Origin of the sequence: Bartonella sp. TT121SHDZB (assembly GCF_042193415.1) — a bacterium.
Classification (GTDB): Bacteria; Pseudomonadota; Alphaproteobacteria; order Rhizobiales; family Rhizobiaceae; genus Bartonella.
The window spans coordinates 115,343-334,152 of record NZ_JBHILR010000001.1; the positions used below are offsets into that span (position 1 = coordinate 115,343).

Annotated in this window: 167 protein-coding genes, 4 tRNA genes and 6 pseudogenes; 79 read left to right on the top strand and 98 right to left on the bottom strand. The window is 37.9% G+C overall.

Going from position 1 to position 218,810, the window contains the following annotated elements:
• Positions 1-415: 415 nt before the first annotated feature.
• The 6 genes from ACFIKI_RS00500 to polA all read left to right on the top strand — a co-directional run bounded on the left by ACFIKI_RS00500 (position 416) and on the right by polA (position 7,240).
• Positions 416-1,255, top strand: coding sequence for a pyruvate, water dikinase regulatory protein (locus ACFIKI_RS00500; protein WP_375622056.1), 840 nt, complete (start codon positions 416-418; stop codon positions 1,253-1,255).
• Positions 1,252-1,848, top strand: coding sequence for a Maf family nucleotide pyrophosphatase (locus tag ACFIKI_RS00505; RefSeq protein ID WP_375622055.1), 597 nt, complete (start codon positions 1,252-1,254; stop codon positions 1,846-1,848). The genes ACFIKI_RS00500 and ACFIKI_RS00505 overlap by 4 nt, the downstream gene beginning before the upstream one ends.
• Positions 1,841-2,713 (top strand): shikimate dehydrogenase, encoded by an 873-nt coding sequence (locus tag ACFIKI_RS00510; RefSeq protein ID WP_375622054.1) that lies wholly within the window; start codon positions 1,841-1,843, stop codon positions 2,711-2,713. The genes ACFIKI_RS00505 and ACFIKI_RS00510 overlap by 8 nt, the downstream gene beginning before the upstream one ends.
• Positions 2,710-3,297, top strand: a complete 588-nt coding sequence (gene coaE / locus ACFIKI_RS00515; protein ID WP_375665102.1) for a dephospho-CoA kinase — start codon at positions 2,710-2,712, stop codon at positions 3,295-3,297. Before ACFIKI_RS00510 ends, coaE begins: the two co-directional genes overlap by 4 nt.
• A gap of 4 nt (positions 3,298-3,301) precedes the next feature.
• A complete protein-coding gene (gene dnaQ, locus ACFIKI_RS00520; protein ID WP_375665104.1) occupies positions 3,302-4,009 on the top strand; it encodes a DNA polymerase III subunit epsilon in 708 nt (235 codons plus the stop codon).
• A 324-nt stretch (positions 4,010-4,333) separates the two neighbouring features.
• Positions 4,334-7,240 carry a DNA polymerase I gene (gene polA, locus ACFIKI_RS00525; protein WP_375665107.1) on the top strand — a complete coding sequence of 969 codons (2,907 nt, stop codon included), beginning with the start codon at positions 4,334-4,336 and terminating at the stop codon, positions 7,238-7,240.
• Between the two features lie 10 nt (positions 7,241-7,250).
• On the opposite strand, the gene ACFIKI_RS00530 is transcribed toward polA, so the two are convergent.
• The 7 genes from ACFIKI_RS00530 to ihfB all read right to left on the bottom strand — a co-directional run bounded on the left by ACFIKI_RS00530 (position 7,251) and on the right by ihfB (position 13,109).
• Positions 7,251-8,111: an endonuclease/exonuclease/phosphatase family protein gene (locus ACFIKI_RS00530; protein WP_375665109.1), complete on the bottom strand. Its 861-nt coding sequence runs from the start codon at positions 8,109-8,111 to the stop codon at positions 7,251-7,253.
• Positions 8,112-8,223: 112 nt separating this feature from the next.
• Positions 8,224-8,997, bottom strand: coding sequence for a Bax inhibitor-1/YccA family protein (locus ACFIKI_RS00535; RefSeq protein ID WP_375665111.1), 774 nt, complete (start codon positions 8,995-8,997; stop codon positions 8,224-8,226).
• A gap of 1,075 nt (positions 8,998-10,072) precedes the next feature.
• A complete protein-coding gene (lspA, locus tag ACFIKI_RS00540) occupies positions 10,073-10,576 on the bottom strand; it encodes a signal peptidase II (protein ID WP_375665114.1) in 504 nt (167 codons plus the stop codon).
• Positions 10,566-11,420, bottom strand: a complete 855-nt coding sequence (locus ACFIKI_RS00545) for a TrmH family RNA methyltransferase (protein WP_375665116.1) — start codon at positions 11,418-11,420, stop codon at positions 10,566-10,568. Before ACFIKI_RS00545 ends, lspA begins: the two co-directional genes overlap by 11 nt.
• 2 nt (positions 11,421-11,422) lie before the next feature.
• Positions 11,423-12,355, bottom strand: coding sequence for a class I SAM-dependent methyltransferase (locus tag ACFIKI_RS00550; protein WP_375665119.1), 933 nt, complete (start codon positions 12,353-12,355; stop codon positions 11,423-11,425).
• Between the two features lie 171 nt (positions 12,356-12,526).
• Positions 12,527-12,823, bottom strand: coding sequence for a LapA family protein (locus ACFIKI_RS00555; RefSeq protein ID WP_375622045.1), 297 nt, complete (start codon positions 12,821-12,823; stop codon positions 12,527-12,529).
• Positions 12,824-12,830: 7 nt separating this feature from the next.
• Positions 12,831-13,109, bottom strand: a complete 279-nt coding sequence (ihfB, locus tag ACFIKI_RS00560) for an integration host factor subunit beta (protein WP_273790186.1) — start codon at positions 13,107-13,109, stop codon at positions 12,831-12,833.
• A 184-nt stretch (positions 13,110-13,293) separates the two neighbouring features.
• Between ihfB and lptC the strand changes: the two genes are divergently transcribed.
• The 6 genes from lptC to rlmN all read left to right on the top strand — a co-directional run bounded on the left by lptC (position 13,294) and on the right by rlmN (position 20,300).
• Positions 13,294-13,938, top strand: coding sequence for an LPS export ABC transporter periplasmic protein LptC (gene lptC / locus ACFIKI_RS00565; protein WP_375665121.1), 645 nt, complete (start codon positions 13,294-13,296; stop codon positions 13,936-13,938).
• 103 nt (positions 13,939-14,041) lie between these two features.
• On the top strand, positions 14,042-14,614 hold the full coding sequence (locus tag ACFIKI_RS00570) for an LptA/OstA family protein (RefSeq protein ID WP_375665123.1): 573 nt from the start codon (positions 14,042-14,044) through the stop codon (positions 14,612-14,614).
• Positions 14,615-14,620: 6 nt separating this feature from the next.
• A complete protein-coding gene (gene lptB / locus ACFIKI_RS00575; protein ID WP_375665125.1) occupies positions 14,621-15,415 on the top strand; it encodes an LPS export ABC transporter ATP-binding protein in 795 nt (264 codons plus the stop codon).
• An 821-nt stretch (positions 15,416-16,236) separates the two neighbouring features.
• The gene (gene ptsN, locus ACFIKI_RS00580) at positions 16,237-16,701 is read left to right on the top strand and encodes a PTS IIA-like nitrogen regulatory protein PtsN (RefSeq protein WP_375665127.1); all 465 of its coding nucleotides are present in this window, start codon (positions 16,237-16,239) and stop codon (positions 16,699-16,701) included.
• 1,826 nt (positions 16,702-18,527) lie between these two features.
• On the top strand, positions 18,528-19,031 hold the full coding sequence (locus tag ACFIKI_RS00585) for an invasion associated locus B family protein (protein WP_375665129.1): 504 nt from the start codon (positions 18,528-18,530) through the stop codon (positions 19,029-19,031).
• A 42-nt stretch (positions 19,032-19,073) separates the two neighbouring features.
• On the top strand, positions 19,074-20,300 hold the full coding sequence (gene rlmN, locus ACFIKI_RS00590; RefSeq protein ID WP_375665131.1) for a 23S rRNA (adenine(2503)-C(2))-methyltransferase RlmN: 1,227 nt from the start codon (positions 19,074-19,076) through the stop codon (positions 20,298-20,300).
• A 786-nt stretch (positions 20,301-21,086) separates the two neighbouring features.
• Here rlmN and ACFIKI_RS00595 read toward each other — a convergent pair.
• The gene (locus tag ACFIKI_RS00595; RefSeq protein WP_375645640.1) at positions 21,087-21,728 is read right to left on the bottom strand and encodes a LysE family translocator; all 642 of its coding nucleotides are present in this window, start codon (positions 21,726-21,728) and stop codon (positions 21,087-21,089) included.
• Between the two features lie 171 nt (positions 21,729-21,899).
• Between ACFIKI_RS00595 and ACFIKI_RS00600 the strand changes: the two genes are divergently transcribed.
• From ACFIKI_RS00600 to trxA, 6 genes are all read left to right on the top strand, one after another.
• Positions 21,900-23,135 carry an argininosuccinate synthase gene (locus tag ACFIKI_RS00600; RefSeq protein ID WP_375622037.1) on the top strand — a complete coding sequence of 412 codons (1,236 nt, stop codon included), beginning with the start codon at positions 21,900-21,902 and terminating at the stop codon, positions 23,133-23,135.
• A 373-nt stretch (positions 23,136-23,508) separates the two neighbouring features.
• Positions 23,509-25,170: a lysine--tRNA ligase gene (locus ACFIKI_RS00605; RefSeq protein ID WP_375645641.1), complete on the top strand. Its 1,662-nt coding sequence runs from the start codon at positions 23,509-23,511 to the stop codon at positions 25,168-25,170.
• Positions 25,170-26,744, top strand: a complete 1,575-nt coding sequence (locus ACFIKI_RS00610) for a peptide chain release factor 3 (RefSeq protein ID WP_375622035.1) — start codon at positions 25,170-25,172, stop codon at positions 26,742-26,744. Before ACFIKI_RS00605 ends, ACFIKI_RS00610 begins: the two co-directional genes overlap by 1 nt.
• A 368-nt stretch (positions 26,745-27,112) precedes the next feature.
• Positions 27,113-30,235 (top strand): double-strand break repair protein AddB, encoded by a 3,123-nt coding sequence (gene addB, locus ACFIKI_RS00615; RefSeq protein WP_375665133.1) that lies wholly within the window; start codon positions 27,113-27,115, stop codon positions 30,233-30,235.
• Positions 30,232-33,708 (top strand): double-strand break repair helicase AddA, encoded by a 3,477-nt coding sequence (gene addA / locus ACFIKI_RS00620; protein ID WP_375665135.1) that lies wholly within the window; start codon positions 30,232-30,234, stop codon positions 33,706-33,708. Before addB ends, addA begins: the two co-directional genes overlap by 4 nt.
• Before the next feature lie 174 nt (positions 33,709-33,882).
• Complete coding sequence (gene trxA / locus ACFIKI_RS00625; protein ID WP_375645645.1) at positions 33,883-34,206, top strand: thioredoxin; 324 nt, start codon at positions 33,883-33,885, stop codon at positions 34,204-34,206.
• Positions 34,207-34,915: 709 nt separating this feature from the next.
• Here trxA and tsaE read toward each other — a convergent pair.
• The 11 genes from tsaE to gyrB all read right to left on the bottom strand — a co-directional run bounded on the left by tsaE (position 34,916) and on the right by gyrB (position 52,769).
• Positions 34,916-35,395, bottom strand: coding sequence for a tRNA (adenosine(37)-N6)-threonylcarbamoyltransferase complex ATPase subunit type 1 TsaE (gene tsaE, locus ACFIKI_RS00630; RefSeq protein ID WP_375645647.1), 480 nt, complete (start codon positions 35,393-35,395; stop codon positions 34,916-34,918).
• A 51-nt stretch (positions 35,396-35,446) separates the two neighbouring features.
• Positions 35,447-37,912, bottom strand: a complete 2,466-nt coding sequence (locus ACFIKI_RS00635) for a PAS-domain containing protein (protein WP_375665138.1) — start codon at positions 37,910-37,912, stop codon at positions 35,447-35,449.
• A 34-nt stretch (positions 37,913-37,946) separates the two neighbouring features.
• Complete coding sequence (gene ahcY, locus ACFIKI_RS00640; RefSeq protein ID WP_375665141.1) at positions 37,947-39,344, bottom strand: adenosylhomocysteinase; 1,398 nt, start codon at positions 39,342-39,344, stop codon at positions 37,947-37,949.
• 713 nt (positions 39,345-40,057) lie between these two features.
• Positions 40,058-41,056, bottom strand: coding sequence for a complex I NDUFA9 subunit family protein (locus tag ACFIKI_RS00645; RefSeq protein ID WP_375665143.1), 999 nt, complete (start codon positions 41,054-41,056; stop codon positions 40,058-40,060).
• 43 nt (positions 41,057-41,099) lie between these two features.
• Positions 41,100-42,419 (bottom strand): bifunctional folylpolyglutamate synthase/dihydrofolate synthase, encoded by a 1,320-nt coding sequence (locus ACFIKI_RS00650; protein ID WP_375665145.1) that lies wholly within the window; start codon positions 42,417-42,419, stop codon positions 41,100-41,102.
• 4 nt (positions 42,420-42,423) lie between these two features.
• Positions 42,424-43,344, bottom strand: coding sequence for an acetyl-CoA carboxylase, carboxyltransferase subunit beta (accD, locus tag ACFIKI_RS00655; protein WP_375665148.1), 921 nt, complete (start codon positions 43,342-43,344; stop codon positions 42,424-42,426).
• Between the two features lie 993 nt (positions 43,345-44,337).
• Positions 44,338-45,057: a sulfate transporter family protein gene (locus tag ACFIKI_RS00660; protein WP_375665150.1), complete on the bottom strand. Its 720-nt coding sequence runs from the start codon at positions 45,055-45,057 to the stop codon at positions 44,338-44,340.
• Positions 45,058-46,356: 1,299 nt separating this feature from the next.
• On the bottom strand, positions 46,357-47,778 hold the full coding sequence (gene coaBC / locus ACFIKI_RS00665; RefSeq protein WP_375665152.1) for a bifunctional phosphopantothenoylcysteine decarboxylase/phosphopantothenate--cysteine ligase CoaBC: 1,422 nt from the start codon (positions 47,776-47,778) through the stop codon (positions 46,357-46,359).
• A 68-nt stretch (positions 47,779-47,846) separates the two neighbouring features.
• Entirely contained in the window at positions 47,847-49,433 is a 1,587-nt protein-coding gene (gene ubiB / locus ACFIKI_RS00670; protein ID WP_375665154.1) for a 2-polyprenylphenol 6-hydroxylase, read from the bottom strand.
• 2 nt (positions 49,434-49,435) lie between these two features.
• On the bottom strand, positions 49,436-50,218 hold the full coding sequence (gene ubiE / locus ACFIKI_RS00675; protein ID WP_375665156.1) for a bifunctional demethylmenaquinone methyltransferase/2-methoxy-6-polyprenyl-1,4-benzoquinol methylase UbiE: 783 nt from the start codon (positions 50,216-50,218) through the stop codon (positions 49,436-49,438).
• A 118-nt stretch (positions 50,219-50,336) separates the two neighbouring features.
• Complete coding sequence (gyrB, locus tag ACFIKI_RS00680) at positions 50,337-52,769, bottom strand: DNA topoisomerase (ATP-hydrolyzing) subunit B (protein WP_375665158.1); 2,433 nt, start codon at positions 52,767-52,769, stop codon at positions 50,337-50,339.
• Between the two features lie 897 nt (positions 52,770-53,666).
• Here gyrB and ACFIKI_RS00685 point away from each other — a divergent pair.
• On the top strand, positions 53,667-54,584 hold the full coding sequence (locus ACFIKI_RS00685; RefSeq protein ID WP_375665160.1) for a transporter substrate-binding domain-containing protein: 918 nt from the start codon (positions 53,667-53,669) through the stop codon (positions 54,582-54,584).
• Positions 54,585-54,595: 11 nt separating this feature from the next.
• Here the strand turns inward: ACFIKI_RS00685 and ACFIKI_RS00690 are convergent, their stop codons facing one another.
• Positions 54,596-56,128, bottom strand: coding sequence for a YifB family Mg chelatase-like AAA ATPase (locus tag ACFIKI_RS00690; protein ID WP_375665162.1), 1,533 nt, complete (start codon positions 56,126-56,128; stop codon positions 54,596-54,598).
• A 420-nt stretch (positions 56,129-56,548) separates the two neighbouring features.
• On the opposite strand from ACFIKI_RS00690, the gene ACFIKI_RS00695 reads away from it, so the two are divergent.
• Complete coding sequence (locus ACFIKI_RS00695) at positions 56,549-58,513, top strand: autotransporter assembly complex family protein (RefSeq protein WP_375665164.1); 1,965 nt, start codon at positions 56,549-56,551, stop codon at positions 58,511-58,513.
• Positions 58,513-63,171 (top strand): translocation/assembly module TamB domain-containing protein, encoded by a 4,659-nt coding sequence (locus ACFIKI_RS00700; RefSeq protein WP_375665166.1) that lies wholly within the window; start codon positions 58,513-58,515, stop codon positions 63,169-63,171. Before ACFIKI_RS00695 ends, ACFIKI_RS00700 begins: the two co-directional genes overlap by 1 nt.
• A 444-nt stretch (positions 63,172-63,615) precedes the next feature.
• Here ACFIKI_RS00700 and ACFIKI_RS00705 read toward each other — a convergent pair whose 3' ends face one another.
• The 3 genes from ACFIKI_RS00705 to infC all read right to left on the bottom strand — a co-directional run bounded on the left by ACFIKI_RS00705 (position 63,616) and on the right by infC (position 67,373).
• Positions 63,616-63,795, bottom strand: coding sequence for a DUF4102 domain-containing protein (locus ACFIKI_RS00705; RefSeq protein ID WP_375665168.1), 180 nt, complete (start codon positions 63,793-63,795; stop codon positions 63,616-63,618).
• A 700-nt stretch (positions 63,796-64,495) separates the two neighbouring features.
• Positions 64,496-66,262: an ABC transporter ATP-binding protein gene (locus ACFIKI_RS00710; RefSeq protein WP_375665170.1), complete on the bottom strand. Its 1,767-nt coding sequence runs from the start codon at positions 66,260-66,262 to the stop codon at positions 64,496-64,498.
• A gap of 592 nt (positions 66,263-66,854) precedes the next feature.
• The gene (infC, locus tag ACFIKI_RS00715) at positions 66,855-67,373 is read right to left on the bottom strand and encodes a translation initiation factor IF-3 (RefSeq protein ID WP_026500140.1); all 519 of its coding nucleotides are present in this window, start codon (positions 67,371-67,373) and stop codon (positions 66,855-66,857) included.
• Positions 67,374-67,569: 196 nt separating this feature from the next.
• Here infC and ACFIKI_RS00720 point away from each other — a divergent pair, with 196 nt between their 5' ends.
• From ACFIKI_RS00720 to dapE, 3 genes are all read left to right on the top strand, one after another.
• On the top strand, positions 67,570-68,349 hold the full coding sequence (locus tag ACFIKI_RS00720; RefSeq protein ID WP_375622019.1) for an alpha/beta hydrolase: 780 nt from the start codon (positions 67,570-67,572) through the stop codon (positions 68,347-68,349).
• Positions 68,350-68,380: 31 nt separating this feature from the next.
• Positions 68,381-69,127: a M48 family metallopeptidase gene (locus ACFIKI_RS00725; RefSeq protein ID WP_375665173.1), complete on the top strand. Its 747-nt coding sequence runs from the start codon at positions 68,381-68,383 to the stop codon at positions 69,125-69,127.
• A 223-nt stretch (positions 69,128-69,350) separates the two neighbouring features.
• A complete protein-coding gene (gene dapE, locus ACFIKI_RS00730) occupies positions 69,351-70,523 on the top strand; it encodes a succinyl-diaminopimelate desuccinylase (protein ID WP_375665175.1) in 1,173 nt (390 codons plus the stop codon).
• Between the two features lie 537 nt (positions 70,524-71,060).
• Here the strand turns inward: dapE and hemW are convergent.
• Together hemW and rdgB are read right to left on the bottom strand one after the other, a co-directional pair.
• Positions 71,061-72,260 (bottom strand): radical SAM family heme chaperone HemW, encoded by a 1,200-nt coding sequence (hemW, locus tag ACFIKI_RS00735; RefSeq protein ID WP_375665178.1) that lies wholly within the window; start codon positions 72,258-72,260, stop codon positions 71,061-71,063.
• Positions 72,257-72,904, bottom strand: coding sequence for an RdgB/HAM1 family non-canonical purine NTP pyrophosphatase (rdgB, locus tag ACFIKI_RS00740; protein ID WP_375665180.1), 648 nt, complete (start codon positions 72,902-72,904; stop codon positions 72,257-72,259). Before rdgB ends, hemW begins: the two co-directional genes overlap by 4 nt.
• A gap of 475 nt (positions 72,905-73,379) precedes the next feature.
• On the opposite strand from rdgB, the gene hrcA reads away from it, so the two are divergent.
• Together hrcA and grpE are read left to right on the top strand one after the other, a co-directional pair.
• Positions 73,380-74,450, top strand: coding sequence for a heat-inducible transcriptional repressor HrcA (gene hrcA, locus ACFIKI_RS00745; RefSeq protein WP_375665334.1), 1,071 nt, complete (start codon positions 73,380-73,382; stop codon positions 74,448-74,450).
• 125 nt (positions 74,451-74,575) lie between these two features.
• On the top strand, positions 74,576-75,238 hold the full coding sequence (gene grpE / locus ACFIKI_RS00750) for a nucleotide exchange factor GrpE (RefSeq protein WP_375665182.1): 663 nt from the start codon (positions 74,576-74,578) through the stop codon (positions 75,236-75,238).
• Between the two features lie 106 nt (positions 75,239-75,344).
• On the opposite strand, the pseudogene thpR reads toward grpE, so the two are convergent.
• The 6 genes and pseudogenes from thpR to ACFIKI_RS00780 form a co-directional block, all read right to left on the bottom strand.
• Positions 75,345-75,884, bottom strand: a pseudogene (gene thpR, locus ACFIKI_RS00755) (RNA 2',3'-cyclic phosphodiesterase).
• Between the two features lie 626 nt (positions 75,885-76,510).
• A complete protein-coding gene (locus ACFIKI_RS00760; RefSeq protein WP_375665184.1) occupies positions 76,511-76,804 on the bottom strand; it encodes an HPr family phosphocarrier protein in 294 nt (97 codons plus the stop codon).
• Positions 76,805-76,821: 17 nt separating this feature from the next.
• The gene (locus ACFIKI_RS00765; protein ID WP_375665187.1) at positions 76,822-77,220 is read right to left on the bottom strand and encodes a PTS sugar transporter subunit IIA; all 399 of its coding nucleotides are present in this window, start codon (positions 77,218-77,220) and stop codon (positions 76,822-76,824) included.
• Positions 77,221-77,356: 136 nt separating this feature from the next.
• Positions 77,357-77,821, bottom strand: a complete 465-nt coding sequence (locus ACFIKI_RS00770; protein WP_375665189.1) for an HPr kinase/phosphatase C-terminal domain-containing protein — start codon at positions 77,819-77,821, stop codon at positions 77,357-77,359.
• A 23-nt stretch (positions 77,822-77,844) separates the two neighbouring features.
• Positions 77,845-79,629: a stimulus-sensing domain-containing protein gene (locus ACFIKI_RS00775; RefSeq protein WP_375665191.1), complete on the bottom strand. Its 1,785-nt coding sequence runs from the start codon at positions 79,627-79,629 to the stop codon at positions 77,845-77,847.
• Positions 79,630-79,667: 38 nt separating this feature from the next.
• Complete coding sequence (locus ACFIKI_RS00780) at positions 79,668-80,390, bottom strand: response regulator transcription factor (protein WP_375665193.1); 723 nt, start codon at positions 80,388-80,390, stop codon at positions 79,668-79,670.
• A gap of 397 nt (positions 80,391-80,787) precedes the next feature.
• Here ACFIKI_RS00780 and lysM point away from each other — a divergent pair, with 397 nt between their 5' ends.
• Positions 80,788-81,243, top strand: coding sequence for a peptidoglycan-binding protein LysM (lysM, locus tag ACFIKI_RS00785; protein WP_375665195.1), 456 nt, complete (start codon positions 80,788-80,790; stop codon positions 81,241-81,243).
• A gap of 109 nt (positions 81,244-81,352) precedes the next feature.
• On the opposite strand, the gene ACFIKI_RS00790 is transcribed toward lysM, so the two are convergent.
• Positions 81,353-81,907: a copper chaperone PCu(A)C gene (locus ACFIKI_RS00790; protein WP_375665197.1), complete on the bottom strand. Its 555-nt coding sequence runs from the start codon at positions 81,905-81,907 to the stop codon at positions 81,353-81,355.
• Positions 81,908-82,924: 1,017 nt separating this feature from the next.
• Here ACFIKI_RS00790 and dnaK point away from each other — a divergent pair.
• From dnaK to lepA, 5 genes are all read left to right on the top strand, one after another.
• Complete coding sequence (gene dnaK / locus ACFIKI_RS00795; protein ID WP_375622007.1) at positions 82,925-84,817, top strand: molecular chaperone DnaK; 1,893 nt, start codon at positions 82,925-82,927, stop codon at positions 84,815-84,817.
• A 158-nt stretch (positions 84,818-84,975) separates the two neighbouring features.
• Positions 84,976-86,118, top strand: a complete 1,143-nt coding sequence (dnaJ, locus tag ACFIKI_RS00800; protein ID WP_375622006.1) for a molecular chaperone DnaJ — start codon at positions 84,976-84,978, stop codon at positions 86,116-86,118.
• Positions 86,119-87,776: 1,658 nt separating this feature from the next.
• Complete coding sequence (argB, locus tag ACFIKI_RS00805; protein ID WP_375622005.1) at positions 87,777-88,682, top strand: acetylglutamate kinase; 906 nt, start codon at positions 87,777-87,779, stop codon at positions 88,680-88,682.
• Between the two features lie 32 nt (positions 88,683-88,714).
• The gene (locus ACFIKI_RS00810; protein WP_375665200.1) at positions 88,715-89,629 is read left to right on the top strand and encodes a DMT family transporter; all 915 of its coding nucleotides are present in this window, start codon (positions 88,715-88,717) and stop codon (positions 89,627-89,629) included.
• A 1,444-nt stretch (positions 89,630-91,073) separates the two neighbouring features.
• Positions 91,074-92,879, top strand: a complete 1,806-nt coding sequence (gene lepA, locus ACFIKI_RS00815; protein ID WP_375665335.1) for a translation elongation factor 4 — start codon at positions 91,074-91,076, stop codon at positions 92,877-92,879.
• A gap of 578 nt (positions 92,880-93,457) precedes the next feature.
• Here the strand turns inward: lepA and dapD are convergent.
• On the bottom strand, positions 93,458-94,306 hold the full coding sequence (gene dapD / locus ACFIKI_RS00820; protein WP_375614320.1) for a 2,3,4,5-tetrahydropyridine-2,6-dicarboxylate N-succinyltransferase: 849 nt from the start codon (positions 94,304-94,306) through the stop codon (positions 93,458-93,460).
• Between the two features lie 106 nt (positions 94,307-94,412).
• On the opposite strand from dapD, the gene ACFIKI_RS00825 reads away from it, so the two are divergent.
• A complete protein-coding gene (locus ACFIKI_RS00825) occupies positions 94,413-95,276 on the top strand; it encodes an LOG family protein (protein ID WP_375622002.1) in 864 nt (287 codons plus the stop codon).
• Between the two features lie 31 nt (positions 95,277-95,307).
• Here the strand turns inward: ACFIKI_RS00825 and truA are convergent, their stop codons facing one another.
• From truA to def, 3 genes are read right to left on the bottom strand one after another with little or no spacing between them, the layout of a single operon-like run.
• A complete protein-coding gene (gene truA / locus ACFIKI_RS00830; protein ID WP_375622001.1) occupies positions 95,308-96,051 on the bottom strand; it encodes a tRNA pseudouridine(38-40) synthase TruA in 744 nt (247 codons plus the stop codon).
• A 1-nt stretch (position 96,052) separates the two neighbouring features.
• Positions 96,053-96,982: a methionyl-tRNA formyltransferase gene (gene fmt / locus ACFIKI_RS00835; protein WP_375665203.1), complete on the bottom strand. Its 930-nt coding sequence runs from the start codon at positions 96,980-96,982 to the stop codon at positions 96,053-96,055.
• Positions 96,982-97,518, bottom strand: a complete 537-nt coding sequence (gene def / locus ACFIKI_RS00840; protein ID WP_375665206.1) for a peptide deformylase — start codon at positions 97,516-97,518, stop codon at positions 96,982-96,984. Before def ends, fmt begins: the two co-directional genes overlap by 1 nt.
• A gap of 90 nt (positions 97,519-97,608) precedes the next feature.
• On the opposite strand from def, the gene ACFIKI_RS00845 reads away from it, so the two are divergent.
• A complete protein-coding gene (locus ACFIKI_RS00845) occupies positions 97,609-98,790 on the top strand; it encodes a DNA recombination protein RmuC (RefSeq protein WP_375665209.1) in 1,182 nt (393 codons plus the stop codon).
• A gap of 112 nt (positions 98,791-98,902) precedes the next feature.
• The gene (locus ACFIKI_RS00850; RefSeq protein WP_375621997.1) at positions 98,903-99,490 is read left to right on the top strand and encodes a hypothetical protein; all 588 of its coding nucleotides are present in this window, start codon (positions 98,903-98,905) and stop codon (positions 99,488-99,490) included.
• A 1,605-nt stretch (positions 99,491-101,095) separates the two neighbouring features.
• Here the strand turns inward: ACFIKI_RS00850 and ACFIKI_RS00855 are convergent.
• A tRNA-Ala gene (locus ACFIKI_RS00855) sits at positions 101,096-101,171 on the bottom strand.
• A gap of 116 nt (positions 101,172-101,287) precedes the next feature.
• On the bottom strand, positions 101,288-101,668 hold the full coding sequence (locus ACFIKI_RS00860; protein ID WP_375665212.1) for a TIGR02300 family protein: 381 nt from the start codon (positions 101,666-101,668) through the stop codon (positions 101,288-101,290).
• Positions 101,669-101,855: 187 nt separating this feature from the next.
• Here ACFIKI_RS00860 and aroA point away from each other — a divergent pair, with 187 nt between their 5' ends.
• From aroA to pncB, 5 genes are all read left to right on the top strand, one after another.
• Positions 101,856-103,184: a 3-phosphoshikimate 1-carboxyvinyltransferase gene (gene aroA, locus ACFIKI_RS00865; protein ID WP_375665215.1), complete on the top strand. Its 1,329-nt coding sequence runs from the start codon at positions 101,856-101,858 to the stop codon at positions 103,182-103,184.
• Positions 103,181-103,828, top strand: a complete 648-nt coding sequence (gene cmk, locus ACFIKI_RS00870) for a (d)CMP kinase (RefSeq protein ID WP_375665217.1) — start codon at positions 103,181-103,183, stop codon at positions 103,826-103,828. Before aroA ends, cmk begins: the two co-directional genes overlap by 4 nt.
• 130 nt (positions 103,829-103,958) lie before the next feature.
• The gene (gene rpsA, locus ACFIKI_RS00875) at positions 103,959-105,659 is read left to right on the top strand and encodes a 30S ribosomal protein S1 (protein WP_026500132.1); all 1,701 of its coding nucleotides are present in this window, start codon (positions 103,959-103,961) and stop codon (positions 105,657-105,659) included.
• A 227-nt stretch (positions 105,660-105,886) separates the two neighbouring features.
• A complete protein-coding gene (locus ACFIKI_RS00880) occupies positions 105,887-114,457 on the top strand; it encodes a GH36-type glycosyl hydrolase domain-containing protein (RefSeq protein ID WP_375665219.1) in 8,571 nt (2,856 codons plus the stop codon).
• Between the two features lie 133 nt (positions 114,458-114,590).
• A complete protein-coding gene (gene pncB, locus ACFIKI_RS00885) occupies positions 114,591-115,895 on the top strand; it encodes a nicotinate phosphoribosyltransferase (RefSeq protein ID WP_375665221.1) in 1,305 nt (434 codons plus the stop codon).
• Between the two features lie 437 nt (positions 115,896-116,332).
• Here pncB and ACFIKI_RS00890 read toward each other — a convergent pair whose 3' ends face one another.
• The 10 genes from ACFIKI_RS00890 to nth form a co-directional block, all read right to left on the bottom strand.
• Positions 116,333-116,719, bottom strand: a complete 387-nt coding sequence (locus ACFIKI_RS00890) for a YbaN family protein (protein WP_375621991.1) — start codon at positions 116,717-116,719, stop codon at positions 116,333-116,335.
• Positions 116,720-117,129: 410 nt separating this feature from the next.
• Positions 117,130-118,035, bottom strand: coding sequence for a metal ABC transporter permease (locus tag ACFIKI_RS00895; protein ID WP_375665222.1), 906 nt, complete (start codon positions 118,033-118,035; stop codon positions 117,130-117,132).
• On the bottom strand, positions 118,032-118,898 hold the full coding sequence (locus tag ACFIKI_RS00900) for a metal ABC transporter permease (protein ID WP_375665225.1): 867 nt from the start codon (positions 118,896-118,898) through the stop codon (positions 118,032-118,034). Before ACFIKI_RS00900 ends, ACFIKI_RS00895 begins: the two co-directional genes overlap by 4 nt.
• Complete coding sequence (locus ACFIKI_RS00905) at positions 118,895-119,725, bottom strand: manganese/iron ABC transporter ATP-binding protein (RefSeq protein ID WP_375665227.1); 831 nt, start codon at positions 119,723-119,725, stop codon at positions 118,895-118,897. The genes ACFIKI_RS00900 and ACFIKI_RS00905 overlap by 4 nt, the downstream gene beginning before the upstream one ends.
• Complete coding sequence (locus tag ACFIKI_RS00910) at positions 119,722-120,630, bottom strand: metal ABC transporter substrate-binding protein (RefSeq protein WP_375665229.1); 909 nt, start codon at positions 120,628-120,630, stop codon at positions 119,722-119,724. Before ACFIKI_RS00910 ends, ACFIKI_RS00905 begins: the two co-directional genes overlap by 4 nt.
• A 1,217-nt stretch (positions 120,631-121,847) precedes the next feature.
• Positions 121,848-124,262, bottom strand: a complete 2,415-nt coding sequence (gene pheT, locus ACFIKI_RS00915) for a phenylalanine--tRNA ligase subunit beta (protein ID WP_375665231.1) — start codon at positions 124,260-124,262, stop codon at positions 121,848-121,850.
• 32 nt (positions 124,263-124,294) lie between these two features.
• Positions 124,295-125,377 carry a phenylalanine--tRNA ligase subunit alpha gene (gene pheS, locus ACFIKI_RS00920; RefSeq protein WP_375665233.1) on the bottom strand — a complete coding sequence of 361 codons (1,083 nt, stop codon included), beginning with the start codon at positions 125,375-125,377 and terminating at the stop codon, positions 124,295-124,297.
• Between the two features lie 94 nt (positions 125,378-125,471).
• A complete protein-coding gene (gene rplT, locus ACFIKI_RS00925) occupies positions 125,472-125,873 on the bottom strand; it encodes a 50S ribosomal protein L20 (protein ID WP_012754515.1) in 402 nt (133 codons plus the stop codon).
• Positions 125,874-125,906: 33 nt separating this feature from the next.
• Positions 125,907-126,110 (bottom strand): 50S ribosomal protein L35, encoded by a 204-nt coding sequence (rpmI, locus tag ACFIKI_RS00930; protein WP_183193590.1) that lies wholly within the window; start codon positions 126,108-126,110, stop codon positions 125,907-125,909.
• A 154-nt stretch (positions 126,111-126,264) separates the two neighbouring features.
• Entirely contained in the window at positions 126,265-127,005 is a 741-nt protein-coding gene (gene nth, locus ACFIKI_RS00935) for an endonuclease III (RefSeq protein ID WP_375665236.1), read from the bottom strand.
• Positions 127,006-127,127: 122 nt separating this feature from the next.
• On the opposite strand from nth, the gene ACFIKI_RS00940 reads away from it, so the two are divergent.
• The 4 genes from ACFIKI_RS00940 (at position 127,128) to ilvD (ending at position 130,672) form a co-directional block, all read left to right on the top strand.
• Positions 127,128-127,559 (top strand): Hsp20 family protein, encoded by a 432-nt coding sequence (locus ACFIKI_RS00940; RefSeq protein WP_012754518.1) that lies wholly within the window; start codon positions 127,128-127,130, stop codon positions 127,557-127,559.
• Positions 127,560-127,585: 26 nt separating this feature from the next.
• On the top strand, positions 127,586-127,837 hold the full coding sequence (locus tag ACFIKI_RS00945; protein WP_375606172.1) for a DUF1150 family protein: 252 nt from the start codon (positions 127,586-127,588) through the stop codon (positions 127,835-127,837).
• Positions 127,838-128,324: 487 nt separating this feature from the next.
• Positions 128,325-128,576 carry a hypothetical protein gene (locus ACFIKI_RS00950; protein WP_375621981.1) on the top strand — a complete coding sequence of 84 codons (252 nt, stop codon included), beginning with the start codon at positions 128,325-128,327 and terminating at the stop codon, positions 128,574-128,576.
• A gap of 257 nt (positions 128,577-128,833) precedes the next feature.
• Positions 128,834-130,672 (top strand): dihydroxy-acid dehydratase, encoded by a 1,839-nt coding sequence (gene ilvD / locus ACFIKI_RS00955; RefSeq protein WP_375665238.1) that lies wholly within the window; start codon positions 128,834-128,836, stop codon positions 130,670-130,672.
• Between the two features lie 1,019 nt (positions 130,673-131,691).
• Here the strand turns inward: ilvD and mutS are convergent.
• Positions 131,692-134,436, bottom strand: coding sequence for a DNA mismatch repair protein MutS (gene mutS / locus ACFIKI_RS00960; RefSeq protein ID WP_375665240.1), 2,745 nt, complete (start codon positions 134,434-134,436; stop codon positions 131,692-131,694).
• 191 nt (positions 134,437-134,627) lie between these two features.
• Between mutS and ACFIKI_RS00965 the strand changes: the two genes are divergently transcribed.
• Positions 134,628-136,928: an NADP-dependent malic enzyme gene (locus ACFIKI_RS00965; RefSeq protein WP_375665242.1), complete on the top strand. Its 2,301-nt coding sequence runs from the start codon at positions 134,628-134,630 to the stop codon at positions 136,926-136,928.
• Positions 136,929-136,990: 62 nt separating this feature from the next.
• Here ACFIKI_RS00965 and secB read toward each other — a convergent pair whose 3' ends face one another.
• On the bottom strand, positions 136,991-137,467 hold the full coding sequence (gene secB / locus ACFIKI_RS00970) for a protein-export chaperone SecB (RefSeq protein ID WP_375665244.1): 477 nt from the start codon (positions 137,465-137,467) through the stop codon (positions 136,991-136,993).
• Between the two features lie 141 nt (positions 137,468-137,608).
• Complete coding sequence (locus ACFIKI_RS00975) at positions 137,609-138,103, bottom strand: FxsA family protein (protein ID WP_375665246.1); 495 nt, start codon at positions 138,101-138,103, stop codon at positions 137,609-137,611.
• Positions 138,104-138,277: 174 nt separating this feature from the next.
• Between ACFIKI_RS00975 and ACFIKI_RS00980 the strand changes: the two genes are divergently transcribed.
• Entirely contained in the window at positions 138,278-138,970 is a 693-nt protein-coding gene (locus tag ACFIKI_RS00980) for a Tim44/TimA family putative adaptor protein (RefSeq protein ID WP_375665248.1), read from the top strand.
• 52 nt (positions 138,971-139,022) lie between these two features.
• The gene (locus ACFIKI_RS00985; protein WP_375665250.1) at positions 139,023-139,613 is read left to right on the top strand and encodes a Smr/MutS family protein; all 591 of its coding nucleotides are present in this window, start codon (positions 139,023-139,025) and stop codon (positions 139,611-139,613) included.
• Positions 139,614-140,547: 934 nt separating this feature from the next.
• On the opposite strand, the gene ACFIKI_RS00990 is transcribed toward ACFIKI_RS00985, so the two are convergent.
• Positions 140,548-141,081: a GcrA family cell cycle regulator gene (locus tag ACFIKI_RS00990; protein WP_375665252.1), complete on the bottom strand. Its 534-nt coding sequence runs from the start codon at positions 141,079-141,081 to the stop codon at positions 140,548-140,550.
• A gap of 483 nt (positions 141,082-141,564) precedes the next feature.
• Between ACFIKI_RS00990 and ACFIKI_RS00995 the strand changes: the two genes are divergently transcribed.
• From ACFIKI_RS00995 to ACFIKI_RS01005, 3 genes are read left to right on the top strand one after another with little or no spacing between them, the layout of a single operon-like run.
• Entirely contained in the window at positions 141,565-142,779 is a 1,215-nt protein-coding gene (locus tag ACFIKI_RS00995) for an aspartate aminotransferase family protein (protein WP_375665336.1), read from the top strand.
• Complete coding sequence (argF, locus tag ACFIKI_RS01000; protein WP_375665254.1) at positions 142,776-143,711, top strand: ornithine carbamoyltransferase; 936 nt, start codon at positions 142,776-142,778, stop codon at positions 143,709-143,711. Before ACFIKI_RS00995 ends, argF begins: the two co-directional genes overlap by 4 nt.
• Before the next feature lie 36 nt (positions 143,712-143,747).
• On the top strand, positions 143,748-144,728 hold the full coding sequence (locus ACFIKI_RS01005; protein WP_375665255.1) for an Hsp33 family molecular chaperone: 981 nt from the start codon (positions 143,748-143,750) through the stop codon (positions 144,726-144,728).
• Between the two features lie 705 nt (positions 144,729-145,433).
• Here the strand turns inward: ACFIKI_RS01005 and ACFIKI_RS01010 are convergent.
• Genes ACFIKI_RS01010 through ccmA form a run of 5 tightly spaced genes read right to left on the bottom strand, consistent with a single transcriptional unit; the run spans position 145,434 to position 148,355 of the window.
• Positions 145,434-146,027: a DsbE family thiol:disulfide interchange protein gene (locus ACFIKI_RS01010; protein WP_375665257.1), complete on the bottom strand. Its 594-nt coding sequence runs from the start codon at positions 146,025-146,027 to the stop codon at positions 145,434-145,436.
• A 1-nt stretch (position 146,028) separates the two neighbouring features.
• Complete coding sequence (locus tag ACFIKI_RS01015; protein ID WP_375665258.1) at positions 146,029-146,253, bottom strand: hypothetical protein; 225 nt, start codon at positions 146,251-146,253, stop codon at positions 146,029-146,031.
• Complete coding sequence (locus ACFIKI_RS01020) at positions 146,241-147,020, bottom strand: heme ABC transporter permease (RefSeq protein WP_375621966.1); 780 nt, start codon at positions 147,018-147,020, stop codon at positions 146,241-146,243. Before ACFIKI_RS01020 ends, ACFIKI_RS01015 begins: the two co-directional genes overlap by 13 nt.
• A 46-nt stretch (positions 147,021-147,066) precedes the next feature.
• Complete coding sequence (gene ccmB / locus ACFIKI_RS01025; protein WP_375621965.1) at positions 147,067-147,732, bottom strand: heme exporter protein CcmB; 666 nt, start codon at positions 147,730-147,732, stop codon at positions 147,067-147,069.
• Between the two features lie 11 nt (positions 147,733-147,743).
• Complete coding sequence (gene ccmA, locus ACFIKI_RS01030; RefSeq protein WP_375665260.1) at positions 147,744-148,355, bottom strand: heme ABC exporter ATP-binding protein CcmA; 612 nt, start codon at positions 148,353-148,355, stop codon at positions 147,744-147,746.
• Positions 148,356-148,652: 297 nt separating this feature from the next.
• Between ccmA and acnA the strand changes: the two genes are divergently transcribed.
• From acnA to gpsA, 11 genes are all read left to right on the top strand, one after another.
• Entirely contained in the window at positions 148,653-151,340 is a 2,688-nt protein-coding gene (gene acnA / locus ACFIKI_RS01035; protein WP_375665262.1) for an aconitate hydratase AcnA, read from the top strand.
• Between the two features lie 237 nt (positions 151,341-151,577).
• A complete protein-coding gene (gene rpsT, locus ACFIKI_RS01040) occupies positions 151,578-151,844 on the top strand; it encodes a 30S ribosomal protein S20 (RefSeq protein WP_273790272.1) in 267 nt (88 codons plus the stop codon).
• Between the two features lie 703 nt (positions 151,845-152,547).
• Positions 152,548-154,119: a chromosomal replication initiator protein DnaA gene (gene dnaA / locus ACFIKI_RS01045; protein WP_375665263.1), complete on the top strand. Its 1,572-nt coding sequence runs from the start codon at positions 152,548-152,550 to the stop codon at positions 154,117-154,119.
• 186 nt (positions 154,120-154,305) lie between these two features.
• Positions 154,306-155,427 carry a DNA polymerase III subunit beta gene (dnaN, locus tag ACFIKI_RS01050; RefSeq protein ID WP_375665264.1) on the top strand — a complete coding sequence of 374 codons (1,122 nt, stop codon included), beginning with the start codon at positions 154,306-154,308 and terminating at the stop codon, positions 155,425-155,427.
• 20 nt (positions 155,428-155,447) lie between these two features.
• A complete protein-coding gene (gene recF / locus ACFIKI_RS01055; protein ID WP_375665265.1) occupies positions 155,448-156,581 on the top strand; it encodes a DNA replication/repair protein RecF in 1,134 nt (377 codons plus the stop codon).
• A 53-nt stretch (positions 156,582-156,634) separates the two neighbouring features.
• Positions 156,635-157,081, top strand: coding sequence for a type II 3-dehydroquinate dehydratase (aroQ, locus tag ACFIKI_RS01060; RefSeq protein ID WP_375665267.1), 447 nt, complete (start codon positions 156,635-156,637; stop codon positions 157,079-157,081).
• A gap of 125 nt (positions 157,082-157,206) precedes the next feature.
• Entirely contained in the window at positions 157,207-158,178 is a 972-nt protein-coding gene (gene cyoA, locus ACFIKI_RS01065) for a ubiquinol oxidase subunit II (RefSeq protein ID WP_375665268.1), read from the top strand.
• A gap of 75 nt (positions 158,179-158,253) precedes the next feature.
• On the top strand, positions 158,254-160,272 hold the full coding sequence (gene cyoB / locus ACFIKI_RS01070) for a cytochrome o ubiquinol oxidase subunit I (protein ID WP_375665270.1): 2,019 nt from the start codon (positions 158,254-158,256) through the stop codon (positions 160,270-160,272).
• A complete protein-coding gene (locus tag ACFIKI_RS01075) occupies positions 160,269-160,937 on the top strand; it encodes a cytochrome (ubi)quinol oxidase subunit III (RefSeq protein WP_375665271.1) in 669 nt (222 codons plus the stop codon). The genes cyoB and ACFIKI_RS01075 overlap by 4 nt, the downstream gene beginning before the upstream one ends.
• Before the next feature lie 5 nt (positions 160,938-160,942).
• Positions 160,943-161,605, top strand: coding sequence for a cytochrome o ubiquinol oxidase subunit IV (gene cyoD / locus ACFIKI_RS01080; RefSeq protein WP_375665272.1), 663 nt, complete (start codon positions 160,943-160,945; stop codon positions 161,603-161,605).
• A gap of 400 nt (positions 161,606-162,005) precedes the next feature.
• Positions 162,006-163,013: an NAD(P)H-dependent glycerol-3-phosphate dehydrogenase gene (gene gpsA, locus ACFIKI_RS01085; RefSeq protein ID WP_375665274.1), complete on the top strand. Its 1,008-nt coding sequence runs from the start codon at positions 162,006-162,008 to the stop codon at positions 163,011-163,013.
• 1,935 nt (positions 163,014-164,948) lie between these two features.
• Here gpsA and fabI read toward each other — a convergent pair.
• Genes fabI through fabA form a run of 3 tightly spaced genes read right to left on the bottom strand, consistent with a single transcriptional unit; the run spans position 164,949 to position 167,603 of the window.
• Entirely contained in the window at positions 164,949-165,767 is an 819-nt protein-coding gene (gene fabI, locus ACFIKI_RS01090; protein ID WP_375665276.1) for an enoyl-ACP reductase FabI, read from the bottom strand.
• A gap of 48 nt (positions 165,768-165,815) precedes the next feature.
• Positions 165,816-167,036 carry a beta-ketoacyl-ACP synthase I gene (fabB, locus tag ACFIKI_RS01095; protein WP_375665277.1) on the bottom strand — a complete coding sequence of 407 codons (1,221 nt, stop codon included), beginning with the start codon at positions 167,034-167,036 and terminating at the stop codon, positions 165,816-165,818.
• Positions 167,037-167,093: 57 nt separating this feature from the next.
• Positions 167,094-167,603 carry a 3-hydroxyacyl-[acyl-carrier-protein] dehydratase FabA gene (gene fabA, locus ACFIKI_RS01100; RefSeq protein ID WP_375665278.1) on the bottom strand — a complete coding sequence of 170 codons (510 nt, stop codon included), beginning with the start codon at positions 167,601-167,603 and terminating at the stop codon, positions 167,094-167,096.
• Positions 167,604-167,835: 232 nt separating this feature from the next.
• On the opposite strand from fabA, the gene irrA reads away from it, so the two are divergent.
• The gene (gene irrA, locus ACFIKI_RS01105; RefSeq protein WP_375665280.1) at positions 167,836-168,330 is read left to right on the top strand and encodes an iron response transcriptional regulator IrrA; all 495 of its coding nucleotides are present in this window, start codon (positions 167,836-167,838) and stop codon (positions 168,328-168,330) included.
• Between the two features lie 64 nt (positions 168,331-168,394).
• Here irrA and ACFIKI_RS01110 read toward each other — a convergent pair whose 3' ends face one another.
• The 4 genes from ACFIKI_RS01110 to ACFIKI_RS01125 form a co-directional block, all read right to left on the bottom strand.
• Positions 168,395-168,952, bottom strand: a complete 558-nt coding sequence (locus ACFIKI_RS01110) for an SH3 domain-containing protein (protein WP_375665281.1) — start codon at positions 168,950-168,952, stop codon at positions 168,395-168,397.
• Between the two features lie 1,598 nt (positions 168,953-170,550).
• Positions 170,551-170,784, bottom strand: coding sequence for a 30S ribosomal protein S21 (gene rpsU / locus ACFIKI_RS01115; RefSeq protein WP_375665282.1), 234 nt, complete (start codon positions 170,782-170,784; stop codon positions 170,551-170,553).
• A 186-nt stretch (positions 170,785-170,970) separates the two neighbouring features.
• The gene (locus tag ACFIKI_RS01120) at positions 170,971-172,644 is read right to left on the bottom strand and encodes a formate--tetrahydrofolate ligase (protein ID WP_375665284.1); all 1,674 of its coding nucleotides are present in this window, start codon (positions 172,642-172,644) and stop codon (positions 170,971-170,973) included.
• A gap of 1,031 nt (positions 172,645-173,675) precedes the next feature.
• A tRNA-Arg gene (locus ACFIKI_RS01125) sits at positions 173,676-173,752 on the bottom strand.
• A 362-nt stretch (positions 173,753-174,114) separates the two neighbouring features.
• Between ACFIKI_RS01125 and ACFIKI_RS01130 the strand changes: the two genes are divergently transcribed.
• The 3 genes from ACFIKI_RS01130 (at position 174,115) to pgi (ending at position 180,263) form a co-directional block, all read left to right on the top strand.
• Positions 174,115-175,251 carry an efflux RND transporter periplasmic adaptor subunit gene (locus ACFIKI_RS01130; protein ID WP_375665285.1) on the top strand — a complete coding sequence of 379 codons (1,137 nt, stop codon included), beginning with the start codon at positions 174,115-174,117 and terminating at the stop codon, positions 175,249-175,251.
• Positions 175,251-178,385, top strand: coding sequence for an efflux RND transporter permease subunit (locus ACFIKI_RS01135; protein ID WP_375665287.1), 3,135 nt, complete (start codon positions 175,251-175,253; stop codon positions 178,383-178,385). Before ACFIKI_RS01130 ends, ACFIKI_RS01135 begins: the two co-directional genes overlap by 1 nt.
• Before the next feature lie 213 nt (positions 178,386-178,598).
• Positions 178,599-180,263 (top strand): glucose-6-phosphate isomerase, encoded by a 1,665-nt coding sequence (gene pgi / locus ACFIKI_RS01140; RefSeq protein ID WP_375665289.1) that lies wholly within the window; start codon positions 178,599-178,601, stop codon positions 180,261-180,263.
• 321 nt (positions 180,264-180,584) lie between these two features.
• On the opposite strand, the gene ACFIKI_RS01145 is transcribed toward pgi, so the two are convergent.
• A tRNA-Ser gene (locus tag ACFIKI_RS01145) sits at positions 180,585-180,674 on the bottom strand.
• Positions 180,675-180,959: 285 nt separating this feature from the next.
• Between ACFIKI_RS01145 and rplU the strand changes: the two genes are divergently transcribed.
• The 4 genes from rplU to ACFIKI_RS01165 all read left to right on the top strand — a co-directional run bounded on the left by rplU (position 180,960) and on the right by ACFIKI_RS01165 (position 186,208).
• Entirely contained in the window at positions 180,960-181,436 is a 477-nt protein-coding gene (gene rplU, locus ACFIKI_RS01150; RefSeq protein WP_375665290.1) for a 50S ribosomal protein L21, read from the top strand.
• Positions 181,437-181,448: 12 nt separating this feature from the next.
• A complete protein-coding gene (gene rpmA / locus ACFIKI_RS01155; RefSeq protein ID WP_375665291.1) occupies positions 181,449-181,718 on the top strand; it encodes a 50S ribosomal protein L27 in 270 nt (89 codons plus the stop codon).
• Between the two features lie 1,428 nt (positions 181,719-183,146).
• Positions 183,147-185,678, top strand: a complete 2,532-nt coding sequence (gene ptsP / locus ACFIKI_RS01160; RefSeq protein WP_375665293.1) for a phosphoenolpyruvate--protein phosphotransferase — start codon at positions 183,147-183,149, stop codon at positions 185,676-185,678.
• Positions 185,679-186,118: 440 nt separating this feature from the next.
• Positions 186,119-186,208: transfer RNA gene (locus ACFIKI_RS01165), tRNA-Ser, on the top strand.
• A 259-nt stretch (positions 186,209-186,467) separates the two neighbouring features.
• Here ACFIKI_RS01165 and ACFIKI_RS01170 read toward each other — a convergent pair.
• The 3 genes and pseudogenes from ACFIKI_RS01170 to ACFIKI_RS01180 form a co-directional block, all read right to left on the bottom strand.
• A pseudogene (locus ACFIKI_RS01170) lies at positions 186,468-186,679 on the bottom strand (hypothetical protein).
• A 131-nt stretch (positions 186,680-186,810) separates the two neighbouring features.
• The gene (locus ACFIKI_RS01175; protein WP_375665295.1) at positions 186,811-187,038 is read right to left on the bottom strand and encodes a hypothetical protein; all 228 of its coding nucleotides are present in this window, start codon (positions 187,036-187,038) and stop codon (positions 186,811-186,813) included.
• On the bottom strand, positions 187,035-187,697 hold the full coding sequence (locus tag ACFIKI_RS01180) for a lysozyme (protein WP_375665296.1): 663 nt from the start codon (positions 187,695-187,697) through the stop codon (positions 187,035-187,037). Before ACFIKI_RS01180 ends, ACFIKI_RS01175 begins: the two co-directional genes overlap by 4 nt.
• 160 nt (positions 187,698-187,857) lie before the next feature.
• Here ACFIKI_RS01180 and ACFIKI_RS01185 point away from each other — a divergent pair, with 160 nt between their 5' ends.
• Both ACFIKI_RS01185 and ACFIKI_RS01190 read left to right on the top strand, forming a co-directional pair.
• Positions 187,858-188,160 (top strand): type II toxin-antitoxin system RelE/ParE family toxin, encoded by a 303-nt coding sequence (locus ACFIKI_RS01185; protein WP_212113015.1) that lies wholly within the window; start codon positions 187,858-187,860, stop codon positions 188,158-188,160.
• Positions 188,147-188,467, top strand: a complete 321-nt coding sequence (locus ACFIKI_RS01190; protein WP_375665297.1) for an addiction module antidote protein — start codon at positions 188,147-188,149, stop codon at positions 188,465-188,467. Before ACFIKI_RS01185 ends, ACFIKI_RS01190 begins: the two co-directional genes overlap by 14 nt.
• A 72-nt stretch (positions 188,468-188,539) precedes the next feature.
• On the opposite strand, the pseudogene ACFIKI_RS01195 reads toward ACFIKI_RS01190, so the two are convergent.
• The 7 genes and pseudogenes from ACFIKI_RS01195 to ACFIKI_RS01225 all read right to left on the bottom strand — a co-directional run.
• Positions 188,540-189,403 (bottom strand): annotated as a pseudogene (locus tag ACFIKI_RS01195) (late control protein); the annotation flags it as partial.
• A 14-nt stretch (positions 189,404-189,417) separates the two neighbouring features.
• The gene (locus ACFIKI_RS01200) at positions 189,418-189,735 is read right to left on the bottom strand and encodes a phage tail protein (protein WP_375665337.1); all 318 of its coding nucleotides are present in this window, start codon (positions 189,733-189,735) and stop codon (positions 189,418-189,420) included.
• A pseudogene (locus ACFIKI_RS01205) lies at positions 189,736-191,752 on the bottom strand (phage tail tape measure protein); the annotation flags it as partial.
• The gene (locus ACFIKI_RS01210) at positions 191,749-191,820 is read right to left on the bottom strand and encodes a GpE family phage tail protein (RefSeq protein WP_081486138.1); all 72 of its coding nucleotides are present in this window, start codon (positions 191,818-191,820) and stop codon (positions 191,749-191,751) included. The gene ACFIKI_RS01210 and the pseudogene ACFIKI_RS01205, both read right to left, overlap by 4 nt.
• 38 nt (positions 191,821-191,858) lie before the next feature.
• Positions 191,859-192,146, bottom strand: coding sequence for a phage tail assembly protein (locus ACFIKI_RS01215; protein WP_375665299.1), 288 nt, complete (start codon positions 192,144-192,146; stop codon positions 191,859-191,861).
• A gap of 1 nt (position 192,147) precedes the next feature.
• Positions 192,148-192,654, bottom strand: a complete 507-nt coding sequence (locus ACFIKI_RS01220) for a phage major tail tube protein (RefSeq protein WP_375659760.1) — start codon at positions 192,652-192,654, stop codon at positions 192,148-192,150.
• Entirely contained in the window at positions 192,654-193,865 is a 1,212-nt protein-coding gene (locus tag ACFIKI_RS01225; RefSeq protein WP_375665300.1) for a phage tail sheath subtilisin-like domain-containing protein, read from the bottom strand. The genes ACFIKI_RS01220 and ACFIKI_RS01225 overlap by 1 nt, the downstream gene beginning before the upstream one ends.
• Before the next feature lie 472 nt (positions 193,866-194,337).
• Between ACFIKI_RS01225 and ACFIKI_RS01230 the strand changes: the two genes are divergently transcribed.
• The gene (locus ACFIKI_RS01230; RefSeq protein WP_375646757.1) at positions 194,338-194,859 is read left to right on the top strand and encodes a Rha family transcriptional regulator; all 522 of its coding nucleotides are present in this window, start codon (positions 194,338-194,340) and stop codon (positions 194,857-194,859) included.
• Positions 194,860-194,905: 46 nt separating this feature from the next.
• On the opposite strand, the gene ACFIKI_RS01235 is transcribed toward ACFIKI_RS01230, so the two are convergent.
• Both ACFIKI_RS01235 and ACFIKI_RS01240 read right to left on the bottom strand, forming a co-directional pair.
• The gene (locus tag ACFIKI_RS01235) at positions 194,906-195,232 is read right to left on the bottom strand and encodes a HigA family addiction module antitoxin (protein ID WP_273791640.1); all 327 of its coding nucleotides are present in this window, start codon (positions 195,230-195,232) and stop codon (positions 194,906-194,908) included.
• Between the two features lie 30 nt (positions 195,233-195,262).
• Positions 195,263-195,538: a type II toxin-antitoxin system RelE/ParE family toxin gene (locus ACFIKI_RS01240; protein WP_273791641.1), complete on the bottom strand. Its 276-nt coding sequence runs from the start codon at positions 195,536-195,538 to the stop codon at positions 195,263-195,265.
• Positions 195,539-195,657: 119 nt separating this feature from the next.
• On the opposite strand from ACFIKI_RS01240, the gene ACFIKI_RS01245 reads away from it, so the two are divergent.
• Entirely contained in the window at positions 195,658-195,837 is a 180-nt protein-coding gene (locus ACFIKI_RS01245; RefSeq protein ID WP_375665301.1) for a hypothetical protein, read from the top strand.
• 343 nt (positions 195,838-196,180) lie between these two features.
• Here ACFIKI_RS01245 and ACFIKI_RS01250 read toward each other — a convergent pair whose 3' ends face one another.
• Genes ACFIKI_RS01250 through ACFIKI_RS01280 form a run of 7 tightly spaced genes read right to left on the bottom strand, consistent with a single transcriptional unit; the run spans position 196,181 to position 204,206 of the window.
• Positions 196,181-197,566, bottom strand: a complete 1,386-nt coding sequence (locus ACFIKI_RS01250; protein ID WP_375665302.1) for a Bgr_08870 family protein — start codon at positions 197,564-197,566, stop codon at positions 196,181-196,183.
• A 14-nt stretch (positions 197,567-197,580) separates the two neighbouring features.
• Positions 197,581-200,724, bottom strand: a complete 3,144-nt coding sequence (locus ACFIKI_RS01255) for a DUF4815 domain-containing protein (RefSeq protein WP_375665303.1) — start codon at positions 200,722-200,724, stop codon at positions 197,581-197,583.
• Between the two features lies 1 nt (position 200,725).
• Positions 200,726-201,832 carry a phage tail protein gene (locus ACFIKI_RS01260; protein WP_375665304.1) on the bottom strand — a complete coding sequence of 369 codons (1,107 nt, stop codon included), beginning with the start codon at positions 201,830-201,832 and terminating at the stop codon, positions 200,726-200,728.
• Positions 201,832-202,659 carry a baseplate J/gp47 family protein gene (locus ACFIKI_RS01265; protein ID WP_375665305.1) on the bottom strand — a complete coding sequence of 276 codons (828 nt, stop codon included), beginning with the start codon at positions 202,657-202,659 and terminating at the stop codon, positions 201,832-201,834. Before ACFIKI_RS01265 ends, ACFIKI_RS01260 begins: the two co-directional genes overlap by 1 nt.
• Entirely contained in the window at positions 202,656-202,997 is a 342-nt protein-coding gene (locus tag ACFIKI_RS01270) for a GPW/gp25 family protein (RefSeq protein WP_273791723.1), read from the bottom strand. The genes ACFIKI_RS01265 and ACFIKI_RS01270 overlap by 4 nt, the downstream gene beginning before the upstream one ends.
• A complete protein-coding gene (locus ACFIKI_RS01275) occupies positions 202,994-203,683 on the bottom strand; it encodes a phage baseplate assembly protein V (protein WP_375665307.1) in 690 nt (229 codons plus the stop codon). Before ACFIKI_RS01275 ends, ACFIKI_RS01270 begins: the two co-directional genes overlap by 4 nt.
• Positions 203,667-204,206, bottom strand: coding sequence for a hypothetical protein (locus tag ACFIKI_RS01280; RefSeq protein WP_375665308.1), 540 nt, complete (start codon positions 204,204-204,206; stop codon positions 203,667-203,669). Before ACFIKI_RS01280 ends, ACFIKI_RS01275 begins: the two co-directional genes overlap by 17 nt.
• 52 nt (positions 204,207-204,258) lie before the next feature.
• Here ACFIKI_RS01280 and ACFIKI_RS01285 point away from each other — a divergent pair, with 52 nt between their 5' ends.
• Together ACFIKI_RS01285 and ACFIKI_RS01290 are read left to right on the top strand one after the other, a co-directional pair.
• Positions 204,259-204,573, top strand: coding sequence for a type II toxin-antitoxin system RelE/ParE family toxin (locus ACFIKI_RS01285; RefSeq protein WP_375665309.1), 315 nt, complete (start codon positions 204,259-204,261; stop codon positions 204,571-204,573).
• A 16-nt stretch (positions 204,574-204,589) separates the two neighbouring features.
• Positions 204,590-204,886 (top strand): HigA family addiction module antitoxin, encoded by a 297-nt coding sequence (locus ACFIKI_RS01290; protein WP_375665310.1) that lies wholly within the window; start codon positions 204,590-204,592, stop codon positions 204,884-204,886.
• A gap of 43 nt (positions 204,887-204,929) precedes the next feature.
• Here the strand turns inward: ACFIKI_RS01290 and ACFIKI_RS01295 are convergent, their stop codons facing one another.
• Entirely contained in the window at positions 204,930-205,208 is a 279-nt protein-coding gene (locus ACFIKI_RS01295) for a hypothetical protein (RefSeq protein WP_375665311.1), read from the bottom strand.
• The gene (locus tag ACFIKI_RS01300) at positions 205,205-205,960 is read right to left on the bottom strand and encodes an antA/AntB antirepressor family protein (protein ID WP_375665312.1); all 756 of its coding nucleotides are present in this window, start codon (positions 205,958-205,960) and stop codon (positions 205,205-205,207) included. Before ACFIKI_RS01300 ends, ACFIKI_RS01295 begins: the two co-directional genes overlap by 4 nt.
• Positions 205,961-206,341: 381 nt before the next feature.
• On the opposite strand from ACFIKI_RS01300, the gene ACFIKI_RS01305 reads away from it, so the two are divergent.
• The gene (locus tag ACFIKI_RS01305) at positions 206,342-207,424 is read left to right on the top strand and encodes a hypothetical protein (RefSeq protein WP_375665313.1); all 1,083 of its coding nucleotides are present in this window, start codon (positions 206,342-206,344) and stop codon (positions 207,422-207,424) included.
• Between the two features lie 28 nt (positions 207,425-207,452).
• Here ACFIKI_RS01305 and ACFIKI_RS01310 read toward each other — a convergent pair whose 3' ends face one another.
• The 9 genes and pseudogenes from ACFIKI_RS01310 to ACFIKI_RS01350 form a co-directional block, all read right to left on the bottom strand.
• Entirely contained in the window at positions 207,453-207,809 is a 357-nt protein-coding gene (locus ACFIKI_RS01310) for a hypothetical protein (RefSeq protein ID WP_375665314.1), read from the bottom strand.
• Position 207,810: 1 nt separating this feature from the next.
• Entirely contained in the window at positions 207,811-208,887 is a 1,077-nt protein-coding gene (locus ACFIKI_RS01315; RefSeq protein WP_375665315.1) for a major capsid protein, read from the bottom strand.
• A gap of 12 nt (positions 208,888-208,899) precedes the next feature.
• Positions 208,900-209,268, bottom strand: coding sequence for a head decoration protein (locus ACFIKI_RS01320; RefSeq protein WP_375665316.1), 369 nt, complete (start codon positions 209,266-209,268; stop codon positions 208,900-208,902).
• On the bottom strand, positions 209,265-209,531 hold the full coding sequence (locus ACFIKI_RS01325; protein ID WP_375665317.1) for a hypothetical protein: 267 nt from the start codon (positions 209,529-209,531) through the stop codon (positions 209,265-209,267). Before ACFIKI_RS01325 ends, ACFIKI_RS01320 begins: the two co-directional genes overlap by 4 nt.
• A 236-nt stretch (positions 209,532-209,767) precedes the next feature.
• Positions 209,768-210,637 (bottom strand): annotated as a pseudogene (locus ACFIKI_RS01330) (S49 family peptidase); the annotation flags it as partial.
• A complete protein-coding gene (locus ACFIKI_RS01335) occupies positions 210,594-212,138 on the bottom strand; it encodes a phage portal protein (RefSeq protein ID WP_375665318.1) in 1,545 nt (514 codons plus the stop codon). The pseudogene ACFIKI_RS01330 and the gene ACFIKI_RS01335, both read right to left, overlap by 44 nt.
• Complete coding sequence (locus tag ACFIKI_RS01340) at positions 212,138-212,386, bottom strand: phage head-tail joining protein (RefSeq protein WP_375665319.1); 249 nt, start codon at positions 212,384-212,386, stop codon at positions 212,138-212,140. The genes ACFIKI_RS01335 and ACFIKI_RS01340 overlap by 1 nt, the downstream gene beginning before the upstream one ends.
• 3 nt (positions 212,387-212,389) lie before the next feature.
• On the bottom strand, positions 212,390-214,318 hold the full coding sequence (locus ACFIKI_RS01345; RefSeq protein WP_375665321.1) for a phage terminase large subunit family protein: 1,929 nt from the start codon (positions 214,316-214,318) through the stop codon (positions 212,390-212,392).
• Complete coding sequence (locus ACFIKI_RS01350; RefSeq protein WP_375665322.1) at positions 214,311-214,892, bottom strand: hypothetical protein; 582 nt, start codon at positions 214,890-214,892, stop codon at positions 214,311-214,313. Before ACFIKI_RS01350 ends, ACFIKI_RS01345 begins: the two co-directional genes overlap by 8 nt.
• Positions 214,893-214,976: 84 nt before the next feature.
• Here ACFIKI_RS01350 and ACFIKI_RS01355 point away from each other — a divergent pair, with 84 nt between their 5' ends.
• Both ACFIKI_RS01355 and ACFIKI_RS01360 read left to right on the top strand, forming a co-directional pair.
• Positions 214,977-215,243: a BrnT family toxin gene (locus ACFIKI_RS01355; protein WP_375665324.1), complete on the top strand. Its 267-nt coding sequence runs from the start codon at positions 214,977-214,979 to the stop codon at positions 215,241-215,243.
• Positions 215,221-215,526 carry a BrnA antitoxin family protein gene (locus ACFIKI_RS01360; RefSeq protein WP_375665326.1) on the top strand — a complete coding sequence of 102 codons (306 nt, stop codon included), beginning with the start codon at positions 215,221-215,223 and terminating at the stop codon, positions 215,524-215,526. The genes ACFIKI_RS01355 and ACFIKI_RS01360 overlap by 23 nt, the downstream gene beginning before the upstream one ends.
• Before the next feature lie 50 nt (positions 215,527-215,576).
• Here the strand turns inward: ACFIKI_RS01360 and ACFIKI_RS01365 are convergent, their stop codons facing one another.
• From ACFIKI_RS01365 to ACFIKI_RS01375, 3 genes are all read right to left on the bottom strand, one after another.
• Entirely contained in the window at positions 215,577-216,110 is a 534-nt protein-coding gene (locus ACFIKI_RS01365) for an antA/AntB antirepressor family protein (RefSeq protein WP_375624128.1), read from the bottom strand.
• 583 nt (positions 216,111-216,693) lie between these two features.
• Positions 216,694-217,275 carry a hypothetical protein gene (locus tag ACFIKI_RS01370; RefSeq protein WP_375665327.1) on the bottom strand — a complete coding sequence of 194 codons (582 nt, stop codon included), beginning with the start codon at positions 217,273-217,275 and terminating at the stop codon, positions 216,694-216,696.
• Between the two features lie 3 nt (positions 217,276-217,278).
• On the bottom strand, positions 217,279-217,572 hold the full coding sequence (locus ACFIKI_RS01375; protein WP_375665338.1) for a hypothetical protein: 294 nt from the start codon (positions 217,570-217,572) through the stop codon (positions 217,279-217,281).
• A gap of 166 nt (positions 217,573-217,738) precedes the next feature.
• On the opposite strand from ACFIKI_RS01375, the pseudogene ACFIKI_RS01380 reads away from it, so the two are divergent.
• A pseudogene (locus tag ACFIKI_RS01380) lies at positions 217,739-218,810 on the top strand (tyrosine-type recombinase/integrase); the annotation flags it as partial.

Consider the following 218,810-nt stretch of genomic DNA (forward strand, 5'->3'; position numbering starts at 1 on the left):
TGTAATATTAAGTAATTGTATGAAAAACTTGAAAAAATATAAAATCCAGATAGTATTTAATTATTTTAATAACAAAAATGTAAGTTAAAGTTATAGCATTAATGAAATGCTATTCAAAAGTATTTTTTACAGAAATTTATATTAATAAATTTATATTAAAGAAAGGATTATTCTTATTTATAACTGTGTTTAGTGTGGATTATTATTTATCCTCAATTTTATCCACAAAAGGAAGTGAAAAAAGAATAAAAATAACACTATCTTAAAGATATTATCCCCTCTTTTTTTATAAGAGGGATTAAATTATCACAAGCATTTAATTTGTGCATAAAAAAGGAGAATTTTTCCTAAATTTTAGTTTTATAAAAAACGTTGAAGATATATACACATGTCTTAACAAGGAGTTAAAATTTTTGTGACAAAAGAAAAAAAATTCTTTCATTTACACATGCTTTCTGATGCAACGGGAGAAACATTAATCTCTGTTGGAAGAGCTGTAGCATCCCAGTATGCAATGAGTCAGGCAACAGAGCATATCTATCCTATGATTCGTAATAGAATACAGTTACAAAAAGCTCTTGATGAAATACAACAAGAGCCAGGTATTGTTCTTTACACAATGATTGATGAAGAACTTAAACTTCTTCTTCAAAAAAGATGCAAAAAAATAAAAGTTCCCTGTATTGATATATTGCATCCTGTTTTAAATGCTTTTCAGTCTTACCTCGGAATGCCAACTCATTTACGTGTTAGTGCACAACATGATCTTAATGCAGATTACTTTCGTCGTATTGAGGCACTGGATTTTACAATAGAACATGATGATGGACAGTCTTCCAGTAGCTTATCTGAAGCAGATGTGATTCTTGTAGGAATTTCAAGAACCTCTAAAACGCCAACAAGTATCTATTTAGCAAATCGCGGAATAAAAACGGCTAATATTCCTCTTATTCCTAATATTGATTTGCCAGAATCTCTTTTAGAGGCAAAAAATTCTTTAATTATTGGCTTAATCGCTTCAGCAGAAAGAATCTCACATATTCGCCAAAATAGAGATTTGGGAGAAGGTTTTGCTCTTGATAATTATACAAATCGTATCAATATAGCTGAAGAATTAATCTATGCTAAACGCATTTGTGAACGTTTTGGTTGGCCTATTATTGATGTCACAAGACGTTCTATTGAAGAAACTGCTGCTGCAATATTTGAACTGTTATCACGATTTCGTGAAGGAAATGAGAGAAAATTCTCATGAACGCAGATACTTTAATATTAGCATCTCTTAGTTTTTATCGTGCAAAATTATTAAAAAAAGCAGGTTTAAATTTTTCCATTGAAGGAGCTTCTTTTGATGAAAGAGAAGTAGAAAAAACAGCAAAAGAAAAAACACCTAAAGAACTCTGTTGTTTTCTCGCGAGTGCAAAAGCAAAAAATGTTTCAGACCGTTTTCCTGATTCTTTCGTTATTGGTTGTGATCAAGTGCTTGATTTGGAAGGTCAAGTTTTTCATAAAGCAACAAATATTAAAGAAGCACATCAACGTTTATGTGAGTTATCAGGAAAAACCCATTCTCTTCATAGTGCGGTAGCTTTATTTAAAAATGGTCAAAAAATTTGGGTTGAAGCTTTTAGTGCACATATGTCCGTCCGCTTGCTCTCGTCAGAATTTATTGAACGTTATTTAGCACGCGTAGGAAAAGATGTTCTAAACAGCGTGGGAGTATATCAAATTGAAGGGGAAGGGATTCATCTCTTTGAAAAAATTGATGGAGATTTTTTTACCATTGTTGGTTTACCTTTACTGCCTCTACTCATAAAACTGCGCCACTTAGGAATTATTGATGGTTGACTTAACAATAAAAAAAACAAATTATCCGCGTGCTTTTGTTGTTGGTTCTCCAATTCATCATTCAAAATCGCCAAAAATTCACAATTTTTGGCTTAAACAATATGGTTTACAAGGAGAATATCTTGCACAAGAAGTAACATCTGGACAGTTCAGTCATTTTATTGCGTCTTTACAAAAAATAGGCTTTTGTGGAGGAAATGTTACTTTACCTTATAAACAGGAAGCTTTTCGTTTAGCATCTTATAAAGATGAGATAGCAACAATGATTGGTGCTGTTAATACACTTTGGTATGAAGGAGATAAGCTTTGTGCCACGAATAGCGATGCCTATGGTTTTAGCGCTAATCTTGATGATTTTGCATCTGATTGGGGAGGGGAAACAGCTCTTGTTTTTGGAGCAGGTGGTGCCGCGCGCGCTATCTTATATGCCTTAAAAAAACGCGGATTTGAACAGATTTATTTAATTAACCGTACAAAACAACGCGCTGATAATTTAGCTCAGCATTTTGGAAAAATCATTAAAGTTTACGATTGGCATAAAATCCATGAAATACTTCATCAAGCTGATTTGATTGTTAATACAACCTCTATTGGCATAAAAAATTCGGAAGAAAAAAGTGATTCTTTTTTTTGTGATTTTCATAAAGCAAAAAAAACGGCGTTAGTAACAGATATTGTTTATACACCATTGATAACCCCTTTTTTACAACAGGCAAAAGCTTGTGATCTCAAGACGGTTGATGGACTTGGAATGCTTCTACATCAGGCTGTTATAGGATTTGAACAGTGGTTTGGAATAAGACCACAGGTAACAAAAGCGTTAAGGACAGCTATTTTAGAGGATATGAGTGAAAAAAGAGAATGAAGATCATAGGATTAACGGGATCAATTGCTATGGGAAAATCAACAGTTGCTGATTTTTTCAAGCAAGCGGGTATTTCTGTTTTTAGTGCTGATGAAGCAGTACAACAGCTTTATAAAAGTGAGCCAGCTTTGTCACTCATAGAGCGTATTTTTCCTGGTGTTGTTGAAAACGGTGAAGTTAATCGTTTGAAACTTTCTGAAATTTTGATTGGTGATAAGGAAAAATTAAAAACATTAGAAAAAATAGTTCATCCTTTGGTGCAAGAAAAAGAAAGGGAATTTATTGATATAGCGCGTGAACAAGGGAAAAAATTAGTTATTCTTGATATTCCACTTCTTTTTGAAAAAAATGGTGAAAGTCGTGTGGATAGCGTTATTGTTGTTTCAGCTCCACCAGAAATACAAAAAGAACGTGTTATGATTCGCCAAGGTATGAATGAGAAAAAATTTGCCTTTATCAATGCTCAACAAATGCCAGATGAAAAAAAACGAGAACGTGCTGATTTTGTTATTGATACAGGAAAAGATTTAGAGAATACACGTCAACAGGTTTTAAATGTGCTAAAAAATTTGCTAAAGAATTGAAGTTATGCGGGAAATTATTTTTGATACAGAAACAACAGGTTTAGATAAAGAGAAAGATCGCGTAATCGAAATTGGTTGTGTAGAAATGGTTGATCGTTATCTCACAGGACGCCAATTTCATGTTTATTTAAATCCTGAAGGCGTTATTATTCCTGATGAAGTTGTAGCGATTCACGGATTAACCAATGAACGCTTGAAAAACGAGAAAAGTTTTAGTGATATTGTTGATGAATTTTTGGAATTTATCAAAGATGCGACGATGATTGCACATAATGCGAGTTTTGATATTGGTTTTATTAATGCAGAATTAAAACGTGTCAACAAACCGCTTATCAGTGTTGATAATATTCTTGATACATTGGCTATGGCACGGCGTAAATTTCCTATGGGTCCTAATTCTCTTGATATTTTATGCAAACGCTTTGGAATTGATAACAGCCATCGTGTTCTTCATGGTGCTTTACTTGATGCGGAGATTTTAGCCGATGTTTATATTGAACTGATTGGTGGAAAGCAGGGCGTATTGGGTTTTGATAATAGAAAGAGTGTTGATGAATATATTCAGAGTGACAAAAATATGTCTTATGCAATTAAATTTCGCCCACAGGCTTTACCTTCAAGATTGAGTGAGCAAGAAAAAAGGTTGCATGCTGATTTTATCAATAAAATGGGTGAAAAGGCTCTGTGGAATAACTTCAAAGTTTATAAATAGTATTCTTACTTTTTTTCTAAAAAAATCACGATTGAAGTTAAAGAATATCAATATCAAAAAAACGGTCGTTGTGGGGAGGGGAACACCACAACGACCCTGTCGCTACATTGTACCTCAGCTATCATAGGAGGAGCAAAATGAAAGCTATTAATCCTGTAACAGCAAAGAAAAGCTCTAGGTACTTAATATAAAGTGCAACGACTTCACGTCTTATGAAAAGAAAAAATGGCTTTTTAGAGGCAAAGTAAAAAAAATTAAAATAAAAGTGAAAAAAATATATAAGGGTAATTTGTTTTTTAGCTGAAATGGAGAAATAAAATTGTCATGAAAACAACAGATCATCTTTTGTTGGTTGATGGATCAGGCTACGTTTTTCGTGCTTACTATGCTTTGCCGCCTTTAAAACGTAAAAAAGATGGACTTCCTGTAGGAGCAGTAGCTGGTTTTTGTAATATGTTATGGAAATTACTTTGTGATGCTCGTAATACAGCTACTGGTATTATTCCAACACATTTTGCTGTTATTTTTGATTATTCATCTGATACTTTTCGGAAACAAATTTATCCTCAATATAAGGCGAATCGCATTGAGCCTCCTGAAGATTTAATTCCTCAATTTTCTCTGATACGCCAAGCAACAAAGGCTTTTAATTTGCCTTGTATTGAAAAGGAAGGTTTTGAAGCGGATGATTTAATTGCTACCTATGCAAAATTGGCAACAAAGGTTGGGGCAAAAACAACCATTATCTCTTCTGATAAGGATCTTATGCAACTCGTAAATACGCATGTATCCTTGTATGATGGAATGAAAGACAAGCATATAGGTATTTCAGAAGTTATAGAAAAATGGGGTGTTGCACCTGAAAAAATGATTGATTTACAAGCTTTGATTGGAGATTCAACGGATAATATACCAGGTATTCCAGGCATTGGTCCCAAAACTGCAGCTCAGTTGTTAAATGAATTTGGTTCTCTTGATCTTTTATTGCAACGCGTAACAGAAATTAAACAAACAAAACGGCGTGAAAACATTCAAGCCTATAGAGAACAAGTTAAAATTTCTCGTGAACTTGTTAGGCTTAAAACAGATGTTCCTATAGATAGTGATTTAGATGATTTTATTTTGGAGCCACAAGATGGTCCACGTTTAATTGCTTTTTTGAAAGCGATGGAGTTTTCAACATTAACGCGTCGCGTAGCAGAGGCAACGACATGCGATGCCGCTATTATTGATGCACTTGATATAAATGTTGAATGGGAAAAAACAAGCGATGGGCATGATTCTGATATAAAAAACATTGAACACATATCACTTCATAATTTTTCTGAAAACTCTCCACAAGTTTTTGCACAAAAGCGTAAAGATCAAGCACTGACTCAAAAAATTACAAGAGATACTTACACAACAATTCTTGATGAGGAAGTTTTAAAAGAGTGGTTATCACAAGCACAAGAGCAGGGTTTTTTTGCTTTTGATACTGAAACAACGTCTCTTGATCCGATGCAAGCAAAGCTTGTTGGTTTTTCACTTGCATTACAGCCGGGAAAGGCAGCCTATATACCTCTTGAACATTTTGAGGAAAAAGAAGATCTTTTGAGGGGCGGGCGCATTACTTCTCAAATTGAGACCCAAAAAGCTTTAGCACTTTTAAAACCGCTATTAGAAGATTCAGCACTGTTAAAAATTGGTCAGAATATAAAATATGATTGGTTAGTGATGAAGCAATACGACATTGTTATACGTTCTTTTGACGACACTATGCTTTTGTCATATGCTCTAGATGCTGGAACTTTAACCCATAATATGGATGATTTGTCTGAACGTTGGCTTGGACATAAACCAATTACCTATAAGGATTTAACGCATAAAGGAAAAAAAATTACTTCTTTTGCGCAAGTAGATTTAAAACAAGCTACCCTTTATGCGGCGGAAGATGCCGATATAACCCTACGCCTTTGGCAAATTTTGAAACCGCAACTTGTCGCTCAAGGAATGGTAAAAATTTATGAGCGCCTTGATCGACCACTTATAGAAGTTCTTGCAAGAATGGAAGAGCGAGGGATTCTTGTTGATCGGCAGATTTTGTTGCGTCTTTCAGGAGAGTTAGCGCAAGCCGCTTTGATTCTAGAAGAGGAAATTTACAAACAAGCTGATGAAAAGTTTAATCTTGCTTCGCCAAAGCAATTAGGTGATATCCTTTTTGGCAAAATGGGATTGCCCGGAGGCGCCAAAACTAAGGGTGGACAATGGTCAACTTCTGCACAAACCTTAGAAGAGTTGGCTGCTGAAGGTCATATTTTACTGCGTAAAATTATTGAGTGGCGTCAACTTGCAAAGCTAAAATCTACCTATACAGACGCTTTGCCTTCTTATATTTTTCCAAAAACAGGGCGTGTTCATACGAATTATTCTTTGGCAATAACATCAACAGGTCGGTTATCATCATCAGAGCCAAATTTGCAAAATATTCCAGTGCGAACTGCTGAAGGACGTAAAATTCGAACAGCTTTTATTGCACCTAGAGGACATGTATTGCTTTCTGCTGATTATAGTCAGATTGAATTGCGCATTCTTGCACATATTGCGGATATAAAAGCATTAAAAGAAGCTTTTGCTAAAGGGCATGATATTCACGCTATAACGGCATCACAAATGTTTGGCGTTGCGATAGAAGGAATGCATTCGGATATACGACGGCGTGCAAAAGCGATTAATTTCGGTATTATTTATGGTATTTCAGCTTTTGGGTTAGCCAATCAATTGGGAATTTCACGCCAAGAAGCGGGTCGTTATATTCAATTGTATTTTGAAAGATTTCCAGGAATTAAAGATTATATGGAAAAGACAAAAACCTTTGCACGTGAAAATGGTTTTGTAGAAACAATTTTTAGACGTCGTATCCATTACCCAGAAATAAAAGCAAAGAATGTAAAAATTCGTTCTCTTAATGAGCGAGCAGCTATCAATGCTCCGATTCAAGGCTCTGCAGCAGATATTATTCGCCGTGCTATGATACAGATGGAAGATGCTTTAAAAGGAGAAAGCCTATCAGCAAAAATGTTGCTACAAGTGCATGATGAGTTGATTTTTGAAGTACCAAAAGAAGAGAGTGAAAAAACCATGGCTGTTGTTAAAAATGTTATGGAAAATGCTACAATGCCGGTTTTATCTTTGTCTGTACCACTTGAAGTGAAAGTCATGACGGCTCAAAATTGGGATGAGGCACATTAACGTTTTTCATTTATTTTTTAAGGATGTTCATTGCGTTGGCAAGATTAAGGTAAGCTTTGATAGGCAAATGGTCTGAGGCAATGCGTGCAAGCGGTGAATGATGGTTTTCAACACTTGTTACCAATTGGTGGGGAAAAGCAAAAACGCGATCAAGGGCTAAAAAAGGAAAGCGAGAGGGAAAACTTGGTACAACTTCAAGTGTGTTATCGAAATAGGGAAAAAAATGGTTTAAAGATGATCCTTTACCTATCCGCCATTCATTAAAATCTCCAATGAGGAGTGTAGGCATGAGGGAGCGTTTTTGCAAAATTGCAAGGAGCATTTTTGTTTGTTGTTTACGAGAATAACGTAATAAGCCAAAATGAGCCGCAATAATACGAATAGGGCCTACTGCCATTTCCAACTCTACAATTACAGCCCCACGTGGTTCAATACCAGGAAGAGTGACTTGTAAAGTGTCACGTACATATCCCTTTCGTAAAAAAAGAGCATTCCCATGCCAACCATGACCATGAGGTGACATGGTGTTCAGAGGCACAGGAATCAAACCGGTTTCAGCTTTTAATAGCTGAAGATTAATCAAGCCAATGCGTTCTCCAAAACGTTTATCTGCTTCTTGAAGAGCAAGGATATCAACTTGTAACTCAGTAATAACACGTACAATACGTGTAGGATTAAAAACTTTATCAACACCTACACATTTATGCACATTATAGGAAGCAACGGTCAGATCATAATTACTATTTTGATTGACGATGTTTGATTGATGATGAGAGCGGCTGTGAATTGTATTTAAAAAGGAGCTATGGAGTTTTTGTTGGATAAAACCGGTAAACCAAGGGAATTTTTGCTTATAAGGGATTTTTGTCATTTTGCGAAAAGAGTAGTCTCTAAGAAGCGGAGGGTAAAGATTTATACTAAAAACAAAAGAACCTTGTCTCTTTTAGAAACAAGGTTCTTTAATTAAGTTATGATTTTTGCAATCAATCACGGTTTGAGCCAAGAAACTGTAGTAAGAAGACAAACATATTGATGAAATCAAGATAAAGATTCAATGCGCCCATAATAACTTTACGTCCTCTAGTATCGCTTTCATCTCCTTCATAATACATCAATTTAATGTTTTGGGTATCGTAAGCTGTTAAACCAGCAAAGATAAAAACACCAATTACGGAGATAGCAAATTGCAAAGCACTTGATCCAAGAAAAATGTTCACAATCATGGAAAGCAACAAGCCGATCAATCCCATAAATAAGAATGAACCGATTGCTGTAAGATCACGTTTTGTTGTGTATCCATAAAGCGAAAGGGCTCCAAAAGCTGCGGCGGAAATGACAAAGGTTTGCACAATGCTTTCTGTCGTATAACGCAAAATGATTGAAGACAATGAAAGGCCAACCAGAGCAGCATAACCAAAAAAGAGGCTACGAGCAGCATTTGTACTCAATGTATTAATTTTAAAACTGAGGAATAAAACTGCTATGAGCGGTGCAAACATAACAATATAAGAGAAGGGCGATGTATAAAATGTTACTCCAAATGGTGTTAGATAAATACTGCTATTGATTTGAGCTGCTGCTTGGCTCATATCTGTTGTCGTTGCTAATGATACAATTGCATAAGCGGCAGCAGCTGTAATAAGCAAACCAATGGCCATTGTATTATAGACACCCAACATATAGTCGCGTAATCCCTGATCAATTGATGCATCGGCATGAGAAGCAGGTGCCGAACGTAAATCTTTAAAATTAGCCATAATATAAAATCCTTTAGCATATGTTCCGTCAGATTATTGGGTCTTAAAGTGTTTTTGTCATCACAGACATAAACTTCGTATAAGCCTTAAATTGGCTAATACAAAAAACCTAAGAATCACTGGCGGAATTCCAGCATATCTGCTCTTATTATGGAGATTTATTAAAAAATTACAAGAGATTTATCTGAAGAAGAAACCTTACAAATTAGTAAGGAAATAGTTTATTTTGATGAAAAATATTTCCATTTTTTGCCATATTTTTGCAAGATAAAAAGGTTATATTTAAGAGTTTTTATTATTCATAGGAATTATGTAATATATTATAAACTATCCACTATCTTTGCGTTGATCTATTTTTGCATTGATAAAGATAGAAGTGAGTGTCATCACACTATTTTCCAACCTCTAATATTTGTATCTACTCTGCACGGTTAGAAGACCTGTTGAATTGAATGTTTTTAGATTATGTATTGATATATAATGGTCAATAATCTTTTTATATACTAAATGATATTCCCTAATATCGTGATATTCGCCGATTTAAAATCTGTTATATTAAAAATCAATCAAGATCATTACACAAGCTGAATTGGCGTGCAAGAGACATGATTTTAATTGATTCAACCTGCACAAGTTGGAAATAAAAGGAATTTAGGGTATTAACGACTCTCATTCAATATGCAAAACGGTAAATTATCCTTATAATCAATATGTTATTTTAACAAAACGACATTGAAAATAGTTGAAAAAATGTTGTTTATTAAACAATATATAAAAATAAAAAGGAGTGCTTTTAAACGAAGCGTTTAAGAAAAACACTGTAAAAAACGACACCTGTAAAAACTAAAAAACATACGAAAAGTAATTGTTCTAATCAAATAAACAGAACTTTAAATTCTGTAAAATATTTCCTCAAAAATTAGGACACATGGATAAAAAATAAAGAAAGTAAAATCTTATAGTTCCGGAAGAGAAACACGTGGAATGACGAGTAACAAGAATTGATTAAGAGAAATCAATTTGTAATCAGGTTTGTGATGATCAAGAATCCCTTGTTTTTAAGGTGATGAGAATATCAATGAGAAGATGTGCGGTTAGAATGACGTTTTGTTTTCATCCAAGTACGCAATTCTTCAATAAGGATGGCAATAACACCAAGAGTGATAAAACTATCTGCAAGGTTGAAAATAGCAAAATGAAAGATATCATCAATATGAAAAAGGATATAATCAGTGACATGATGAAAGCGAATACGATCAATAAGATTGCCTATTGCTCCCCCAATAATAAGGATAAGACCAAAGCGCATAAAAGATTTATTATATTCAGTATTTTTCCATAACCATAAAAGGAAGGTAATCACAATGATTGTGATGGTAATGATTCCCCAGTGAGAAAAGGAAGAAAAGAACGAAAATGCAATGCCAGAATTTCGTACATGATAAAGTGAAAGGAAAGGAAAGAAGGGGATTTCTGTTCCTAAAGGCATATTGTGCATAACCCAGTACTTGACAGCTTGGTCAAGTCCTATTGTAAAAACTAAGCCAAGGAGAAGAAAAGGGAGTGATTTACGGATCATATTTTTCCTCGCATGGTTCTAGTGTTAAATAAGGGCGACGTATTTCATAAAGCATAACAGCTGTTGCTACTGCTAGATTAAGCGAGTCAGCACGTCCACTTTGTGGAATACGCGCAAGTTTATCACACCGACTTGTAAGAATATCTGATAATCCCTGTTTTTCATTTCCCATTAAAAGGATAACAGGACCATTTTTGAAATCAAGAGTCCGATAATCCAGAGACCCTTTGAGATGTGTGCCAACGATCATGCCTTTAAAGTGAGCAGACCAATTTAAAAAGGCGCTTTCATCAAAACGATAAAGTGGTACAGAGAAAATTGACCCCATGGTTGCACGGACCGTTTCAGGCGAGAAAGGGTCTGTTGTTTCGCCAATTAAAATAACACCTTTAGCACCTACAGCATCAGCGGTTCGAATAATGGTACCAAGGTTTCCAGGATCACGCACACGATCAAGCGCGATGTAAACATCTTTAATCTGTCCTTTTATCATTTCAAAAGAGTGCCATTTTTGCTTGAAAATACCAATAACTGTTTGTGGGTTATCGCGTCGGGTAAGTGATTCCATAACCTTTTGTGAGGCTTTAATCACAAAACAACCGTTGGCTACAGCACGTGCGGCAGTATTTTCGATGGTAGCATTACCGATTTCACTTTTAGAAAAAATAAGCGTCTGTATTGTCCAGCCAAGATTGAGAGCATCAATGACCAATTTCAATCCTTCTGCCATGAAAAGACCTTCTCTATTACGGTTTTTCTTTTGGCTAAGTGCTTTAAGATCTTTTATGATGGGGTTGCTAAGAGAGGTAATTTCTTTCACTCTACCAGTTTTGGGTCTACACATATTCAAGCAATCCAACGGCTAAAAAGAGAAGTAGAAAGAGCACGTCCTGCAACTTCTTCACGCAAAATGAGTTCTCCTGATTCGACTGTACCACCAAGATTTACAAATGCATCACGCATTAAAGCATGAAGTGCAAAGAAGGAAGCACGAATAGAATAAGCTGTAAGGACAACAGAGAGCGGTTTATCAGAGAGAAGTTTACGACAATTTGTGATCATAGCTGGTAAATGATCAAACAGTTGCCAAATTTCACCATGGGGTCCACGCCCATAAGCAGGGGGATCAAGAAGAATCATATCATAGCTTTTCTTACGACGCAGTTCACGCTCGACAAATTTCATAGCATCATCGCAAATCCAGCGAATAGAACGATCTGGTAATCCTGCTCTTTCTTGATTAGCTTTTGCCCACGCAATGGCTTTTTTAGAAGCATCAACATGGGTAACATTCGCCCCCGCTCGTGCTCCAATCAAAGAGGCAATACCTGTATAGCCAAAAAGATTCAACAATTTTATAGGGCGTTCGGCTTTAACAATTTGTTCTTCCATAGAGCGCCAATGGGCATCTTGTTCAGGAAAAACCCCCACATGACGAAAGGAAGTAAAACGGCCTAGAAAAGACAATCCATTCCAAGCAAGAGCCCATGTTTCATCAAGTGGCTTTTTAGGAAAATGCCAACGCCCAACCCCTTCTTCATCAAGGTTTCCTGTGAAAATAGCATCAACATCAGCCCATTGTTTTTGTGGTAAAGCGGGTTTCCATAGTGCTTGACCTTCTGGTCGAATAATGCGGTAAGCTCCATAACGTTCTAATTTTTGTCCATGACCAGAATCAATGAGAGCATAGTTTTCGCTTATACCCGTTTCTAAAATAAGGGGCAGCTTTTCCTGCGGATATCTATTGTTATGGGATGATTGAAAGCATTGTGTGGGCATGTTTTGTATCATGGTATATGAGGTATAAAAATATATTATAAAGCTCTTAAATGTTTCGTAAAAGTGCAAAAAAGCTAAAGTCAATTAGAACATGTATAAAAAAGAAAAAGAGCACTTTTAACTCTGTACTGAATATAAAATACAGAGAGAAAAGATTTCATTTAAATACCATTACACAAGATTTGTGATAGATGTTTTCAATTTTTCAATCTCAGCTTCACTTTTTTTGAGAGCTTTTTTGTATTTGTGATAGGAAAACCAACTGATCAGATTTCCTAATAAAACACCAAAACCAAAGAAAATAAAGAGCCATATAAAGAGGGGAGCATGATAAGTAAAACTTTCAGGATTTGCTCGAAAAGGATCAAGGGTTAACGGGACCATTTGACGATTAGCCACGATAAAAACAATCAAAACCGCTGCGAGAATCACACTAATACTTGTTAGAAGAATACGTTTAATTATCATAAGTTTCTCACTGATTAAGACGGTCGCGTAAATCCTTGCCAGTTTTAAAAAAAGGAATCCACTTTTCTTCAACAGAAACGGCTTCACCTGTTCGTGGATTACGTCCATTACGGGCTGAACGGCTTTTTACAGAAAAAGCTCCAAATCCACGAAGTTCAACACGATTGCCATTTGCAAGTGCTGTTGCAATTTCTTCAAAAATAGCGTTTACAATATTCTCCACATCACGTTGAAAAAGATGCGGGTTATGACGAGCAATAATTTGCACAAGCTCTGATTTTACCACAATAGCCTCACTTTCACACAAAAAAATTTTTGTAATTGTGCACTCCATGCATATTACAATATATAAACGGATAAAAGCAAAATAAAATCAAGAAAAAACAAATTGCAAGAAACAAAATTTGAAAATACCTTCTATAAAGGTTATACAAATTAAAAATGCGGAGTATTTAAGAGATCAGGAGAGTATGTCCGTACACAAACATTATGAAGCCTTTTCAACGCAATTATCTTTTGGAGATGTTTTAAAAAAAGCATCCCGTCATTCGCGTCGTATTAGCATATTAAAAATTTTTTTACCTCTCTTAGCGTTGCTTTCAGCGCTGGTTTTTTGCTGGTTTACGTTTTTCTTGATTCCCGTTACTTCTGATTCTATGCCTTTGCATAATGGAGAAAGTGGCGTGATGAATTTGACGATGCTTAATCCAAAATTAGAAGGGTATACGCGTGCTCATGAGCCTTATTGGCTTAAAGCAGAAAAGGCATTTCAAGACCATGCACACGCTGGAATGATTGGGTTGCAAAACATTACAGCTAGAGCATTTATGGGCCAACAAAGACAGGTTTTTCTCGCAGCACAAGGGGGGGTTTACGATAACATTAATGGTTTTTTACAGTTGGATAAGCCATTCACCATTACGACGAACGATGGGATGATGGTACAATTTATGTCAGCTAGTATTAACTTATCCGAGGGACAGTTAAAAACAGATCAACGTGTTAATATTCAACGAGCAGGTTTTCATCTTGCAGCAAATGCCTTGCAAATTCGAGAAAAAGGAAAAAACATGTATTTTCATGGTGGTGTGCATTTAGTGATTCGAAAGCAATGACGGAATATCAATACGGATCTTTAAAGGGATATTTAAAAGAGAAGTATGTCTATATATAAACAGAAGAATTGAAATAATGGGATCATACAAAAGATGGATAGGTATGACGTTGGCTTTTAGCATGGGAATGTTAGAAGGAGGAGCAATTTTAGGATATGCTGAAGTAGCTCATTTTGGAATAAGTCTATCAAACGGCAAAGAACAGGTAGAACTTCATGCAGATTCTTTAGAAATACGCGAAAAAGAAGGGATAGCGCTTTTTAAGGGTGATGTTTCAGTAATGCAAGGTGAACGTCTTTTACGAACGGCAAAATTAGTTGTTTACTACGATAAAGCCTATAAAAAAACTGATAGAAACAAGGAAGATACAAAGACATTATCTGTTGCTTTATTGGGGTCGTCGAGCATAAAAAAAATGGAGGCTTTAGGAAAAGTCTATATAAAAATTGCTACGCAAATTGCTACGGGTGATAAAGGCGTTTTTGATGGAAAGTCAAAAATGATGAGCTTGACAGGGAATCATGTTGTGTTAACTGATGGTGACAATGTGGCAACAGGGTGCAAACTAACGGCAAATATGGAAAGCGGGAAGGCTTTTTTAGAAGGCTGTGAGACGCCTAAGAAAAAAGGTCGTGTTTCTATTATTTTAAAACAAAATCAAAAGAATGGCCATTAAGATTTCATGTTTGGAATCAAAAGAAAAAAACAGATTGATAGGTATGATCTTGCAAGTGAAGCTTCAAAAAAGCGCTTAAAAGGGACCTTGATTGCCAGCCATTTGATTAAAGTTTATCGGGGAAGACGAACTGTTAACGGTGTTTCTTTTAGCATTCGTACGGGAGAAGCCGTTGGTATTTTAGGTCCCAATGGGGCAGGTAAAACAACTTGTTTTTATATGGTTATGGGGCTCATAAAATCTGATGGAGGATCCATTAAAATTAATGGATTTGATATTACACATTTTCCGATGTATCGACGTGCACGTTTAGGTATTGGATATCTTCCACAGGAAGCCTCTATTTTTCGTGGTCTTTCAGTAGAAAATAACATTAAAGCTGTTTTAGAGGTTGTTGAAAAAGATCGCTTTAAACAACGTGAAGAGTTAGATAGCCTTTTACATGAATTTAAAATTGATCATTTACGTAAAATGCCTGCACTTTCGTTATCTGGGGGTGAACGTCGGCGACTTGAAATTGCGCGCGCTTTAGCTTCTCGTCCTAATTTTATGTTACTTGATGAACCATTTGCAGGAATTGATCCTATCGCTATTTTCGATATTCAACAACTTATTCGTCATTTAACGAGGCGTGGCATTGGTGTTTTAATAACGGATCATAATGTGCGCGAGACATTAGGGCTTGTTGACCGCGCTTATATTATTCACACAGGTCAGGTGTTAATTCACGGTTGTCCTAATGATATTATCAACAACGTTGATGTACGCAGGATTTATTTGGGAAATCAGTTTTCTCTTTGATTTTACAGCTTTCACGAGCTTTCATTTAAGTTTAACTAGACATTATTATTGAAAATTTCCTTATTTATGTCAAAACTTCTTTTATGACTATAATCTTGAAATATTTTTATTGAATGGTGCAAAAGGCTTCATCACTATAAGATAGGTTTGTTGTTTTATTGGTTAACTTACTCATGATTGTATCATAGGAAAGATATCACTAGATTAACTTAAAAATGAGTGATAAACGAGGCTGTAAATAAATACATGTGTTATTGAAAGGTAAGAGATATTCATCATATTTTCTTTGTCGAATCAAAGAACATATCGATGATGCTGTTCGGATATTTTGATGGGAGCACCAATTGTATATTGCGGTTATTCAAGAGGGATTGTCGTGTTTTATTGGTTTGTATGGAATATTTCAAAATAGGAGCTCGGCTATAGATATCAAGCTAAATCTATAAATCTTTTAAAATAATCATTTTTGCTCAATATGCTTCTCATTCTATTAAGAGTCCGTTTTTAAAGAGAGAAAAAATTTTATTGGGAATTATACATTAAACTCTTGTGACAAGTTTAATAAATTTATGAATAATGACCTTTTTTAGTGTCTTAAGGAAATTAATTTTGTGAACAGCTTCATTTCTTTCTTTTCTCTGCTGTTAATGAGGAGATAAATATTATTTATTGTTGTGTTAAAAGTGATTATGACATGTACTAATCCATCACCCGTTATAAATTAAAAAATAAAAACACATGCGATGATGCACGAGGAAGAACTTTAAGTATCTGTACTGTTTATAGGTGAGCATTTAAGCGTGTAAAAGGAAAATTAAAGGATGAATTTGAGTGAGTTAATAGCACCGGAAGCAATCATTCCGGCCCTTAAAGCTAATTCGAAAAAACAAGTTCTACAAATTTTAGCCGAAAAAGCGTCTCAGCTAACAGGTCTTAGTGAGCATGTAATTTTTGATGTTGTTTTGCAACGCGAGAAGCTTGGTTCAACGGGGCTAGGTGGTGGTATTGCGATTCCTCATGGGAAATTACCTGATATTAATCGGATTATTGGTATATTTGCACGTCTTGAAAGTCCTGTTGATTTTGAGGCTCTCGATGACGAACCTATAGATCTCGTTTTTCTTCTTTTAGCACCTGAAAATGCTGGTGCAGATCACTTAAAAGCTTTATCACAGATTGCACGTATTTTGCGTCATGCTGATGTTGTGCAAAAATTGCGTAATACGCATAATGCCAATGCGCTTTATACTTTATTGATTCAAACTTCAGAATCAAATGCGGCTTAAAAGGTATTATGAGTATATAAATTGCGAGGTATGCACCGCAGAGCGTAGAAAATAATATAATTTTTATATTAAAGAACAGATAATAAAAGGTTAAGTCATACAGTTTTAAAAAATCGTTTCTAAGCGAACCTTCTTTTTAAAGAGCAAGCGACAGAAACAAAGTACTTGTACTTATATTAAAGCATACAATCATTATGTTCGTGGATTCAGTTATCCTATATACTGTAAAACACTATCATTTGAAGTGTGGTGAGATAAAGACTGTAAGTCTCCTTAATACATTAAATGCTTTTAGAATATATGATAAATATTCTTAAGTAGGACTTGTTTGTAGAGCTTTTTGTTAAGTGAATCACATGAGTGGAAAAGACAAAAGGAGCTCGCTCGACGAGAATTCGAACTGTTTACAGGCCAGATTGGGTTAAGAATCTTCATCCTTTTAGGGGGGATAAAATCAATAGGAAAGTTTATTCATGTATTGAATTTGTTTGTAAATCGAGTTTGAGTGTTTAGGGATAATATTATTAAGGATCAAGCAGAAAGATATATATTGTATTATCTGTATATCAATATATTGATTTATAAAGATAATTAACTATTTTTCATGTTGAATGAGAGACCTGAATATCGTAAAATTTTCTTATTCCAAATCTATTTATGTTGAATTAATCAAAACCATTTGCTTGTACGTTATAAGCGGAATTAGCGTGGTGATAAAACTGTACAAGAAAGAAGTAAAATGTTTCTAATGAACTGTCTCAAGTGCCAAGAGTTGTTGCAACATTGGGGCTGGCAAATAGTGTAATAGTACCAGCTGCTTCTTCATAATTCAAAGAGATCAATTAAAAAATAATTTTGTACGGCAAGAATGAAAATTAATCTTAGGTTGGAAGAAAGAGTTTTTTGTGCGTGGAAAGATTTATTCAAGTGTGCTTTAATTGATTAAAATGTTATTGAAAAAACGATAATGTTAGAATTTCTGTAGAAAAAAGTTTTATATTTTTTTTATAAATTACTTAAAAATAAGATAAGGGAACTTGTCAAAAAATTCTTAAGAAGTTTTTGGTAACAGGACGAAAGGTATTATCTAATACATTTAAAATAATATGTTTAAGCTATTATAAGCGATTAAAATCATTTTAGGAATTAACAATTGGAGATGAAATATATAGGAAGAGTTGATAGGAACGAAAAAAACAAAGTTGCATGTAGTTGTTAAGACAGAATTTAAATTCTTTATGTTTTATGATTAATATATTTATAATAGTTTATTATTTTCTCAAGATATTTTGAAGATTATGAAAAAGCGATATCGAGACGATATTGAATACGAAGTATGAATACACTATAATGAGTGAAAGGTGGGGTATTTTACGATTTTACGAAATAAATGTATTGAATGTGTGAGGTCGAGAAGTGATATTCGCAAGGCTATGAAATTTTTTGGGGAGTACAGGGGGTATTTTCGAAATTTTGCAGCAGATTGCTTATGATATAAAGAGTATAGTTTATTTCTTAACAGAGTGGTGGTATATTTTTATCTTGTTTTGAAGTTCTATTTGCTTAAAGAAATCGTTTTTTATACAAAAACGAAATGAGTAGCGTAAAATTAAAATGTTATTTTTTAATGTGGTTATTGAATAAGAAATTTATATTTTGGTAACAACTAAAAGGTCACAATGAAACGTAGAAATCTATTTTGGTTGGTGTGAAAAATTTCGCTTATTGGAGGAATTAGGACAGTGATACCATGAGTATCGAGTTTTTTTTGAATTTTTCCAATGCAGAGAATCTTGTTAGAGACTAAAGAAGAGAGCTAAATAAAGATGTTTGAAAAAACTGTTATTGCTGCATCTGTAATGGTTCTGGTTACAGCTGGGGCCGTGTATGCGCAAACGCCAAATCGTTTAAATCAATTTGAAGCATGGGGGGCCTATTCTTATAAATCGCCCAAAAATACGATTTGCTATGTGTTATCGGTACCTTTGAAGGCTCTTCCAACGACGGTTAATCATGGTGATAACTTTTTCTTAATTACCAAGCGTTCTCATTCACCTGTTTTGTTTGAACCGCAGTTCATGGCTGGTTATACACTTCAAGAAGGGTCGAGAGTGACAGTGACCATTGGAAATAAGGACTTTGATTTTTTCACGAAGGATTCCTCAGCTTGGTTGGCGTCATCAGAGCTAGAAAAGCAGCTTGTTTCTGCTATGCGTGCTGGAAACAATATGACAGTGCAAGCGATATCAAAAAGAGGAACGCATACCACCTATACTTATTCCTTAAAAGGGGTTACTGCTGCATTAAATGCAGCTCAAAAGTGCCATTAAGGTTTTGATAACTTCTAAAATAGTGATGTGAATTGGAAAGCAATGGCCATTTCTTATGACCTTAGACCAGTTGGTTCATGTTTTGCACGAAAAACAGATAATGTGGTCGTGAAGGAGAGTTCTAAGCTCTCTTTAATTGGTTTGTCGCAAGATGAAATGGCGCAAGCTTTAAAGACAGTTGGTGTACCAGAGCATCAAACGCGTATGCGTGTGCGTCAGCTTTGGCATTGGCTTTATGTGCGTGGTGTTTCAAATTTTGATGAGATGCTGAATATTTCTAAAGCAATGCAAGAAACACTTAAGTGCCATTTTTCCATTGCGCGCCCAGAAATTGTTGGAGAACAAATATCAAAAGACGGTACACGTAAATGGCTTTTACGTTTTCCTGCACGTGGAGCTGGAAGACCTGTTGAAATTGAAACAGTTTATATCCCTGAAGAAGGACGTGGTACTTTATGTCTTTCATCGCAAGTAGGGTGTACGTTAACCTGCTCTTTTTGCCATACGGGAACGCAGATGCTTGTTCGTAATCTGACCGCAGAAGAGATTTTGGCACAACTATTGGTTGCACGTGATTGTTTGGGTGATTTTCCTGATAAGAATATCCCTGATGGGGTAATTGTTCCTGTTGAAGGGCGCAAAATTACCAATATTGTTATGATGGGAATGGGAGAACCTCTTTATAATTTTGAAGCTGTAAAAAAAGCTTTATTAATTGCTTCTGATGGCGATGGGCTTTCTTTATCAAAACGTCGTATTACGCTTTCGACCAGTGGAGTGGTTCCTGGAATTATCCGAACTGGAGAAGAAATTGGTGTTATGTTGGCGATTTCACTCCACGCAGTACACGATACACTAAGGGATATGCTTGTTCCCATTAATAAAAAATATCCGCTTGCTTTACTAATGGATGCTTGCCGTAATTATCCTGGTCTTTCCAATGCAAAACGAATCACATTTGAATATGTTATGCTGAAAGATATCAATGATAGTTTAGATGATGCTAAGCGATTGATTCAGTTATTGAAAGGGATTCCTGCTAAGATTAATTTAATCCCTTTTAATCCGTGGCCAGGGAGTAATTATCAGTGTTCTGATTGGGAGCAAATCGAGCGTTTTGCCGATGTCGTTAATCAAGCGGGCTATGCTTCTCCTATTCGGATACCGCGTGGACGCGATATTTTAGCGGCATGTGGACAGCTTAAATCGGCTTCAGAGCGCTTACGGAAATCTGAACGTTTGCGATTTGAAGATGCCGTTGGTCACTAGTTAACGCTATTTTCAGTGATATAGTGATATAAAGCCTGTGCTTTTTTGTTTGTAATTTAATATCCAAACCTCATGCGATGGGATATGTGAGATAGAGATTAAAATGGATAAGTACTAGACGAACAGTTCCAGCTTTTATATGTTAAATAGGGGGAAAGATATTCTTTACAGTCTGTTTTTGTAATCTCTGAAAAGAGGAGAAAGCCTAATTTAGAGGGAACATAAAGTCTTAAGGATCGTAACTAATTATCATACTCTTTAATTCGGTTTTATGATTTTTAAAAGCATCTACGATAATATTTTTTAAGAGTGGAAATTGTGCATTGCCTCATGCTTTTGTTTATGACGTTTTTTAATGAGATCATGCTTCACAAGCAAAACAGAGGATCTAAAATATAAATACCATTGAGTTGCCCATTGATATGTTTTTTAAGTATCTCTTAGTGCACTCCTCATATCACGATAATGCCTGAGGAATATAACATAAAAGCTTCTGTGAAGATGTATATACTGTCCCATCTTTACGTTTAACAAAGGCGTAAGTTAGTAGCACCATTCTATTTTTCAGCTCCCAATATTGTAACAGTTTTTGGCACTTAAGATGGTTCATAAGAGGTATTTTTATTCTTTTCTTAGATAGTTTTTGTCCATACGAAAATTCCAGCTTTGCTTGTGATTACTAAGGGGAAAGGTGTTGTTTAATTCAACATAAACAGTTCCAGAATGAGAGAATCTTACAATATTTGTGTTTTATTTAAATTAAAAGCGATACATTACACGTATAAATCAATGTTTTGTAACTATAAGGAGATGGAGGGCAAAGCTGGTAAAAATACCAGCGATAAGCCAGTCGAGAATACGAATATAAAGAGGTTTTTTTTTGAGAATTTTGGTAAGTTTATGCGCTGTAAAAACGATTGCAATTGTAATGGGGAAAGAAATAGGAATATAAGAGAGTCCTAAGAAGAGTAACTTTTGTGTTGCCATAGGATCATTCGCATTGATAAATTGTGGTAAGAATGTCGCGTTAAAGAGTATAACTTTAGGATTGAGAAGATTAATTCCAATACCAGCAAGATAGTTACGTTTAGAGCTTTGAGATTTAGAAGATGTTGGTTCAAAGGAAAATGTCGGATTTCTCCGTAACGCTTGAAAGGAAAACCATAAAAGATAAAAGGCGCCAACAATTTTCAGAAGAACAAAAGTATGTGGTGCAGCAAAAATAAGCGCTGATAAGCCAAGTGCTACAGCGGTAACCTGAATGGCAAACCCTGTTGCACTACCCAAGGCGCACATAATTCCAGCTTTTTTGCTTTGTGTAATGGTTCGTCCTACAGAAAGCATCATATCTGGTCCTGGAATAAGTGCTAAAATCAACGATGCTAAAGCAAATTGTACAACAATAGACCACTCCGGTAGAAATGACACGTAAATCTCCTTTTATTTTTAAGCAGTGTTCATTATTTATACTTTGAGGCACCTTTATTTACGCTTTTTGCGTCTTTTTAATGTTGCTTAAAAAGAATTTATTTTTATATTTCTTGCATCGTTTTGATTTTTGGGTAGAAATACAAAAAGTAGCTCATATAGAACGTTAAAATGAAAAAGTGGCAAAATATTAGAAAAGTTGTTTTGGCTTATTCAGGTGGATTGGATACGTCAATTATTCTCAAATGGTTACAAAGTGCGCTAGGTGTTGAAGTTGTAACTTTTACAGCAGATTTGGGGCAGGGGGAAGAGCTAGAACTTGCTCGTCGTAAAGCTGAAATGCTAGGTGTTAAAGAAATCTACATTGAAGATTTGCGCGAAGAATTTGTGCGTGATTTTGTGTTTCCGATGTTTCGAGCCAATACCGTTTATGAAGGGACTTATCTTTTAGGAACATCAATTGCACGTCCACTTATTTCAAAACGTCTTATTGAAATTGCTAAGGAAACAGGGGCAGATGCAATTGCTCATGGAGCAACGGGCAAAGGCAATGATCAGGTACGCTTTGAGCTTTCCGCTTATGCGCTTAATCCTGATATAAAGATTATTGCTCCATGGCGTGATTGGGATTTTAAGAGTCGGACAGATCTGTTTGAATTTGCGCGTATGCATCAAATTCCTATAGAAAAGGATAAGCAAGGCGAAGCACCTTTTTCAGTGGATGCAAATTTATTACATTCTTCATCAGAAGGAAAGATTTTAGAAGATCCGGCATTTCCTGCTCCTGAATATGTCCATATGCGTACTCTTTCGCCGGAAGATGCTCCAGATCAAGCGACCATCATCACTCTTGGCTTTAAAAAAGGCGATGCTGTCTCAATCAATGGAAAAAATTTATCTCCTGCAACTTTACTTGCAGAATTGAATCATTATGGGCGGGATAATGGTATTGGTCGGTTGGATTTGGTAGAAAATCGTTTTGTAGGTATGAAATCGCGGGGTATTTATGAAACACCAGGGGGGACCATTCTTTTGACGGCTCACAGAGCTATAGAATCTTTAACGCTAGATCGGGGTGCCGCTCATTTGAAAGATGAATTGATGCCGCGTTATGCAGAACTCATTTATTATGGCTTTTGGTTTTCTCCCGAACGTAAGATGTTACAGGCAGCGATTGATTTATCTCAAGAGCATGTTGAAGGTGAAGTCACGTTAAAGCTCTATAAGGGGAACGTGATTGTTGAAGGGCGCCAAAGTAAAAAATCACTTTATTCGAGTGAATTGGTAACTTTTGAGGATGATCAAGGTGTTTATGATCAAAGAGATGCAACTGGTTTTATTAAATTAAATGCCCTACGTTTACGTACATTAGCAAAGCGTCATCAAGGTGATAAAGAAAAGAAATAAAAAATACTTTGATAAGTATCATGTGGGGCAATGCTTTTGTATGAAATGCCTAGTTTAAGCATTTTTTCTGTTGGTTTTTACAGTTCTTTCGTTCAATACTAGAAGCTTATCTTTTGCGCTAATAAATATAATAAGCAAAACCCATGATAATCATAGCAATGAAGGCTTCGATAATCAAAACAAGTCAATTTTGCTTTATAATATTGAATGTTTTTGATTTTTATCAGAACAAAATATGTTTATAACGAAGGCGGTTTTTGTATTGTGACTTAAGAGTATAAAGAAATTTTCATCTTTTTGCTTGCTATTATTGACGAATAAATTCAAGAACCATACACCCTACTTTGAAAGATTATAATTTTTAGGATAAATAATGATGCGTAATCAGTGTGATGCCCTTAGCCTTACGCCTGAATTAAAGGATGCGGCTGCTCAATCGAGAACTTGGCCATTTGAAGAAGCACGTAAGATTATCAAACGGTATGAAAAGACGGGTTATCCAGACAGTGTAATATTTGAGACCGGTTATGGACCTTCTGGTTTACCGCATATTGGAACTTTTGGAGAAGTTGCACGTACGACCATGGTGCGTCATGCATTTCATATTCTCACGGAGAATAAAATAAAAACAAAATTGCTTTGTTTTTCTGATGATATGGATGGTTTGCGCAAGGTTCCTGAAAATGTACCAGATCGCAAAAAGATGGAACATTATCTTGGTCAACCTTTGAGCCGTGTACCTGATCCTTTTGGAGATGATTATCCTTCTTTTGGGGCGGCAAATAATGCACGTTTACGGGCTTTTCTTGATCGTTTTGGTTTTGATTATGAATTTGCAAGTGCTACGGATTATTACAGTTCCGGTCGTTTTGATGAAACACTTTTAAAAATCCTTGCTTGTTATGACAAGGTGATGGCAATTATTTTACCAACATTGGGTGAAGAGCGACAGGCGACCTATTCTCTCTTTTTACCGATTTCCCCTTTTTCTGGAAAAGTATTACAGGTGCCGATGATTGCGCGGAATGTTGAAAAAGGGACAGTCACTTATATTGAACCTGAAACAGGAGAAACTATAGAAACAGAGGTTACGGGGGGAAAAGTTAAGTGTCAGTGGAAGGTTGATTGGGCAATGCGCTGGACAGCGCTTGGCATTGATTATGAAATGGCAGGAAAAGATCTTATCGATTCCACAAATCTTTCTTCTAAAATTTGTAAAGTACTAGGTGGAAAGCCTCCAGAAGGATTTAATTATGAGCTCTTTTTAGATGAGAAAGGGCAGAAAATTTCCAAATCCAAGGGAAATGGCTTAACCATTGATGAATGGCTTACTTATGCCCCAACAGAGAGTTTAGGGCTTTATATGTTTTCAAAACCCAAAACAGCAAAAAGGCTTTATTTTGATGTTATTCCTAAAGCTGTGGATGAATATTATGCGCATCTTTCTGCTTATGGTCGTCAAAGTTGGCAAGAACGGCTTAGTAATCCTGTATGGCATATTCATAATGGTTGTCCACCGCAGGTTGATTTGCCTGTATCCTTTGCGATGCTTTTGAATTTGGTAAGTGCTTCAAATGCGGAGAATGCAGAAGTTCTTTGGGGTTTTATTTCTCGTTACGCTAAAGGAGCAAATGCACAAACGTATCCAGAACTTGATCAATTGGTGAAGTTTGCCATTAAGTATTTTGATGTTTTTGTTAAACCAAACAAAAAATTTCGTATACCAGATGACAGCGAACGAGCAACATTAGCACAAATTGATGAAAAATTAGCTCATTTACCTGAAACTGTTGATGGCAACATATTACAAAATATGCTTCTTGATGTTGCACGGTTAACGGAACGCTATCAAGATCATAGCAAAAAAAGCCCTGAAGGTGGGCCTGGTGTTTCCAATGTTTTTTTTCAAATGTTGTATGAAGTCCTTCTTGGACAAGAGCGAGGTCCACGATGGGGATCATTTATAGCGCTTTATGGGATTAATGAAATGCGTGCACTGATTGCTGAAACACTTGCACGACCTATGGAGGAATAATGGAACGAAGAGTGCAGGAAGTAAAGCGACGCCGTACATTTGCAATTATTGCTCACCCAGATGCTGGGAAAACAACATTGACGGAAAAGCTTTTATTGTTTGGTGGTGCTATTCAACTTGCAGGAGAAGTAAAAGCCAAAAAAGATCGTATTCAAACCCGTTCTGACTGGATGAATATTGAGCGTGATCGTGGTATTTCTGTTGTGACTTCTGTGATGACGTTTGAATATGAAAATCATATTTTTAATCTCCTAGATACCCCAGGCCATGAAGATTTTGCAGACGATACTTATCGCACGCTTACAGCTGTTGATAGTGCTATCATGGTATTGGATGGGGCCCGCGGGATTGAGCCTAGAACACTAAAACTGTTTGAAGTGTGTCGGATGCGGGATATTCCTATTGTTACTTTTATCAATAAAATGGATCGTGAGGCACGTGATCCTATAGAGCTTTTAGATGAAATTGAAGAAAAGCTTGCTCTTGATACCGCCCCCATAACATGGCCCATTGGGTCGGGTAAAGATTTTGTCGGGACCTATGACCTTCATCATAATCGGTTTCGTCAAAAAGATGATGAGATAACACAGAAAATAGTTTCAAATCCCAGAGAGGTTGTCCATTTACTCCCTGAATATCAACGTTCCACTTTTATTGAAGGGGTAGAACTTGCTCAAAGTGTTTGCAAGAATTTTGATCTTCAAGCTTTCCGTGAAGGTCATATGACACCGGTTTATTTTGGTTCAGCTTTACGAAATTTTGGTGTTCGTGATTTGATCAATGCGCTTATAGATTTTGGTCAAAGTCCTCGTGATCAAAGTGCAGATCAGCGCAATGTCATAGCAACTGAACCTAAAATGACAGGATTTGTTTTTAAAATTCAAGCGAATATGGATCCTAATCATCGTGATCGTATTGCATTTTTTCGGGTATGTTCGGGAACACTTGAACGTGGTATGAAAACAAAGTTGGTCCGAACAGGAAAACCGATGACACTTTCGGCTCCACAATTTTTCTTTGCGCGTTCGCGCCAAATTGCTGATCAAGCCTATGCTGGTGATATCGTAGGGATTCCTAATCATGGAACATTGCGTATTGGCGATACTTTGACTGAAGGAGAAGATATCCTCTTTAAGGGGGTACCCAATTTTGCACCAGAGATTTTGCGTCGTGTTTGTTTGGGCGATCCAATGAAAGCAAAAAAGCTCAAAGAAGCTTTGCAACAAATGGCTGAAGAAGGGGTTGTGCAATTGTTTATTCCTGATGATGGGTCGCCTTCTCTCATTGGTGTTATTGGTGCTTTGCAAATTGATGTTTTAAAAGAGCGATTAAAAATAGAATATTCTTTGCCAGTGAATTTTGAGTCTGCACGCTTTAATTTATGCCGTTGGATTTCAGCGCAGAGCAAAGATGAGTTGCAAAAGTTTCTCAGCAATCACCGCTCTGCTATTGCGTATGATTTAGAAGGTGATCCAGTTTTTTTAGCGGAGAACCATTTTTCATTAAATTATGAAGCAGAAAGAGCTCCTAAGATAAAATTTTCTACTTTTAAAGATTATCAAGTAAGCTTTTAATGTAAAGAAGAATTTTTTATGTAACAATTTGGTTGATAATGATTTTTCATATTGAGTTAGGGATCTGAATATTGTTATTTTTTCTGAAAACAAAAGGAGTCTGTAAAGAACACTTTCAGATTGCACTGTATAAAGAATACGGTAAATTTATTTATAATATATTTGTAATTGTAACGTCTTTTAAAATTTTGATATATTTTTTCACAATAGCTTAAGACAAGGTCATATATTTCAGTATTTTGAATGTCAGCTAAAAATCTCCTGTATAAATAGAGCTTTTCAGTTTTTTCTTGTATGAAAATTGTATACAGTCAAAATAATACAAATAATCAATAAGCTAAAATTTGTTATTCCCAATATGAGATCATATGACGTATAAACCACGTGTTTTTTCTATATCTTCTGGAATGGCTTTTTTGCCTCACTTTGTTGAGGCACTGCTCTCCGGTACCCTTATTGATAATTTCGCTCCCAATGGAGATATTCAAACTGCTCTTGCCGATAGCCTTATTTATGTTCCGACACGTCGCGCTGCTCGCGCTTTACGTTTAGCCTTTGTTGAAAGAAGCGATACACAATCAACTTTCTTACCAACCATTCGTGCTCTAGGAGATGTCGATGAAGACAGTTTCCTTTTTGTTGAAAATCATACCAGCACTCTGAATCCACCTATTGGAAAAAGTGAACGCTTACTGCTTTTAGCGCGCCTTATTCGCCCATGGCGTGAAAATTTACCTGCGCATCTGCGTGCCATGTTTGGTACAGAAGATGTGCTTATTCCGGCTCATAGTGCTGATGCAATTTGGCTTGCTCAAGATTTAGCACATTTGATGGATGAAATTGAAACAGAAGGAGCAGATTGGTCGAAGCTTAAAGATATTGCACCTGACATGGTTGCTGAATGGTGGCAAATAACGCTCGACTTTCTGACTATTGTTACGCAAAATTGGCCACAAATCTTGACCGAAAGGCAACGAAGCAATCCCGCTGAATGGCGTAATCAAGTACTCACAATGCATGCAGAGACTTTGCGATGCATGCAGCCTGATAAACCTATCATTGCTGCTGGTGTGTCAGGTTCTATGCCCGCAGTTTCTCATCTTTTAAAGGTTATAGCTTCTCTGCCCAAAGGGGCTGTTGTTCTTCCTGGTCTTGATCTTCATATGGATGAAGAACAATGGAATGCATTAAGCACAAGCAATAAAGAAAAAACAGCTTGCGATTTTTTTGATCCTGCAGAAAATGTTTTTAGCCATCCTCAATATCATTTAAAAAAACTTCTTTCTCTCATGGAGAGTCAACGTCATCATGTTTGCGAAATTGGCCAACAGAGTAGCACAAAGAAAAGACGAATGGCTCTTTTATCAGAAGCACTCCGACCAGCTTCTACAACAGATAAATGGGTACAAATTGTCCGTGATGATTATGAGACTCTTTGTGCAGACTGGTCATTTATTGAAGCTATAAACGAACGTGAAGAAGCTCTTGCTATTGCTGTTGCTTTACGCAAAGCTATTGAAGAACCCAAAAAAACTGCAGCCCTTATTACAAATGACCGTAATTTAGCACGCCGTGTTTCTGCGGAATTACAACGATTTGGAATTGAAGCAAATGATTCAGGTGGTATACCACTTGCACAAACATTGCCTGTAACGCTTTTGCGGCTTATCTTAGAAAATGTATTGCAACCTGATGATCCTATTGCTTTTCTTTCTCTTCTTAAACATCCCCTTACAACACTTCAACAAAACCGTCATCGTTTACGAGAAATGGCAGAAAATTTTGAACTTTTTGTTCTTCGAGGGAATACAGGGCGTATTAATCTTTGCGAATGTGATCAATTTCTTGAAAAATGGATTGAAACATCTTTTCATAATAGTTCTGAAAATAACATCCTTGATCAGCAGAAATGTGAAGAAGCACGTCTCTTTTGTCATCTTTTAAAAAAAGCTGTTGAGCCTTTAACGTCTCTTATGAAACAAGAGAAAGAATGCACCATCAATGAGGCTGCAATAGCAACTGTTGAGGTTTTTGAAAATTTTGGTCGCAATGAGGATAATTCTCTTGCACATCTTTATCAACATGAAGCAGGACAAGCCTTATCAAATTTTTTGCGTGAATTGGTCAGTGATCAATCGGGATTAACATTTCATCTTTGTGAATGGCCCGCTATGTTTTCTGCCATAATAGCAACCCGTTCCGTCGCACCTTCGCCTGGAGGACATCCACGTTTATTCATCTGGGGTACTTTGGAATCGCGTTTGCAAACGGTTGATACAGTGGTCATTGGTGGTCTTAATGAAGGATCATGGCCGATATCAACCCGAAATGATGCTTTTTTATCGCGACCGATGAAAATGATGTTAACTCTGGAACCACCAGAACAGCGTATTGGTCTTTCCGCGCATGATTTTCAATGGGCGATGGGAATGGATAAAGTGGTGATGAGCCGAGCACTACGAGTTGATCATGTTCCTTCTCTCCCTTCACGCTGGCTACAACGCTTAGAAACTGTCGTAGGACAACAAGTTTGGAAACAAATCTGTGCACGAGGTGAAAAGATACGCCATTGGGCAAAGATGCTTGACAATACGGACATGTCTGCTTGTGCAACACGCCCTTGCCCTGTGCCACCCATTGCAGTGCGTCCACGTCATTTTTCCATCACCGAAATAACAACGTTACGCCATGACCCTTATGCCATTTATGCTAAAAAAATCTTAAGGCTCAAACCACTTAAAGCCCTTATTCATGACCCTGGTGCTTCTGAACGCGGAACACTTTATCACGCTATTCTTGCAGATTTTTGCACACAAATAAAAAATCTAAATGCTGCAAATGCATTAGATGTGTTGCTCGCTATTGGACGTAAAGAATTTGATAAGTTTAATTTGCCTGCTGATGTTGAAACAATCTGGTGGAATACATTTGAAAATCTTGCTCCCTTTATTCTGCAATGGGAACAAAGTCTAGAACCCCGAATACGACATTCGGAAGTGGAATCGCAAAAAATACCCATAGGTACAACAGGTGTAACTCTTTCAGGACGTGCTGATCGTATTGATATATTGCCAAACAAAACGGTTGAAATACTTGATTTTAAAACGAGTACACCCCCTTCATCAAAACAGGTTCGCGAATTATTATTTCCACAATTAGCATTGGAAACCGCTCTATTAATGAGAGGAGCTTTTACAGATTTTCAAAATCTGTCCCCCTCAAAACTATTTTATATTCCTCTTAATGGAAAAGGTAAGATTACTCCTCAATTAATTTTTTCAGAAAAAGCGGAAAAAGATCACCAAAATGTTATTAATCTTGGTGAAAGGGCGTGGGAACATCTTATCGCGTTAATGGAGTATTATCAAAATCCACAACAAGGCTATCTTTCACACGCAGTCCCTATGTTAAAACAATATGAAAGTGACTATGATCATCTGGCACGCTTATGGGAATGGTCAAATGGATTTCATAAAGGAGATCAATCATGACTCTTTTTTCTATTCCTGAAGCAGCCCTTGATGCACAAGCAACAGCAACACATCCAAAAACACATGTATGGGTTTCTGCAAATGCAGGATCTGGAAAAACCCATGTTCTAACCGAACGCGTTATTCGTTTGCTTTTAAACGGTACTTCTCCAGCACGTATTTTATGCCTTACTTACACGAGAGCCGCCGCCGCTGTTATGCAATCGCGGATTTTTTGCACACTCTCCAGCTGGAATGAACTCGATGATGCACAGCTTAAAGAAATCTTATCGAAGTTTGAAAACAAACCTATCAGTGCAACAAAAATAACCTATGCGCGCCAACTCTTTGCTCGTGCTTTAGAAACACCTGGTGGTTTGAAAATACAGACTATTCACGCATTTTGCGAATCTCTCTTGCATCAATTTATGCTAGAAGCCAATATTGCTGGACATTTCGAACTCATAGATGATATCAACCGCAAGAAATTACTACAAGAAGCCCGCTGCCAACTTTTAAAGCATCATGATATACAACCTGCTCTAAAACAGCTGCTTAAGGTTATCAGTGAACATACTTTTAACCAATTGCTGTATGAAGCAGCTGAAAAGCAACATAAACTGTCTGATTTTTTGTCTTCTCTTCTGTCTGAAAATGGAGAAGAAAAATTGCGGGCGCTGTTTAATTTAGCACCTGATGATACAAATCAGCAATTACTAGAAAAAATTCAACAGACTGCTCGTCTTCCTCTTTATGCTCTTAACCATTGTGAAACCCATGGGAATAAAAACACTAAGAGTATCATTGAAAAACTTCCCCAATTAGAAACCGCTTGTGATGAAGAAACTATCATTGATATTGTTTCTGATATTTATTTTACAACAAAAGGTGAGCCACGTAGTTTTTCACATTTATCTCGTAAAAAATCAGATGAAATTTGGCCTTTTATTCAACAAATGCTTGAAGATAAACAGAACAAGCTTTCTGTTCTTTTAGAAAAATATCACTGTGCAAAAGTTGCCACCCTCAATATGGCTGCTTTTCAGCTTTGTGCCCTTTATCTCAAAATTTATGCAAATTTAAAAAAAGCCAATGGTTTTTTAAACTTTGATGATCTCATTGAGCGCACACTCCATTTGTTGCAACGTGAAGGTGCAAGCCAATGGGTGCACTATAAACTTGATAAGGGTCTTGATCATATTTTGCTTGATGAAGCACAAGATACGAACCCTGATCAATGGAAAATTATTCAACTTTTAGCGCAAGAATTTTTTACAGGTCATAGTCAACGTGACAATATACGTACTCTTTTCGCTGTTGGAGATGAAAAACAGTCTATTTATTCCTTTCAGGGCGCTGCACCAGAAAATTTTGCTGCAAATGGCAAAATTATTCAAAAAAAAGCACAACAAGCAAAGCAGAAATTTGAAAAAATACAATTGAATTACTCTTTTCGCTCCACAGCCGATGTTCTTAAAAGTGTGGATCTTGTCTTTGAAACACCAGAGAATTATAAAGGGCTTTCAGCAGAAAATACAAAAACCATACACGAAGCTATCCGTACTCACAGTCCAGGTGAAGTTATTTTATGGGATGCCATTTCTAAAGAAAAAGACGAATTTCCTGATGATTGGCATGTAACTGTTGATCATTTAGATATACCAGCAGTACGTTTGGCAGAAAAAGTTGCTGAAACGATTGCAGGCTGGTTACACAAAGGAGAAATGCTTCCAGCAAAAGGGCGGTTATTGCGTGCTAGTGATATTATGGTTTTGGTTCGTAAGCGTGATCAATTTGCCCTAGCGCTTTCTCGTGCCCTTAAACAACGCAATATACCCGTCGCTGGTGCAGACCGTTTACAGCTTATAAAACATATGAGTGTGCGTGATTTAATGGCACTCGGACGTTTTGTTTTGCAACCACAAGACGATTTGTCTCTTGCTTGTGTTTTAAAAAGTCCACTCTTTGCGCTTAGTGAAGAGGAGCTTTATCAACTTGCCGCTCACCGTACAGGCTCCCTTTGGAAAAGCCTTTGTGAACAGGCATCGTCGCATATTCCTTTTAAAGATACTTTTGAAAGCTTGAGTCAATATCGTACTTTAGTGGATAAAATACCAGTCTTCGAATTCTATAGTCATATCTTAAATGATGATAAGGGACGACAAAAAATTTTAGCGCGCTTAGGCTCGGAAGCCAATGATGTGCTTGATGCTTTTATGGACTACACACTCGCGATTCAAAAAACGGGGTTACCAGGATTACAAGCTTTTTTGGAAACATTAAGTGTCAGTGAACCAGAAATTAAACGTGAGTTTGACCAAAATCATGAAGAAATTCGCATCATGACTGTTCACGCCGCAAAAGGACTGGAGGCTGCTGTTGTATTTTTAGTTGATCCCGGTAGTGCGATTTGGCATCCTCAGCATTCACCTCACTTGCTTGAAGTTCCCTTGAACAATGCATATTTGAGTGACCAACAAGCTTTTATTTGGCGCCCTAATGCAGAATTCGATACAATGCCCTCTAAACAAGCAATTTTGCGTTTAAAAGAGCGTGCTGAAGAGGAGTATAGGCGCCTTCTTTATGTAGGAATGACACGCGCTGAAGATCGCTTGTTTGTTTGCGGGTATACAAATCAGAAAACGCCATCTCATACATGGTTACAACTGGTAAAGAGAGCTCTCGAACCGCATGCGGTAGCTATAAAAGGTCCTGCGGAAGATATTGCAGCTTGGCGTTATTGCATTACACCGCCTTCTTCTACTTCTATAAACCAAAAAATTTCTTCCGTTGAGTGCCAAACACTTCCACCTCTACCAGACTTTTTCTCCCATAAAGTCCCAGCAGAACCGGTGCTCCCAAAACCGTTAAAACCGTCAGTGGCGAGCCTTTCCATTGAAGCTGATACAGAGCTATTCTCAAATCCAAAACAGTTTACTACTTCACCTGTTTTAGGAGCCATGAACACAAACAGAGCTTTTTCCATTGAATATGGTAATTTCGTTCATCGATTGTTACAATATTTACCCGATTGTCCCCCACAAAAACGTCGAGATTATGCTCGAAACTATCTCAATATCAAAGCCTCTCATTGGCATGAGAGCCAAAGAGAAGATGCTCTTTGCCATATTTGGAAAATATTAGATCATGTTTATCTCAAACCCCTTTTTTCTGAGCATTCACGTGCTGAGGTTTCCTTAATGGGTATTGTAAAAATTCGTGGAAAAGAACAAGCAATCTCTGGTCAAATTGACCGTCTCTACATCACGCAAAACAGCATTATCTTTGCCGATTTTAAAACCGGAACTCCACCAGAAAATGAAGCTGCTATTGCTTCCCATCATTGGTTGCAAATGGCTCTTTACCGAAAATTGTTGCAAGCCATTCATCCCGATAAAGATGTCCAAGCTCTGCTTATCTACAGTAAAGAAGCTAAAATTTTTAAACTTCTTCCAGAAAAACTTGAGGCATTTCTTGGTGAAATTGCTTTATAAGTTGCTTTTTCTCTTCAAAGCGTCTTTAGGCTTTTTTACTTTCATAAAATTACTCAAACAAACACCCTATACAATCTTTGGTGTAGAAAAGTCTCTTAATAATTTATCTTTGCAATAACTTGATATGAATTGTTATCATACCAATGTATAGAAATGAATATAAAGGATAACTCAATGACATGTATAAAAGTTGATAAGGACAACTTCGAAAGTGAAGTTCTAACTTCTTCCACCCCTGTTGTGGTTGATTTTTGGGCAGAATGGTGTGGTCCTTGCAAAATGATTGCACCGATTTTGGATGAAATTTCAATAGAAATGCAAAATCAAGTTAAAATTGCCAAAGTGAATATTGATGAAAATCCGGAACTTGCTACCCAATATGGAGTGCGCTCTATCCCTACATTATTAATGTTTAAAAATGGAAATGTTTCATCGAATATGATTGGCGCTGCCCCTAAAGGACGTCTTTCTGAGTGGATAAAAAATGGACTTAGTTGATGCCATACTCAGTAACGATAAAGGAGAGAAATTTTAGTCTCTCCTTTTGATTTTTTTAAACATTCTATAATAGCAATTCAATTAAATCAAAAATTTAAATGATTTTAAGAATCCACACTGTTATGCATGATTTAATTGACCATTTTTATAAAAAATTGCTTTGTATGAAGAATATAGGCAATTCTTTCCTTATATGCGCGTCAAAAATATTGGGTGAATGATAATTTCATAAAGGTCTTTCTTCTTGGATAAGGCTATCAAGATAGGGGGCCAACACATAAAAAAGCAAATACCACTCTAGCAATAAGAAAATTTTAAGCAAAAACTTTGCAAATTACTTTTCTGAAGCTCACAATTTTTAAGCAGAAAGAAACAAGCAATTCACTACAGGTTATAGAATGTTCTTCTAAAGGGTTACCACTTCAATTTAAAATTCTCTTATACTATTCTCTAGAATCAAAAAAATTTTTTCGAAGCCTTAAACAAAAATATGAAAGGCAAAAAACATTCTCTAAAATAAATTGATGAATTTCTATAAATTAACGGATGTCGTTTGCAATTTATGTCATTGTTATATGAAAGAGTCAGAGTTTCATCTTCATGGTTGCAGCATCTATAAGGGACTTCTTTATGTTGTTCATTATCTCAAATTTCATAGGTATATCCTGAGATATTACCAACTAAAAAATGATGATGCTCATGATTATATCTATGTTTTTTTAAATGTATGGATTGCAAAAGACTGTTGCAAACGTTCAATGGAATGTTGTGCTGATCTAACTGTTACATGGCGCCCATGAATTTCATATTGTAAGGTAAGTGCAAAAGTGGAAAGCTCTAAAAGAGCGGCACTTCTTTCTGGCCATTCGACAAGTAAAATGTTTTTCTCGTGTGCTTCATAAAGCCCTAATTCATCAATTTCTTCTTCCATAGAAAGGCGATAAAGATCAGCATGAATAATTTCAAACTGTGGAAGTTGATAGCTTTGCATAAGAGTAAAAGTAGGGCTTGGAACATCCATAGTGTTATCGTTTGCAAGTGTTTGGATGATTGTGCGTGCAATGGTTGATTTTCCAGTTCCAAGATCTCCTTGCAGCGTTACAAGATCTCCCGGCTTTAAAGAAAGAGCTAAATTTTGTGCAAAAAGCTTTGTGGCCTCTTCATTTTCAAGAAAAAAACTAAAATTCATTAAGAGTTCCATGAGATGGATGAAAAATTTTTATTATAATAAAGGCTAAAATTAAAAAATCTTATCTCCTTTGGGAAGTGGGAAAAAACATTTAACGGTTGTTCCTTTTCCAGAACCGGTCAGAATTTCAACATGTCCACCGTGCAGTTCAACGAAACTTTTCACAAGGGAAAGGCCAAGACCTGCTCCCGCACGCCCACCATGGTGTGAATGAGAAGAAAAACGTTTAAAAATACGATCAAGAATGTCTTCAGGAATGTCAGAGCCCTCATTGTGAACGCTAAAGACAATGTTATCATCTTCTTCATCGACGCAAAATTCAATAGTACTCGCTTCTGTTGCGAAATTAATAGCATTACTCAGGACATTCACAAAAATTTGATGCAAGCGTTTTTCATCAGCAGAAATAGAGTTTAAGGAAGGGGAAATTTGTTGTAAAAGTGTAATATGACGCCCATTAAGGCGATCTTCCACACGTGCTACTGCTTGTATCATAGCATCGGCAATATTAACCGATTTTATGTCCAACTCCATAATTCCTGCATCAAGGGTGGCAAGATCAAGAATATCGTTAACAATATTTAAAAGAGTTCCTGATTCTGAATGAATGTGCCCGAGATATTCTTGTTGACGTTCATTGATAGAACCGAAAATTTGATCACGTAAAATATCAGAAAATCCAATAATATTGGTGAGAGGTGTACGCAATTCATAGGAAACGTGTTGGACAAATTCATTACGCAAACGATCAGCACTTTCTAATGCTTCGTTTTTTTCTTGAAGAGCACGTGCAACATGAACAGTGTCTGTAACATTCACAAAAGTAAGCATCGTTTGCCCATCGGGAAGAGGGACCAGAGTATAGTCAATAATCGTATCATTTTTGAGATCTATACGACCCGAATATGTTTCACGTTTTTCAGCAAAACCGGTAATGAATTTTGTAAACTCATCCCATTCTTGCCCCGATGTTAAGGTTGAACAATGGCTTTGGAACTGTGTAATATGGGTTCCTTCTACCAGTAAATTGTAAGGAAGCGACCACAATTTCGACAAGGCAGGATTCGATAAACGAAGGCGTCCATCAGTACCAAAAACAACCACGCCTTCGGAAAGTTTATCAAGTGTTTCACCTTGTATTTTTATGAGTGTGTTATAACGGCGTTCAAGATCAATTTTTTCAGTAAGATTTTCGTAAAGCCAAGTGACGCCTCCTTGTGGATGAGGGTTAGAGACAACACGCACCGTACGCCCATCTGGAAGATTCCAAATTTGTTGGTTTGATTCTGTTTGCCGATAGGCTTTAAAGAGTTCTTCTTTCCACGCGCGCCAATCGGGGTGTTCAGCAATGAGCCCCTTTTCACGTAAATGTTCAAGAAACAAAGTATGGCTTGGTTCACTTTCTAAAAAGGAACTCTCCAACGGCCATAAAATTTTAAAAGCATGATTGCAAAATTTTAATTTTTGGTTTGTATCAAAAATGGCTACAGCTGTTGAGATTTGGTCAAGTGTTTCACAATGGCTTTTAAGAATATATTTTAATTCATGAGCAAGATTTTCATATGCGCTGTCATCACGTGCAAAAGCTGCCATCCCCTCGGCCGTTGTAATCCGTGTGAGATGAAAACGGTGCCGTTCTCCATTAATAACTGTATGAACATGTTCTTGAAAAATTGTTTCTGTTTTACCTGTTTTGCATTGTGTGTTTTCATTGAAGAGATCCCCCACTTCATCATTGTCTTCACGAAAATCTGTCATCTCTCTAAAGGCGCGATTGATAAAACAAACTTTTCCTTCACAATCTTTTATCCATACGGGTTCTTGAATAAGATCAAGAAGATTGCGCTGCATTCTCAGTTCAGTAAGAAGGCGGGCGATATCTTTCTGTAAACGAGCGTTTTCACTTTGTTGTTTTGAAATATTTTGAAAACGAGCAATGGCGACCGTTCCTGCAATAACCCCTGTAACTTGTAGCAGCACATTATTTGTGGTGGTGATAGAAAGTTCAAAAGGGTGACATTGACAACGGAGTTGAGTCAATGCATAGTCAAGTTCTCGCAGAGAATTTTCTTCAACCCAAAGTTCAAAACGCTGAAAATCTTGCTGATCAATTCCTATTTTTTGCAATGCGGAAAGGGTACCAACTACACGGGGTAAGGTCGTTGGATTTTCCCAAATGAGAAGGAATTGTTCGGTTTCTTCCAAAAGCCATTCATAATATTTAAGTTTTTCAGAAAAATCTGCTTGAATTATCTTCAGAGGTTTCTGTGCTGCTTTTTTTGCACGCACGGTAACAGCCATACACGAGAGAAGTGAAGCACAAGAAATCCCCCCACATAGTGCTAAAAGCAGCCATGGACCATTGGGCAAAGTGAAAGAAAATGGTAAATAACTTTCCAATGACTGAGCAACAGCGCATGTTGGAGAAAAAAAGAAAAAAAGGCAAAATATATACGTATAGATTCGGATCACTTTTTGAGCTTTTTCTTTGGGGTTATAGTCACCAAAGCTGAGCACGGCATCTTTCCCTTTTTTAATCCAAGGAAACGTATTAGTAACGGTAATGGTTTGGTTTATAAGGTCCTTGCGGTGTAACTCCAATATAAGCGGCTTGTTCTTCTGATAAAACACTTAATTTTATTCCTAACCGATCCAGATGTAGACGTGCAACTTTTTCATCAAGATATTTAGGCAAAACAGCGACTTCATTTGTATAGTGTTCTGCACGGGTAAAAAGTTCAATTTGCGCTAAAACTTGATTAGTAAACGAGGCTGACATGACAAAAGAAGGATGCCCAGTCGCATTCCCGAGGTTTAACAAACGTCCTTCAGAAAGCAAAATGATGCGTTTTCCATCGGGAAAAGTGATCATATCAACTTGTGGTTTAATATTTGTCCATGGCAAATTTCTAAGGGCAGCGACTTGGATTTCGTTATCAAAATGACCAATATTTCCAAGAATACACATATCCTTTACTTGTCGCATATGATCTAAACGAACAACATCTTTATTGCCTGTTGTGGTGATGATAATATCAGCACTGGAAGCAGCATCATCCAAATTAACAACTTCATAGCCGTCCATCGCTGCTTGAAGAGCACAGATAGGGTCAATTTCTGTTACTTTAACACGAGCTCCAGCACCAGAAAGGGATGCTGCTGAACCTTTTCCTACATCACCATAACCACAGACAATGGCAGTTTTACCAGCGATCATCACGTCTGTTCCACGTCGAATACCATCGACCAATGATTCTTTACATCCATATTTATTATCAAACTTTGATTTAGTGACGCTGTCATTGACATTAATAGCAGGAAAAGGGAGAAGCCCTTCTTTTTGTAATTGATAAAGACGGTTTACACCTGTTGTAGTTTCTTCACTTACACCTTTGATTGCTGTGCATTGTCGTGTAAAAAATCCTGGTGTTGCATCCATACGTTTTTGTATTTGTTTGAAAAAAATTTCTTCTTCTTCTATTTTTGGATGCGAGAGGATATCTTTATTTTGTTCTGCACGACTTCCCATTAAAATATAGTTTGTGGCATCAGCGCCATCATCTAAAATAAGATTGGAAGGATGACCATCTGGCCATTGGAAGATTGCATCTATATAAGTCCAATATTCTTCCAATGTTTCACCCTTAACTGCGAATACAGGAATACCAGTTGCGGCGATAGCTGCTGCTGCATGGTCTTGTGTAGAAAAAATATTGCTAGAGCTCCATCGTATATCGGCGCCAATCGCTTTTAATGTTTCAATTAAAACGGCTGTTTGAATTGTCATGTGCAATGAGCCAGAAATACGCGCTCCACGCAAAGGCTGACTAGAGGAAAACTCCTTGCGACAAGCCATCAAACCAGGCATTTCAGTTTCAGCAATGTCAAGTTCTTTACGACCATAAGCGGCAAGAGCAATATCTTTGACAACAAAATCTTGAGCTGCCATTCTTTATTCCTTTAAAATAAGTTTTTCCAAGACGGTAGGAGAAATTAAAAAAAAATGCAAGACAAGAAGAGGACTTCTTTATGTGAAAAAGCTCTTTTAAAATCTCCATAAATTTGTGCAACAAATATGCATTTATGGATCTGAGTAATGATGTTACTGACAGAATAAGAGATCTTCATGATAAGTCTTATTATATAAACAAAATTCTATCCTTTTCACGTAACTTTAAAGCTTTTAAAAATCTCCAGAGGAAATACCTTTTAAATAATAAAAATGGTGCATTGCTTCACAGTTTTTATATCGATTATTTTATGGGATAATATCGAAAGTATATACTCGTATTCTACCTCACTTATGCGGTTGTTAAAAAAGGAAGAGTTACTTTAATTGCATTATTAAGCTTTTTAGCAAAATAATATAATGCAAAGCCATAGATTATCATATTTATGAATAGGCAATTCAGAATCGGTTCTTTAGGATTCCAATGTTGCAGCTGCTCTTGGATAAAGACAGTTTATAAGAAGTACTTTTCTCCTGTTTTCAACGATTTTATCAAAATCCTATAGATATACGATTAAACATTTTTTGTGATACTGAACAGAGCATTAAAAATGTATAAACATCACTCTATTGAACACTCTGATTTTAAAACCGCGAACAACGCGCTATGAATTATAAATCAAATAATTAACTCAGTTTTGGAAGGATTTGTTCTAAACGAGTAGGTTTTGGGAAAATTGACCATGTGGACGAAATCGCCAGAGATAACTTGGCAAGAATGCAGACATTGCTCTGGGAGTAATTCCCACCCCTTCTAAAGTACATCCATTTTCAATAGCTTCTTGAGAAACTATGTTATCTATTTGCAAAAAGCGTATCTGATTGGCTGTTACAAGTGTTGGTACAAAAGGCAGTTTACCAATTGTTCCTAAAATTCCTCCAATCAATAGACCGGCAGAAAGAGGCATGGATAGGAGTATTTTTTTACGATGAATGATTTTGAGTATATTTTCAAGAGCATTTTGGAAGGTGATAATTTGGGGACCACCAAGATCATAATTTTTTCCCCAAGTAACCTGTCCATTTAAAGCGCGTGCGATAAACTCAGCAACGTCACCAACATATACGGGTTGCAATTTACTTTGTCCACCTCCAAAAAGAGGCATAATTGGTAAAAAACGCGACAAATCAGCTAAGGTGTTAAAGAAACAATCCTCTGGTCCAAAGATAACGGATGGACGGATAATAATTGCCTGAGGATGCTTGTTATGAATGATTTGCTCACCCATAAACTTAATACGTGCATAAAAACATGAAGCATTCTCGTTAGCCACAAGTGTTGACATATAGATGAGCGGAATACCAGTTTCTGCTGTTAATTCAGCAACATTGTAAACACCATCAATTTGTGTGTTTTTAAAATTCGATTGATTTGCTTGTTTTAAGCTACCGGGTAAAAACACTGCTGCATCAGCTCCAAGCAATGCACGTGCAACAGAAGCACGATGCTTGATATCTGTTTTAAGCATTTGGGTTTGTCCTACTTCTCCTATTTGGAGCATGTAATAAGCTTTTTGTGGACAACGAACAGCGATGCGAACGCGATATCCCTGCTTAGTCAAAGTTTCAACGACATGTCGTCCTACAAAACCAGATCCGCCAAAAACAGTAATGAGTTTAGGATGTTGATAAAGTGCACAATCAAGTCGCATGATCAAAAAGTCTATCTTTCAAAGTTTTAAAAATGGCTAATTTTTAGCATGGTGGTGTTTTATTGTCACGCAAAATATCGCCCGCAAGATAAAGAGAACCACCAATAAGAACAATCGCTTCTTTATATTCCTCCTTCATCTTATGCAAAGCATCTTGTAGGTGCGCTTTTGGGGCAGCAAGGATTCCTACTTTTTGGGCTGATTCAGCTAAGTTTGTTGGAGAGATACTGGCATTATTGTCACGCAGCGGTATCGTATATACTTTATCGACAAGGTTAGCTAAAGGACGAAAATAACCTACAGCATCTTTGGTATTAAGCATGCCAGCAATCATAATAATGGGACGGTCTGTTTTTTTTCTCCATTGTGTAAGTTCTGCTGCAATAACTTTTCCTGCAGCAGGATTATGACCTCCATCCAACCATAAATCAATATTAGGAGACAGTTGATCAACTAAATGTCCATGAGTAAGATGTTGCATTCGTGCGGGCCAATAAATATTTTTCAAAGCATCCTTTATGGTTTGTTCTGAAAGTTGAAAACCCGCTTGATAGACTGCTTCAAGAGATGCACCAGCATTGGCAATTTGGTGGTCTCCAATAAGATTAGGAAGGGGGAGATCCATGAGACCTTGATTGTTTTGAAAAACCATACGTCCATGTTCTTTATAGCTTTGATAATCTTGATCACATAGAGAATAAGATGCTTTATTTTTATCGGCAAGGGGTATTAAAGTAGCAAGAGTTTCTTGATAGTTTTGCTTCCCGATAACCACAGGAACGTTTGGTTTGATAATCCCTCCTTTTTGAAAAGCGATTTGAGCAATTGTATTTCCAAGAAAGATCTCATGATCATAATCAATGGGCATAATAAGCGATACAGCTGGTTTGTTAACGACATTGGTAGCATCAAAACGTCCTCCCAATCCAACTTCTAGAATGACTACATCAGCTGGATGTATACTAAACAGCATAAAGGCAGCGGCTGTAAAAATTTCAAAAATAGTAATTGGTTCTTGACGATTTACTTTTATAATTTCACGGATTGTTTCAGCCAATTGGCTCTCTGTAACAAATTGACCACTTCCTTTTTGACCTAATCGGCAACGTTCATTCCAGTTGACGAGATGAGGTGAGCTATAGACATGAACGCGGTAGCCTGCACTTTCCAAAAGAGCGCGGCAAATTGCTGAGGCAGATCCTTTGCCATTTGTTCCAGCGATGTGAATAACAGGTGCAAGTTTTAAGTGTGGATTACCAAGACGCTCTAAAAGGTGAACAATACGCTCTAAAGAAAGATCAAATTTTTTCGGATAATTTTTCAGTAAACCATCTACCACCTTTTGTACTTGGTTTTGTTGCATGAATTTAAGCTGCTTTTGTTGTAGAAAGCGATGTTTGAGAGTCTGTTGGGGATGGATCGGAAGGATGAAAAACAGCAGGGCGTTTCATCATCAAGCGTAAAAGACGTGCAATGGTTGTTTTCATTTCTAAACGCGATACAACCATATCAATCATACCATGTTCAAGCAGATATTCACTACTTTGAAAACCTTCTGGTAGGGTTTCTCGTATAGTTTGTTGAATTACACGAGGACCAGCAAAACCAATCATAGCGCCGGGTTCGGCAATGTGAATATCGCCAAGCATGGCGTAAGAAGCGGTAACCCCCCCAGTGGTTGGATTGGTCAGCACAACAATATAGGGAAGTTTTGCTTCTTTCAACATTTCAATCGCTACGGTTGTACGGGGCATTTGCATCAATGACAGTGTTCCTTCTTGCATGCGTGCACCACCAGAAGCAGTAAAAAGAACTAAAGGGCACTTTTCGGCAATGGCAGTATCAAAAGCTTTGATAATAGCTTCTCCTGAGGCCATACCGAGTGATCCACCCATAAAGGCGAAATCTTGAACGGTTACAATAATTGGCAAACCCTCAATCGTGCCGCGTGCACTTAAAATATTGTCTTCAACACCAAGTTTAGAACGATAATCTTTTAACCGGTCAATATAGCGTTTTTCGTCACGAAATTTTAAAGGATCTGTTACAACTTTTGGATTTTCAAGAGTTGTATAAACACCATCATCAAAAAAATACATGAGACGATTTTTAGCACTGATACGCATATGATAGCCAGAATTGGGGGCCACAAATTGATTGGCTTCCAGATCTTTATGGAAGATCATTTCACCACTGGTAGGATCTTTAATCCATAGATTTTCTGGAATTTCACGGCGTCCCAATATAGAGTTAATTTTAGGACGAACATAATTCGTAATCCAGTTCATCTTTATAGCCTTCCTTTAAATATTATACATCTTTTGCATGATTTGAAAAAATATAGAACTTAAGCAGTCACATTTGCTTTGCCGGTTGAACAAAGAAGTTATTTAATACTTTTATCAGTGTGCGTATAGCTTGTTTTTTAATTTTTAAATTTTCCCATATCATAACAATCATATGCATCATAAAGAGTATTCCCTATAACAAATTTCTCATAAGCTTTAAGAACTTACATGTTTTTATTTTTTTACTTTGGTATTAAAACTCACTCCTTGCGATGGTTAACAAACGCCTTATTTTTTAATAAAAATGAATATCCAATTAATCATTCGTATCAACAGTTTTGAAAAAAGAAACCTTATAATATAAGGCGCTAACAAGGCTATACTAATCTATTAAAGATAATAGATATGATAAGGTTATGTTAGCGAAATACCAACACCAGAGCAATATTTTTTTCAAAAGGTTTCTTTAGAGCACGTGCTTTTCACATAAAATAGAATGTCTAAAACAAAATATTATTTTGTTATGTATTCACGCATTGTTAGATTTAACAGTTTTAGTATCCCCAAAACTTTTTCATAACAGTGCCCGTGAAGAGTATAATACCTTGTTCTCTATGAATGGTATAAAATCCACTATGCTCTCCATTTTTACTGAAATATAAGGTACAAACTGATCATCCTACTCTTTACCAGTTTCCAATGTGACAATAATTCTCGCATTTAAGAAGGGTTATGAAAAGTATTTTACACTTTTTTAAGTGCTTTTGTCCACACATCAACTCTGCTTGTGACATATTAACAAATGATTTCAATTGATCCAATATGAATAGGATTAAAATGAGAAAACCGCATAATATTTAGTTTTTTACTTATGTTGTAAAATAATAAATTATCGTTATAAATCAATATGTTGCCTTAATAAAAGGAAAAGCATAAAATTTTATCGTATGCTTTTTTCACTGGCAGGTTTGATTCGCTTAGAGTTAAGGAGCATTATTTTTGTGTAATGTGTGCTATGGTTTTTTGGGAAAGCATTTTATGTAAATATGTCATAAAGGCGGCTGCAAAAAGCGGTGTTGCTAAATTAAGAATTGGAATCGAAACAAAAAGCGCTATCAATAATCCTGCACCAAAAACCGTTGTGTAATGAGTATGTAAAAAAGCACGCGCATTTTGCTCTGTTCGAAAACGGTAAGCAGCAAACAAGAAATATTCGTGACCAAGCAAATAACCATTAATAACATAAAAAGCAATCAAATTAACACCTGGTATGAAGAATAAAATAAAAGCAATTCCATTCCCAAGAAGGCTTAAAATAACAAATTTAAAGGAAATAATAAGAGAACGCTTAAATGACAAAGCTTGTCCAATAGGCTCGTTTGGATAATCCTCCTTTTCAATGATTTCAGCAGCAGAATCAATGAAAAAACCACCAATCATAGCTGTGATGGGTGCAATCAAAAAAGCCAACAAAAGAGCCAACCCAAGGTTAAAGATGATAAGCATGCTAAAACCAATCCATCCCGCCCAACTAGGAAGTCCAGGAAGAAATTGAGCAATCCAGGGCCAAAAGTAAGACACAAAAAGTTGGTGTACACATAACCATAAAATGGTGAGAATGAAAAAAGTAACCCCTAATGCTTTCAGTATCATAGTACGATATTGCGAGGTCAGAAGACGTTGTAAAGCACGATAAGCAGCAGTAAAAATCATAGATTAATGAACTAAGGAAAGAAGCAAAAAAAACAAGAAATATATTTAAAGAATGTACAGTGTAATTTTTTCTTTCTTTGAATTACAAGATTTTTTTCAAGAACATTATAAAAAACGGCTAAGGCTTCTTTGTTTAAAATAAAGTTTGAATAAATAGAAATTTTGATTTTTAAAAATAAAGAAGAATTTAAAAAGCAGCTGTTGTAGAAGAAATTTTTAGTATTTTTGTACAGAGTGTAGATTCTTTATTTATATGATATATGGAAAAATTAAAGAATAAGAACTATTTGGGAGAAAAGTTGTTTACTGCCATTTATCTAGTAGAGCTGTCTAATTTCGTTTATCTACATCCTTATTTATTTTACATGATTCCTAATATTCTGTAATTTTCTACCATTTTGCGGCATGCCTTTGGCTTTCGCTTTTATTCAAAACAATATTGAGGTTAATGGAATAAGAGTAACATAGTGGCTCTGTAGATATTCTTGTTTTGGGCGATGGAAAGACTCGTGGGGCATAGTAATAAGGAAAGAAAGAACCTTCAATGATTTACTGTCCATATTCCATGGAAGAGCAGTTTCTTGAGAGAAGAAAAGAGCGAGATGTCACTGATGATTAAAAATGATGAGATTTTGGAGTTTAAGAGCGATCAATGTAATAAAGTAAGAATTCATTGAAGCATTTTTCATACAAGTAGTGCATTGTATCAAATAACTTTTAGGTAATAACACCATTAATTTATGAAGAGAATGTATCATCTTCAACTTGAATAAGAGTCCAAAATATAGAAATATTCTCTTAAAATCTTTACCATCAAAATAAGAACAATCATTTATTTGCACATTCTAGGCAGGACCAATGCGTGGATACAAAGCTTTTGATAAAGGAATGAAAATCTTTCTCATGAATCGTCACAGTGTAAGGATGTCATTAATCAAATTCTAGTCTTTAGTGATTTTGGTACGCAACCAGCTGGCATCATCATTATATTTGCCAGCTCGTGGGTGTTGCAACAGCTCTCAGCACTTAAGACGATTCATTATAGGCATTTTTAATTCTTTCTTGTACAACTTTTATTCACATGACTACCCGCTTGTGACGTGCAAGCAAGTGATTTTAATTATTTCAACATGAGAGAGATTTGAAATGAGAGAATCTTGCGATATTTGGGATTCTAATTTAATATGAACAATGCTAGATTATCATTATAAATCAAAATATTATATACTAATAGAGATAAATACCTATTGTCAGTTCTATTTTATAAGGTGTTTTAATATCAACGCGTTTGAAGAGTTATTATTTGCAAAGTGGTATATTTCCCTCATGAGGAGTAGGTGTTTGGGGGGCAAAAAATGATACAATCACGTTTGCTAATTTTTGCGCTACGTGTTGTTTACTCATATGTTGCCATTGTTCAACTTTTTCTCTACTCACGAGATAAACTTGATTTGTATCAGAACCCATGACACTTGTACCATCTAGTTGAAGAGAAATATCATTAGCAAGAATGAAATCAGCTCCTTTTTCAACACATTTCTTTTGCGCATTAGCAATGATATCACATGTTTCAGCAGCAAAACCAATGACCAATGAAGGACGGTTTGGAGCGTGTCCAATCGTTGCTAAAATATCAGGATTTTCAACCATATGAAGGGATGGTGGTGTTTTATGAGCATCCTTTTTAATTTTGTGTAAAGATTGGGTTTGACTGCGCCAGTCACAAACAGCGGCAACAAAAATGGCACCATCAGCAGGCAATGCGGTTTGAACGGCTTGTAACATCTGTTGTGCTGTTTCAACATGAATGGTTTTTACTTCTTGTGGGTCTGCAAGATTAACAGGTCCACAAATAAGTGTTACTTTTGCACCCAAATGTGCAAGAGCGGTTGCGATGGCATGACCTTGTTTACCTGAAGACCGATTAGCAATATAACGCACTGGATCAATAGGTTCATGGGTAGGGCCAGAGGTAACGATGAAATGGCGGTCAGAGAGAGGTTTTTCATGCCCATTCAAAAGATTCTCTATGGCAGCGACAATGGTTAAAGGTTCGCTCATACGTCCATATCCTATCTCGTCACGTTCAGCCATATTTCCGATTTCTGGTCCAATAATATGAACGCCATCTGCATGCAATTGTGCAACATTACGAATAGTTGCTGGATGCACCCACATGGCTGGATTCATGGCGGGTGCAATCAAGAGTGGGCAGCGTGCTGCTAAAAGAATGCAATCAGCCAGATCATCTCCTATGCCATTGACTATTTTTGCAATGCGGTTGGCTGTAGCAGGGGCTAAAATAATCAGGTCAGCATCACGTGCTAATCGGATATGTCCAATATCGTGTTCTTCTTCGCGTGAAAATAAATCAGTATATACAGTACCACCGCTTAAAGCTTCAGCGGCTAAAGGCGTAATAAATTTTTGCGCTGCTTTTGTCATCACGACTTTTAAGTGTGCTCCACGTTCTTGTAAGCGGCGAATCAAATCAAGTGCTTTATAGGATGCAATACTTCCACCAATAATAAGAAGAAGTGATTTTGATTTCAATGATTGCGCTTCAACAGCGCTAGCATAAAGGGGTTGTATGGTGAGAGGAGTGGAATTGCTTAAAAGGCGTCGGACTTCTTCTTCCATAGAAATACCATTTTGCGCGGCGCGTACGCGTAAAGCTTCTTTGGTTTCAGGAGACAGGTTACGAATGGTAATACTAGCCATAAAATACCTCCAAGAAATAAAATGATTTCAATGATTTCATTGTTGATATTTTTAGCATATTAAGGAGATTAGAAAAGATGAAAAAAGTAAAAAGTGAGACAAACGCAACAAAGCGCAATAATAAAGAGGCTATAACGACCATAACGGTTTTTACGACTTTGTTCGACAGCAAGTCGTTTAAGGGTATTAGGAGAAAGATTAAAACCTGTTTTTCTTATTTGGTTGAAATCTTCTTCTATACGTTGGAAGTTTTGTACCAGTTGTGGTGTTTTACGAGCCAGCGAAAGGAGAGCTTGTGCTCCTTCACTAAAGTCTTTTGCAACGCCTATGGGTCCTAAATTTTTACCAATCCATTCTTTGACAATGGGTTCAGAAGCTTTCCACATATTAAAATTGGGGTCTAATGTGCGGGCAACACCTTCTACGACAACCATCGTTTTTTGCAGCAATAAAAGTTCAGGTCGCGTTTGCATGTCAAACAATTCAGTGACTTCAAACAACAATGTGAGCAATTTAGCCATGGAAATGCTTTGTGCTGATTGTCCGTGAATTGGTTCACCAATCGCGCGATTGGCTTGCGCAAAGCTTTCAATATTATGGTGTGAAGGGACATAGCCTGCTTCAAAATGGGCGCGTGCAACCCGATGGTAATCGCGGATAATAAAGCCGTAAAGAATTTCAGCAAGGAAATGCTTTTCTTTTTTGCCAAGCCTTCCTGTAATGCCTAGATCAACAGCAACAATACACCCTTTTGAGTCTACAAATAAATTACCAGGATGCATATCGGCGTGAAAAAAACCATCGCGCAGTGTATGACGAAGAAAAGATTGAATAAGCGTAATAGCGAGCGCCTTCAAATCAAATCCTGCTTCTTTAAGTTTGGAAATTTCGGATATTCTTATACCATCAATCCATTCCATTGTAAGGACATTACGTCCTGTCCGTTCCCAGTTAATACGTGGAACCCGAAAGCCTGTATCATATTGAATATTTTCAGCCATTTCAGATATAGCTGCTGCTTCTAAGCGTAAATCCATTTCAAGCCGTGTTGTTTGTGCTAAAGTATCCACCACACAGACAGGACGAAGCCTTCGAGAGGCAGGGATATAGCGCTCTTGTAAATGAGCAATGAGATAGAATCCTCTAAGATCTTTAGAAAAACGTGCTCTGATATTGGGACGAATAACTTTTACAGCACATTTTTTCTTATGGCCAGTTTCATCACTGTATTCAGCTGGATGGACTTGAGCAATAGAAGCGGCGGCAATGGGGGGATAAAAATTTACAAATAAATCGTCAATAGAGCGACCAAGGGAACTTTCAATTTGAGCAATAGCGGCGGTGCAAGAAAATGTTTCGACTCGATCTTGTAGTTGTGCCAAATCTTCCGCAATATCACGACCAACAATATCAGGCCTTGTTGCAAGAAATTGCCCAAGTTTTATGTAAGAGGGTCCAAGCTTATTAATGGCATAGGAAATATTTTCTGATCGCTGTTTCTTTTTTGTTTTGCGTCGTGCTAATGCGCCCACTATACGATGACATAGTGCTGGAAATCCTTGAAGATCATCATGAGGAAGAGCACTTAAAACACCTTCACGTGTTAAAACCCATCCTGCACGCATCAATTGAAAGTAAGGAGAAATTTGCACCATTTTTAAATTTTCCAACCTGAATGCAGTGCTGCAATTGCACCGGTGAGATTGCGGTACGATACCCGTGAAAAACCTGCATGCTTGATTATATGGGCAAAATCATCTTGCTTAGGGAACTTGCGAATAGATTCAACCAAATAACGATAAGCATCGCCATCATTTGCAATAAATTGACCCAGTTTAGGGATAGCATGGAAAGACCAAAGATCATAAATTTTATCTAGCAGAGGCATATCGACATTTGAAAATTCTAAACATAAGAAACGTCCACCGGGTTTTAAAACACGAAAAGCTTCTCTAAGGGCTTGATCAATATGGGGAACATTGCGAATTCCAAAAGCAATCGTGTAAGCGTCAAAGCTTTGATCTTCAAAGGGGAGATTTTCTGCATTTGCTTCAACGAAATCAATCAGAGGGGCAAGACCATTTTTTTGTGCGCGTTTTTTGCCAACGCTGAGCATTGAGCTATTAATATCAAGCACTGTAGCATGGGCTTTTTGGCGTGAAGCATTAAGAATACGAAAAGCAATATCACCTGTACCGCCAGCGACATCAAGAACTTTCCAATGAGAAAGTGCTGGTGGGGAAAGCCATGCAATCATGGAATTTTTCCACACACGATGTAGCCCTAATGATAAGATATCATTCATCTTGTCATAATTTTCAGCAACAGAATGAAACACACCATCCACCATGGATTGTTTTTGTGTTTCATCAACTCTAGTAAAACCAAAAGAGTGCTCCATACCACCCTTAGTTCCTACACGTTCTGTTTCAGCTGCCATATATATGACCTTCCTTATTTTTCTTTTATCGTAAATGAAAGAGAGATGAAATGTTCAAATACGAAAAAACAACGTGTAAAACTGCAACATTTATACAGCCAAAAATAGAAGAGTACCTTTAGATATCAAGATTAGCAACGCTTAAGGCATTGTCTTGAATAAAAATACGTCTAGGTTCAACTTCATCACCCATGAGACGAGAAAAGAGTGAATCTGCATCGGTTGCATCATTAATTTTTACTTGTAGAAGAGAACGTGCATTAGGATCAAGAGTTGTTTCCCAAAGCTGTTCAGCATTCATTTCTCCAAGACCTTTATAACGTTGAAGAGTAACACCTTTTTTACCATTTGTAAAAATGCTTTCTAAGAGGCTCATAGGACCAAAAATACGCTCTATTTTATCTTTGCGTCGTAAAAGAACAGGAGGATGATATATGTCGATAAAATTTTGGGCAATGCGATCAATTTGACGTGCATCAGTTGAGTTTATAAGTCCTGTATCAAGCGTAATAATATCTTTAACGCCACGCAAAACGCGTTCAAAACATAAACTTCCATTTTCTGTATATTGTCCACTCCAACCTTGTTCCATATCATCAGCAATCAGATTAAGGCGGTGTGCTACAGCATCTGCTATTTTTTGCGCTTTTTCTTGTGTTGCAAAGACTTCAAGATTAAAAGCACCAACAATTGCTGCTTGCTCAATAATATTGCGATCATAACGGGTATGAAGACCATTTAAAAGCTGACGTAATATACGAGCATCTTTCGCGAGTTGATACAAATCAGCTCCTGCACGAACTTCTCCCGTTGAAAGCTCAAGCGTTGTTTCTTCTAGTCCAGTATCGATCAAGAATTCTTCAAACGCTGCTTCATTTTTAATATATTGGGAAGATTTTCCACGCGATACTTTATAAAGAGGAGGCTGAGCAATATAAAGATGTCCACGTTCAATCAATTCAGGCATTTGTCTAAAAAAGAAAGTGAGTAGAAGAGTACGAATATGGGCTCCATCAACGTCCGCATCTGTCATGATAATAATCTTATGATAACGTAATTTATCCGGTGAAAATTCATCTTTACCGATAGACGTTCCAAGAGCTGTAATAAGTGTTCCGATCATATCAGATGAGAGCATGCGGTCGAAACGTGCTCGTTCTACATTGAGGATTTTACCACGGAGGGGTAAAATTGCTTGATTTTGACGAGAACGCCCACTTTTTGCTGACCCCCCAGCTGAATCCCCCTCAACAATAAAGATTTCTGATTTTGCAGGATCACGTTCTTGGCAATCGGCAAGCTTTCCTGGTAGAGAAGTGATATCAAGCGCTCCTTTTCGCCTTGTGAGTTCACGTGCTTTGCGTGCTGCTTCACGTGCTGTTGCAGCTTCCACCACTTTACTAATGAGAAGCTTTGCTTCATTAGGATGTTCTTCCAGCCATATCGAAAGCCCTTCATTGACCAAATTTTCAACAATAGGGCGCACTTCAGAAGAAACCAATTTGTCCTTTGTTTGTGAAGAAAATTTCGGATCAGGAACTTTGACAGAAAGAATAGCTGTTAATCCTTCACGGCAGTCATCACCGGTTAAGTTCACTTTTTCTTTTTTGGCAATACCTGAAGATTCAGCATAGCCATTAATTTGGCGTGTAAGAGCACTTCTAAAACCTATCAAATGAGTTCCACCATCACGCTGAGGAATATTATTGGTAAAACACAAAACCTTTTCATGATAGGAATCGTTCCACCATAGGGCAACATCAACGCTCATACCATCCTTTTCACTTGCAATATAAATGGGATTATCAAGGAGAGCTTTTTTTGATTGGTCAATATATTTGACAAACTCCGTTAATCCACCTTCATAATGCAATTCAACTGATTGAATATCAGCATGACGCTCGTCAACAAGAAGAATATGAACCCCAGAATTTAGAAAGGCCAATTCCCGTAAACGGCGCTCCAAAGTTTCGAAATCAAATTCAACCATAGTAAAGGTTTCAGAGCTTGGTAAAAATCTGATTTCTGTTCCACTTTCTTGATCGCAATCGCCAACAACTTTTAATGGAGCATCAGCCACCCCGTGGGTAAATGATATTGCATGAACTTTACCATTGCGTTTGATTTGCAATTTAAGCCAAACGGATAATGCATTCACAACAGAAACACCAACACCGTGCAATCCACCTGAAACTTTATAAGAGTTTTGATCAAATTTTCCGCCGGCATGAAGCTGTGTCATAATAACTTCAGCGGCAGAAATACCTTCTGTTGGATGAATATCTGTCGGAATTCCACGTCCATTATCACGAACAGAACAAGAACCATCAGCATGAAGTGTGACGTTTACAAGAGTAGCATGACCTGCTAAAGCTTCATCGATAGCATTGTCTACAACTTCATAGACCATATGGTGTAAACCCGATCCATCATCAGTATCACCGATATACATACCAGGACGTTTGCGTACAGCATCAAGACCTTTGAGAACTTTGATAGACGCGGCATCATAGTTATTGCTTTGTGCTGGTGAGGTTATTTCATCACTCATAAGTTAGTCCATTCCTGTGTTCAATTTACAATATTTTATCCGCTTTTTTTAAAGCTCAATGTTCTGATCAGTTATTTATGGAATAACCACATTAAACATTTACCGTATATCAGATCTAGATTCAATATCTGTCGATATATAATGGAAAGAATGATGAAATGATATAACACCATTATACAGTAAAATATCGTCATTTAGGGTGATAATATAAGACAAGTAAGCAACTGTTTGATATATTTAAGTATTTTTACAGTGCGTGGTAAATATTCAGGGCAGGGCTTGAAAGCCTTTAGTTAAGTGAATTACAATGGGAAGACTAAAGAAATTAAAAGCGTAATTTATCGAGAGAAGCTGACTGTTTACAGAACAACGTTGGTACGAATCCTTTTCCTTTAAAATTTCGGGATGAGGTCAATTACGCTTTACGTAAACTTTAAACGTAAATTTTAAAATTATGTGAAGAGTGATATTATTGTTTATTTTTGCATATGCATAATATTTCAAAATTAGTTGTGCATCTTTATGTTACACTAACGAAGCTTTTACTTTCTTACTTATAAATCAATCTTCAATCTTAATGAAGTTAATATTACGCGTTCTCTAAGTTTTTTAACTTTTTGTATGTTAAATTGAGGTGAGAATATTGTGTATATTTGTTTGCATTATTCCTATCCATGGAGGTTACATTTCTTATTCAAAATAAAACACCATTGTGCGGCTTATTCACGCACTTTTTTAGAAGCATTTTCAATGTATTTTAAAAAAATATATGAAAATTTTTAACAGTTTTAGAAAAGTGCAAGAATTTTATTGATTAAGCGCCAGATATTTTGGTGAAGTGCATTAGATAATAACTGAGAAGAGTTACATCTTAGCTTTGAAAATGGGGGAGAGATTTTGAAAATAAGAAAACCTATATATGTAAAACAACTTCTTCAATTGCGTTTACGGTACTTTTTACTCAATAATTTATACAATATTTTTATTCGTATTTTATTTGTAGCAGGGGGTTTTCTATTTTTCTCTTATGCAGAAGCTGAAATAGTTGGAAATTTACCTTCTTTTTTTGATTCGCATGAACATTTTGTACAACCTGATACAACGGATATTATTCGTTTGCGTTTTGTAACAACTTTTGATTTTCCTCCTTTTAATTTTCTTGATCAAACGGGGCATCTTGCAGGTTATAATATCGATTTATTGCGTGCTATTTGCTCAAAATTAAAATTAGAGAAACTTTGTGAGGTAGAAGTTGTTCCTTGGAAAGAGCTCGTGGAGCATGTGAAAAATGGTGGTGCAGAAGTTATTATTGCGGGTTTAAAAGAAACAAGTGAAACTCAGCAAGATCTTGTTTTTACAAAGTCATATTTGCGCTTTCCAACGCGATTTGTTGCTTCTCGACTTTTAAATCTAGATGAGCCAATAAGCGATCAATTAGTACATTTAACCAGTGGTGTTTTGTCAAAAAGTGTTCACGAAAAGCTTTTTCATTATTATTTTCCTGAAGCCAAATGGCAAGGATTTAAAAAGAGAGAAGAGCTTTATAAAGCATTACAAGAGCGTAAAATTGACCTTATTTTTGATGATGGATTTGCTTTATCGTTATGGTTCAAAAAACAAAAATCTGTTGATTGCTGCCATTTTGTTGGGGGGGCATATATGGCACCACAGTTATTGGGACAAGGAATGCAGCTTGCTGTTGCAAAAAAGAATGAAAAATTGGTTGATATACTCAATTATGCGCTGAAATCACTAGAAGAGGATGGTAAACTTACAGAACTTTATTTGCGTTATTTTCCAATAAGTTTTTATTGATGAATAGTTTTTTAATTAAGGGCTGTTAATCTTTCTGCGCCTAGTCGATAGGAAATAGCTTCTGCGAGATGATAGCGTGAAAGAGTATCTGATCCGTCAAGGTCAGCAATTGTGCGTGCAACTTTGAGAATGCGATGATAAGCGCGTGCAGAGAGGTGCATTTTTTCACTCACATCTCGTAAGAGTATGGTCGCACTTTTATCAGGAATGGCAATCTGTTCTATAATTTTGGCAGGGCAATCGCCATTGGTACGAATATGATCAAACCCCATTGTTGAAAAACGTTTAGCTTGAATGGTACGGCACTGTGCGACGCGTTTGGCAACATCGCAGCTTTTTTCTGATTTTTCTGGTTGCATAAGGTCCATAGCCGTCAAAGCAGGGACATCAATCCGTAAATCAATTCGGTCAAGCAGAGGACCAGAAATACGGGACTGATAATCGATTTGACAGCGTATTCCTTTAGCGCAAACATGGCCTTTTTCGCCTGCCATACCACAACGGCAAGGATTCATTGCGGCAATGAGCTGGAAGCGGGCAGGATAGCTAATATGGTGATTAGCGCGGGCGATAACTGACTCCCCACTTTCTAAAGGTTGACGAAGAGAATCAAGAACCTGTGGAGAAAATTCAGGCAATTCATCAAGGAATAACACACCATTATGAGCAAGGGAGACCTCTCCTGGTCGTCCTTTAAGTCCTCCACCAATCATTGCGGCCATGGAAGCAGAGTGATGTGGGGAACGAAAGGGGCAATGAAGTGAAATGGTATTATGAACCGTTTCTCCTGTAATAGAAGCAATCAGAGAGACATCTAAAAGCTCACGGCTATCAAGAGGTGGCAAAATGGAAGGTAAGCGTTGCGCTAGCATAGATTTTCCAGCACCAGGGGGACCTACAAACAAAAGGTTATGGCGTCCAGCAGCACAAACTTCTAAGGCACGTTTAGCTGTTTTTTGTCCTTTGATTTCGCAAAGATCTGGAAGTTCAGTTTCGATAGTATATTGGCGCGGTTGTGGACGTTTTTGAATTTGGGTTCCTTTGAAATGGTTGACTATAGTGAGCAAAGTCTCTGGGGCAAGAATATTTATTTCTGCATTTGCCCAAGCAGCTTCAGGTCCACATTGGAAGGGACAAATCAGTCCTTTATCGAGTGATAAAGCTGTCATGGCAGCTGGTAAAACACCATTAACAGCGGTAAGTGAACCATCCAGCGATAATTCCCCTAAAATGATATAGTCTTGTGCTACTTCGGGAGGGAGAATTCCCATAGCAAGCATTAAGCCTACGGCGATCGGCAAATCGTAATGCGATCCCTCTTTAGGCAAATCAGCTGGTGCAAGATTAATCGTAATTCGTTTAGTAGGCATAGAAAGTCCACAAGCGTGGAGGGCTGCTTGTACACGTTCACGGCTTTCTGCGACTGCCTTATCGGCTAATCCAACAATAGCCATTCCTATTTTACCAGACGAAATCATAACTTGTACATCGACAGGGACAGCTTCTAGACCGCGAAAAGCAACAGTTGTAATACGTGCGATCATTTATTTATTTTCCCCCCTTTAGACTTAGTAGAGACAATCATATCTATTTATAAAAATCAAGAAGCATCTCTATAGCTTTTTTTATAGAGAGATCTATATACATGAGCAGTTTTTAGCATTCCCATGGAAAGTCATTTGTACAAATTTAACCATGATGATATGGGACGCAATAAAACATTTATAATAAATTAAATAAATATGTTAAGAAAAAAAGAATGAGGCTGTTTGTGTTATACAACAGTGCAGAATTTTATGAAAACATAAGGGGAGGGTGGCGTTATGTATCGCAGAGTGTTATTTTATGTGATAAAACGTGTAAAATGTGCAAAGTAATTATATTTACCTTTCTTATTTTTATATTATTTAAAGCGTAGTAGATGCAAAGTGTATTATAAAGTGTATTATAAGGTATCTGATTTTATGGTATACCAGACAAGAATTTTGTTAAAATCAGGGACTGTGCGTTGTGTATTTATAGGCTTGTGTTTCACTTTTTCTTTTCCACAGCCACTTGCTGCATTTGATTTTTTTGGCATCCCTTTTTTTGGTCAAAAGAAAGCAAATTCTTCTTCACATTATGCCAAAAGTACAGAGAGATTTTATAAAGTTGATGTTGTTGCACCGCCAGGTGCGCCATTAGAAGGTATAAAAATAGTTAAATCTGTTTCTTCTCTTGTTGCTGATAAAGAGAAAGCATCTGCCAGTTCTTCTGGTTTGCTAGCGAAGGCGCGTTCAGATTATCGAGCAATTCTTTCTGCTCTTTATGCTGATGGACGCTACGGTGGTGTTATTAGTATTAAAATTAATGGCTTAGAAGTTGCTGATTTAAGTCCGGTAACTCAACTTCCAGCACAATCGAATATCGTTATTACAATTAATGCCGGTCCACAATATGTTTTTAGTATTGCAAATATTGATAAAGTAGCTCCGTTTGAAAAACGTAAAGCGCATAAAATGCCCACAATTGAAGAATTGGGCTATAAAGTTGGGGCTATTGCTAAATCTGAAACCATTTTGAAAGCAGAAAAATGGGCGATAGAAGGATGGCGTCAACAAGGTTATGCTAAAGCTGAAATTATGAAGAGTGAGGTTGTGGCTGACCATGCTGCGTTGCGTGTTGAAGGACGGATTGTTGTTAGTCCTGGACAAAAGGCTTATTATGGTCCTTTAAGTGTGCGTAATATAAGTAAGAAACCACGTGTAGATTCAGCTTATATCGCGTGGATGACCGGATTAAAACCAGGACAGATATACGATTCCGATGCATTAGCTAAGGCAAATGAACGTCTTGCGCGCCTTGGTGTTTTTCGTGCTATCAATATACGTGAGGCAGATACCATTAATCTAGATGGACGTTTACCGCTTACGCTTGTTGTACAAGAACGTAAACCGCGTCGTTTTGGTGTAGGTGGTAGCTATTCAACATTAGATGGTGCTGGTTTTGAGACTTATTGGATGCATAACAATCTTTTGGGTCATGCAGAGATTCTTAAAATTGAAACAAAAATAACTGGTGTTGGTAGCAATAAAAAGCAATCGTATAAGTTTAAAAATTTTGATTATCTTTTCGGTGGTACGTTTATAAAGCCTGGTGTACTCACGCCAGATACAGATCTCAGGTCAGAATTAAAAATACAACAAGATGTTTTAGAAAATTATACGACAAAAGCCATCAAAGGAAAATTAGGTATTACGCATATTTTCAATGGTAATCTATCGGGACAGGCTGCTGTAGAAGTTTCAAATGGTTATTCACGTGATATCTATTTTGGGAGCCGTAATTTTACAACAATAGGTTTCCCTAGCGGTTTGATTTACGATAGTCGTAATAATAAGTTTAATGCAACAAAAGGTTTATATGGTGAAGTTTTCATTGAGCCTTTTTATGAGATGCGTTTTAGCAACTTTGTTGCAAAAGTAACAGCAGAAGGTCGTTCTTATTGGGCGTTGGATGAAGGGGATCGTTTTGTTGTTGCTGCACGGGCGAAGCTTGGTACAATTCTTGGGAATGATACAGCACAAGTCCCCGCAAGTACGCTTTTTTTTGCTGGTGGTGGGGGCTCTGTTCGTGGTTATGCTTACCGTAATATTGGTATCAAAACAGAAGATGATGCGGTTGTTGGTGGATGGTCGCTTATTGAGGGGTCGGCAGAATTGCGTGTTTCTTTAAATGATAAAATAGGGTTTGTCGGTTTTCTTGATGGAGGTTTAGTAGGGGAAAAGGCGAATTTTGATTTTTCTCAAAAAATTAAATGGGGAGCCGGTATAGGAGGTCGTTATATGACGGGTCTTGGTCCTTTACGCGTTGATTTAGCCTTTCCTTTAAAGAGAGAGAAGGGTGACCCTCGCATTGGTTTTTATGTGGGTATAGGGCAAGCATTTTAATGAAAAAAGGTGTACGTTTATCAGCTTTCTTCTTTGTATTTTTGTTTTTTTGGGTGGGTGGTGTTATTTTTGCGCAAAGAGGAGACATTCTTCCCTCTAGCGAAATGAGAACAGGTGATCGCTCATGGTTTGTTTCTTTAATTGAACGAAAGCTTTCAGCACCTAATCGTCAAGTTCATTTATACAATATGCAAGGGACACTATCTTCTCAAACATCAATTGATGCTATTACTGTCAGTGATAAAAAAGGAGTTTGGCTTAAAATTACCAATGCTAAAATGGATTGGAATCGTCTAGCGTTGCTGAGAGGGCGGATGGATATTAACCAGCTTTCGGCAGAACAGGTTACATTTTTACGCAAACCGCAAGGCAATTCTTCTTTTGTTTCTTCCCTTGAGGCGGGTAAGTTTTCTTTACCAAAATTGCCGCTTGCTCTTTCTATCAATACACTTACAGCTCAACATGTGACATTTGAACAGAATCTTTTTGGTTTTTCTGCTGATATGTCCTTAAAAGGCAAATTCACTTTGGCTAGTGGTAATTTTGATATCGATATAGCGGCGCATCGTTTAGATACACCGGGTTCTTTTTCTGTTCTCACCAAGATATCTGATAGTAATCGTACAGCTAAAATTGATATTTCTGCTAACGAACCACAAAATGGTATTTTGGCGAATATTTTTAACATTGAACAACGTCCAGCATTAAGTCTCGTCGTGAAAGGTGATGGTACTTTTGATGATTTGGTTATCAAACTTTCTTTAGAATCCGATCATCACTCTATTTTAGATGGTAATGTTATTCTTGCAAGCGTTCCAGAAGGACAGAGTTTTTCTACGAAATTAGAGGGAACACTAAGCCCTTTAATACCTGTTCAATATCGTAGTCTCTTCGAATCTGATATAACATTAAAAGCAAAGGCAAGAAGAACAAAAGAAGGTGTGACACACCTTGATCAGATGGTTATTCAGAACAAAGCAATGAATGTTATAGCCAATGCTGAAATAACCGCCGATGGATTCTTGCGACGGCTTTTTGTTGATGGCAAAATGGCTCTTGATAACGAAAAAGAGTCTGTTCATTTACCTGTATCAGATATGCCAAAACCTGCGAATACTCTTGCTTTGAACATTGATTATGGTCGCGAAGGGCAACAATCTTGGAATGGGCGGTTGGTTGTAGGTCATTTAAGCAATAAAAATATTTATATTCGTGATGCAATTTTTGATATGGGAGGAGTAAGCGAAAATCTTGATAATGCAGCTTCTCGTCATGTTGGTGTTCAGGTTAAAGGGACGCTTCAAGGGGTTAAAAAGATTAAGGGAGCGTTAGTAGAAAACTTAAGCCAAGCGGTTCATGTGCATTTAGATACGGATATTGTTTCGAATAAACCAATTTTGATTCATGATCTGAGTGTTACGGCTCAGGGTTTTTCTTCTTGGTTAAAAGGGACAATGGAGAATTTTGTTTTTAAAGGCGATCTCGGTTTAAAAGCTCAAACATTAACTCCTTTGGAAGTGTTCAGTAAACAATCACTTTCTGGTAGTGCAAATATTAAAGCCAAAGGAACGATCAGTTTATTGAGTGGCATTTTTGATCTCCAATTATCAGGAATGGCTGACGATATGAAAATAGGCATGCAGTTTTTTGATCGTTTATTCAAAGGAAATACTACTCTTTCAGGTGGAGCTGCTCGAAATACAAAGGGCTTCACTTTACGTCATTGGAATTTGAAAAATCAATATACAAACATAAAGGCTAATGGTTATTTTTCAGATGAAAGCGCTAAAATGGAATTATCTGCTCAAATATCTGATTTGTCCAAATTAGATCCGAAGATAAGTGGTACACTTACAATTCAAAGTACGGCGAGAGGGCGCAATCGCCATATAAGACTCAATACACGTGCTAATGTGGCTGAAGCGTTTTTCATGGGGAAGAAACTTCAAAACACAACATTTAACATAGATGCATTTGTAGATAATACGGCACCAGTTACTTCTTTAACGGGGGTGGTAAAGGGTGAAGGGATTTTTGCTAAGAAACCTTTGCATTTATCGGCCTCTTTTGAAGATTCTCATAAAATTCGAAAACTTGAAAATATCGATATTAGAGGGGGAAGTGCAAAAATAACGGGTGAGCTTTCTCAACAACTTGGCGGTTTTTTGAAAGGAGCGCTGCATATTGATGCCGATGATATTTCCGTACTTTCAGCGTTATTTTTGCAGGATGGTAGTGGAAAAGTAAAAGGAGATTTTATTTTTGATGAACGAAATGGCAGACAAACAACCAATGTGAAAGCGTCTGTTAACCATTTGAGTTTTGCCAAGAATAAAATAAAAAAATTGGCAATAGATGCTGATATATTCGATCCTTTTGGTATGACTCAGTTTGAAGGAGTTATCAATGCAGAACATATTCAAACACCTTTGGTAATGGTCAATCGTTTAAATGCTCACGCTGATAGGAATAATGGACAAACGGTTTTTACTGTCCAGGCGATGTTGCATGATAGTCTCAATGCACGGCTTTCTGGTCATTTAATGGTTGAGGAACTTCCAGAAAGTATAAAACGAGAAGTACAAATTGAAACTGTGGACTTAAAACAACATACTTTTCATGCAACATTGCTGAAGCCATCCATAATTGCTTTTAATAAAGATGGAATGACAATCAATGAATTAGGAATTGCAATAAATGGAGGCAACATCATTTTAGCAGGGCATATTCAAGATACCCTGAATTTGCAACTTACAATGAATGCGCTTCCTGCTACTTTAGTCAATCTGTGGAAATCCGATCTTGGAGCAGCAGGGAGTGTAACTGGGCAGGTTATGATTCGTGGTCATTTAAAAAAACCTGATATAACTTACGATATAAAAGGTGATGGACTGACAACCGTTGCTTTTCAAGATAAAAAAATTATGCCTTTTTCTCTTTCTGCTACGGGAAACACTGTAAATCAAAATCTTACTGTGAATGCAAATTTAACAGGAGAAGGAGTACAAGCACAAGCTCAGGGGCGTGTATCTCTAGAGAAAAATGCGCTTGATCTTCATATTAATTTGCAAAATTTATCTGCACGTTTGGCGAATGGTTTTATTGCAGGACAAGCGCTTGATGGGACAGTAATAGGTAAAGTTGATATTGATGGAACAATAAAGGATCCATCTGCTCATTTTGAGCTTTCTAGCCAAAATTTAACCGCTATGACGTATAAAGGACCGATGTCAATCAATATAAATGCTCGTGGTTCTTATAAAAAATCGACATTTCATATTGAAAATATGATAGCTACTGGAGATAAAGGATTAGATCTTTCCATCCATGGGCCTGTGTCTTTTAATGGTTTAGAGGCAAAATTAAACGTTAAAGGGATAATGCCTCTTGATTTTGTTAATCTCTTATTAGCCAAGCGTGGTGCACATATAGCGGGTACAGCAAGAATTGATACAGCTCTTAATGGAGCGTTATCAAAGCCACAATTGATAGGAAATATTTCTATAGGCGACGGTAGCTTTTTTGATTCACAAACAAATGTAGGATTGAATAATATAACGCTTGAAGGCAAATTGAAAGGTGACCATATTCTTATAGAGAAAGCTTCAGCGTCTTCGTTTGAGGGTGGGGGAATTTCTGCTTCAGGTCGAATCTCTAATAGTCTAGAGACAGATTTGATATTTCATCTTGATAATGCCAATTATAATGATGGTTCTATGATTCTGGCAACATTATCAGGTGATATGACAATGACAGGTCATTTTTTTAATGATCTTGTTCTTGGTGGTGACATCATCGTTGAAAAAGCTGAAGTTTTTGTTCCTGATCATTTTAAAAGTGCCAAGTTTCTTGATGTTAGAAATAAGAATTTAACTAAATCGATTCAAACAACACTTGAACGTGCTGATGTTAAGAACACGAACAAAAGCAAAAGCTGTATAGTTACACAAAAATCTTCATCTGTCGTGCTATCAAATATGCGTATTACAGCACGCAATCAATTTTTTGTACGCGGAAAAGGCTTAGATGCTGAACTGGGAGGACGCATTAATCTAGCAGGTCCATTGAATGATGTGCATCCAGTTGGTGAATTTAGAATGATTCGTGGACGTTTTGATATCCTGTCGCAACGTCTTAATTTTGATCAAGGACAAGCGAGTTTTAGTGGTAATCTTAATCCTACGGTTTATTTTGTAACCAACAATAACAGTGGTGATATTCGCGTCACTGTAACTGTAAGTGGGACGGTTGATAATCTTGATATTAACTTTTCTTCACAACCAAATTTGCCTCAGGATGAGATTTTGGCGCGTTTGATTTTTAATCGCTCTCTTAATGAATTATCACCATTTCAGATTGCTCAACTTGCAGCAGCAGCGGCTGATCTTGCAGGTGGTTCTAATACATCTTTGTTGAATACTTTACGAACTAAAATTGGACTTGATGATCTTGATGTTATCGTTAATGAGAAAGGGAATACAGGTTTACGTATTGGACGCTACATACACAATAATATTTATTTGGGCTTTGAAGCAGGGTCTGATGGAACGACGAAAGGGACAATTAATTTAGATATTTCGCGTCATCTCAAAGCTAAAGGTGCCATAGGAAATGAACAAAATTCTAGTATAGGTCTCTTTTATGAAAGAGATTATTAAAGATTGAATTTAAAAAAACAATTTCTTCGTTTTTTGTTTTTCATTTCTAAGTCTGAAGAAGGGAGCCTAGACTAGGAATTCGATCAAAGAAGAAGCTTTTTATTAAGGCGTGAAGAGAACTATCTGAAATATTCAATTTTTTGTTTATGCTATTCTCTAAAGAGATAAAATCTTCACGCAGGACAGTATGTTATTTTGCTGTTGTATACTTATTCTAGAGAAATACCTCATTCTCAATTCCATTTCATGCTGTTGTCTGAAGAGTATAATGTAGAATTCATAGGGTATAGATTTTATTTTCAAAAGCAGTTGAAGCAATATTTTTATAATAATGAAAATGACCTATTATTTCACATTTTTGTTTACTGTATTCTTGAATGAGATCACTTTTCTTATGACGAAAGCCCTCAAAGCAGAACACCATTGTGTTGCAAATTCACACGCTTATTTTAAAGAAATATTTCTCATTGCTTCCAAGCTCATTTCACGCTGTCGCTCGTGAATGGTATAACGGTAACTCCATTTGCTCCCTCCATCTTTACGCTTATGGTGGCACATCGTTATATTTTCTAACTCGTTGGTAGTTGCTATAGCCTCTGCATTAAGATGATACATTAGAGGCATTTTTAGTCCTTTCTTGTACAGTTTTTATCCATACATTCATCCTGCTTGTTATGTGCAAGCAAGTGGTTTTGATTGATTCAATATAAACAGGTTGGGAATAAGAGGATCTTACGTTATTCTAGACTCTTATTCAACATGCAAAAAGAATTATTTTTATAAATCAATATATTGCCATTGAAAGCGCGAGGTGAATATTTAGAATAGGGTTTGTTCGTTAAGCCTTGTATAAGTAAATCACATAAGTCGTTATCAGGTAGAACAAATTCGATAAGAATTTGGGCTGTTTACAGATCAGATGGGATAAGAAACTTTGTCCTTTAAGATGTGTGGAGAAAAAATTATCAGTACAGAAAAAAGTGATATCGATCCAGATTCATTATCATAATCCACAGCAATTTTTTTTAAACTTGATGCTATCCTTCTTTTAGGATTCACAATATTTACGAATATTTTATCATTTGTGTAAGTAAAGGATAAAGGTTTTTGTTCTCAAGTTTCATTATTAAAATCAATGGCATTCAATAAAATAAGCGGGTGAAGTTTTCATCTAAATTCAAAAAGTTTATATCTTAATAAGCCGTAAATTTTTTGCCAATCCTTGATTGAAGTAACACTTTTCCTTGGTAACATTTCTGTTCCACAAATGGGGTGTTACCTTCTATCCATTTTTTATTTCAAATCTTATTTAAGGATCTAGAAATTAGGGGGTATGTTTTTTGAACTGAATATTATGAAGTTTTTTATAAAACCCATGTTCTTTTGCGAGCAATTCTTTCTGAGTACCTTGTTCAACCAGTTGTCCATTTTGTATGACCACAATTTTATGAGCACGAGCAATTGTTGAAAGGCGATGAGCAATGATAATCGTTGTACGTCCTTTGGTAAGTTGATGAATAGCTTCATTAATTTGTGCTTCGGTGTGTGAATCGAGCGCACTCGTTGCTTCATCAAGAATCAGAATTTCACTATCGTGAATCATTGCCCTAGCGATAGCGAGTCGTTGTTTTTGCCCCCCTGAAAGATTACAGCCATTATCACCTATCTGTGTATCATAACCATTTGGCAAACGCATAATAAAGTCATGAGCATTTGCTGCTTTTGCTGCTTCGATAATTTCGTCATCACTAGCCCCTTCTTTTCCAAGCCCGATATTATATTTAACAGTTCCTTGAAAGAGAAAAGTATCCTGTCCTACATAGGCCATCAGGTTTCTCAGAGAGCGAAATGTTGTGTAGCGGATGTCTTGATCATTAATTAATATGCGTCCTTTTGTGGGATCATAGAGTCGCATAATAAGGTTAATAAAGGTAGACTTTCCCGAACCTGATGGTCCCACCAATGCTGTCATTTTTCCAGCTTCTATTTCTAGGTTGATATCTTTCAATACCATTTTGTTCTCAGTGTATGCAAAAGAAACGTGTTCGAAGCGAATAGCTCCTTGCGTTTTATTCAGATCTTTAGCTTCTTTATGTTCTATAACTGTAAGAGGATGGTCGAGTATTTCAAACATCGTGCGGATATTGACCAATCCAGATTCAATTTTTACACGTACATTTGCTAGTCTTTTTGCGGGCTCATAAGCTAAAAGTAAAGCAACAATAAAAGACATAAATTCACCTTGAACACCTGCACGTTGGGTTGCAAGATAACCGGAAAAACAGATAATACCAGCAATGGCAACACCTGTGAGTGTTTCCATAATCGGATTTGTAATAGCTTCGAGTGTTGCAATATTATTTGTTTGTTTTTCAACATCACAAATGGCTTTATCCATTCTTTTCTTCATGACTTCTTCTAGTGAAAAAGCCTTAATGACTCGAATGCCAACAGCAGTTTCCTGTACGATTTTTATAATTTCACCAAGTGAAAGGAGCTCTTTTTCCATAAGGCGGCGAACGCGTTTTAAAGCCATTCGAACGCCTAAAAAAGCTAGTGGTCCTATGATTAAAGTAATGGCAACTAATATAAAGTTTTGAATAAACATGACAAGCAACAAACCACTAACGGAAAGCAAATCACGTACAAAAGTTGTGATAATAGTATCAATGATATTACGTACAGCTGTAGCATTGTGGGTTACGCGAACAAGAAGATCAGATGAAGTGTTATTATGATAAAAAGAGACTCCTTGTTCCATAAGTCGGGCAAAAATTTTGCGTTGTTGTTCAGCAATGATACTATTTCCGGCTTTGTTTAGAAAATAAGTTTGGGAAAAAGTTGCAACTCCTTTGAGAATAAAGATAAAAGCAATGATGCTAGAAATTAAAACGATCATAGGAAAATTTTGCGCATCAATAATCTGATTAACAACATCACGCATCATCCATGCACTCGTTGCAGTTGTACCAGAAATGATGATCATTGAGAAAATAGCCGCACTGTACCAACGCGCATGTTTATGAAAATTTTCTCGCAAAAGACGGATAATAAGATGTTTATCAAAAGAGGAAATTTGTTTTTTGTCCATAAAGTGCTTCTATATTTTCTTGTTGTTTTATGCAAGATTGAAGCACTCTTAATTAAAAAAATCCATTAATCTTTTGTACAAAAATAGCCTTTTCTTTCAAGGCTCATCTATCAATTTCACGACGGCGAGTGTAAAGAAATACAGTGCAAAATCTCTGTGAAAGGTAGAACGAAAAGGTGTTGTTTATCACTATCTTTAGTTAAATAAAAAGTACGGGCGAGTCCCATCATTATTATTTACTAATTTCCATATTGTAATAGCCTTTGGCACTTGAAATGGTTCACAAAAGGCATTTCTGCTTTTTTAATAATTTTATGTATGCATTATCTCTGTTTGTGATGTGCAAGCAGAATTATTTTGTTGGATTCATATAGAAAGAGCTTGAAACGAGAAGATCTTAAGATGTTTGGGTTCTCTCATTTAATATATAAAATAACGAATTCTCCTTATAAATCGAGAAAGCACTATTAAAAGGATTTATACACGCTTATAAAACCCCTAAAAGCACCACAACAAATTCCATGTGGTGCTTCTAAATTATAGCTATACGCTCATTTGATGAATTGCATGCAAATATTATTCCAATGCAAAACTATTTAGGTGCTATCACCATCATCATTTGCCGGCCTTCAAGCTTTGGCTCCAATTCGATTTTGGCAATTTCACTTGTATCTTCTTTCACACGCTGAAGAAGCTTTAATCCAAGATCTTGGTGAGCCATCTCACGACCACGAAAACGCAAAGTAATCTTTACTTTATCACCATGATCAATAAAGCGATGAACAGCCTTGAGTTTGACTCCATAATCATGGACATCAACATTTGGGCGCATCTTAATCTCTTTGATTTCGATGACTTTTTGCTTCTTACGTGTTTCAGCAGCTTTTTTTTGGGTTTGATATTTTAATTTTCCCAAATCGATGATTTTACATACAGGTGGCTCCGCATTTGGTACAATTTCAACCAAATCAAGTCCCGCATCTGCAGCCATAGCAAGAGCTTCTTGTATCGCAACAACCCCCTGATGTTGTCCCTCATCATTGATAAGCTGAACATGAGGTACCCGAATATCCTGATTTGAACGTGGTCCGTCTTTTTGGGTAGGTGTCATTTTAAACGGTTTACGAATGGTTTATGCTCCTTAAATTTTGATTCAACTACAGTTAATTTAATATACAATTATGCACCTAAAAACAACTATAATTCGTGTTATTTTCATTATTTGATTTATTACTTTTTGGAATGATTTAGATTATAAAAGTTTTTCTCTTAATTTACAGAAATTGTTTTATGGAGGATAAAGAATCATGGATCAAAATATTCCTTGTCAGTTTTTTTCGTTTGAGAACACCGCACTTGCAGTACGCTATCGCAAGGGGCGCCAATCTCCAGGTTTGGTTTGGCTTACTGGCTATCAATCCGATATGTTAGGAAGTAAGGCAACGTTGGTTGATCAGTTTGCTCAGAAGAATGATTTGTCTTGTTTACGTTTTGATTATTCTGGACATGGAGAATCTGAAGGTGACTTTTTTCAAGGAACGATTTCACGTTGGGTTAAGGAAAGTTTAGCGACTTTTGAAACTTATTGTGAAGGACCACAAATTTTGATTGGTTCCTCTATGGGTGGGTGGATTGCGCTAAGGCTTGCTATGATGCTAGCACAGAAAAATAAGAAGCTTGCTGGCATGATATTGATTGCTCCAGCGCCTGATTTTACACAAACATTGGTGGAACCCAAATTAGGCCCAGAAGAATGGAAGATTTTGGAGGAAAAAGGCTATATTGAACGACCTGCAGTTGATGATACAGAGCCAATGCCCTTTACAAAAACATTAATTGAAGATGGGCGCGAAAATTGTGTTATGAAAGGATGCATTGATGTTGGGTGTCCAGTCCATATTCTACAAGGGATGGAAGATGAAGATATTCCCTATCAGCATACATTGACTTTACTTGATCATTTACCTCTCCATGATGTAACATTGACACTTGTTCGTGATGCAGATCATCGCTTTTCTCGTCCACAAGATTTAGATTGCCTTGAAACAGTATTGAGATCTTTGATTAATCAGATTAATGCAAAATAAGGGGTACATTTATTGATGAAGATAAAAATATATGAGCATTTCTAAACAGCATTTTATTTTTTCTGATCGCTCTGTACCTGTACGGGTGCGGGAAAATAAGCATGCGCGCCGTCTTACCTTACATATTGATGCCAGAAGTCAGGAGATTTATGTAACAACACCACCAGCGATAAATCTCTATGTGGTTGAAAATTTTATTGAAAAACATCGGTCTTGGATTGAGGCACGTCTTGCTTGTGTACAAATCTCTCATAAAAATGCTTATCTCAAAGTGGGGGCGACAATTCCCTTATTGGGTGTTTCTCATACCATCAAACATAGAGAGGGACGTGGGGTAACAGAAATTGTTACAGCAGATGCGGAGCAAGGGCCTGAAATTATTGTTTATGGTCAATTAGAATACCTCCCAAGACGCATTGCTGACGTTTTGAAAAAACAAGCAGCACTTATTATAACGCCTTTGGTGGCACATTATGCTCATCAGGTAGAGCGTAAAGTCAAATCCATTTGTTATAAAGATACGAGAAGTCGTTGGGGCTCTTGTTCAATCGATAAGCGTCTTTCTTTTTCTTGGCGTCTTATTATGGCACCCAAAGAAGTTGTTGAGTATGTTGTTGCCCATGAAGTTGCTCATCTTGTTGAAATGAATCACGGACCAAGATTTTGGGCTCTTTGTGAAGAGCTATGTCCTGATAGTAAAACATATCGTGCTTGGTTGAAGGAAAATGCTCACAGATTGCAAGCAATTAATTTTGATTCATATAAGTCAGAAACATAACAAAACTTTCAAATGAGGGCAATATTTAACGGAACTTTTTGTTGAGTGTTTCGTTGTGTGTGTGCTTCGTTCATGATGATGAGGAAGCCATTGAAGCTCTCAGCACGATTGTCCTCCCCTGCTTTGTTTGCTGAGTGTCTTCAATGTTTTTGCTTTATCTTTTTTGTAATTCAGCGTAATAACCTTAAGTTCCGATGACTTATAACAAACGGGAAGAGCTCTCATGCCTGTTCTTACAGATCCACTTCAGCTATTACAGGGACTTATCCGTTGTCCTTCTGTTACACCTCGTGAAGCAGGGGCTTTATCAACTTTGGAACAATTTTTGAAAAAAATGGGATTTCACGTCGAGCGCCCTATTTTTACGGATAAAAATACAGATAATGTTGAAAATCTTTATGCAAAAATGGGAAATGAAGGACCCCATCTTATGTTTGCGGGTCATACGGATGTTGTACCGCCAGGCGCATTGGAAGATTGGACTTATCCACCTTTTGAAGCTGTCATAGATCAGGGAAAATTATATGGGCGGGGTGCTGTTGATATGAAGGGTGGAATCGCTTGTTTTATTGCGGCTCTAGCGCGAGTTCTTGAGAAACGACCCATTAAAGGAAGGGTAAGCCTTTTAATTACTGGTGATGAAGAGGGGCCTGCTGTTAATGGTACGGTAAAACTTCTCAAATGGGCAGAAAAAAAAGGCGAAAAATGGACTGCGGCTCTTGTGGGAGAACCAACAAGCGTAAAGACTGTTGGTGATATTATCAAAATTGGTCGCCGCGGATCGATTTCTGGTGTCATTACCGTGAAGGGTCGCCAAGGTCATGTTGCTTTTCCAGAGCGGGCTGCCAATCCCTTACCTTTGGCAAGTAAGCTTATTCAAGCATTGACACAAACTGCTTTAGATAAAGGTACAGAGAATTTTCAACCCAGTAATTTAGAGCTCACAACCATCGATACTGGTAATTTGGCAGTCAATATTATTCCAGCGCAGACAACAGTTCGTTTTAATATACGTTACAATGATCTTTGGACAAAAGAAACACTGATGAAGGAAATTGAAAAGCGTCTTGCTTTGGTGCAATCAAAAAACAAGAGCGATCAATATCCCTCTTATCAGCTTGAATGGATTCCAAGTTTAGGAGATGTTTTTTTGACTAAAAATGATAAACTCATTCAAATTTTATCTAATGCTATTAAAAGTGTAACAGGGAGTGTACCAGAATGTTCCACTTCTGGTGGTACTTCAGATGCGCGATTTATTAAGGATTATTGCCCAGTGGTCGAATTTGGCTTACCAGGGCAAACGATGCATATGGTAGATGAATGTGTAGCTCTTGATGCAGTGGAAACGCTCACTGCTATTTATGAGCGTTTTATTGTTGATTTTTTTGCATAAAGAAATGATTGTTGGTTCAAAAATATTTTTATCTTATTGTACCATAAACATTGTCATTTGAGGTATGGTGATATAAGGCGCGTAAGACTTAATATAGTGGTTTTAGAGTGCATGGTGAGTATTCTTTAATTGGGGCTGCCTGTAGGAGTCTTTAGTTAAGTGAATCGCATAAGTGGAAAGCCAGGTGGAATCTGCTTTAAGAGGCAGAATTGTTTACAGATCAGATTGGATTAAAAATATTCATCCTTTAAGATGTAGGGAAGAAATCAACACGCAAGCGTACATGGAAAACATGAACGTTATGTCCAATGTATTGCTACTGCCCTTGGCACTTAAGACGGTTCATAAGAGCCATTTTTAGTTCTTATCCTATACAAATGTATACACACATTCATCCCGTTTGTGATGTGCAAGCAAGTGGTTTTAATTGATTCAATATACGCAATTTTGAAATGAGAGAATCTTACGATATTTTAGTCTCGCTTTTGCTATAAAGATGATGATAATGATTAAAATCAATATGTTGTGATAAAAACTTTAGTTTGCAAGTTGGCTGATGATGTGATCAAGAACAATACGTCCTTTGGTTGTTGCTTTTAAGCGTTGGTTATCCACCATTTCTATCAATTCTTGGTGTTGTAAATCGATCAGTTTTTCCATTGGGATACGTTTAGGGCTTAAGGTTTCATAGCGTATAAGTTCTAAGCCTTCGCATAGGCGTAACCCCATAAGGAGCATTTCATTTGCCTGTTGCTCAGGGGTTAATTGTTCTGTTTCAATACAGCCATGTCCTGTTGTTTCTACCAAATTAAGCCACTGTTCGGGATGCTTTTCATTTATTGTGACATAACGTTTACGGTTTTCAAGGTGTGATAATGATGTTTTTGAACAGGCAGAGGAATGATTTTGTGCGTTCTCAATGAAGCGTCCATGTGCACCTGGACCAAAGCCTGCATATTGGTGATAACGCCAATAAAGAAGATTGTGTGCTGATTCAGCACCGGGCATTGCATGGTTTGAGATTTCATAGGCAGGAAGTCCATGCTGTGCTGTTATTTCCTGGGTAACATGATACAGATCTGCTGCTAGCTCTGATGGGGGAAGGATAAGTCTTCCTGCATCATGAAGCCGTTTAAAGGCGGTTCCTTCTTCGATTGTCAATTGATAAAGAGAAAGATGGTCCGCTGCCAAATCAATTGCTTGGGAAATTTCAGATTTCCATTCTTCGAGGGTTTGTTCGGGGCGGGCATAAATGAGATCAAAGGATAAACGTGGAAAAATTTGTCGTGCTAAAGCAATGGCACAAAGAGCTTGTTCCACATTATGGAGTCGGCCAAGTTTGCGCAATGCTTTATCATTGAGCGCTTGTATTCCTAGAGATAAGCGATTAACACCTGCCGCACGGTATCCACGAAAGCGCTCTGCTTCTACACTGGATGGATTAGCTTCTAATGTAATTTCAACTTTATCATCGACTACCCATTTTTTTGCAAGTGCTTGCAATAGGGCATCGACAGTTTGTGGCTCCATAAGAGAAGGGGTTCCTCCACCAATAAAAATACTCGTAATATGGCGTGGGCCTATTTTGTGGTATTGCGTTTCTATTTCGCGCTTAAAGGCGGTGACAAAACGTGGTTGATCAACACCATGGATGCGAACATGCGAATTAAAGTCACAATAAGGACATTTAGCTGCACAAAAGGGCCAATGAATGTAAATGCCGAAAGGTTCATTCATGAGAATGCTAAAAGGTTTTCTGCCAAAAGTTTGAAAGCACGTGCGCGATGTGAAAGAGGGGGAAGATCATTACGTTTCCAGTTGTGTTTTTGTTCTGTTGACATTTCTCCAAAGGTATTTTCATATCCATCGGGTAAAAAAATAGGATCAAAACCAAAGCCTTTGTCTCCCCGTGGAGGCCAAATGAACGTTCCTTCAATGCATCCGCGGAAGTAATCTGCATGAGCATCAGGCCATGCAATGCAAATGACAGATATAAAACGGCATTTTCGTTGGCTTTTTTCTCGCGCTCCGATTTTTTGGAGTTCATTTTCTATTTTTTTCATAGCTTTTGGAAAATTACGTATACCATCGGCTTGAATCGCCCAATCAGCGGTATAAACGCCTGGCGCACCCTCCAATGCATCTACCTCTAAGCCTGAATCATCAGAGAGGGCAGGAAGTCCTGTCTTTTTTGCTGCTGAAAAGGCTTTTATATAAGCATTTTCTTCAAATGTTGTTCCCGTTTCTTTTGGTTCTGGCAAGCCAAGTTCTTTTGCGGATTGTATTATTAAATCGAAAGGCGCAATCAAAGTAGTGATTTCATGCAATTTGCCGGTGTTATGCGTAGCAATAACAAGTTTTTTATCTGCTATGCTTCTCATATAAATTTCTCCAAAAATGGAAGGGGAATTATTTTTGTGCTAAGGACCAGCTTAAATGCTCATACACACATATTCCGCTCGATTTTACATGTTTTATGATATTTTATTCAAATAAAATTTTTTGTATTTTGAAGATAACAATTGAAAGATATTTCTTTTTTCATGGTAAATATCTAATTTTCTGCTTGCTCTAAAAGACGAAGATTCCACACAAATTGGTTTGTAAACAATCCAGCTTTTTCTAGTACGCTGCTACAACAAACTACTCTACAGCCTCCCTGTCTTAAATATCCATCATACATTCTTAACAAAAAACACCCTATGCGTAATTATGCACCTTATATCATCACTCTAACAGATGGTATTTTACAGCTCAATAGGATAATATATTTTTATATTACGTTAGACTATTTGACCGAACCTTGGCAAAACTTATATAAGAGAAGAGTGTTTTTAAAGTAGTGAAACAATTGTGATGAAACACAAACCTATTGATAATGAACTAAAATATCTTGATGAACGTTCGCGTGATATTTTTCGCCATATTGTTGAAGCTTATCTTAATGATGGTGAACCTGTAGGGTCTCGCAATCTTTCACGGCTTTTACGACAAACATTATCACCTGCAACGATTCGCAATGTGATGAGTGATCTTGAACATCTTGGTCTGATTTATGCACCGCATGTCTCTGCAGGTCGAATGCCGACACAATCAGGTTTACGCTTTTTTGTTGATGCATTTATGGAAGCAGGTGATTTGCCAAATGAGGAGCGAGAAAATATTGAAATGCAAGTCAAAGAGGCTGGGCATGCGCAATCGGTTGAACATTTTCTTGTTCAAGCAAGTCGAGTTCTTTCAGATCTTTCACGTGGAGCAGGGCTTGTTCTAGCAACAAAACAAGAAGGAACATTGAAACATATTGAATTTGTGCGTCTTGATAGGGAGCACGCTCTTGCTGTTTTGGTGACTCAACAAGGTGAAGTTGAAAATCGTATTGTTCATTTGCCAGAAGGGGTTACCCACGCACAATTGACGGAAGCAATGAATTTTCTCAATGCTCATATTCAAGGGTGTACATTGAGTGAAGCTAAAGAGGAAATAGCCCGCTTGTGCGCAGAAACGCGGGCTGCACTTGATGATTTATCGCATCATCTTGTTGAAACGGGATTAGCTCTTTGGGGAGGAGAAGGTGCTGATCATAAAATACACCTCATTGTTCGCGGGCGCAGCAATTTGCTTGAAGATGTGAAAGCAGAAGAAGATTTAGAACGGTTACGCCATTTGTTTGATGATCTTGAAACGCGTGAGAGTATGGCACAGCTTCTTGATTTAACGGATGAAGGTTCGGGGGTTCGAATTTTTATTGGTTCAGAAAATAAGTTATTTTCACTTTCTGGTTCTTCTTTAGTTGTAGCACCTTATCGTGATTCACAACAAAGAGTCATTGGTGCTTTAGGCGTTATTGGTCCCACACGGCTTAATTATGCAAGGATTGTGCCTATGGTTGATTATACAGCTCAACTTGTGTCACAGTTATTGCGTTAAAGCGATGCAGGTAAGTATTTGTACTATAAAAGCCCATTGTATTAATATACGTCAATACCCCTTGATTTTTGTCTGTAAAATTTCGATATCGAGAATAACAAATCTTATGAAGGAATAAAATTTTTATGTCTGATGAAAAAAACAAATTTACTGACGCTTCATTTGAAAATTGCGATTTAAAAAATCCAGCTGATCGTAATACACTTAAACAAGTGGCCGATGAATTTTTAAAAACACATAAAACAGAATCACATGAAGGCGTTGAAGAAGAAGGAAATGAGGTTAGTGATCCTTTAGCATCTTTGCAGGATGAAAATAAAGAACTAAAAGATCAGCTTTTACGTCTTGCTGCAGATATGGAAAATCTTCGACGCCGTACTGCGCGTGATGTGGCGGATGCGAGGGCTTATTCCATTGCTAATTTTGCACGGGATATGTTATCTGTTTCTGACAATCTCAATCGTGCTTTGGAAGCTATTCCAGAAGGTGCGCGGGAGAGTGATGCTGGTTTGAAATCGTTGGCAGAAGGCGTTGAAATGACTGAACGTGCTATGATGGCAGCATTAGAACGTCATGGGGTGCAAAAAATTCATCCAGAGGGGCAAAAATTCGATCCTCACTTTCATCAAGCAATGTTTGAAATTGCTAACACTGATGTTCCAGATAACACTGTTCAACAAGTTGTTCAGGCAGGTTATATTATCGGGGAAAGGGTATTACGTCCAGCTATAGTGGGTGTAGCTAAAGGAGGAACAAAAGAAGCTTCTGTTGAAGTTGATTCGGCTTAAAACACATCAATAACAAACCTCCAACATAAAATGCAGAGTCTTCTGCAATTTTACATATATGAGATTTTTTTTCAAAGAGTTTTTAAAGGGTGTTTGTAACACCCTTTTATCTTTGAAGTGTCCAACTTCCTTTTACAATGTATGGAGCATCACTTAAGGGAGAAGGCGATAACAATAAAACAAAATGATCGACCTCAAAAGAAGGAAGCGAAAAATCATCTCGAGAAGATAGATAAGAAGAAAAATCTTCAAGATTAATATCAAATATTCGTGCAAGAGTAATATGTGGCGTAAATTGCCTTTCATCAGGTTTTAACTCTAATTTGTTCCGGATATATTGCATATTTTCATGTAAAAGATTCAGCTTTTCACAAGGTTCAATGCGAACCGCAAGAGAATGGGGAGCATTTTCTGGACCCAAAACGTCAAAACCTTTTATCTGTAGCGTAAAAGAAGGAAGTTCTATAGTGTTAAAGGCACGCATAATTTCATCTGCTAGGGAGCTTTCAACTTCGCCAAAAAAAGATAAAGTGATATGAAAATTTTGCGGATTAATCTACTGCGCTTTTGGTAAGCCATTTTGCAACGATACAAGTTGTTGTGTTGTTTGTTGAGGAATCTGAAGAGCACTAAATAGACGATCCATAATATCATCTCCTTATCTTATAATGAAAAAATGCTATCTCAAGCGCAAAAATAGATAATGAGAGTAGGGCGTGTACCGCAGAAGATAAGGCAATAGTGTAGAAAAAGAACGTTTAAAAATGCTTACCATAATTATGAATGTACAAAGCTTATTCATTTTAAGAAAATGATTATGATATCGATAAAAATTGCGTTTTCATGCTCTCTATCACAATAATGCGCAATGAAAGATTACTTGTGTATTATAAAGGCTACAAAGTTAATAGAAAATAAGAAGAGTTGATAGATTTTCTGATGTGCGAAATTATTTTGACATTTGTCTTTAGCTTAAAATAAGGCCTATTCACAAAGTAAAGAGTTCTCTTTCCTGTAAAGATTTAATGATACGATTAAGTTGGGTAATAGTTATAATATGCAAAACTATTCAAATGGGCCAAATAATGTTAGGAAAAGAAAAAAATTCTTGCATAGCAAAATGACTACAAATATTTACATTTATGACAATTCTGCCAATCCATAGTGGATATTAATATTAATATAAAAATGGGAAAAGCAATCAAAATTCAAAATAGTGATGGAAGTTTCCTTATTTTCTAAGGATAATCATCTTTTTTGTGGCAAGAGGCACTAGTTTTCCTCTCCAAAGTTGTTATTGATGAGCTTTTCAAGAGCATTAAGGGCATCCATTGCTTCTGGCCCTGAAACATGAATGGTGAGATTGCAACCGGATGAAGCTGCTAACATCATAAGTCCCATAATTGATGATCCACCAACGATTTTTCCATCCTTTTCAACTTCAACAGTGGCATTAAAATTGTCAACAGTTTGTACAAATTTTGCAGAAGCACGGGCATGCAACCCACGTTTATTACAGATATTGAAATGACGACTTATACATGGGAGGGTATCTTTAGAAAGCATTGGTATTTTATTATCCGCTATGAAGTCATACTTGGTACATTAATATATTTACGTCCTGCTTCTTGTGCTATTCTTAACGCGTCTGATAATGAAATATCAGGACATTGGCGAATAGAAATCAGTTTAATAAGCATGGGCAAATTAACACCGGAAATCATTTCAACACGTCCTTTTTCAATAGCAGGAATAGCTATATTTGATGGTGTTCCACCGAACACATCTGTTAATATAATTACACCATGATCTGTGTCTGTATCGGTTACTGCGGCTATGATATCATCTTGGCGTTGATCTATATCGTCATCGGGATAAACGCATATTGTTGCGAACTTTTCTTGTGCTCCAACAACATGTTCCACGGCATGTAAAAATTCGACAGCCAGCTCACCGTGCGTTACAAGCACGAGTCCAATCATTTACGCAAACTCCTGTTAACTAAATAAGATCCGACCATATTGGTGGGAAGGATATTTTACAAGGCTTTGTCTTGCTGCCAAGAAAAATTTGCAAAAAAAAGGCAAAAATTGTGATTTTTTTATTTTTAGAAAAAAATTAGACAGTTTTGCGCCATATTTTCCTAAACAAAAATGCTTCAATAGCTTGGCAAATGGCTGTACAGTCGGCTTCACGAAGAGAGGGAAGTTTTAAAAGAGGAATGTGCAAATTTTCAAATTGAAAAGTTTTATTTGTGGAAAAACGCTCATATTTAGGACCGAGAGAAATAACGCAGTCGATAGTTGCATGCTTTTCAAATTCTATCATATAAAGCCCAACACCACGAATCTCGATGCCGCCTTCTAAGCTGTCAGGAGTGTATCCGTAAAGTTTTCCATTTTCCGCACGCAACATTGTATAATCATCACTGATAAGCTTCGCTTCACGTTTTGACCACTCAGCGCGGTCAATCAAAGAAAGGGTGAGGGTTGATTTTCCTGATCCCGATGGACCTATAATTAACAGCCCCTTGCCGCCTAGTTGAAGGCAATTTGCGTGGAGTATTTCACATTTTGTTTTCATGTCTTTTACTTTGGATAAAAGATTTATTTAGCAAGCGGAAGCATAATAATAAAACGTGCACCAGTTTTACACTTCCCAAGTGTAGGATCAATAATATTTTCGGCTGTAATTGTCCCATTATGAGCTTCGATGATTTGCCGACTAATAGAAAGGCCAAGTCCAGAGTTTTGTCCAAAAGCATCTTCATTTGGTCGATCTGTGTAAAAACGTTCAAAAATGCGTTCAATATTTTCTGAACGAATACCTGGGCCATTATCTTCAATGGTTAAAATAAGGGTTGAAGCATGACTTTTCATAGTAATACAAATTTTGCCACGATTCCGAGGAATAAAAGAACGTGCATTTTCAAGAAGATTTGAAATCACTTGCCCTAAACGGAGTTCATGTCCCAATACAAGATAGGCTTTTCCATGAGGCCGTGGGACAATATTAAGGCTTATATCAATGGTTTGCGTATTACGATACACTTCCTGAACAGCATGAACAAGACTTTCCAAAAGCGGTGTCATATCAACAATCTCTGCGGTTTCTCGTGCAAGCTCTGCATCGAGCCGCGATGCATCAGAAATATCTGTAATCAACCGATCAAGACGGCGCACATCATGTTGAATGATTTCCAGCAATTTCTCTTGTGCTTCTTCATTTTTAGCCAGAGGGAGCGTTTCAACAGCACTACGTAGAGAGGTGAGAGGATTTTTTAATTCGTGGCTTACATCCGCAGCAAAGCGTTCAATGGCTTCAATACGCATATAAAGGGCATTAGTCATATCACGAATAGAAGTTGAAAGGTGACCAATTTCATCTTCACGCATTGAAAAATCAGGAATTTCTACACGCTGATTATTGCCATTACGCACTCGATTAGCCGAGGCAGATAATTTACTTAATGGATGGGCAATCGTATGGGCCAAAAAGAGAGAAAGAACCAAAAGTACACTACCTACAACGGCAAAAACTTTAAAGATAACCAGTCTTTCGCCTTTTACAATGTTATCAATATCGGAACCAGTGGTTGAAAGAAGAAGAGCTCCAACCACTGCGCGATAGCGTTGAACAGGAACGGCAACAGAAACAATTAATTGCCCTTGTCTGTTGCGTCTTTTAGCCGTAGCAAGAGATCCGTTTAATGCGCGGTACACTTCTGGATAAGCAATATCACGGTTTTTTGTTTGTTCTCTATCAAGAGCAATATCTTTGCCATGAAATATACTTGAATACCATGAAGTGAAGCGATCCCACATATTTTGTTCTGTTTTAAGTGGGGGTAAATCATAGCTAAAAACTTCTCCACTAGAATAAAGAACGCGCGAATCAAGAAGGAGAGTAGCATCACGATCATAGATACGTGCTCTTGTCGTTTTGGGTGTGATGAGACGCCGTAAAAGAGGGGCAACTTGCTCAGGGTTAATAGGGAAATCCCAAGAGTCGGTTGATTGAGGGGCGGGTGTAACGCTTTCTCCAGCTTGTAACTCTAAGAGCTTTTGCGGATCAATAAGGATAGAATTTGTATCTACTGTTGCAGAAGCAGCAATAGCTCCAGCGATAATTTTTCCTTGGATACATAGACTTTTAATTTTTGCTTCAATTAAACCATCGCGAAATTGGTTAAGGTATAAAATGCCTGTAACCAGAACGGCAAGGGCAGCAATGTTTAATATAACAATGCGGCGTGTGAGACTGGAAAAAAGCAATTGTCTAAAGAGACGCTGTACTCGAGAATGCAAACGAGAAAACATAGAAAATTGCGTTGAGGATACGTCATTATAGGCTGTTTTTTGTAGAGTTTCCAGTTGAGAATTGTCTGTCATTGACTTGATGGCCATTCAAATTTTTACGACAAATAATTTTATACCTCGTGGAAACGATAACCTACACCATAAAGTGTTTCAATCATTGCAAAATCATCATCCACTTGTTTAAACTTTTTACGCAGACGTTTAATATGACTATCAATAGTGCGATCATCTACGTAGACTTGATCACTATAGGCAGCATCCATTAAAGCGTCACGACTTTTTACAACTCCTGGTCTTTGTGCTAAGGTTTGCAGAATCAAAAATTCTGTAACAGTTAGAATAACAGGTTTATCTTTCCATGTACAGGTGTGGCGTTCTTGATCCATCACAAGATCTCCACGTTTGAGAGAAGAAGTGGAAGAAGTTCCTGTAGCAAGCGGCTGGCTACGTGCACTGGATCGGCGCAAAATAGCTTTCACGCGCTCAATGAGAAGACGTTGGGAGAAAGGTTTCGTAATAAAATCATCAGCTCCCATTTTTAGACCAAATAATTCATCAATTTCATCATCTTTAGAGGTAAGAAAAATAACTGGAAGATCAGATTTTTGACGCAGACGGCGCAAGAGTTCCATCCCATCCATTCGGGGCATTTTAATATCAAAAATAGCTAAGTGTGGAGGGTGAAGTGTGAGACCCTTAAGTGCAGATGCTCCATCTGTATAGCTTTCAACCCGATATCCTTCTGTTTCAAGCGCAAAAGATAGAGATGTCAAAATATTGCGATCATCATCAACAAGTACAATCGTTTGCGTGATTGTTGGTGTATCTTTCATGGTTTCTTAGACCTTTCTATTGCTGTGGTAGCAAATTGCCCACACTTATTTTATATGGGAGTTCACATTTTTTTTGCAAAACAAATATGATACAAATTGTAGCAAAGTAAAAAACTTTTATCATTACTGTAAAATATTGTTTTGCTTTCATAATTTATAATGTTTCTACGTCTATTAAGATCCCTTCGTTTGAAAGAAAATTTTCATAAAGGCTTTTTTTATCAAAGTTTATTGCAAAATTTATTATTATTTTTGTCCTAGAATTGAACAGGCTTAGTTTTGATTTGTTGAAGTTTAGAAAATTCACCTATGTGTTTTAAGAACAAGAAAAGAATGTAGCAATATATGCACAAAATATGCACAAAAATTTGTTTCTGTTACACGAAAGGAGGTCGCAATGGGATTTTTTAATTTTATTAAAACTGTAGGAGAAAAGTTAGGTGTTGGGGATCATGAACCAAAAGAAAAAGACTTTAAAGCAGCATTTGATCATTTTAAACTTGGTACAGAAAAAGTAAATATTCAAGTTGAAAACGGCAAAGCTATTTTAAGCGGTGAGGTTTCTGATAGGCAAACACTTGAAAAAGCACTGCTGGTTGTTGGCAATACACAAGGTATCTCTTCTGTAGATGTTGACCAATTAAGGGTTATAGATAATACACCTGGAAAAACTTCTCGCTTTTATGAGGTTAAATCTGGTGATAATCTTTGGAAAATTGCTGAAGATGTTTATGGAAAAGGGCAAGGTGATAAAAACATATTTATTTTTGAAGCTAACAAGCCAATGCTAAAATCTCCCGATAAAATTTATCCTGGACAAGTTTTGCGTATTCCTGAAATTGACCATATTTAATTTATCAAAGAGGATAATTTTTTATTGATGGCATTAAACAAAAAATAAGAAGCGTAAAAAATTTTATGCTTCCTCATTTTATAAAATGTGTGTTTATGATAAAAGGAGTTTATTGAGAAGGAATGGATTTAGAAGGTGATGTTGCTTTCATAGCGTTTACAGAGAAATCAACATGAATGGTTCCTGCTTTCTCAAATGTCAATTTTGCGCTAATTTTATCACCTAGCTTGAATGGTTGTGAAAGTCCTAAAAACATAATATGATCACCGCCAGGCTTAAGCGTGATTTCGCCATTTCCCGGAATTTCAATGCCATTGTGCATTTTTTCCATTTTCATAATATCATTAACAACTGCCATAGAGTGGATCTCTGTTGTTTTTGCGCCGTTTGTGGAAATAGAAACCAAACGGTCTGGGGTATTACTGTGATTAATAATATAGAGATAACCGCTACCAACTTTTGCATCTTTAGGTGTTTCGCGTGTCCAAGGATTGAGAATTTCTATGTCGCCAAGTTGATATTGTTGAGCATCTGCTGGCAGGGTTATACCAGCAAAGAGAAGAGCACATGCGATATTTGTGACAACCTTTTTGTATGGATATTGTGCATGTATTGTATTCTTAAAGGTGATATTTATTATTTTCTTAATAATAGATGTTATCATTGCCTTACCCTCCTTCATAAGATTCACACTTTGAATGTCTTCTTATATTTTAGCAGAGTTTTTATTTAAAATAAAAGAAAGAATTGCTAAAATGAAATTGTTTTAACTATGAGGATAGAAATCATAGAATTTTTGGATCTTAAAGGAAGACAGTAAGGTTTACAACGACAAAACATCTCTCAACGCTTCAGTGTTTATTTCATGATAGTATCTGTAAACGATGTAAAATCTATGGTGCAGCGCTATTTTACTTAATAGAGATACAATACAAAATTATCATACATTTTACTAACTCTTAATATTACGAGAGCTTTGGCACTTTAAAGCGTTTATACAGAGGTGTTTTTATATCATTTATATAAAAAACTTTTTAGGTGAGTGTGAAAGCACAGCTTTCAAATAGGAGTAAAAATGAGACCGTTAGAAGGGGAGCTGTTGAGAGGATATCGATAGATAATGCCTTTACTGATACGGGCATTTGGAAAAGTGCAGTTTAACACCATGAAGGAGTCTAATAAAAAATCGCCTCATAAGATGAGGACTATTTTAGTTTAAAAAAGGGTTATGATATATAATATTTGTGATATAAATTTATACGCCTTTAAACGATATTTTTAAAAAGCTTTTACGTGAGTATCATTTTATCAATGATGAGAAGATCAAGAGCGAGAGTGCAATCACTCTTTTATTTTTTTAATTTTTATAGAAAGATATATTTTTTGAGAATTGCAAGAAAAATATATTATGATCTCAAGTCTCTCATAAATATGGTATTTATGGGTCATTAGAGCGCCTATTTTAAAATAATTTTTTTATTTTGAAGATGTTTCTCTTATTATTCTCTTGTAGCAATAAAAGCCTGTTCTTATATACGAGGCAGCAAGGCTTGTTGCGACTTGCAGTTTATTATTATGTTATGTTGCTTGAAGCAGTATGTGGGCTTTGAGTGTTATGAGGAGCTATCTTAAAAAGATGCTTTATGAAGGTTGAGGTAGCTTGCTGAATGGAGATTATAATATGGCAAAAGTAATTGGTATTGATTTGGGGACAACGAACTCTTGTGTGGCTGTTATGGATGGCAAAAACGCAAAAGTTATTGAAAACTCAGAAGGAGCGCGAACAACACCTTCGGTTGTTGCCTTTACTGATGGGGGGGAGCGGCTTGTTGGGCAGCCTGCTAAACGGCAGGCGGTGACAAATCCTGAAGGGACAGTTTTTGCAGTTAAACGTTTGATAGGGCGCCGTTTTGATGACCCTATGGTTGAAAAAGATAAAGCACTTGTTCCTTATAAAATTGTTAAAGGTGACAATGGTGATGCATGGGTTGAAGAAGCGGGTAAGAAATATTCTCCATCGCAAATTTCAGCTATGATTTTGCAAAAGATGAAGGAAACAGCAGAATCTTATCTTGGTGAAAAAGTTGAACAAGCGGTTATTACGGTTCCTGCTTATTTTAATGATGCACAACGTCAAGCTACGAAAGACGCGGGTAAAATTGCTGGACTTGAAGTTTTACGGATTATTAATGAGCCAACTGCTGCTGCTTTAGCTTATGGTTTGGACAAAAAAGACGGAAAGACAATAGCGGTTTACGACCTTGGTGGTGGTACATTTGATATTTCAGTCCTTGAAATTGGAGATGGCGTTTTTGAAGTTAAATCAACCAATGGGGATACGTTTTTAGGGGGTGAAGACTTTGATATGCGCTTGGTTGGTTATTTTGCAGATGAATTCAAAAAAGAGCAAGGAATTGATCTGAAAAATGATAAACTCGCTTTACAGCGCTTAAAAGAAGCGGCAGAAAAAGCGAAGATTGAGCTTTCTTCGTCACAGCAAACAGAAATCAATTTACCATTTATCACGGCAGATCAATCTGGTCCCAAGCACTTAACAATGAAATTGACTCGGGCAAAATTTGAATCTCTGGTTGATGATTTAGTGCAGCGTACCATCGAGCCTTGTAAAGCTGCATTGAAAGATGCTGGATTAAAGGCTGGTGAAATTGACGAAGTTGTTTTAGTGGGTGGTATGACACGTATGCCCAAGATTCAGCAAGTTGTGCAGAGCTTTTTTGGCAAGGATCCCCACAAAGGCGTTAATCCTGATGAAGTGGTCGCAATGGGTGCTGCCATCCAAGGCGGTGTATTGCAAGGCGATGTCAAAGACGTTTTGTTGTTAGATGTAACGCCTTTATCTTTGGGCATTGAAACCTTGGGTGGGGTTTTCACACGCCTTATTGAGCGCAATACCACTATCCCAACAAAAAAATCGCAAGTTTTTTCAACCGCTGATGATAACCAGAATGCTGTAACGATTCGCGTTTTCCAAGGTGAACGGGAAATGGCAAGTGATAATAAGTTATTGGCTCAATTTGATCTTGTTGGTATTCCTCCAGCACCACGTGGTATACCTCAAATTGAAGTTACTTTTGATATCGATGCGAATGGTATTGTTAATGTTTCGGCCAAAGATAAGGGAACAGGGAAAGAGCATCAAATTCGTATTCAGGCATCAGGTGGTTTAAGTGATGCTGATATTGAAAAAATGGTAAAGGATGCAGAAGAACATGCGGCTGAGGATAAAAAACGCCGTGAAGGTGTTGAAGCTAGAAATCAAGCGGAGGCTCTTATTCATTCAACTGAAAAATCGCTCAATGAATATGGCGATAAAGTATCAGCTGAAGAAAAGGGACAGATTGAAACAGCAATATCTGATTTGAAATCTGCGCTTGAAGGAAGTGATACGGAAGAAGTAACAACAAAGATGCAAAAATTAGCAGAAGTCAGTATGAAGCTTGGACAGGCTATGTACGAAGCCTCACAAGCAGCGAGCGCTGATACTGAAACAGAGACAAAGAATGATGATGTTGTCGATGCTGATTTTGAAGAAGTTAATGATAAGAAGAAATAGTGTCAGCATATGTGTTGATTAATTTATAAACCCGGCCTTTGAAATATAAGGCTGGGCTTTATTATTTGAGATAAGTTGCAACTTTGTTGCTAAAAATATAAATTAAAAGCAATATTATCCATAAAGATGGATGACAGAAAAACTATCAGGAATACATGATGAAGGTTGACTATTATGAAATTCTTGGCGTGACTCGTGAATGCGATGATAAAAAGTTGAAATCTGCTTTTCGTAAGTTGGCAATGCAATATCATCCTGATCGAAACGCGGGGGATAAAGAGGCAGAGCGAAAATTCAAAGAAATTGGCGAAGCCTATGAAGTTCTTAAAGACCCCCAGAAGCGTGCTGCTTATGACCGGTTTGGCCATGCGGCCTTTGAAAATAGCGGTGGTCAAGGGGGAGCAAATCCCTTTAGCGGTTTTGCTGCTGGTGGTGGATTTGCGGATATTTTCGAAGATTTTTTTGGTGAGATTATGGGAGGGACACACCGTAAGCGTGGTGATAGTCGCGAACGTGGTGCAGATTTGAGTTATAATATGGAAGTGACTTTAGAAGAGGCATTTTCAGGAAAAACTGCAGAAATTAATATTCCCAGTTCTGTCACGTGTGATGTTTGTGAAGGATCAGGGGCGAGAAAAGGCTCTAAGCCGCAAGTTTGTGGAACATGTCATGGCTCTGGTCGTGTGCGTGCAGCACAAGGTTTCTTTTCTATTGAGCGAACATGTCCTTCATGTCATGGACGTGGTGAAACTATTACGGATCCATGCCCCAAGTGTCAGGGAACACGGCGTATAGAGAAAAAACGTTCATTGAGCGTAAATGTTCCAGCTGGTATTGAAGATGGAACGCGTATTCGCCTTTCTGGTGAGGGTGATGCTGGTCTTCGTGGTGGTCCCAATGGTGATCTTTATATTTTCCTTTCCATTAAACCGCATGAGTTTTTTCAGCGAGAAGGAGCAGATCTTCACTGTCGCGTTCCTATTTCAATGGTAACAGCTGCTTTAGGAGGAGAGTTTGAAGTTTCTGACCTTGATGGTGTTAAAGCACGCGTTAAGATTCCAGAAGGGACACAAAATGGATGTCAATTCCGCCTTAAAGGCAAAGGTATGCCCATGTTACGCCGTCAGCAAGCAAGGGGTGATCTTTACATCCATATCACGATTGAGACACCGCAGAAATTAACGCAAGAACAACGTGAATTGTTGCAAAAATTTGAAAAGCTCTCAAATCATGAGAATTCACCGCAATCACATGGTTTTTTTTCACGTATGAAAGAATTTTTTGAAAATCTTTCTGGTTAAAATATGTGAATATTCTCAAAATAATTAGAGAGAACTGTGGGAAAGTTATTTTCATTAAGCTTTCTATTGTCTCATAATCTTTAAAAAGAAAAGAGAGAGACAGCTAATTTAGGATAAACTCCTGTTGCTGATAGTTTTTATATTTCATGTGTTTTATGGATAAGTTTTATTTTTGAATGTCTATGACATTTTAAAAAGGGCTTATCCATATAAGAACGCAATTGAGTGATTGATAATAAATATTGCTAGTGTCATGATAAACGCCTTTATGCATTCAGTATTTTTTGTATTTATTTTTTTACTCAAAATTTCTTTTTAAAGGCCCTATAACAAAACTGTAAAATAGGTAGAAGCTTGCCAAGAAACGCTAAATAAGCTGTTAGGCAAACCATCTTATTTCAAATAAAGTATCAACTTCTTATAACCGATTTTATTTTTAGCATTTTTCATAGTTTTAATCACTGCTTCCTTTAAAATAAGGGTTATTTTCGGAATAGCTTTTACATGCCTCATCTCAGCTTTTAGCAGTAATCATGTCTTTTTAAATGCGGATTTAGTTTTGTATTTCTGATATCATAAATAGTTCTTCTAGATAATAAAAAACGCTATAATCAAGTTTATTTTGTTCCAAAGAAATTGCGGAATGAGATAATGTGTGTTGAATGCTAAAGAAGACATAACAAACCACGTTTTGAGGTATTCGATGTATCTCTCTTGTGGGAAAACAGATTCGATGGAATTCACTTAATTGAATTTATTGGCATAATAAAAAGTTGGTGGGAAGATAGAGGAAGTTACCTTTAAAAAGAAAAAATAAATACAATAAAAATAGCACAATATGCTTAGAAAATAGCACGATATATTATTGAAATTGATGAGTGATATTTCATAAAATAATACAATTAAAACAATACATTAATAGAATTAAAAAATTCTAAAAAACATTGAATAATTCAAGTATGTATCGCTATGCAGAAAGAAAAAATTATTGACAGATCAATGAAAATGAGAAATTTCATCAAATCTTACGAAGAGAGTAATCTAAACAATTAAATGCTTTTACGAAGATGCTTCTGAAGAGCTATCGCAATAAAATCACAATATATGATAATTTTGCAAAGCCTTTTTTCGATTTTACGATATAAAAAGATAAATTATTATGATTCTTCATAAGGAGCGTTCAGTTGATATTTTTTCATGTTTAATGATTGAAAAAAGTCAAATTTTTAAAACCAAAGTTATAGTTTATTGAGATAAACTATAAAGTGGTTGATCGATTTCTTAGCTTGGTAATATGTTAATTTTATTATTATAAGAAACTTTATTTTTATCTTACAAAATCAATGGTTGTATATATTCTTATTCATTGTTAAGTATCCATAGGGATAAACTAATGAGTTAAATATACAGCGTAGCTTAAAAAATTTGCTTTTCAATTTTATATATAAGATCATAAAATAATGACGTTTTTTTACGCCTATTTTGTTTAATTTTTTGCTGTCAATTTTTAAAGGACGTTTTTTGTGTTTCATCTTCGTAAATTAAAAGAAAATTGACGATTTTCAGGGGGATGGATAGAGTAAAGCTTGGTTTTATTGTTTTCACTTTTCCTAAATTTCATTAAGAGATGGTAAAAAGTGATGAGGAGGGCTCTATTGATGGATGATGCTAAAAACGATGATGTAGATGTTTTGGAAAAACAAGCAGCATTTTTATCGTCTGCTTTACCTTATATGCAAAAATATGAAAATGAAACGGTCGTGGTAAAATATGGCGGCCATGCTATGGGTGATCCTGCTTTGGGACGAGCATTTGCGCGTGATATTGCTCTATTAAAGCAATCGGGGATTAATCCTGTTGTTGTTCATGGTGGTGGGCCTCAAATTGCTAAAATTTTAATGAAAATGGGGATTGAATCACGATTTGAAAACGGATTACGGGTAACCGATGAGCGGATCGTTGAAGTGGTTGAAATGGTTTTAGCGGGTTCCATAAATAAAGAAATTGTTGCTCTCATCAATGCTGAGGGTGAATGGGCAATAGGATTATGCGGCAAGGATGGCAATATGGTTTTTGCCGAAAAGGCTTATAAAACTGTTATTGATCCTGATTCGCATATTGAACGTGTTTTAGATTTGGGGTTTGTTGGTGAGCCTGTTGAAGTTGACCGCACGTTGCTAGATCTTTTAGCATGTTCTGAAATGATACCGGTTCTTGCTCCTGTGGCTCCAGGACGCGATGGTAAAACTTATAATATTAATGCTGATATTTTTGCTGGAGCTATTGCTGGTGCATTAGAGGCTAAACGCCTTTTATTTCTCACTGATGTTCCTGGTGTTTTGGATAAACAGGGTAAACTTTTAAAAGAATTGACAGTTTCTGAAGCTGAGAAATTTATTAAAAATGGGACAATTTCAGGAGGGATGATTCCAAAAGTAGAGACTTGTATAAAAGCCCTTCAAAATGGCGTGGAAGGTGTTGTCATTTTAAATGGTAAAACTCCTCATTCTGTTTTACTAGAGCTGTTTACCGAACAGGGAGTTGGAACGCTTATTGTTTCATAAATTGTGAGGAAAATTGGAAGAGAAAGTTTTTCATGGTGAGTCTAAAACAGTTTAAATATCCTTTATTAAGTAAGCCAGAATTGGCAATATTTACTGCGACAATATTGTGGGGCATTACATTTTTAGTCATTCACATTGCGGTACGCTATAGCGGTCCTCTGTTTTTTGTTGGATTTCGTTTTATTGTTGCATCTCTTATATGTGGGGTAGTTTTTTGGCGCTCTATAAAAGGGATAACTGTTTATGAAGTTTTCGCTGGGATGGCGATTGGTTTAGCCATGTTTTTGGGTTATGCTTTTCAAGCAGCTGGACTTCAAACGATTATTAGTAGTCAGTCGGCTTTTATCACAGCGCTTTATGTACCTATGGTTCCAATTTTGCAATGGATTGCTTTTAAAAAACCTCCCCGTTTAGCTTGTTGGATTGGCATTATTTTCGCTTTTATTGGGCTTGTATTTATTTCAGGACAAAAGCCGGGAAATTTTGATTTTTCAAAAGGCGAAATTTTAACTTTGTTAGGCGCTTTAGCGATTGCTGGAGAAGTCATACTCATCGGAATTTTTGCGAACAAGGTTGATAGTCGGCGTGTAACCATTATTCAGTTATTTTTTAGTGGTTTTTTTTCATTTGCTTGTATGCCTTTGATGGGAGAAAGCATTCCTGAATTTTCGTGGGTTTGGTTTAATATTGGTATAGGATTGGCATTAATGAGTGCCATCATTCAATTAGCTATGAATTGGGCACAAAAGTCTATTTCCCCTACGCGTGCGACACTCATTTACGCAGGTGAACCGGTATGGGCTGGTATGGTTGGGCGTTTGGCTGGAGAACATTTATCTCCCTTAGCTTTATTGGGCGGTTTGCTTATTCTGATTGGGATCATTGTGGCTGAATTACAACCTTCACAATGGCGTAAAAAAAATAAAGCAATTAAAAAAATTGATTAGCTATACATTTTTTATTATGATTTTATTGCATGAGATTTTTGCTTGTAGAGTTTTCATTTTTGGAGCTTTTTTAATATTAAGATGATTAAGAAGTTCTATAAATTATTCCAGTTTTTGCATACCAAATTGGAGAAATAGTATACTTCTATCTGTTTGTCTAATTTTTAAACCGGGCAGACAACCTTCATTGAGCCAAAGCATGAGGTGATATAAAGGTAAAAATTAACGCTCATCTTTAAATTCGGCTTTAACAACTTTCAAAAACATCTACGGTAATGTTTTTGAATAATGAAAATTACGCACTGTCGCACGTTATTTCTTTTGTCCTTGAATAGAGTTACGCTTCTCACGCAAAATAGAACGCCCAAAGTATCTCCATAACGTTGTACATTAAAGCGTTTTTTAAAAGATAATTTTCTCAATATACATCATATTCATTGACGGTTTGCATGAAGTATAGAAAAACCACAGAGCATCATCATTTTACTTAAAATAAAAGGCACGAGCATTTTCTTTATCTGTTCTCAATATTACGATAGCTTTTGGCATTTGAAAGAGAGAGGTATTTTTACTCATTTCTTAAACGTTTTTATCCATACACTGGCTCTGTTTTATAATGGGGGAGCAAAAAATTTATTGATTCATTATGAGAAGATTTAAAATGAGAGAAGCTCGCGATATTCAGAGCTTTAATTTAAATTGCAAAACAATAAACGATCATTATAAATCAATGCGTTATCCAATGAATCGAAGAGGATTGGTGTGTTTTATATTTAATGAAGGAAGGAGTTGTATAAAAAGTATATAAAACATCACTCAATAGAGCATATTTCTAAAGTTTTAAAAATTGAGAAGAAACTCTCTCGATATTCATGTTATTTTATATAAGATTGCTAAAAAAGCAGATTATTGCGTACAAATAAAAAAGCATTTCTTACGAATTTTATTGCAATCCTAAGTGATATATTCGTCTATCATATAAATATTATAATACATTGATTTATAATGATAATATAGCATTATTTACATTGAATTAGAACCTTGAATACTGTAAAACTTTCTCACGTCAAATCATTTTCATGTTAAATCAATCCAAATCATTTGCTTACACGTCACAAGTGAATGAGTGGGGGGGCATGTGGGTAAAGACTGTGCAAGAGAAGTATATCTCTGATAAACTTTTTCAAGTGTAAAGGATCGTCGCAATATTGGAGATTAGCAAAGTATGTGATGGTACTGGCTTATTACAGCATATGAGTCATCAAACAAGATGTGAAAAGATCATTTTAGGACCTTTTGTATTTAATTTCGCAAACAAAAGCCTTATTGTTTAGGCTATGAGAAGTTGTGTTTTGAGAAGCTTTTTTGGTTTATATTCTTTTGTAAGGAGCTAGAGCATAATTGGTCTTTGCGTTTTGTATTATTCTTTGCTAAATCGCCTTATATGACAGTAGATCGTAATTATATTCGTAATTTTTCCATCGTGGCGCATATTGATCACGGCAAATCCACTTTAGCTGATCGTTTGATTCAAATAACAGGTGGGCTTGATACACGTGAGATGAAAGAACAAGTACTCGATTCCATGGATATTGAGCGTGAACGTGGAATTACTATTAAAGCACAAACGGTACGTTTACGCTATAAAGCCAAGAATGGTGAGACCTATATTTTAAATCTTATGGATACACCTGGTCATGTGGATTTTGCTTATGAGGTTTCGCGTTCATTGGCAGCTTGTGAAGGCTCTCTGTTGGTGGTGGATGCAAGCCAGGGTGTAGAGGCGCAGACGTTAGCAAATGTTTATCAAGCCATTGATAATTCCCATGAGTTGGTTGTTGTTCTCAATAAGGTTGATCTTCCAGCAGCAGAACCTGAGCGAGTTAAAGAACAAATTGAAGATGTGATAGGCATTGATACATCTCAAGCAGTAGAAATATCAGCAAAAACAGGTTTGGGTGTTCCTGATGTTTTGGAGGCAATTGTTGCACAATTACCACCTCCACGTACAGGCGATGTTGCAAATCCCTTGAAAGCAATGCTGGTTGATAGCTGGTATGATGCATATCTTGGTGTCATTGTTTTGGTACGGGTGATAGATGGTATTTTAAAAAAAGGCCAAACCATTCGTATGATGGGTACAGGTGCAAAATATCCAGTTGAGCGCGTTGGGGTTTTTACACCTAAAATGGTACAGGTTGATGAGTTAGGACCAGGCGAGATTGGTTTTATCACTGCTTCTATCAAAGAGGTAGCAGATACACGGGTTGGGGATACGATTACTGAAGAGCGCCGTCCTTGTGAAAATGCTTTACCTGGTTTTAAGCCTGCGCAACCGGTTGTTTTTTGTGGGCTTTTTCCAATTGATGCTGCTGATTTTGATGATTTGCGTGCAGCCATGGGCAAATTACGCTTAAATGATGCGAGTTTTTCTTTTGAAATGGAAACATCTGCGGCTTTGGGGTTTGGTTTTCGCTGTGGCTTTTTAGGACTTCTGCATCTTGAAATTATTCAAGAGCGATTAGAGCGTGAGTTTAATTTGGATTTAATTGCGACAGCACCTTCAGTTGTTTATCGCATGAATATGAATGATGGTTCTGTTAAAGAGTTACATAATCCAGCGGATATGCCTGATGTGGTTAAAATTTCTTCCATAGAAGAACCATGGATTCGAGCGACAATCATGACTCCTGATAATTATCTTGGGTCAATTTTAGAGCTATGCCAAGAGCGGCGCGGGGTACAGGTTGGGTTATCCTATGTTGGAACCCGTGCTATGGTAACGTATGATTTACCACTGAATGAAGTTGTTTTTGATTTTTATGATCGGCTAAAATCAATCTCCAAGGGTTATGCTTCTTTTGATTATCAAATGACAGATTATGCAGAAGGTGATTTAGTTAAAATGTCTATTTTGGTGAATGGAGAGCCTATTGATGCATTATCGATGCTTGTTCACCGCACGATTGCAGAAAAGCGCGGGCGTTCAATGTGCGAAAAACTGAAAGATCTTATTCCTCAGCATATGTTTCAGATTCCAGTTCAAGCGGCTATTGGTGGTAAAGTTATAGCGCGCGAAACGATTCGTGCTTTGCGTAAAGATGTAACAGCGAAATGTTACGGGGGTGATGTTACGCGTAAGCGCAAACTTTTGGAAAAGCAAAAAGAAGGCAAAAAGCGGATGCGCCAATTTGGAAAAGTAGAAATTCCACAATCGGCATTTATTCAAGCGCTCAAAATGAACAAATAATGAAAAAAGGAGTATTTTCCTTCATTGATTGTGTTTTGCTTTTGTCGGTTGGTTCCGTTGTTCAAGAGTGCTTTTTAATGGAAATTGCGCAATATTCACACTTTTGGGTATAGTGTTTTTCATTGTGTCATGTTGCTCACGTAAAACAGAATGCTTTAAACAAAATACGTTTGTGTTGCATATTTGTGCACTTGTTTCAAAGAAACATTTCTCAATACATCAAACTCCATTTCACAACGGGGACTGTAACAAAATATAATGTAAAATACACTGTGAATGATATAAAATCCATTTGGCATTACCGCCTTTACGCGTCAGAAAGGCGCAAAGCGCACCCATTATACTCTTTTTCAGCTCAAAATATTATGACAGTCCTTATCACTTGAGAGAATTCATTAAAGGTATTTACTCTATTTCTTAAAGTATTTTTTGCCCACACACCAACTGTGTTTGTAACGAGCAAGGAAATGATAGTGATTGATTCACTATGAAAGGATTTAAAATGAGAGAATCCTTGTATTCGAGGTTATTATTCAAGTTAAAAAACGAAGCAATATTATTATGCATTAATCTTGTGTCTAAGAACGTAAAAGATCATTAATAGATGTTTTTTCTCGTGTTTTTTGATCAACGCGTTTTACAATAACAGCACAATAAAGGTTTGGGCCTGCTTCACCATTTGGTAAAGGTTTTCCGGGGAGAGAACCTGGTACAACCACTGAATAGGCTGGTACTTCACCAATAAAAATTTCACCTGTTGTACGATCAATAATCTTTGTTGATTTTCCAATAAAGACTCCCATTCCCAAAACAGCACCTTCACGGATAATACAGCCTTCAACAATTTCAGAGCGCGCACCGATAAAGCAATGATCTTCAATGATGGTTGGATTTGCTTGCAATGGTTCTAAAACACCTCCAATACCAACACCGCCAGAAAGATGGACATGTTTACCAATTTGTGCACAAGAACCAACGGTGGTCCATGTATCAACCATTGTGCCCTCATCAATAAAAGCACCAAGATTGACAAAGGATGGCATCAATATAACGTTTGGTGCAATGTAAGCAGAATGGCGCACAATGGCTCCAGGAACGGAACGGAAATTAGCACTTTTAAAATCTGCTTCTTGCCAACCAGAGAATTTTGAAGGAACTTTATCCCACCAATGTGTTCCATTTACACCACCGGCAATAATTTGCATAGGGTTAAGCCGAAAAGAGAGCAAAACAGCTTTTTTCAACCATTGATGAACATGCCATTGTCCGTTTTTTTGTCGTTCTGCGACGCGAATTGCACCTTTATCGAGAAGATTCAATGCGTGTTCGACACTCTCACGAATTTCACCTTTTGTGGTAGTATCAATAGAATCACGATCATCAAATGCTTTTTCGATAATGATTTCAAGTTGTGTGAGATTGATCATGAACATAGTTCCGTTAAACAAGTTGAAAGCTTCAAGATTTATTCTCTATGACTTACGCGAAGAAATGTTTTCAGTCAATAAAACGATGAGGAAGTAGGACAGGTGCATGAAAAAAGGCTGTAAAGAAAAAAGAAAAAGGGAGCAAGAAAACTGGACACCACTTCTCCATGCGAAGGATACGCTACAACAAATCCATAAAGTCTCTAATTCAGTACAGGTGCGTTCGTCTACTTATCGTTTAGCCTATATCGATCAAGAGTTTATGATGCGTCCAGAGTTGCGCTCACAACGTATTAGTCTTGAATTTTTAAAGCCGGAAATAACCCTTAAAGAATATAATATTCAATCAACAGTTGTTTTGTTTGGTGGTGCGCGTATTCCTGAACCTGGGCAAGCAGCGTGGGCTGCAAAGAATGAAACACAAAAGAAAAATTTGCGTGCTATGTCATATTATTACGATGAAGCAAGAGAGTTTGCACGTTTGTGCTCACTCTATTCTGCTACTACACAATATCGTGAATTTGTAGTTATTACAGGGGGCGGACCAGGGATCATGGAGGCGGGAAATCGTGGTGCTTGTGATGTTGGTGCTCCAACAATTGGCTTGAATATTATTTTACCACATGAGCAAGAGCCTAATTCGTATGTTTCGCCGCATTTGTGTTTTAATTTTCACTATTTGGGGATACGAAAAATGCATTTTTTATTACGGGCGAAAGCATTAGCCATTTTTCCTGGAGGATTTGGGACTCTGGATGAACTGTTTGAAACGTTAACTTTAATACAGACGGAGCGTATGAAACAGGTACCAATTTTATTGTTTGGCAAAGAATTTTGGAGCAATGCTATCAACTTTGAGTATTTGTCTGCACAAGGTACGATCTCTCCCAGTGATGTTAATTTTATGAAATTTGTCAATACAGCAGCAGAAGCGTTTGAAGAAATTCGTTCTTTTTATAAGCTGCCTTAACAGTTTTGAGGCGTTAACTCTTGAAGGATAATTAATATTCCACTTTGGTTAAATAAAGTCCTGAAGGGGGGGCAACAACACCACAACGTTTACGATCTTTAGCGTGAAGAGCTGCTTCAAGATCTTGAGCTGTCCAACGTCCAATACCCACTTCCATGAGGCTTCCTGCAAATGAACGGATTTGATGATGAAGAAAAGAACGAGCTTGTGCATAAAGAAAAATTTCTTCACCTTCTCTTTGAATATCGAGACGTTCAAGGGTGCGAATAGGGCTTTGGGCTTGGCAATGTGCTGAACGGAAAGTGGTAAAATCATGTTGTCCGACAAGTTTTTGCGCAGCTTCATGCATGGCTTCAGCATTAAGAAGCTTTGGTATCCACCATACGCGTTTGGCATTTAGAGCTGGTGGAGAGCGACGATTGAGAATTTTAAAAAGATAATGGCGCTTTACAGCGGAAAATCGTGCATCAAAGTCATCAGGGACATTTTGTACGTTTAAGATTGAAATCGCTTCTCCCTGTTTACGTAAAAGAGCATTGAGCGCGTCACGCACAGTATGAGGGGGCCAGTTTTTTATGAAATCAACATGGGCAACTTGTCCCGTAGCATGTACTCCTGCATCCGTTCGTCCTGCTGTTGTTATGGTTAATTGTTGTCCACTGAAGCAAAAAATCGCTTGTTCAAGAGCTCCTTGTATCGTGTGAAGTTCTGCTTGACGCTGCCAACCAGCATAATTTGAACCATCATATTCAAGAGTGAGTTTAAAACGTGGCATCTTAAAAAACAGCAGAAATATGAGCGCCTCGCAAAAATGTTGCGCACTCAAGAATTTTACCGCCAGATCTTTGTAGAGAGGTTATTTCTATCCGTCCTTGCCCACAATGGATAATCAAAGAATCTGGTTCTATCCGTCCAATTTCAAGAGAAGGACCTGTTGTTAAGCGACTTTCAAGAATTTTTACACGTTCTTCTCGTCCACCGATATTCATATTGCACCAGCAACTAGGAGAGGGAGAGAGCGCGCGAATATGCCTATGAATAAACTCTGCAGGTTTTGTCCAATCAATGCGGGTCTCTTCTTTTCTAATTTTGGCCGCATAGGTAATGCCTTCCTCTGATTGTGGGGTCAGTTTAAGTTGTCCTTTTTCAAGAGTTGATAAAGTCTCTACCATGAGTTCTGCGCCAATATGTGAAAGTCTGTTTGAAAGCTCAGCAGTGGTGGTGTTATCAGTAATGGGGATGGAGCGAGAAAGAGCGATAGGCCCCGTATCAAGTCCTTCATCCATTTTCATGATCATGATACCTGTTTCTTTATCACCAGCCATAATTGCTCGTTGAATAGGCGCAGCACCACGCCAACGTGGTAAGAGTGAAGCGTGGGCATTAAAACAACCAAAACGCGGTGCTTCGAGAATAGTTTTAGGTAAAAGGAGTCCATAAGCCACCACAATAGCAGCATCAACAGAAAGTGCTGCAAATTTCTCTTGTTGTTCGGCTGTTTTAAGTGTTTGAGGCGTAAAGATAGGAATAGATTTTTCTTCTGCTGCGGTGTGAACAGCTGAGGGGATTAATTTCAGCCCTCGACGTCCTGCTGGACGAGGAGGTTGACTATAAACAGCAACAACATCATGACCAGCATCCAATAAAGCATGCAAAATGGGAACAGAAAAATCTGGTGTTCCCATAAAACTTAACCGTAATGCCATTACAAAACTGCTTCCTGCATGTTTTTTTCTTTTGCGCGTTTTTTAAATTTCCGTATCACCATATCGCGTTTGATCTTTGAAATGTAATCAATAAAAAGGCGCCCATCTAAATGATCAATTTCATGCTGCAAGCAAGTCGCCAAGAGATCATCTGCTTCAATTTCTATCTGCTTTCCTTCACGATCTTGATAGCGAACACAAAGGCGTTTAGGACGTTCCACTTCTGCAAAATAGTCAGGAATAGAAAGACAACCCTCTTTGTAAATATTACGCTCATCTGAAAGCCATAAAATTTCAGGGTTGATAATAACAAGTGGTTTTTTCTGCTCATCTTCAGAATTTCCAGAGACATCTATAACCAACATACGTAGTGGTATACCAATTTGAATAGCCGCAAGACCAACGCCCTTAGCATTATACATGGTCTCCAACATATCATCCGCAAGTTTTTGGAGAGCTGCATCAACCCGCTCAACGGGTTTGGACACTTCCCGTAAAATCGGATCAGGTAAAGTAACTAAAGATCTTATTGACATAAGAAGAGATTAATCAAAGGTTTTTTATTGGTCAATATTGAATAACAGATTCTTGCATTTTTTTATCATAAGAGCGTTATATTACCTTTTATGTTTGATTCGTTTTTTTCTATATTCGCTGGTGAGTTTTTTTCTAAATTAATCGTTTTACTTTTATTTACACTTGTCTGTTTGGCATTTTTTATGCTGATACATTTTCATAGAAAAAAAGCATTTTTAGAAAAAGAAATTGCTGAACGTGCGCGTGAGGCACAAATGCAGATGGCTACTTTGCTGAAGACACAAGCTGAAATGCAAGGGCGAATGCAAACGATGGCGGAAATTTTTGGTCAACGGCAAGCTGAACTGAATAAATCACTCAGTGAGCAACTCAATGGAATGACAACAAGCTTAGGTCAAACACTTCAGGTACAAACTAAATCCACTTATGAAAATTTGAATCGTTTGCAAGAGCGTTTAGCAGTGATTGATGCGGCACAAAATAATATTCAATCGCTTACGGGACAAGTTGTTCAGTTGCAATCCATTTTAAGCAATAAGCAGACGCGTGGTACTTTCGGTCAAGGGCGGATGGAAGCAATTATTGCTGATGCCTTACCAGCAAATGCCTATGCTTTTCAGGCTGTTCTTTCCAACGGAAAGCGCCCAGATTGTCTGATTCATATGCCCAATAAAGCACCTTCTCTTGTTGTTGATGCTAAATTCCCTCTAGAGGCTTGGAATGCTATGCGTAAAGCCGCATCAACGCAAGAGCGTCAAGAGGCAGAACGCCAATTTCGTACCGATCTGGAAGTTCATATCCGTGATATTGCACAAAAATATTTGATTCCTGGAGAAACCCATGACACGGCTTTTCTTTTTGTGCCATCGGAATCGATTTTTGCAACAATTTATGAAGATTTTGAGCCATTGGTACAAAAAGCCAATAGAGCCCATATAATTATTGTTTCACCGTCTTTGTTGATGCTCTCTGTCCAAGTGGTACAAACCATTATGAAAGATGCGCGGATGCGTGAACAAGCGCATTTAATTCAATCAGAAGTAGCAAAATTGATGGAAGATTTTGGACGAATGGATATGCGTGTTCGTGCATTACAGAAGCACTTTTACAAAGCAGGTGAAGATATAGAGGGTATTTTAATATCATCCTCCAAAATTATGAAACGGGCAAATCGCATTGAAACTTTCGAATTAAAAGAAAATTACTCTGAGCCAACAAAAATGACAACATCCGCTCAGTCACAAACATTGCGTTTGGTTGATGAGGAATAACGCAAAACAATCTTCTTAAATATCACAAGTTAGATCACGCTCTTTATTGATTGGTAATCATTTTTTAGTATCTCTATCTTGTTTTATTTCTTAAACGAGAGGAATAGAGAATATGCGACACCTTTTGTTTTTAGGGGCATTGGTGTTTCTGCTAGAGGGCTGTGCAACAACCACTCCCACCCACACAAATAATGCTTGTGCTATTTTAGCACAAAAAAATGGTTTTTTTGATAATTGGGGAAGGGCGTCTCAAAGAGCAGAAATGCGTTATGGGATTCCTATGCCTATTATTCTTGCAACCATTAAGATGGAATCGAGCTTTCGTCACAATGCACGTCCTCCACGCAAAAAACTACTTGGTTTTATTCCATGGAAGCGTCGATCAACAGCCTATGGTTATTCTCAAGCGCTTGACAGTACATGGGCAATGTATCTTCGCTCTACAGGCAAATCTTTTGCATGGCGTACGAATTTTGCAGATTCTGCTGATTTTATTGCTTGGTACCATCGCCAAAGTGTTCAACGCAATGGTGTGAGATTTGATGATGCATATAGCCTTTATTTAAATTATCATATGGGGCATAGTGCTTATGCGCGTAGTGGGGGGCGTGTCACTGTTGCACTGTCACAGGCAGCACAGCGCATGGCGAGAATATCGAAGCTCTATGAACGGCAATTAAAGAGATGTGGGTGGCGTTAGGGAAGATTTTTGAAAATATCAATTAGGGAATTGATGTGGTAAAATCATTTGAGCGCAAAATTTTTTATGGTGCGATAAGGCTGTCTTGTTTTTCCGATTTTCGAATAAAATAAATTGTTATTGAATAGAGTAAACTCAAGCGACAGAAAATTTTTACAATACACAATACATTTGTGCACACTCTCGATATTGTTATCCTCTTTGTTCAAAGAATTTACAATGGAAACAATCTTCCATTTAGCGCTGGGCTAAATACCACAGATTGTTGACAGAAATTTTTTAAAGATAATCTCTTTTTTATTTTTATTAAGCGTTTAAAATAGCAATCAAAAAATGCGATTTCAGCATTATAAAGAGGTAAAAAATTCAATATAAAAAACGAAAAATGCATTAAACGAAAGAGCATCGTTTCATAAAAACTTTGCTTTGTATAAAAGGGGGTACAGCCTTCCAAAAGATTAATATTATGAAGTATTGTATGAAATGAAGTATATCCATTCATTTTGCCTGTCCAGCTTAATTGAAAAAAGTTATCTTTCCATGTTGTAAAACACTGTCATTTATAGGATGATAAGGTATATACAACTTTACACATAAAAATATTCAAGACAGGAATTGTCTATAGCATCTGTGAAGTAACAAACAAGCCTTCAGTGTTGTGATAGCGCTTGCATTTGAGGATATTTATGAAAAGCATTTTTATGCTTTTCTTAAACGGTTTTTTACTACAAATCATTATTTTATAACAATAATATTCTTTTATTCATATTGAATTAAGAGTTTTAAATAGCTTAGAATTCTGTCATTTTAAATCTCTTGATGTTTAATCAAGAAAAACCATTGGCTTGTACATAAAGTGCAATTGGCATGTGGATAAAAACATCAAGAAAGGACTAAAAATGCCTCTTATAAAAATTTTTGCAACATGAGAGATTGAAAATATAATGATGGCACCGCTTTTCTCCTACACCTTCAACCTCGTTTGAGACGTGTAAGGAAACAAAGTTTATTAATTCAATATGTATGTGAAGGCTTATGATGAGAGAAGTTTACTCTGTTCGGAGTTATTATTTAATATATTAATAATTTATCATGATAAATCAATATGTTATTTAATCATTAACATACTTCAGTATTGAGCAGATGAACGCTATTCAATGGAGTATTTTTTAAAATTGGTAAGACATTTGATAAGACTAAAAATATTCAACAAGAGTCCTGATTCGCAATAATTGGAAAATATATCTTAATCTTCTATTCCCAAATCTCTGTTTAGGTACTTCTTACCTTTAAAAGGATATCGATAATCAACAGATTATGATTTTGTGGTGAAGAAGGATTTAAATTTTGCCTTTTAAAATATAAAGTGTCAGTTAAACAGCTCCTTTTTTATTTCTGTGTAAAGCATAAAAAATGATCTCTTTTCATTGTTATATAAAGTAAAACTTTATAATCCAACAAATGATTAAAAACGCATAATGGTAGCATTAAAGCAAGAAACGTGCTACTGGAACAATGGTTACAGAGCATATAAACCTTTTAAATTGATTTCACATTCTCGTTATAACTAATTCTCTTGATAAAAGAGCTGATCACTGATCCTTTTGGTGGAGCTAAGCGGGATCGAACCGCTGACCTCTTGCATGCCATGCAAGCGCTCTCCCAGCTGAGCTATAGCCCCTATAAAAACAAATTTTCCCAAAAGAACAATATATAATCCCAACTTTCTAAAGCGAGAAAAATTGAAGATCAAGAAGAATTTGCATTTAATGGAAAAGATATTTTCTGTTACTTTTCTTAAGCATCATCATCATTAGAAACACTGCCTCCGAGAATATCAGTAACGTCATCATCCTCATCGTCATCATCATGAGATAAAAATGTATCATCGTCATCACCGAGGTCTACATCACCATCTTCCAAATCAGGAAGATCGTCGTCTTTAGAATCCTCATCAACTTCTTCAAGAAGCATAAAAGCAGATTTTTCAAGTGCTGTATCAAGCTCTTCAGTATCAACTTCTTCTTCGTTGTTTGCTTCAGCTGCCGCAACCTCAAAATAAGAACGCGGATAAGAAATTCCTGTATAGAGCGATACAATAGGATCGCGATTTAGATCGTAAAATTTTTTTCCTGTTTCTGGATCAACACGTTTAGTTCCAAGTTCTTGTTTTGCCATAAACCGTGCCTCTTTGATTAACTACTATTCCATTAAAAGATAAATTTTACAGTGCTTAATCGAAAAGTAATGCCTTTGTCAAAGATAAATACACTGTTCCACAGTGATTTTTTCATGACGTTCTTTAAAGCGTGTGCTAAAGGATGCATAATTTCATAAAAGTTAGATAGAATTAAATAGAATTTCCATGCAAAAAGCAATCCCTATAACTGCCTATAAGTCGAGTAATCTCTCTGGAAAAATTCAAATACCAGGAGATAAATCAATCTCCCATCGTTCTCTTATATTGGGAGGATTAGCAAGTGGTGAGACATATATCCACGGATTACTTGAAAGCGCTGATGTACTCAATACAGCTGCTGCTATGCAAGCTATGGGCGCCTGTATTATTAAAAAAGATGACGTTTGGATCATACGAGGAACAGGGAATGGTTGCCTCTTATCTGCGCAAAAACCTTTAGATTTCGGCAATGCTGGAACAGGTGCTCGTTTGGTTATGGGAATGGTTGGCCCCTATCATATGAAAACGACCTTTATCGGAGATTCCTCTCTCTCTAAACGTCCAATGGGACGTATCCTTGATCCGCTGCGTCTCATGGGGGTTGAAATTGAGGCAACGCACGACGATCACCTTCCTTTAACACTTTATGGACCGAAAATGGCTAATCCGATTCGCTACCGTGTTCCAATAGCTTCCTCCCAAATTAAATCAGCAGTTCTGCTTGCTGGACTCAATACCGCCGGCATTACAACTGTTATTGAACCGGTTCTCACACGAGATCATACGGAAAAAATGTTAAAAGCATTCGGTGCGCAACTTGAAATAGAAAAAGATAACGAAGGTGCGCGTTTGATTCATCTTAATGGTCAACCCCATCTTACTGGGCAAACGATTCATATTCCGGGGGATCCTTCTTCTTCTGCTTTTCCAATTATCGCAGCTCTTCTTGTAGAAGACTCTGATATCACCATTGAAAATGTTTTGATAAATAACTCTCGAATAGGACTTATCGAAACATTGTGGGAAATGGGTGCTCAAATTGAATTTTTGAACCGACGTCAAACAGGTGGAGAGGATGTTGCTGATCTACGGATAAAATCATCGGTCCTTAGAGGCGTTACGGTGCCCAAAGAACGTGCTCCATCGATGATTGATGAATATCCTGCTTTGGCAGTAGCAGCAGCCTTTGCAGAAGGTAAAACAGTTATGCTAGGAATTGAAGAATTGCGTGTAAAAGAATCAGATCGACTGTCTGCTGTTGCTCAAGGATTAAAAATTAATTGCGTAGACTGTGAAGAAGGTCAAGATTTTCTTGTTGTTTATGGGAACGGTTCTACCAAAGGTTTGGGCGGTGGACATGTCTCCACACATCTTGATCATCGAATTGCTATGTGTTTTCTCATTTTTGGGCTTGTGTCAGAAAAACCTGTTACCATTGATGATAAACGAATGATTGCTACGAGCTTTCCAGAATTTATTCCTTTTATAAAACAACTTGGGGGAAAAATCGTTTGAAGCCTTTTGTTATCGCCATTGATGGACCTGCTGCCTCAGGCAAAGGAACCTTAGCACGTAAAATTGCTGCACATTATCGCCTTCGTCATCTCGATACTGGTCTTACTTATCGTAGTGTTGCTCATACGCTTTTACAACAAAATTTAGCTCTTAATGATGAAAAAAATGCTCTTATTTATGCTAAAGAACTTGATTTTAATACCTTAAATCCTTCTCTTCTTTCTTCTCATGAACTTGGTGAAGCGGCTTCAAAAATAGCAATTAACCCTGCTGTACGCAAAATTCTTGTCGAAAAACAACGCAACTTTGCTAAAGTTTTGCCCGGCTGTGTGCTTGATGGGCGTGATATCGGAACGATTGTTTGTCCTGATGCCGATATCAAGTTTTATATTCTAGCCAATGTTCAAACACGCGCCAAACGCCGCTACCAAGAGATTTTAAAAAAAGGTGTTCAAGCAAATTATCATGAAATCCTAGCTCAACTTGAACAACGCGACAGTCGCGATATAACGCGCAAACAAAGTCCACTAAAACCAGCAAAAAACGCCCACTTGCTTGATACGTCAGAATTGAGTATAGAAGCAACATTTGAAATTGCATGCAGTTTTGTTGATCCAATCATAAAAATGCATATAATTGGATAAATTCGTTAAGGTAACTTCCAGCCTAGCGCTAACTTTTTTCCTTATTCAAGGAAAAGGCTAGGGAGTTACTTATGTTAACACTAACCTAGCGCTCATGCCTTATAATACAAGGTATATATTAGGAGTTCTTATGTCACAATACAATCCCACAACAGCGGATTTTGAAGCCCTTTTAACAGAATCTTTTCAAACTAATGATCTTAATGAAGGATCTGTTGTTAAAGGTCGTGTTATTGCAATCGAAAAAGACATGGCTATTATTGATGCTGGTCTTAAAGTCGAAGGACGTATTCCTCTCAAAGAATTTGGAGCTAAAGCAAAAGATGGTTCTTTGCAAGTTGGCGATGAAGTTGAGGTTTACATTGAACGCATTGAAAATGCGATGGGTGAAGCTGTTTTATCGCGTGAAAAAGCACGGCGCGAAGAAAGTTGGGTCCGTTTGGAGGAAAAATTCAATGCTGGTGCGCGCGTTGATGGGGTAATCTTTAGCCAAGTAAAAGGTGGTTTTACAGTCGATCTTGATGGTGCCGTTGCTTTCTTGCCTCGCAGCCAAGTTGATATTCGTCCCATTCGTGATGTTTCACCCCTCATGCATAATTCACAGTCCTTTGAAATTTTGAAGATGGATCGTCGTCGTGGCAATATTGTGGTCTCACGCCGCACTGTTTTAGAAGAAAGTCGCGCTGAGCAACGTTCAGAAATTGTACAAAATCTTGAAGAAAACCAAATCGTTGAAGGTGTGGTGAAAAATATTACAGATTATGGTGCCTTTGTTGATCTTGGTGGGATTGATGGTCTCTTGCACGTTACAGATATGGCATGGCGGCGTGTTAATCACCCATCTGAAGTGCTCACAATTGGCCAAACGATTAAAGTTCAGATTATTCGCATTAATCAAGATACGCACCGTATTTCTCTTGGAATGAAGCAGCTTGAAAGTGATCCTTGGGAAAGCATCAGTGTCCGGTATCCGATTGGTAAAAAAATTACGGGTGCTGTTACCAACATTACTGATTACGGTGGTTTTGTTGAAATTGAACCAGGAATCGAAGGGCTGATCCATGTTTCTGAAATGAGCTGGACAAAGAAAAATGTTCATCCTGGAAAAATTCTGTCTACATCACAAGAAGTAGAAGTGGTTGTTCTTGAGATTGATCCTTCTAAACGGCGTATTTCTCTTGGCTTAAAACAAACATTTGAAAATCCATGGGAAGCTTTTGCCAATAAATTTCCTGTCAATTCGCAAATTGAAGGAGAGGTTAAAAATAAAACAGAATTTGGTCTGTTTATTGGGCTTGAAGGCGATGTTGACGGTATGGTTCATTTGTCTGATCTTGATTGGAACCGTCCTGGTGAACAAGTTATTGATACTTACAATAAAGGCGATATCGTTAAAGCTGTGGTCCTTGATGTTGACATTGAAAAAGAGCGCATTTCTCTTGGAATTAAGCAGCTTTCCAGCGATAAAGTTGGAGAAGCAGCTGCTTCTGGCGAATTGCGAAAAGGTGCAGTTGTAACATGCGAAGTGATTGCTGTTAACGACAATGACATTGGTGTGAAATTGATTGACCACAACCTTGAGACAACCATTCGGCGTGCTGATCTCGCGCGTGATCGTGATGAGCAACGTCCTGAGCGTTTCGCAATTGGGCAAAAGGTTGATGCTCGCATCACAGCATTTGATAAAAAAACACGTAAAATTTCAGTATCGATTAAAGCTTTAGAAATTGCAGAGGAAAAAGAAGCTGTTGCACAATATGGTTCTACAGATTCAGGTGCTTCTCTTGGTGATATTCTGGGTGCAGCTTTGAAAAAACAAGAACAAGATTAATCATCAATCATTAAAGTTGGTGTTATTATTAAGGTCACTCATTAGGAGTGACCTTTTTATTTTCTAAAAAAAATTGTCTGCTTATTTTTAAATTATTGAAACAAAAATTATAAATGCTTGCAAATAAAAACAAAAAGTTTGTTTTTTGTCTAACAACGGTTCACTATTCAGATAAAATGCTTAAAATTTAAATAAAAAACAATGTAATTGAATAACAATGGAACACTATGACGTGCATAATACCTTTCATAAAGGGCTTTTTTTCTCAAAAAGAGAAAAAAGATCATTTTATTAATACGGATTTTCCTCTTCGTGCAATTTATAAGGTACAGGAAGATCTTTATAACTTAGGGCATGATATAGCTTCTGGTAAAGAAATTTTACTCCCTGAATATGAAGGAGTAGGAGATTTTCGCAAGAGATTGAATGAAAATGCTAAAGTTATTCTTCATGCTTTTCATACCAGTGATTTTGCTGCCCGAAATGATGAAACCATCGCACCGTCTGCTCAATGGCTCATTGATAATCATTACACCATTGATAAAACCATACAAAAGCTGCGTCGTAATCTACCCAAATCCTTCATAAAGCAACTTCCTCTTTCTACACATAAAGCCGGAATACCACGAATTTTTGCTTTAACTTGGCTTTATATTGCGCATACCGATAGCAGCTTTTCACAAGAGACACTCACTGCTATGACCAACGGATTTCAAGAAGTTTGTGCGCTCACAATTGGTGAATTGTGGGCTCTTCCTTCTGTTATGCAAATGCTGCTCATTGAAAATGTCCGTCGTCTTTCAGTACGTATCGAAAAAGCGCGACATATGCGCCATCTTGCTAGTCAAGTAGCTGATAAAATTTCTCTTGTAGAAAATAAAACAAATCTACACTCTCTTTTTACGCAGTATAAACCATTTACTGTTGATTCAACTTTTTCAGCACATTTATTCTATCGTCTGCGCAGTGCATCTGTCGATTCAACCGTAGCATTAACTTGGCTTGAAAAGCAATTGAAAAGCCAAGGCAGTAGCTTAGAGATTGCAACAGCCGATGAACATACCCGACAAGCAGCAGATGGTGTGACCATGGGTAATATTATCCGTGCTCTTAAAGCTATAGATGATGTTGATTGGACAGCATGGTTTGAAACAGTGAGTTGTGTCGATTCTATTTTGCGTAAAAATAGTGATTTTTCTGAAATTGATGCTCACTCACGCAATATTTATCGACAAGTCATTGAAAAAGTTTCTCGCTTTTCGCCTCTTAGTGAACTGGAAGTTGCACATAAAGTTGTAGAAATGGCAAATTCCACTTCTAAAGATATGCCTCATCATTCTTATGTGGGGTGGTACCTTGTTGATGATGGTCGTGGCATATTTGAAAAGGCTTGTGGATATAGCCCGCCTTTTTTCATAAAATGGACACGCACTTCTTGTTGCTCAAAATTGAGAGTTATTGCTGTGCCTGTCTCTTTTCTGACGCTCACTCTTTTGCTGGTAATTTACGCCCTTTTACAGCTATCTGGCATGACACAATGGATGTCTTTTTGCTTTACTGGATTGGCGCTTTTTCCTGCTATCGATGCTGCTTTTGCTTTATTTAATACTGTTGTTTCGTGGTTTGTCCCATCAAGACAGCTCATTGGTTATGAATATAAAGAAGGTATTCCCGAACATGCACGGACAATGGTTGTTGTGCCTACTTTAATGACATCACACGATGATATTGATGAGCAAGTGCACAATCTTGAAGTGCACTATCTTTCTAATCCTAAAGGAGCCATTCATTTTGCACTCATTACAGATTGGGTGGATGCTCCATTAAAAGAAAAGCAAGATGATCTTGATTTATTACACTATGCGCAAAAGAATATTGATAAACTCAATAATCGTTATCATCGTGATGAACTTCCTCTTTTTTTCCTTTTACATCGCCGACGCCTTTATAATACAAGCGAAAAATGTTGGATGGGATGGGAACGAAAGCGGGGAAAACTTCATGAACTCAATCGGCTTTTAAGAGGCGATAAAAACACGAGCTTTTATCCTCCCAGTCCACATCTTCCTCTGGACTGTCGTTTTGTTATGACGCTGGATTGTGATACACGTCTTACTCCAGAGAGCGTCACAAAACTTGTTGGAAAGCTTAACTATCCACTCAATCATCCCGTTTTTGATCCGCAAAGTGGAAAGATTATAAAAGGCTATAGCATTTTGCAACCGCGCATTATTCCTTCGCTTACAACAGGAAAAAAAACATCAATTCTCCAACGGGTTTTTTCTACCAACCGTGGTATTGATCCTTATGTTTTTGCTGTTTCTGATACTTATCAAGATCTTTTAGGAGAAGGTACCTTTATTGGTAAAGGTCTTTATAATATTGATGCATTTGAACAAGCACTTGATGGCAAAATTAAAGAAAATACTATTCTTAGTCATGATCTCTTAGAAGGGGGATATGCTCGCACTGCTCTAGTAAGTAGCATAGAAGTCATTGAAGACTATCCAACCACTTATAATATTGATGTTATGCGTTATCATCGTTGGATCCGCGGTGATTGGCAGCTTTTGCCTTATCTTTTTTCCCACCGTCAAATAAGTTCCGTGACGCGTTGGAAAATGCAGGATAATTTACGTCGTTCTCTTACGCCACTTATGTGGTTAATCGCAGCATTTGTAGGATGGACTCTTTTGCCATTAAAGAGTGCAATCGTCTGGCAACTATTCTTGTTGTTTAGCGCTTTCATTTCACCCATTCTATGTGTATTAAAAACGCTTGTCTCATCTAATATAGATCATTCTTTGCGTGGACATTTTCAATTAATTGGGAACAAAATTGCTTTTACAAGCGCTGATATATTTCTTAAAACGACGTTTCTTGCTCATTCAGCGTATTTTATGACCGATGCGATTATTCGTACACTCTATCGTATGACGATTTCAAAACAGCATCTTCTTGAATGGAAAACTTCTGCTGCAACAAAATCAATGCCCAATAGTTTGCGTTTCTATGTTTTTACAATGGCACCAGCATCACTTATTGGTATTCTTACTATAGCACTCCCTCTTTTTTCTGATAGTTTTGCAAGCTTGGTTGCTTTACCTTTTGGGATAGCATGGTTTTTTTCACCCTTCATTGCTTGGATTGTGAGTCAACCTTCAACTTTTCAAGATAGCCTTTATCTTTCTTCAAAAGATGAAAAAAAACTCCGTTCTATTGCACGGCGGACATGGCTTTATTATGCAACCTTTGTCAACGAACAAAACAACTATTTGCCTCCCGATAATTTTCAAGAAGATCCTGAACCTCTTGTTGCTCAACGTACATCGCCTACGAATATTGGGGTTTATCTCCTTTCTATAATTGCTGCACGTGATTTTGGTTGGATTGGTTTTGAAGAGACCATTACCCGTATTGAATGTACATTACGCTCTCTTGCAAAAATGGAAAAGTTCCGCGGTCATCTCTATAATTGGTATGAAACGGATACACTCAGGCCTCTTTTGCCTACTTATGTATCAACCGTTGATTCAGGAAATCTTGCCGGTCATTTGGTAACACTCTCTTCTGCCTTAAATGAATGGGCTGAAAAACCTCATGTTTTTTTTCAAAGTGATCGAGAAGGCTTATCGGATGTTCTTGCTATTCTTGAAGAAACTGTCAGAGAAATTCCAGATCATCAACCCAGTTTACGCTCTTTACGCCAAAAAATCGAAGAAAACATCACTCGTTTTCATGATTCTATCTTCACTTTTATAGAACAAGAAAATACGATTCTTTCTCACATCATAGATCTTTCACTTGCAGCCCATGATATTGTGCACTTAGTCGGTGAACTTGACCACAAAATTCAAACGATAGAATCTGCTCGTGCGCTTTCTTGGGCTAAATGCCTTATCGACACCTGTAACGCTCATCATCATGATGCGACTGCTCATTGTGATACTGAAAAATTATGTAAAAAACTAAACAGGTTGGCTATAGCGGCACGGCAAATAGCTTTTGACATGAAATTTGACTTTTTAGAACAGCCTAAACGGCACCTTTTATCCATTGGATATCGTGTGCAAGAAAACAAACTCGATGAAAATTGTTATGACCTACTTGCTTCAGAAGCACGTCTTGCAAGCTTTTTTGCCATCGCAAAAGGAGATATAAAACTTAAACATTGGTTTCGTCTTGGTCGACTTCTCATCCCCATAGGTGGAAAAGGTGCGCTCCTATCATGGTCTGGATCAATGTTCGAATATCTTATGCCATCTCTCGTAATGCATGAACCTTTAGGGTCTCTCCTAGATCAAACAAATCGATTGATTATTCGTTGTCAAATACAATATGCCCATAAACGGGAATTGCCATGGGGTATTTCAGAAGCCGCATTTAATGCTCGCGATCATTTAATGAATTACCAATACGCTCATTTTGGTGTTCCAAACCTCGGACTCCAACGTGGTCTTTCACGCAATGCTGTCATTGCTCCCTATGCCAGCCTTCTAGCGGCACAATATGCTCCTGCTTGCGCTGTCGCTAATTTAAAACGACTCCGTGATCTTGGAGCTTTAGGAACATATGGTTATTATGACTCTGTTGATTTTACTCCAACACGTGTGAAAACAGGGGAAAAATACGCCATTGTACGCAATTATTATGCGCACCATCATGGCATGTCTATCCTTGCTCTTAACAATGTTATTTTTCAAGGGCGAATGCGTGATCGTTTTCACCGTGATCCCGTTATTGAAGCAACACAATTGCTCTTACAGGAAAGAGCGCCTCATCTCATTCCTATTATTCATACCAAAGCTGTTAATCGTATGCGCAATAAGTCTCAAGAATTTGACGCAGCCCCTTTGCGCATTATTACAAACCCGTTACTCAAACCACGAGCAACTTTACTTTTGTCTAATGGCTTTTATTCTACCATGTTAACAGCGAATGGTTCTGGTTACAGCCGTTGGCACGATTATGCGATTACGCGCTTTATTCCTGATGCAACAGAAGATCAACAAGGTACTTTATTCTTCTTACGTGATACGCATAGTGGACGGTGGTGGTCTGTTACTGGTGAGCCAACACGTGTTATTGAAGAAGACGCTGTCAGCATTTTTACAGATGAAAAGGCTGAATATACAAAAATGGTTGATGGTATTAAATCAACACTTGAATGTCTTATTACATCTGAAGGATGTGGCGAAGGTAGACGTATTCAACTGATGAATACGACAAATAAAGACCGACTCATTGAAGTGACTTCTTATGGTGAATTAGCACTTGCCACAATGGATACAGACCAAGTTCATCCTGTTTTTTCCCGTATGTTTATAGAAACAGAAATTACTGAAGAAGGTAAAACAATTTTTGTCAAAAGGCGCAAACGCTCGCCTAGTGATCCTGAAATCTATGTTGCCCATTTTGTTTCTAGTACAACAGATATTCTCCAAGAGACAGAAGCTGAAACAGATCGCTCTCTGTTTATTGGGCGGGGGCGATCTATTCATCGTCCTGCTGCATTTGATCAAAATGCTCGTTTCAATAACAGTCAAGGTTGTGTTCTAGATCCTATTATGTCATTGCGATGCCGTATAAAAATTCCAGCCCATGGCAAAGCAGAACTTATTTTTTGGACTTTTGCTGCACATACAAAAGAAGCGTTAAATAATCATATTAAACATTATCGACAACCTGATATGTTTCAAAAAGAACTTTCAATGGCATGGACGCGCTCACAAGTTGCACTGTATCAGAGTGGAACCCAGCTTAAAGAAGCTATTATCTATCAAAAATATGCAACACCGCTTATCTATCCAGAACGAACGTGGCGTCTTCCTTCTGAAATATTAGCAAAAACGCTAGGAAAACAGTCTGATCTTTGGCCCATGTCTATCTCAGGAGACAATCCACTCTGTCTTCTTAGGTTAAATAACGAGGGAAATATAGCTGTACTGCGCGAACTCCTTAAAGCACACGAATATTGGTATATGCGTGGACTCATTGTTGATCTGGTCATTCTTAATGAACAAACATTTTCCTATATACAAAGTACACAACGCGCTCTTGAGTGGGTCTGTGAATCTTATTATCACCATACGCAAAAAGCAGATGAACGCCAACATATTTTCATGCTTCGACGCGATCAAATGAGTGAACAGAGTTTTAAAACGCTTCTTGCATCAGCGCGTATCGTTCTTGATGCCCAAAATGGTTCTTTATCTGAACAACTTAAACGACTTGATAAGAATGATTTTAATCTCACAATTCGTAAAAATTATCAAGAATCTTATAATCAATTAGACTTGCCGAGATATAACGAAGGAAAGCAATTTACAACACAAACTGAACAGAATCTTTTTTCTTCCATTGGTCTTATTAGCCAACAAAAACCCTCCTCTTTTCTCCCAAATGGAGAAGATCTCAGATATTGGAATGGTTATGGTGGTTTTAATCAGCATAATCATTATGTAATACGTCTTCGTGGACGTACCACCACACCGCATCCGTGGATTAATGTTATTGCTAATCACAGATTTGGTTTTCATGTCTCTGCTGAAGGTGCAATTTTTACTTGGGCTAACAATAGCCGCGATTATCAACTAACTCCTTGGGTGAATGATCCAACGTCTAACCGACCAGGAGAAGCTCTTTATCTGGTTGATCGCCAGTCTTTAAAACGTTTTTCACCTGTTTCTACTGTTGAATGTGATGAAAATATTGTCTATGAGGCTTGTCATGGGTTTGGATTCTCAACTTTTAAATCGACACATTCAGAAATCGCATTGGAACTGACCCATACACTTGATCCCGAAAAGCCTATTCGCTTTTCACGTCTTATTCTTACGAATGAAGGGAAAAAACCACGCAGTTTACGCCTTTATAATTATGTTGAATGGGTTTTAGGAAATGTCCGTACAAAATATGCCCCCTTTATTGTTTCCTCTTATGAGGCCAGATGGGGTGCATATTTTATTCAAAATCCCTATCACATCGAGAAATCTCAACAAGTTACATTTTTATCAGCATCCGAAATGCCAACCAGCACGACGACCAATCGCGCTGAATTTATTGGTGCAACGGGAACCGTAACACGTCCAAATGCGATCCGTAAAGCCGCTGCTCTTTCAAATACCATTGAAGCAGGATGTGATCCTTGTTCAGCATTCGCCTATGATATTGATCTTCAACCAGGGCAAACAAAAGAAATCATCTTCTATCTTGGCAGTGCTGAAAATAGGCAAGAAGCTGAAAAATTACTCAATCAAGTACGTGCAAGTGATTTTGAAATTCAGCTCACAAAACAAAAACAGCAATGGAGTGATTTTGTTTCTCCTTTCCAAGTCAAAACACCTGATGCTTCTTTTAATCTTATGGCCAACCATTGGCTTCCTTATCAAATCTACGCATGCCGCATCATGGCACGCGCAGGCTTTTACCAAGCGAGTGGTGCATTTGGTTTTCGTGACCAGTTACAAGATAGCTTGTCTTTGTTATTGCTGGAACCACAATTAGCACGTGAACAATTGTTAAATGCAGCAGCGCACCAATTTCTTGAAGGTGATGTGCAACATTGGTGGTTGCCTGACACAAATGCTGGTGTTCGCACATACATTTCTGATGATATCGTTTGGCTTGCATATGCAACAGCTCTTTATGTCACTACCACTGGTGATGACGCTTTTCTTGATACGCTCATTCCTTTTATTGAAGGTGATGTTCTCAAAAGTGGGCAACAGGATGCTTATTTTCAACCCACCCAATCCCCAAAGGTTGCAACAGTTTATGAACATTGTGTTTTAGCTTTAGACCTTGCCATTAAACGCTGCGGACCACATGGTCTCCCTCTTATTTTAGGTGGGGATTGGAATGATGGCATGAATTTGGTAGGTGTGGAAGGAAAAGGTGAAAGCATTTGGTTAGGATGGTTTCTTGGGTACACATTACAAGCATTTATCCCTTTAGCCAAAAAACGTGGTGATAACAGCCATATGCAAATATGGAGTACACACCTTGAACATTTAACAAAATCCCTAGAGGAAAACGGTTGGGATGGTGCTTGGTATCGACGTGGTTATTTTGATGATGGAACACCTCTTGGCTCTAAAATCAATGATGAATGCCAAATTGATACCATTGCTCAATCTTGGGCTGTCATTTCTCAAATGGCATCGCCGGAACGTCAAAAACAAGCAATGACATCAATGCTGGAACAGCTCTATGATAAAAAAAGCGGACTCATTCGCCTTTTTTGGCCGCCTTTTGATAAAAGTACGCTCGAGCCTGGTTATATAAAAGGTTATCCTCCAGGCATTCGAGAAAATGGTGGTCAATACACGCATGGTGCCATTTGGAGTATTTTTGCGTTGGCTGAAATGGAACAAAACGATAAAGCTTATGCTTTATTTTCTATGATAAACCCAATTACCCATGGACAAGATCCTGAAATTTATCGTGTTGAACCTTATGTGATGGCCGCAGATATTTATGCTGTTGAACCACGATGTGGTCAAGGCGGTTGGACTTGGTATACAGGTTCAGCCGGTTGGTTTTATCGCGCCGCAACACAAGCTATTCTTGGAATACAGCGTCAGGGAGACCTATTATTTTTGCAGCCACATTTACCCTCTATTTGGCCAAAATATGAAGCAACAATGAAGTTTTATGATGCCGTTTATAGCATTAAAGTAAAATGGGGACCTAAAAATATGCTCTATGTTAATAGCAAAGAATATACCGAAGTTCATACAGGGATAAAGTTACAAAAAACAGGTCAGCATGAAATTATACGTATTGTCAAATCTTAAAGATGAAAGACGAAAAAAGAGAGCAAACTTTTTTATTCTTTCCCAAAACTGTGGAGTTGTTATATTGCACCGCCTATATTAGCCGTGTTGGTGCATAATATTTTAGATTTTATGAAACTGAAAGAAAAAGGTTATGAATCATCCGGATATTGCTAGACGTGTTTACAATCACACTTGGAAACTTGATCCCATTATTCGTTCACTTCTCGATACGGATTTTTATAAACTTCTAATGGTGCAGATGATTTGGGGGTTATATCCTAATGTTAATGTTACTTTTTCCCTCATAAATCGCTCTAAAACAATACGTCTTGCCGATGATATTGATGAGAGTGAATTACGTTCTCAACTTGATCATGCTCTTAGTTTGCGCTTTACAAAAAAAGAAATGATTTGGCTTGCTGGTAATACATTTTATGGACGCAAACAAATTTTTGAACTGGATTTTCTTCAGTGGCTTGAGAATTTTCAACTCCCAGAATACGAACTCACCCGTAAAGATGGCCAGTATATTCTTCATTTTTATGGTTCGTGGGCTCATAGTTCTATGTGGGAAATTCCAGCTCTTGCTATTATAAGTGAATTACGTTCACGTGCTGCTCTCAGAAAACTAGATCGTTTTGCTCTTGATGTACTTTATGCGCGTGCTAAAGCAAAAATGTGGAGTAAAGTTGAACGTCTCAAAAAATTGCCTGATATTAAAATATCTGACTTTGGGACAAGGCGCCGCCATTCTTTTTTATGGCAGCGCTGGTGTGTGGAAGCATTAAAAGAAGGCATTGGCAATTCTTTTACTGGAACTTCTAATGTTCTTCTTGCCATGGATACGGATTTAGAAGCTCTTGGAACCAATGCACACGAATTGCCTATGGTTATTGCGGCTCTCAGCAACAACGATGATGAATTACGCAGAGCTCCGTATCAAGTCTTGCAAGATTGGAACCGTTATTATGGTGGAAATCTTCTCATTGTTTTACCTGATACCTTTGGTACAGAAGCATTTTTACGCAATGCACCAGATTGGGTCGCTGATTGGACGGGTTTTAGACCCGATAGTGCTCCCCCTATTGAAGGTGGCGAACGTATTATTCAATGGTGGAAAGAAAAAGGAAAAGATCCATGCAAAAAACTTTTAATTTTTTCTGATGCTCTTGATGTTAATACAATTGAAAAAACCTATCATCATTTCCATGATAGAGTACGCATGAGTTTTGGATGGGGCACGGATCTTACCAATGACTTTACAGGCTGTGCACCTCAGGAAATCGAAACTCTTGACGCTCTTTCCCTTGTTTGTAAGGTGACTCATGCCAATGGTCGACCAGCTGTAAAACTTTCAGATAATCCTGAAAAAACGATCGGTGATTCAAAAGAAGTACAACGTTATCTTAATTTTTTCGGTAATAAAAACCGAGTTTCTAGACCTATAAAGATATAGTTTCCAGCTTTTTAAAACGGATATATTGACTCATCATATTTTCTATAAAGTTGATCTCTCTAAGGATGAGGGTTTTTAGCCCTTGCTGGTTTGTAAAAAGTTTGACTGCTTGTCGAACCGATTCCTCTTGACTTTCCACACATGCGATTTACTGACGTAAGACTCGACAGATAGGATTTCAAAATATTCACTACGCATTAAAATATTTAACATGCCAAGGAGGTTTATATGCCTTATATCTTTGTCATAAATAATTTTGTTTATGGCATGGCTACTATGATTTTGCATGTTAAATGAAAGCGCACGAACATTTTGTTTCATATGCATCTTGGATATGGAGAGGTTATATTTAAAACTTGAAAGAAAATTCCTTCTCTCAATAGTTCTTATAAATAAGTTAAAGTTTAAAAGAGTATCTCATAACGCCTTTTCTATCCCTATGAAGATGGACGCGTTACAATGTAAATAGCAATCAACAATAATATAACTGTAACGAGTAAAGAAATCCATAAAGGAGGATGTATCATCACAAAAAAGGATAAAAATCCCCCCGTCATACTCATCACTGCAAAAATTTTAACAAATGGAGAGATAGCTTTTTTCTCTTCCCATCGTTTAATAGGGGGACCAAAAATACGATGATTATTCAACCATTGATGAAAACGTGGAGAAGAACGCGTAAAACACCATGAGGCAACCAATAAAAAAGGCACAGTTGGCATAATAGGTAATACGATACCGATAATACCTAATATAACCATTGCCCACCCTGCTATATAATAACAGATACGCAAAGGGTGTGATATCTTGAAATCTTTTTTCATTTTCTCGTACTATTTCCTCTACGTAAAACCCTATACAAAAACATTGTATCTATTTTCTTTACTGTTTGCATGTTTGAGTGCGCAATCACTTTCTACCACGTCATGTGTAAGCATCTCTGCTGTCGTAAGTTCCTTGAAAATACCGAATGGTTTACGCAATATGATAATCACTTTAAATGATTTCAAGAAATGAGAAGAGATTTTAGAAGAACAAAAAATAAAAAGGCTGCAGAATAAATCAATGCAGCCTCTTAATTAAGAATGCAGTCTTGGGGGGGGGGAGAATATATACTGCATTCACTTGCTAGACTTTAGGAGGAAAATAATCTAGCAGCTGGACTTCTAATTAAAATAGGCATGAGAAACAATATATAAAAATGCATGGCTGATATGCATGAGTTTTATCACTTTTAAGTTTCTTGAACAGTGTTTCGACGAAAGAAAATCATCATGAAAATGGCAATAAAAATCAACGTCAAGATCAACACAATTGTGGAAGCAGAGTCAGAGCCGATAAATAAGCTGAGATAAATCCCTAAAAAACCAGAAAAAGATGCAATAAGTATCGCGATTATTAACATAAAGGAAAATCGCTTCGTAACAAGAAAGGCAATTGCTCCCGGCGCTATTAGTAAAGAAATAACAAGTACAATTCCAACAGCTTTCAAGGCTGCAACAATTGTAAGAGAAATCATCGTTAGAAGGGTATAGTGGAGTAGAGATATTGGTAACCCCATTGCACGACCTTGAATTGAATCAAAAATATACAGCATAAAGTCACGCCATTTTGCTGCTAAAATAAGAGTGACAATAGTAGAAATAATCGCTGTCTGCGTAATATCAAGCCAGTTAACACCCAAGAGATTACCAAATAGAATATGATTCAAATCTAAGCTACTATAAATAGAGGTGGCTAAAACAAGCCCCAAACCAAACATCGAAGAAAAAACCACGCCCATCACTGTGTCCTGTTTTATACGGCTGTTGCTTCCTAAAAAACCCGTTAATAGCGCACACACCATTCCTGCAACAAAAGCACCGCACGTAATCAAAGTCATTGTAACATTAGCTGGACGCATATGCTGAAACCAAGCAAATGGCAAAGAAGTCAAAAATGCTATCACCCATGGTGTTGTCATATAACCAACAACAACACCTGGAAAAACTGCATGGGAAATGGCATCACCTAACAGTGCCCATCCTTTTAAAATAAGAAAGCAGGAAAGCATCGCCATTGGAACAGAAAGAATCATGACAATAAGCATACCCTTAAGCATAAAAGAAAATTGAAACGGAAGCAGTAATTGATCAATCATGATAATATCACACCCTTTTTTGCCGCATTTATACGTAAGCGTGCAGCAATAAACCCGTGTTTAGGAGCAAAAATAAAAGCCAAAATAAATAAAAATGCCTGAAAAAGTACAACAACTCCCCCTGTTTGTGCATTCAAAAAATAACTTACATAAACACCCAAGACACTTGTGAAGGTTCCAATTACAACTGCAATAATCAAGACATTTACGAAACGATCACTTAAAAAATAGGCTGTTGCTCCAGGCGTTACGACAAGACAAATGACCAAAAACGCTCCAACTGTTTGCATAGCAGCAACAGTACAAGCGGCCAGCAATGTGAAAAAGAGAATTTTTAAAAACTTTACGTTTAATCCAATGGCATGTGCATGTGTTTCATCAAATAACGAAACAAGAAGATCTTTCCATTTCAAAAGCAATATAAGCAAAGAAAAAAAGCCGATGAAAGCCAATTGTAGAATATCTGATGAACTGACGGCTAAAATATTTCCCAAAACAATCGTATCAATATTAACAGCCATTGGTTTTAATGATTTAAGAAATAACCCAAAGGCAAAAAAGGAAGAAAAAATGAGCCCAATAATGGTATCTTCTTTCAGTTTTGTTCGCTGATTAAAAAAGAGCATTGCTGCTGCCGCAAGACCACCAGAAAAAAAAGCTCCAACTGAAAAAGGTAAGCCTAGAAGGTAAGCCCCGGCTACACCAGGAACAATAGAATGAGAAAGTGCGTCGCCGATGAGTGACCAACCTTTTAACATCAAAAAAGCTGAAAGAAAGGCACAAACACAGCCAACTAATCCCGAAACCCACATGGCATTCACCATATATTGATAGCCCAATGGCTCAAGCAACCAAGAAATCATGCAACGTGCTCCACTCTTTCAGTATTCTCACAAACTGCAGACTGCTTTCCTTCCATGAAAATATTATTTTTTTTCGTGTCTTGAAGATCAAAAATATGGTGGTGCAAAGATCCTCCAAAAGTTTTTTCCAGATTTTGCTTTGTAAAGATTTTTTCTGTTAATCCAGAAGCTAAAACCGTTCCTTTTATTAAAACCGTATGATCACAAAATTCACGAATAGAACCTAAATTGTGAGTTGAAACCAAGATTACTGCTCCTTCTTTACGAAGATCTTGTAATAAAGCAATGATTTTATCTTCTGTTGTAACGTCAACACCTGTAAACGGCTCATCTAATAAAATGGCTTTTGCTTGCTGTGCTAATGCGCGCGCCAGAAAAACACGCTTTTTCTGCCCACCGGAAAGTTCTCCAATCTGGCGCTTGGCAAAAGCCAACATATCAACACGTTCTAAGGCAACACGAACGGCTTCATAATCTCGTGCACGGGCATAGCGCAAGAAATTCATATGACCGTACCGTCCCATCAATACGACATCTTCAACCAGAACAGGAAAATTCCAATCAACATCTTCACTTTGAGGAACATAAGCAATAAGGTTTTTTTTCAAAGCCATATCAACGGGCAAATCAAACATGCGAATTTTTCCCTTTGAGGGGCGTACAAATCCCATAATCGCTTTAAATAATGTTGATTTACCGGATCCATTAACGCCAACCAATGCCGTAATAGACCCCTTTGGACTTTCAAAATTCACTTCGCGTAAAGCTGTATGCCCATTACGATAAGTTACCGTTATTCCTTGGGCAAAAATTCCACATTCCGTCATTGGCTTTTTGCTCCCTCTAATAAAGCATTGCTAATACGCCCACTCGTGATACGTAATAAATCAATATAAGTGGGGACCTCACCATTTTTCTCACTCAGAGAATCAACATAAAGAACACCACCGTATTTAGCTCCTGTTTCCCTTGCCACTTGTTTAGCAGGTGCTGGAGAAATTGTGCTTTCAGAAAAAACTGCATGGATATTGTATTTGCGAACCATATCAATAACATGCTTAACCTGTTGTGGTGTTCCTTGCTGGTCAGCATTGATGGGCCATAAATAAAGTTCTTTCAGATCAAAATCACGTGCCAAATAACTAAATGCACCTTCACTCGTTACAAGCCAACGCTTATCTTGAGGAACTGCTGCCAATTCCATTCTGATTGGATCAATTGTTGCACGAATCTTCTGTTTATAAACTTCAGCATTTTGTTTATAAATTTCTGCGTGTTCAGGATCATATTTTACAAAAGCATCGCGAATATTATCAACATAAATCAAAGCAGCGGTTGGTGACATCCATGCATGAGGATTGGGTTTACCGCTAAAGGGACCCTCACCAATTTTAATCGGTACAACGCCTTTTGAAACAACAACACTTGGAATATCCTTGATATTTTGAAAAAACTTTTCAAACCAAAGTTCTAACTCTAATCCATTCCATAATATAAGATTTGCGCCTTGCGCACGCATTAGATCACGTGGTGTAGGTTGGTATTCGTGAATTTCAGCACCTGGTTTTGTGATTGATTCAACATCTGCAGCATCACCTGCTACATTTCGCGCCATATCAGCAATGATGGTGAATGTTGTAACAGCTTTAAATTTACCAGCACATATCGCTAAATTGGGAGTAAAAAAAATAAAACTCCCCAAAATTATAACAAAAAACTTTTTTATATTCATTGATTTTTCTCTTTATTGCGAATGATTTGCATTATCATTTAGCAATAACAGTTATCATTCACATTTGCAATGAAGGATTCTTACAAAAAGAAACTTTTCAAGCTTTTTAAAAACAATTCTTTTTTGCCTTGAAAAAAAGCTGATGATTTTAAAGAAAAGTGCTTTGTTATTTTGCAAAGCATTTTATAAAAAGCGGAGATATTTTTCTAATTTATTGAAGTTTATGTTGTATGGTGATTGTATGCTCATAAAGTTTGTGTTTTTTGCACCCTATCAATCAACATCTTGTTCTAATGCAGCCATATGTTTAAGACAAATATTAAGATTCTTACGAGTTTTATAAATAGTGCTAGCTTTTATCTTCTAGAATAGAGCAAAAATATTACAATCTTATTTGAGTTTATCTTTTGAAACGGAAACGCAGCCTCTTTGGAAAAAATATGAAGATGCAAAATGAAACGATCTTCTAATTATCCTTCCTCTTTCATTCGGTTTTACATAAAATGAATTTTGAAAACCTAAAAGGTTTTAGTGTGGTATTTATAGCTTTAATAGATCAGTCAAGTTATTTAAAAAGCTGTTATGGGGTTTGTGCGACTTTCAAAAGAGGTTTTTCATTCATGGAATGCGTATTGTCTTATGTTTTTACACTTATTTTTCAATGAGATCACAACCTTCAGAGAAAACAGAATACTCAAAATAGAGCATTTATCATGTCATTCATGCGCTTGTTTTAATAAAACATCTCTCTTGTTATATTCATTTTACGGCAATGTCTGTGAGCCGTATAATATTCCATCAAGGGTATAAGATCCATTAGGCACCATCATTTACTTTACAAAATGGCCAATCAGTACCATCATTCTATTTGTCGATATCCAATGCGGCATTATTAATCCCTAATATTGCGACAGTATTTGGCATTTGAGAGCGTTTATAAGAAATATTTTTACTTCTTTTTTATGATTTTTACACAACCATTCTACTTGTAATGTGAAAACAAAGGATTTTGATTTATTCAAAAATGGCTTGAAATGATAATTTTTTCGATATTTGTAACTCTTATTTAACGTGAAAGGTGATAAATTATCATTATAAATCAATATATTGTGAAAATAACTGTCTTTCAAGAGATTCCATAGATCTCGAATACTTCAAAAAATAAAGGAGCACTCAAAAGTACTCCTATTTTATAAAATAATCTGACAAAAATATATTCAACAACGAAGACAAGCGCCTGTCGTTTTGGTGACATTTTCTACCACTTTTGCGGTAATTTCTTCTAGGTCTTTATCTGTCAAAGTGCGTTCAATCGGTTGAATAGCAATTTCAATGGCAACAGATTTTTTATCTTCACCAAGGCTTTGATCTTCAAAATGATCAAAAACCTGTACTGAATGAATAAGTTTTTTATCTGCTCCACTGGCAGCACGAACAATGAGAGAAGAAGCAACTGTTTTATCAACGATAAATGCAAAATCACGTCGTACCATTTGAAAAGGTGAGAGTTTCAAAGGAGAACGGCTTTTCGTTGTTTTTTTCTTTGGTTCTGGAATTCGATCTAGAAAAATTTCAAAGCCGCATAAAGGACCACTGACATCTAACGTTTCTAATGTAGCAGGATGAAGAACACCAAAAAAACCAAGAATAATCTTTGATCCAAGTTTTATGACACCTGAACGACCAGGATGATACCAATCCGGTACTCCAACTTCAATCTGCACTTTCCCAACATCTATGTCGCATGCTTCTAAGACAGCTAAAGCATCTGCTTTAGCATCAAAAACATCAACTGCGGTTGCATTTCCATTCCAAAAACGCCCAGCCCCTTTAAATTGCTCTGTTCCGCGACGAATTCCGCTAACAACACGCTGTTGTTTATCAGGGGTATCGCCTTCATAAATGTTAGAAACTTCAAACAAAGCAAGATCAGAAAAACCACGATCAGCATTTCTCTGTGCTGCCATAATCAAACCAGGTAAAAGGGAAGGACGCATTACTGACATATCAGCAGCAATAGGATTAACTAATTTAAGCTCTTCTTGACCTCCTCCAAAAGCAAGAGCTTGATTTTCAGAAATAAAAGACCATGTTACCGCTTCTTTCATACCACGTTGCACTAGAGCCAAACGTGTAGCACGTGAACGAATTTGTGCGCATGTTAAAATTTGATCTTTTCCTTCTGCAAAGTTTTCCAAAGGAATAGGTTTAATTTTATCTAACCCATAAATTCTCATAACCTCTTCCACCAAATCGGCTTTACCCATAATATCAGGGCGCCATGATGGTACTTTTACCGTAACGACTTCTCCTTTTCCTTCAACAAAAAATCCAAGTTTTGTTAAAATAGAGATGACTTTTTCAGGTTCTATTTCCAAATTTGTTAAACGTTTAATTTCAGCAAAAGGAAAAGCGATCTGTTTGATTTCTTGTTGCTGATAGCCAACGATCCTCTTTTTAGATACTTCACCACCACAAAGACGTAAGACCAATTCTGTTGCAATCTCAAGTCCTGTTTCTATAAAAGCCGGATCAACACCTCGTTCAAATCGATAACGTGCATCACTGATAAGACCTAATGTTCGCCCTGTTTGTGCAATGCTTCGCGCATCCCAAAGCGCTGATTCAATAATAACGCGATGTGTTTTTTCATCACAACTTGTTCTTTCACCGCCCATGATACCGGCAATCGAAACAACCCCCTCGTCATCTGCAATGACACAATTCTGAACGCCCAGATGATAGATTTTTCCGTTCAGTGCTTGAAGCTGCTCTCCCTCACGCGCGCAACGTACACACAAATTACCTTTAATTTTATCTGCATCAAAAACATGGAGTGGACGACCAAGGTCAAAACTGATGTAATTGGTCATGTCAACAAGCGCATTAATCGGTCTCAAACCAATTGCATTCAAACGTTGTTGCATCCACTGTGGTGATGCACCATTTTGAACATTGCGTACTTCACGCCAAGCAAAACCTAAACATAATGATGAATCTTGCGAAAAATCTAATGAAACATCGAGAGGCATTTCAAAAGCAGTATCAAATTTTGGTAAAGACAATTCTTTTAATTGTCCGATTCCTGTAGCGGCAAGATCACGTGCAATACCACGAACACCTGTGCAATCGGAACGATTAGGGGTCAAACCAATATCAATGACCGGATCATCTAAACCAGCATAAGCTGCAAATGAACCTCCAATAGGACTATCTTCTGGAAGTTCAATAATCCCGTCATGCTCATTTGATAATTCAAGCTCTGCTTGTGAACACATCATCCCAAAACTTTCAACACCTCGGATTTTTCCTACAGATAATGTTACATCAAGTCCTGGAATATAAGTGCCTGGTAGTGCTAGAACACCAACAAGACCTGCTCGTGCATTTGGTGCTCCACAGACAACTTGAACAGGTGTAGCAGTTCCTGTATCCACTGATAAAATTTGAAGTTTATCTGCATCAGGATGCTTTATTGCTGTTAAAACTTTTGCAATCACAAAACCTTTTAAAAAAGACCGATCATCAACGTGATCAACCTCAAGACCGATAGCAGTTAATTTTTCACAAATTTCATTCAAAGATGCATTTGTTTCTAAGTGATCTTTTAACCACGACAATGTAAACTTCATTTTAAAACCTCACATGAAAGCGATGACTAAGATCACACATTTTTATTAGGAAAAAAAGCAGGCATATCAAAGCAACGAAAGCCATAATGGTCTAACCAACGCAGGTCAGCATCAAAAAAAGCTCGCAAATCAGGCATACCGTATTTCAACATGGCAATACGATCAATGCCCATACCCCATGCAAAACCTTGATATTCATCTGGATCTAAACCAACATTTTTCAACACCTGGGGATGCACCATTCCGCATCCTAAAATTTCCAACCAATCCTGTCCTTCTCCGAACTTTACTTCTGAACCAGAACGATCACATTGAATATCTACCTCCATAGATGGTTCGGTAAAAGGGAAAAAGGAGGGACGAAAACGCATTTTTACAGAGGGAACTTCAAAAAATGCTTTACAAAAAGTTTCATGCAGCCACATCATATGAGCAATGGTGGAGGTTTTATCAATGACAAGACCCTCGACCTGATGGAACATGGGTGAATGTGTTGCATCCGAATCCATACGGTAAGTTTTTCCAGGAATAATGATCCGTATCGGTGCTTGTTGTTTTTCCAGTGTGCGAATTTGCACGGGTGATGTATGAGTCCGCAATAATTTTCGCTTCCCTGTATTATCAACATTAAAAAAGAAGGTATCATGCATTTCACGCGCTGGATGCCCTTCAGGAAAATTCAATGCCGTAAAATTATAATAGTCTGTTTCAATATCAGGTCCCTCTGCAAGAGAAAAACCCAACTTCGTATAAATGGCAATGATTGCCTCAATCACCTGTGAAATAGGATGAATACGCCCCCGTTCTATAGGAGAAGAACGAACAGGCAAGGTAACATCGACCGTTTCACGAGAAAGACGAGCATCCATTGCTTGTCTTTTCAGAAGATCACGCTTTTGCGCCCATAATTCTAAAATACGATTTTTTAATCCATTAAGAACTGGTCCAACTTTATGGCGTTCGCCAGCATCCATTTTTCCTAATTCTTTTAATTTTTCAGAGATACTACCTTTTTTACCCAATGCTGCAATACGCACTTCTTCAAGTGCTTGTTCATCACCTGCTGCCTCTAAGGCTAAACAAATTTCTTGTTCCAGACGCTCAATATCATTCATATTTTTGCCTATTTTTTAATAAAGAAAAACCCGCACTCGCAATAGCCAGCACGGGACCTCGAATAAATGAATGCTTTAAGAGAACACGACTGGCTTATTTGACAGCGCCTTCGAAAGCATTAGGTGTCGTATCTTTTAAATATTCTAAAGCTTTTTTTGCCGAAGCAACTAAAGCAGAAAATGCTTCTGCCTCATGGATTGCTATATCTGAAAGAACCTTACGATCAACCTCAATACCGGCTTTTGATAAGCCATCAATAAAACGTCCATAAGTCAAACCTTCTGCACGAACAGCTGCATTAATTCTCTGAATCCACAAAGCACGGAAAGTACGTTTCCTATTTTTGCGATCACGATAAGCGTATTGCTTTGAACGATCAACCGCTGCTTTAGCTGCACGAATGGTATTTTTACGACGACCGTAAAAACCTTCAGCCTGTTTAAGAACTTTTTTGTGCTTAGCGTGTGCTGTCACACCTCTTTTCACACGAGCCATATTATAATCTCCTCAAAATCAAAAGCGTAAGGTTTAAATACCATTCGGCAAATAATGCTGAATGACTTTTTTAGCATCTTGTTCACACAAAACCATTGTTCCACGTGCATCGCGAATAAATTTATTCGAACGCTTAATCATGCCGTGGCGCTTACCAGCAGCTGCTACTTTAATTTTGCCTGACGCAGTGATTTTAAACCGCTTTTTAGCGGATGATTTGGTCTTCATCTTGGGCATTTTGCTACTCCATACATTAATTGATTCAATCAAACATTTTATTCACTCAAGCGGACCAACGCTTGAACAAGCATTTAAACAGCCACGGCATGCCCTGCCGGGCGGTTTCAGAAATGTTTTCATAAGCTAGTATACACAAAATAGCAAGACCGTATTATAAAAAAATGGGTGCTCCATTGCCTTGAATTTCAACCAAAGGTGCCGGAATAGCATTTGTTTTGCTGGCTGCTTTACATAAATCGGCAATAATGCATTGCGTACATTGTGGTTTACGGGCTTGACAAATATAGCGACCATGTAAAATCAGCCAATGATGCGCATGGCGAATATAATGAACCGGTATAATCTTTAATAATTTTTTCTCAACAATCTCTGGGGTTTTTCCAGGTGCTAAACCAAGACGATTGCTTAAACGAAAAATATGTGTATCTATTGCCAATGTAGGCTGACCAAAAGCAACATTCAAAACAACATTAGCCGTTTTGCGCCCCACTCCAGGAAGGGCCATGAGTGCTTCACGCGTATCGGGTACTTGACCGCCATATTGATTAATTAAACAGTTGCAAAGCGCATAAACATTACGTGCTTTTGCTCGCCAAAGACCAATTGAACGGATATGATTTGCTATTTCTTCTTCCCCTAATGCAACCATTTTTTCTGGTTGATCAGCAAGGCGAAATAATTCTTTTGTCGCTTTATTAACGCTTACATCTGTCGCTTGAGCCGAAAGTACAACGGCAACCAAAAGCGTAAAAATATTTGTATAGATAAGATCACTCTTAGGCGTAGGGCGTTGCACAGAAAAACGGCGAAATATTTCTGCAATTTCATCTTTGTTATATAATGTACCAGATAAATTTCGCGATTTTGATAATTTTATGGTACGTTGAGTCATTGAACTCTCTTAATCTTCTCTCTTGAAGTTATCATTTACGCTCGCCATATGAGAGGAATGCAGCGAACATTTTATATAGAGTTTGGTCAAGTAACGCCGCTTTTCAAAGAGGATACTCATGAATGACACATGTGACGCCTTTCTCCAATCCCTTTCTTTTAGGGTTTGAAACCGTAGAAAAAATATTGCAACGTATCGGTAAAGCTGATGAGGCTTACCCAGCCTATAATATTGAACGTTTGCATAAAAATGATGATGCAAATCATATCCGGATAACTTTGGCTGTTGCTGGATTTAAGATTAATCATCTTAATATTTTGCTCGATGATAATCAATTGGTTATTCATGGTAAACAAACAGACAACCAAAATCATCAATATTTATATCGCGGTATAGCTGCGCGACAATTCCAGCGAACCTTTGTTCTCGCGGAAGGGATGCATGTTACAAATGCCGAGTTGAAAAATGGTCTTTTATCAATTAATCTGTATCAACCAAAGTTAAAAAAAGAAATAAAACAGATTCCAATTAAAGTCAGTAGTGGTGAGTCATAAAAGTTAAGGCGTAAAGGAATAGTGAAATGGGAGAACATAAACAAAACTTATCGTTTCAGAACACAGCCTACTCTGATGCGGGACAGATTGCCTATTTAAAAAAAGTTTGTACTGATGATTTGGCTAAAAACTTTCCAGATCTTCCACCAATGACTCCAGGCATTACCATATGGGCTCTCTTTGGTGAAACAGGTTATCCTATTATTTTATCCGATGAACGCTCTATCGCTCTTGCTGGAGCCAATGAGCATGAACTACAAATTGTAACTTTGCACTAGATGCCCTTACGAGAAAAACGGACTCCTTTATAAATTCTATCCGTTGTTCTCATAAAGGGTATAATATGAGTTATAGTTATAATGAGATATGATTTATATTCATAATTAAGCTTTTACAATGGGAGATAGTCCCGAATATCGTAAAATTCTCTCATTTTAAATCCTCTTATATTAAAACAGTTAAAATCACTTGTTTGTAATGTCATAAGCAAGGAGAGTCATGTGGATAAAAACACTTGAAGAAAGGAATAAAAATGCTTTTTGTGAATTGTCTTAATTGTCAATGACTTTGTAATATTGGGGATGGGTAAAATGCATGATGGTGTCTGTTTGCTTCTTCATAAGTGGTGAAGATGCTGCCTTTAAATTTATATGATTCACAGGGTTTGTTATACTATTCATGGACGCTGTTGTGAAATGGATCCGAGCGCACTGAAAAATGTTTCTTTAAAATGAATGCGTGAATTAGTAATACAAGTATATTTGTTTGGGGCGTTCTGTTCTTCCTGAAGGGACTAACTCCATTGAAGAGTGTGAAAAACAAAAACATGAGACAATGCCTCATCATTATTTAAAAGATATTTCTATGAATGCGTTTGAAAGGTGTAAAGCTAAATTGTCAGGAGATGATAGGTTTTTACCATTACGCCTTTATGTTCTTTCCAAATTACACTGTCTTCTTGTTCCAGAAATTACGCAAACAGATAGATGTAATATACCCACAAAATCTGGTATATAAAAATCTGGAACAGTTCGTGCCACACTGAAGCATTTTTGATATTTGTCTCAAACGTGGACTTGCACAGGGATTAGATGTTGATTAACAGGTAAGAAAAAAACAAAGGCTTTATGAAAAAGTTTATGCAAAGCTTTTAATTTTGTGCTTCAAATGCCTCAGTCCAAGGTATTTTTCTCTTTTGAATATTAAAGCTCTTGTTTTTATAATGAAGTTACAGCACAACAAGAAAAATGGAATTATTTGAGGGGAAAAAAATAATGCCTTCTTACCGTTCAAGAATATCGACTCACGGGCGTAATATGGCTGGAGCTCGCGGTCTTTGGCGTGCAACAGGGATGAAAGATGCAGATTTTGGTAAACCCATTATTGCGATTGCGAATTCTTTTACACAATTTGTACCAGGGCATGTTCATTTAAAAGATCTTGGGCAATTGGTTGCACAACAAATAGCCGTTGCCGGTGGTGTTGCGAAAGAGTTTAACACCATTGCTGTAGATGATGGAATTGCGATGGGGCACGATGGAATGCTCTATTCTTTGCCTTCACGTGAAATTATTGCTGATTCTGTAGAGTATATGGTTAACGCCCATTGTGCGGATGCACTTGTCTGTATTTCTAATTGTGACAAAATTACGCCTGGTATGTTAATGGCTGCTTTACGGTTGAATATTCCGACAATCTTTGTTTCAGGTGGTCCTATGGAAGCAGGTAAGATTAAATGGAAGGATCAAGATTTAACGGTTGATTTGGTTGATGCCATGGTTGCAGCAGCTTCAGAACAAAATTCAGAAGAAGAAGTTGCTAAAATGGAGCGCGCTGCTTGTCCTACATGTGGTTCTTGTTCTGGAATGTTTACAGCCAACTCTATGAATTGTTTAACGGAAGCATTGGGGCTTTCGCTTCCCGGAAATGGATCAATGCTAGCAACACATGCAGATCGACGAATGCTTTTTGAAGAAGCTGGAAAACAGATTGTTGCATTGGTTAAACGTTATTATGAAGAAGATGATGAAACAGTTTTGCCGCGCTCTATTGCTTCACGCAAGGCTTTTGAAAATGCAATGACCGTTGATATTGCCATGGGGGGATCAACCAATACAGTACTGCATCTTTTAGCGGCGGCACAAGAAGGTGAGGTGGATTTTACCATGACGGATATTGATCATCTTTCGCGTTGTGTTCCGGTTTTATGCAAAGTTGCTCCTGCTGTTGCGAATGTACATATGGAAGATGTTCATCGCGCTGGTGGTATTATGGGGCTTTTAGGCGAATTGGATGCGGCGGGACTCATTGATACGTCAACTCATACGGTTCACGCAAAAACGATGAAAGAAGCTCTTTACCATTGGGATGTAAAGCAAACTAATGAGCCAACAGTTCGTGCATTTTATCGTGCTGCTCCAGGTGGTATTCCAACACAGACAGCTTTTAGCCAATCTAGTCGCTATGAGACCCTTGATCTTGATCGTGAAAAAGGTGTGATTCGCGATAGAGAACATGCCTATTCACAAGATGGAGGATTGGCAGTTCTTTATGGAAATCTTGCAAAAGATGGCTGTATTGTAAAAACAGCAGGCGTTGATCAATCAATTTTAACCTTTAAAGGTCCGGCAAGAATTTTTGAAAGCCAAGATTCAGCTGTTTCAGCTATATTAACGGATAAGATTAAAACAGGTGAAATTGTTTTAATCCGTTATGAAGGTCCACGTGGAGGACCTGGAATGCAAGAAATGCTTTATCCGACGAGTTATCTCAAATCTAAAGGGTTGGGCAAGGTTTGTGCACTTGTTACGGATGGACGTTTTTCAGGGGGAAGCTCAGGGCTCTCAATAGGACATATTTCGCCAGAAGCTGCTGAAGGAGGAGAAATTGCGTTGGTGGAAGAGGGGGATATCATAGAAATTGATATTCCAAATCGTAGAATTCATATGTTGGTGGATGACGTTGAGATGAAGCAGCGCCGTGCTAAGATGGAAGCAAAAGGAAAAGGCGCTTGGCAACCAATTGAGAAGCGTCAGCGTAAAGTTTCAAAGGCTCTCAAAGCTTATGCAGCGATGACTACATCTGCTTCAAAAGGTGCAGTACGTAATATTTGATGAGTTGAATAGAGACAGTACTCTGATTTTTTGCATCTTGTGCACGATATTCTGAGCTAATTATTTTATGAGTTTATGAACTTATCAGAATATTTCGAGTCATGATAAGTATGATTAAAAAGCTATCAATACAACTAAAAGCAGCTGCGGATTGCTTATTTTAGCAGCTATGTAAGACAGATACAGTATCATTACTTTTCATATCATATTCCAATCTTATATGAGATTACAATTTCCTGTTCTCATATTTATGGAAGATATTTATTGTACTGGTGGCATTATCTTGTTGTACCGTAAAACACTGTCATTTAGGACTGTGATATACGGCATTGTCCTTAAATATTAAGTGTGTTTTTAGTGCGTGGTGAATATTCTTAGACTTGTTTGTAAAGCTTTGAGTTTAAGAGAATCACATGACTAGAAAGTCAAGGGAAGTCCGTTAGAATCTGGACTATTTGCAGACTTGATTCGAATGAAAATCTTTATCCATTGAGAGGCGGGAAGGAGTTCAAGGATGTTTATGAAAATAACGTACTGCTATGATATATCTAATTATATGTTTCATATGAAAACAGTAAAAGAGCTCTTTATAATTTAAAATTTGAAGAAAATGCGAGATCCATTATTCATGAATTTATTATGCAAAGGGTGGTATTCCAACACTGACAGTTTAAAACTAAAAACATTGCTATGATAATAATATTGATTGTGAAAAAGTATAATTCACTAAATATGGCGTATTTGCAAGGTGCAGGAGTTTCATGATAATCTTTACAAAAAAAGACAATCTTGTAAAAATAGTCGATGTTGAGCAATTTTTTATATAAGAGCCAATATTAATCTAAGGCAAAAATATAACGCATAGGATTTTGCTTCTATAGGCAATTAGACTTATCAAAATATATTATGTAGAAAAGCGATGGGAATACGGTAAATAACTGTTTGTGCTGTGGTATATCAAAAAAGATTACGTTATCTCCTATTAAGAGAGCTTTTTAATAAAAAATAGCATTTGTTTTCTATAAAGGGTTACTCTTTTCAAGCTGTTTGAGGTGGTAAATTGCTTCTAAAGCTTGTTTAGGAGAGAGTTCATCGGGATGGATATTTTTTAAAGCTTCGTGAAGTACACAATGTTTGTTTTTTACTTTATTGATGGAAGATGTTGCTTTAAGAGAAAAGAGGGGTAAATCATCGATGAGTTTATGTCCTTTTCCAGCCATTTCGCCTTGTTCTAATTGATGGAGAACATCTGTTGCTCGTGTAATAACGGCTGGGGGAAGTCCAGCCAGCTTTGCCACTTGTACACCATAGGAACGGTCAGCAGCTCCTGGTGTGACCTCATGAAGAAAAACTACATCACCATCCCAATTTTTGACTTTCATGGTTACATTATACAGTCTGTCAAGTTTTTCGGTAAGTGCAGTCATTTCATGAAAATGGGTAGCAAGAATAGCACGACAATGGTTAACTTCATGGAGATATTCAACAGCAGCCCAAGCAATAGAAAGTCCATCAAAGGTTGATGTTCCACGTCCTATTTCATCAAGAATAACAAGGGAATGGTGGCTAGCATGATTGAGAATCGTTGCTGTTTCAACCATTTCCATCATAAAGGTTGAGCGCCCCCTTGCAAGATCATCGGAAGCCCCAACGCGACTAAATAGGCGATCAACGACACCAATATGTGCTGAAGTTGCTGGAACGAAGGATCCCATTTGCGCCATAATAGCAATAAGAGCATTTTGCCGCAAAAAAGTTGATTTCCCTCCCATATTAGGCCCTGTCAAAAGCCAGATTGCTGCATATTGCTGATTTTCTTTCACAGAGAGATCACAATTATTGGCAATAAAAGGTTCTGCGGCTTGTTTACGGAGTGCTTGCTCGACGACAGGATGGCGTCCTGCTGTAATATGAAAGGTCAGTGAATGATCAATTTTAGGGCGGCAATATCCTTGTTCTTCAGCAAGATGCGCTAGAGCGACAGAGACATCTAAAATGGCAAGTGCTTCAGAGGCTTTACGAATAAAATCAACTTGTTCGGTAATTTCTTGAACAAGAATATCAAAGATCTCTAATTCAAGTGTCAATGCGTGGTTGGCAGCATGGGCAATGCGGCTTTCAAGGTCAGCAAGCTCTGTTGTCGTAAAACGCATAGCGTTTGCCATTGTTTGCCGATGAATAAAACGTGCTTTAGCTTGTGGATTATTTGTAAGGGAAGATGCTTGTGTGCTGGTTACTTCAATGAAATAACCTAGAATATTATTATGCTTTATTTTAAGCGTCTTAATATCTGTTTCTTGGGCATATTGCGCTTGAAGTTCAGCAATGATACGGCGAGATTCATCACGTAAAGCACGCATTTCATCGAGCTCTTTATGATAATTAGAACGAATAAAACCACCATCACGTTTAAGGAGTGGGAGATCATCAGCTAATGCCTGTTCTAAATGAAAGTATAACGCTGTGGGTAATTTTGAGAACACCTGTTGTACATCACTTGTTTCTTGAGGCAGAAGCTCATTATCAAGAAGTTGATGCAATTCACGAATGATTTCAAAGCCACGCTGGATTGTCGCCATATCACGGGGACCTCCTCGTCCAAGAGCCAAACGTGAAACGGCGCGGGGCATATCTGGTCCCCCCTTTAAAATAAGCTTTATCGCTTCTGCAAGAGAAGGATTACGTAGAAAAAAATCGATAGAATCCAAACGCGTATCAATCGCTGAAGGAGTGGTGAGGGGAGCAATAAGGCGATCAATAAGAAGGCGTGATCCTCCTCCTGTTACAGTGCGATCAATAGCTTTTAATAAACTTCCATCCCGTTGACCTGATGTCGTACGAATAAGTTCAAGGCTTAGTCTGGTTGCAGCATCAATAAAAAGAGTCGCACTTTCATTTTGGCGCTCGGGTTGCATGAGAGGAGGACGATGTGTGATTTGTGTTTTTTCGATATAACGAATAGCCGCTACAATTGCAGAGAGTTCACAGCGTGAATAATCGGCAATCCCCTCAAGAGTTGAGAGCTTAAAATAATTGCAAATATCACGTTCAGCGGTGAGTGCATCAAAGAGACAAGCAGGTTGAGGTGAAACAATACGGTCAAGAACATTAAAAAGCGATTTGTGAGATTTATCATGGAAAAAGGAATCAGCAACAATGATTTCTTGTGGATCTACACGCATAATATCTGCCAAAAGTTTTTCTTGGCGGCTTTCTGTTACACGAAATATGCCTGTTGAGATATCAATCCAAGAAAGAGCAAACTCCTCTCCATCACTGGTTTTTATACGGGAAAGTGTCATCAAATAATTTGCGCGTGTTGGATCAAGGAGTTTTTCTTCTGTTATTGTTCCAGGTGTTACAAGACGAACAACATCACGCCGAACAACAGATTTTGAGCCACGTTTTTTCGCTTCAGCAGGATCTTCTGTTTGTTCACAAACAGCAACGCGATAACCACAAGCAATGAGTTTTTGCAAATAATCATCTGCCGCATGAACGGGAACACCACACATAGGAATATCTTGTCCTAAATGTTTTCCACGTGCTGTGAGTGTGATTCCTAAAGCCTGAGCAGCTTCAATTGCATCATTAAAAAATAATTCATAGAAATCACCCATTCGGTAAAAGAGAAGGGAATCATGATTGACGGCTTTGATTTCTATATACTGCTCCATCATAGGAGTAAGACGTTCTTGAGGGAGAGCAGATGAGGAGCCAGACTGTGGAATTAAATTATTTTTATGGTTGTTTTTTTTATCCATTTGTACGTAGCCTGTTCCCTTTAAGTAAAAATTTTACTCTTTTATTTATTTATCTCTAAATTGAAACGCATCATTAGATTTGCTAAGGCAAGAATAGCGATTTTTGATATATGAATCAAATTTTAAAAATTGGATGATTATACGCATTATCAATGCAAAATTGACACTGTTTTTGGAGAAGATAAAGTGAGATGAAAAAGAGCGAGCAGGATCAGAAAATATCTCAAACGGTTTACAGTGCGAGCGAAAGAGAAGCTCTAGATTTTCATAGTCATGGTCGACCAGGAAAGCTTGAGATTGTTCCAACAAAGTCTATGGCAACACAGCATGATTTAGCACTTGCTTATTCACCAGGTGTTGCGGTTCCAGTTAAGGCAATTGCTCAAAATCCAGTGCTAGCTTATGATTATACAGCAAAAGGCAATCTTGTTGCTGTTATTTCAAATGGTACAGCTATTTTAGGGTTAGGCAATTTAGGTGCACTTGCCTCTAAGCCGGTCATGGAAGGCAAAGCAGTGTTGTTTAAGCGTTTTGCGGATATTGATTCCATTGATTTAGAAATTGATATAAACGATACGGAAAGTTTTATCAATTTAGTGCGTCATTTAGAACCTTCTTTTGGTGGAATCAATCTTGAAGACATTAAAGCGCCAGAGTGCTTTATGATTGAAAGCCGCCTACGCGAGGTGATGAATATTCCTGTTTTTCATGACGATCAACACGGTACAGCAATTATTGTAGCTGCTGGTGTTCTCAATGCTTTGACTTTAACAGGGCGCGATATGCAAAATACGCGGTTAGTCTGTAATGGTGCTGGTTCTGCAGGGATTGCTTGTATTGAACTGATTAAAGCGATGGGTTTTCGTTCCGAAAATATCATATTATGTGATACAAAGGGTGTGGTCTATAAAGGTCGCAAAGAGGGAATGAATCAGTGGAAATCTGCGCATGCTATTCAAACAGATAAACGTACGCTTATGGAAGCAATGGAAGGTGCAGATATATTTTTTGGGGTTTCTGCTAAAGGTGCTCTTACTCCTGAAATGGTAAAATCCATGGCCCCCCAGCCCATCATTTTTGCTATGGCTAATCCCGATCCAGAAATTACGCCGGAAGAGGTTATGCAAGTACGTAATGATGCCATTGTCGCAACAGGACGTTCCGATTATCCAAATCAGATTAATAATGTTCTCTGTTTTCCTTATATATTTCGTGGTGCACTTGATGTGCGTGCAAGAGTTATTAATGAAGACATGAAGATTGCTGCGGCAAAGGCTCTTGCTAATTTAGCGCATGAAGCAGTGCCTGACAGCGTTGCAGAAGCTTATCATGGAAAGCGATTAAAATTTGGTCCTAATTATATCATTCCTGTTCCTTTTGATCCGCGTTTATTTACGGTTGTTTCAATAGCGGTAGCAAAAGCAGCAATGGAAAGCGGTGTTGCGCAAAAGAACATAGATGATTTAGAGGCCTATGAGCGCGATTTGAATGCGAGACGTGATCCTACTTCCTCTATAATGCGTGAGGTTTATAACCATGTTCGTCAAGTGCCAAAACAAATTGTTTTTGCAGAAGGTGAAGAAGAGCAAGTTATGCGGGCAGCTGTTTCCTATGTTCATCAAAAATTAGGACAAGCGATTTTGGTTGGTCGTGAAGATCGAGTAAGAGAAGCGGCTGTTATCGCTGGAATTGATCTGGAGCGTGAAGGTATTTCTATTATGAATGCTAAGCTTTCTTGCCGTACAGATGCTTATGCGAATTATCTTTATAAAAAAATGCAGTATCAAGGCTGGCTGTTGCGTGATTGTCATCATCGTATCAATAATGATCGCAATTATTTTGCTGCGTGTATGGTGGCACTAGGAGATGCTGATGCAATGGTTACAGGGGTGACATGCAATTATGAAACAGCGTTGATCGATATACGTTGTGCAATTGATGAAAAACCAAAAGAACGATTGATTGGTATTTCAATGGCTATTTGCCGTGAACGAACTGTGTTTATTACGGATACAGCCGTTTATGAAAATCCTAATGCTGAAGAACTTGCGGATATAGCGGAACAAGCAGCTTCATTTGTGCGAGGATTTGGATATCAACCACGGGTAGCATTTTTGGCATTTTCTACGTTTGGCTATATGAAAGGGCAGATGACGCAGCAAATTCAGGATGCGATTAATATCTTGCATGAACGCAAAGTTGATTTTGAGTTTGATGGAGAAATGAGTGCTGATGTGGCACTCAATCCCAAATTGATGCAGCAATATCCATTTATGGGATTAACGGAGCCCGCTAACATTTTGGTTATGCCTGGATATCACGCGTCTTCCATTGCAAGCAAAATGTTACAAGAACTTGGTGAAGCAACCATCATTGGTCCTATTTTAATTGGATTGGAAAAATCTGTCCAAATTGTACCGTTTAGTGGAAACGATACAGATGTTGTTAATATTGCAATGTTTGCGGCTTATCATGCGGTGAAAGCTGTCTAAAGGAAAAAGCCCCTGATATATTGATATATCAAGGGGCTTTATGATAGCGAAAGAATAAATTCTTAAGATGACAGTGTTTGACTATCTTTTTGTTCTTCAGCGAGACGCTTTTGGAAGAGTGCTGCAAAATCAATAGGATCAATCCACAAAGGTGGAAAACCACCACTTTGAGTAGCATCAGATATAATTTGGCGAGCAAATGGAAATAAAAGGCGGGGACATTCAATAAAAACCAGTGGCATGACATGTTCTTGTGGAATGTTTTTAAGATGGAAAACACCACCGTAAATCAGCTCTACATGAAATAAGATTTCAGTGTCATCATTAGCTTTGACGGAGAGAGACAAAACGACATCATAATTGTCATCACCAATTGGATTAGCATTGACATTAATATTGATATCAATTTGTGGTGATTTTTCACGCGCACGCAATGAATGAGGAGCCCCTGGGTTTTCGAATGATAAATCTTTTAAATATTGAGTTAATACAGCAAAAACCAGCTCTCCACCACTGTTATTCATTTCACCTTCAGCCATACGACGAACCTCTCTCATTATAGTATGTATATTTATTTTAGATCTAAAGACCAGTTTGGTTATCACGCCTTGCAAAAGGTTGCAAGAAATGCGCTCTTTATCTTGAATATTTTTTTAGTTCATTACAGATTTTTAGGCATTTCAATAGTTATCATCATTTTTGCGCCATGGAGATTCTGTAGTATCATGAATTGTGTAATCTTCTGCTTTAAGATCAATTATTTTTTCAGAGTCATTTTTTCTTTTAGTATTGGGATTCATTTTGTTTTTTAATGATGCAAAGAAATGCCAAGCAACAGAGCGAATTGGTTTAATAAGAAGTAATATTCCCAAGAGATCACTTACAAAACCGGGAAGAATAAGTAAGATTGCACTAAACATGATGAAAGCATCATTAATAATATTATTCTCTAATGTGCGTCCTTGAATAAGTTCATTTTGTATATTTTTTAAAAGGCTAAACCCTTGAATTCGCAATAAAACAACCCCAACTATAGTGGTGAGAGTAACCAAACTCAAAGTTGCCAAAATACCAATTTCTTGACCAACAAAGATAAAACCAGCAATCTCGATTAAAAGAATGCAAAGAAAGATAATAACAAAAAAACGAGGATTTATAGAATAAAGTTTTATCACATGAAAGTTTCCTTCTGGATGAGTAGGGGGAGAAATTCTTAAGAACACTCCGTTTAAATACAAAATCTATAAAAATATTTGAATGATAAGATTCCTTATTTTACATATTTATTGATAAATGGTATTGACTGCAATGTTTATTAGAGACTTAAGCTTTGGAGATTGATAGCGCCTATGGAATTTGACGTTATACTTGTCATAGCTCTTGTTGTTATGGTTGTTGTTTTTGTGCAACTCCGTAATGTATTAGGGAAACGAATTGGGTTTGAAAAGCCACCCTTTGATCCTTATTCACGTCATTCTAAAAAACAAGATGAGGCAGAAACGACTGATAATATTGTTTCGTTCCCTCATCAGAAAAATTCGCAAAAAAACGATTTTAGTGAAATTGATAAAATTTCACCACAGGGAAGTATTTTGAATAAAAATTTGCGGGAATTGCATAGAATTGATCCTCATTTTTCTCCTCAATTTTTTATAAAAGGTGCACAAATTGCTTATGAAATGATTGTAACAGCTTTTGCTAAAGGTGATCGCAATCAACTTAAAAGCTTGCTTTGTCAGGATGTTTTTGAGAGTTTTTGTACGGCTATTGAGCAACGAGAAAAAAATAAAGAAAGAATAGAGTTCACTTTCGTTGGAATTAATAAGATCGAGTTTGTCGCGGCGGCAATACAAGAAAAGGATGAACTTTTAACGATACGTATCGTCAGTGAGATGATTTCTGTTACTTATAATGAACAGGGCGAGCGTATAGATGGTGATCCTGATGCTATTGTAGAAATTAGGGATATTTGGACTTTTGTTCGCAATAGCTTATCGTCAGATCCAAACTGGAAGCTTTTTGCTACAGAAGATGAAAATTAAAGTACTTTTGGTGTTTTTTCCATAAGCACTCAATGATTTATGAGAAGTGAAAATGTCCTCAAATGAATGGAGACAAAAAAGAGGTTTATTGGCTTCACAAGATCGCCTTTTATGGGAGATGGTTTGTCGTACGACAACACCGCTTCATGGTAAGATGTCCTCTTCTGTTTCAGAAAATATTGCGAATATTAATGATAAAAAACAGCGCGTAACTCAAAATCTTCCAGTGTCTCGCGAAAATCAACAACACTCCACAATTATTACAAGAGAAAAGAGGGGTGTTACACAAGCGCATAAGATTCATTTCTTTGATCATGTTGCACATCGTAAAATTTCCCAAGGTCGTTATCCTCTTGAGGCGCATCTTGATCTCCATGGTTATATGCAGGAAGAAGCTTATTTTTTCTTAAAAAAATTTCTACAATCTTCTCAGCAGAGTGGATTGCGTTATGTCCTTGTGATTACAGGAAAAGGACGATCAGCTGGGAGTGATGGGGCTTTGTATAGATTTGTTCCATATTGGTTATCAACACCAGCTTTTCGATATTATGTTCATGCGTTTAAGAAAGCTGCGCGTCAGCATGGTGGTGAAGGTGCACTTTATGTGTGGTTACGCCGTTTTGTGTCGGGAAAAGGAATGTGATGTCATTATGGTCGTTTCAGGTTGAGTATTAATTGCATAAGATTTCGTATGTTATAGATTATAGGAGAGCTATGATAACATACTGATTAATAATGATAATTAATTATTCTCATATATTGTGAAAAATCCTTGAATACGATATTCCCTTGTTTTTTACAGGTTTAATGGAATAATATCACTCACGAAAAACAGAATGTTTCAAGCAAAATACATTTATGTTACATATTCATGCGCTTATTTTAAAAAATATCTTTTAATATTTTTTAAGCTTATTTCATAGCATAACTGATGAATAGCAATCTTTATTCTCCATGAAGCATAAAAATCCATTGTATACCACTATCTTTACACTTAATATAAAGTGCAAGGTTAGATATTATGACGTGATTGGCAAATTCCCAATATTGCGACAGCTCTTGAAGTCCCCTAGTATTTGAGAAAGTTTATAAGCGACGTGTCTTTCTTTAAGTGTTTTTACTCTACACGGCTCTCATCTCGTTTGAGATGTGCAAACGAAAAAATTTTATTAATTCAATATAAGAAGACTTAAAATGAGAGAGTCTTATAATACTTCGCAGATCTCATTCAGGATGCAATACGATACATTATTTTATAATTCGATACATTAATCTATTAAGTACACGAAGAATAAACACATAATAAATTGGGGAATTGTGTTATTCAAAAGCTATTGCTATGGATAGTTTTAAGAGTTGTACAATTGAGTTAAAGAAAAGCGTGAAAATAAACAATGATTACACTTTACAACACATAACCGCACAATAGCCCCCAAAGATACAATTTAGCTGAATACTTTCACGAAGAATTCCTTTCATTCATTAAAAGCCCCGTTTTCATAAATTTCTTTCTCATACTAATCCGATAGTTGGAAATTTAATAATGAGAGATAGAATATGAGATTCTACCATGGGTATTACACTCTTATCCGACGTCTTTCAGATATTGGTTGAAATGCTAGCTTAGCATGAAAGGCACAATAGGGACTATTTTCATCAGAATCGGCACCACAAAAATGAAAATCTGCTGATAATGGATCGCCAACCGGCCATCTACATGTATTTTCACTCAATTGTAGAAGATTAAGTTGACGTGATATAGGGACAACAACATTGGATTTTGTAGATATATCAACTTCTTTTACATCTTCTGCGATAAACTCGGTCTTTAAAACTGTTTCTTCAACACTTGTAGATGAAATGTTCATTGGCGATGTCGTAGATGTATTGCGACGTACACGTGGAGATGATGGGTTGCTTCCCACGGGAGTTTTTTGCGCACGTGCACTCCCTTGAGCTGTTTTACCACGTCCCGGCAATTTTAATCGATGAACTTTGCCGATGACTGCATTTCTGCTGACCCCTCCTAATTGAGCTGCAATTTGACTTGCACTTAACCCTTCACTCCAAAGCTTCTTAAGAAGCTCAACGCGTTCACATGTCCACCCCATACCAGCACTCCATTCCAATTATATCATTGAGATGCCCCCCCTTTGCATCTTCAAATATTTCAATAATGTTTTCATTGCACTGAATGAAAGAACTTTACACTCTAAGCGAGCATAAAAAAATCATCCAACCTGTGGATTTACAAATCAAAACACATCACCTTACTTACTATATTATTAAGTTACAATATGTACTCACCCTATGACAAGAGTCTTCACCTCTTAAAGAGTTTATTTAGAATGTTTTCCCCAACTTGCAAATCAATCATAGGTTAAACTCTCAGTGCTGTTTAAGGCTTTTTTCGAAAATGCTTATTTGTAGAACTTTCATTGACTTTTTTTCAATTGGTGCAATGATCTATTTCATAGGCGTCATCATTAATCATAATAAAATGTTGAAAGCGCCGTAACGGAATTTATCATGTTGTTTTATTTGTAGCGTTACTTTGTATATATTGAAAAGGTTAAAATATAAAGGGAATTATGATGGATGCTGTCTCTATACAACCACTTTATGAATGCTTCGCAAGACGAAATTTGCATTTTGAACAGGGGCATGGTGTATGGCTTATTTCCGATAAAGGAGAACATTATCTTGATTTTACATCTGGCATTGCTGTTAATGCATTAGGATATTCACATCCCAAATTGGTTGATACGCTCAAGATACAGGCTGAAAAACTTTGGCATGTTTCTAATATTTTTCAATCTCCTGAACAAGCATCTTTTGCCACGCGGCTTTGTGCAAATAGTTTTGCGGATAAGGTTTTTTTCTGCAATTCAGGTACTGAAGCATTGGAGTGCGCATTCAAAACGGCACGCCATTATTACTATGCTGCTGGTCATTCAGAACGCATTGAAATAATTACTTTTGAAGGGGCATTTCATGGACGTACACTTGCTGCACTTGCTGCGACTGGGCATGAAAAGTATCTTGAAGGCTTTGGACCTAAAGCTGGTGGATTTATTCAAGTACCTTTTTGTGATGAAGTCGCTTTGCGTAACGCTATTAATAAAAATACCGCCGCTATTCTTATTGAACCTATTCAAGGAGAAGGAGGAATACGGACGGTTTCTCATGAATATTTAAGATTTTTGCGTAAAATATGCGATGATAATGGTCTGTTGTTGATTTTGGATGAAGTTCAAACGGGCATGGGACGAACAGGAAAGCTTTTTGCCTATGAATGGAGTGATGTCACGCCTGATATTCTTACCCTCGCAAAAGGACTAGGAGGTGGATTTCCATTGGGCGCTTGCCTTGCAACGGATAAAGTTGCAAAAAGTATGATACCTGGAACGCATGGATCAACCTTTGGAGGAAATTTGCTTGGAATGGCTGTAGGAAATAGTGTTCTTGATGTTTTGTTAGAGCCAAGTTTTCTCAACCATGTTCAGCGTATGGGTGATAAACTAAAAAGTGGGCTTTTGCACATTCTCAATATCTATCCTGATATTATCTGCGCAGTTCAGGGGATGGGGCTTATGTTGGGTATTCAATGTGTTGTGCCTTCAAATCTTGTCGTTAATGCTTTGGAAAATGAATATCTCTTAAGCGTTGCAGCCAACAACAACGTTGTGCGCTTATTGCCTCCTCTTATCATTAGGGAAGAAGAAATAGATGAAAGTTTGCATCGTATTGAAAAAGCAATTTCTTATCTTTCGCAAATAAATAAAGAAAGACAAATATCACACATATGACAAATGCTCTTCGTCATTTCACGGATTTATCCATTTTAACGCCAGCAATGGCACGCGCACTAATTGATTATGCAAAAATTCTTAAAGCATCTTTTAAGGCAGGAAAAGGTTCAAAACCTTTTATAGGTAAGACACTCGCGATGATTTTTGAAAAACCATCCACACGAACCCGTATTTCATTCGATATCAGTATGCGCCAGCTGGGGGGAAATACGATCATGCTCACGGGTTCAGAGATGCAACTTGGTCATAGTGAAACCATAGCTGATACGGCGCGCGTTTTATCCCGTTTTGTGGATATCGTGATATTGCGAACAACGAAACACCAACGTATGCTCGAATTGGCACAATATGCACAAATTCCTGTCATTAATGCCCTTACAGATGATACACATCCTTGCCAAATTCTAGCAGATATCTTAACCTATGAGGAGCATCGGGGGCCAATTGCTGGAAAAATATTTGCGTGGATGGGGGATGGTAATAATGTGCTCCATTCCTTAATTGAAGCCGCAGCTCTTTTTGGTTTTCATTTGCGTATTGCTACTCCAAAGGGCAGTGAACCACAGGAAAAATTTATACATTGGGCACGTGAGCGGGGAGCACATCTTATGCTAACCCATGATCCCCAAAAAGCAGCTCAAGATGCTGATTGTATTATGACCGACACATGGGTCTCCATGGGACAAGAATTTCGTGCTCGCAGTCGTTCTATTTTTCAGCCTTATCAAGTCAATGAATCTCTCATGAAATTAGCAAAACCTGATGCTCTTTTTATGCATTGTCTTCCTGCTCATCGTGGTGAAGAAGTGGTTGATTCTGTGATTGATGGACCGCACTCTGTTGTTTTCGATGAGGCGGAAAATCGTCTTCATGTTCAAAAAGCAATTCTTTCTTGGTGTTTACAAGATGCGTTTTTCTCTACAAAATAGCCACCCTACAACAAATTATATAAAAAAGGCAAAGCTATGAGTAAACAAGCTAAAGATGAAGCCTCTCTCAACAACAATTTCTTGCATGAAGATGATAATGTTATTCCCTTTCAAGTCGAAGAACTTGATATCCGTGGACGTACCGTACAACTTGGGGAAACTTTAAATTCTATTCTTAACAGACATCAATATCCTGAACCGGTTTCTTATCTTCTGGCAGAAGCTTTACTTTTAACGGCTCTGCTTGGAACTTCTCTAAAGCTTACGGGAAAATTTATTCTACAAACCCATTCCGATGGACCGGTTAATATGTTGGTGTGCGATTTTTCGCCTCCTTCCAGTTTACGTGGATACGCTCGTTTTGATAAAGAACAGCTGAAACAAGCAATAGACAGTGATCAAACCTCTTCAGAAACACTTTTAGGAAAAGGCACTTTAGCTTTTACGATTGATCAAGGTCCCCATATGCAACCCTATCAAGGGATAGTTGCATTAGATGGATCAAATTTACAAGAAGCTTCTCGCACTTATTTTGATCAATCAGAGCAAATTCCTACCGATATCCGTTTGGCTGTTGCTATATTAATTAATCGTGATCAACAAGGAAAACCGCAGAAAAGATGGCGCGCTGGAGGTATTTTGACCCAACTTTTGCCCCAAGCATCGTCTCATTACAAGCGAGAAGAAACAAAAAACCACACCCAATTGGATAACCAATGGCAAGAAGCCAAAATGCTCATGAAAACGATTGAAAGTGCAGAATTAACGGATCCTCAAGTTGGTAGTAAACAGTTATTGTTTCGTCTTTTTCATGAACAAGGTGTTAGAGTTTTTAATTCTTTTTCTCTTGTTGATCAATGTTCTTGTTCACGCGAAAAAATTAAAGGAATCCTAGAAGGCTTTCCTATTGATGAACGCAATAAAATGGTTCAAAATAAATATATTTCAGTTACATGTGAATTTTGCTCAAAAACGTATCGTTTTACAGCGCAAGAATTTTTGGAAGAAAAAACATAATCAAACATTTTTCATTAAGTAATGATGATTGCAATAAAAGCTTATTTTATTCACGTCATAAAAGTTTAAGCATAGCTAATATGAATCTCTAGAATATTTCTTTCTTTAGCTTTTTTCGATGTATGCCAATGATCTTTCTTTTGCAATCAGTATTAATATCATACAGTACCTTCAATATATTGATTTATAATAGTAATTTATTGCTTTGCATGTTGAATGAGAGTCCAGAATATTGTAAAGTTCTCTCATGGCAAATCTCTTTTATATTGCATCAATTAAAATCACTTGCTTGCACGTTACAAGCAGAGCTGGCGTGAGGGTAAAAACACGAAAAAAGGTGTAAAAATGCTTCTGAATCGTCTCAAGTGCCAAGGCTATGTCGTAATACCCAAGAGCTGGCAAAATGTGTGGTGATAATAGCTTGCTATTTTATTAAGCGTAAAAATGGTGGTGCTCTATAAAACGGCATACATAGCGTGGTAAAACTGGATGTTTTTACTTACAAGTCTGCATTATTATATTTTTCAACTTAAAATATTGCCAATTATTTTCATATTTAGATGATTCATAAAAAGTATTTTTAGCCTTTTCTTAAACATTTTTTTAATTCAACATAAAGAAATTTAAAAAAATCTCATAGTATTCGGTGTTTTCATTTAATAGATAAAAATGGTAAAAATTATTTAAAATCAATATGTCGATATTTTATTTGTCTTCTGTTACGATCGCTTGTTCAATTTTAGGGAGAATTTTTTTTTGATAAATTTGCCATGTTAAGGGACCAACATGTTTGGCAATAATAATACTCTCTTTATTCAAGAGAAAGGTTTCTGGTGGTCCATACACCCCCCAGTCAATAGCTGTATATCCTGAATCATCAAAGCCAATAAATTTAAAAGGATTACCAAAACTGTTTAAAAAGCGCAGGGCGTTTGCTTTGTTATCTTTATAATTAATGCCAATTAGATCAAAACGTTTATCTTGTGCAATTTTCATAAGAAGAGGATGCTCTTCGCGACAGGGTAAACACCAAGAACCCCAAAAATTGACCAATGTGACACGTCCTTTAAACTGTTTTGAATTGAGATAACTTTCCTTATCAAGGAGGGGAAGATAAGTATTGGGGGCAGGTTTTTCAGCCAATGCATTTGGGAGAAGAGAAGGATTTTGAGGGTATTTTTTACCCATAAAATTGAAAAAAAATACCATGAGCAGAAGAAAAAGCACAAATGGTCCAAAAAGAACAAACAAAACAGGCAAAGATATATTTTTTTTAAGTTTTAGAGAGATGTTTTTCATTCTATTTTTCTTTTTGTGACAGCTCTTTTTGGTTTAGCTGTTTGAGAATTTTTTTTTGGCATAGAGCTTTGTAAAGAATATATCCAATGAGACATAAGAGGGATATTGCAGAGAACGTATAGCTTAAAACAACAATTTGCTCGTGTTTAAGAGTTCCAAGGAAAAAATCAATTTTCAAAGATAGATTTCCTAAAAGTCCGCTTTGGATGCCATTTAGGTCGAGCATGATGAAGAGTCCTGTTGTTGTGCACGACGGGATTTTTTCATCTGAAGTATTTGGATATAACGATGATTGATTTCATTTCGCATAGCCATCAAATAGAGCGTAATAAACATAAATATGAAACAAAAGAGCATTGTTATAAGGGGCCATAACATAGCATTGTCGATTGTTGGTCCTCCAGCGCGTAACAATGATGCTGGTTGATGCAATGTATTCCACCAATTAACGGAAAATTTAATAATAGGGATATTAACAAATCCAACAAGTGTAAGAATTGCAGTAGCGCGCGCGGCTTTTATTGGGTTATCGAAAGCTCGTCCAAGCAGGATAATGGAAAGATAGATAAAAAGCAGAATTAAAACTGATGTTAATCGTGCATCCCAGACCCACCATGTTCCCCATGTAGGTCGCCCCCAAAGTGCTCCTGTCATGAGAGCCAAGGCGGTAAAAATTGCCCCAATAGGCGCTCCACACTTAAGTGCCACATCAGCAAGATGATATTTCCAAATCAGATTTCCTAATGCTGCTGCACTCATCGTTACATAGCAGAATGTAGACAACCACGCAAAGGGAACATGAAGGTACATAATCTTAACAGTAATGCCTTGTTGATAGTCATCAGGGGAATGCATCACAAGAATAAGCCCTAAGATAAGGACACACAATGTTATGCTGGCTAACCAAGGCAAAATCATTTTGCTTATTTTCATGAAACGGGTAAAACTTATAGGGAGTGACCTGATTTTATATGTGCGCATTATTTCATTCATAAAATTCATAATAGGCAGAGTTTTGCTATGCGGCAATCATCTTTTATTATTCTGATAAAAGTTTAAGCGTTATCGCAGCAACAAAAGAGCTAAAAAGACTCAAAAGAAGTGAAAAAGCGCCAAGAAGAGCTAGGGATGTGAGAAAAGAGGCATTTGGGTTTGTTGGAGCTGTAGCAGCTGAAACACCAAAAATCATAATTGGAATGATCCATGGCAAGATAATGATGAAAATAAGAAGGGTACTTTGCAACAATGAGGTTGCCAGTGCTGCTCCTATAGCGCCAATAAAAATAATGGCTGGTGTTCCGCATAAAAGGGTAAGTATTGTTGTAAAAGTTATTACTACATCTAAATGGAGCATGAGGGCTAAAATAGGTGTAGCAAAAATAAGAGGAAGCATTGTTCCTACCCAATGGGCAAGACATTTGGTAAAGACAATTAGTGTAAAACTTTGTCTTTGTCCTGAAAGGATAAATTGGTCGAGATTACCATCATCGCGATCGATTTGGAAAAGTTTGTTCAGATTGAGGAGCCCTGCAAGAAGGGCTCCAAACCACAATATACCTGGTCCTATTTGTGCAAGAGTTTTGGGATCTGGTCCAATGGCAAAGGGGGTTATGATAACAACAGCGATGAAAAACAATAGTCCTGTTAGTGGAGAGGCTTGTGGTGCTAATAATAGTTTAAGATCACGCCAGAACAGTGCTTTCATTTTATTCTTTCTTAAAGAGGTAAAAATTTTTCCAAAGCGATTTTATGGTTTTCTGGAATACCTAGGGAACTATGAGTCGCGGCGATAATCATACCACCTTGATTGAGATGACGCTGGAAAATACGAGCAAGGAGTTTTTGAGCATGGTTATCAAGCCCAGATATTGGTTCATCTAAAATCCAAATAGGACGATAGGAGAGCAAAAGGCGAGCAATAGCTGCGCGTCTTTGTTGTCCAGTTGACAGAGAGTTAAAAGGTAAATGTTCAAGGTTAGAAAGACCAATATCGGCAAGAGCGTCATGCGCAAAATGTAAATGTTGACCGTAAAAATCTGCCCAAAATTGCAAATTATCAATGACAGATAAGAGAGGTTTCATAGCATTTTGAGGACCAAGATAATGACAGGCAGTTGCAACAGGGTATATTTGATCATGGTCTTTAAGGATTATATGACCTTCAGCAGCTTCAAGAAGACCGACAATGATTCGGAGTAATGTAGACTTTCCGATACCATTAGGACCGGTGATTGTCATAAGTTGCTGTGAAAATAAACAAAAAGAAAGACCTTGAAACAGAATTTCCTCGTTTCTGTGAGCGGCTAGATTTTTGCCTGATAACACCATGTGATTGCCTATTTTGTTTTTATTTTCATATTCTTTAGTGCATTATAGAATAAAAAACACATTTTTTATGCAATTGTACCTAGAATAGTTCTAGAAATAGTTCTATAAGGGGTGCCTTACATCAATATCTGGTGTAAAATGGTTTCTGGCGCTGATTTCCGCATTTGCCTATGAGCGGGTGGAGGGGGAAATGGATAGCGGAGGTAATTGCGTCTGCGCTCAAGCTGCGACCTTGACTCGTAGTTTGTGTTGTTCATTCCTGGAAATTGGGTGATTATAGTATGAGGGTGGACAGTCATGACTCAAATTGATAGCTTTAATTGTCGCAGAGTATTAAATGTTGGTGACAAAGAATATACTTATTATAGCTTGATCGAAGCGGAGAAGAACGGACTTGAAGGTGTTTCTCGTTTACCGTTTTCGATGAAAGTTATTCTCGAAAATTTATTGCGATTTGAAGATGGTCGCACAGTTAAAAAAGAGGATATCCTCAATGTTGCTAAGTGGTTAAACGACAAAGGGAGCGCCGGGGCAGAAATTGCTTACCGTCCTGCACGTGTTCTTATGCAGGATTTTACAGGTGTTCCAGCAGTTGTTGATCTTTCTGCAATGCGTGATGCTATGGTTAAACTTGGCGGTAACGCTGAAAAAATCAATCCTCTGATTCCCGTTGATCTCGTCATTGATCACTCAGTTATTGTTGATGCTTTTGGCAATTCCATGGCTTTTAAGGAAAACGTTGAACATGAATATGAACGCAATGGTGAGCGCTATCGTTTTCTTAAATGGGGGCAGCAAGCTTTTCAAAATTTTCGTGTTGTTCCTCCAGGAACAGGGATTTGTCATCAGGTTAACCTAGAATATTTAGCACAATGCGTGTGGACGAAGAAGGAAGAGGGGTGTGAGACGGTTTATCCTGACACCTGTGTGGGAACTGATTCGCATACGACTATGGTGAATGGTTTGGGTGTTTTAGGTTGGGGTGTTGGTGGTATTGAAGCAGAAGCGGCAATGTTAGGCCAACCTGTTTCTATGTTGTTACCTGAAGTAATTGGTTTTCGTCTAACAGGGAAACTTAAAGAAGGTGTAACCGCCACCGATCTTGTATTAACGGTGACCCAAGTGTTACGCCAAAAAGGTGTTGTCGGTAAATTTGTTGAGTTTTTTGGTCCTGGTTTAGAGCATATGACGCTTGCTGATCGGGCAACGATTGGAAATATGGCCCCTGAATATGGAGCAACGTGTGGTTTTTTCCCAATTGATAAGGAGACAGTGCGTTATCTCAATATGACAGGGCGTGATGAAGATCGGATTGCCTTAGTGGAAGCTTATACCAAAGCACAAGGGATGTGGCATGATGAAATGGTGGCTCATCCCATTTTTAGTGATACAATTGAATTAGATATGGGAACCGTTGTCTCTTCTATGGCTGGTCCTAAACGTCCTGAAGGACGTATTGCATTGGAAAATGTTGGGCAGGGTTTTGAGAAGGCATTGGTCGAAGACTATAAGAAGACTTCTGGACAAGATAAACGTTATCAGGTCGAGGGTGAAGAATATACGCTTGGTCACGGTGATGTGGTGATCGCTGCGATTACGTCGTGTACGAATACATCGAATCCAAGTGTTCTTATTGCAGCGGGTCTTTTGGCACGAAATGCTGTGGCAAAGGGTCTCAAGAGCAAACCATGGGTAAAAACTTCTCTTGCACCCGGTTCACAAGTCGTTGAAGCTTATCTTCAAAATTCGGGTCTGCAAAAAGATTTAGATGCATTAGGATTTAACTTAGTAGGATTTGGATGCACAACATGTATTGGGAATTCTGGTCCTTTGCATCCAGCTATTTCCAAAACGATTAATGACAATGGTATAATTGCATCTGCGGTTCTTTCAGGAAATCGTAATTTTGAAGGGCGTGTTTCCCCTGATGTGCAAGCGAATTATTTAGCTTCACCACCGTTAGTTGTCGCACATGCGCTCATTGGGACAGTGTGTAAAGATTTAACCAAGGAACCTCTTGGTGAAGATTCAGATGGTCAACCGATTTACTTAAGAGATATTTGGCCAACTTCTCAAGAAATACAGGAGTTTATCGAAAAAAATGTCACGCGTAAGGTTTTTGCCGAAAAGTATGCAGATGTCTTTAAGGGAGATGAAAATTGGCAAAAAGTTCGGATTCCTACGGGTTCTACCTATTCTTGGGATGAGCAATCCACCTATGTACGCAATCCACCTTATTTCGATGCTATGCAGAAAACACCTGATATCTTACCAGATATTAAAGATGCACGGATTTTAGGTTTATTTGGTGATAAAATCACGACGGATCATATTTCTCCTGCTGGTTCTATTAAAGCAGCTTCTCCTGCCGGAAAATATTTAATGGATCATGGTGTTAAAGTAGCTGATTTTAATCAGTATGGAACGCGTCGTGGGAATCATGAAGTTATGGTGCGTGGGACCTTTGCCAATATTCGCATTCGTAATTTCATGTTAGGGGAAAATGGTCGAGAAGGAGGTTATACGGTTCATTATCCGTCAGCGGTAGAACAAACCATTTACGATGCAGCAATGGCGTATAAACAAGAAGGTGTTCCGCTCGTTGTTTTTGCTGGTATTGAATATGGCAATGGATCATCACGCGATTGGGCTGCCAAGGGGACCAATCTTCTTGGTGTCAAAGCGGTGATTGTGCAATCTTTTGAAAGGATACATCGCTCTAATCTTGTTGGTATGGGTATTGTCCCTTTTGTCTTTGAAGAGGGGCTAAGTTGGAAATCTTTAGGCTTAAAGGGAGATGAAAAGGTAACAATTGAAGGGATTCATAACTTGAAACCTCGTCAAAAGACTGTAGCGAAAATTACTTTTTCTGATGGTAAGGTAAAAACCGTTCCATTATTGTGCCGTGTTGATACTGAAGATGAGCTAGATTATTTGCATCATGGTGGAATTTTGCAATATGTCTTACGTAAGTTAGCCGTTTAAATTCTTTTGTTTGTTAAGAAATATCTATTATTAAGCTATACAGTTGCGGATCAAAGAGTTTGGCTTCGTTTTTTTATGACTATCTTTGAAAATCTAATTGACGTTAGCTTTGGGATTGCGCTATAAACCACACAGTTATAGGCAGCTTTATAGTTTTGCTTGGGTTGGATTTATTTATATTGGTAGAGTTGTTATTGAGACTCATTTTACCAAGGTGTTGAAAGAGAGATTATATTTATGGCGAATACACCTTCTGCTCGAAAAGCGGTGCGCAAGGTTGCAGCGCGCACACAGGTTAATAAGGCCCGCCGTTCACGCGTTCGTACTTTTATACGTAAGTTTGATGATGCTTTAGCGGGTGGCGATAAGGCATCTGCAGAGATTGCATTTAAGAATTTTGAGCCTGAAATTATGCGTGCAGTTTCTAAAGGGGTTTTTCATAAAAATGCTGCTGCGAGGAAAGTATCGCGTTTAGCTAAACGTTTAAAGGCTCTCAGCGTTTAAGCTTTTTTCCTTTATTGATAAAAAAGCCAGTATCCATAAGGATGCTGGCTTTTTGTTTATTGTTTCAAAAAGTTTCTATTGAAAATAAGAATCGATAATGATTCTCCACTTGAAAAAGGAGAGAAATTTTATAGGGGGGAGTATGGTTATCCACAAGCTTTGTGGATTTTTACAGAGTCTTTTTTGTCAAGCATTTTATTTTTTTTTTTTAATCTGATGAGATTCTTTAATTATTGGTAAATTTAGAGAAAAAAAATGAATTGAATCAATAATTTTTCTCATTCCTCATTGATATAAGCATTATTTCCGGTTTTTTTGATTTTATTTTGACCTCTTGCATTTTACCTCTGCTGTTTTGTATGGTTCCTATGAAGACTAAAAAGCATGAAGGGGTCACATCAGCGCGTTATCCTGTATTTTGTTGGATACAAGGTGCTTTGGTTTTAGGCTTTTCGAAGTTTTTGTGTTGGATAGGTTTTCTGATGGTTTTTTAGTTTTTTTGATTGGTATGTTTGCCATTTTAGAAGGATGGATCATATCATGAGTGCAAGTAAATCTTATTGGTCATCTTTGTTAGTGGGGTTGTGATGAGGCTATCCTAGGGGAGGATAAGTAATCTTATTTGGGGTAGGGCGTTTTGCCTTCGCTGGTATTTATTTTAGCTATTTGGCAGGACAAAATTTTATTTTTATCAGGATGAAAGATGGTGGATAAATTGAACTCTAAAGCTAGTTCCTTTAAAAGGGTTTCGGTAAATATTCTGCCGGCAGAGAATATAATAAAGAATAGGATGGCGGGTAGTGAAGGGGCAGTTTTTAGAAATGCTTCTATAGGGCATTCTCTTGTTTCAGAGGAGGAAAGGGCTGCGGCTTTTGTACGTGTTATGGCGCAATTAAAAGCGCAGGTTGGTGTTGAAGCTTATACCAGTTGGTTTGGTCGTGTTAAGCTTGCTGAATATAGCCATACTCTTGTAAAGCTTTCTGTTCCTACCGCTTTTTTACGTTCATGGATTAATAATCACTATGGTTCTCTTTTGACTCATTTATGGAAACAAGAGAATTCAGCGATTCTTCGTGTTGAAGTTATCGTTCGCGGTATGGAACGCGTTTCAAGAGATGCCGTTTGTAAGACAGTTGCACCTTCTGTTGTGCTGGAGGAGCAGGCGACTTCATCTTTTGTTGAGAATCGTGCAGAGCATTCAGTCAAGAGTTCTCAGACTGGAGTTTTTGGATCTCCACTTGATTCTCGTTATACTTTTGAAAGTTTTGTTGAGGGGGCTTCTAATCGCGTTGCTTTAGCGGCTGCGCGTTCAATTGCGGAAGGGCATAAAAGTGCTTTGCGTTTTAATCCTCTTTTTATTCACGCGTCTGTTGGTTTGGGAAAAACACATTTACTTCAAGCAATTGCGGCTTCTGCATTGAAGCGTTTAACATCTGCACGTGTTATTTATTTGACTGCTGAATATTTTATGTGGCGTTTTGCAACAGCTATTCGTGATAATGATGCTCTTTCTTTTAAAGAGCAGCTTCGCGATATTGACCTTTTGATTATTGATGATATGCAGTTTTTGCAGGGTAAGTCGATACAACATGAGTTTTGCCATTTGCTTAATATGTTGCTTGATAGTGCAAAACAAGTTGTTGTCGCTGCAGATCGTCCACCGGCGGAATTAGAGTCGCTTGATCTTCGGGTTCGGTCTCGTCTTCAGGGAGGGGTTGCACTTGAAATTGAAGCACCGGATTATGAAATGCGTTTGCAAATGTTGCGCCAGCGGTTGAAGGTAGCACAACAAGATGATAGCATGATATCCATTTCTGATGATATCTTAGAATATATTGCGAAAACAGTTTTAGGCTCTGGGCGTGATATTGAAGGAGCATTTAATCAGCTCTTGTTTCGTCAATCTTTTGAGTCTGATTTATCTTTAGAGCGGATTGATGAGTTATTAGGTCACTTGACGCGTCCTGGTGAACCTAAGAGAATTCGGATTGAAGAAATTCAGCGTACTGTAGCGCGCCATTATAATGTTTCTAAACAGGATTTATTGTCTAATCGTCGAACACGTACCGTTGTGAAGCCACGGCAAGTAGCGATGTATTTAGCAAAAGTATTAACGCCCCGTTCGTTGCCAGAAATTGGACGTCGTTTTGGTGGGCGTGATCATACAACAGTTTTGCACGCTGTGCGTAAAATTGAAGATTTGGTTTGTGGTGATCAGACATTGGCCAAGGAACTTGAATTGCTTAAGCGGTTGATTGGAGAACAAGCTGTATAGTGTTTATCATTTTCTTTTTTGGAGAAAATTTAAAGGCTTTATGAAGGGATTTATTTTTTCTTATGCAGTAGTGGCTTGCCATTTTAAGAGAGGTTTAATAAACTCTAACGGGTGATTCTTTAAAGAGGATCTATTATTTTAATTCTAAGAAATTCTTATAGTTTTTGGTAAATCAACGGGGCTTTTATGCGTATTACAGTTGATCGCAGTCAATTTCTCAAGTCTCTCGGTCGTGTTCACCGTGTGGTAGAGCGCCGTAATACTGTTCCTATTTTATCGAATGTGTTGATTGATGCAGACAATGGTCGTGTGCAGTTAAAAGCAACAGATCTTGATTTAGAGGTTACAGAATCTTTTACAGTAAATGTTGAACGAGCTGGAGCAATAACTGTTCCGGCGCATTTGCTCTATGACATTATTCGAAAACTTTCTGATGGGAGTGAAGTTGTCTTATCCTTTGATGAGAATCAAGCAAGTACAATGTCTGTTGTTTCAGGTTGTGCACATTTTCAACTTCAATGTCTTCCGAAGGCAGATTTTCCAGAGTCACTTCCTGGGCAGTTTGATTGTCGCTTTTCTCTATCGGCATCAGGGTTAAAGCATTTACTTGATTGTACGCAATTTGCTATTTCTACTGAAGAAACCCGTTATTATCTTAATGGTATTTACTTCCATGTTATTAATGATGGTGTTTTGAAATTGCGTTTGGTTGCAACTGATGGTCATCGTTTGGCACAAGTTGAGATGGCAGCTCCTTCAGGAGTTGAGGGAATGCCCGGTGTTATTGTTCCTCGTAAAGCTGTAGGGGAGTTGCAAAAACTTCTTTCAGAAGAAAATGATAGCGATGTATGTATAGAGCTTTCAGAGACAAAGATTCGTTTTTCTGTAGGTTCTGTAATTTTTACATCAAAGTTAATTGATGGAACATTTCCAGACTATCAACGCGTTATCCCTCTTGGAAATGATAAAGAATTAGTTGTTAATAGGCAGGATTTTTCTTCTGCAGTTGATCGTGTTTCAACGATTTCAAGTGATCGGGGGCGTGCAGTTAAGTTAGCGATTGAGCATGGGCAGTTAAGACTTGTTGTTAATAGTCCTGATTCGGGTAGTGCAGAAGATCAATTATCAGTAACTTACACATCTGAACCACTTGAGATAGGGTTTAATTCACGTTATCTTTTGGATATTGCTGGGCAGCTTTCAAGTGATGAGATGGTTTTTATGTTGGCTGAGGCTGGAGCACCGGCTTTGATTCGTGATAATGATGATGCGGATGTGCTCTATGTGCTGATGCCTATTCGCGTTTAGGGGCGATTGTTTTGCAATGCATGGCCAGCCGTGTGCACAAAGTGGCAGTGAGGCATCTGAAGCTTTTACGTTATCGCAATTATTCTTTTTTTAATATTCATTTTTCGGGTCAGCATGTGGTTTTTACTGGCCATAATGGTGCTGGTAAGACGAATCTTTTAGAGGCGTTATCTTTTCTTTCTCCTGGTCGTGGTTTGCGACGTGCTGCTTATTCTGACGTTAGCTTTGTAGATGGTGGAGGAGGAGGATTTGTTGTATTTGCGCGTCTTGAATGCACTCTTTATGGTGAAGTAAAGATTGGTACAGCTTTCGAGGTTAGCGATAACAGTCGAAAGGTCCATATTAATGGTGTGAATGAGTCGAGTGATTGCCTAACAGATTATTGTCATATTAGTGTCCTAACACCATCTATGGATGGTCTTTTTACAGGTCCTTCGCTTGAGCGCCGTCGTTTTTTGGATCGTCTAGTTTTGGCGATCGATCCTTTACATAGTCGCCGCATAGCAGATTATGATAGAGCTATGCGCGCACGTAATCGTTTGTTTTTGGATGGAAATGAAGATTGTGCTTGGTTTGATGCTTTAGAAAAGCAGATGGCAGAACTAGCGACAGCTATTTCAGCAGCGCGTATTGATGTTATTCGGCTTTTAAATGACATGTTTACACAAATGCCATCACAGATACCTTTTCCACGGGCTTTTTTACAAATTGATGGTTTTTTAGAAACAGCTCTTAGTGAAATATCAGCGACTGAAGTTGAAGAGCAATTTTATGGTCGGTTGCAGCGTAATCGCGCAATAGATCGTGTTGCTGGGCGGACATTAGAAGGACCACATCGTGCAGATTTGCAAATTTTTTATGCTGATAAAAATAGAGCTGCAACATCTTGTTCAACAGGTGAACAAAAAGCGCTGCTAACAGGTTTAATTTTGTGTCATGCACGTCTAACAGGAATGATGTCAGAAAGGGCTCCCATTCTTCTTCTTGATGAAATGGCTGCTCATCTTGATTCGCATCGACGTGCTGCTTTATTTGATATTCTTGATGATTTAGCTGTGCAAACATTTATGACAGGTACAGATCGTCTTTTATTTGATGACTTAAAAGGACGCGCAGAATTTTTTGAGATTAAGGATGGAGCTTTATTACTGTAAAAAACGTGCTAAATATTTTTTATAAGTGATGAGTCTACAAGAAAAGGCTTCCTATGTCTGTGATGATAACGATTTTAAATGGTCCTAATTTGAATTTTCTGGGTCAACGTGAGCCAGAAATTTATGGAACTGAAACTTTAGAAGATATTGAAAAAAGATGTAGAGAATGGGCAAAAAAAAATGATATCATAATAAATTTTTATCAAAGTAACTGTGAAGGGCAATTAGTAGCATGGATACAAGAAGCAATAGAGGTAAGTTCGGGGTTGATCATAAACCCAGCGGCTTACAGTCATACATCTGTTGCACTTCTTGATGCATTAAAAATGTTTTCAGGGACGAAAGTAGAAGTTCATTTATCTCATATTTATCAGCGTGAAGTTTTTCGCCACCATTCTTATACATCTGCAGGTGTGGACGCTATCATAGCTGGGTGTGGAAGTGATGGATATTGGTTTGCGCTTGAATATATTGCAAAACAATTAAATTGTAATAGGTAAAGAATAAGCGTTGGATAAGAGTGATATAGGCATTAAATTTACTTGATAATTATTTTCAAATTTGTACAATGTTAAGGTATTATATTTATGACAATTTTTAGTGCGTATGATGGGGGTAAATAAAGATGAAAAGCTTTGTTAGACAATTCGAAATGCTTATGATTTTAGGGGGAGCACTGCTTTTGTCTGGTTGTAAAATTGATGTTATACAGCCATCAGGTTATGTTGCACGTCAACAGCTCATTTTGATTGTTGTTTGTGTGGCTGTTATGCTTTGTGTTGTCATTCCAGTAATGGTGAGTGTGGTATTTTTAGCTATAAAATATCGTGCATCGAATATGAGAGCGGATTATTCTCCTGATTGGGCGCATTCAAATAAAATTGAAGCATTGATGTGGGGTATTCCAATTGTAATTGTAATGGTTTTAGGTTCATTAACGGCTTATTATACCTATAAGCTTGAGCCTGCCAATCCTCTTCCAGTGGAAGTTGTGGGTAAAGAAAAGCCATTGCAGGTTGATGTTGTGGCTCTTGATTGGAAATGGCTTTTTATTTATCCTGAATATGGTATCGCATCGATTAATGAAATTTACGCGCCTGAAGGACGTCAAGTTTTATTACAATTGACGTCAGAGAATTCTGTCAATGCCTTTTGGGTCCCCAAATTGGGTACAGTTCTTTATGCTATGCCGCAGATGAATGCTAAGTTGCATTTGATCGCTGAAGAACGAGGAGTATTCAAAGGAACCTCGGCAAATTACAGTGGTGATGGTTTTTCGGGTATGCGATTTAAGTGGCATTCTGTGTCTTCGCAGGATTTTGAGGATTGGATTGTAAAAGCTCGGGCTAATGGTCGAATACTTGATCGTACATCTTATCGTCAACTTTCTATTGCGCCTCGTATGGGTGATATTACTGCGAAGGAAAAAGATGCTGAAGTTCGTTATTTTGCACCTGTTGAGAAGCGGCTTTACTATCGTGTTGTTAATCGATGTGTCGATGAAAAGACGGTTTGTAATGAAGATTTAATGAAACGTGCTGCTGCTCAGACGCTATGGGGTGCACTATGTTCAGTGTTTGATCCTGATGTTATTTAAAGAGTCAATAAAGTAAAGAGCCCTTTTAACAAAGGTTTCTTTTAAACTTGAATTTCATTTGAAATGGGTTGAGAAATGTTTGGAAGACTTACAGATCCTACGGCAGGTGCTTTTCATGCGCTTGCACATGAACCGATCGTTTTGTATACATGTATTGCGATTGTTTTAGTTGGTTTAATTGCTGTTATTGCTCTAACAGTACTTGGGTGGTGGGGGATTCTATGGCGAAATTGGATTACAACAGTTGACCATAAACGCATAGGTATTATGTACATCGTTCTTGGAATTATTATGCTTGTTCGCGGTTTTGCGGACGCACTTATGATGCGAACGCATCAAGCTTTAGCTCTTGGGAGTGAAACAGCGGGTTATTTGCCTCCTGAGCATTTTGATCAAATTTTTTCGGCGCATGGTACGATCATGATTTTTTTCATGGCTACACCTATTTTATTTGGTCTTTTTAATTATCTTATACCGCTTCAAATTGGTGCGCGTGATGTTGCTTTTCCCTTTGCAAATAATCTAGGTTTTTGGATTACGACTGCAGGGGCGATCTTGATTAATATATCCCTAGGTGTTGGTAATTTTGGTCGTGGTGGTTGGCTGATGTATCCACCTTTTACAGAGTTGCAAACGAGTCCAGATACAGGGGTAGATTATTATTTATGGTCTCTTCAGCTTTCTGGTATTGCGACAACAATGGGGGCAGTCAATTTCGTTGCGACTTTGATTAAGATGCGTGCTCCTGGAATGACAATGATGAGAATGCCTGTTTTTTGTTGGAGCGCTTTTGTCAGTAATGTCCTTATTTTAGTTATTTATCCTGTTTTAACTGTAGCATTTGCACTCTTGGCATGTGATCGTTATTTGAACATGAATTTCTTTTCTAATGTTGGTGGCGGAAATCCGATGGTATGGATTAACTATGTTTGGATTTTTGGTCATCCTGAGGTTTATGTTTTAGTTGTTCCTGCTTTTGGAATTGTTTCCGAGGTTGTATCAACTTTTTCTTCAAAACGCCTCTTTGGTTATACTTCGATGGTATGGGCCATGTTGGTTATTTTGATTCTTTCGCTTCTTGTTTGGGGACATCATTTTTTCACAATGGGTGGCGGTGAAGCTGTGAATACTTTCTTTGGTATTGCGACAATGATCATCGCAGTTCCAACAGGTGTAAAAGTCTTTAATTGGCTGCTTACGATGTATAAAGGTCGAATTCGCTTTGAGCCTCCTATGCTTTGGTGCATGGGTATGATCTTTACATTTGTTGGTGGTGGATTAACAGGTGTTTTATTATCTATTGTTCCTGCTGATTGGCAGTTTCATAATTCGCTCTTTTTGATAGCACATTTCCACCATACAATTATTGGAGGTGTGGTTTTTGCTTATTTAGCGGGGATTGCATTTTGGTTTCCAAAAGTTTTTGGTTATAAACCAAATCGCATACTAGGTATTGCATCTTTTTGGTGTTGGTTTATTGGTTTTTACCTTGCCTTTTTCCCTGTTTATGCGCTTGGTTTAATGGGGGCGACTCGTCGTCTTCAGCATTACATGGAACCTAGTTGGCAGCCGATGTTTATTATTGCTGCAGTGGGTGCTTGTATTATCTTACTTGGTATCCTTTGTTTTGTGCTACAGGTTGTTTTGGCGATTTGGTACGGTATTAAGCATAAAGGTCATTTACCGATAACATTAAATGATTCTTGGGGTGATGCACGTACACTTGAATGGTTTACCTCTTCACCGCCTCCTTCCTATAATTTTGCTCTCCTTCCAAAGATACAGTCTGATGATGCTTATTGGAATATGAAGAAAAGTGGTTATCAACGGCCGACAAGTGGATTTACAAAAATTCATATGCCATCAAATACATCGGCTGGAATTATTGCTGGTTTCTTCTCATTAGTTGTTGGTTTTGCGCTTGTTTGGCATATTTGGTGGCTTGTTGCGGTTGGACTGGTTGGTTTTATTGCAACGCTTGTGTGTCATTCATTAACAGGTGATCATCATGGTTACTATATTCCAGCTGAAGAAGTGCAAAAAACTGAAGATGCCTTTACGGCTGTTCTTAAAGAACAAGGAGTGACAGTATGAGTGCTGTAACAATGAATAACGCGAGTACTATAGATGAACTTCACCACGATAGTAGCTCGGTAATGACGTTTGGTTTTTGGGTCTATATTCTTTCAGACTTAATCCTGTTTTCGACACTATTTTCAAGTTTTGCTGTATTTTCTGCTTCTTATGGCGGTGGTAAAGCGGGCAATGAGTTTATAGATTTAAAGTTTGTTTTGGTTGAGACTGCTTTCTTGTTGTTTTCATCCGTCACTTATGGCTTTGCAATGGTACAAGCACATAAAAATAACATCAGTGGTGTGCGTTTATGGATGGCTATTACCTTTGTATTGGGGTGTTGCTTCATTGGTATGGAACTTTACGAATTTCATGAACTTTTGAGTGAGGTCTTTTATTTCGATCCAAATGCTTATGCGGGTATTGATCCTGCAACAGGTTTACAGCTTTTTGGACGGGAAATTCTCTCTGCTTATTGGTCAGCATTTTTTGCTTTGGTTGGCACTCATGGTCTTCACGTAACTGTTGGTCTTCTTTGGATGGTTGTGATGTTTTTTCATCTTCGTCGTAATGGTTTGGATCAGGATAATAAAACACGTTTAGCATGTCTTTCCATTTTTTGGCATTTACTTGATATTGTATGGATTGGTGTTTTCACCATGGTTTATCTATTAGGAGCGTTGTGATGAGCATGCAAAATGAAACACATGGTTCCAGTACTGGTTCCTATTTGGTTGGTTTTATTCTGGCTGTATTTTTCACCTTGGGTTCTTTTATTCCTGTGATGTATGGGATGATGGAAAGTTGGGCAATTAGTACAAAGGTTGCATATCTTATTGGGATGGCGATTATTCAGATTATAGTACAAATTGTTTTCTTTTTACATTTAAGTTCTGGTCGAGATGCCAAGTGGAATTTAAGCGCGTTGTGGTTTGCTGCTATTTGCGTTTTTGTTATTATTGGGGGAACTTGGTGGGCTATTTCTCATTTGAATTATAATATGATGGGTGGTTCAGGGCGTGTTATTGAACCGGAAATATCAAGTAGAGATGATTCTTCAGTGTCTGAGCAGTTATCAAACAAAGATATATCCGTAAGAAAACAGCCAGAAAAGATACAGGGCTCAGAAGTTTCGATGGAGCAAGGTGCAAGTACGCAAACTCCTGTAGATCAAGCACCTGGTTCAGAAATGCCCATGGAGCAAGGTCTAAATACGCAAACTCCTGTAGATCAAGCACCTGGTTCAGAAATACCCATGGAGCAAGGTGCAAGTACGCAAACTCCTGTAGATCAAGCACCTGGTTCAGAAATACCCATGGAGCAAGATCCAAATACGCAGTTTTCTGTGAAGTAGTTGTTAGAAATATCTATGGAGCTGATGCGGTATGTATCAGCTCGTAGAAGAAATTCGTAGGATATAAAGAAGGAGATAAGTACAAGATATCAGTGGAATAAGTATCATGATTTTGAATATACTTTTAGTTTAAAAGAGAAAGTCCGTGGGGTATTTAGTCAAGCTTTAATTTTTGAAACAAGTAGCTATTTGTAGAATATACAAAAAGTGATGTTTGTAAAATTTATTACAAAGAAAGAGAATGTGAGAAACAAGTTTTTATGTTGTATGAGATAAAAAAAGCTATGAAAAGGTAATGTTTTTAGATTTACAGGATTTATATTAAAGATAGCATTAAAGTTATTTGTAAATAATAATATGCAATTGAAATCAAAAATTTAGAGAATAATCAGAAAAATTAATGAAAACCGTTGCAATGACAGTTATTGGTGCTGGTTCTTTTGGTACTGCATTAGCGATTGCTGTTGCCCGTAATGGTCATAGTGTTTTACTTTGGGGGTATGATCCTCAACATATCAAAGAATTACAGGAACAACGTTGTAATCAAGTATATTTACCCGATATTCGATTTCCTGAAAATTTATTACTTGAAGCTTCGCTTGAAACTGCGATAACAGCAAGTCACAATATATTAATTGCTGTTCCAAGTCATGTATTTCATCAAGTTTTGTATAATATTCAACCTTATTTGGATCAGCATTCACGTGTTATTTGGGCAACGAAGGGTTTAGAACATGGTACAGGACGTTTCTTACAAGAAGTTGCTCGTGAGATTTTAGGTGAAAAAATTCCTTTAGCTGTTTTTTCTGGACCCACTTTTGCTAAAGAACTGGCTATCGGTTGGCCTACTGCGATGACGATAGCAGCGTCTGATGATGTATTTGGTAAAGAATTGCAGCAACTTTTTCATTGTGACAAAAGTTTTAGAGTTTATAAAAGCTCAGATATGATTGGTGTTCAATTAGGGGGAACAGTCAAAAATATTATTGCTATTGGTGCGGGAATATCAGATGGCATGGGATTTGGGGCAAATGCCCGAATAGCTCTCATCACACGAGGATTAGCTGAAATCAGTCGTTTAGGGGGGGCTATGGGTGCTGAACTTTCTACATTTATGGGAATGACAGGCTTAGGTGATCTGGTTTTGACATGTACTGATAATCAGTCGCGTAATCGCCGTTTTGGAATACTGCTTGGTAAAGGAATAGATATAAAAGAAGCGGAAAAACAAATTGGTCAGGTTGTGGAAGGATATTTAAATACCAAGGAAGTACATAAGTTGGCGCAGCGTATAGGGGTAGAAATGCCCATTGTAGAACAAATTTATCAAATTCTCTATTGTGGTAAAAACATAACTGAAGCGGCAAACACATTATTAAACCGCGCCCTCAAGGACGAAATACAATGATGTCCTGTTTTTTTAAATAATTCCAATCGTAAAAAATAGAAACATGCTATGATAGACATATAAAATAGATTGTATTGATGGTTGTATAAGACAGTCGTATTCCAGCAAGTTATAGATTCATATCATTCGATTCTTTATGAAATATGGCTGAAATATAAAAGTTTTGGCTTTTGTCTAAGAGCTATCTCTTTGAAGATAAGTTATCGTTTCCACTTACACATGTTTATGTAATGTAATGAACAAGATATTTTTATTGTCTCTTAAATTCATCTCACAAGGATATTTGCAAACAGAATAATACAAGACTCATTAGATAGAAGCATCTTATTTATGTAACGTATAAGCTAAGAATATCGGGGCAGGGATATTGTGTATCTCTGTTTTTGTAATTCTTTAAAACAAGAAGACAATCTATTTTGGGAAGAAGATGAAATTTTAAAGATGAAAACCAGTTCCTATTTCTACAATCATTTTTAGATTCAGTTTTACGCTATCTAAAGCAATATCTTTTAAATAATAGAGATTATCTCATACCTTTATTTTCTCATTTTCTAATGAAAGCATTTCTCTGATGTATCAGGAAAATAGAATGCTCAAAAAAACACGATTGCTGTTGTATATTCATGTTCTTGTTTTAAAGAGACCTCTCTCTTAAAACTCCCAAGTCCACTTCGCGACGGTGACCGTGAATAGTGTAACGATAAAGCCATTGTGCACATCCCCATCTTTACGTTTATGAAGGAGGAAGACGAGCATCATTACCATCCCCCAATGTTGAGACAGCTCTTGGCACTTGAAGCTGTTCAGTAGAGATATTTAAGCCTTTTATTTTTTCACATGTCAATTCTGTTTTTTATATGCAAGAAATGATTTTTGGAATTATAACTTTGAAAGTCTAAGATTGAGAAAATGTTATTGTACTTGTTTGTGACTGTCAGTTAAACTAAAAAATAATGTGATCATAAAGATAATAAATTGATTTATATCAATAATTTATTTTATTTTTGTATTGAGTTAATTAAAAAATATGTGTTTTCTTGTCACAAGCGAGTTAGTATATGGATAAAAATTATTAAAAATACTTCTAATGAATCATCTCAAGTGTCAAGTGTTGTTTCAACACATGGCAAGTGAGATGACGGTGTTGGTTTGTCATCTGTATAAACATTAAAATGGTGGTAAAAAAAGGATTTTATATACTTCATAGGGATTTTTTATACGTTTTACAGGTACCATTGTGAAATGGAATGGCATGCATTGAGAGATATCTTAAAAAAATGCATGAAGGAGCAACAGCTATAGTGTTTTTGGGTGTTCTATTTTATCTGACATATCAGAGAAACGCTTTCATTAAAGAACGAGCAAAATAAAGGTGTGAGGTAAAGAGTAATCTCCATTATTAAAAAAACATTGATGTAGATGCTTTTAAAATCGTAAAGTCTCATTAAAGAATAATAGTAAAATTAACGATTGATTTCTTTACGCTTTCATATTCTTCCTAAATTAGATTGTATTTGCGTTTCAAGAATAAATCAAACGGTAGAAATATTTTTTTCAATTTGCTACACAAAAGCTGAAACTAAGGATTTTAATAATTCTCTAATCTCTGTTTCAAACTGCGGTGGCATGAGGGTTGGATATTGATTTATAAGCAATGGCAAAAGCGTATACTTTAGTAAGGTAAATGACGTCATAAAACACAAACTTTATCAACCATGAATTGAAGAAATATTCCGGCTTTTTATAAAATATTTTGCGAAACAAGGCATCGTACAGCTGGTTTTGTATTCACTTATTCTTACAAACACTTGTCACATGCTTTACGTCATATTATTATAAGTCAATACACTGTTATATAGCTGAGAAAGTACTCAATACCCGATTAAAGCACTATGCACATGATTGATTTTATTTTTTAGTGCAATGAAATAAAATTTATCCTTCTTGAGAATCGTCACTTTTTTTTAGTTCTTCAAGTATTGGCATAGACATGATGTTATAGCCTGAATCAACATAATGGATTTCACCTGTAACACCTGATGATAAGTCAGAGAGTAGATAAAGAGCAGATTTTCCAATTTCATGAATATTTACGGTACGACGTAATGGGGCATTACGGCGTTGATGTGAAAATATTGCACGTGCAGCTGCAATACCATTACCTGCTAAGGTTCTAACTGGACCAGCTGAAATTGCATTGACGCGGATATTTTGAGGACCAAAGTCCGCTGCTAAATAACGTACCATAGCTTCTAAAGCGGCCTTAGCAACGCCCATGATGTTATAATTAGGGACGACTTGCTGTGAAGCACCATAGGTAAGAGTTAGAAGTGTTCCTCCATTGGGCATAAGCCTACCGGCGCGCTGGGCAATTTCAGTAAAGGAATAAGCTGAAATCACCATTGTGCGTTTAAAGTTTTCACGTGTTGTAACATCAACGTAACGCCCTTTTAGCTGATTTTTATCTGAAAAACCAATGGCATGGACAATAAAATCAATAGTTTTCCATTCTTTTTCAAGTTGCTCAAAGACGTAGTCAACGTCTTCAATTTTTTCAACATCGCACTCTAACACTAATTTGCAGCCAAGTTTATCGGCTAGAGGCTGAACACGTTTTCCGAAAGCATTTCCTTGATAAGTCAACGCTAATTCAGCTCCTGCTTGTGCAAGTTGACAGGCAATGCCCCAAGCAATTGAATGGTCATTCGCAATGCCCATAATAAGGCCACGTTTGCCCTCCATCAAACCTTTCATATTATTCTCCGTAAGACCGTACTTTTTTCAATTACTAAGAACTTTCGTTTATACATAGCGTTGGAAAACCAGCGTTGCATTGGTACCGCCAAAGCCAAAAGTATTTGACAATACGGTATTCAGTTGTTGATGATCGCGTCGTTTACGAACGATTGGCATATCAGCAAAAGCTGGATCAAGTTCTTCAATATGGGCACTTTCACATATAAAATTGTGATTCATCATTAACAATGTATAGATTGCTTCGTGAACACCTGCTGCTCCCAAGGAATGTCCTGTTAGAGATTTGGTAGCGGAAATGGGGGGGCATTGATCACCCGCTCCAAAGATACGACGTATAGCTTCTATTTCAGGAGGATCACCAACAGGGGTTGCTGTTGCATGGGGATTAATATAATCAATTTTATTATTGACAGTTGCAAGGGCCATGCGCATGCACCGTTCTGCTCCCTCTCCTGATGGGGCGACCATATCATGTCCATCGGATGTAGCTCCATATCCAACGATTTCTCCATAGATTTTTGCACCACGTGCTTTAGCTAGTTCTAGATCTTCAAGGACCAAAACGCCAGCTCCTCCAGCAATAACAAAACCATCACGATTGACATCATAGGCACGTGAAGCTTTGTGAGGGGTGTCATTATATCTGCTAGACATAGCGCCCATCGCATCGAATAAAACAGAGAGTGTCCAATCCAAATCTTCACAGCCACCGGCAAAGATGCGCTTCTGTTTACCATATTGGATCATTTCATAAGCATTACCAATACAATGATTGGAAGTAGCACAAGCTGAAGAGATTGAATAGTTTACCCCTTTTATTTTAAAGAAAGTTGCCAGTGTTGCAGATGCTGTAGAACTCATCGCTTTAGGGACAACAAAAGGACCAACACGTTTTGGACCTTTTTGGCGTGTAATGTCAGCAGCTTCTACAATTGATTGAGTTGAAGCACCTCCAGAACCCATAATGATGCCGGTGTGTTCGTTTGATACTTCATGAGGCTCTAGACCTGCATCTAAGATCGCTTGATCCATAGCGATGTGATTCCATGCTGTTCCACACCCATGAAAACGTAGAGCGCGTCGATCTACGAGTTCTTCTATATTAATGTCAGGTTTGCCGTAAACCCTGCTACGAAAACCTAATTCGGCATATTGAGGTGCGTAAGAAATTCCGGATTTTGCTTCACGCAAACTGGTTAAAACGGCTTGAAGTCCATTTCCAATCGCGGAGACAATCCCCATTCCAGTTACAACAACTCGACGCATTCATACCTCCTTGTTCCATACAGAATAGTAAAAAATTCTTTCTGATGGAAATAACATTCAATCTTCTTTGAATAAAGCAACGCGTAAATCATTCGCCTTATAAATAGTCTCTCCATCTGCTTTTAGCCACCCATCAGCTATTCCTAAGACTAAATTTCCACGCCGGATACGCTTAAAATCTATTCCATATTCAAGAAGTTTAGTTTGTGGAGTTATCATACCTGATAACTTTACTTCACCTGTTGATATCGCTCTTCCTTTCCCTGGTTCGCCTAGCCAACCAAGGAAAAAACCTGTTAATTGCCACATCCCATCCAGTCCAAGACATCCTGGCATGACGGGGTCGCCTATAAAGTGACAATTAAAGAACCACAGGTCTGGTGTAATGTCAAATTCGGCGCGGACTATTCCTTTATCGTATATACCGCCAGTTTCACTAATTTGAGTGATTCGATGAATCATCAACATTGGCGGTGCTGGCAATTGCGCATTACCTTTACCAAACATTTCGCCGCGAGCGCAGCTTAGAAGCTCTTCATAAGTGTAGCGAGACTTTTGTTCAGCCATTGTTACTCCATTTATTTGCATATATCTTTATTTCTGCGCTTTTCCCCAATCTACTTTTAGAGCAAATTTTAAAGAGAGGGAAATGATTTTATATCATTTTTAATGACAAAGACCCTTTTTTATGTATTCTACGGGGATAATTATTAAAAAATGGAATATAAGATTACACCATACTATTCCCATTTTTTTGTATTTTGATCTTATTTAAACAGGAATAATTTTGGTTTGTAATATGTCAGTGAGTTCAGACGATTTAGATATAAATGAAGAGCAACAGTTCACAAAAGAGTGTGGAAAAGTTGTGCAATATTATTCCATTTCTATGTTAGAAAAACGTTTGCGCCAAAATGGTTTGCGTCTAACACGTCAGCGGTTAGAACTTGCACATATGATTTTTTCTCAAGGGAATCGTCATATTACTGCTGAAGAGCTCTATGAAGAAGCGGTGAGGGCGAGTGTACCTGTATCCTTAGCAACAGTTTATAATACGCTTCATCAATTTACGGAAGCGGGATTATTACGGATTATTGCTGTAGAAGGTTCGAAAACTTGGTTTGATACCAATACCTCTGATCACTACCATTTTTATATAGAAGGCGAAAATCGCATTCTTGATATTCCATGCAATTTGGAAGAAGCTCTCATTATTAGAAATTTGCCTAAGCCCCCGAAAGGTATGGAAATTTCACATGTTGATTTGATCGTGCGATTGAGATCCAAAAATTAATTTTGTGAGAGGGGGTGAAGATGTTCAATGAGGAATAAAAATTAAACTTGATGAGTTTGAGTGTTCACCAACCTTTTATTTTTTCATCAGGATAGATTCCCCATAACTGAGGTTGTTGAAGCCATCCATGAACATTATTAATGGTGATTTCACACCATTGTCCATCACATTGGCGGATATTACCAATAACATTAGGCTCTACTTCTGCCACAAGTTCTGCGTTGTCGGTGGGTTTTTTTCGTAGCATCAGCCTTTTTGTTTTATCTTTTTGCCATGGAAGAGTTATAGCAGTTCGCTTTCCCGATAAAAGCGATTGATAGACCCACCCCTCATCGCCTTCTGCATCACGAATTTTGCGCCATTGATCATATTCTTGAATGATTTCAATGGGTAGACCCTTTTTTTTGTAGGTAAAAATGATAGAATAATTGCTTCCTGGTCCGACGCGTACATTAACACGGGTAGGTTTAATCGAAGCAAATCGCGGAAGTGGTAAACCACTGGGCCCTAAATTTTGATTAAATGTTTGTGCATGTAACAAATGCGGTGAACCCACAATAACTTTTGCTATTAAGATGCATAATGTGAGCATTGAAACGCGAAACCAACGAGAATTTTGCACACTTAACTCCTTTATTTTTTATATATTAGGAATTTAAAATCTAAAAGATAAGACTGGAAACTGATAAAAATTATGACATATCGCTCGTTAAAGAGATCTAAACGATGAAAAAATTATTACGAGAATAGCAAAATAAAGAAAATAAAAGTTTGAATTTCTTAGTGCTTATCTTTTTTATGAGAGAATAACTGTAAATAAAAATTGGATTGTTATATAGCTATATGCACACGTGATAAAATAGTAAAGTATATTGTGGTCGTAGCAGTTTTTGTGCAGTAGATCAGAGTTAAAGTATTGTATCTCTTTTCTGGGTTTATTTCTCGAAATAAAAATACAGGTATACATATTATGAACAAAAAATTGTTCAGTGAAGGGGTTATTGTGTAGCTTGAAAAGAAATTTTAAATGAACCAAATAATACGATGAATGAAACATTTAAGCGTAAAAATATGAGAAACATTATAGAGTAGATTGATATATGAAAGGCTAATTTTAATAGGATAGTTATTTCATAATAATCCATTTTATAAATTTTTCTATACTATAATCTTATGCCATAATAATGCTTATCCGTATGGTAGATAAGCAGGCTGTGTCATTCTACTTACCAGATCTCAATGTTATGCAGTTTTTATTATTTATAGCGTTTCTAAGAAGCATTTTTATTCTATTTGCATACGAACATCGCTTGTGATGTACAAGAAAATAATTTTTATTTGTTCAATATAAGAGAGGAATGTTGTGAAACTTTACTGTATTCAGAGTTATTACTTAATAATATGAGAAAACACTACTTATTATTATAAATAAATTATTTATAAATTTTAATATTTATTTAAATTGTAAAATATTTTTATCAAAAATGGTAATATAAGACACATTCATACATAATTAAAATACAGAGTTTTTTCTATTTATTATTAATTTTCTTGGTTTTAACTCAGTATAAAAGAAATTTGAGTGAAATATTCAGAGGAAGGTTTGCTCAATATGCTTATGAGGTGAATAACATAAGTGATGAGTAGAAGAAATTTATCAAGAAAAAACAATCTGTAATGCAGTGGTTAAAATTCTTCATCTTTTAGAGGGATAGAATTAAGCGATGTAAAAAGTTACGAAATTATTGTCATTTCGTTACATAACTGAAGGGAAAGAGGACCATCTCTTTTCTTTACACATATATAATCGTATATTGCAATAGTAATTTGTATTTTACAATCTGATCTAAGATTTTCGAAAGATGCAAAATATTTAATAGTAAAAAAGAAAATCATCACGAGATTTGTATACAAGAAAGAGCTATTTGAGAGAAGAAAATTGTAGTAAAAAGTCATAGCAAAACACTCCACCCACCTCTTTATTTTACACAGCGATAGGTCAATTTAAAGAGTCACAAAGTAATTTGTCATGCAGTGCTTGAAACACCGAAAAGTGAAGTAAAAATCACCACTTTATAAATCCAAAACACCCATTATGCTCGAATAATCCTAAACGCCATAACAAATGCTCTATGAAAAAACTCATTCGCAATATTTTATAAGCATGAAACTTCTGACAGCTTATTTAGATTACTACGTATGCGATTTCATAACGGTATATCACTTTACAGCAATAGTTCGTCCGTTGCTAACAAGACCTTCTCTTTGCGCACGCTTACGAGCAAGCTTTCGTGTACGACGAATAGCTTCAGCTTTTTCACGAGCACGCTTCTCAGATGGCTTTTCATAATAACTACGCATTTTCATTTCACGGAAGATACCTTCACGCTGCATCTTCTTCTTCAACGCACGGAGCGCTTGATCAACATTATTATCACGAACGAGTACTTGCACTATTTATCCTGCTTTTTTCAGTGTCATAAATGATAGGAAAAACCTACGTCCTTTTAAAGGCATATCTAAAAGGACAGAGACTTATATCATATAAATAAGACATTTGTCTATATTGCTTTTTAAAATTCTATCCTTTTTGTAATAAAATGCTTTTTGTAATGGATGATAGAGTTTACGGGTATAAACTTATGAAAGTCCTTGTATTTGGTCATTTTCGTCAAGATGAATTTTTTCAGCGGTAGGATAATGCGGTAAGCCAGGCATGGTCATCACATCTCCACAAATGACAACAATAAAACCGGCCCCTGCGGAGAGACGAACCTCTCGTACAGGAATTTCAAAATCAACAGGGGCACCATATTGCTTGGGATTAGAAGAAAAAGAATAAGGTGTTTTTGCCATACAAATAGGGTAGGTGCCAAAACCTTCTTTTTCCCAAGATTCAAGTTGTTTAAGAATAGAGGGTGGGATGATGGCGCCACGCCCACCGTATAGCTTTGTTATAATACAATTAATTTTTTGAACGAGTGGAATATCATCTTGATAGAGAACTTTAAAATCAGAATCGTGCTTTTCAATCAAAGTAACGAGCTCTTGCGCAAGTTCTATAGCGCCTTTCCCACCTTGTTCCCAATGCTTACAGATAATAGCTTTGTGTCCAGTTGTTGCAACTATTTTTTGTAATATTTTTATTTCAGCATCGCTATCGCTGTCAAAATGATTGATAGCTACAACACAAGGAATACCGTAGTGCTTCATATTTTTTATGTGTCGTAAAAGATTGGCTGCTCCTTTTTCTAAAGCGGTGATATTTTCTTCTGTCAGGTTATTTTTATCCAGACCACCATTCATTTTTAATGCACGAATAGTTGCGACGATCACTGTAGCATTTGGTACAATACCTGCTTGCCTACATTTAATATTGAAGAACTTTTCTGCTCCAAGATCGGCTCCAAATCCTGCTTCTGTGACAACATAATCAGCGAGTTTTAAAGCGGTTTTTGTTGCTATAACTGAGTTGCAACCATGAGCAATGTTGGCAAAAGGTCCTCCATGAACGAGAACAGGATTATTTTCAATTGTTTGTACGAGATTAGGTTGTATAGCCTCTTTGAGAAGAACGGCCATTGCTCCTTCCGCATTGAGATCAGCAACGGTGATGGGCGTTTTATCGTAACGATAAGCAACAATAACTTTTTTGAGTCGTTGTGTAAGGTTTTCTAAATTTTCAGAGAGACAAAGAAGTGCCATAATTTCTGATGCAACAGTAATATCGAAACCTGTTTGGCGTGGAAAACCATTTATTACACCCCCCAATGAAATAACAATATCGCGCAATGCACGGTCATTCATATCAAGAACGCGTTTCCAAACAATGCGACGTGGATCAATGTTTAGAGTATTTCCCCAATAAAGATGATTATCTATCATGGCGGCAAGAAGATTATGAGCAGCTGTAATAGCATGAAAATCACCAGTAAAATGTAAATTAAGGTCATCCATTGGAATGACTTGCGCATAACCACCACCAGCAGCACCACCTTTTACACCAAAACAGGGACCTAAAGACGGTTCTCTTAAGGTAGCTATTGTTTTTTTGCCAATGAGATTAAGAGCATCACTAAGTCCAACTGTTGTTGTTGTTTTACCTTCTCCGGCAGGTGTGGGATTGATAGCCGTGACAAGGATAAGTTTACCATCTGGATTTTTATTAAGCGATTTTATGTATGCAGAAGAAATTTTAGCTTTATCATGGCCATAGGGAATGAGATTTTCAGGTGAGATACCAATTTTTTGTGCAATTTCAGTAATATGTTGCTTTTTAGCAGTGCGAGCAATTTCAATATCTGTTGTAGGCATGGAAAAATTCTTTAAATTAAGTTTTCATTAACGTTTGGGATCTGTACTCTATGGATTAATGAGAAGAATCCAATAGAAAATATAAAATATCATAGAGATCGATGATGTGCTGTGCAAGAGAGAATGCTAAAGGGGTACAAGAAGATTTTTATTGTTTTTTAGAAAAAAGAATCTCTATATTTTAAGTTTCGAAAAGTTTTTAACCGGCTTGCAACATCACTCTCAACATCAGCTAATGAGGAATGTCAGGAGAAAGTTTTTTGGTATTAATTTTAAAATTTTTTACGCAGGAAAATTATAGCACTTTTTATGCTCAACTTTTTATATCTTAAGAAGATGATAGCTCTAAAAGTTTTGTTAAAGAGGATTTTGTTAAAATGGCAAAGATTCTCCAAAGGTAATCTAAGATATTTGGTTTTAAATCTTAAATCATGGTGATGAAAAAAACTTTAAAGTTATGTGTTTTTAAGCAGTTAAAAAATATCTCAAAAAAAGCTTTGATTTGCAACAAAATGCTGATGATATTTAATGGGTATCATAAGTGTTTTACGGTGGTATGTTTGAGAAGTAGTTTATTTGTTATTTCTCAATAACACACTGAAAAAGTTTTACATGGCGGTCAACCCGAATTTATTATGGAACACCTGAAGTTCTCCTTAAGATGGGGCGGACAGAAATGAAATATGGAGAAACATCCATTTATGGAAAAGATAGGAAAAAGCATATAAAAAATTATCCAATTGATTAAAGAATGTAATCCGGAAGAGCTCAAAAACAGGCGCATAGATTGAGGAAGAACGTAATAACATATGCCACTCATGCAATCGCTACGATTATTGTTAATAAAAGCGTCTTGGAGCTGAATTGAAGGCTGTATAACATCTCGTTCTATCAAAATAGCTAAAAAAACGACTCACAATAAAACGGAACAACAAACCGTAAAAAGATCTAAAGATAAGAAAAGAATAGATCTCATAAAAAGAATTCAAAGAGCCTGAATTTATAAGCAAGAGATTGAATTCATTGATAGATGGCGCACCCGAAGAGATTCGAACTCCTGACCCCCAGATTCGTAGTCTGGTGCTCTATCCAGCTGAGCTACGGGTGCATACATTTCGATTTTCTATATTGTCTAAGACAAAGGGTTCCTAATCGTTTCATTAAAAAAATGCAAGTGAAACTTGGAGAGTAATAAAAAAATCTTTCTTTTTTTATGAGATATTTTAAAAAAGGATATACTATATTATGGTTTCAGTTGGTTTTCGTATGATTAGTTTCTTGTTGTGACTGTACAAAGCAATATGAACGATAGTTAACTTGACGTTTTAGTCTATGATAGATAGTTAAGCGATAAGATATGTTTTTTACGGTGGGGGTAAGATATACACCTGCTGTTTGGTTTTTATGTAAAACGCTGATATTACAGTTGAAAATTATTTCAGATAAACATGACACAGCAAGGGTAGATGTATGGCGCTATTAAAAAAGATCTTTCCATTAGTGTTTTTAATTGTCGTTTTAACGGTTACTTATTGGGCTGGAAAACAGAATGCAGTACAATCCATTTCTATGGTGGATAAAACAAGAGTATCGTATAAAGCTTCAAAGGGAAAAATGGAAAGACCACCGACGAATGTTGTTGTTGATTTTGTTAAAGTTCAAGATTTTTGTAAACAGCTGAATGTTCTCGGAAATGGTCAAGCGTTTGCTTCGGTGGAATTAACGCCTTGGTCATCAGGTGTTGTTGATAAGCTTTTTGTGTCAGCTGGTACAAAAGTACAAGCGGGTGATGTAATTGCACAGCTTGATTCAAAAAAGGAAGAAATAGCAGCTGAAAAAGCAAAGGTACAACGTGATAATAGTGCATTAACGCTTTCGCGTATTCTTAAATTACGTTCTAGCAATACAGCAACAGAAGTTCAGGAAATCACTGCACGCTTAGAGTTAGATAACGCAAATTTAGCTTTACGTAATGCTAATTTAGAACTTGAACGGCGAACAATTCGTGCACCGATTAGCGGGGTTGTGGGTATTTTACCCATTGATGTAGGTAACGCTGTTACCCCTAATACTGTAATAGGTCGTATTGAGAATAGAGAACGTATTTTGGTTGATATATGGGTTCCTGAGCAGTATGCATCGCGTCTTCATAAAGGCGATGAAGTGATTGCAACACTAACAGCGCAGCCAGATAGAGCTTTTGTTGGCAATATTTATGCGATTGATAATGCCGTTGATTCAGTAAGCCGTACGCTTCATGTTCAAGTTGAAATTAAAAATGAAAAAGATACGCTCATGTCTGGTATGTCTTTTTCTGTTGCGCTTCAGTTTCATGATGGTTCGTTTCCCGTCGTAAATCCTCTTGCTGTTCAATGGAACAGTAAAGGATCATTTGTTTGGCGTGTAAGAGAAGGTAAAGTAGAAAGTATTCCAGCAACAATTATTCAACATAGAGCAGATCAGGTATTTATCAAAGCTTCTTTGGAAAATGATGATCAAGTTGTCATTCAAGGCGTACAAATGCTTTATCCAGGAAGTAGAGTTATTATTGATAATCCAAAAGCCCATCAACAACCGTTATCATCAGCTCATGGACAGGATATATAATGAGTCAAGAATTCAAAACGGAGCGGCCTATGACACAGACGGATCAGGGTGGTATAATCGCTGTATTTATTCGCAGGCCAGTTTTCACCTTTGTTTTGAATGCTATGATTGTGATTGCTGGGATTGCTGCATGGTTAAATGTGGATGTGCGCGAATTGCCAGATGTTGATACTCCAGTGACGACAATTATGACAACGTATACTGGGGCATCAGCAGAAACAATTGATCGTGAAGTAACGAAAACTATAGAAGATGCCATTTCTCGTGTTTCAGGTGTTAAAACGATTTCTTCAACATCTTCTTTTGGCCGTTCCCGTGTAGTGGTTAATTTTAATGTAGGTGTTGATTTGAATGTTGCAGCATCTGATATTCGTGATGCTCTCTCCCGTATTACCTATTCTTTACCGAAAGATGCGGATTCGCCTCTGATCATTAAAGCAGATTCAAATGCTGCTGCGATGATGTATTTGGTTGTGACGTCACCAACCATGAGTATTGATGATTTAACAACGGTTGTAAACGATCAAATTGTTGATGCGCTTTCTGCTGTTGATGGTGTTGGTGATGTACAGGTTGATAGTGCACGCACGAAGATTTTTCAGGTTGATGTTGATCAAGCAAAGCTTGCTAGTTATGGATTGACCGTAGCAGATATTTCGCGTGTTCTGGCTGATATGACAACAGATGTTCCAGTAGGATCATTACGCAATGCTAAACAAGCATTAATTGTACGTGCGACTGCACGTTTAACAACACCAGAAGCTTTTGAACAAATTGTCTTAAAACCTCATGTGCATCTTAGCGATGTTGCGCATGTTACTTTGTCACCTGATGTGGAAACAGTTATTCTTCGTGTCAATGGAAAGACAGGAATCGGATTGGGGATTGTGCGTAAAGCACAGTCCAACACCCTTAATATTTCTGAAGGTGTTCGGGAGGTTCTTGATCATCTTAAAAAGGTTGTTCCTCCTTCTGTGCATATGAGTATTATTAGCGATGATGCAATTTTTATTAAGGGTGCACTTCATGAGGTTGAGGTTGCATTAATTATTGCTGTTCTTAGCGTTATTTTGGTTATTTTTCTTTTTCTAAGAGACATTCGTGTAACGCTTATTCCTGCTTTATCTATCCCTGTTGCTCTAATTGGTACAATTGCTGCTGTTTATCTTGCTGGATTTTCATTAAATATTCTCACATTTTTAGGGCTTGTTTTGGCAACAGGACTCGTGGTGGATGATGCGATTGTTGTTCTTGAAAATATTGTTCGGTGGCGCAATATGGGATTCGGTGCTCTGTCAGCGGCGGTGTTAGGCACACGGGAGGTATTTTTTGCTGTTGTTGCAACAACGTTGACTTTAGTTGCTGTTTTTGTACCCATTTCTTTTCTTCCTGGACAAGTTGGAAGACTTTTTAGGGAATTTGGTTTTGTCTTGGCAATTTCTATACTGCTTTCTTCGATTGTTGCTTTAACACTTTGTCCTATGTTGGCTTCACGTTTTCTCAAGGGACATGTTGAGTGCAATGAGGAAGAGACGCATCGTTTTGCTTTTTTACATAAATTGGGTTCTTTTTTTAGCAAAGCGTACTCTTATAGTTTGCATAAATGTTTGGAAAGACCTTGGACAGTCGTCTTTGCTTCTCTTGTTTTTGCAGGTCTTTGTGTTGGGGGTTATACAAAATTACAACAGGAATTAACGCCAGCAGAAGACAGAGCTCTTATCTTTTTGGTTATTAATGGACCACAGGGCATTTCAACGCAGTATTTAAATGAGCAGATAGAGCAAATTGAAGCAAGCTTAAAACCTTTGCGTGATTCTGGAGAGATTGCTAATAGTTACTCTATCGCAGGTGTTAGCGGTTCATCTAATACCGGTTTTTTGATTTTGTTGCTTTCATCTTGGGACAAACGTTTGCGTAGTCAACAAGAAATCGTGGAAGATGTAAATACAAGAGTTAAACAGTTTCCAGCAGTTTTTGTATTTGCTGCGCAGGGAAATTCTTTAGGTGTTAGGGGAACTGGACAAGGATTACAATTTGCAATTCTTGGGAATGATTATACAAAATTACAACCCATTGCTGATAAGTTGGTTAGTGCTTTGCAAGCTGATCCGCATTTTATTCGCCCACGGCTTACTGTTGATGCAACACAACCACAATTTTTTATTGAAATTAACCGAGAAAAAGCCTCTGATTTAGGGATTGATATCACCAATTTGGGCAATACACTACAAACAATGTTAGATGGAAAGAAAATTGGTTCCATTTATGTGGATGATCATTCTTATGATGTTAAACTGACATCACGTAAGAATCCTATAAATAATCCTGGTGATTTGGAAAATATTTTTCTAAAAACCAAAGGAAACCAATACGTTCCTTTATCGGTTATTGCAAATTTGCATGAAAAAGTTATTGCGCCTCAATTAAAACGAGAAGAGCGTATGAGCGCTGTTATATTAAGTGCAAATCTTGCACCAGGTGTTGTTTTGGGGAATGCTTATCAAATTGTGCAAAAGATTGCTTCTCCTTTATTATCTGAAGGAAATTATATTGTTCCTTTGGGAGAGGCTGCGACGCTTGATGAAACATCTTCCAGTTTTATGATTATTTTTGGCATTGCCTTTGTAATTATTCTATTGGTCTTGGCTGCACAGTTTGAAAGTTTTGTTTCGGGGTTTATTATCATAGCGACCGTACCATTAGGAATTGGTTGTGCTGTAATTGCTATGCTTTTAAGTGGAGTTAGTCTTAATATTTACAGTCAAATTGGTTTAATTTTGTTGGTTGGAGTTATGGCTAAAAATGGTATTCTTATTGTTGAATTTGCAGATCAGTTACGCGATCAAGGGAAAAGCGTGCGTGAAGCTGTAGAAGAAGCGGCGAATATTCGCCTTCGTCCCGTTTGTATGACGATGATTTGTGCCATTTTAGGAGGTATCCCTTTGGTTTTAGCCAAAGGTGCTGGTGCAGAGGCACGTATAGCTTTAGGTTGGGTTATCGTTGGCGGTTTAGGGTTAGCAACTATTTTTACTCTTTATGTCACGCCGGTTGTTTATCTCTTTCTTGGACGTTTTGTGAGACCAAAATCAGAAGAAGCACTACGCTTAACAAGAGAGCTCAGCCAAGTTGAGTGATTTATCTGAGAGGAAAGATTGAATATTTTTTTTATTTTCGTTTTAAAAATGTCGTTTTCGGGTTTTATCTTTCCACCTTTTAGACCGCTTCATTATGTATGTGAACAAGCATGTACGTGAACAGAAAAAATTGATTACAATAAAAGAGATATTGGCTATTTTATTATTGTCTGTGCGGAGCTTCCATTGTCAATAAGCATGTGGGATAAGTTCATGGGAGATGGCTCATTAATTCGAAACGAAAAAGCTTTTGAGGCAGCTTTGAAAGCTTTAAGAATACATGCTACAAGGGATGGGGTCTATGACATTCGTCGACATTTCATAGAGGATGAACAGCGTTTTTCCCATTTTTCCTTAAGGCTTGATGATCTCCTTTTTGACTTTTCGAAATGTGGTGTAACATTTAAAACGTTACAACTCCTCGATGATTTAGCTGTTGCTGCAGATGTGTTAGGTCGGCGTGATGCAATGTTTTCTGGTCAAGTGATTAATACAACTGAAAAACGGTCGGTTCTTCATATTGCATTACGTTTGCCTGCTGACGAAGTTTTCATTTTAAATGGTCATGATGTTGTTCAAGATATTCAGGATGTTCTTGCTCGTATGGAACGATTTTCTGAAATGGTACGTGATGGCAGCTATAAGGGGAGCAGTGGTGAGAAGATAACCGATATTGTGAACATTGGTATTGGTGGTTCTGATCTTGGACCAACAATGGTCACATATGCTTTAAAGCCTTATCATGACGGTCCGCATTGTCATTTTGTTTCTAATGCTGACAGTGCACATATTTCTGATACTCTCGCTGTTTTAAAGCCGGCAACAACGCTGTTTGTTATTGCCTCTAAAACTTTTACAACAGCTGAAACAATTGCAAATGCTAAAGTTGCACGTCAGTGGATTTGCTCACATTTAGGAGAAGGAGCTGTTTGTACGCATTTTGTTGCTGTTTCGAGTGCGCTTGATAAAGTGGCAGAATTTGGCATAGATTCTACAAGAGTTTTTAAATTTTGGAATTGGGTTGGAGGACGTTATTCAATTTGGTCAGCCATTGGTCTTGTTGTTATGTTCGCAATAGGTGGTCAAAATTTTCGCCAATTTCTCAATGGTGCTTTACAAATGGATCAACATTTTAAAACCATGCCTTTGCATAAAAATATTCCTATTCGATTTGCTCTTTTAGGGTTTTGGCATCGTGTTATTTGTGGTTATTCATCACGCTCTATCATTCCCTACGCACAGCGTTTAATCCATTTTCCAGCTTATTTACAACAGCTTGATATGGAATCAAATGGTAAGCAAGTTACTTTAGATGGAAAACCATTAAGTTTTTCAAGTGGTCCGATTGTTTGGGGTGATTCAGGAACGAATAGCCAACATGCTTTTTTTCAGCTTCTGCATCAAGGAACAGATGTTGTTCCTGTAGAATTTATTTTATTTATAAAAGGGCATGAGAAAAATTTACATTCTATGTATGAGATGTTGCTAGCAAACTGTTTAGCACAATCAAAAGCCTTAATGAAAGGTCGTAGTATTGAAGATGCACGGCATATCTTGATAAAAAATGGAGTTGATGAACGTGAAGCAGATCATTTAGCATTTCATAGAAGCTTTAAAGGAAACCGTCCTAGCATTACGCTGGTTCAGGATTTATTAACACCTTTTACACTTGGTCGTCTCATTGCGCTTTATGAACATCGTATTTTTGTAGAAGGGATTTTAATGAATATTAATTCATTTGATCAATGGGGTGTTGAATTAGGTAAAGAATTAGCAAACGAGTTATTACCAATTCTTCGTGGAGAAAGTAAAGCGGATAATCGCGATAGTTCAACGTTAGGATTGCTAGCACATATTCAAGCAAGGCGTGCAAAATAAATATAATCTGATAGGAGGTTTAGTACTAACTAAGCAAAAGTAGAGTGAGAGAGAAATAGGAGATAGTCCTTTATTTATTATGTGCTTCCTTATTGTCTGAATTGAATTTTTGTGACAGAAAATCAAAAAAATTGCAAATTGTAAAAATGAGGATTTGTTAGCAAAAACAATAAAAAACTTTGAAAGGTCTTGAAGATTTTTTATGAGTTTCTTTAAAATCTTTTGAAAAATGGATTGGTACAAAACTTAGGTCAAAATATACAAAATCCACTGACAAGCTAAGATTAAAGACATTTTAATAATATCACTTTTGTTAAATTTTGGCGGAGAGAGAGGGATTTGAACCCCCGATAGAGTTGCCCCTATGCCGCATTTCGAGTGCGGTGCTTTCAACCACTCAGCCATCTCTCCATAATAAAGTGAAACAAAAATCGGCCTTATTTGAGTATATAAGGGGTAGATAACCTTCAATTGTTTTTGGTACAACCTTTTTTTCTTTTTTATGGGACTTTATTGACAGAGAATAGAAATTCCTTCATATATATAAAATATAAGCGTGGGGAAATCTGCGCATATTTGTGTTGAAGAAGGTTTTAACCTTCTTCAAGATCTATTACGACTGATAAAAAGCAGCCTATTTTCCCTTATTTTAAGGCAGAAATTAAATAAGAGCTGGAGTGAACGGAAGGATAAAAAATGTTCGCAGTCATTAAAACTGGTGGTAAGCAATACCGCATTGTTGCTAATCAAGTGGTAAAAGTTGAAAAAGTTAGTGGAAATGCGGGTGATGTTGTTGAATTCAATGACATATTAATGATTGGGCAAGAAGGTAATGCAGTTATTGGTACCCCTGTCGTTGCTGATGCATTGGTAACAGCTGAGATTTTAGAACAGGCACGTGGGCGCAAGGTTATCGCATTTAAGAAGCGCCGTCGTCAAAATTCTAAACGCACGCGTGGCCATCGTCAAGAATTTACGAGGCTTCGTATTTTAGAAATTTTAATGGGTGGTTCAAAACCTAAAAAAGCAGCTGTAAAACCGATAAAAGAGGAAGCAACTGTACCAAAAGAAACAAAAGCTGCTGCTGTTGAGAAGACAGCTGAAAAAAAGACTGAAAAGAAGACCGTATCGCAGAAGAAAACGGTTGTAGCATCAAAGAATAAGAAAGATTAAAGGAGAGCGTCTATGGCACATAAAAAAGCTGGGGGGTCCTCGCGTAATGGTCGCGATTCAGAATCGAAACGCTTAGGTGTTAAAAAGTTTGGTGGTGAAACCGTTATTGCTGGAAATATTATTATCCGTCAGCGTGGTACACGTTGGCATCCTGGCAACAATGTCGGCATTGGAAAAGACCATACGCTTTTTGCACTATCAAATGGAAAGGTTTCTTTTCAACGGAAAGCGGGTAACCGTTCTTATGTTTCGGTCATTCCTATGTTGGAGACAGCAGAGTAATGTGTAGCATTCTCTAGCAATCAACTAGAATTTCATTGGATTCTATAATTTCATTGAAATGTAGTTGTGGTTTTGTAAGCGTTAAAAGGGAAAGATAGAATGTTATCTTTCCCTTTTTGCATTGGTATTATAATGAATGTAGAAGGTATACGGAAAACGAAAAAGGTAGAATTGGGGAAATAACTTTTCTCAGTGAGGGAAAAGATTTGTGCGGTATTGTGTTTGTACTGAAGGTATTGATGTTATGATGGAATTTGTTGATAAATTTTTGTGTGATAATAGTGAGGAGAGTTTATTTTCTTTTTATGCATGAAGAAGCGCTTAGTAATTTCTTTATAAGAAAGGCAATTTGCTTTCGAGAAATTTAATGAAAGCATTATTTATACGATCATTTTGATAAAGATGATTTTTTATCGGCATGTAATGTGAATGAATTATCGTATTGTTCGTTAGACAGGTGAGGCTATTCGTTTAAAAGAACAGGGATAAAAAATCCACAAGATGGCAACTAAAACTACTTTGCAAATGACGTGCATTAAGGAATTTTTGATTAACCGAGAATGAAATTATATTTTAAAGGAAAATGGTGTTTAAAGATGTAAAAATAACCAACGTGCAAACAGCTATCTTCAAAAGTATTTTTTCTGATTTCATTATTATTATGCATTGTTGAAAATAAACCAGCATAAGAGATAGGCTTAAGGCAATAATTGCTTTTCATTTTTATACTTTATTTATCTCAGTTATCGAAATGTCTAGAAAATAAGATGATTTGTAGAGTTTTTCTTGATTTTAATGGTTGAGGATGGCGCGTTTTAGGGATGTGCATATTTGAAATGTGCGGAGAGCATGGTGTGTTTGCGATATTGATTGGAGCAAAGGAGTAGCTTAAAATATATCAATGTTATATATTAAGAGATTAATATCATAGGATGATCTTTACAGAATTTTAAAGATGGTAAGTTGCAGGGAGCAATTTGTAATTATGTAATGAATTTAAAAGAGGAACACTAGGTTAAATCAACTTGGAGGAATAAGTTAAAATGTTAGCTGAAGTTATGAATAATGGGGAAAGAGGCTTTCTTGTAGAAGGAATAATAACAAGTTATGTTGAAAGCTTAGGATAATGAGAGCGCTTTTAAAACATAGTTTTTCAGGTGATTGGGGCTATAAAAATCGAGGTTTTGTCTTTGTTAAAGTGAAAGAGTAAGCGTCAGATTTGCTTATGATGGTTCTAAGCAACGCGCTGGATGATAATATCCAATTGTTTTATCGGTTATATTGAGGTATTTAAGCCCCTCACTTAGCTATATTCCGTAAAATAAAAGAGAGCTTTGGTGTTGTTTATAGCTTGTATTTTGGGAAATGCAGCTTTGAAAAGGAATTTATCAGAGATATTCATGTTCGAATGTGAGGCAGCTTGAATTCATGATGGGATGTGAGAAAGTAGAAGCAATGAATGTAGACTTTATCGAGAGTGAAATCTTGTCTATAAGATCTGTACAACTTGCAGCTGCTTTTGATCATAAAAATGATGCGATCTATGCAGCTGCTGAATTGCTTGTGCAGGTTGGTGCTGTTGACAAATGTTATCTGGCAAGCATGCTTGCACGTGAAGAGATAACCAATACTTGGCTGGGAAATGGTATAGCTATTCCTCATGGCATGATTGAAAATCGTGATTTAATTATCAAGGACGCTGTTGCTGTTATACAGGTTCCTGCTGGTGTTGAGTGGCAGGATGGGAAGAAAGCACATTTGGTTATTGCCATTGCAGCGTGTCCAGATCGCTATAGAGAAATTTGCAAAAAATTGACATCTCTTTTATTTGATAAGAAACAGCTTGAAGTACTTGCAACAACTACAGACAAACAGCAAATCGTTGCAATTCTGTTTAATCAAGAGATGAAGATAGAAAGAACTTTTATTGGTGATCTTTCGGTATGTCAGGAATGGACTTTAGATTATCCAAGTGGTCTTCATGCTCGACCAGCTTCTCTTTGGGTTGATTTTGCGAAAAAGGTTCAGAATTCTATCAGAGTTCGCCATGGTCAATATGCCGTTGAAATGAAAAATTTGGTTGGTTTATTGCAATTAGGAGCAAAAAACGGTGATGTTCTGATTTTTTCTACAGATGCCGCAGAAGGAGCACAACTTCTTAAGGAGGCGATTTCTATTGTAAAAAAGGTAAGCATCAGTGAAAAATGCATGATGAGAGAAATGGAATCTCAAACAAAGACTTTTCACGGTTGGTATCCGCGCTCTATGCAAAAAGGCATTTCTGGTGTTGGAGCAAGTTCAGGATTAGCATTTGGTAAGACTTTTGTTTTAAGGCAAAATGATATTTCCATAATAGACCAGCCAATTGACTTTGCAGCTGGTGCGGCCTGTCTTGACAATGCTCTTACAAAAACAAAACATAAAATGGCATCAGTGATTTCTGATATTACAATGCGTATGGGAGCGGATTCTGCTGCGATTTTTTCTGCACAAATGGTTTTGCTTGAAGATGAAAATTTAATAACTCAAGCTTATCGTTTTATAGCAGAAGGTCACGGTGTTGCTTGGTCTTGGGATAGAACGGTTCGGCAGTTTTCGGATATGTTTTCTAAGGTAGATAATCCTTTGTTAGCAGAACGAGCTGTTAATTTAGTTGATGTTGGTCGTCGTGTTTTAGGTGAAATCAATCCATCCTATAGATCATTCTTTTTAAATGATATTCCACATGGTGTCATTCTGATTACAAATGACCTTTCTCCTTCTGATGTAGCACAACTTGATTGTACAAAAGTAAAAGGATTAGCAACAGCATGGGGAGGCCCATTATCTCATACAGCTATTTTGGCGCGTACTCTTGATATTCCGATGGTTGTTGCGGCAGGTGCTGATATTTTAGCGGTCCAGTCTGATATTCAGGCTATTATTGATGGCGATAACGGGTTCATTTACCTTGATCCTACGTTTGAAGATGTTGAAGATGCTCAAAGGCAAATTGATACTGTTGCGCAAAAACGTGTTAGTGAGATAAGTGCGTATAGATTACCAGTGCAAACAACAGATGGTCAAAGAATTCGTATCATGGCTAATATCAACTACGCAAATCAGGTTCCTATTGCGCTTGATTTGGGAGCTGAAGGTGTTGGACTCATGCGCACGGAATTTTTGTTTTTAGAGAATCCGCATATTCCGGATGAAGAGGTACAATTTGATATATATCGGGCGATGATTACAGCTGTAGGAGGTAAGCCATTAATTATTCGTGCGCTCGATATTGGTGGGGATAAACAGGTTACACATTTACATTTATCCAAAGAAGATAATCCTTTTTTAGGTGTTCGAGGAACGCGGCTTTTGTTACGTCGACGTGATCTTTTGGTTCCTCAATTACGTGCTTTGTATCGAGCAGCAAAAGAAGGCGGAGATCTATGGGTTGTGTTTCCAATGGTCATGTCTGTTTCAGAGATTGTTGCTATAAAAAAGATTGCAGAAGAAATCCGCAACGATATTGATGCACCAAAATTAAAACTTGGTATTATGATCGAAGTTCCAGCAGCAGCCATTATGGCAGATGTGTTGAGTGCCCATGTTGATTTTTTTTCAATTGGAACCAACGATTTAACACAGTATACAATGGCTGTTGATCGGCAAAATCCGTACCTTGTGTCTGAAGCTGATAGCCTTGATCCAGCAGTTTTGCGTATGATTTATCAGACTATTCAGGGAGCAGCACGACATAAGTGTTGGGTTAGTGTATGTGGTGGTATGGCTGGAGATCCTTTTGGTGCAATGATTTTAACTGGGTTAGGAATTAATGAGCTTTCTATGATATCTTGCGATATTTCTCCAGTGAAGGCGTGTTTGCAGACACATAGTTTTGAGGATATGAAAATTTTAGCGCAAAAAGCATTACAATGTGAAACTGCACGAGCTGTACGGGCTCTAAGCAATGATATAAGATGATAAAGAACATTAGGGAAAAAACTAGCTCATTCTGCAAAGTAATCAGATTTTTATTGAAATGAAATTTATTATCTGGATGAAACAATTTTAGTATTAGAGGTATAAGAAATTCATATCATTATTATTTTATTTATTATTGGGGTAATCAATGGTGATAGGCAATAGATATTTAATTATTTTACTGTGCAGAACCATGGACCATATGCTAATTTTAAGAGAAGTATTTTTTGTGAAGCAGAAAGTGCGTGAGTGAGTATGTTGTTCCCATTATCGCATTGCACATATCTATCCACGGAAAAAGTTTTTTCTTAAAAAGAAAGGATATGCTTGTTATTCAACAGATATCAGCTCTTACTTTAATAAATGAATTTGTTTTTTGAATTTTGAATGTATAGTTTAGACTTGCACGTTATTTCTTTCTGGGTATAGTGCAAACTTCTGGAGAGGTGGCCGAGTGGTTGAAGGCGCACGCCTGGAACGCGTGTATATGGGAAACCATATCGAGGGTTCGAATCCCTCTCTCTCCGCCATACAATTTTCTCCTATGTATAACATATTGATTCTTTGTAATCTTTTTAAAGGTTCGGGAGCGTTAACAAAAGTTCGGGAATAGGATTTTCCAACATACCGTTACAAAGCTCATCTTTTTCCTCCAACATTCTCTAATAATTTTTTGAATTTTTTGAAATCCACTGTTTTAAATGTGCAAAGACATTCTCTATCGGCTCCATGAGACGAGCAAAATTAAGAAACCATTTTCTAAAGAATTTCGCGCGTCTCAGAGTATGTTTAGAGTCGGATATTTGGTTTTTGTGTAAAAATACTTACAAACGCATCCATAATACGTGAAAAATCAAGCGCTAATAAGAGTATAATGAGTACAATCCATTTCGTATAACGCGACATCACTTTTACACTTTTGTAGGTCATGATGATTTCTTGAAGGATTTTTTTTCTGCTTCTGTAAGCTCTGTATCGTCTTGTGTTTTTTTTCTAGCCATGTTTCCACCCACACACGCGTTCACCTAGATTATTGTGCTTTAAGATCTCTCTTGCTAAGTTTGAACTGATGGCGTTCAGATCTTGCTTATCTAAATAAATTGGCAACCAGCCAACACAAGAAGAAGCATATTTATTTGTCGCGCAACCAGTCAGAGAGAGCAGTACGCACATCAGCATCACTTTTTTGATTAACTTCACTTTCCACCTCCAGACGTGTTGTGGCTGCTTTTAAAGCTTTTTCTGTTTGCTTTTGTTGCTCTGCTTTTTTCCCAAGAGTAAAAGCTCTTGCTAAAATCATAAAAAAAGCAGCTAAAGCCGCGCCTGTTAGCATCAGATTTCTTTTCATCCATAAGATCATAGACGATGCTCCTGAAAGCGTTTAGCAACAAAGAAAATACCAGCACATGCGGCTAAAATCATAATGGTGGCCAAAGCCCATTGGATGGGTCCATTTCCTGCTAATAAGCCTCCAAGCCCAGAAAAAGAACCAATAATCGGTGCTAATGCTTCGGCTTTGAAAACCCCCGTTGGTGCTTGCTTTTCTACTGTTTGATAATTGGAGGAAACAAAAGCCCCTTTCGCCCATAAGCCTGTTTCTGCCGCACGCCGGTGTGCTAGACCTTCAAGACGCTTACCGCCTGCTTTGGTCCATTTCTGTAGCTCGGCAGGGACAGCTTCATATTCACCTTGATTGAGCTTTTTTAACAGTGTCGAGTTACAAAAGGCTCCTGTTCCTACATTATAGCAAAAGGAGACTAACGCCGCGAATTGTTCATCCGTTAATGAAACTGTAACCGCGCGTTCAACAGCATTCTCAAATTGTCTTAAGTCTTGGCAAAGAAGTTCTTCTGCTTGCTTTTCCGTGATGGTCATGCCTTCGTAAATAAAAGGCTTTCCAGCATTGTTTGTATGTCCATAACCTATTGTCCACACACCAATGGTATCTTTGTAGGCGTTTAAACGCAAGCCTTCCCATTGTTTGATAAGTGCTAGCCCTTCTGATGATATTTTTCGCATATGCTTCTCCATAAAAAAAGCTCCGCAAAAAGCAGAGCTGGATTAAAAAATTGACATCTTTCTCATTCGGAAAGATAGCTTGGTTAAGCTTCATGTCGCTTTTTCATTGGAACAAAAGAATGTATTTGACATTGTAATGATTGTATCTTATAAGTTACAAATGTTTACAGTATACAAAACAGAGCATTTTATAAAATGGCTAGATTCTTTAAAAGATGAGATTGCGCAAGCGCATATTGTTAAACGGATAGCAAGAATAGAAACGGGATTTCTTGGAAATGTAAAATTTTTCCGTGGAATTGGAGAGTTAAAAATACATCATGGTCCTGGCTATAGAATCTATTTTGTAAAACAAGGTAAACAAATCATTTTGTTATTAAATGCGGGTGATAAATCTACGCAACAAAAAGATATCGAAAAAGCTCTTCAATTAGTAAAGGAAATGAAACATGGAAATTACTAAATTTGACACAAGTGAATATTTCAAGACACCTGAGACACAAAAGATTCTTTTAGAAGATGCTCTTGAAAGCAAAGATAGTAAGTATCTTGCCCATGCTCTTGGTATAATAGCGAAAAATCAAGGAATGAGTAAAATCGCCCAAAATACAGGGCTATCAAGAGAGTCTCTTTATCGTTCTTTAAGTGATAAAGGCGACCCACGACTTTCTACTTTTCTCAGTGTTTTGAGTGCTTTAAATTTGCAGATTAGCTTAACGCCTATCCAAAATAATTGTAAGGAACAAGCAGCTTTAGAAGAAGCATCTTGACCACCTCCCCACCTTTAAAGATGGGGAAGGGAGGTACTTAAGAAACCTTTTTAATGGGGCTATAAATCTGGTTTATAACCTATCATTATCCTCTTCATCCATATGGATAACGCCTTCACCTTCGTCGCATGCGTTTTGTGGGGCGTTTGGATCAAGGGTATCATCTTTGTCTGGTGTGGTGTTTGCAACGTTTCCAGCTGTGTCTTCTTGGGTTTCATCAAAAAGCTCGCACTCTATTTTTGTGGTGTAACCACCCGTTTTATCAAGTTTGTGCTTAACACTTTTGATGCGCCATTCTGCTGGAATATAGGGGCGGAAAGGGGGCTCTTGAACAAGCTTTGCTTCTGCTTGCACAAACGGATCACCACCGATATCACATGAGAAAGAAGATTTCCCACGAGATGATTTATTGCGATAAGCAGCAATGGCTGCAACAGCCTCTGATTGGTTATGGTAGGTGTATTTGAGTTCATGAAACGGCGGATTACCAACTTTGACTTCTTTTTTTTCACCACTGCGTAAATCATGATAGGTTGCGAGAACACCGCCTTTTTTCTCTTTGTCTTCTTCTTGCTTTTCCGATTCTTTTTCTGCTTTTTCTGATTCAGATGATGATGCTCTGTCACTGTTATCCATATGGATAAAGTTTTCATCATCATCAATCTCTTCTGGTTCTCGTGCATCAGCCGCGGCTTTTTGGTCGTCTCCCACATCTGTTTCTAAGCCATTGGCTGCACCTGCTTCATCACGCGCACTGTATTTAAAATCCCAAGAGGTGCAATGTTTTTCATGGATAACAACTATGGGGAGTGTTTCACCGGTGATGGCTTTGCCTTCACCCCGTTTGGCGAGCACCAGTTTGCCATCAACGGGCTTTGCTACCGCATCATATTCTTCTGCAAGGCGTGCAGCAAAAGCCATATCGCCTTCTTTTGTCACGTAAAGATCACTCATAGCTCTTCACCATATTCTCTCAACTTTATTGTAAATTCTTGTTTTTTGGGGGTGCCATTATGATGAAAAACGCTTTGTTTTTCCTCTACAGAAAGAATGACAAACTTACCTAAGATTTTGCCTTGACCAGTCACAAGAATGTGAGGTCCCATATGCGCTATTTGTCGTAAATATTCGAGCTGTCTGTGACCACCTTTGAAATCTGGATAAATCACGCCTGCTAAAGAAAATTCCGCATTTGCAACAGCAGGCAATTGAAGAGCAGCCTTTCTCCCCAATCGCCCTTGCTCTACCCATGGAACTCCATAAGACATATCAAGTGCTTGATTGACAGCGTCTCTGATTTCGTCCTTGAGACCATTTGGTACTGAAATATTTAGATTTGTAATGGTTACACGGGCGTCTACTTCAACGGGCTTATGAACCGTAATTGGCTTTGGAGCTTTAAAAGCACCTACTTTATTTGTTGCCTGCATTTGTCCTGTTTCAACGACACTTGTATTAAAACCACTCTTGCGTTTTTCAGGTGGGGTATTTGTAACCACTACTGTATCAACCATTTTTTTTTGCACGTGCATTGGTTTCTTCGGTAAAGGTTTTAATGGTCTGCGTTGAAGTCTTGTCTATTGAAACATTAAACCCTAACTTTTCTTTCACCCAATTAGGCATCCAACTGGTTAATTTCTTCATCATATTGCCAAAACCGTTATACAGATCATCCCATTTGCTTTTGATGCCCTCCCAAAGCCCATTAATAAGATTGGAGCCTATTTCCATTAAATCGACACCAAACAGCCATTCAATGAGTTCATTGATTTTTTTCGAAATCCAAGTCAGTGGTGAAAAGTTTTTAAAGAACGTCAAGAGGTTATTGAAAACATTACTACATAAGCTGTAAAAAGAATCCCATAGCTTGCTTATAAAGCTTATGACTGTATCCCAATGTTTGTAGAGCAGATATCCGGCAGCAACAAGAGCTGCAATGCCACCAATAATCCAGCCAATAGGTGTGGTCATGATTGCGATACCAAGCGATATAAAAGCAGAACTAACGGCAGTTATTGCTGGAATGGGTGAAGCTATAAGAACTGCCCCAACCGCGGCTAAAGATGCTGCTACCCAACCATTGAGTTTGTCCCAATATTGATAGAGGACAAAGAGCGCTGCAATGCCACCCATTAACCAACCGATAGGTGTCGTCATAATTGTGATACCAAGGCTAACAAACGCTGTTCCTACGGCTGCTAATGCGGCAATGAGTGGACCAAAAATGAACGAACCAAGTGCCACAAGTCCTACCTTAAAGAGGGTTATTTCACCAATCAGAGGTTCTAGCCATTGGAACCAGCCTTTAATCCTCTCTGTGAGATCACTGATGCTTTTTCTTAAATCAGAGGTAGGATTAAGCAAATCATTAAGGACTTTTTTTAAGGTTTTTGCCCAGCTCGCAACGGTTGTTTGGATGAGGTCGCGGTTTTCATCAATCAGGCGAGAAAAACCGTCAATCATGTCATTGATCACGGGCATGAAACGCGCGCCAATAAAGCTCGCGATACCGCCTATTTTTTTCTTAAAGGCACCAAGCTTGTCACTCAAATCTGCTGCATAGCGTGCCACATCGGCACCTATCAGCCATTTTCCTTTCCGCGCCTTTGCAAACAGCTCTTTAATGGGTGCCATGCCTTGTGCAAGCATGGTCGCCATTTCTTTACCATCACCACCAAACAGCAGAGCGGCAATATGCTGTCTTTGTGCTTGATTTTTCATCTGACTCATCTTGTCGGTAATTTCTTCTAACAAGACAGAAGTGGATTTGAGTTTTCCAGAAGTGTTTTTGACAGAAATGCCAAGCGCTTCAAAGCCCATCATGCCTCTTTTTTGTCCGGCATAGGCTTGTGCCGAACGCCTATTTAAAACCGCTAAGGATTGTTGAAAAAGTTCGGCAGAAGTGCCTGAATTATCGGCTGCATCACCCCATAATTGAAGTGATGCAACACTCATATTTAAATGGTGTGATGCGTGATAAAGACTATCGCCCAGATGCATGGTTTTCATGGTGAGGGCGGCTACACTTGCCACAAGACCACCACCAGCAAGCCCCAAGACACCAGTAAAGACCGAAGCACGGCTTGCCGCCACTCCAAGAGCACTTTGAACGCCATGAAGGCTTTTTGTCATGTTTTTGACAGCAGCAGAAAAGCGCGGAATACCCAAACTATGTGAGAGTGTTTTTGACAATGTATCGAATTTTTTTTGAAGATGTTTGAGAGGTGCGGAGAGTTTGTCTTCAAGAGACAATTTTACCTTTGCATCAGCAACTTTTTCACTCATTTTGTCTTATACCTTTCTGCTGCTTGATTTCGCCAGAATATGAGTTCTTGCGGTTCCATTTCCATCATCTTTGAAAGGGACCAATGAAAAACAATGGCGATATCGGCTATGAGTTTAGCGGCGGTTTCCCAGTCGAGGTGTCCCGCCGCTTGATAAAAGACTCCAAAATCTCTCCAATGCTCGACAAGTCATTAATATCGAGTTCTCCAACCGCTTCATGTGCCCATCCAGAAAGGCGTGCAATCATAGCGATTGTTTGCTCTATGCCTTCTTTTTTGTCGATTGCTTGCACATCTTTTGTTTTGGGGCGCTGTAAAGTAATTTCGGTGTGATCTTTTCCTTCAAAGGTAACAGGTACAAGTAATTTATGTGTAATGCTTGTTTGTACTGTCATTTTATAATCCTATATTTTCTCTATGGTCTGCGAGTTGATTGACGCCATTGAATTTTCTCACCAAGTTGAGGACATCTATCTCAACGATTTCAACGTCCTTCTGGACATATTTGAAATACTGCAATGTGAAGGTAGTTGTGGATGTTGCTTTGCTGCCTGGTTGCCATTCTGCCATTTCAAAGCCTTTGCATAGTCCTCTCATGGTAATGACAACACCTTCTGCTGGTGTGCCTTGCGCTTGCATTGAACTTCGTAATGAGATATCGACATCTGTGCGCCCCAACAGTGCCATCAATTCTGGAGAGCAATCAGAAATGGTCATGCTAAGTGTGAGGGTTTCAAGACCAAGGTCAACTTCAATAGAGCTATCCATGCCTCCACCACGATAACTTTCAACAACCAAATTCAAATTCGGTAATGTTACGCTTTCACATTTTGCTTGATAGGGAATGCCGTCGACAAAAATGTTAAAATATTTCAAAACTCTTGGTAAAACAGGTATAGCCATTAAAAAATCTCCTCTAAATAATCATTCACAATGCGTGAACGGAATGTGATATGTTCTGCTAGTGTTGTTGGTGTAAATTCAACATTGAAATAGACTCTGCCGTCTTCAATAGCGCTTGCTGTATTCAACTCTAGATCAGGCGTACAACGCCCACCAAGAATGGCGCCTTGTGCTTTTAAATCACGCAAATAGGCATTGACGCTTTCACTGACATCATTCATGTAGGTTTTTTTGATATTGCGGTCGACAGCCCATAGATGCCCGCGCAAAATGGCATCATTGATCATATCTGCGGTGCGTACCACCGATAAGAAAGCAAATTTTGTATCGCTTGAGAGGGTGCGATTACCCCAAAGACGATAACCGTTTTCGCGGATAATTGTTGTGATGTTTTGTTCGTTAAGAAGGTTGGCGCGGCTTGATCTATCACCAATGGAAAAATCAATGGGGCGTGCAATACCAACAATGCCATTGATCACTTTGTTTGAAGGGGAATGCCAAAAACCGTGTGTAAAATCAGTTTTGGCAATGACACCTGCAACTGCTGCACTTGCCGGCTGTTCTACAATTTTGCCATTACGATTCACTTTTACAAATGGATCAATAAGAATGGCGCGCTTTGAATCAAAATCTTTTGCTGTGCTAAGGGCTGCTTCATCTGTGCTGTTTGGTGCATCAAGCACCACAATAGCACGCAAACGCTCGGCAATGCCAATCAATTCTGCTGCTACGGGGTTGGCAGTTGCACCCGTTCCATTTTCTTCAATATTCACACTGGAAGGGCGTTGATGTGTAAAGCCTGGCGCAATCAGAATGCGTGGTGTTTGTCCTACAATGGACCCCGCTCCAATGAAAGCATGAACACCTTCATAAGCACCATTTGCGTTTACACCACCCAGAATATTGGTGAGTGTTGCATTTTCGTTGTCACCCTCGTTCACGCGTACGACAACGACAATTGCTCCTACTTGCTTGAAAATAAGATCAAGGGCATTGGGTAAGGTCCCTTGACGCTTCCCCGTTTTATCGAGTTTTGCGGCTTGTGAAAGAGAGCCTGCTACCAAAACCGGTGTGTTGAGAGGGAATGCTTGTTCATCTGCATCGGGTGCTGTGCCAACAATCCCGATAACTGCCGATTGAACTGCGCGAAGGGGGCGGGTGCCGTCGTCAACTTCAACGACTTCAACACCGTGTAGAAAACCTGTTGCCATACTTTATGCTCCTTTGAAATATTGGCTAATGAAATGAATGAGAAAAAATGAGGGTTGGATTTGAAATCGCACCCTTTAAAACAGCAAATCATAAGGATTTTGGTTCACTCGCATTTCAAATGCGAGTGAATAGTAAAGGGTAGCATTTCAAATGCGATCCTTTGAAAACAACAATATGTGAAATAATTTTTTAAAAGCATATTGACACTAATAAACTCTCATGTTATTCGAATCACAAGTGCTAGAAACACTAAACCATTAGCGGATAGGTCACGTAAGATCTCTCCCATGCATTTAAAATACTGATTGTCTTTTATGCTATTATTGGCATATAACGATTTTGTCGGGTGTAGCTATGCTATACAATACCTTCTCACGAGGGGAAGGCATAGCGACGGACTAATGGCCGTGTTTCTAACGCCCGGCACCTTGGGGGTGTCAATAGAGACATTAAAACCATTAGGAGTTCATCATGAACAATTTAGTAACAATCAACAGTGCTGGTATTGCTGTCACAACCTCTTTGAAAATTGCTGAGGGTGTGGGGAATACGCATAAAACAGTTATACAGTTAGTACGCAATAATCGTAAAGATTTTGAAGAGTTTGGTTCACTTGGATTTGAAATCCAAGTGAGTAAAAGAGACGGTAAAGGTGGTCAAAAGAGAGAAGTTGCTATTCTCAACGAACCACAAGCCACTCTACTCATGACCTATATGCGTAACAATGATACGGTGCGTGCATTCAAAAAAGCCCTCGTCAAAGCTTTCTATGATTTAAAAAACCAATTAATTGATAATGATCGTGATACACGCTTTGATTTTCCAAGCAACTGGGATGAAATGGGACCTACTGAAAAAGCTGTTTATATTTATGGACCGCTTCACATGCATCTTGTTAAAGCCTTTACATTAGCAGAAGAGAGCAAACATTATAAAACGCTTGTTGAAGAAGCCAAGCGAGTTTTAGTAAGCCCTGTTGTAAAAGTAGCTTAAGTTAAAAACATGATTTTATCTCCTCGTCTTTGAGGCGGGGAGGTAGTTAATGGCTCTGTTCCATTTGTATATCCACTTTATTAGCTGTTAATGTTGGAATAGAAGAGACATCAATGTCCCTCAAGGCATGCCATGTATCATAATTGGCTTGAAGCTGTAGCCAAAGGGCTGGTCCATTTCCTAACAATTTACCAATGCGAGCTGCTGTTACGGCTGTGACTGGACGTTCTCCTTTAAGGATACCGTGCAAGTGCTGGCGTGATATTTGAAGAATCCTAGCAATTTCGGTTTTGCTTGCATTTAAATGTTCTAAGGATTCAGCTAAAATTTCTCCTGGATGAGAAGGACAACGATTAGGATTACGTGTGGTCATGGATAGTTTCCTTTACAAATCTTAAAACCTTCAGTGGTATTGCTCTAGATCAACATGGTAAACGTGTCTGTCTTTAAATTCAAAAGTGATACACCAAGGACCATTGATATGAATTGTGTAGCGAGTTGGAGTAAAGCCTTTAAGCATATGAAAATTATAACCTGGTACATTGATATCACTAACTTGAGAAGCAGCGTCAAGGGCATCAAGACGGCGAATAATACGCTGTTGAAGCCTGCTATCAATCTTACTTTTTCCTGTTTCCCAGAGAGATTGTAGGTCTTTATTTTTAAATGTTTTGATCATAACAAACTCAACAACTTTATTTTAAATAAGATGTAATGTATTAAGTGACACGTGTCAACAAAAATGTTACAATTTAATATGATTGATGCCAACACTGTGGAACTACAAGAATTTAAGAAATGAATATCAAACCAATTCGTGCTGAGAGGGAGTACCAAGAAGCTTTAGAAATTGTGTCTGCAATGTTTGATAAGCAGCCTAAAGAGAATACTCCAGAATTTGATAGAATGAAAACTCTTGTTTTGTTAATTGAAGCTTATGAAACAGAACACTATCCTGTTTCTCCACCTCATGCGTAAAGAGAAGAATAGGTGCATGGAGGGGATAAATTTGCACGTTAACATCAAGGATTTTACAAACATACCAACGGCTGTCTGATCAAATATTGCTAAAAACTCAGATCCCTTGCTGTTCTTAATAAAGAAAATACGAAGTTTAAATTCTATTGTCATCTTGCTCTCCAAATCAATGAAGAGACTATAACAACCATCATCATGCTCCATAAGCCTGACACTGTCAGTCAAAAAAAGCCCTTTCAAAGGGCTTTTAAAGAGCGATAAAAGGACTTAAAAACATATAAACCTGCTTATAGAACAGCTATCCATTTGACTTCTGTCATATCTTGGTTACTTGTGCATCCATTTATTCTTTCCATAATCTTATGAGGACAGCACCATCTGCTCCAGCACCACTTGGAGAAGAATCAGCATGAGCACCAGCCCCTCCGCCCCCAAAACCACGCCCTGCTTTTCCCGAACTATAGGAACCTTTGCCGATTCCTCCAGAGCCACCACGTGATGTATCACCTCCAGCATCGCCTCCATTACCGCTTGTTTTGCTCGTAATTCCACTCGTTCCAGCATAACCATTTCCGCCTTTGGCAAGCCCTAGATGTTCGTCTGTTGCTAAACCAAAGTTTCCACCTGTACCTCCAGCACCGCCAGAGCCTGAATAGTAGGAAGTATTATCTTTACCATATCCCGTGTGAGTGCTAGAAGAGTAAGTACCACCACCACCAAGTCCTCCTGTCGCCGTAATAAAATTTTTGCCAACGGTTGTTGTTCCTCCAAACTTACCTTTTACATTCCACCCAGAAACAGAATCTCCTCCTTTACCAATTATGATATTCTCATGACCCTTCAAACTCGCTTTATAACCATACCATACCGTACAACCGCCACCGCCGCCACCACCTCCTAAGTAAAAAGAATAACCACCCCCACCACTGCCGCCGCCACCCCATGCTTGGATTTCGACTTTGGTTTTATCCGTTACCCAGTCTGGCCATTGAATTTTTCCATCTTGCGTATACAGTAATTCAGCATCAGCAAGAGCCGGCCAATTCGTGATTTTATCGGTCAAATCTTTTTTAAGACTCTTTATCTGTGCCAAGATGGCTGCATCCACTTGTGATTTGGTATAAACAAGATCTCCATCGACTTTTAAAGGTCCTTTAAGAAAGCTTTCGCTTGTGCTTAAACTGGTAACCATTTCACCATTGTGGATGAGGCTAAACGACGAATTGCCTAACAGTTCCAAATCACTACTCATGGTGACTTTGCTGGTAAATTTATTATAACTTTGCCATTCATTTGGGCTGGCTAAGCGACCATAACTTGTGAGATCTTCGTTGATCTTGGCTCTAAAATCATCAAGCCCCACAATATCTTCGGTTTTATGTTGATGTGCGCCTAACAGTGAGACAGCACTCCCAAAGGTGAAGTTATTGTTGCTTGATTTATAGAGAACATAATTGTTGGCAGCATCGTGTGCACCCTCGATATCGCTTAAATCAGCAAATGAGAAGGTTTTATCGGCTGCCATTTTGCCATTGAGAGCGCTTTCTAGATTTGTGATTTCGCTTATGGTGTGCGTGTGTTTTGAAGGCGCTTTTTCGTCTACCTTGTCCTCAACAACCAAAAGAGCCTGATCAATTTTTGTCAAGTTTTCGCGCAAGATTGGGAATTCAGAACTGATAAAACGCCCCTCTTTAGGCAATTCCATGTCGAGTTTTTTGGTTTTTGTCATCTCTGTTCTCCCCATCACAATATGCCAGCGCCAAAATCACTCACCATGGACCGCGCTGCTGGTCCACCAGTAAGCGTGAGTTTGAGGCGCGCTTGTTTGGCGCCTTTGTCACTGCTCACAAATTTTCGTTCTGTCCAAAGGGGCTCGGATAACTGCTCTGTTTCGTCAAGTTTCAAAGGGGTGAAAGCACCATCATCCAGTTGCATCTCCAGTGAAAAGGTTGCACCACCTGGTAAAAAGGTTTTGATATAGCTGGTCAATCTTGCTTTTTCACCAAAGGCAAAAGCACGGGTGACATAGGTAGCTTCCTTATGGATCTTTCCCGCAATCAATTGAACAGGAGCAAACAAGACGGGTGAGAGTTTCTCTGTTCCTTTGAGAATAGCGCGAAGCTTTACCTTTTCACTGATATATTCAGTAAGGCTTAGCAATTGAAAGGGCAGGAGTTGATAAATTGTGCCATTGTTTCTCTCAATTTCAAAGATGACAGAACAATCGCTTGAAGGCAATTCAATGGCTGCGCGTACTTGCAAATCAGAGCAGGCCACAAGGTCAAAGGTGCCTAAATCGACAATCTTTTCTGTTTGCCTATAGCGTGCCACCAGCACTCGAAAGGCTAAAGCCTCATCTTGATGGGCTGTCCAGCTCCTAGCATTGACAGAAGAAAAGCGTGGTCCGGTCACGTAAGGGTGACTTGAGACAAATCTTTGACTGTTTACATCAAAATCTCCAAGCTTTGCTAGTGAGACGGCATGATCAGCATCATCGGTTTTAATGACAAAAGCAGTGAGACGGTCATTAGGGACTAACAAGGGGACATCATAGCGTGCTTCTGCCCAACCTAGCTTTGCGCCCTTCATAGAATAAAAGCTTTGCGCTTGAATATCGGCGGTCGGATAGCCGTTTTCAGTGGTGACCAAATCAATCACCAGATCATGGTTCTCATTGCCGATTTTGCAAAGATGAAAGTCAATTCCGGTGATTTGCCGTGTTTCATCGGGGGTAAAGACTTGCGCTTGTGGGTCAAATTGCGTCCAGATCTTCACTGTTGTGGTGCGTCGCATCACTTTCACATCAATCAGACCTTGCCCTGTAAAAAGACCCGTTGCAATGGTTCCACCTTTTCCCCGTGCCACAACATTTTTTGTGCCAGCCGTAATATTTTGTGGAATCGTAAAAGTGCCTTCAAGGGTTCCTTTGCTATCGGCAACAAGCTTTGTTTTTGGTAAAACATTCACACCATCAAAGATGAGGCTTTCTAATTGTTCTAACTTGCCAAAGCCTTCAATTTTAAAGTGAAGGGTAATTTGTCTTAAAAAGTCGGTTTGTTCTTGATGTGCATTGACCAAGTCATCACGCACTTCTGTGTTACGGATAGTTCTGCCGCGATGTTTTCCCATAATGATTTGATTGGTGATACCCGAGAGCCAATCGGTGCGCTGTTCATGCCAGAAGTCTGTTGCGGGTTCAAGGGTTACTGTACCAGGTAAGGTCGCAAAATTTTGATAAGGATTGATTTTTTCGCAAGCCGTTGTCAACTCTTGCGCAATGATCACTTCATTTGTCCAGTCAAGGGTGACAGGCGCTGTAAGATTAGCGGTGTAAAAGGTTGGGTCAATGGCGAGCTGTAAAATGCCGTTGCCTACAGCACCTGTTTGTTGAAAGCCTTCATCTCTGTAACTATCATCAAGAAAAGGGTCTGCAAACATGCCCTTTTTGGCAACAGGTTCTTTAGAGTCAACATTGCTTTTAATACGCTCTAATTGCATCAATCGATCAAGCGAAAGCACTCGTTGAAAATAGCGCCACATTTCATCATAGGGGGCAACCCGTGTGCCATCATTGACCACAACCGGCGTTTCAAGCCAATTGTTGGTAATGGTTGCAAGGGACAACACATCATCAGGGACATTTGGTGCCATGGGGTGATCTGATGAAACTCCTTTGATATATACGACATTGCCTTGTGTGTTCAGTCCTATGCGGTCAATGCGGGGGAGTTTGTAAGTGTAACTGACGATAATATCACCACCTTGCGCCCCACCTGAGACAGTGATTTCCTGTGCTGTTACTTTATCAGCGGTGATTTTTGCACGATAGCGGTAAGTCACCTTATAGCTGCTCCCCGCTAAAGGTTCGTCTCCCACGGGTGCCCAATCAATGGTGTCTCCGGTTTTTTTAAAATCTATGCCTTCTTTAAATTCCTTGCTTCCTTGAACGACTTTAATAAACGCGGTGATGCTTTTATCAGGAACACCATCACGCCCAGCGGCAACGGCACCACGGGTGACGTTAACGGTTTTTTCTTTTGTCAACAAAAGAGACTGAATATCGGCAATAGGAAAATAATAGGGTTTAAAGGTGAAACTGGTTTTCCCTTTTGGGGGCGCAAAAATATGCGTTTCGCTAGGAACAACGCTTGTCGAAAAGTCCTCGAGTTCTTCATGACGCAAAGCCGCTAAGCGTTTGCGTTTAAAGCCATTGATATTGGCTTCTCCTTCTTGAATACTAAAGACTTGGCAACCGTTATTGGCTCCCAATGCGCTCACACGGCAACCACTCACGATATAATGTCCATGGGCGCGGTCGTACGTCGCAATAGCTTGCATGTCGGGTTCAAGGAGTGAGGGCGATTTTTGATCAATCAAAACGCCATCTTGTAAAATATAAACCGGAAAGAAAGTGCCATTCTGCGCATCCTCTTTTAGTGCCCAAACAAGCTTTGCTGTTTCGCGTGCCGCTCCAGGCTCTCCTTCTGCTAAGGTGCCAGGGACTTGCCCCAACAGCTCTGGATCATCTTCGTGTGTTATCCATTTTTTTTGCAGCTTCACACCAATTTCCAAGCGCCCAATCATAGCAACATTGTTGAGTACAGCTGGTGCAACGGGGAAAATATCGCCTGCGATATAAATCTTGCCATCCGTTAAAGTGACGGTCTTTGTCTCTTTGTTGACAAAAGCATCAGCCCGTTCAACGCGGTCTCCTTCTTTTGCAACAAGGCGCCCCAATCGGTCATGCCGTCCCCTTATAATGGTTTGAACCTCATTGAGTTCACCACTTTGAATAAAGGGACGCGTGCCATAAAACACCACGCTTTGTTGTTCCTCTTTGCCGCGAGATCTGTCAATTGCAAAGGGTAAACCACTTTCATGCTTCATATTAAAACCTCAATAAAATCTTGAATTGTTCGCGAACATCGGCACGCAAAGGAATATTGATGGGTGTTTTGAGTATCTCGACACCACCATTCAGTTCATTGACGTCACACCAAAGCTTTCCAAGGGGGATATCTTGTTTGGGAATGCCGTGAACGAGAATAGAAACAAATGCTGCTTGTTTGCCATCAACATCGTGAAAATCTGTGCGGGCTGCAACAAGAAGCGCCGTGCCCATCGGGGAGGGCTGGAATCTGCCGCTTGAATGGTTATAAACACCATCCAAAGCCTGTTCGACAGGCGCTACAGCATAGCATCTGCGATACCCAATCACGCTATTTTGGCTGTCTCTTAACACGAGATAAAGCGTGCGACCATGAAACCATTCTGCCATAAGCATATCGCGTTCATGTTTTTTGACCGAACACCACGGAAAATTTGCCAAATCCCAAGGATAATCAATTTGGTTCCAGCTTAACTCCTCGTCAAAGTCATCTATCCAATTACCAATAAGCCTGCCTTCTTCTCTTGTGAGCGTGTGATTGATCTCTGTTGTGCGCCCAAAGGAAAACAAAGTGCCCCCAGCTGTTAAGCGAACACCGCTTTCATACTCCAACATGCTGTCATCAAGGCGTGACATATTGCATTCAACAGCTTGCACATCATACCCCGCAACACCACGACGAAAATCGGAGCGCAAACTTTTGGAGAGATCTGTAATCGCTTCAATGGCTTCAAGCTGTGTTCGTTCAGGCAACTGATCAAAATCAAGTTGAAAGGAGTTCCACCATGCGCGCCCCGTCCAGGCGGGTTGAAAGCGTGCTGTAATCTCTAGCCATTCAAGCCCCATCTCTATTGCCGCAAGGGAGCCACGTATCCTCTGCCATTGAAGCCCTTGATCAATCAAATCATAGAGATTTGGAACATAAGGTGTCAGTTCACCAAGCCCGTATTCTTCAATCAACCACGGCAAGAAACGGGGAGGGCGTGTGATCAGTTTTGCGCGTGAAATCCCCAAAACAGAACCATCAATATCTTGATGAAAATCGCAAGCATCAGCAAGGCGCTTTTCAAATTCCGTCGCGTTTGTGGGAAGGAGGGAACCAACCATTAGCGCGCACGCCCTTTGAAGTTTAAGGTGATTTTTCCAATCGATAAAATTTCTTCATCACAAACCATACTGTCTTGTGTTGGGGTAATGGCAATCACTTTCTGGACACCAGCAATCATTAGTTTTGAAATCCACCACGACAAACTTAATTCACGACCAATGGCTTGTTCTTGTTTCCAAGCCGTGCGTAAATTTGTTTCCATTGTTGTGAGAATTTTCAAAGATGTTTCTGGTAACAGCCAAACATCTGCTTCTAAATCCAGCACTTTTTTAACAGCAGCGTGAACAATGATTGTATCATTGGTCATGATGATATTTTTTTTGTGAAGAGCTTCTGAAACTGTTTGTATGAGATCTTCAGATGCCGTTCCTTCTTCATTGTTGCCAAAAAGAGCAACATAGATGGTTGGGTCTTTGCCTTTACGATAGATAATCGCATCCTTCACTCGACTATCGGCTGTTAAGGCGATAAGCTTGTAATAGGGTTCTGTTCCACTTCCGTTTCCTCCACGGGCATGAAGCTGTATGCGTTCACGATATCTCTCGTCACTTTCACCCTCCATGCGGGCAAGACCATGCCAGTTTCCCAAAGCATCAAGAGATTCACCGGTTGCAAAATCAAGAATGTTGTTGCGTGCCGCTTCGTTAATACGCTGTCTTAACAGCAACTCTCGATAGCTAAAAGCCTCTATGACTTTTACAGCCGGATCACTTTCAAGAATGGTATATTCAGGCAAAAGCTCTTTTAAATGGGCAAGAGCAGCAGCGCGGATTTCTTCAAAAGAAAGTTCTGTGATGATTTCGGGTTTTGCAAGCACTCCATTCATTTTATCAATAATCCTTCCATGGTAATGGGCTTGCCGGATGGCAAATAAATGCCTTCAAAGGATAAAGAAACGTGTCCATTTTCACTCCATTTAAAATCGATTTTTTTCAATTTAAAACGCGGTTCCCACTTGTCTAAAGCCTCAGCAACAGCAGCATAAAGAGCAACAGCAAAAGCATTATTAACCGGTGCATCAATGAGTTCTGCAACACGTGAACCATAATCACGCCGCATTACACGCGAACCAATCCGTGTTGACAAAATATCAAGAATTGATTGGCGTAAATGATCAATGCCGGTTAATGGCTTTCCCGTTGTGCGGTCCATTCCACTGTTCAATTGGGACCTCCTGTCATCGCGCCACCAGAATAAACACCACCATGAACATGTGTTGCTCCTACATTGGTGCCGTTATGCTTTAGTCCACTTGAATGAATGGAAACATTATTCCCAGAATGAAGAGAGAGACTATCATTCGAATTCAGTGAAACGCCACCACCCGCCTTCAAAGAGATGTTGCCTTTTGCGTTTAAATTTATATCGCTTTCTGAAACAATCTTTATGCCTTCCGGTGCGGTAAGCTCTAGCTTGCCACCATCACCTTTTAGTGACACACCATCAGCAATCGTGAGAAGAAATTTTCCACCTGATTTGATATGAATTCCATAAGTATTTTGTTCATCATCATATTCAAGGCTGGTTCCATCGGGGTATATCGTTCGGTGAATGCTGCCTTTATCGGCTGCTTGATTAGCATCGGTATGAAGTGAACCAACAATCACCCCTTGTGATAAATCCCCTGATGACGAGATAACAATCACTTGCTCTCCGATATCACGCCCTTCATACGAGCGTGTTTTACCGGCGCGGGCTTGGGTATCTGGAATCCAGTCACTGACAAGATTGCCACTTTTTACCCGATAGCGTGCGTTTTTATGGTCGACATGGCTAATTTTTCCCACCACAACCATATTGGCCACACGTCTCTTTAGATCTGTGATTTCTTTATCACGTCGCTCTAACATGTCCACCTTCAATTTTATGGTATTTATCTTTATTTCTCACGCCTGTTTCTGGTTTAAAACCGACAAGGGGTTCAACAACTCTTTCGGTTGCATTTCCTTCATAAGGGCAGGGGATATTGGTGACGTAAGTTACGTCAAAGGTTAAAATTGCACCATGGAGCGCTAAGGCGCCATTATCGCCAAAGGCAAAAGCAATATTTTGCAGGCGGCATGTTTCAACGCTGTTGTTGAGATTGGGATTAGCGTAGAAAACCTCCTCAACTTCCCATGCTAATTGGTCAACAAAACGTGCTCCATCTTCACATGTCGCATAACATTCAACATCTAGCGTTAAAACACGCCGCCTTAAGCCAAAATCATGTCCATCTTCAATTGTTTCACTTTGCGTTGAGATATTAATAGCTGGCATTGCTTCAATAAATAAATTGAAGTCACGCATATTGAAAACATTGTCACCAGCTGCCGTCTTTGCTGCCTTTATCAAAGCAACAAAGCTTTCCCTTATTGTTTTTCTCGGATGCATGAGTGTTCCTGTTAGTTAACATTTATTCTTTTCTTTATATTGGTATCGTGTTATGATACATAAAAGAACGAATAAAGGTGATTTGGTGATTGAATCTTTTGCTGATAAGCGGTGTAAAGATCTTTTAGAAGGCAATCCGTCCAGAGGCTTTCCCACCACTCTAGTGCGTATAGCCCAAAGAAAATTGTTTATGCTCGATAAAGCAGTTGATCTTAAAGATTTGCGTAGTCCTCCCGGAAATCGTCTAGAAGCATTGAAAGGAGAGCGTAAAGGTCAATATTCTATCCGTATTAATGACCAGTTTCGTATTTGTTTTGAATGGCGCTCTAATGGCGCTTATGAAGTTGAAATCATAGATTATCATTGATCTGTAGGAGGTCGAGATGAAAAATTATATAGCGATTCATCCCGGAGAAATTTTACGAGAGGAATATTTAAAAGAATATGCTCTGTCTGCTTATGCTCTTGCAAAAGCATTGAATGTTCCACGCACGAGGATAGAACGTATTGTTGCGGAAAATAGCCCAATAACTCCTGATACCGCTCTCAGACTGGCTTCTTTTTTTGATACTACAGCTGAGTTCTGGCTTAATATGCAAGCTGCTTATGATGTTTATATTTTACAAGCAGAAAAAGCAGATGAATTTGCCAAAATTAATAAATTTGAATGTACAATTTAACCACCTCCCCACCTTTGAAGTGGGAAAGGGGCATATTTTTTACTTAAGCAACCTTTTTAATGGGGCTCTCGAAATTTGGTTCATAAGCGCGTAACAAAGAATCCATGCTATGCGGTAACTCTGAATCACCAAAATCTGTTAGAATTGCTAAAATCTTCGTAATATTTGGAACCTCATTTTGAAGTTTTGAAATCAAAGCTTTTTCTATTACACTCATAGTGTCAACCAGAGCAGTACAATCTTTATCGCTCATATTTTCATGTCTAGAAAATCGAGATAATGCCATCCATAAGTCACATAAGAAGTTGGTATCTATCTTCATTGTACACCTCCATGAATTTGTTCTCTCAAACATGCCAATCCTCTCGATGTGATTTTCGTTGAAGGGAGCACCTTCTCTGTACCATCTGGTCTTTGAATGGTGATCGCAGGGCAATCCATGAAACCTTTCTTAATTTTGTCTTGATAAGGTAACAAGGGAGTTCCTGGAGCCCGTCGATAGACCCAATCATGTTTACGCAAGTAATCCGTTAAATCCTTTGGTCGTACCTCCAACATCTTTGCTGCTTCAATAAGACCAAACAGACCATCAGAACGTTTTAGACCCTCAAGTGCCTCTGCTTTTGGTGCTAATTCTGCAATAACATGATCTTTCTGCTCAATTTGACTTTGTAAATGGTTCAAGACACCAAGTAATGCCTCGGGTTTAGAGTAGTCAACTTGTGATGCAGCTATCTGCGGTGTTGCTACTTGTTTCAAAAGCCGTTCACATTTGATAAAGTATAAACGAGCTTCTCTACCTTTCTTATTATTCTCAAGCATAGAAAGCTCTTTTGCTACACTTAAAGTTAGATGATAATCTTTAGAGGGACGACCACCTTGGAGGTTTTCCCCAAAATTGGTGAAAACTAAATAATCCTGATTTTCTAATAAATTATATTTGTTGATGCGATATTTAATCCAAGTAGAGAAATCTTTACCTACTTCTAAAAACGCATGCAAATCACGAGCGTTAACAGTTTGAACAGTTTCCTGATCGATAACCTGTTCTCTAATTTCTATAAGAGTATTCATAATGAATTCCTTATGGTTAGATGTTTTTGATTGACACTCTAAGAAGAGTGCCGGGTGCTCAAAAACACGGCCATAAGTCCGTCGTTACACTTTCCCCGCAAGGGTATTGTATAGCGTAACCACACCCGACAATATTATTATACGCATGTAGCATATAATGAGTCAAAGTCTTTAATGTATAGAAGACTGATTATTTCGGTAACCAATCCGCTTATGGTTTAAGGTGTTTTTGAGGCACCTGATTCGATTATTCATACTCCTACTATAATGTCAAGCAGTAATATTACATTTTTCTAAATTATATAAGTACGTCTTTACTTTATTTGTCGACTCACTTTAAATTTCCACTTTACTTTTTTATTTATAGCTGAGGGGGAGGTAATGCTGGATACCCTTGATACAATTGCAATGATCGTGTGCTTGTTATCATTGCCAATGATGATTGTCGGACTCGTTTTAGTATGTATAAAGAAATGGCGGAAAAACGGACTGAAAACTCTTGGTATTGGAGCTTTATTATTTATCGGCTCTGCGATAGTAGGTGCTTCTGTACACAAAGACAAACCAAATCAAATTACACACAATAATGAAATTGTTACCTCCTCCTCGACTTCGTCAATAGATGTTGCTACTCAAGATGACAGCGTGACTCAGGCACCAGTTGAGAATACTGATAAGCAAATTACCCCCACTCAAGTTAACAAACCAGACAAAGATGATGGATTAGGCTTTTGGGGATGGGGGTTGTTAATTTTCTTTGCGTTTTTTGCGTTTTCCATTTTCGCTTATTGGCAAGATAAACGCAAAAAACGTTTTGAAGAAAAAGTTCCAGAACAGGCTTCAATGTCGCTCCCTCCTGCACATCCTTCTTCTGATTTCTCAGTCGTTAATAAAACATCTCCAGCACTTAAAAATGAACAACTGGAAAAATGGATCAGGATCTTTCTCCATTGTGCTCTATTGATTGGAGGCATTGTGGTAGTAATAAGTATTTCACCATGGTTATTAGTAGCCATTCTTATTATTTTACTTTTGGTGATCGCTCACTACTCTGAAAAGAAAAAAGTAAAACTTTTTGAAGAACAAGTTGCAATGTTGCTACCGGATATTAAAGTGTCTAGTTTTTCTGAAGCGTGTAAAATGTTTCAAGAACTTGACGCAAGCGAATATGAATATCGTTTAGCACACAATGAAAAATTGTTGGGGGTTCAAGAACGCGTTTTCTTTGATATTAATAAAAAGATCACACTTAGAGGACGTCTTTTGGTAACCGATCAAGCCATTGTATTTGAAAGTCCTGAAAAGAATGAACGAACCACTTGGACACGAATTGCATCAGTAGCTATAACATACCATGAATGCCAAATCAGTCTCCGTACCGGCATACCACGGAATTACCAATTCACTGCCTTTTCAAGTCCAAGGTTTACAGCAGTAATTCGAGTTCTGGGACAGTTTTATTGATTTTTAAACACACAAGATAAAGATACGTTCATTGTTTTATCTCCCGCAAGATAAGCTTATACATACCGGATTCAGAGGCTTGGACATCTGTAACAGTGAAGTGTTCTTGAGAAGAGGGGGCTTTGTTGTTTTCAGGAGAGAGGACCACAATACTATCTTGAGGTTTTGGTGGTAATCCTCCAATGTCATTGATACAAAGATCAAGTTCCTTTCTTGCAATTGTGGTGGAGATTCTGCCACCGGCGTCCGATTCTGAATGCTTAATGGTGTAAATCGCTGTGATACGAAAAGATTGCTCGTTGTCTTTTCGTGTGTAGATGATGGGCTGCCCAAAAGTGTTGCGCACATCTTTAACCATTTGGTTTAGCAGCCCGTTCCACCGCATGTTATTTCGCTCCAATCACTGCTTTAAACAGCATTTCAGGGCGTGTGCAAATGTAAAGCGGATAGCTATACACTTCAGGTTTTACCCATGCATTACGGTCGTGGTCGACGATAAGCATCGTGTAGAGAGGTCTTCCAACCGTGTTGGCAAAATCCAAGCTTTCACCAGGAGCAAAGGTTTTTTGGAAGACACCAGGCGCATCAACAGGAAAGAATTGACATTCATCAGGCTTAATGCCTATGGCGCGCTTTGTTCCAGCCTTCGCACTCACATTATAGTTGTGAATACTCCGGTAATTAATGAAAGTCACACCCGCAAAGTCAAAACTACCAAAGCTCCCAGAGCCAATCGAATTTGGTGTTGCAACACCTCCGGCGCTATTGAGTGTCTGTGCTAAGGCTGTGTTTAAATAGGTCTCACGAATTGTTTTATGGTTTTTCAATTTGGAAAAGAATTCATTTCCACAAAGCCCAATAATGCGTGAACGATCAGAAAACGCTCCTTTTGAAGCTTCAATCATCCTCATAATGACTTGATCAACATGGTCCGCAACATTGGTTGTCTCATTATTTAATTTAAAATCAATCGGCTTTGGTGGTGCGATTTCCCATTCTTTGTACCAATCGACAATTACGGAACCATCAGCATCAAGAACCACCCCTTGAACAGCGCCAAGCTGCATATTTTCCCATGTCAATTCTATTTCAGAAATCAGTTTCTTTTGTTTTCTGGCAATATATTTCATTGCTGTCTCTAACTGATTTTCTGTCCCAAATTCACGACGGTTTTGGATTTCCTCTGATTTCACCGTATCACTTTTGGCAATCCGTGTTGTTTTGAAAAACCGAAGATTACGACCCTCTCTATCACCTTCTGTCAAAGGTGCGCCACGTTCACTGGTTTGAATAAGCGAAAATGTATTATCACGCCGTTCAATACCAACCACTGTGGTACTGGTTTCAACTTCTTCAAAAAGATTAAGAGAACTTACAAGACCAGGTTGAAACTCATAGTTTTCGATGGCTTTCATCATTGTGATGCTTGAGAAAGCATCATGTTTAAAAAAATTCATATCCATGTGTGCATTCTCCTATCGCAATAGAATGTTGTTTTTGTCTTCTAAAGACTGAATGGCTGCTTTCTTTTGCTCATCCGTGATGGCATCTGGCCATAGCAGTTCAGAAGCTTTTACAGTGCATAAGCGTGCTGTAATCACGGCACGTTGATCTGCTTGAGAGGCATCAACAGTGGCAAAAGAAATCCCTGCCGGTGTTTGACTGCCATCTGATGCTGCTGGATTAAGGGGGACATAGTGTTCCGTTGCGGTTATCTTTCCCATGACAGTTCCCGCTTCAATGAATGCTCCTGATGCAAACACCACTTCTTCGTTTGACATATCGGGGTCGTAGGGTCCAAGATAAGCGCCATTGCGTACGTCGTCATAAATAATATTCGTCATTTCACTGCCCTCCAAGCTGCTTCCCATTTTGCATGAATCTTTGCCTTGCTCGTCCCATCACTATGAGGGGTATAAGGCGAGACTTTTAAAGACGCGCTTTGAGAGCTAGCAGCCGTCAACACACACTGGCGTGCTTTCTCGATACTCATACCTTTTTGAATAGCTTTTGCTGCGTCAAAAGAAACGCCTAAGTGCTTTGCTTGCCTTTCAAGGGTTGTTAGTGCTTTTGCGCGCTTTCTTTCTTTTTCAAGCACGGCTTTCATATCTTCGCGCTTGTTTTCATTGTCCTCATTGTCTTCGTCCTCTTCGTCTTCTTCATCGTCGAAGTCTTCGGCGTTTTTGTCGATGTCGCTATCGTCTTCGTCCTCTTCCTCGTCATTGATGATGTCGACGATCTTTTCGTCATCATCTTCTTCAGCGCGGTATTGTGTGCGTGCCATGTGTTTTGTCCTTCTTTTTCTGTTGATGTTGGGTTTTGTGATATGGAATCCGTTAAGGCTTCCAAAGCTTGCGCAAGGGTGCCTTGCACATCTGCTAATCCAAGCGTGATCGCTTGGGTGCCTATAAAAGTTTCTGCTTTTGTGTCACGAATTGCAGCAGCATTTAAGCGTCTGTTTTGCGCCACCAAATCGACAAACATCTCGTAGAGCAGGGCGCAATCGGCTTGCATTTTTATCTGTGCTGTATCGCTCAAGGGTTCGTGAGGGTTGCCATGGGTTTTGTGATCACCTTCAAAGACAAAGGTCCATTTATGCCCGTGTTTTTCATCTGCACGGGATTGGTCAAGATGGGCACAAACAACCCCAATCGAGCCCACAACCCCTGTGCGAGCTACCCATATTTGAGAAGCAGAACAAGCAATGGCATAAGCCGCTGAACAAGCAAACTCATTGGCATGTGCCCAAATGGGTTTATTGTATTGTTTTGAGAGTGTTTGAAACTCTTCAACCAAATCAAAGACACCACCGGCTTCTCCACCGCCGCTGTCAATATCAAGTAAAACAGCACGAACATCAGGTTGTGCAATGGCTTCACGAAAAGAAGCCCTTAAACCTTCATAAGAGGTTAGCCCCGATAAAGCCCCAAGCCATGCACCACGGCGCACAAGCGTGCCATGAACTGGTAGGATAGCAATATTGTTTTGCACCACGTAAGTTTCTGGTGGTCTTAAAGCTTCCGTATCTCCTTGTCCAAATGCCCCAGGGGCAAACTTTTCTCCCTCAAAAAGACGCGGCGCAAGAGCATTCAAAATGATATCAAGTTTTGTCGAGGCAAGCATATGTGGAACCCCAAAAAGCCGTGATGCCAAGAACGGCATATCAAGATTATTCACCATTTTTATGTGCCTCACTGCCTTGGTTGCTTTCATAAGTCTCAGAAGGTTCTGAATCTGCTGTATCAATCGCTTGATTTTCACCAGAGGGCGCTGCCATATCCGTGTCAAAAGATAAGCCGCGCGCACGAGCGTCTGTGTGCTCTTCTTGCATTTCGGCATGAATGCTGTCGATATCAAAGCCGCGCTCAGCAAGTGCCATGCGTCGTGTTTTCAAGCCTGCACGGATTTCTTCTTTTTCCGCTGAGATATCCTTGTTTGGATCAATCATTTCAAGCGGGGGTGCAAAGCTTTCACATTGAAGCCATGGCAAGGGATTTTCTTCCCACCCTGGCAAATTGACGCATCCAGAAAGCACTGCCATTTCAACAAAACGCTCCCAAACAATGCGGTTAAACTGAAAGGCAATAATATGTTCACGCCATTGTTTGACGTGCCGTCTAAACTGAATGATAGAGGTACGCACATTAGAAAAATTCCCCCGCGTAACGTCTCCAGTCACAACGGCATAAGGCATATTAAGTGCTGCACAAATTTTCAAGATATTGCGAAATTGAAAAGCCTCATAAGAACCTCCAACCTCAACAGGATTTGAGAATGTAACTTCTTTATTCTCTCCTAAATAAAGAGATGCACCGGGCGCAATGACAGGTGCTTTGTATTCTTCTTCAACGTTGTTTTTATCACGATTATCGGATAATTTTTCGACGTTTGGTGAATTGTCCTTGACAAACGCCGCGAAAAGAGCCGCCGTCCTTTTTCTATCGAGTTCTGCGTCGTCATAGGATTCGAGTTGAAAGATCTTTGTCATACAGCGCGTTATTTTGGGAGAACCGCGCAATTGTCCGGCAATACGGCGCTCTTTGATGTGAAGGATCATTTCAGCGGGGACACGTATGCGTTCTTGACTCTTAAATGCTATGTTGGAAGGAGAAGCATCATAGGGGTGATGTTCCCAGAAATGATAAGCAACACGCTTACCACTGGCATTAAATTCAATTCCCATACGAATGTAATTGCCTTCAATCTCAGCCGGTCCATTGTAGGAAAGGTCCAACATTTCCGTGGGATAAACTTGCAACTGAAGAGGCACACCAGAGCGCCCGTAGAGATCAACATAATGCAATCTTACAAAGCACTCTCCGGTTAAAAATACTTCTCGTGCAATGGTTGCTTGCAGCCCATAAAAGCTGGTATCTTCATCATAATCGGCTTCATCAACCCATTGCCACCATAAGTCTAAAAGCTTTTTCTTTTCTTCTTGAAAGCCTTCAATACGAGGATAAGGTTTAATCCCATCACTTACAGCCGCAGAGACCCATTCCTCCGTTGCAGAACCATAAAGAGCTTCATTGTCATAAAGCCATCTTGAACGGGCAACAATGGTATCACCGCATTCTTCAATCGCTTTATTGATATGTTTTTTTGCGGGATCAAAACCACCCATGCGACGGCTTTTGCTTGCAGCTTCAAAATGGGGATTGTGTTGACGAGAAATTGTAAAAAAGCCCGTAAGTTTATTGATAAAGCCAGCCATTAATAGCCTCGTGAGATATTAAAATAGAACACGCGTGAACCTTTACGCCCTTCAAGGTCCGCTATTTGCGTATTGATCATTTCAAGAGCTCTGCGCAGTTCCTCAACAGAGCGGTTGCTGACTTGCTTATCGCCGTGACGCACTGATTGCGCACCCGAATAAAGAGCCTCTTCAATTTGTTCACGCCGCCTTTTTAAGTTTTCAAGTCTGTCAATTTTGCTGTTAATTGGTTCTAAAGTTTCATCCACAAATTACCTCCAATCCCCTCGCATATAAGGATTCATCACTGTTCTGGATTGTTTCCTTTGAGGTTTTGCTATCTGAGATCTTCTTGGAGAAGTGAATGAAGAAATCCCAGATGTTGGTTGCTCTACAGAACCTTCAATTTTAAGTTTTTCCAAACGCTCTTCTAAGATATCAACTTCTCGATTAAGGTTTATTCCCGCCGAAATCAGACCTTGTAAAGCCGCATAAGCATAGACCCTACAATCCAAGGCTTCGTTTCTTGCCTTTTCACTTTTTTGCCATTCAATACGCTTGAAGCCTTTAAAATATTTGATGACTTTTCTTTCAGCGGTTAGCTGGTCAAAATATTCTCGATCAAGGCTTTTGTGAAAGTGTGTTGCACCAGCCCCCGTTGCTTCAGGTCCCGATTTTTTAAATCGTGCCGTGATAATATCTTTCGCGGCATCAACCCCAACAATATAAAGATTAATCTGTCCTTTATTGTTTTTGCTTGGTCGGCGTGGCCATACCGCACGCCATCCCGCTTGCCCCTTAATGCCCCAGATACGCCGCCCCTCACGCGGGCGTACATAATTATAAACCGCCTGTGTATGTCCACCACCGGTATCAATACAAGCAGCTGTTATCCTAATCCCCTCTTTATAGCCTGGATGCGGCCAACGTTTTGCAAGATATTCATCCAATTGGTCCCATACTTCAAAAGAAGAGGGATCACCAAGGATCACTTGATAATCAATATGCCAACTTTCTTCACTACGCCCCCATCCCACCACTTCAAGTTCCAAGCGGTCATTTTGCACATCAATACCAGCTGTCAACACGACGGATTGTTCTGGTGCAAGGGGATAATCTTCGCGTTTTGCATAGAGGCTATCAGGATCAATAACTTCGCCTGTTCTGTCCTCCCATGGCTCTCCAAGAACTGTATTGACAAAAGGCTGTAGAAGAGCTGGATCATCTTTGGCATTTAAAAACTCTCTTGCACATTCCCCCCATGTAAGCCAAGGAGAATAGAGTGCCGAAATATGATAAGAACGCAAATTGGGTCTGCTTGACTCACTGGTTGGGACCCAGCATGCGCCTCTTTCTTCACACATGAGATCTGTTTTTCGGTGCTCGGCATGTTCATGACCACAATGCGCACAAACAAAAACAGCTTTTTCGGGAGCCCCTTTCGGCCATTTGATTTGTGACCAAACAATCGGCTGGAGTGTACCACATGCATCACAAGGCACGTTGTAATATCGCTGGTCTCCTAGCACAAAATCCTTGGCAATACGGCTTGTGTCACGGTGGGTGGGTGTGGACAATTTAAAGATCTTTCGTTGTACAAAGGTCGAGGTACGCTTTTCCGCAATCATCACCGGATCACCTTCGTTATCCACACTGAGAGGATAACCATCCACTTCATCCAAAATCAGATAACGAATAGGCATGGAACGCAAACCAGCAGCACTGTTTGCCCCTGTAAGCATCAGTGCACCACCATCAAACTCTTTCGAAAACATGGTATTCCCGCTGTCACGTGCTCGTGCTGGGGCTATGCGTTCACTTAAAACTGGACTTGCCATAATCATAGGATCAAGCCGCGTCTTTGAAAGCTTTTTGGCTGTCTCAACGGTCGGCATGACATAAAGAGCAGGTCCTGGACTATAATGAATAGCATAACCGCAGAAATTTAATCCTGCCTCTGACATGCCAACTTGCGCCCCTTTCATGACAATAGTTGTTTCAATCGGTTTGTGAGAGGAAAGGTTATCCATGATTTCACGCAAATAGGGGGTCCGCTTTGTTCTCCACAATCCAGGTTCAGCACTTGCTACGGTGCTAAGGTATCTATTCTTATCCGCCCATTGCGAAACCGTATACGGTGGGTCCGGTTGTCGTGCGTTATTGGCATGGGCGAAAAATTCTTCGACTGCATTGTCATCCATTATTCGTTTCTTGCAAGTTCTCTAACTCTGGAGAATGAGGATCATGAAAAGGCACTGGAATATTAACCGCCTCAAGCAAAGCGGTTCTCATAGTGTAATCAATAGCACCAATAAGGCTGGCCGCATCACATCCAACTTGTGCAGCAATGCTTGCACCAAAACGATGAGGAAAATTCAACATAGCATCACGGTGCGCTCTTCCAAACTCACGAGCTGCTCTCTTGACTTCTTCACGGTCAACGGTTGTTTCGCGTAAGCGTTCAAGAGCAATCTTCTCGCTTTCAAGGGCAACTTGCATTCGCTCCAGTTTTATCTTGTATTCATTGGCTCCATCTGTAGAGGCTTGTTTGATCTTTGTCCGCGGTTGACCATCAGGCGCTAAAAATGGAGCAGGGCGCTTTGTTGGATTCTCATTCCAGATAGCTGTTGCAAGCGCTTCATTGACAGAACCATCTTCAAAAAGAGCCTTATCAAATTTCCCTGTCTTTATCCGAGAAACCACCGCATTATGTGAAACCCCCATCTTCTTCGCAAACGCACGAACCGATAGACCCTTACGCGTTTTCTTATTCATAGTTGCTCCATTTTGAATGGTATATACGAATTATTGTACACTTTAATTATTGACAAGGTTTTATTTTTCGTGTACATAAAATATATGAAGATAGTGTGGGATGAACCAAAAAGAGCTTTAAACATTGATAAACATAAGCTTGATTTTGCTGATGTTATTTACTTTGACTGGGAACATGCTCTTATTGATGCAACACATTCAAACCGCATGAAGGCTATTGGACATTTTGCTGATGGCACAACAGTTATTGTTTTTGCAAAGCTTGGCAATGAAGCAATATCCATTAGCAGTTTTCGTCAAGCGAATAAAAAAGAAAGAGAGGTTTTCAATGACTATCAAAAAAAACTTTGAAACAGAATGTGGCTACACAAAAGAAGATTGGGACGCTGTGGATTCCCCACCACTAACAGATGAAGAACTTGCACGCTTAAAGCCAGCTAAAGACGTTTTACCAGCCTCCTTTTTTAAGTATGTAACAGAAGAACGCCGTAAACGTGGGCGTCCACCCGTTGAATCTCCTAAACAAGCGGTTACTCTCCGTCTCGACCCAAATGTTATTGCCTCTTTTAAAAAACAAGGAAAAGACTGGCGAACACGTATGGGTGAAGTCTTAAAAAAAGCAAGTGGCAGCTAAACCAACCACCTCCCCATTGTTGATAACGGGGAGGAGAGATGTGTCTTAAGCTAAGCAGCTTTTACGACAGATCTTTCTAAGACTTGTTTTGCTTCTTTGATTAAAGCTTTATAATGTTTGCTTTCTTCTACCAACGTAAAGGCTTTGACAAGATGCATATGGAGTGGACCATAAATGTAAACAGCCTTTTTAGTTGGAGACATTTGATCCCAATCTTTTGGGAAAGCAAAACGTATATCATCACAATAATCAACAGATTGGCTTTTTAGTTTCTTTTCACATTCAATAAAGTAGCGTCGAGCCTGTCTACCTTTCTCATTGCGTTCAACCATTGAGAGCTCTTTCGCCATGTCTAAAGTGATGTGATATTCTGTACTTGGACGACCGCTTTTAGGTTTTACTAAATTTTTAGTAAAACTCACAAAGTCTTTATTTTCTAGGAAACCATATTCTTTAATACGATTAATAATCCAATCGTTAAAACGAGATGTTACCTTCAAAAACGTATGCAACTCACGTGCATTTACTGCTTGAACAGTTTCTTGATCAATTGTTTGTTCTGTAATTTTAATAAGAGTGTTCATAATGAACTCCTTGTTGATTAGGCTTTCTATTGACATCCTAAGAGGATGCCGGGTGCTAGAAAACACGGCAACAAGCCCGTCGTTACGCTTTCCTCGTGAGAGTATTGTATAGCGTAACCACACCCGACAATATTATTATACGCATGTAGCATATAATGAGTCAAAGTCTTTAATGTGCGGAAGACTGATTATTTCGGCAACCAATCCGCTTGTTGTTTTAAGGTGTTTTCTAGGCACCTGATTCGAAAATAGACATTGACGCAACAATGTCAAGAATAAACATAATTTTTATCTAAAAATAATCGCATACTGTACAGTGTACATATTGAAATCATTATTTATCAATGAGTTAAATGTACAATGTATAGTCAATTTGAAAATTCTGTCGCTAGCGATAGTTCGCGCTCGTCCGCCCCGCAACGAAGCCAACCCGCTGGGAAGTACCTTTTGAATTGATTTTATTGATTTTTTTTATGAAAAAACAAAGTATAAGTGATAATCTGTTTTTAAAATTGCAATAAGAATATGTAATTCCTAAACTCATAAGGATATGGAATATATAGATAAAGCTTGAGAACATGATCTAGCCTTTCTTATTAGCAGCGTATTCTTGACGAGAAAGTTGTCTCTGTATATTTTGGGTTAATCTTTCATTGGCATATTGTGCAATAGCACTTGCAATCTCTGGCTTGGACATCACCCCAGCAATGGAGGGTCCTTTTTGTTTTGCAATGGGGAATTGATCTCCATCGGCTCTTTGAAACACATTCCCATTCAGCTTTTTTAATTCAACGCGCTTTGGAAAACTCCCACCTTTGATAAAAGCATGGGGTAATATTTCTTTCTTTCCAAACAGTGTGTAAGTTACGCCGCGTTTTGTTTCGTTTGCTTGAAAAAATTTAAGAGGTATCGGTGTTCCAGAACCAATGATATCGGTCTCGAGAAGCTTTGCTGTAGCCTTTCCTTTAATATAAACGCCTTTTTTGACACGCTTTGATTGGGCAGATGTAACATCGGCAATTTGTTTTTCTGCAAAGCGTTCGACTTGTTTTGCAGAGGTATTTACAGCATTACGCAAAGCCCAATTAAGGCGTGGTGCTTGAAGACTGGTGAAGGTATCCTTCACCTGTTGAAGATACCATTTTTGGTGGATGATTAACTTCAACTTCTAAGCCTTTTTTGGGGTAGGTGTTGATGACTTAGAAGCTTTAGATGCTTTTGGCTGTTCGAGTGGAATTTCCTCTGTCACTGGTTCAGACGATGTTTGTACGGCTTCTTGTTTTATCTGCTTAATTTGTTCAACTGCCTTGTCTGTTTTTGCTGTTGTCTTGACTCCAATAAAAGGTTTTACAGCATTAGCGCGCTTGAGACGTGCGTAGACTTGATTAGAAACTTCAACAAATGGATTATTGGGTGTTGATGGTTCAAATCGAACAGTGCTTTTAATGTCTCTACAAGACATTGATTTATAATGATAATTCACCGTTTTGTATGTTGAATGAGAGTCCCGAATAACGTAGGATTCTCTCATTTCAAATCTGTTTATGTTGAATCAATCAAAATCACTTGCTTGCACACCACAAGTGGGGCTGGCGTGTGGGTAAAAACTATAGAAGAAAGGAGTAAAAATGGTTCTTATGAATCGTCTTAATGCAAGATCTGTCGCAACATTGGGGACTGGCAATATAATGATGGTGCTGGCTTGCTTCTTCACAAACGTAAAGATGGAGGTGCTCAATGGCTTTATCGTTATACCATTCATAGACGTCGTCGTGAAATGGGATTGGGTGCCTTAAGACATGTCTTTTTAAAAAAAGCCCGTGAATTGGCAACTGGGTGGCGTTCGGTTTCACGTGAGGAGCGTGACCCCATTAAAGAACGCAATAAACAAAAGCGTAAGGCAATAAGCAATCTTCATTACTTAAAAGATATTGCCGTAGATGCTTTTGAAAGTCGGAAAGCTGAATTAAAAGATGATGGTAAGGCTTGTGATTGGTTTTCACCTTTACGTCTTTATATTCTCCCTAAATTAGGCTGTCTACCCGTTTCAGAGATTACACAAACAGAGATACGCAATACTCTTGCCCCTATTTGGCATACAAAAGCTGCAACAGCAGAGAAAGCATTGATACGTCTTAATCTTTGTCTTAAACATGCGGCTACATTAGGGTTGAATGTTGATTTACAAGCAACAACAAAAGCACGCGCGCTCTTAGGCAAACAACGCCATAAAACGCAAAATTTTCCAGCTATAGATTGGAGAAAGGTTCCGGCTTTTTATAAAACACTTTGCGAAACAACAACAATGACACAACTGGCTTTACGTTTGCTTATTCTGACAGGCGTTCGTACTTTTCCTTTATGTCATATCCATAAAGATCAAGTTGAGGATGATATCTGGACTATTCCTGCTGAAAATATGAAAGGAAGGCGTGATGCTACAACAGAATTTCGCGTCCCTTTATCAACAGAAGCATTAGATATTTTAAAACAAGCGCGCCTTTTATCTCGCAATGATTTCTTTTTTTCTGCAACAGGTCGCGGTCCCCTCGCGCATAGGTGTATGGCTCAATATATGAGAGACAATAAAATTGAAGCCTGCCCCCATGGTTTTCGCTCTAGCTTACGTGATTGGCTCGCTGAGACAACCGATGCCCCCTATGAAGTCGCTGAAACTATTCTAAGTCATACAGTCGGAGG

What these genes read in the sequence shown, in the direction of transcription:
- ACFIKI_RS01020 (WP_375621966.1), bottom strand. Translation starts at nt 147,020, where the DNA reads ATGAATGAAATAATGCGCACATATAAAATCAGGTCACTCCCTATAAGT.
- ACFIKI_RS00775 (WP_375665191.1), bottom strand. Translation starts at nt 79,629, where the DNA reads ATGACAGACAATTCTCAACTGGAAACTCTACAAAAAACAGCCTATAAT.
- ACFIKI_RS00545 (WP_375665116.1), bottom strand. Translation starts at nt 11,420, where the DNA reads ATGTGTAGACCCAAAACTGGTAGAGTGAAAGAAATTACCTCTCTTAGC.
- ACFIKI_RS00645 (WP_375665143.1), bottom strand. Translation starts at nt 41,056, where the DNA reads ATGCGACTTGATTGTGCACTTTATCAACATCCTAAACTCATTACTGTT.
- ACFIKI_RS01130 (WP_375665285.1), top strand. Translation starts at nt 174,115, where the DNA reads ATGGCGCTATTAAAAAAGATCTTTCCATTAGTGTTTTTAATTGTCGTT.
- ACFIKI_RS00845 (WP_375665209.1), top strand. Translation starts at nt 97,609, where the DNA reads ATGTTTGATTCGTTTTTTTCTATATTCGCTGGTGAGTTTTTTTCTAAA.
- gyrB (WP_375665158.1), bottom strand. Translation starts at nt 52,769, where the DNA reads ATGAGTGATGAAATAACCTCACCAGCACAAAGCAATAACTATGATGCC.
- infC (WP_026500140.1), bottom strand. Translation starts at nt 67,373, where the DNA reads ATGACACCTACCCAAAAAGACGGACCACGTTCAAATCAGGATATTCGG.
- ACFIKI_RS00995 (WP_375665336.1), top strand. Translation starts at nt 141,565, where the DNA reads ATGGATGCTGTCTCTATACAACCACTTTATGAATGCTTCGCAAGACGA.
- recF (WP_375665265.1), top strand. Translation starts at nt 155,448, where the DNA reads ATGGCCAGCCGTGTGCACAAAGTGGCAGTGAGGCATCTGAAGCTTTTA.
- rpsA (WP_026500132.1), top strand. Translation starts at nt 103,959, where the DNA reads ATGTCACAATACAATCCCACAACAGCGGATTTTGAAGCCCTTTTAACA.
- ACFIKI_RS01375 (WP_375665338.1), bottom strand. Translation starts at nt 217,572, where the DNA reads ATGTCTTGTAGAGACATTAAAAGCACTGTTCGATTTGAACCATCAACA.
- ACFIKI_RS00860 (WP_375665212.1), bottom strand. Translation starts at nt 101,668, where the DNA reads ATGGCAAAACAAGAACTTGGAACTAAACGTGTTGATCCAGAAACAGGA.
- mutS (WP_375665240.1), bottom strand. Translation starts at nt 134,436, where the DNA reads ATGGATAAAAAAAACAACCATAAAAATAATTTAATTCCACAGTCTGGC.
- ACFIKI_RS00510 (WP_375622054.1), top strand. Translation starts at nt 1,841, where the DNA reads ATGGTTGACTTAACAATAAAAAAAACAAATTATCCGCGTGCTTTTGTT.
- ACFIKI_RS01350 (WP_375665322.1), bottom strand. Translation starts at nt 214,892, where the DNA reads ATGAATAAGAAAACGCGTAAGGGTCTATCGGTTCGTGCGTTTGCGAAG.
- ACFIKI_RS01315 (WP_375665315.1), bottom strand. Translation starts at nt 208,887, where the DNA reads ATGGATATGAATTTTTTTAAACATGATGCTTTCTCAAGCATCACAATG.
- ACFIKI_RS01135 (WP_375665287.1), top strand. Translation starts at nt 175,251, where the DNA reads ATGAGTCAAGAATTCAAAACGGAGCGGCCTATGACACAGACGGATCAG.
- cyoD (WP_375665272.1), top strand. Translation starts at nt 160,943, where the DNA reads ATGCAAAATGAAACACATGGTTCCAGTACTGGTTCCTATTTGGTTGGT.
- ACFIKI_RS00945 (WP_375606172.1), top strand. Translation starts at nt 127,586, where the DNA reads ATGGGAGAACATAAACAAAACTTATCGTTTCAGAACACAGCCTACTCT.
- ACFIKI_RS01185 (WP_212113015.1), top strand. Translation starts at nt 187,858, where the DNA reads ATGTTTACAGTATACAAAACAGAGCATTTTATAAAATGGCTAGATTCT.
- ACFIKI_RS01190 (WP_375665297.1), top strand. Translation starts at nt 188,147, where the DNA reads ATGGAAATTACTAAATTTGACACAAGTGAATATTTCAAGACACCTGAG.
- pheT (WP_375665231.1), bottom strand. Translation starts at nt 124,262, where the DNA reads ATGAAGTTTACATTGTCGTGGTTAAAAGATCACTTAGAAACAAATGCA.
- ACFIKI_RS00790 (WP_375665197.1), bottom strand. Translation starts at nt 81,907, where the DNA reads ATGATAACATCTATTATTAAGAAAATAATAAATATCACCTTTAAGAAT.
- trxA (WP_375645645.1), top strand. Translation starts at nt 33,883, where the DNA reads ATGACATGTATAAAAGTTGATAAGGACAACTTCGAAAGTGAAGTTCTA.
- ACFIKI_RS00810 (WP_375665200.1), top strand. Translation starts at nt 88,715, where the DNA reads ATGGTGAGTCTAAAACAGTTTAAATATCCTTTATTAAGTAAGCCAGAA.
- ACFIKI_RS00910 (WP_375665229.1), bottom strand. Translation starts at nt 120,630, where the DNA reads ATGAATATAAAAAAGTTTTTTGTTATAATTTTGGGGAGTTTTATTTTT.
- ACFIKI_RS01275 (WP_375665307.1), bottom strand. Translation starts at nt 203,683, where the DNA reads ATGTTAGAGCGACGTGATAAAGAAATCACAGATCTAAAGAGACGTGTG.
- ACFIKI_RS01355 (WP_375665324.1), top strand. Translation starts at nt 214,977, where the DNA reads ATGAAGATAGTGTGGGATGAACCAAAAAGAGCTTTAAACATTGATAAA.
- ACFIKI_RS01215 (WP_375665299.1), bottom strand. Translation starts at nt 192,146, where the DNA reads ATGACAGTACAAACAAGCATTACACATAAATTACTTGTACCTGTTACC.
- ACFIKI_RS00940 (WP_012754518.1), top strand. Translation starts at nt 127,128, where the DNA reads ATGACACATGTGACGCCTTTCTCCAATCCCTTTCTTTTAGGGTTTGAA.
- dnaK (WP_375622007.1), top strand. Translation starts at nt 82,925, where the DNA reads ATGGCAAAAGTAATTGGTATTGATTTGGGGACAACGAACTCTTGTGTG.
- lepA (WP_375665335.1), top strand. Translation starts at nt 91,074, where the DNA reads ATGACAGTAGATCGTAATTATATTCGTAATTTTTCCATCGTGGCGCAT.
- ACFIKI_RS01120 (WP_375665284.1), bottom strand. Translation starts at nt 172,644, where the DNA reads ATGCCTACAACAGATATTGAAATTGCTCGCACTGCTAAAAAGCAACAT.
- ACFIKI_RS00900 (WP_375665225.1), bottom strand. Translation starts at nt 118,898, where the DNA reads ATGATTTCTTGGTTGCTTGAGCCATTGGGCTATCAATATATGGTGAAT.
- ACFIKI_RS01075 (WP_375665271.1), top strand. Translation starts at nt 160,269, where the DNA reads ATGAGTGCTGTAACAATGAATAACGCGAGTACTATAGATGAACTTCAC.
- ACFIKI_RS01245 (WP_375665301.1), top strand. Translation starts at nt 195,658, where the DNA reads ATGAATATCAAACCAATTCGTGCTGAGAGGGAGTACCAAGAAGCTTTA.
- lysM (WP_375665195.1), top strand. Translation starts at nt 80,788, where the DNA reads ATGGGATTTTTTAATTTTATTAAAACTGTAGGAGAAAAGTTAGGTGTT.
- secB (WP_375665244.1), bottom strand. Translation starts at nt 137,467, where the DNA reads ATGGCTGAAGGTGAAATGAATAACAGTGGTGGAGAGCTGGTTTTTGCT.
- accD (WP_375665148.1), bottom strand. Translation starts at nt 43,344, where the DNA reads ATGAACTGGATTACGAATTATGTTCGTCCTAAAATTAACTCTATATTG.
- ACFIKI_RS01295 (WP_375665311.1), bottom strand. Translation starts at nt 205,208, where the DNA reads ATGAAGATAGATACCAACTTCTTATGTGACTTATGGATGGCATTATCT.
- ACFIKI_RS00980 (WP_375665248.1), top strand. Translation starts at nt 138,278, where the DNA reads ATGGAATTTGACGTTATACTTGTCATAGCTCTTGTTGTTATGGTTGTT.
- rpmI (WP_183193590.1), bottom strand. Translation starts at nt 126,110, where the DNA reads ATGCCCAAGATGAAGACCAAATCATCCGCTAAAAAGCGGTTTAAAATC.
- coaE (WP_375665102.1), top strand. Translation starts at nt 2,710, where the DNA reads ATGAAGATCATAGGATTAACGGGATCAATTGCTATGGGAAAATCAACA.
- ACFIKI_RS01360 (WP_375665326.1), top strand. Translation starts at nt 215,221, where the DNA reads ATGACTATCAAAAAAAACTTTGAAACAGAATGTGGCTACACAAAAGAA.
- argF (WP_375665254.1), top strand. Translation starts at nt 142,776, where the DNA reads ATGACAAATGCTCTTCGTCATTTCACGGATTTATCCATTTTAACGCCA.
- ACFIKI_RS01230 (WP_375646757.1), top strand. Translation starts at nt 194,338, where the DNA reads ATGAACAATTTAGTAACAATCAACAGTGCTGGTATTGCTGTCACAACC.
- ACFIKI_RS01235 (WP_273791640.1), bottom strand. Translation starts at nt 195,232, where the DNA reads ATGACCACACGTAATCCTAATCGTTGTCCTTCTCATCCAGGAGAAATT.
- ahcY (WP_375665141.1), bottom strand. Translation starts at nt 39,344, where the DNA reads ATGGCAGCTCAAGATTTTGTTGTCAAAGATATTGCTCTTGCCGCTTAT.
- nth (WP_375665236.1), bottom strand. Translation starts at nt 127,005, where the DNA reads ATGACTCAACGTACCATAAAATTATCAAAATCGCGAAATTTATCTGGT.
- ACFIKI_RS01325 (WP_375665317.1), bottom strand. Translation starts at nt 209,531, where the DNA reads ATGAAAGCCGTGCTTGAAAAAGAAAGAAAGCGCGCAAAAGCACTAACA.
- gpsA (WP_375665274.1), top strand. Translation starts at nt 162,006, where the DNA reads ATGAAAACCGTTGCAATGACAGTTATTGGTGCTGGTTCTTTTGGTACT.
- irrA (WP_375665280.1), top strand. Translation starts at nt 167,836, where the DNA reads ATGTCAGTGAGTTCAGACGATTTAGATATAAATGAAGAGCAACAGTTC.
- ACFIKI_RS00965 (WP_375665242.1), top strand. Translation starts at nt 134,628, where the DNA reads ATGAAAAAGAGCGAGCAGGATCAGAAAATATCTCAAACGGTTTACAGT.
- ACFIKI_RS01290 (WP_375665310.1), top strand. Translation starts at nt 204,590, where the DNA reads ATGAAAAATTATATAGCGATTCATCCCGGAGAAATTTTACGAGAGGAA.
- dnaN (WP_375665264.1), top strand. Translation starts at nt 154,306, where the DNA reads ATGCGTATTACAGTTGATCGCAGTCAATTTCTCAAGTCTCTCGGTCGT.
- ACFIKI_RS00895 (WP_375665222.1), bottom strand. Translation starts at nt 118,035, where the DNA reads ATGATTGATCAATTACTGCTTCCGTTTCAATTTTCTTTTATGCTTAAG.
- ACFIKI_RS01220 (WP_375659760.1), bottom strand. Translation starts at nt 192,654, where the DNA reads ATGGCTATACCTGTTTTACCAAGAGTTTTGAAATATTTTAACATTTTT.
- ubiE (WP_375665156.1), bottom strand. Translation starts at nt 50,218, where the DNA reads ATGGCAGCTGAAACAGAACGTGTAGGAACTAAGGGTGGTATGGAGCAC.
- ACFIKI_RS00890 (WP_375621991.1), bottom strand. Translation starts at nt 116,719, where the DNA reads ATGAAAAAAGATTTCAAGATATCACACCCTTTGCGTATCTGTTATTAT.
- addB (WP_375665133.1), top strand. Translation starts at nt 27,113, where the DNA reads ATGACGTATAAACCACGTGTTTTTTCTATATCTTCTGGAATGGCTTTT.
- ACFIKI_RS01255 (WP_375665303.1), bottom strand. Translation starts at nt 200,724, where the DNA reads ATGAAGCATGAAAGTGGTTTACCCTTTGCAATTGACAGATCTCGCGGC.
- ACFIKI_RS00825 (WP_375622002.1), top strand. Translation starts at nt 94,413, where the DNA reads ATGAAAAAAGGCTGTAAAGAAAAAAGAAAAAGGGAGCAAGAAAACTGG.
- pgi (WP_375665289.1), top strand. Translation starts at nt 178,599, where the DNA reads ATGGGAGATGGCTCATTAATTCGAAACGAAAAAGCTTTTGAGGCAGCT.
- ACFIKI_RS00905 (WP_375665227.1), bottom strand. Translation starts at nt 119,725, where the DNA reads ATGACGGAATGTGGAATTTTTGCCCAAGGAATAACGGTAACTTATCGT.
- ACFIKI_RS00555 (WP_375622045.1), bottom strand. Translation starts at nt 12,823, where the DNA reads ATGATAATTAAACGTATTCTTCTAACAAGTATTAGTGTGATTCTCGCA.
- ubiB (WP_375665154.1), bottom strand. Translation starts at nt 49,433, where the DNA reads ATGGTGCAAATTTCTCCTTACTTTCAATTGATGCGTGCAGGATGGGTT.
- ACFIKI_RS00985 (WP_375665250.1), top strand. Translation starts at nt 139,023, where the DNA reads ATGTCCTCAAATGAATGGAGACAAAAAAGAGGTTTATTGGCTTCACAA.
- ACFIKI_RS00600 (WP_375622037.1), top strand. Translation starts at nt 21,900, where the DNA reads ATGAAAAAGTGGCAAAATATTAGAAAAGTTGTTTTGGCTTATTCAGGT.
- ACFIKI_RS01280 (WP_375665308.1), bottom strand. Translation starts at nt 204,206, where the DNA reads ATGCATCCGAGAAAAACAATAAGGGAAAGCTTTGTTGCTTTGATAAAG.
- coaBC (WP_375665152.1), bottom strand. Translation starts at nt 47,778, where the DNA reads ATGGCTAGTATTACCATTCGTAACCTGTCTCCTGAAACCAAAGAAGCT.
- cyoA (WP_375665268.1), top strand. Translation starts at nt 157,207, where the DNA reads ATGAAAAGCTTTGTTAGACAATTCGAAATGCTTATGATTTTAGGGGGA.
- fabI (WP_375665276.1), bottom strand. Translation starts at nt 165,767, where the DNA reads ATGAAAGGTTTGATGGAGGGCAAACGTGGCCTTATTATGGGCATTGCG.
- ptsN (WP_375665127.1), top strand. Translation starts at nt 16,237, where the DNA reads ATGAATTTGAGTGAGTTAATAGCACCGGAAGCAATCATTCCGGCCCTT.
- ACFIKI_RS00780 (WP_375665193.1), bottom strand. Translation starts at nt 80,390, where the DNA reads ATGAAAGATACACCAACAATCACGCAAACGATTGTACTTGTTGATGAT.
- ACFIKI_RS00880 (WP_375665219.1), top strand. Translation starts at nt 105,887, where the DNA reads ATGACGTGCATAATACCTTTCATAAAGGGCTTTTTTTCTCAAAAAGAG.
- ACFIKI_RS00770 (WP_375665189.1), bottom strand. Translation starts at nt 77,821, where the DNA reads ATGAAAACAAAATGTGAAATACTCCACGCAAATTGCCTTCAACTAGGC.
- ACFIKI_RS01335 (WP_375665318.1), bottom strand. Translation starts at nt 212,138, where the DNA reads ATGGCTGGCTTTATCAATAAACTTACGGGCTTTTTTACAATTTCTCGT.
- pncB (WP_375665221.1), top strand. Translation starts at nt 114,591, where the DNA reads ATGAATCATCCGGATATTGCTAGACGTGTTTACAATCACACTTGGAAA.
- aroA (WP_375665215.1), top strand. Translation starts at nt 101,856, where the DNA reads ATGCAAAAAGCAATCCCTATAACTGCCTATAAGTCGAGTAATCTCTCT.
- ACFIKI_RS01005 (WP_375665255.1), top strand. Translation starts at nt 143,748, where the DNA reads ATGAGTAAACAAGCTAAAGATGAAGCCTCTCTCAACAACAATTTCTTG.
- lptC (WP_375665121.1), top strand. Translation starts at nt 13,294, where the DNA reads ATGTCCGTACACAAACATTATGAAGCCTTTTCAACGCAATTATCTTTT.
- ACFIKI_RS01240 (WP_273791641.1), bottom strand. Translation starts at nt 195,538, where the DNA reads ATGATCAAAACATTTAAAAATAAAGACCTACAATCTCTCTGGGAAACA.
- acnA (WP_375665262.1), top strand. Translation starts at nt 148,653, where the DNA reads ATGACTCAAATTGATAGCTTTAATTGTCGCAGAGTATTAAATGTTGGT.
- ACFIKI_RS01310 (WP_375665314.1), bottom strand. Translation starts at nt 207,809, where the DNA reads ATGCGGTGGAACGGGCTGCTAAACCAAATGGTTAAAGATGTGCGCAAC.
- ACFIKI_RS00695 (WP_375665164.1), top strand. Translation starts at nt 56,549, where the DNA reads ATGGTATACCAGACAAGAATTTTGTTAAAATCAGGGACTGTGCGTTGT.
- ACFIKI_RS00700 (WP_375665166.1), top strand. Translation starts at nt 58,513, where the DNA reads ATGAAAAAAGGTGTACGTTTATCAGCTTTCTTCTTTGTATTTTTGTTT.
- ACFIKI_RS01265 (WP_375665305.1), bottom strand. Translation starts at nt 202,659, where the DNA reads ATGAATGGAGTGCTTGCAAAACCCGAAATCATCACAGAACTTTCTTTT.
- lspA (WP_375665114.1), bottom strand. Translation starts at nt 10,576, where the DNA reads ATGATCCGTAAATCACTCCCTTTTCTTCTCCTTGGCTTAGTTTTTACA.
- ACFIKI_RS01180 (WP_375665296.1), bottom strand. Translation starts at nt 187,697, where the DNA reads ATGCGAAAAATATCATCAGAAGGGCTAGCACTTATCAAACAATGGGAA.
- ACFIKI_RS01300 (WP_375665312.1), bottom strand. Translation starts at nt 205,960, where the DNA reads ATGAATACTCTTATAGAAATTAGAGAACAGGTTATCGATCAGGAAACT.
- polA (WP_375665107.1), top strand. Translation starts at nt 4,334, where the DNA reads ATGAAAACAACAGATCATCTTTTGTTGGTTGATGGATCAGGCTACGTT.
- ccmA (WP_375665260.1), bottom strand. Translation starts at nt 148,355, where the DNA reads ATGGTGTTATCAGGCAAAAATCTAGCCGCTCACAGAAACGAGGAAATT.
- rpmA (WP_375665291.1), top strand. Translation starts at nt 181,449, where the DNA reads ATGGCACATAAAAAAGCTGGGGGGTCCTCGCGTAATGGTCGCGATTCA.
- ACFIKI_RS00725 (WP_375665173.1), top strand. Translation starts at nt 68,381, where the DNA reads ATGAGCATTTCTAAACAGCATTTTATTTTTTCTGATCGCTCTGTACCT.
- ACFIKI_RS01260 (WP_375665304.1), bottom strand. Translation starts at nt 201,832, where the DNA reads ATGGTTGGTTCCCTCCTTCCCACAAACGCGACGGAATTTGAAAAGCGC.
- ACFIKI_RS01345 (WP_375665321.1), bottom strand. Translation starts at nt 214,318, where the DNA reads ATGGATGACAATGCAGTCGAAGAATTTTTCGCCCATGCCAATAACGCA.
- lptB (WP_375665125.1), top strand. Translation starts at nt 14,621, where the DNA reads ATGTTTGGAATCAAAAGAAAAAAACAGATTGATAGGTATGATCTTGCA.
- ilvD (WP_375665238.1), top strand. Translation starts at nt 128,834, where the DNA reads ATGCCTTCTTACCGTTCAAGAATATCGACTCACGGGCGTAATATGGCT.
- ACFIKI_RS01200 (WP_375665337.1), bottom strand. Translation starts at nt 189,735, where the DNA reads ATGTCTTATGGAGTTCCATGGGTAGAGCAAGGGCGATTGGGGAGAAAG.
- ACFIKI_RS00720 (WP_375622019.1), top strand. Translation starts at nt 67,570, where the DNA reads ATGGATCAAAATATTCCTTGTCAGTTTTTTTCGTTTGAGAACACCGCA.
- ACFIKI_RS01365 (WP_375624128.1), bottom strand. Translation starts at nt 216,110, where the DNA reads ATGAACACTCTTATTAAAATTACAGAACAAACAATTGATCAAGAAACT.
- ACFIKI_RS01250 (WP_375665302.1), bottom strand. Translation starts at nt 197,566, where the DNA reads ATGACAAAAACCAAAAAACTCGACATGGAATTGCCTAAAGAGGGGCGT.
- ACFIKI_RS01225 (WP_375665300.1), bottom strand. Translation starts at nt 193,865, where the DNA reads ATGGCAACAGGTTTTCTACACGGTGTTGAAGTCGTTGAAGTTGACGAC.
- ACFIKI_RS00705 (WP_375665168.1), bottom strand. Translation starts at nt 63,795, where the DNA reads ATGCCTCTAATGTATCATCTTAATGCAGAGGCTATAGCAACTACCAAC.
- ACFIKI_RS00505 (WP_375622055.1), top strand. Translation starts at nt 1,252, where the DNA reads ATGAACGCAGATACTTTAATATTAGCATCTCTTAGTTTTTATCGTGCA.
- ACFIKI_RS00610 (WP_375622035.1), top strand. Translation starts at nt 25,170, where the DNA reads ATGGAACGAAGAGTGCAGGAAGTAAAGCGACGCCGTACATTTGCAATT.
- ACFIKI_RS00710 (WP_375665170.1), bottom strand. Translation starts at nt 66,262, where the DNA reads ATGGACAAAAAACAAATTTCCTCTTTTGATAAACATCTTATTATCCGT.
- ACFIKI_RS00690 (WP_375665162.1), bottom strand. Translation starts at nt 56,128, where the DNA reads ATGATCGCACGTATTACAACTGTTGCTTTTCGCGGTCTAGAAGCTGTC.
- ACFIKI_RS00570 (WP_375665123.1), top strand. Translation starts at nt 14,042, where the DNA reads ATGACGTTGGCTTTTAGCATGGGAATGTTAGAAGGAGGAGCAATTTTA.
- dnaA (WP_375665263.1), top strand. Translation starts at nt 152,548, where the DNA reads ATGGTGGATAAATTGAACTCTAAAGCTAGTTCCTTTAAAAGGGTTTCG.
- pheS (WP_375665233.1), bottom strand. Translation starts at nt 125,377, where the DNA reads ATGAATGATATTGAGCGTCTGGAACAAGAAATTTGTTTAGCCTTAGAG.
- fabA (WP_375665278.1), bottom strand. Translation starts at nt 167,603, where the DNA reads ATGGCTGAACAAAAGTCTCGCTACACTTATGAAGAGCTTCTAAGCTGC.
- rpsT (WP_273790272.1), top strand. Translation starts at nt 151,578, where the DNA reads ATGGCGAATACACCTTCTGCTCGAAAAGCGGTGCGCAAGGTTGCAGCG.
- rdgB (WP_375665180.1), bottom strand. Translation starts at nt 72,904, where the DNA reads ATGAGAAGCATAGCAGATAAAAAACTTGTTATTGCTACGCATAACACC.
- grpE (WP_375665182.1), top strand. Translation starts at nt 74,576, where the DNA reads ATGTCTGATGAAAAAAACAAATTTACTGACGCTTCATTTGAAAATTGC.
- argB (WP_375622005.1), top strand. Translation starts at nt 87,777, where the DNA reads ATGGATGATGCTAAAAACGATGATGTAGATGTTTTGGAAAAACAAGCA.
- ccmB (WP_375621965.1), bottom strand. Translation starts at nt 147,732, where the DNA reads ATGAAAGCACTGTTCTGGCGTGATCTTAAACTATTATTAGCACCACAA.
- fmt (WP_375665203.1), bottom strand. Translation starts at nt 96,982, where the DNA reads ATGGCATTACGGTTAAGTTTTATGGGAACACCAGATTTTTCTGTTCCC.
- ACFIKI_RS01015 (WP_375665258.1), bottom strand. Translation starts at nt 146,253, where the DNA reads ATGCTCGACCTAAATGGCATCCAAAGCGGACTTTTAGGAAATCTATCT.
- dnaQ (WP_375665104.1), top strand. Translation starts at nt 3,302, where the DNA reads ATGCGGGAAATTATTTTTGATACAGAAACAACAGGTTTAGATAAAGAG.
- ACFIKI_RS00585 (WP_375665129.1), top strand. Translation starts at nt 18,528, where the DNA reads ATGTTTGAAAAAACTGTTATTGCTGCATCTGTAATGGTTCTGGTTACA.
- ACFIKI_RS00765 (WP_375665187.1), bottom strand. Translation starts at nt 77,220, where the DNA reads ATGATTGGACTCGTGCTTGTAACGCACGGTGAGCTGGCTGTCGAATTT.
- ACFIKI_RS01285 (WP_375665309.1), top strand. Translation starts at nt 204,259, where the DNA reads ATGATACATAAAAGAACGAATAAAGGTGATTTGGTGATTGAATCTTTT.
- hemW (WP_375665178.1), bottom strand. Translation starts at nt 72,260, where the DNA reads ATGAATGAACCTTTCGGCATTTACATTCATTGGCCCTTTTGTGCAGCT.
- ptsP (WP_375665293.1), top strand. Translation starts at nt 183,147, where the DNA reads ATGATGGGATGTGAGAAAGTAGAAGCAATGAATGTAGACTTTATCGAG.
- rplU (WP_375665290.1), top strand. Translation starts at nt 180,960, where the DNA reads ATGTTCGCAGTCATTAAAACTGGTGGTAAGCAATACCGCATTGTTGCT.
- dapE (WP_375665175.1), top strand. Translation starts at nt 69,351, where the DNA reads ATGCCTGTTCTTACAGATCCACTTCAGCTATTACAGGGACTTATCCGT.
- ACFIKI_RS00605 (WP_375645641.1), top strand. Translation starts at nt 23,509, where the DNA reads ATGATGCGTAATCAGTGTGATGCCCTTAGCCTTACGCCTGAATTAAAG.
- ACFIKI_RS00850 (WP_375621997.1), top strand. Translation starts at nt 98,903, where the DNA reads ATGCGACACCTTTTGTTTTTAGGGGCATTGGTGTTTCTGCTAGAGGGC.
- ACFIKI_RS00535 (WP_375665111.1), bottom strand. Translation starts at nt 8,997, where the DNA reads ATGGCTAATTTTAAAGATTTACGTTCGGCACCTGCTTCTCATGCCGAT.
- dnaJ (WP_375622006.1), top strand. Translation starts at nt 84,976, where the DNA reads ATGAAGGTTGACTATTATGAAATTCTTGGCGTGACTCGTGAATGCGAT.
- aroQ (WP_375665267.1), top strand. Translation starts at nt 156,635, where the DNA reads ATGTCTGTGATGATAACGATTTTAAATGGTCCTAATTTGAATTTTCTG.
- ACFIKI_RS00650 (WP_375665145.1), bottom strand. Translation starts at nt 42,419, where the DNA reads ATGCAACAAAACCAAGTACAAAAGGTGGTAGATGGTTTACTGAAAAAT.
- ACFIKI_RS01320 (WP_375665316.1), bottom strand. Translation starts at nt 209,268, where the DNA reads ATGACGAATATTATTTATGACGACGTACGCAATGGCGCTTATCTTGGA.
- hrcA (WP_375665334.1), top strand. Translation starts at nt 73,380, where the DNA reads ATGAAACACAAACCTATTGATAATGAACTAAAATATCTTGATGAACGT.
- ACFIKI_RS01305 (WP_375665313.1), top strand. Translation starts at nt 206,342, where the DNA reads ATGCTGGATACCCTTGATACAATTGCAATGATCGTGTGCTTGTTATCA.
- ACFIKI_RS00760 (WP_375665184.1), bottom strand. Translation starts at nt 76,804, where the DNA reads ATGCTTTCTAAAGATACCCTCCCATGTATAAGTCGTCATTTCAATATC.
- ACFIKI_RS00660 (WP_375665150.1), bottom strand. Translation starts at nt 45,057, where the DNA reads ATGATTTTTACTGCTGCTTATCGTGCTTTACAACGTCTTCTGACCTCG.
- ACFIKI_RS00550 (WP_375665119.1), bottom strand. Translation starts at nt 12,355, where the DNA reads ATGCCCACACAATGCTTTCAATCATCCCATAACAATAGATATCCGCAG.
- truA (WP_375622001.1), bottom strand. Translation starts at nt 96,051, where the DNA reads ATGCCACGTTTTAAACTCACTCTTGAATATGATGGTTCAAATTATGCT.
- fabB (WP_375665277.1), bottom strand. Translation starts at nt 167,036, where the DNA reads ATGCGTCGAGTTGTTGTAACTGGAATGGGGATTGTCTCCGCGATTGGA.
- dapD (WP_375614320.1), bottom strand. Translation starts at nt 94,306, where the DNA reads ATGATCAATCTCACACAACTTGAAATCATTATCGAAAAAGCATTTGAT.
- ACFIKI_RS00530 (WP_375665109.1), bottom strand. Translation starts at nt 8,111, where the DNA reads ATGACAAAAATCCCTTATAAGCAAAAATTCCCTTGGTTTACCGGTTTT.
- def (WP_375665206.1), bottom strand. Translation starts at nt 97,518, where the DNA reads ATGTCAATAAGATCTTTAGTTACTTTACCTGATCCGATTTTACGGGAA.
- ACFIKI_RS01010 (WP_375665257.1), bottom strand. Translation starts at nt 146,027, where the DNA reads ATGAAAAACATCTCTCTAAAACTTAAAAAAAATATATCTTTGCCTGTT.
- cyoB (WP_375665270.1), top strand. Translation starts at nt 158,254, where the DNA reads ATGTTTGGAAGACTTACAGATCCTACGGCAGGTGCTTTTCATGCGCTT.
- tsaE (WP_375645647.1), bottom strand. Translation starts at nt 35,395, where the DNA reads ATGAATTTTAGTTTTTTTCTTGAAAATGAAGAGGCCACAAAGCTTTTT.
- ACFIKI_RS01175 (WP_375665295.1), bottom strand. Translation starts at nt 187,038, where the DNA reads ATGATCTTATGGATGAAAAGAAATCTGATGCTAACAGGCGCGGCTTTA.
- rplT (WP_012754515.1), bottom strand. Translation starts at nt 125,873, where the DNA reads ATGGCTCGTGTGAAAAGAGGTGTGACAGCACACGCTAAGCACAAAAAA.
- addA (WP_375665135.1), top strand. Translation starts at nt 30,232, where the DNA reads ATGACTCTTTTTTCTATTCCTGAAGCAGCCCTTGATGCACAAGCAACA.
- rlmN (WP_375665131.1), top strand. Translation starts at nt 19,074, where the DNA reads ATGGCCATTTCTTATGACCTTAGACCAGTTGGTTCATGTTTTGCACGA.
- ACFIKI_RS00990 (WP_375665252.1), bottom strand. Translation starts at nt 141,081, where the DNA reads ATGGGGTGGACATGTGAACGCGTTGAGCTTCTTAAGAAGCTTTGGAGT.